Source organism: Azospirillaceae bacterium, from assembly GCA_028283825.1.
Classification (GTDB): Bacteria; Pseudomonadota; Alphaproteobacteria; order Azospirillales; family Azospirillaceae; genus Nitrospirillum.
Genome location: JAPWJW010000005.1, coordinates 576,715 through 807,400, shown reverse-complemented (window position 1 = coordinate 807,400; position 230,686 = coordinate 576,715). Strand labels below are relative to the sequence as shown.

203 protein-coding genes and 3 pseudogenes (2 of these 206 running past the window's edge) are annotated in these 230,686 nt (G+C 67.2%); 103 read left to right on the top strand and 103 right to left on the bottom strand.

From position 1 onward, the window contains the following. On the top strand, positions 1-18 hold the final stretch of the coding sequence (locus tag PW843_30055) for a hypothetical protein (protein MDE1150815.1). It extends 864 nt beyond the left edge of the window; only the last 18 of its 882 coding nucleotides appear in the window; its start codon lies off the left edge, out of view; the stop codon is at positions 16-18. Between the two features lie 175 nt (positions 19-193). Here PW843_30055 and PW843_30050 read toward each other — a convergent pair whose 3' ends face one another. After that, complete coding sequence (locus PW843_30050; GenBank protein MDE1150814.1) at positions 194-700, bottom strand: VOC family protein; 507 nt, start codon at positions 698-700, stop codon at positions 194-196. A 12-nt stretch (positions 701-712) separates the two neighbouring features. Continuing rightward, on the bottom strand, positions 713-1,408 hold the full coding sequence (locus PW843_30045) for a hypothetical protein (GenBank protein MDE1150813.1): 696 nt from the start codon (positions 1,406-1,408) through the stop codon (positions 713-715). A 201-nt stretch (positions 1,409-1,609) separates the two neighbouring features. Here PW843_30045 and folD (PW843_30040) point away from each other — a divergent pair, with 201 nt between their 5' ends. Continuing rightward, entirely contained in the window at positions 1,610-2,500 is an 891-nt protein-coding gene (folD, locus tag PW843_30040) for a bifunctional methylenetetrahydrofolate dehydrogenase/methenyltetrahydrofolate cyclohydrolase FolD (protein ID MDE1150812.1), read from the top strand. A gap of 2 nt (positions 2,501-2,502) precedes the next feature. On the opposite strand, the gene PW843_30035 is transcribed toward folD (PW843_30040), so the two are convergent. From PW843_30035 to PW843_30000, 8 genes are all read right to left on the bottom strand, one after another. Further along, entirely contained in the window at positions 2,503-3,816 is a 1,314-nt protein-coding gene (locus tag PW843_30035; protein ID MDE1150811.1) for a hypothetical protein, read from the bottom strand. Between the two features lie 138 nt (positions 3,817-3,954). After that, the gene (locus PW843_30030) at positions 3,955-5,160 is read right to left on the bottom strand and encodes a hypothetical protein (protein ID MDE1150810.1); all 1,206 of its coding nucleotides are present in this window, start codon (positions 5,158-5,160) and stop codon (positions 3,955-3,957) included. 60 nt (positions 5,161-5,220) lie between these two features. Next, positions 5,221-6,375 (bottom strand): hypothetical protein, encoded by a 1,155-nt coding sequence (locus PW843_30025; protein MDE1150809.1) that lies wholly within the window; start codon positions 6,373-6,375, stop codon positions 5,221-5,223. Position 6,376: 1 nt separating this feature from the next. Next, positions 6,377-9,466, bottom strand: a complete 3,090-nt coding sequence (locus PW843_30020; GenBank protein ID MDE1150808.1) for a TonB-dependent receptor — start codon at positions 9,464-9,466, stop codon at positions 6,377-6,379. Continuing rightward, on the bottom strand, positions 9,450-10,448 hold the full coding sequence (locus tag PW843_30015; protein ID MDE1150807.1) for a FecR domain-containing protein: 999 nt from the start codon (positions 10,446-10,448) through the stop codon (positions 9,450-9,452). Before PW843_30015 ends, PW843_30020 begins: the two co-directional genes overlap by 17 nt. Then, entirely contained in the window at positions 10,445-10,981 is a 537-nt protein-coding gene (locus PW843_30010) for an RNA polymerase sigma factor (GenBank protein ID MDE1150806.1), read from the bottom strand. The genes PW843_30015 and PW843_30010 overlap by 4 nt, the downstream gene beginning before the upstream one ends. A 191-nt stretch (positions 10,982-11,172) precedes the next feature. Beyond that, positions 11,173-13,962, bottom strand: a complete 2,790-nt coding sequence (locus tag PW843_30005) for a TonB-dependent receptor (protein ID MDE1150805.1) — start codon at positions 13,960-13,962, stop codon at positions 11,173-11,175. Positions 13,963-14,128: 166 nt separating this feature from the next. Next, positions 14,129-16,171, bottom strand: coding sequence for a phospholipase C, phosphocholine-specific (locus tag PW843_30000; protein MDE1150804.1), 2,043 nt, complete (start codon positions 16,169-16,171; stop codon positions 14,129-14,131). Between the two features lie 175 nt (positions 16,172-16,346). Between PW843_30000 and PW843_29995 the strand changes: the two genes are divergently transcribed. Beyond that, entirely contained in the window at positions 16,347-16,967 is a 621-nt protein-coding gene (locus PW843_29995) for a DUF1442 domain-containing protein (protein ID MDE1150803.1), read from the top strand. Positions 16,968-16,974: 7 nt separating this feature from the next. Here PW843_29995 and PW843_29990 read toward each other — a convergent pair whose 3' ends face one another. Further along, the gene (locus tag PW843_29990; protein MDE1150802.1) at positions 16,975-18,285 is read right to left on the bottom strand and encodes an MFS transporter; all 1,311 of its coding nucleotides are present in this window, start codon (positions 18,283-18,285) and stop codon (positions 16,975-16,977) included. Positions 18,286-18,334: 49 nt separating this feature from the next. Continuing rightward, complete coding sequence (locus PW843_29985) at positions 18,335-18,982, bottom strand: helix-turn-helix domain containing protein (GenBank protein MDE1150801.1); 648 nt, start codon at positions 18,980-18,982, stop codon at positions 18,335-18,337. A 265-nt stretch (positions 18,983-19,247) separates the two neighbouring features. Here PW843_29985 and PW843_29980 point away from each other — a divergent pair, with 265 nt between their 5' ends. From PW843_29980 to PW843_29950, 7 genes are all read left to right on the top strand, one after another. Beyond that, complete coding sequence (locus PW843_29980) at positions 19,248-21,158, top strand: AsmA family protein (GenBank protein MDE1150800.1); 1,911 nt, start codon at positions 19,248-19,250, stop codon at positions 21,156-21,158. 352 nt (positions 21,159-21,510) lie between these two features. After that, positions 21,511-22,380 carry an ABC transporter permease gene (locus tag PW843_29975; protein MDE1150799.1) on the top strand — a complete coding sequence of 290 codons (870 nt, stop codon included), beginning with the start codon at positions 21,511-21,513 and terminating at the stop codon, positions 22,378-22,380. Between the two features lie 4 nt (positions 22,381-22,384). Then, entirely contained in the window at positions 22,385-23,140 is a 756-nt protein-coding gene (locus tag PW843_29970) for an ABC transporter ATP-binding protein (protein MDE1150798.1), read from the top strand. Positions 23,141-23,217: 77 nt separating this feature from the next. Then, positions 23,218-24,102 carry a hypothetical protein gene (locus PW843_29965; GenBank protein MDE1150797.1) on the top strand — a complete coding sequence of 295 codons (885 nt, stop codon included), beginning with the start codon at positions 23,218-23,220 and terminating at the stop codon, positions 24,100-24,102. 79 nt (positions 24,103-24,181) lie between these two features. Continuing rightward, positions 24,182-24,889, top strand: coding sequence for a hypothetical protein (locus tag PW843_29960; GenBank protein MDE1150796.1), 708 nt, complete (start codon positions 24,182-24,184; stop codon positions 24,887-24,889). Between the two features lie 41 nt (positions 24,890-24,930). Further along, positions 24,931-26,097 (top strand): AGE family epimerase/isomerase, encoded by a 1,167-nt coding sequence (locus PW843_29955; GenBank protein MDE1150795.1) that lies wholly within the window; start codon positions 24,931-24,933, stop codon positions 26,095-26,097. Between the two features lie 132 nt (positions 26,098-26,229). Next, positions 26,230-27,765, top strand: coding sequence for a hypothetical protein (locus PW843_29950; protein ID MDE1150794.1), 1,536 nt, complete (start codon positions 26,230-26,232; stop codon positions 27,763-27,765). Positions 27,766-27,872: 107 nt separating this feature from the next. On the opposite strand, the gene PW843_29945 is transcribed toward PW843_29950, so the two are convergent. The 3 genes from PW843_29945 to PW843_29935 form a co-directional block, all read right to left on the bottom strand. After that, positions 27,873-28,937, bottom strand: a complete 1,065-nt coding sequence (locus PW843_29945; GenBank protein ID MDE1150793.1) for a response regulator — start codon at positions 28,935-28,937, stop codon at positions 27,873-27,875. Next, positions 28,927-30,990 (bottom strand): MHYT domain-containing protein, encoded by a 2,064-nt coding sequence (locus tag PW843_29940; protein ID MDE1150792.1) that lies wholly within the window; start codon positions 30,988-30,990, stop codon positions 28,927-28,929. Before PW843_29940 ends, PW843_29945 begins: the two co-directional genes overlap by 11 nt. Positions 30,991-31,268: 278 nt before the next feature. Further along, on the bottom strand, positions 31,269-31,625 hold the full coding sequence (locus tag PW843_29935; protein ID MDE1150791.1) for a hypothetical protein: 357 nt from the start codon (positions 31,623-31,625) through the stop codon (positions 31,269-31,271). A 278-nt stretch (positions 31,626-31,903) separates the two neighbouring features. On the opposite strand from PW843_29935, the gene PW843_29930 reads away from it, so the two are divergent. Continuing rightward, positions 31,904-32,944 (top strand): Gfo/Idh/MocA family oxidoreductase, encoded by a 1,041-nt coding sequence (locus PW843_29930; protein MDE1150790.1) that lies wholly within the window; start codon positions 31,904-31,906, stop codon positions 32,942-32,944. Between the two features lie 53 nt (positions 32,945-32,997). On the opposite strand, the gene PW843_29925 is transcribed toward PW843_29930, so the two are convergent. After that, positions 32,998-33,420, bottom strand: coding sequence for an organic hydroperoxide resistance protein (locus PW843_29925; GenBank protein ID MDE1150789.1), 423 nt, complete (start codon positions 33,418-33,420; stop codon positions 32,998-33,000). 250 nt (positions 33,421-33,670) lie between these two features. Between PW843_29925 and PW843_29920 the strand changes: the two genes are divergently transcribed. Continuing rightward, the gene (locus PW843_29920; protein MDE1150788.1) at positions 33,671-34,150 is read left to right on the top strand and encodes a MarR family transcriptional regulator; all 480 of its coding nucleotides are present in this window, start codon (positions 33,671-33,673) and stop codon (positions 34,148-34,150) included. A 16-nt stretch (positions 34,151-34,166) separates the two neighbouring features. Here the strand turns inward: PW843_29920 and PW843_29915 are convergent, their stop codons facing one another. Continuing rightward, complete coding sequence (locus PW843_29915; GenBank protein MDE1150787.1) at positions 34,167-35,312, bottom strand: hypothetical protein; 1,146 nt, start codon at positions 35,310-35,312, stop codon at positions 34,167-34,169. A gap of 47 nt (positions 35,313-35,359) precedes the next feature. Continuing rightward, entirely contained in the window at positions 35,360-37,213 is a 1,854-nt protein-coding gene (locus tag PW843_29910) for a class I SAM-dependent methyltransferase (protein ID MDE1150786.1), read from the bottom strand. Positions 37,214-37,460: 247 nt separating this feature from the next. On the opposite strand from PW843_29910, the gene PW843_29905 reads away from it, so the two are divergent. The 4 genes from PW843_29905 (at position 37,461) to PW843_29890 (ending at position 44,101) form a co-directional block, all read left to right on the top strand. Next, positions 37,461-38,723, top strand: a complete 1,263-nt coding sequence (locus PW843_29905) for a glycosyltransferase (GenBank protein ID MDE1150785.1) — start codon at positions 37,461-37,463, stop codon at positions 38,721-38,723. 204 nt (positions 38,724-38,927) lie between these two features. Continuing rightward, positions 38,928-41,102, top strand: coding sequence for a peptidase domain-containing ABC transporter (locus PW843_29900; GenBank protein ID MDE1150784.1), 2,175 nt, complete (start codon positions 38,928-38,930; stop codon positions 41,100-41,102). Beyond that, the gene (locus PW843_29895; GenBank protein ID MDE1150783.1) at positions 41,065-42,426 is read left to right on the top strand and encodes an HlyD family type I secretion periplasmic adaptor subunit; all 1,362 of its coding nucleotides are present in this window, start codon (positions 41,065-41,067) and stop codon (positions 42,424-42,426) included. Before PW843_29900 ends, PW843_29895 begins: the two co-directional genes overlap by 38 nt. A 28-nt stretch (positions 42,427-42,454) precedes the next feature. Then, on the top strand, positions 42,455-44,101 hold the full coding sequence (locus PW843_29890; protein MDE1150782.1) for a sel1 repeat family protein: 1,647 nt from the start codon (positions 42,455-42,457) through the stop codon (positions 44,099-44,101). 3 nt (positions 44,102-44,104) lie between these two features. Here PW843_29890 and PW843_29885 read toward each other — a convergent pair whose 3' ends face one another. The 3 genes from PW843_29885 to PW843_29875 form a co-directional block, all read right to left on the bottom strand. Continuing rightward, on the bottom strand, positions 44,105-44,737 hold the full coding sequence (locus tag PW843_29885; protein ID MDE1150781.1) for an N-acetyltransferase: 633 nt from the start codon (positions 44,735-44,737) through the stop codon (positions 44,105-44,107). Further along, complete coding sequence (locus PW843_29880; protein MDE1150780.1) at positions 44,694-45,725, bottom strand: rhamnan synthesis F family protein; 1,032 nt, start codon at positions 45,723-45,725, stop codon at positions 44,694-44,696. The genes PW843_29885 and PW843_29880 overlap by 44 nt, the downstream gene beginning before the upstream one ends. A 135-nt stretch (positions 45,726-45,860) precedes the next feature. Next, positions 45,861-46,910 carry a rhamnan synthesis F family protein gene (locus PW843_29875; GenBank protein MDE1150779.1) on the bottom strand — a complete coding sequence of 350 codons (1,050 nt, stop codon included), beginning with the start codon at positions 46,908-46,910 and terminating at the stop codon, positions 45,861-45,863. Between the two features lie 347 nt (positions 46,911-47,257). Here PW843_29875 and PW843_29870 point away from each other — a divergent pair, with 347 nt between their 5' ends. Then, a complete protein-coding gene (locus tag PW843_29870; GenBank protein ID MDE1150778.1) occupies positions 47,258-48,073 on the top strand; it encodes an alpha/beta fold hydrolase in 816 nt (271 codons plus the stop codon). On the opposite strand, the gene PW843_29865 is transcribed toward PW843_29870, so the two are convergent. Beyond that, complete coding sequence (locus PW843_29865; GenBank protein MDE1150777.1) at positions 48,043-48,798, bottom strand: pentapeptide repeat-containing protein; 756 nt, start codon at positions 48,796-48,798, stop codon at positions 48,043-48,045. The two genes, PW843_29870 and PW843_29865, sit on opposite strands and share 31 nt — an antisense overlap. Further along, positions 48,798-50,267, bottom strand: coding sequence for an MmgE/PrpD family protein (locus PW843_29860; GenBank protein MDE1150776.1), 1,470 nt, complete (start codon positions 50,265-50,267; stop codon positions 48,798-48,800). The genes PW843_29865 and PW843_29860 overlap by 1 nt, the downstream gene beginning before the upstream one ends. 266 nt (positions 50,268-50,533) lie before the next feature. Here PW843_29860 and PW843_29855 point away from each other — a divergent pair, with 266 nt between their 5' ends. Continuing rightward, the gene (locus PW843_29855; protein MDE1150775.1) at positions 50,534-52,606 is read left to right on the top strand and encodes a HAMP domain-containing methyl-accepting chemotaxis protein; all 2,073 of its coding nucleotides are present in this window, start codon (positions 50,534-50,536) and stop codon (positions 52,604-52,606) included. A gap of 694 nt (positions 52,607-53,300) precedes the next feature. Beyond that, entirely contained in the window at positions 53,301-54,998 is a 1,698-nt protein-coding gene (locus tag PW843_29850) for a methyl-accepting chemotaxis protein (GenBank protein ID MDE1150774.1), read from the top strand. A 94-nt stretch (positions 54,999-55,092) separates the two neighbouring features. Here the strand turns inward: PW843_29850 and PW843_29845 are convergent, their stop codons facing one another. From PW843_29845 to PW843_29830, 4 genes are all read right to left on the bottom strand, one after another. Further along, positions 55,093-56,043, bottom strand: a complete 951-nt coding sequence (locus PW843_29845) for a helix-turn-helix domain-containing protein (GenBank protein MDE1150773.1) — start codon at positions 56,041-56,043, stop codon at positions 55,093-55,095. Positions 56,044-56,299: 256 nt separating this feature from the next. Then, on the bottom strand, positions 56,300-56,695 hold the full coding sequence (locus PW843_29840) for a hypothetical protein (GenBank protein ID MDE1150772.1): 396 nt from the start codon (positions 56,693-56,695) through the stop codon (positions 56,300-56,302). Positions 56,696-56,758: 63 nt separating this feature from the next. Continuing rightward, entirely contained in the window at positions 56,759-57,376 is a 618-nt protein-coding gene (locus PW843_29835) for a response regulator transcription factor (protein MDE1150771.1), read from the bottom strand. 5 nt (positions 57,377-57,381) lie between these two features. Next, entirely contained in the window at positions 57,382-58,779 is a 1,398-nt protein-coding gene (locus PW843_29830; GenBank protein MDE1150770.1) for a histidine kinase, read from the bottom strand. A gap of 214 nt (positions 58,780-58,993) precedes the next feature. Between PW843_29830 and PW843_29825 the strand changes: the two genes are divergently transcribed. After that, positions 58,994-61,444: a TonB-dependent receptor gene (locus PW843_29825; GenBank protein MDE1150769.1), complete on the top strand. Its 2,451-nt coding sequence runs from the start codon at positions 58,994-58,996 to the stop codon at positions 61,442-61,444. Between the two features lie 83 nt (positions 61,445-61,527). On the opposite strand, the gene PW843_29820 is transcribed toward PW843_29825, so the two are convergent. The 6 genes from PW843_29820 to PW843_29795 all read right to left on the bottom strand — a co-directional run bounded on the left by PW843_29820 (position 61,528) and on the right by PW843_29795 (position 66,477). Then, positions 61,528-61,830 (bottom strand): Ldh family oxidoreductase, encoded by a 303-nt coding sequence (locus tag PW843_29820; GenBank protein MDE1150768.1) that lies wholly within the window; start codon positions 61,828-61,830, stop codon positions 61,528-61,530. Then, positions 61,760-62,536, bottom strand: a complete 777-nt coding sequence (locus PW843_29815; GenBank protein ID MDE1150767.1) for an Ldh family oxidoreductase — start codon at positions 62,534-62,536, stop codon at positions 61,760-61,762. The genes PW843_29820 and PW843_29815 overlap by 71 nt, the downstream gene beginning before the upstream one ends. A gap of 13 nt (positions 62,537-62,549) precedes the next feature. Then, positions 62,550-63,884 (bottom strand): anti-phage deoxyguanosine triphosphatase, encoded by a 1,335-nt coding sequence (locus PW843_29810; GenBank protein MDE1150766.1) that lies wholly within the window; start codon positions 63,882-63,884, stop codon positions 62,550-62,552. A gap of 94 nt (positions 63,885-63,978) precedes the next feature. Beyond that, positions 63,979-65,316 (bottom strand): sorbosone dehydrogenase family protein, encoded by a 1,338-nt coding sequence (locus PW843_29805; protein MDE1150765.1) that lies wholly within the window; start codon positions 65,314-65,316, stop codon positions 63,979-63,981. Continuing rightward, complete coding sequence (locus tag PW843_29800) at positions 65,313-65,822, bottom strand: DUF2231 domain-containing protein (GenBank protein ID MDE1150764.1); 510 nt, start codon at positions 65,820-65,822, stop codon at positions 65,313-65,315. Before PW843_29800 ends, PW843_29805 begins: the two co-directional genes overlap by 4 nt. A gap of 172 nt (positions 65,823-65,994) precedes the next feature. Next, complete coding sequence (locus PW843_29795) at positions 65,995-66,477, bottom strand: tryptophan-rich sensory protein (protein ID MDE1150763.1); 483 nt, start codon at positions 66,475-66,477, stop codon at positions 65,995-65,997. Positions 66,478-66,640: 163 nt separating this feature from the next. Here PW843_29795 and PW843_29790 point away from each other — a divergent pair, with 163 nt between their 5' ends. The 3 genes from PW843_29790 to PW843_29780 are packed head-to-tail and all read left to right on the top strand — an operon-like array spanning position 66,641 to position 69,698. Further along, positions 66,641-68,032 (top strand): ethanolamine ammonia-lyase subunit EutB, encoded by a 1,392-nt coding sequence (locus PW843_29790; GenBank protein MDE1150762.1) that lies wholly within the window; start codon positions 66,641-66,643, stop codon positions 68,030-68,032. Then, positions 68,029-68,814: an ethanolamine ammonia-lyase subunit EutC gene (eutC, locus tag PW843_29785; GenBank protein ID MDE1150761.1), complete on the top strand. Its 786-nt coding sequence runs from the start codon at positions 68,029-68,031 to the stop codon at positions 68,812-68,814. Before PW843_29790 ends, eutC begins: the two co-directional genes overlap by 4 nt. Positions 68,815-68,825: 11 nt before the next feature. Further along, the gene (locus PW843_29780) at positions 68,826-69,698 is read left to right on the top strand and encodes a dienelactone hydrolase family protein (protein ID MDE1150760.1); all 873 of its coding nucleotides are present in this window, start codon (positions 68,826-68,828) and stop codon (positions 69,696-69,698) included. 150 nt (positions 69,699-69,848) lie between these two features. Here PW843_29780 and PW843_29775 read toward each other — a convergent pair whose 3' ends face one another. Beyond that, the gene (locus tag PW843_29775) at positions 69,849-70,940 is read right to left on the bottom strand and encodes an LLM class flavin-dependent oxidoreductase (GenBank protein MDE1150759.1); all 1,092 of its coding nucleotides are present in this window, start codon (positions 70,938-70,940) and stop codon (positions 69,849-69,851) included. A gap of 313 nt (positions 70,941-71,253) precedes the next feature. Here PW843_29775 and PW843_29770 point away from each other — a divergent pair, with 313 nt between their 5' ends. The 3 genes from PW843_29770 (at position 71,254) to PW843_29760 (ending at position 76,317) form a co-directional block, all read left to right on the top strand. Next, positions 71,254-73,668, top strand: coding sequence for a TonB-dependent receptor (locus PW843_29770; GenBank protein MDE1150758.1), 2,415 nt, complete (start codon positions 71,254-71,256; stop codon positions 73,666-73,668). 213 nt (positions 73,669-73,881) lie between these two features. Next, positions 73,882-75,159, top strand: coding sequence for an MFS transporter (locus PW843_29765; protein MDE1150757.1), 1,278 nt, complete (start codon positions 73,882-73,884; stop codon positions 75,157-75,159). A 105-nt stretch (positions 75,160-75,264) separates the two neighbouring features. Then, positions 75,265-76,317 (top strand): LacI family DNA-binding transcriptional regulator, encoded by a 1,053-nt coding sequence (locus PW843_29760; protein ID MDE1150756.1) that lies wholly within the window; start codon positions 75,265-75,267, stop codon positions 76,315-76,317. 289 nt (positions 76,318-76,606) lie between these two features. On the opposite strand, the gene PW843_29755 is transcribed toward PW843_29760, so the two are convergent. Together PW843_29755 and PW843_29750 are read right to left on the bottom strand one after the other, a co-directional pair. After that, entirely contained in the window at positions 76,607-76,870 is a 264-nt protein-coding gene (locus PW843_29755) for a hypothetical protein (protein ID MDE1150755.1), read from the bottom strand. A gap of 46 nt (positions 76,871-76,916) precedes the next feature. Continuing rightward, a complete protein-coding gene (locus tag PW843_29750) occupies positions 76,917-77,717 on the bottom strand; it encodes a helix-turn-helix transcriptional regulator (protein MDE1150754.1) in 801 nt (266 codons plus the stop codon). A 172-nt stretch (positions 77,718-77,889) separates the two neighbouring features. On the opposite strand from PW843_29750, the gene PW843_29745 reads away from it, so the two are divergent. Then, entirely contained in the window at positions 77,890-79,119 is a 1,230-nt protein-coding gene (locus PW843_29745) for an MFS transporter (GenBank protein ID MDE1150753.1), read from the top strand. On the opposite strand, the gene PW843_29740 is transcribed toward PW843_29745, so the two are convergent. The 8 genes from PW843_29740 to PW843_29705 form a co-directional block, all read right to left on the bottom strand. After that, entirely contained in the window at positions 79,116-80,594 is a 1,479-nt protein-coding gene (locus PW843_29740) for a SulP family inorganic anion transporter (protein ID MDE1150752.1), read from the bottom strand. The two genes, PW843_29745 and PW843_29740, sit on opposite strands and share 4 nt — an antisense overlap. Before the next feature lie 296 nt (positions 80,595-80,890). After that, positions 80,891-81,463, bottom strand: coding sequence for a DUF296 domain-containing protein (locus tag PW843_29735; GenBank protein ID MDE1150751.1), 573 nt, complete (start codon positions 81,461-81,463; stop codon positions 80,891-80,893). Positions 81,464-81,504: 41 nt separating this feature from the next. Beyond that, complete coding sequence (locus PW843_29730) at positions 81,505-81,714, bottom strand: tautomerase family protein (protein MDE1150750.1); 210 nt, start codon at positions 81,712-81,714, stop codon at positions 81,505-81,507. Continuing rightward, positions 81,707-82,597, bottom strand: a complete 891-nt coding sequence (locus PW843_29725; GenBank protein MDE1150749.1) for a 2-hydroxy-3-oxopropionate reductase — start codon at positions 82,595-82,597, stop codon at positions 81,707-81,709. Before PW843_29725 ends, PW843_29730 begins: the two co-directional genes overlap by 8 nt. 148 nt (positions 82,598-82,745) lie before the next feature. Continuing rightward, positions 82,746-83,144, bottom strand: coding sequence for a type II toxin-antitoxin system RelE/ParE family toxin (locus PW843_29720; GenBank protein ID MDE1150748.1), 399 nt, complete (start codon positions 83,142-83,144; stop codon positions 82,746-82,748). Then, a complete protein-coding gene (locus PW843_29715) occupies positions 83,113-83,418 on the bottom strand; it encodes a type II toxin-antitoxin system ParD family antitoxin (GenBank protein MDE1150747.1) in 306 nt (101 codons plus the stop codon). The genes PW843_29720 and PW843_29715 overlap by 32 nt, the downstream gene beginning before the upstream one ends. Before the next feature lie 120 nt (positions 83,419-83,538). Beyond that, on the bottom strand, positions 83,539-85,650 hold the full coding sequence (locus PW843_29710) for a S9 family peptidase (GenBank protein MDE1150746.1): 2,112 nt from the start codon (positions 85,648-85,650) through the stop codon (positions 83,539-83,541). A 79-nt stretch (positions 85,651-85,729) separates the two neighbouring features. Next, positions 85,730-86,101, bottom strand: a complete 372-nt coding sequence (locus PW843_29705; GenBank protein MDE1150745.1) for a hypothetical protein — start codon at positions 86,099-86,101, stop codon at positions 85,730-85,732. A gap of 342 nt (positions 86,102-86,443) precedes the next feature. On the opposite strand from PW843_29705, the gene PW843_29700 reads away from it, so the two are divergent. The 17 genes from PW843_29700 (at position 86,444) to PW843_29620 (ending at position 105,989) form a co-directional block, all read left to right on the top strand. Then, on the top strand, positions 86,444-87,427 hold the full coding sequence (locus PW843_29700; GenBank protein MDE1150744.1) for an ABC transporter substrate-binding protein: 984 nt from the start codon (positions 86,444-86,446) through the stop codon (positions 87,425-87,427). Between the two features lie 78 nt (positions 87,428-87,505). Next, a complete protein-coding gene (locus PW843_29695; GenBank protein ID MDE1150743.1) occupies positions 87,506-88,327 on the top strand; it encodes an ABC transporter permease in 822 nt (273 codons plus the stop codon). A gap of 3 nt (positions 88,328-88,330) precedes the next feature. Continuing rightward, complete coding sequence (locus PW843_29690) at positions 88,331-88,957, top strand: ABC transporter ATP-binding protein (protein MDE1150742.1); 627 nt, start codon at positions 88,331-88,333, stop codon at positions 88,955-88,957. Further along, the gene (locus PW843_29685) at positions 88,870-89,124 is read left to right on the top strand and encodes a hypothetical protein (protein ID MDE1150741.1); all 255 of its coding nucleotides are present in this window, start codon (positions 88,870-88,872) and stop codon (positions 89,122-89,124) included. Before PW843_29690 ends, PW843_29685 begins: the two co-directional genes overlap by 88 nt. Before the next feature lie 11 nt (positions 89,125-89,135). Next, a complete protein-coding gene (locus PW843_29680) occupies positions 89,136-90,926 on the top strand; it encodes an ATP-binding protein (protein ID MDE1150740.1) in 1,791 nt (596 codons plus the stop codon). Beyond that, a complete protein-coding gene (locus tag PW843_29675) occupies positions 90,916-92,268 on the top strand; it encodes a sigma-54 dependent transcriptional regulator (GenBank protein MDE1150739.1) in 1,353 nt (450 codons plus the stop codon). Before PW843_29680 ends, PW843_29675 begins: the two co-directional genes overlap by 11 nt. Next, entirely contained in the window at positions 92,265-93,101 is an 837-nt protein-coding gene (locus tag PW843_29670; protein MDE1150738.1) for a 3-keto-5-aminohexanoate cleavage protein, read from the top strand. Before PW843_29675 ends, PW843_29670 begins: the two co-directional genes overlap by 4 nt. Positions 93,102-93,219: 118 nt before the next feature. Next, positions 93,220-94,908 (top strand): D-lactate dehydrogenase, encoded by a 1,689-nt coding sequence (dld, locus tag PW843_29665; GenBank protein MDE1150737.1) that lies wholly within the window; start codon positions 93,220-93,222, stop codon positions 94,906-94,908. Positions 94,909-94,999: 91 nt separating this feature from the next. Continuing rightward, positions 95,000-95,695: a helix-turn-helix domain-containing protein gene (locus PW843_29660; protein MDE1150736.1), complete on the top strand. Its 696-nt coding sequence runs from the start codon at positions 95,000-95,002 to the stop codon at positions 95,693-95,695. 150 nt (positions 95,696-95,845) lie between these two features. Next, on the top strand, positions 95,846-96,121 hold the full coding sequence (locus PW843_29655) for a hypothetical protein (protein ID MDE1150735.1): 276 nt from the start codon (positions 95,846-95,848) through the stop codon (positions 96,119-96,121). Between the two features lie 197 nt (positions 96,122-96,318). Further along, positions 96,319-96,825, top strand: coding sequence for a MarR family transcriptional regulator (locus PW843_29650; GenBank protein MDE1150734.1), 507 nt, complete (start codon positions 96,319-96,321; stop codon positions 96,823-96,825). Next, positions 96,822-98,978: an FUSC family protein gene (locus PW843_29645; protein ID MDE1150733.1), complete on the top strand. Its 2,157-nt coding sequence runs from the start codon at positions 96,822-96,824 to the stop codon at positions 98,976-98,978. Before PW843_29650 ends, PW843_29645 begins: the two co-directional genes overlap by 4 nt. Beyond that, the gene (locus PW843_29640) at positions 98,975-99,190 is read left to right on the top strand and encodes a DUF1656 domain-containing protein (protein MDE1150732.1); all 216 of its coding nucleotides are present in this window, start codon (positions 98,975-98,977) and stop codon (positions 99,188-99,190) included. The genes PW843_29645 and PW843_29640 overlap by 4 nt, the downstream gene beginning before the upstream one ends. 27 nt (positions 99,191-99,217) lie before the next feature. Further along, positions 99,218-100,207 (top strand): HlyD family secretion protein, encoded by a 990-nt coding sequence (locus PW843_29635; GenBank protein MDE1150731.1) that lies wholly within the window; start codon positions 99,218-99,220, stop codon positions 100,205-100,207. 565 nt (positions 100,208-100,772) lie between these two features. Next, positions 100,773-102,023 (top strand): group II intron reverse transcriptase/maturase, encoded by a 1,251-nt coding sequence (gene ltrA / locus PW843_29630; protein MDE1150730.1) that lies wholly within the window; start codon positions 100,773-100,775, stop codon positions 102,021-102,023. 220 nt (positions 102,024-102,243) lie between these two features. Further along, positions 102,244-103,755: a tetratricopeptide repeat-containing glycosyltransferase family protein gene (locus tag PW843_29625; protein MDE1150729.1), complete on the top strand. Its 1,512-nt coding sequence runs from the start codon at positions 102,244-102,246 to the stop codon at positions 103,753-103,755. Further along, on the top strand, positions 103,752-105,989 hold the full coding sequence (locus PW843_29620) for a tetratricopeptide repeat protein (protein ID MDE1150728.1): 2,238 nt from the start codon (positions 103,752-103,754) through the stop codon (positions 105,987-105,989). The genes PW843_29625 and PW843_29620 overlap by 4 nt, the downstream gene beginning before the upstream one ends. Here the strand turns inward: PW843_29620 and PW843_29615 are convergent. From PW843_29615 to folD (PW843_29605), 3 genes are all read right to left on the bottom strand, one after another. Beyond that, positions 105,986-106,456: a type II toxin-antitoxin system VapC family toxin gene (locus PW843_29615; GenBank protein MDE1150727.1), complete on the bottom strand. Its 471-nt coding sequence runs from the start codon at positions 106,454-106,456 to the stop codon at positions 105,986-105,988. The genes PW843_29620 and PW843_29615 overlap by 4 nt on opposite strands. A 12-nt stretch (positions 106,457-106,468) precedes the next feature. Continuing rightward, entirely contained in the window at positions 106,469-106,708 is a 240-nt protein-coding gene (locus tag PW843_29610; GenBank protein MDE1150726.1) for a hypothetical protein, read from the bottom strand. Between the two features lie 72 nt (positions 106,709-106,780). Next, positions 106,781-107,689: a bifunctional methylenetetrahydrofolate dehydrogenase/methenyltetrahydrofolate cyclohydrolase FolD gene (gene folD, locus PW843_29605; GenBank protein MDE1150725.1), complete on the bottom strand. Its 909-nt coding sequence runs from the start codon at positions 107,687-107,689 to the stop codon at positions 106,781-106,783. 202 nt (positions 107,690-107,891) lie between these two features. Between folD (PW843_29605) and fucP the strand changes: the two genes are divergently transcribed. Together fucP and PW843_29595 are read left to right on the top strand one after the other, a co-directional pair. After that, positions 107,892-109,256, top strand: coding sequence for an L-fucose:H+ symporter permease (gene fucP / locus PW843_29600; protein ID MDE1150724.1), 1,365 nt, complete (start codon positions 107,892-107,894; stop codon positions 109,254-109,256). Positions 109,257-109,260: 4 nt separating this feature from the next. Beyond that, positions 109,261-110,079, top strand: a complete 819-nt coding sequence (locus tag PW843_29595; GenBank protein ID MDE1150723.1) for an amidohydrolase family protein — start codon at positions 109,261-109,263, stop codon at positions 110,077-110,079. 164 nt (positions 110,080-110,243) lie between these two features. On the opposite strand, the gene PW843_29590 is transcribed toward PW843_29595, so the two are convergent. From PW843_29590 to PW843_29575, 4 genes are all read right to left on the bottom strand, one after another. After that, positions 110,244-110,972 carry an SDR family oxidoreductase gene (locus tag PW843_29590; GenBank protein MDE1150722.1) on the bottom strand — a complete coding sequence of 243 codons (729 nt, stop codon included), beginning with the start codon at positions 110,970-110,972 and terminating at the stop codon, positions 110,244-110,246. 138 nt (positions 110,973-111,110) lie between these two features. Next, on the bottom strand, positions 111,111-112,313 hold the full coding sequence (locus PW843_29585) for a UxaA family hydrolase (protein MDE1150721.1): 1,203 nt from the start codon (positions 112,311-112,313) through the stop codon (positions 111,111-111,113). 1 nt (position 112,314) lies between these two features. Then, complete coding sequence (locus PW843_29580) at positions 112,315-112,632, bottom strand: UxaA family hydrolase (GenBank protein ID MDE1150720.1); 318 nt, start codon at positions 112,630-112,632, stop codon at positions 112,315-112,317. Then, positions 112,629-113,717: an aldo/keto reductase gene (locus PW843_29575; GenBank protein ID MDE1150719.1), complete on the bottom strand. Its 1,089-nt coding sequence runs from the start codon at positions 113,715-113,717 to the stop codon at positions 112,629-112,631. Before PW843_29575 ends, PW843_29580 begins: the two co-directional genes overlap by 4 nt. A 133-nt stretch (positions 113,718-113,850) precedes the next feature. Here PW843_29575 and PW843_29570 point away from each other — a divergent pair, with 133 nt between their 5' ends. Together PW843_29570 and purU are read left to right on the top strand one after the other, a co-directional pair. Continuing rightward, complete coding sequence (locus PW843_29570; GenBank protein ID MDE1150718.1) at positions 113,851-114,672, top strand: helix-turn-helix domain-containing protein; 822 nt, start codon at positions 113,851-113,853, stop codon at positions 114,670-114,672. Positions 114,673-114,956: 284 nt separating this feature from the next. Next, positions 114,957-115,835 (top strand): formyltetrahydrofolate deformylase, encoded by an 879-nt coding sequence (gene purU, locus PW843_29565; GenBank protein ID MDE1150717.1) that lies wholly within the window; start codon positions 114,957-114,959, stop codon positions 115,833-115,835. A gap of 7 nt (positions 115,836-115,842) precedes the next feature. Here purU and PW843_29560 read toward each other — a convergent pair whose 3' ends face one another. The 3 genes from PW843_29560 to PW843_29550 all read right to left on the bottom strand — a co-directional run bounded on the left by PW843_29560 (position 115,843) and on the right by PW843_29550 (position 117,631). After that, complete coding sequence (locus PW843_29560) at positions 115,843-116,268, bottom strand: hypothetical protein (GenBank protein ID MDE1150716.1); 426 nt, start codon at positions 116,266-116,268, stop codon at positions 115,843-115,845. Positions 116,269-116,511: 243 nt separating this feature from the next. Continuing rightward, positions 116,512-116,961 (bottom strand): hypothetical protein, encoded by a 450-nt coding sequence (locus PW843_29555; GenBank protein MDE1150715.1) that lies wholly within the window; start codon positions 116,959-116,961, stop codon positions 116,512-116,514. 223 nt (positions 116,962-117,184) lie between these two features. After that, positions 117,185-117,631: a MaoC family dehydratase gene (locus PW843_29550; GenBank protein ID MDE1150714.1), complete on the bottom strand. Its 447-nt coding sequence runs from the start codon at positions 117,629-117,631 to the stop codon at positions 117,185-117,187. Positions 117,632-117,778: 147 nt separating this feature from the next. Between PW843_29550 and PW843_29545 the strand changes: the two genes are divergently transcribed. The 3 genes and pseudogenes from PW843_29545 to PW843_29535 all read left to right on the top strand — a co-directional run bounded on the left by PW843_29545 (position 117,779) and on the right by PW843_29535 (position 119,811). Beyond that, a complete protein-coding gene (locus PW843_29545; GenBank protein ID MDE1150713.1) occupies positions 117,779-118,549 on the top strand; it encodes an AzlC family ABC transporter permease in 771 nt (256 codons plus the stop codon). After that, positions 118,549-118,863 (top strand): AzlD family protein, encoded by a 315-nt coding sequence (locus PW843_29540; protein ID MDE1150712.1) that lies wholly within the window; start codon positions 118,549-118,551, stop codon positions 118,861-118,863. The genes PW843_29545 and PW843_29540 overlap by 1 nt, the downstream gene beginning before the upstream one ends. 83 nt (positions 118,864-118,946) lie before the next feature. Next, positions 118,947-119,811, top strand: a pseudogene (locus tag PW843_29535) (pirin family protein). On the opposite strand, the gene rraA reads toward PW843_29535, so the two are convergent. Beyond that, on the bottom strand, positions 119,808-120,284 hold the full coding sequence (gene rraA / locus PW843_29530; protein MDE1150711.1) for a ribonuclease E activity regulator RraA: 477 nt from the start codon (positions 120,282-120,284) through the stop codon (positions 119,808-119,810). The pseudogene PW843_29535 and the gene rraA overlap by 4 nt on opposite strands. A gap of 212 nt (positions 120,285-120,496) precedes the next feature. Here rraA and PW843_29525 point away from each other — a divergent pair, with 212 nt between their 5' ends. The 7 genes from PW843_29525 (at position 120,497) to PW843_29495 (ending at position 128,002) form a co-directional block, all read left to right on the top strand. Continuing rightward, positions 120,497-120,871, top strand: coding sequence for a hypothetical protein (locus PW843_29525; GenBank protein ID MDE1150710.1), 375 nt, complete (start codon positions 120,497-120,499; stop codon positions 120,869-120,871). A gap of 149 nt (positions 120,872-121,020) precedes the next feature. Next, on the top strand, positions 121,021-122,100 hold the full coding sequence (locus tag PW843_29520) for an HlyD family secretion protein (GenBank protein ID MDE1150709.1): 1,080 nt from the start codon (positions 121,021-121,023) through the stop codon (positions 122,098-122,100). Between the two features lie 279 nt (positions 122,101-122,379). Then, entirely contained in the window at positions 122,380-123,687 is a 1,308-nt protein-coding gene (locus tag PW843_29515; protein MDE1150708.1) for an MFS transporter, read from the top strand. Next, complete coding sequence (locus tag PW843_29510) at positions 123,684-126,194, top strand: winged helix-turn-helix domain-containing protein (GenBank protein MDE1150707.1); 2,511 nt, start codon at positions 123,684-123,686, stop codon at positions 126,192-126,194. Before PW843_29515 ends, PW843_29510 begins: the two co-directional genes overlap by 4 nt. Positions 126,195-126,291: 97 nt before the next feature. Then, positions 126,292-126,846, top strand: a complete 555-nt coding sequence (locus tag PW843_29505) for an AraC family transcriptional regulator (protein ID MDE1150706.1) — start codon at positions 126,292-126,294, stop codon at positions 126,844-126,846. Between the two features lie 8 nt (positions 126,847-126,854). Further along, positions 126,855-127,802 (top strand): alpha/beta hydrolase, encoded by a 948-nt coding sequence (locus tag PW843_29500; protein MDE1150705.1) that lies wholly within the window; start codon positions 126,855-126,857, stop codon positions 127,800-127,802. A gap of 17 nt (positions 127,803-127,819) precedes the next feature. Then, positions 127,820-128,002: a hypothetical protein gene (locus PW843_29495; protein MDE1150704.1), complete on the top strand. Its 183-nt coding sequence runs from the start codon at positions 127,820-127,822 to the stop codon at positions 128,000-128,002. 20 nt (positions 128,003-128,022) lie between these two features. On the opposite strand, the gene PW843_29490 is transcribed toward PW843_29495, so the two are convergent. The 7 genes from PW843_29490 to PW843_29460 form a co-directional block, all read right to left on the bottom strand. After that, entirely contained in the window at positions 128,023-129,888 is a 1,866-nt protein-coding gene (locus tag PW843_29490; GenBank protein ID MDE1150703.1) for a phosphoenolpyruvate carboxykinase (GTP), read from the bottom strand. A 634-nt stretch (positions 129,889-130,522) separates the two neighbouring features. Beyond that, positions 130,523-130,780 carry a type II toxin-antitoxin system ParD family antitoxin gene (locus tag PW843_29485; protein ID MDE1150702.1) on the bottom strand — a complete coding sequence of 86 codons (258 nt, stop codon included), beginning with the start codon at positions 130,778-130,780 and terminating at the stop codon, positions 130,523-130,525. Between the two features lie 54 nt (positions 130,781-130,834). After that, complete coding sequence (locus PW843_29480) at positions 130,835-131,737, bottom strand: hydroxymethylglutaryl-CoA lyase (GenBank protein ID MDE1150701.1); 903 nt, start codon at positions 131,735-131,737, stop codon at positions 130,835-130,837. Beyond that, positions 131,734-133,794: an acetyl/propionyl/methylcrotonyl-CoA carboxylase subunit alpha gene (locus PW843_29475; protein ID MDE1150700.1), complete on the bottom strand. Its 2,061-nt coding sequence runs from the start codon at positions 133,792-133,794 to the stop codon at positions 131,734-131,736. Before PW843_29475 ends, PW843_29480 begins: the two co-directional genes overlap by 4 nt. A gap of 8 nt (positions 133,795-133,802) precedes the next feature. Then, positions 133,803-134,603, bottom strand: coding sequence for an enoyl-CoA hydratase/isomerase family protein (locus PW843_29470; GenBank protein MDE1150699.1), 801 nt, complete (start codon positions 134,601-134,603; stop codon positions 133,803-133,805). A gap of 10 nt (positions 134,604-134,613) precedes the next feature. Beyond that, a complete protein-coding gene (locus tag PW843_29465; protein MDE1150698.1) occupies positions 134,614-136,221 on the bottom strand; it encodes a carboxyl transferase domain-containing protein in 1,608 nt (535 codons plus the stop codon). A gap of 53 nt (positions 136,222-136,274) precedes the next feature. Next, positions 136,275-137,453, bottom strand: coding sequence for an isovaleryl-CoA dehydrogenase (locus PW843_29460; protein MDE1150697.1), 1,179 nt, complete (start codon positions 137,451-137,453; stop codon positions 136,275-136,277). 174 nt (positions 137,454-137,627) lie between these two features. Between PW843_29460 and PW843_29455 the strand changes: the two genes are divergently transcribed. Further along, the gene (locus PW843_29455) at positions 137,628-138,218 is read left to right on the top strand and encodes a TetR/AcrR family transcriptional regulator (protein ID MDE1150696.1); all 591 of its coding nucleotides are present in this window, start codon (positions 137,628-137,630) and stop codon (positions 138,216-138,218) included. A 9-nt stretch (positions 138,219-138,227) separates the two neighbouring features. On the opposite strand, the gene PW843_29450 is transcribed toward PW843_29455, so the two are convergent. Together PW843_29450 and PW843_29445 are read right to left on the bottom strand one after the other, a co-directional pair. Further along, positions 138,228-138,527 carry a type II toxin-antitoxin system RelE/ParE family toxin gene (locus tag PW843_29450; GenBank protein ID MDE1150695.1) on the bottom strand — a complete coding sequence of 100 codons (300 nt, stop codon included), beginning with the start codon at positions 138,525-138,527 and terminating at the stop codon, positions 138,228-138,230. After that, positions 138,527-138,787 carry a type II toxin-antitoxin system ParD family antitoxin gene (locus PW843_29445; GenBank protein ID MDE1150694.1) on the bottom strand — a complete coding sequence of 87 codons (261 nt, stop codon included), beginning with the start codon at positions 138,785-138,787 and terminating at the stop codon, positions 138,527-138,529. The genes PW843_29450 and PW843_29445 overlap by 1 nt, the downstream gene beginning before the upstream one ends. Before the next feature lie 159 nt (positions 138,788-138,946). Between PW843_29445 and PW843_29440 the strand changes: the two genes are divergently transcribed. The 3 genes from PW843_29440 to PW843_29430 all read left to right on the top strand — a co-directional run bounded on the left by PW843_29440 (position 138,947) and on the right by PW843_29430 (position 141,674). Next, on the top strand, positions 138,947-139,951 hold the full coding sequence (locus PW843_29440; protein MDE1150693.1) for an MBL fold metallo-hydrolase: 1,005 nt from the start codon (positions 138,947-138,949) through the stop codon (positions 139,949-139,951). 83 nt (positions 139,952-140,034) lie between these two features. After that, positions 140,035-140,955, top strand: a complete 921-nt coding sequence (locus PW843_29435; GenBank protein ID MDE1150692.1) for a LysR family transcriptional regulator — start codon at positions 140,035-140,037, stop codon at positions 140,953-140,955. An 80-nt stretch (positions 140,956-141,035) separates the two neighbouring features. Continuing rightward, on the top strand, positions 141,036-141,674 hold the full coding sequence (locus PW843_29430) for a DJ-1/PfpI family protein (protein ID MDE1150691.1): 639 nt from the start codon (positions 141,036-141,038) through the stop codon (positions 141,672-141,674). 35 nt (positions 141,675-141,709) lie between these two features. Here the strand turns inward: PW843_29430 and PW843_29425 are convergent, their stop codons facing one another. Together PW843_29425 and PW843_29420 are read right to left on the bottom strand one after the other, a co-directional pair. Continuing rightward, a complete protein-coding gene (locus PW843_29425; protein MDE1150690.1) occupies positions 141,710-142,462 on the bottom strand; it encodes a glycosyltransferase family 2 protein in 753 nt (250 codons plus the stop codon). A gap of 13 nt (positions 142,463-142,475) precedes the next feature. Further along, the gene (locus tag PW843_29420) at positions 142,476-143,942 is read right to left on the bottom strand and encodes a hypothetical protein (GenBank protein ID MDE1150689.1); all 1,467 of its coding nucleotides are present in this window, start codon (positions 143,940-143,942) and stop codon (positions 142,476-142,478) included. A 255-nt stretch (positions 143,943-144,197) separates the two neighbouring features. On the opposite strand from PW843_29420, the gene PW843_29415 reads away from it, so the two are divergent. Together PW843_29415 and PW843_29410 are read left to right on the top strand one after the other, a co-directional pair. Next, the gene (locus PW843_29415; GenBank protein MDE1150688.1) at positions 144,198-145,145 is read left to right on the top strand and encodes an aldo/keto reductase; all 948 of its coding nucleotides are present in this window, start codon (positions 144,198-144,200) and stop codon (positions 145,143-145,145) included. A 191-nt stretch (positions 145,146-145,336) separates the two neighbouring features. Then, positions 145,337-146,650, top strand: a complete 1,314-nt coding sequence (locus tag PW843_29410; protein MDE1150687.1) for a TetR family transcriptional regulator — start codon at positions 145,337-145,339, stop codon at positions 146,648-146,650. An 82-nt stretch (positions 146,651-146,732) separates the two neighbouring features. On the opposite strand, the gene PW843_29405 is transcribed toward PW843_29410, so the two are convergent. Beyond that, positions 146,733-147,380: a TetR/AcrR family transcriptional regulator gene (locus tag PW843_29405; protein ID MDE1150686.1), complete on the bottom strand. Its 648-nt coding sequence runs from the start codon at positions 147,378-147,380 to the stop codon at positions 146,733-146,735. A gap of 238 nt (positions 147,381-147,618) precedes the next feature. Between PW843_29405 and PW843_29400 the strand changes: the two genes are divergently transcribed. Together PW843_29400 and PW843_29395 are read left to right on the top strand one after the other, a co-directional pair. Continuing rightward, complete coding sequence (locus tag PW843_29400; GenBank protein MDE1150685.1) at positions 147,619-148,896, top strand: MFS transporter; 1,278 nt, start codon at positions 147,619-147,621, stop codon at positions 148,894-148,896. 63 nt (positions 148,897-148,959) lie between these two features. Continuing rightward, positions 148,960-149,211: an AbrB/MazE/SpoVT family DNA-binding domain-containing protein gene (locus PW843_29395; GenBank protein ID MDE1150684.1), complete on the top strand. Its 252-nt coding sequence runs from the start codon at positions 148,960-148,962 to the stop codon at positions 149,209-149,211. Positions 149,212-149,306: 95 nt separating this feature from the next. Here the strand turns inward: PW843_29395 and PW843_29390 are convergent, their stop codons facing one another. From PW843_29390 to PW843_29365, 6 genes and pseudogenes are all read right to left on the bottom strand, one after another. Then, the gene (locus tag PW843_29390) at positions 149,307-149,888 is read right to left on the bottom strand and encodes an APC family permease (protein ID MDE1150683.1); all 582 of its coding nucleotides are present in this window, start codon (positions 149,886-149,888) and stop codon (positions 149,307-149,309) included. Between the two features lie 1,017 nt (positions 149,889-150,905). Beyond that, positions 150,906-151,586, bottom strand: a complete 681-nt coding sequence (locus PW843_29385; protein ID MDE1150682.1) for a GntR family transcriptional regulator — start codon at positions 151,584-151,586, stop codon at positions 150,906-150,908. A gap of 40 nt (positions 151,587-151,626) precedes the next feature. Beyond that, positions 151,627-153,145, bottom strand: a pseudogene (hutH, locus tag PW843_29380) (histidine ammonia-lyase). A gap of 25 nt (positions 153,146-153,170) precedes the next feature. Continuing rightward, the gene (hutG, locus tag PW843_29375; GenBank protein ID MDE1150681.1) at positions 153,171-153,971 is read right to left on the bottom strand and encodes an N-formylglutamate deformylase; all 801 of its coding nucleotides are present in this window, start codon (positions 153,969-153,971) and stop codon (positions 153,171-153,173) included. Positions 153,972-153,976: 5 nt separating this feature from the next. Continuing rightward, the gene (hutU, locus tag PW843_29370) at positions 153,977-155,662 is read right to left on the bottom strand and encodes a urocanate hydratase (GenBank protein MDE1150680.1); all 1,686 of its coding nucleotides are present in this window, start codon (positions 155,660-155,662) and stop codon (positions 153,977-153,979) included. Between the two features lie 27 nt (positions 155,663-155,689). Next, positions 155,690-157,102, bottom strand: coding sequence for a formimidoylglutamate deiminase (locus PW843_29365; protein MDE1150679.1), 1,413 nt, complete (start codon positions 157,100-157,102; stop codon positions 155,690-155,692). Positions 157,103-157,303: 201 nt separating this feature from the next. Between PW843_29365 and hutI the strand changes: the two genes are divergently transcribed. Then, positions 157,304-158,548 (top strand): imidazolonepropionase, encoded by a 1,245-nt coding sequence (gene hutI / locus PW843_29360; GenBank protein MDE1150678.1) that lies wholly within the window; start codon positions 157,304-157,306, stop codon positions 158,546-158,548. 126 nt (positions 158,549-158,674) lie between these two features. Further along, positions 158,675-159,382: a hypothetical protein gene (locus tag PW843_29355; protein MDE1150677.1), complete on the top strand. Its 708-nt coding sequence runs from the start codon at positions 158,675-158,677 to the stop codon at positions 159,380-159,382. A 113-nt stretch (positions 159,383-159,495) separates the two neighbouring features. Here the strand turns inward: PW843_29355 and PW843_29350 are convergent, their stop codons facing one another. Together PW843_29350 and PW843_29345 are read right to left on the bottom strand one after the other, a co-directional pair. Then, positions 159,496-159,876, bottom strand: a complete 381-nt coding sequence (locus PW843_29350; protein ID MDE1150676.1) for a PilZ domain-containing protein — start codon at positions 159,874-159,876, stop codon at positions 159,496-159,498. 16 nt (positions 159,877-159,892) lie between these two features. Further along, on the bottom strand, positions 159,893-161,248 hold the full coding sequence (locus tag PW843_29345; protein MDE1150675.1) for a pentapeptide repeat-containing protein: 1,356 nt from the start codon (positions 161,246-161,248) through the stop codon (positions 159,893-159,895). 480 nt (positions 161,249-161,728) lie between these two features. Between PW843_29345 and PW843_29340 the strand changes: the two genes are divergently transcribed. Further along, on the top strand, positions 161,729-162,136 hold the full coding sequence (locus PW843_29340; protein MDE1150674.1) for a hypothetical protein: 408 nt from the start codon (positions 161,729-161,731) through the stop codon (positions 162,134-162,136). Between the two features lie 98 nt (positions 162,137-162,234). On the opposite strand, the gene rpoH is transcribed toward PW843_29340, so the two are convergent. Together rpoH and PW843_29330 are read right to left on the bottom strand one after the other, a co-directional pair. Then, entirely contained in the window at positions 162,235-163,116 is an 882-nt protein-coding gene (gene rpoH / locus PW843_29335) for an RNA polymerase sigma factor RpoH (protein ID MDE1150673.1), read from the bottom strand. A gap of 145 nt (positions 163,117-163,261) precedes the next feature. Continuing rightward, on the bottom strand, positions 163,262-164,245 hold the full coding sequence (locus tag PW843_29330; GenBank protein ID MDE1150672.1) for an RluA family pseudouridine synthase: 984 nt from the start codon (positions 164,243-164,245) through the stop codon (positions 163,262-163,264). 194 nt (positions 164,246-164,439) lie between these two features. On the opposite strand from PW843_29330, the gene PW843_29325 reads away from it, so the two are divergent. Next, positions 164,440-164,838 (top strand): hypothetical protein, encoded by a 399-nt coding sequence (locus tag PW843_29325; protein ID MDE1150671.1) that lies wholly within the window; start codon positions 164,440-164,442, stop codon positions 164,836-164,838. A gap of 226 nt (positions 164,839-165,064) precedes the next feature. Further along, entirely contained in the window at positions 165,065-166,096 is a 1,032-nt protein-coding gene (locus PW843_29320; GenBank protein ID MDE1150670.1) for a low specificity L-threonine aldolase, read from the top strand. Between the two features lie 112 nt (positions 166,097-166,208). Here PW843_29320 and PW843_29315 read toward each other — a convergent pair whose 3' ends face one another. After that, the gene (locus tag PW843_29315; protein MDE1150669.1) at positions 166,209-167,549 is read right to left on the bottom strand and encodes a hypothetical protein; all 1,341 of its coding nucleotides are present in this window, start codon (positions 167,547-167,549) and stop codon (positions 166,209-166,211) included. A gap of 198 nt (positions 167,550-167,747) precedes the next feature. Here PW843_29315 and PW843_29310 point away from each other — a divergent pair. The 3 genes and pseudogenes from PW843_29310 (at position 167,748) to PW843_29300 (ending at position 170,921) form a co-directional block, all read left to right on the top strand. After that, positions 167,748-168,033 (top strand): annotated as a pseudogene (locus PW843_29310) (methylisocitrate lyase). A 96-nt stretch (positions 168,034-168,129) separates the two neighbouring features. After that, positions 168,130-168,639, top strand: coding sequence for a (2Fe-2S)-binding protein (locus PW843_29305; protein ID MDE1150668.1), 510 nt, complete (start codon positions 168,130-168,132; stop codon positions 168,637-168,639). Next, positions 168,636-170,921, top strand: a complete 2,286-nt coding sequence (locus tag PW843_29300) for a molybdopterin-dependent oxidoreductase (protein MDE1150667.1) — start codon at positions 168,636-168,638, stop codon at positions 170,919-170,921. The genes PW843_29305 and PW843_29300 overlap by 4 nt, the downstream gene beginning before the upstream one ends. 4 nt (positions 170,922-170,925) lie before the next feature. Here PW843_29300 and PW843_29295 read toward each other — a convergent pair whose 3' ends face one another. Further along, positions 170,926-172,248, bottom strand: coding sequence for a S41 family peptidase (locus tag PW843_29295; protein ID MDE1150666.1), 1,323 nt, complete (start codon positions 172,246-172,248; stop codon positions 170,926-170,928). Positions 172,249-172,343: 95 nt separating this feature from the next. Continuing rightward, positions 172,344-174,194, bottom strand: a complete 1,851-nt coding sequence (locus tag PW843_29290) for a sigma-54-dependent Fis family transcriptional regulator (GenBank protein ID MDE1150665.1) — start codon at positions 174,192-174,194, stop codon at positions 172,344-172,346. Between the two features lie 266 nt (positions 174,195-174,460). Here PW843_29290 and PW843_29285 point away from each other — a divergent pair, with 266 nt between their 5' ends. Then, positions 174,461-175,981 carry an aldehyde dehydrogenase gene (locus PW843_29285; protein ID MDE1150664.1) on the top strand — a complete coding sequence of 507 codons (1,521 nt, stop codon included), beginning with the start codon at positions 174,461-174,463 and terminating at the stop codon, positions 175,979-175,981. Positions 175,982-176,055: 74 nt separating this feature from the next. Beyond that, positions 176,056-176,427, top strand: a complete 372-nt coding sequence (locus PW843_29280) for a DUF779 domain-containing protein (protein MDE1150663.1) — start codon at positions 176,056-176,058, stop codon at positions 176,425-176,427. 30 nt (positions 176,428-176,457) lie between these two features. On the opposite strand, the gene PW843_29275 is transcribed toward PW843_29280, so the two are convergent. From PW843_29275 to PW843_29265, 3 genes are all read right to left on the bottom strand, one after another. Next, positions 176,458-176,871 carry a type II toxin-antitoxin system HicB family antitoxin gene (locus PW843_29275; protein MDE1150662.1) on the bottom strand — a complete coding sequence of 138 codons (414 nt, stop codon included), beginning with the start codon at positions 176,869-176,871 and terminating at the stop codon, positions 176,458-176,460. A gap of 30 nt (positions 176,872-176,901) precedes the next feature. Then, positions 176,902-177,108, bottom strand: a complete 207-nt coding sequence (locus PW843_29270; protein MDE1150661.1) for a type II toxin-antitoxin system HicA family toxin — start codon at positions 177,106-177,108, stop codon at positions 176,902-176,904. A 148-nt stretch (positions 177,109-177,256) separates the two neighbouring features. Further along, complete coding sequence (locus PW843_29265; GenBank protein MDE1150660.1) at positions 177,257-177,814, bottom strand: TetR/AcrR family transcriptional regulator; 558 nt, start codon at positions 177,812-177,814, stop codon at positions 177,257-177,259. A gap of 99 nt (positions 177,815-177,913) precedes the next feature. Between PW843_29265 and PW843_29260 the strand changes: the two genes are divergently transcribed. After that, complete coding sequence (locus tag PW843_29260) at positions 177,914-178,306, top strand: nuclear transport factor 2 family protein (protein ID MDE1150659.1); 393 nt, start codon at positions 177,914-177,916, stop codon at positions 178,304-178,306. On the opposite strand, the gene PW843_29255 is transcribed toward PW843_29260, so the two are convergent. The 7 genes from PW843_29255 to PW843_29225 all read right to left on the bottom strand — a co-directional run bounded on the left by PW843_29255 (position 178,303) and on the right by PW843_29225 (position 188,791). Further along, complete coding sequence (locus PW843_29255; GenBank protein ID MDE1150658.1) at positions 178,303-179,598, bottom strand: amino acid permease; 1,296 nt, start codon at positions 179,596-179,598, stop codon at positions 178,303-178,305. The genes PW843_29260 and PW843_29255 overlap by 4 nt on opposite strands. An 11-nt stretch (positions 179,599-179,609) precedes the next feature. After that, positions 179,610-181,133 carry a peptidase S10 gene (locus tag PW843_29250; protein ID MDE1150657.1) on the bottom strand — a complete coding sequence of 508 codons (1,524 nt, stop codon included), beginning with the start codon at positions 181,131-181,133 and terminating at the stop codon, positions 179,610-179,612. A 27-nt stretch (positions 181,134-181,160) separates the two neighbouring features. Continuing rightward, the gene (locus PW843_29245) at positions 181,161-183,296 is read right to left on the bottom strand and encodes an amidohydrolase family protein (GenBank protein MDE1150656.1); all 2,136 of its coding nucleotides are present in this window, start codon (positions 183,294-183,296) and stop codon (positions 181,161-181,163) included. Positions 183,297-183,485: 189 nt separating this feature from the next. Next, positions 183,486-185,390: a prolyl oligopeptidase family serine peptidase gene (locus tag PW843_29240; GenBank protein ID MDE1150655.1), complete on the bottom strand. Its 1,905-nt coding sequence runs from the start codon at positions 185,388-185,390 to the stop codon at positions 183,486-183,488. A gap of 7 nt (positions 185,391-185,397) precedes the next feature. Continuing rightward, complete coding sequence (locus PW843_29235; protein MDE1150654.1) at positions 185,398-186,885, bottom strand: hypothetical protein; 1,488 nt, start codon at positions 186,883-186,885, stop codon at positions 185,398-185,400. Positions 186,886-186,920: 35 nt separating this feature from the next. Continuing rightward, entirely contained in the window at positions 186,921-187,403 is a 483-nt protein-coding gene (locus tag PW843_29230; GenBank protein ID MDE1150653.1) for a RidA family protein, read from the bottom strand. A gap of 137 nt (positions 187,404-187,540) precedes the next feature. Beyond that, positions 187,541-188,791 (bottom strand): aminotransferase class V-fold PLP-dependent enzyme, encoded by a 1,251-nt coding sequence (locus PW843_29225; GenBank protein MDE1150652.1) that lies wholly within the window; start codon positions 188,789-188,791, stop codon positions 187,541-187,543. A 369-nt stretch (positions 188,792-189,160) separates the two neighbouring features. Between PW843_29225 and PW843_29220 the strand changes: the two genes are divergently transcribed. From PW843_29220 to PW843_29195, 6 genes are all read left to right on the top strand, one after another. Further along, a complete protein-coding gene (locus PW843_29220; protein ID MDE1150651.1) occupies positions 189,161-190,387 on the top strand; it encodes an ornithine cyclodeaminase family protein in 1,227 nt (408 codons plus the stop codon). Positions 190,388-190,415: 28 nt separating this feature from the next. Further along, entirely contained in the window at positions 190,416-191,102 is a 687-nt protein-coding gene (locus tag PW843_29215) for an ornithine cyclodeaminase family protein (GenBank protein MDE1150650.1), read from the top strand. Beyond that, positions 191,099-191,590, top strand: coding sequence for an Lrp/AsnC family transcriptional regulator (locus tag PW843_29210; GenBank protein MDE1150649.1), 492 nt, complete (start codon positions 191,099-191,101; stop codon positions 191,588-191,590). The genes PW843_29215 and PW843_29210 overlap by 4 nt, the downstream gene beginning before the upstream one ends. A gap of 141 nt (positions 191,591-191,731) precedes the next feature. After that, a complete protein-coding gene (locus tag PW843_29205; protein MDE1150648.1) occupies positions 191,732-193,438 on the top strand; it encodes a hypothetical protein in 1,707 nt (568 codons plus the stop codon). A gap of 115 nt (positions 193,439-193,553) precedes the next feature. After that, positions 193,554-194,039, top strand: a complete 486-nt coding sequence (locus PW843_29200) for an Lrp/AsnC family transcriptional regulator (GenBank protein MDE1150647.1) — start codon at positions 193,554-193,556, stop codon at positions 194,037-194,039. A gap of 85 nt (positions 194,040-194,124) precedes the next feature. Beyond that, positions 194,125-194,607 (top strand): Lrp/AsnC family transcriptional regulator, encoded by a 483-nt coding sequence (locus PW843_29195; protein ID MDE1150646.1) that lies wholly within the window; start codon positions 194,125-194,127, stop codon positions 194,605-194,607. A gap of 245 nt (positions 194,608-194,852) precedes the next feature. Here the strand turns inward: PW843_29195 and PW843_29190 are convergent, their stop codons facing one another. The 4 genes from PW843_29190 to PW843_29175 form a co-directional block, all read right to left on the bottom strand. Next, positions 194,853-196,298, bottom strand: coding sequence for a hypothetical protein (locus tag PW843_29190; protein MDE1150645.1), 1,446 nt, complete (start codon positions 196,296-196,298; stop codon positions 194,853-194,855). 27 nt (positions 196,299-196,325) lie between these two features. Further along, positions 196,326-197,546, bottom strand: a complete 1,221-nt coding sequence (locus PW843_29185) for a pyridoxal phosphate-dependent aminotransferase (protein MDE1150644.1) — start codon at positions 197,544-197,546, stop codon at positions 196,326-196,328. Between the two features lie 177 nt (positions 197,547-197,723). After that, positions 197,724-199,448 (bottom strand): hypothetical protein, encoded by a 1,725-nt coding sequence (locus PW843_29180; protein ID MDE1150643.1) that lies wholly within the window; start codon positions 199,446-199,448, stop codon positions 197,724-197,726. A 143-nt stretch (positions 199,449-199,591) separates the two neighbouring features. Beyond that, positions 199,592-201,802 (bottom strand): TonB-dependent receptor, encoded by a 2,211-nt coding sequence (locus PW843_29175; protein MDE1150642.1) that lies wholly within the window; start codon positions 201,800-201,802, stop codon positions 199,592-199,594. Positions 201,803-201,833: 31 nt separating this feature from the next. On the opposite strand from PW843_29175, the gene PW843_29170 reads away from it, so the two are divergent. From PW843_29170 to PW843_29160, 3 genes are all read left to right on the top strand, one after another. Further along, the gene (locus tag PW843_29170) at positions 201,834-202,133 is read left to right on the top strand and encodes a hypothetical protein (protein ID MDE1150641.1); all 300 of its coding nucleotides are present in this window, start codon (positions 201,834-201,836) and stop codon (positions 202,131-202,133) included. Positions 202,134-202,373: 240 nt separating this feature from the next. Next, on the top strand, positions 202,374-203,888 hold the full coding sequence (locus tag PW843_29165; protein ID MDE1150640.1) for a peptidase S10: 1,515 nt from the start codon (positions 202,374-202,376) through the stop codon (positions 203,886-203,888). Between the two features lie 73 nt (positions 203,889-203,961). Next, complete coding sequence (locus PW843_29160; protein MDE1150639.1) at positions 203,962-205,686, top strand: hypothetical protein; 1,725 nt, start codon at positions 203,962-203,964, stop codon at positions 205,684-205,686. Here the strand turns inward: PW843_29160 and PW843_29155 are convergent, their stop codons facing one another. Beyond that, on the bottom strand, positions 205,687-206,415 hold the full coding sequence (locus PW843_29155) for a YafY family protein (protein ID MDE1150638.1): 729 nt from the start codon (positions 206,413-206,415) through the stop codon (positions 205,687-205,689). It abuts the gene before it with no gap. Between the two features lie 102 nt (positions 206,416-206,517). Between PW843_29155 and PW843_29150 the strand changes: the two genes are divergently transcribed. The 3 genes from PW843_29150 to PW843_29140 all read left to right on the top strand — a co-directional run bounded on the left by PW843_29150 (position 206,518) and on the right by PW843_29140 (position 208,077). After that, the gene (locus PW843_29150; protein ID MDE1150637.1) at positions 206,518-207,075 is read left to right on the top strand and encodes a DUF4287 domain-containing protein; all 558 of its coding nucleotides are present in this window, start codon (positions 206,518-206,520) and stop codon (positions 207,073-207,075) included. Next, positions 207,062-207,547: a hypothetical protein gene (locus PW843_29145; GenBank protein ID MDE1150636.1), complete on the top strand. Its 486-nt coding sequence runs from the start codon at positions 207,062-207,064 to the stop codon at positions 207,545-207,547. Before PW843_29150 ends, PW843_29145 begins: the two co-directional genes overlap by 14 nt. A 68-nt stretch (positions 207,548-207,615) precedes the next feature. Further along, a complete protein-coding gene (locus tag PW843_29140) occupies positions 207,616-208,077 on the top strand; it encodes a VOC family protein (protein MDE1150635.1) in 462 nt (153 codons plus the stop codon). A 316-nt stretch (positions 208,078-208,393) separates the two neighbouring features. Here the strand turns inward: PW843_29140 and tyrS are convergent, their stop codons facing one another. Further along, positions 208,394-209,668, bottom strand: coding sequence for a tyrosine--tRNA ligase (tyrS, locus tag PW843_29135; protein MDE1150634.1), 1,275 nt, complete (start codon positions 209,666-209,668; stop codon positions 208,394-208,396). Positions 209,669-209,867: 199 nt separating this feature from the next. Next, positions 209,868-210,974, bottom strand: a complete 1,107-nt coding sequence (locus PW843_29130; protein MDE1150633.1) for a catalase family protein — start codon at positions 210,972-210,974, stop codon at positions 209,868-209,870. Positions 210,975-211,250: 276 nt separating this feature from the next. Between PW843_29130 and PW843_29125 the strand changes: the two genes are divergently transcribed. From PW843_29125 to PW843_29085, 9 genes are all read left to right on the top strand, one after another. Further along, the gene (locus PW843_29125) at positions 211,251-212,234 is read left to right on the top strand and encodes a sulfonate ABC transporter substrate-binding protein (GenBank protein ID MDE1150632.1); all 984 of its coding nucleotides are present in this window, start codon (positions 211,251-211,253) and stop codon (positions 212,232-212,234) included. Then, positions 212,231-213,430, top strand: coding sequence for an FMNH2-dependent alkanesulfonate monooxygenase (ssuD, locus tag PW843_29120; protein ID MDE1150631.1), 1,200 nt, complete (start codon positions 212,231-212,233; stop codon positions 213,428-213,430). The genes PW843_29125 and ssuD overlap by 4 nt, the downstream gene beginning before the upstream one ends. Continuing rightward, entirely contained in the window at positions 213,427-214,221 is a 795-nt protein-coding gene (gene ssuC / locus PW843_29115) for an aliphatic sulfonate ABC transporter permease SsuC (protein ID MDE1150630.1), read from the top strand. Before ssuD ends, ssuC begins: the two co-directional genes overlap by 4 nt. After that, positions 214,221-214,985 carry an ATP-binding cassette domain-containing protein gene (locus tag PW843_29110; protein ID MDE1150629.1) on the top strand — a complete coding sequence of 255 codons (765 nt, stop codon included), beginning with the start codon at positions 214,221-214,223 and terminating at the stop codon, positions 214,983-214,985. The genes ssuC and PW843_29110 overlap by 1 nt, the downstream gene beginning before the upstream one ends. Before the next feature lie 32 nt (positions 214,986-215,017). Next, the gene (locus PW843_29105; protein ID MDE1150628.1) at positions 215,018-216,004 is read left to right on the top strand and encodes an aliphatic sulfonate ABC transporter substrate-binding protein; all 987 of its coding nucleotides are present in this window, start codon (positions 215,018-215,020) and stop codon (positions 216,002-216,004) included. A 4-nt stretch (positions 216,005-216,008) separates the two neighbouring features. Continuing rightward, positions 216,009-216,863, top strand: a complete 855-nt coding sequence (locus PW843_29100) for an ABC transporter permease (GenBank protein MDE1150627.1) — start codon at positions 216,009-216,011, stop codon at positions 216,861-216,863. Next, positions 216,863-217,645, top strand: coding sequence for an ABC transporter ATP-binding protein (locus PW843_29095; GenBank protein ID MDE1150626.1), 783 nt, complete (start codon positions 216,863-216,865; stop codon positions 217,643-217,645). The genes PW843_29100 and PW843_29095 overlap by 1 nt, the downstream gene beginning before the upstream one ends. Positions 217,646-217,657: 12 nt before the next feature. Next, positions 217,658-219,175 (top strand): FAD/NAD(P)-binding protein, encoded by a 1,518-nt coding sequence (locus PW843_29090; protein ID MDE1150625.1) that lies wholly within the window; start codon positions 217,658-217,660, stop codon positions 219,173-219,175. Between the two features lie 64 nt (positions 219,176-219,239). Further along, complete coding sequence (locus PW843_29085) at positions 219,240-219,533, top strand: hypothetical protein (GenBank protein ID MDE1150624.1); 294 nt, start codon at positions 219,240-219,242, stop codon at positions 219,531-219,533. 94 nt (positions 219,534-219,627) lie between these two features. On the opposite strand, the gene PW843_29080 is transcribed toward PW843_29085, so the two are convergent. From PW843_29080 to PW843_29070, 3 genes are all read right to left on the bottom strand, one after another. Then, entirely contained in the window at positions 219,628-219,843 is a 216-nt protein-coding gene (locus PW843_29080) for a hypothetical protein (protein MDE1150623.1), read from the bottom strand. A gap of 125 nt (positions 219,844-219,968) precedes the next feature. Then, positions 219,969-221,048, bottom strand: coding sequence for a branched-chain amino acid aminotransferase (locus PW843_29075; protein ID MDE1150622.1), 1,080 nt, complete (start codon positions 221,046-221,048; stop codon positions 219,969-219,971). A 312-nt stretch (positions 221,049-221,360) separates the two neighbouring features. Next, a complete protein-coding gene (locus tag PW843_29070; GenBank protein MDE1150621.1) occupies positions 221,361-221,582 on the bottom strand; it encodes a hypothetical protein in 222 nt (73 codons plus the stop codon). Between the two features lie 293 nt (positions 221,583-221,875). Between PW843_29070 and PW843_29065 the strand changes: the two genes are divergently transcribed. Next, entirely contained in the window at positions 221,876-222,736 is an 861-nt protein-coding gene (locus tag PW843_29065) for an alpha/beta hydrolase (GenBank protein ID MDE1150620.1), read from the top strand. Between the two features lie 42 nt (positions 222,737-222,778). On the opposite strand, the gene PW843_29060 is transcribed toward PW843_29065, so the two are convergent. Beyond that, the gene (locus PW843_29060) at positions 222,779-223,327 is read right to left on the bottom strand and encodes a helix-turn-helix domain containing protein (GenBank protein MDE1150619.1); all 549 of its coding nucleotides are present in this window, start codon (positions 223,325-223,327) and stop codon (positions 222,779-222,781) included. 163 nt (positions 223,328-223,490) lie between these two features. On the opposite strand from PW843_29060, the gene PW843_29055 reads away from it, so the two are divergent. The 4 genes from PW843_29055 to PW843_29040 all read left to right on the top strand — a co-directional run bounded on the left by PW843_29055 (position 223,491) and on the right by PW843_29040 (position 229,449). Beyond that, positions 223,491-224,798 (top strand): HlyD family secretion protein, encoded by a 1,308-nt coding sequence (locus tag PW843_29055; GenBank protein ID MDE1150618.1) that lies wholly within the window; start codon positions 223,491-223,493, stop codon positions 224,796-224,798. Then, positions 224,795-226,345 (top strand): MDR family MFS transporter, encoded by a 1,551-nt coding sequence (locus PW843_29050; GenBank protein MDE1150617.1) that lies wholly within the window; start codon positions 224,795-224,797, stop codon positions 226,343-226,345. Before PW843_29055 ends, PW843_29050 begins: the two co-directional genes overlap by 4 nt. Before the next feature lie 20 nt (positions 226,346-226,365). Next, on the top strand, positions 226,366-227,883 hold the full coding sequence (locus tag PW843_29045) for an efflux transporter outer membrane subunit (protein MDE1150616.1): 1,518 nt from the start codon (positions 226,366-226,368) through the stop codon (positions 227,881-227,883). Positions 227,884-227,970: 87 nt separating this feature from the next. Next, positions 227,971-229,449: a trehalose-6-phosphate synthase gene (locus tag PW843_29040; GenBank protein ID MDE1150615.1), complete on the top strand. Its 1,479-nt coding sequence runs from the start codon at positions 227,971-227,973 to the stop codon at positions 229,447-229,449. Between the two features lie 184 nt (positions 229,450-229,633). Here the strand turns inward: PW843_29040 and PW843_29035 are convergent, their stop codons facing one another. Both PW843_29035 and PW843_29030 read right to left on the bottom strand, forming a co-directional pair. Continuing rightward, positions 229,634-230,137: a ferritin-like domain-containing protein gene (locus PW843_29035; GenBank protein MDE1150614.1), complete on the bottom strand. Its 504-nt coding sequence runs from the start codon at positions 230,135-230,137 to the stop codon at positions 229,634-229,636. Positions 230,138-230,255: 118 nt separating this feature from the next. Beyond that, positions 230,256-230,686 carry the 3' portion of a DUF3775 domain-containing protein gene (locus tag PW843_29030; protein MDE1150613.1) on the bottom strand. It continues 16 nt past the right edge of the window, so only the last 431 of its 447 coding nucleotides appear in the window; the start codon falls outside the window, past its right edge; the stop codon is at positions 230,256-230,258.

The window sequence follows — 230,686 nt, the reverse complement described above, 5'->3', positions numbered from 1 at the left end:
ACGCTGACGACCAAGTGATCATTGCGATATCGCAATGGGGCAGGGGCGGCGCCGGATACCACCGGCGTCGCCCTTCTTCTTTTCTATAGGACGCGACCGCGTCCGCCGCAGATTTCCGGGGAGCCGTAGGCGGACTGGAAATCGAGGAAGCCAAGCCAGCAGATGCTGGCGCCCGGCGCTTGAGGGCATACGACTAAGCGTAATCCAATTCAGGCCGGGTGCGCTCCTGCTGTGCCGGGTCGGTTTCCACCAGGTTGATCAGCACGCCGTCGCAATCGCGCAGGCAGACCTCGGCCTGCTGGCGGTGGGCCATGCGGAAGATGGCGGGTTCCGGTGACCAGGTGGCACCGGCGGCGCGTAAGGCGCCCAGCGTGTCGGCCATGGAGCGGACGTAGAAGATGATCGCCACCTCGCCCACGCGGGCGGGGCCGGTGGCCATGGGCACGACCTCGGCCCCCAGGGCGTCGTCCATCTTGAACAGGCCGATCATGCCGAAGTTGGGCCCCGGCCGCTTGATGATGCGCACGGAAAGCGGCCCCGGCCGATCATAACCGATGATGGCATTGGCCGACGGGTCGTCCAGCACGCCCTCGTAATAGGTCTCGCTCAGGCCCAGCGCCCGGTAGAAGGCGGTGGCCCTATCCAGGTCACGCACGAACAGCGTGGCACGGATGAGGGATGAGACGGGTGCCAGGTCCATCGGAAGGCTCCTTTACTGGTCCAGGGTCGCCAGTTCGTACCAGCGGTCGATCATGCTCCAGCGCATCAGCAGGAACACGCAGTCCTCCGCCCGCACCCACAAATCGGCGGGCGGCCAGTCGGGGTGCCAGCGCAGGGCGTAGCGGCGGGCCTGGAAGGTTCCGGCGGCCACGGTCACCGTCTCCGCCCCCATGAACGCCACCTCGATGGCCAGGGCGTGCAGGCCCACATTCCGCTCCCCATCCGGGGAGTGGGAATTGGTGATGGTGCTGACCGGCACGAACACGCCCGGTGCGGCGTCCGGCACGCAATTGGTGATCAGCGCGTCGCCCTGCAGCGGGTGCAGGCCCAGATAGGCGGGCGGGGTGGGGCAGGTCATCACCTCGTTCACCACCGCCAGGCGGTCGTCGCGCCGCACCAGGCCGCTCATGCTGGCGCTGTTCGGCCCGATGATCAGGTGGGTGGCGGCGTCGATGGCGCCGTCCTGGGTGATGCGGCAGAACCCCTCCAGCGGTCGCCAGGCGCCATCCATGGACAGCGTCACGTCGCGGATCAGGGCGATGTCGTCCATCTCACACAGGGCGCGCAAGCTGTGGCCGCCGGCGTGGGACAGCAGTTCGAAGCGTTCCCGCCCGACCTCATTGCCGGCGTTGTCGCGATAGGCGATGCGGCCGGACAGGCGGGACGCGGGCGGCGACAGCAGCGGCATGGGCTTTCTCCTGATTGCCGCCAGTATCCCGTCCACCACCGCCGGGCGTCGTCCGCCGCGGGGCGGCGTGACCGGCTGGCGGACAGAACGGTTCGCCGACTGATCCCCCAAACACGCACCGCATTGTTGCGTGTTTGGTTTTTTACTTGAGGTGGCCGCTGCGCTTACAGTGCGCCCCTGTCTTCAGGCGTTCAGGAACCGATGATGCGTATTCTACGGGGTGATGTCGTGGCGGCCGATCTGTGCCGCGCGGTGGCGGCGGATGTGGCCGCGCTTGGACTTGAGCGGGGCGTCACCCCCGGCCTGGCGGTGGTGCTGGTCGGCAACGACCCGGCCAGCGAGGTCTACGTCCGCCGCAAGATGGCCAAGTGCCAGGAGGTCGGCATCCATTCCATCGAGCACCGGCTGGACGCCGACACGTCGGAGGAAACGGTGCTGGCGCTGGTGCGCGGCCTGAACCGCGATCCCAATGTCCACGGCATCCTGGTGCAGTTGCCGCTGCCCAAGCAGATCCGCCCGGCCAAGGTGCTGAACGCCATCGACCCGCGCAAGGACGTGGACGGTTTCCACCCGGTGAACGTCGGCCGCCTGTCCACCGGCTCCGGCGGGCTGGTGCCCTGCACGCCGCTGGGCTGCATGATGCTGCTGGACCAGGTGGTGGACGATTTCCGCGGCCTGAAGGCGGTGGTGATCGGCAAGTCCAACATCGTAGGCAAGCCGGTGGCCCTGCTGCTGCTGGAACGGGAGTGCACGGTCACCGTCACCCACATCCTGACGCGCAACCTGCCGGCCATCGTGGCGACCGCCGACATCGTGGTGGTGGCCGCCGGCAGCCCCGGCCTGGTGCGCGGCAGTTGGGTGAAGGAGGGGGCGGTCGTCATCGACGTCGGCATCAACCGCATCACCGACGCGTCGGGCAAGACCCGCATCGTCGGCGACGTGGCGGCGGATGAGATGGAGCATGCCGGCGTGCTGACGCCTGTGCCGGGCGGCGTCGGCCCCATGACCATCGCCTGCCTGCTGTCCAACACGGTCAAGGCGGCCCGCCAGCTGACGGACGCGCCCGACCCGGATGAAGCCGAAGCGTTCTAACCCTATCCCGTGACGTTAACGGTCTGGTTACGTCCCTCCGTCAGGTAGGGGAAACGCTCCACCCGGGCGCGCACCTCTTTCAGGCGGCCGCCGAAGTCGCCCCACAGCACCGTCACCTCATTACCGATATGGTCCTCTTCCACGTCCAGCGTGGCGTGGGAGAGGACCTGGCGGAAATGATAGCTGTAGACGCTGCCGGAGGAGACGCCCACCGGCCGGCCGTCCTTCAGGACGTGGTCGGCATGGGCGTAGGTGCGGCGGTGGGTGGGGCTGGCCGGCAGGTCGAAATACTTGAACTCCTGCCCTGGCCGGAACAACGAAGCATAGATGTCGATGACGTCGTCGGCGTTCCACACCAGCGTGGCGATGGTGCGCTTAGGTGCGGCCATCTCCCGCTCCAGCGCGCTGCTACCGATGAAATCATGGTCCAGGCGGATGGAGCGCTGCCAGCCGACCTCGAACGGGGTGCGGTAGCGGGCACGGCGGTCGGCCGGATCGACGCTGCCCACGAACTGGGGCAGGGGCGGCGTGGAGTAAGGGTTGGCGCGGCCATAGGCCTGGTAGCCCGGGTCCCCGTACATCGCCGAGGTGAAGGTCCAGAACTGCTGGGGGAAGCCACCCTCCACATGATTGACGGGGAAGGTCTGCCAGCCCAGGCGCTCGATGCCGAAAGGTTCGCCCGCCCGCACCACGGCGTCGAAGATCTCCGGTCCCTGGTCCAGGGGGCCATGCAGTTCATAGGCCAGGGTGCCGGCCATGCCCACCCGCATGATCTGCACCGGATGGCCGTTGATGGCGGTCTGGCGGAAACGCAGGAAGGCGATATCGCGCAGGCTTTCGCCCGTCACCGCCTCCAGGGTTTGCAGGGCGGTGGGGCGGGCGACCTGGAAGAAATAGTTGTTCAGCTTTTCCTGCCGCACGTCCAGGCGGGTGAGGCCGTGCTGGTAGGCCGGCCACGGACCGGCGCCGAACAGGCAGAAACGGTCATTGGCCAACCGTTGCAGCACGCCGTGGGCGGTGATCAGGCCGTTTTCGTCACAGGCGATGGCGTGCTTGGCGGCACCGATCTTGAAGGTCTTGAAACTGTTGACGAAGATGCGGGACAGGAAGGACTCCGCCTCCGGCCCCTCATAGATCGTCTCGCCCACGCCGGACAGGCCGCCGTGGATGTAGCAGGTCTTTTTCCAGGACAGGCTTTCGGCTTTCCAGCCATTGAATTCCCACTGCCGCAAGGCGCCGTCGCCGACGAAGTGCAGGTTGTAGCCGGGATAATAGGGGATGGCGGAGGGGGCCGTGAACGGCGATGGGGCGGGCATGGGGCGTTCCTCTTTTATTATGGCCGCTTTCAGTACGGCCACTCAGGGTAACGCCCGCCCGCCCCATCGATTTCGGCGCAAGTCCGCAACAATGGGGTGCATCCTCCGGACTTGCCGCCACGCGAAAATTCGTGGCAATCAGGATCGGCGCAGCTTGCCCGCCACCGTTTCCAGGGGGCACAGCTCGGCACAGCCCGCCGGCGTCAGCACCTGGCTGGCCGGTGGGGCCGCCAGGGTCAGCGGTGCCAGGTTGCGCACCTGGTCCGGTGTCTGCGCCTGATAAACCACCCGCACCAGCCGGTGGCCGGCATTGTCACGCCATACCTCAAGCATCAGGCCACCGCCCACCGGCGGATCGTCCTGGCCGTAGCCCTCCACCTGGAAATGCACGCCCAGCAGGCCGGCCAAGGCGGCGATGTTGTCATCGTGGCCGACGATCAGGGTGACCGGCGGCTGCCCTGCCTCCGTCAACGCCCGCACCAGGCGGGGGGCCAGCGCCACGGCCTTGCGCGGCGCCATATAGGCGTTGCGGGTGAAGACATCGAATTGCAGGCCGTGCAGGCGGGAGATTTGGGCCAGTTCCTCAGGATTCAGCCGCCCCCATGCCACCTGGTCCAGGGTCATGCCCTCCTGATATTCCAGCAGGAAGATCTGGGCCGCACCCGCCGTCTGCGCCACGGGGCCGCGCAGATCCACGCCCCGGTTGTCGGCGCTGGCGGTGATGGTGGTGGGCTGGTCGGCCAGGTGACAGGCGGGCGTCGCCCGGTCGCAGCCCAGGCCCCGTTCCACCAGGGCGATGGCCGGCGCCAGGTCGCGGCCGGCGTCACGCACCGCGTCCATCTCCGGCGCCATGGCGGCCACCGCTGCCTTGCCATCCACGGTGGCCGCACCCGCCTCGAACGGGTCGAACAACGGATCCAGCGTGCCTTGCGGCTGGTGCCCTACGGGCAGGGCGCAGCCGGGGGCCAGGCCCTGGGCCATGGCCTCACCCGTGCGGATGGTGCGCTCAGCCGAATTGGTCCAGATCGCCACTTGGGGCGCGCCTAAGCAACCGGCGGCAGGCAGCAGGCCGTTGGCCGCCAGCCACGACCGCTGGTAGGCGCCCATCAGGCGGGCGGCCTCGCTTCCGTGCGGTGTCAGGTGGCTGGGCGCCACCGGCCAGGCGGGCCATTGCCCTTGGGCCAGGCCGGGCGCCAACTCATCCGTCAGCGGCGCCCGCACGCCATGGCGCACGAACATCACCACCCGCTCCAGCCGCAAGGGCTGTCCCGACGGGCTTTGAGGGGCGGCGACGGCGGCCAGGGTGGTGGGGCTGGGATTGGCCAGCGCCGAGGATGCCGACAAGGCCGTTATCAGGAAAACAACAAGGCGTTTCAAAATATTATTGCCTTTCTTTAAACTTGATCAGAAGGCGCCTTTGGCGCGCAGCTTGGTCAGGGTGTCGGTCAGGCGCCCTTGCGCCGCTAGGGACTGCACGCCCTGCGCGCCAAGCAGGCTCAACACCGGATGGCGGAAACCCCAGGCGTATTGGGAAGGCTGGGTCGGATCGAAACCGAAACGGGGTGCCAGTGGACGCAGCAGGCGGTCCGCATCCTCCACCGCCGGTTCGGCATAGACCCAGTTGTGGTCGGACTGGGCATGGATCAGGCAGGCGGACCACCAGCGCGGCACGGCGCCATCGGCCAGGCCGGACAGGGTCAGGGCGCCGTCACCGCCCGGCGCCAGATATCCCGCCGCCACCGGATCGACGCGGGCGATGACGGCGGCGGCGCGCAGCCAATGGACCAGGCCTTGCGGCTTGTCGCGCTCCGGCGCCTGGTGGGCGCAGGCCTGGACGATGACCAGGTCGGCCGGCAGGTGGCGGGCCATGGCCTCCGCCAGGCCCAGGATGTGGTGGGCGCCGGTGCGGTAATCGCCGTCCTTGTCATGACCGCCGATGCTTAGTTCCGGTGGCAGGCCGCCATCGGCTTTCCAGACGAAGACCAGGGCCTTGGCCCAGTCGTGCCACAGCGGGGCGGCATTGATCAGATCGTCCTGGCCGTCCAGAACCACGCCGTCGATGGCGCGATAGGCCGCCGCCATGTCCTTCGCCATTTGCGCATTGAAGGCGGTGTGGACGGGCAGGCCGCCCGGCCAGGAATGGTGGCTGCCCTGGTTGCCGCCGGGGGCGGCGGCGAACGCCTGGGGTAGGTGCGGGCAGGGACCGCCCTCGCCCGGCAATGCCGGGAACAGGCCGGCCGCCAGCCCGCCGGGAAAGCGGTTGCCGTCAGCCGGATCCACCAGGCCTTCCGCCATCAGGCGGACGATGATGTCGCGCTGCGCGTCGGCATCCAGGTTGGCGCGATGGACCACGCAGGTGTCGCGGTTGAACAGCGCGTCCCGCGTCGCCGCCTTGATCGCCGGGTCGTGCAACCCCGCGACGCCCGCGCGCAGGCGGGTCATCGCCGTCTGCACCTGGGGGGAATGGGCCGCCAATTGCTCCGCGTTCGCGGCCAGGGCCGGTGGGGCCAGCAACAGGGCCGCCGCCAGCAGTGTCGGGGCAAGGATGTGTTTCGCCATGTCAGAAATCCTGTTGCAGGCCCAGCTCGAAACTGCGGCCGGCGTCGATGGTCTGGAGGACGGCGTCGCTGTGCCGGCCGATGCTGGTACGATAGGCCAGGTTGCCGGCCAAATTGCGGACGGTCAGGCGGGCGCTCAAACCACCGCCGGCGTCATAGGCGGTGCTGAAGTCCAACCGGCGGGACGGCCGCACCCAGGTGTCCAGCGCGCTGCCGGCCATGGTGACACCCCCGCCGGAGACGGAGGCGGTGCCGTAGGACTGCACATAGTCGTCAGCCCAGCGATAATCCAAGGCGGCGTGGACGCGGTCCTGGTCGTAGCGCAGTTGCAGGCTGGCCAGCCAACGGGGCGCGTATTGCACCCGTTCCACCGTGTCCAAATCGGCGTTGTCCAGCCGCACCGCGGTGGTCTCCCAACTGAGCGTGCCGGCCACGCCGAAGCGGGACACCACATCGGCGATGCCCGACGGCAGGGCGGGCGCCAGCACGGCCAGTCGCTGCTCCAGCGACAGTTCGGCCCCCGTCAGCTTGGCCGTGCCGCCGTTGGCCGGGATGCTGAGATGGGTGGTCTGGTCGCTGGTGGATGAGTCCACCGCCAGATTGCCGCCGGCATCGTACAGGTAATGCATCAGCCGCTTGTGGAAGAGGGCCAGTTCCAGGTGGCCGCCGCCCTCCGCCCCCATGCCGGTGGCGCCGATGCCGGCCCCCGTCCATTGCCAGGTGCCGGACAGGTCGAAGTTCACGCCGTCCACCGCCTGCAGGTTGGGATTGCCCTTGGTGATGGTCAGCACGCCGTCGCCGTCCTGGGTGACGGTGGCGTTGCCCGCCAGCTGATAGGGGGCGGGGGCGCTCTGGCTGGTCCAGATGGCGGCGCGATAGGTGGATTGGACGTCGGGCTGCCAGCGGGCCAGCACCCGGGGCAGCAAGGCCGCGAAATGGCTGTCGCTGCGGTTCCAGCCATAGTTCACGCCATCGGCCGGCACGCCGTTGTTACCCGAAAGCCAATAGGTGCTGTCGATGTCGGAGAATTCCGCCCGGAACCCGGGCAGAACCTCCCAATCCCCGAAGGTCAGCCGCGCCTGGGCATAGGCCGCCACCGTGCGTTCACCACCGCTCAGCGTGTTGGCGTTCCAGTCGTCGGCGGTCCAGGTGGCGCCGGCATCGCGCGCCTTGTACAGCGCGGCCAGCCGGTCGGCGTTGATCAGGGGGAAGGCGTAGTCATAGACGCCGGCCAGGGTGGTGGCCAGCGTGCCGGCGCGCAGGCCCACCCGCGCCAGGTCGGCCACGGTGGTGCCGGCGTCCACCGCACCCAGCCCGCCCACCAGCTGCCCCTCCTGGTCGCGGCGATAGCTGTCGCGATGGCTGTCGGTGATCTTGAACCCGGCCTCCAGCACGGCGTCGGGGCCCAGTTTCAGCTTGCCGTCCAGGGCGCCGCCCAATCGCTGCTGCTGGCTGGACAGGCTGGTGATCTGCCCCTGGTTGGAGACGGGCAGGTTTTCCACGTCGCGGGCCAGGGCCTGCGCCCCGGCCGGCCCGGTGATGACGGGATAGCCGTCGCGATTGCTCAGGCTCAGCCCCTGCGCCACGGTGGTGGTGGTCGGGTTCCAGAACGACATCTCGATATGCTGCGGCCGGCCGTTTTCGCCCCAGGTGTAGAACAGGCGGGGCGACAGGGTCAGGGCGCCGTCTCGCCAGTCGCCGCCCAACTGCGCCGTGCCCAGGGTGGCGGTGTCGGGGTTGGTCTCGAACCAGTAATGCACCTGGGTCTTGACGCTGCTGGTCTCATACAGGCCGTCGCCCAAGGCGGTGCGGGTCAGGAAGGTGGCGTCGCGCCCACCCTGGAAACCCATCTGGTAGACCTCCTGGTCCGTGTCGGCGGTCGCCACCGTCACGTGGGCGAAGGCGTGGAAGCTGTCGCTGGGCTGCCAGTCTCCGGCCAGGCTGCCGCCCCAGCGCCGGGTTTCCCCTTCCGAGTATTGGATGTTGAGGGAGGTGGGCAGCAGGTCATTGGCCGGATCCATGCCGGCCGGCACATGGCCGCTGGCATCGGTGATGCGGTATTCGAACTGGGTGGACTGATAGGACTGCTCCACGCTGGCGAAGCGGTTGCGGCCGTAATAGGCGTTCAGCGCCAGGCCCAGGCTGTGGTCGGGCCCGAACTGCCGGGCGATGTCCAGGGTGGCCAGGCCGCCGGCGCCGGGCCGGCCCAGTTCCAGGGATTGCTGGTCCGCATTGCCCTGCACCAGCAGGCGGGTGTGCTCCCCACTTTCCAGGGCGGAGGCGAGATGCAGGTCGAACTGGCCGGCGGTGGCATCGCCGTCGTCGCTGGCGTCTGGCGTCTTGGTCAGTTCCACCCCCTCCATCGCCAGCGGGGGCAGCAGGCTCAGTTGCACCGCCCGGCTGTAGGGCATGCTTTGCGCCACCGCCACGCCGTCCAGCCGGGTGACGCTATAGGCGCTGTCCAGCCCGCGTACGGCGGCGAACTGGCCCTCGCCGCGCGCCGCCCGGTCGATGCCGCCCAGATCCCCTTGCAAGGATGTCACCAGCACGTTGACGCCGGCCAGCCGGCCCAGACTTTCCGCCAGGGTCTGGTCGGCGTGCTCATGCATTTGGTCGCCGCTCAGCACCTCCGTCAGGCCGGTGATGCCGGATGCCGGCAGGGCGATTCCCCGGGCCGGCGCCCTGATGATCAGCACTTCCGGTGCCGGGCCGGTGGACATTGCGGGCAGGACGGTGGCGGCCACCGGCTGGCGTTCCAGCTCAATGGCGCCGCCGTCGCCCAGGCGATAGCGCAGATGACAGCCGCCGATCAGCCGGGCCACCGCCGTCTCGAAATCATTGACGCCGCTGACGGCCGGCGCCTGGCAGCCCTGCACCAGTTCCGGACGGAACAGCACGTCGCGGCCGGCCTGGCGCGCCAGGTCCAGCAGGGCCGCCCCCAGGGGCTGGGCCGTCACGGCATAGCCGGCCGCCGCCATCGCGCCCTCGGGCCGCAGGGCCAGCAGGCTGCACGACAGCATCAGCGGCACCGCCGGCCACCGTGTGACGCGGCGGGCGGCATCGGCGTGGATGGGCTTACCGGCGGCGGGCAATCCGGTAATCCCCATTCGCATCCTGTTTCCAGGTGATGGGATGCAGGCGGGCCAAGGCGGCCAGGAAACCGGTGATATCGTCGGTGCGATAGCTGCCGCTGACCCGGATGGCGCCCAGGGCCGGATCCTCCAGCCGCAGGATGATGCCGGTGCGGGCCGCCACCTCCGGCAGCACCTGCGACAGGGGCATGTCGTCGAACAGCATGCGGCCATCCTGTTTCGCCGCCACCTTAGCCAGGTCGGCCTGGGCCAGGCGCACGGGGCCGGCGCCGTCCTGCTCCGCCTGCTGCCCCGGTTTCAGCTGCAACAGTACCCGGCCGCTGGCCCGGTCGCGGATCTCGGCCGCCCCCTCCTGCAACACGGCACGCACCTGGGTTCCGTGGGCGGTGACGGTGAAGCGGGTGCCGATGTCGCGCACCTCGATGCCGCCGGCCAGGACGTGGAAGGGGCGCATGGCCTCATGCGTCACCTGGAACTCGGCCTCGCCCTCCGACAGGTCAACCCGGCGGCCCAGCGGGTCGATGCGCACGTGCAGGTGGGTCAGGCCGCCCAGGCGCATCACCGTGCCGTCCGACAGCGTGACCTGCGGCCGGTCGTGGGCGGCGGTGACATAATCGGCCTCGCTGACCGCGCCGTTCCACAGCCAGACCAGCACCACCGCCAGGGCGGTGGCGAGGCCAACCGCCGTCGGCATCCACACCAGGCGCCGCCGGGGCTGCCGGTGGGGGCGGGTGCGGCCGTCGGCCAGGCGCAGGCCGCGGGCCCGCATCAGGTCCGGCCGCAGGGGGCCCTTATCGTCGATGGCGCCGCTGACCGTCCAGGCCTGGGTCACCAGGTCCAATGCTGCGACATGGCGGATGTCCGCCGCCAGCCAGGCTTGCAGCGCCCGCTTGTCCTCAAGGCCCAACTCGCCCTTGCGGATGCGGCGCATCCAGGCGGCGGCACTTTCCAGGATGGCGTTATCAATGTCCGTGGGCGTCAACGCGTCGGCTCCACCAACGTGCGGGCCAGGTGGGCCAGGACGCGTTCGATGTGACGGGATACCATTTTGACCTCAAGGCCCAGGCGGCCGGCCACCTCGCGGTGGCTCAAGCCATCGACGCGCACCAGCAGGAAGGCGTGGCGGGCCAGGGGATCGACGGTGCGCAAGGCAGCCTCCAGGCAGGCCAGTTCCTGGCGCATCATGGCGGTGTGTTCGGGGCTGTGGCCGTTCTCATCCGTCAGTTCACCGACATCGTCCAGCGCCTGGTGGGCGTCGTGATGGCGGGTGGCGTTGCGGCGGAAGCGGTCGACCAGCAGGTTGTTGGCCACGCGCAGCAGGAAGGCGCGCCAGTTCTCCACCCCGCGTGAGGGGGCGGCGGCCAGCGCGCGCAGATAGACGTCCTGGACATAGTCGTCCACGTCCTGCGTCTGCCGGATCCGGCGGGCGAAATAGCCACGCAGCAGCGACTGGTGCGCCTCAAGGTCGGCGCTGTCCGCGTCCTCGAAGGCGTGGTTCTCGGCGTGCCTGTCCATCTGTCCTCTCGACCGGCCGGCGGGGCCGGTTGCCGTGAAGGTCATAGCGGCGCTTGGCTTCAGATTTATGATGGTGGGCTGCGCCATGTGCAGGGTCCGGATGACAGGGACGCGGGGGTGGAAAGAAAGGGCGGGGACGGGCGTGCCTGTCCCCGCCAACCCCAGGTTATGCCTGGGGTTTCGCGCGCCGCTTAGTAGGTGTACTTGACCGTCAGCAGCGAGGTCGTGCCGCTGTCGACGATGTTGGACAGGGTCAGGCTCTGGCGCCCGATGTGCGCCCAGTAGGTGTAGTTGCCGGTCAGGTTGGACACGGATCCATCGACGCTGAAACCGTTGTCGAACTTGTACCCGACATGCAGGTCCAGGCGGTTGGTCGGCCGCACCCACATGTTGTCCCAGCTGCCGCCCTGGCCCAGGTAATCGTAATAGGCCAGGTACGATCCGGTGTAGTTGTAGGTCAGGTCGGCGGAGAAGCCGGCGATCTCATACGACAGGGTGGCGTTGGCCAGCCAGTTGGGCGCGTTCTGGATGGGCTGGTCGGTATCCAGGCCGGTGATGCCGGTATCCACCATCGACCACTGGCGGGTCAGGTTGCCGCCCACGGCGAAGCCGGACATCCAGCCGCTGAACACGGTGTTCATCTTCTGCCGGAACGACAGTTCCATGCCGTAGACGTCGCCGCTGCCGCCGTTCTTGGGCTGGCTGATGCTGACCAGGTCGCTGGTGGTGGTGTAGGGGTTCACCAGGGTGGAACCGTTGTCGAACAGGTAGTTCGACAGCCGCTTGTAGTACAGCGCGACCGAGGCGACGCCGCCCTGGTTGCTGTGCCATTCGCCCGAGACGTCGAAGTTGGTGCTCTCGATCGGCTTCAGGTTGGGGTTGCCCTCGGTGATGGTCTTCACGCCCGTGTCGGCGCTGGTCGATACGGTGGAGGAGGCGCCCAGCTGCACCAGGGCCGGCGGGGTGTAGGACCGGGTGACGGAGGCGCGGTAGACGCTGTCCTGGTCCGGACGCCAGTTCACCAGCAGGCTGGGCAGCGGCTCGTTATAGGTGGTGGCGCTGTTGGCCCAGTGGCCGACGGTGACGCCATCGCTGTTCAGCTGCCAGAAGGTGTTGTGGATGTCCATGTGCTCAAAGCGGATGCCGGGAATGACCTCCACCTGGCCGAACTGCATGTCGCCCATCAGGTAGGCGGACGTGACCTGCTCACGCCCCTTCAGGGTGTTGCAGTTCTCGTTATCGACATAGTTGCTGTTGCAGGTGTCGAAGCTGCTGGCCGTCTGGTTGGCATAGAAATACTTCAGCAGCGCCTGCTGGTTCACCTTGGGCACCGACCAGTTGTACTGGCCGGGGAAGACCGAGGAATAGCTGCCGTTGCTGATGCCCAGGCTGGACCAGGTGCTGTTGGGGTAACCCAGGTCAGAGAAATAGGCGTTGGTCCAGTCGCGGTTGGTCACCTGGCGGGTGTCCTCCACATACTTCACGCCGGCCTTGATGAAGGATAGCGGGCCTTCGTCGCTGAAGTCGTAACGGCCGTCCAGCTTGGCGCCGTACTTGTCCTGGCGGCTGCCCTGCTGGGTCAGTTCACCGGCGCGGCGTGCCCACAGGGTGTCGCCGGCGTTGTTCAGGGCGTTGTACATGGCGCTGCTGAGCACCGGCACCGGGAAGCCGCCGCTGGTGCCCATGCCGGCGATGCCGCTGCTGAACTGCGCGGCACTGCTGTACTGGTCGTTGCGGATCGACGCCTCGATATGGTTGGGGCGGTCGTTGTCGGCGGCGCTGAAGAACACGGTCGGCGACAGGGTGAACCCGCCCAGCTTCTTCTCGCCACCCAGCTGGATGGTGGACAGGTCGGCGCGTTCCGGATTGGTCTCATACCAGACCGACGTGCGGTACTTGTCCACGCTCAGGCCGTAGAGGCCGCTGGGCAGGGCGTTCCAGCTTTTGCTGGTGCTGATGATCTGGCTCAGCGTGCTGTCCTGCTCCGCGTTCTCGCGCGCGAAGGACCCGCGCAGGAAGATGGACGTGGTGTCGTCCGGATGCCAGTCCAGCGACAGGTTGCCGCCGTAGCGTTCGGTGAAGCCGTCGGACACGCCGACGCTGATGCCGGTCTGGCGCAGGTTGGACGCCGGGTCCACGCCCTTCGGGTTGGTGGAACCGTCGGCCGTGCTGCTGACGGCGAAGCCCCAGCCGCCGTCGTTGTGGGCGCTGTCGATGCCGGCCATTTCACTGTTGGTGAAATAGCGCTTGTCGTAATAGCCGCTGACATAGATGCCGAACTGGCGGTCACGGCCGAACTGGCTGGCGATTTCCGCCGCCGTGTTGCCGCCCAGGCCATTGTTGCCATAGTCGCGGGCGCGGCTTTCCAGGCGGGCGCCGCCCTGGACGCTGAAGTGCAGCGGCTGGTCGAAGTCGAAGGCGGTGGGGGTGCGGAAGTCGACGGTGCCGGAAATGGCGGCCCCGCTCATCGACGCGTCCAGCGTCTTGTTGACGACGATGGTCTGCAGGCCGGACGGCGGCAGCAGATCCAGCTGGACGCTGCGGCTGTAGGGCAGGCCCTGCGCCACCTCCACGCCGTTGATGGTGTCGAGCGCGAATTCGGAGTTCATGCCCCGGATGGCGACCAGCATGCCTTCGCCGCGCGAGGCGCCGTCGATGCCGCCCGCCACCGACTGGCCGGTGTTGCTGACGGTGATGCCGGGCAGCAGGCCCAGCGCTTCCGCCACGTTATGCACGGCGGTGTGTTCCAGATCGGCGGCGGACATGATGTCCACCGTGTTGGACGCCCGCATCTTGCCGTTGTCGGCTTGGTCGCGGTTGGCGAAGACCAGGATTTCCTGAAGGTCGCTGGCGTCGCCGGCGGCCGCCGTCGCGGCTTCGGCTGAGGCCGGGGTTGGGGTGGCGGCGTCGGCGGCATGGATGGTCGGTGCGGCCAGCAGGGCGGCGGCCATGGCGCCGCACAGCAGGACGTCCTTGAGCATCGGGTGTCGCATGATCTTATTTCGGCTCCGTCATGGACGCCCACGACGGGCGCCCTCGCAAAGCCAAGACGCAGGCGAGCCCGAGATTCCGGGCTGTCACGGAACTTTAGTCCCACTCCCCCAATGGTTGCGCCGCCAGCCCCGTTTCGCTTCGGCCCCCATCCCGTCAGCCCAGGGCCGGGTCGCTGATGCTCGGCCGTCCGGTCTCCATATGGCCGGCCAGGCGCCGGCGAAAGTCCGGATGCTCGGCGCAGGTGACCTCCAGGTCGTACCAGCAACCGGCGCCGGCGATGTCCCAGGCGTCGGTGACCATGGCGCCGGGGGCCAGGGTGTGACTGCGGGCGGACGCTTCGCCATAAGCGTTACGCACCGTCAGGGTCAGCGGCACGGTGCCGGGATTGCGCAGTGCCAGGCGCAAATGCTGGCCGGCGACATCGTACGCGGCCTCGGCGATCACGCCGTCGCCATGGAATTCCCGCAGGAAGCCGTTGGGGCCGTAGACCGCCAGCCGGCCGGCCTCGGCGGGCCAATGGCCTTCCAGCCGCTTCCCGGGCTCCACCGTGTAGTGCCAGGGCCCGGCGCTGCCGGCCAAGTCGCGCACGGCGAAGACGGCGCCAGCCTTGCCCTCGTTGACAAAGGCCAAGGTCAGGCCGCCCGATTCCGTCCGGCTGTGCACGTGCAGGACGTAGGGCAGGGCGCGGGCCGGCCGGGCGCCGGGCTCTTGGCGGGGCATGGCCTGGTCGGCCGGCACTTCCGGCGGCGCCAGCTTGCAGGACGCGTCGCTGCGCCCGCGATAGGCGCTGGTGTCGGGCAGGGTGTCGGCCTGGAAGGCGTTGGGATCGTGGAAATCGAACAGGCTGGTCAGGTCGCCGCAGACGGCGCGACGCCAGGGGGTGATGTTCGGATCCTTCACGCCGAAGCGCGCCTCCAGAAAGCGAATGACGGAGGTGTGGTCGAACACTTGCGAATTGATCCAGCCGCCCCGCGTCCAGGGGGAGATGACCATCAGGGGCACGCGGGGGCCCAGGCCGACGGGCGTGCCCTGATAGTTTTCGCCCTCCACGCTGACGGTGCTGTCGCCCTGAGCGCGGTCCAGCGCGGGCAGGGGTGGGGCCACGTGGTCGAAGAAGCCGTCGTTCTCGTCATAGTTCAGGATGAAGGCGGTCTTGGCCCAGACCTCCGGATTGGCGGCCAGGGCGGCCACCAGTTGCGCCGTCAGCACCTCGCCATAGGCGGGCGGGGCGTCTGGGTGCTCACACATCTTGAACGGCGCCACGATCCAGGAGACGGAGGGCAGGCGGTCGGCCATGACATCGTCGGCGAATGCCTTCACCAGATGCTCGCCATTGGTGCCTTCGGCGTTCTCAGGGGTGGAGCCCGGGACCCAGGCGCGGGCGCAGGCGTAATCTTTCGAGGCCTTGTCCAGGCCACGGTAGGTGGGGAAGCAGCCCAGCGGGTTGTCGCCGAAATTGTCGTATTCCTGATAGACCTTCCAACTGACGCCCGCTGCCGTCAGGCGCGCCGAATAGGGCGTCCAGCCAAAGCCGGGGAAGGTGGGATCATCCTTGCCCATGTCGGCCGTCCAGTTGCCGTCATCAATGTTGCTGACGGTCTGAAGGCCGGGATGGCCCGCTGCCAGGCCGCTGGTGCCGGAGAACAGGTACAGCCGGTTGGGCCCCGTGGGCCCATGGATGGAACAGTGGTAGGCGTCGCACAGGGTGAAGGCGTCGGCCAGGGCGTGGTAGTAGGGCAAATCCTCACGCGTCAGGTGGCCCATGGTCAGGGGGCCCTTCACCGGGATCCAGGCGTCGTGGTGCTTCCACAAATCGTGGCTGCCCTTCCAACTGTGATCCAGGCTTTTCATGCAGTCGGCGCTGGTGGTGCCGGTGTTCAGGCGGAAGGGCAGGATGGCGTCGGCCGATCCCGCCGTCACCGGCTGGTGCCATACGGCCTTGCCCGTGGGCAACTGGATGGCGCGGGGGTCGTTGTACCCCCGCACGCCGCGCAGGGTGCCGAAATAATGGTCGAAGGACCGGTTCTCCTGCATCAGGATGATGACATGCTCCACATCGCGCAGGGTGCCGGTGACCCGCCGGGCGGGCAGGGCCAGGGCCTGGCGGATGCCGGCGGGCATCAGGCCGACGTTAAGGGCGGCGGCCGAGGCCGCCTTCAGGAACAGGCGCCGGTTGCTGGTGGGCATGTCGATCATCACTTCAGGAGGGACGGAAGCCGGCATTCATAAAGGCGGCATATGTCAGGCGTGTGAACACCTGTGCGGCCGCGCCACCCATTCCGATATCTTGAGCGCCGATCCATCGACACTCATATCGATGGCATGAACGTCAGTCGGGGCATGGGATCGGCCCTGAAGGTGGGGAGAGACGATGTATTTGGACCAGAAGATCATCGCGGTGCTGCAAACCTATCACGACCTGATCGGTGAGGAACGCGCCCGGCCGCGTGAGGAGGTGCCGGGCGGCCGCGACGGCGGCCAGGACCGGCGCATGCGGGCCGTGGGGCCGGAGACCGGGCGGGTGCTGAACATCCTGGCGCGCAGCCTGAAGGCGCCCACCATCCTGGAACTGGGCACGTCCTTCGGTTATTCCGGCATCTGGCTGGGGGAGGCGGCGCGCGCCACCGGCGGCCGGCTGATCACCATGGAGTTGCACGACTACAAGTCCGACGTGGCGCAGGAGATGGCGGGCAAGGCCGGCCTGTCCGACCATATCGACTTCCGCGTGGGGGATGCCGTGCAGATGATCGGCGACCTGGCGCAGGGCGTGGACTTCGTGCTGGTCGATCTGTGGAAGGATCTCTACGTGCCCTGCCTTGAGGCCTTCTATCCCAAGCTCAATCCCGGCGCCATCATCGTGGCCGACAACATGCTGCGCCCGGGGGATGAGGGCGTGCGGGCCTATGGCCGCGCCATCCGGGCCAAGCCCGGGATCACCAGCGTGCTGTTGCCGGTCGGCACCGGCATCGAGGTCTCACGGTTCGAGCCCTGAGGGAGGGCTAGTCCCGCGCGGCGCGGCTGGCCAGATAGGGTTTCAAGCCGGCCAGGCCGAACAGGACGGACACGGCCAGCATGGCCGGCGGCGCCACCGCCAGGGAATACCCCACCAGCCGGGCGTCGCCCAGGACGTAGTCGGTCACCAACGCCACCAGGGTGGGCCCCAGGCCCAGGCCCAAGGGCGTGATCACCAGGATGGCAAGCGCGGCGCCGATACCGCGCATGCGGGGCGGCAACATCTCCTGCAAGGCGGCCGGGCTGTTGCTGATCATCATGGTGCTGAAGAACAGGCCGGCGGCGATCAGGACCAGGGCCAGGGTGGGATCGGCCACCAGCGGGGCCGCCATGGCGAAGGGCAGGGCGGCCAGGCTGCTGCCCACCATGGCCAGCAGGCGGCCGTTGGCCCGGCCACGGCTGACCAGGAAGTCCCCCACCACGCCGCCGGCCACCACGCCCAGGGTGCCGAACACGATCAGCAGGCTGCCATAGGCATGGCCCGCCTGCACCGCCGTCCAGCCATGAACGCGGATGAAGAAGCTGGGAAGCCAGGCGGCATGGGCATAGGCGCTCATGGTGGAAAAGGCGCCGCACAGCAGCAGGCAGACCAGCGTCCCGGCGTGGCCGCGCAGATAGGTCGCGACCTCGGCCAGGGGCGGGGCGGCGACGGGCGCCTTGGTACGGGTGGGCTCGCGCAACGTCGCGACCCACAGCGCCATGGCCAGGCCGGGCAGGCCGACGATGACGAACACGCCCTGCCAGGGACGCAAATGGCCCAGGGCCCCCAAGTCCAGCCCACCGTTCGCGGCCAGGGCGCCAATCACGGACGCCCCGCCCATCAGGGCGGCGCCGGCGCCCAGATAGACACCCATGCTGAACAGGCCGAAGGCCAGGCCCAGGCGGCGGGCCGGCACCAGGTCGGTGATCAGGGAAAAGGCGGCGGGCAACAGCACGGCCTCACCCACGGCGACGCCCATGCGCGCCACGGCCAGGCCGATGTAGCCTTGCACCAGGCCGCAGGCGATGGTCATGACGCTCCAGAACGCGATGCCCAGGGCGATCAGGCGGATGCGCGACCCCCGATCCACCAGGCGCCCGATGGGCAGCCCGCCCAGGCCCAGGACCAGGGCGAAGGCCAAGCCCTGCAACAGGCTGATGCGGGTGTCGTTGAGATTCAGGTCGCGCTTTATGGGTTCCACCAGCAGGCTCAGGATCTGCCGGTCCAGGAACGAAAAGGCGTAGGCGAGCAGCAGCACGCCGATGCCGTACCAGGCCCGACCGCCCATCACCGAATTCTCGCCGTGTCCACGTGCCATGCTCATCCCCCATTCGCGCCGGAAGGGGTAGGCTGAAGGGGAACAACGGTCAAGCGGACAGGGCCGACGCCATCCGAATGGATTGGGCTTGATCGGCGGGGGCGTCGTGCGTCGGGGCGGCGAAGCCGTACAGGATGGCTTCGCTCATGCGGCGATAGCGGTAGGCGATCTGGTTGGGCGACAGCGTCGGCAAGGTCTGATTGATCCCCCGCGCGCCGTCGGACAGCAGTTGCACTAGTTCCTCCACGGCATAGCCGGGCCGCAGGGCCAGGTGCCCATGGGCCACCAACTCCATCATGAAGGCGGCGAAATCGCTTTGGAACTGGGTTGCCGCCTCCACCATGATGTCGCGGCAGCTGCGGAAGGCCTGGTCGTTCAGTTCCTGGGCGTGCGGCGACTGGCTGAGCCGCCGCCGGGTGTTGCCGTACCGCACGTCCAGCAAACCGGCCAGGATGTCCAGCACGCCGGCGCCGTCGGCCAGCAATTGCCGGCCGGCGGCCAGGCTTTCGGCGCGCGTGCGGTCGTTGCCCGCCCGGATGGTGGCGCGGAACGCCTCTTCCTTGTTGCTGAAGTGGTGATAGAGACCGCGCCGGGTCAAACCGCACAACTTCGCCAGCCCACTCATCGTCAGCTGGTCATACCCGTGGTCCAGGAAAGCCTCGGACAGCCGACGCATCACGGGTTCACGGACTGTCATGCGGCAATACCCCCTCAAAACTGCTCAGGCCCACATCATATGCGCAAACAACGATATGCGTATCAGGAATTGATGTTTGTCGATTGCTGCAATCAAAAGTGCGATCGGCGGCCCATCCCCATGTGTCCACCATAGACAGGTGCCAGGCCTGATGGAAATGGACAGATGGTCCAAACTGCCCGGATATGGCCTATTGGGGAACCAACGGCGCCCTTCCGGGTTCAAAGGTGATACGGAAACTCCGGAGCCACGGGGGACCGCGATCATGCGACGGGCATACAGGATCATCGGCTGGACCTTGGGCGCGATCGGGCTGGCCATCGGGCTGGTCGGCGTCGCCGGCTATCTGTTCATCACGTCCGATTATGTGCGGGCCCAGCTGGAGAATCATGCCGACGCGGCCTTGGGACGCAAGACTAGGATCGGCAGGATATCGATAGATTGGGGCTGGACCAGCCACGTCCGCCTGGACGACGTGGCGATTTCCAACACCGACTGGGGCAAGGCCGACCACCTGTTCAAGGCGGACCGGATCGAGTTCGACATCCGGCTGCGCCCGCTGCTGCATGGCGATCTGGTGCTGCCGACGCTGACCTTCCAGAAGCCCGATGTGTCGCTGGAACGCAGCCCGGAGGACCGGTCCAACTGGAGCCCGGAGGAAAGCCCGGTGGCCCGGGGGGCGGTTGAGCAACTGGCGCCCAAGGAACGGCATGAAATGCCGCTGATCGGGCGGCTGGAAATCAACGACGGCCACGTCGGCTATCGGGATATCAAACGCAAGCTGGACCTGGACGGCACGGTCCAGACGGCGACGGGGCAGGCCAGTGCCGACCCGCAGGCGGAACTGTCCCTGACCGGAAAGCTGGAAGACCAGCCGCTGACCCTGCATTTCATTGGCGGGTCCGCCCTCATGCTGCGGGAAACGGACAAGCCCTATCCCGTGGACCTCAATGTCAGCTACGGCACCACCAAGCTGTCGCTGAAGGGCACGCTGCAGGATCCCCTGCAATATACCGGCGCTAACGTCCAGCTGTCGCTGTCGGGGCAGGATCTGGCCGACATCTTCCCCTTGCTGGGCATCCCCGGGCCGCCGACGCCGCCCTACCGCATCGTGGGCCAGTTGCATCACGAGCCTGGCGTCTGGCGCCTGGTGGACATGACCTGGCATGCCGGCGACAGCGACCTGGCGGGCGACGTGGCGGTGGACCAGCGCCCCAAGCCGTCGCACCTGACGGCCCACCTGGTGTCGCAGAACCTGTCCTTCGTCGACCTGGCGCCGCTGGTGGGCGCCACGCCGGGCAAGACCGGCAATGTGTCGGCGCAGCAGAAGCGCACGGCCGAACAGATGGAAGCGAAGGACGAACTGTTCCCCGACGTGCCGCTTAAGATGGAACGGCTGCGCGCCATGGACATGGATGTCACGCTGGACGCCAAGCGGGTGGTGGCGCCCTCCTACCTGCCGGTCGATACCTTATACACGCGTGTCGTGGTGCGGGACGGCGTGGCCCGGGCCCAGCCGCTGGTGGTCGGCCTGGGCGGCGGCAAGCTGGAGGGGCAGTTGGCGGTGGACGCCAGGACCGATGACCCCAAGACCGACGTGAACGTGAACTTCCAGGATGTCGACCTGGGGGCGTTCTTCCGCGGTTCCCGGTATTTCGATACCACCAAGGGTAAGCTCAGGGGCCGCGTCCTGCTGGCGGGCGAGGGGCATTCGCTGGCCCGGGTGATGGGCTCGGCCACGGGCAACGTGGCCGTCGCCATGACCGGCGGCACGGTCAGCAGCCTGATGGTCAGCCTGGCCGGTCTGCAGATCGCCGACGCGCTGGCGCTCTACATCCTCGGCGACGACCAGATCCCCATCCGCTGCGCCGTGGGGCGCCTGAACATGAACCATGGCCTTGTCGCCTTTGACCGCACGGTGGTGGATACCCACAAATCCGTCCTGCATGTCGACGGCCAGGCCCAGTTGAAGACCCAGCAGGTGGACAGCCGGATCACCGCGGACATCAAGCATTTCGACCTGCTGGACCTGCATGCGCCGGTGGTCATCAAGGGCAAGATTCGCTCACCGGACATCTCCATCGGCGGGCGTTTTCCCATTCCCACGCCCGATTTCGGCGGCGCCGACGACGTCAATTGCGACGGCCTGATCCGGCAACTGATGGCGGCCGACTGAACCCGACATCATTTCATGGGCGGCACCGGCGCCATAGAATGGCCACAGACCGGGGCTCCATTCCCCCATGGCCGGGGCGGCATGGCCCATCGACCACGAGGTCGGGATTTGCGGCGTGGGAGGCTTGAGGTTTTAGGATAGAACAGCACGGCGGGGTTATGGTAACCCCTGTGCGATTGAGGACGGACCATGCAGCCTCGTGGGCAGCCCCATGGGCGGTTGCGTGGCGGTTCGTCCGAACGGACCAGCATCGCAGCCCTTTAACCGGTGCTACGGTAGATTTCTCCCGCGCCTCCGGCGCCCGCGACAGACGTTAAGAGCGTGGTGATATTATTTTGGAGCCTTCTTCCACATGATGGTCACCGGTAAGCCCCTCTCCGCCCAAGCGGAGGCCGCCCAGACGGGCACCCCGCAGACCACCAAATCATCCAAAGCCAGCAAGGGATTGTTGGCCTTCCGTGATCTCAGCAGCGGCCTCGGTCAGCATTGGCTTTGGCGCTCTCTGGCCATGCAGGACATCATCCTGCGCTATCGCGGTTCCATCCTGGGTCCGCTCTGGCTGACGCTCAGTTCGGCCATCATGATCGCGGCCATGGGTTTCCTGTACTCGCAGATATTCCATCTGCCTGCGGCTGAGTATGTGCCCTTCCTCGCGGTGGGCCTGCTGACCTGGCAGTTCATTTCCGCCATGATCAGCGACGGCTGCACCGTTTTCATGTCGGTGCAGCATGTCATCCAGCAGGTGCGGCTGCCCTACATGACGCACGTTTTCCGCAGCGTGTTCCGCAACGTCGTGATCCTGGGCCACAATGCCATCCTGATTCCCATCGCCTTTGCCGCCGTGGGGCATCCGGTGGGGTGGGAAGCGCTGCTGTGCATCCCGGCCTTGCTGGTGCTATGCATCAATGGCGTGTGGATCAGCCTGTTGCTGGGCATGGTCAGCGCCCGCTATCGCGACGTTCCTCCCATCGTCGCTGCGCTGTTGCAGGTGGTTTTCTTCGTGACCCCGGTATTCTGGACCGTTGAAACCCTGGGCAAGTACCGCCATGTCGGTGAGTTCAATCCCCTGTTCGCTGCCATCGACATTGTCCGGGCGCCGCTGTTGGGCCAGCCCGTGTCGGCGCATTCCTGGGCAATTGTCGGCCTTCTGACGGTGACGGGATTGGTGGTGACGGCGGAATTCTTCCGTCGTTTCCGGTCCCGGATCGCTTACTGGGTGTGATTTTATGGCCTCGCTGCATTTGCAAGACCTGACGGTCGAGTTCCCGATCTATCAAGCCAGCGGCCGCTCGCTGAAAAAGGCGCTGTTCGCGGCCCCCATCGGCACTAATCTGGCCCGCGATTCGTCGGATCGCCTGCAGATTCGTGCCCTCAATCACCTGAACCTGACGATCGAAAAGGGCGACCGCGTCGGCCTGATCGGTCCCAACGGCTCGGGCAAGACCACCTTGCTGAAGACCCTGGCGGGCATCTATGAGCCGACCAGCGGCGCCCTGCACACCCAGGGTCGCATTTCCGCCTTGCTGGATGTGTCGCTGGGGCTGAACCCCGATGCCACGGGCCGTGAGAACGTCCTGCTGCGCGGCATGTACATGGGCATCCACCCCAAGGAAATGCAGGGCCACGTGGAAGAGGTGATCGAGTTCACCGAACTCGGCCCCTACATCGACATGCCGGTGCGCACCTATTCGGCCGGCATGATGCTGCGCCTGGCCTTCGCCACCTCCACCTGCATCGAGCCGGAAATCCTGCTGATGGATGAATGGCTGGCCGCCGGTGACAGCCATTTCCTGTCCAAGGCGCAGAAGCGCATGGAGGACTTCGTCCAGCGCTCCAGCCTCATGGTCCTGGCCTCACACTCCATTGAGCTGCTGGCGAAGTGGTGCAACAAGGGGCTGTACTTGCGCAACGGCAACGTCATCGCTTACGGTCCCCTGGCCGAGGTGGCGGAGATCTACCAGCAGTCGCTGGCGGAAGCTTGACGCGGCCCTTGCAACAGCCCTTTCGCCCCGGCGCGGCTTAGCCCGCACCGGGGGTGTTCCAGGAATCACCGTCCATCATGGTCAGAAAATACGTTTGGGCCGGCATCGCGGTGCTGCTCGCCGTCGTCGCCTTCAGGCTCAGTCAGGGAAGCGGCGACCTGTCGTCATTCTTCCTGGCGATCCGCGAGATGGCGAAGCCGGCCGCCGGCGTGTACCTGATGTTCTTCGGCCAGCCGGAATTTGCCCTGGTCCTGGCGGCCGGCATGATGACGGCCTGCGCGCTTCTGCTGGGGGGCTTCTGGGCCAGCCAGGTCCGGCGTACGCTGACGATCCTGAAGCAGGTCACCGGCTCGGCCCTGCTGGTCATGTCCGAACCGAACGACCGCCGCATCGCGTCGATGAAGCGGCTGATGGAATCGCACCATCTGCTGATGGATGAATGGCGGATGTTCGAATCCACGCTGCTGGATGCCGGCCGTGACACCGACCGCCGCGCCTATTCCACCATTCGACCCCAGGAGTATTTCTCCATGGAGGCGATGGAAAGCCGGGGCCTGGATTTCCGCTTTTACGTGGCCTTGCCCAACTATTTCGTGGGCGTCGGCCTGATGTTCACCTTCATGGGCCTGGTGGCCGGCCTCTATTTCGCCAGCAAGGGCATGGAGGTGGGTGATCTGGCCGAGGCGCGCCAGGCGCTGGGGCGCCTGCTGGCCGCGTCGACCATGAAGTTCGTCAGTTCCGTGGTGGGCATCGGCGCGTCGGTCGTGACGTCGCTGTTCGTCCGCCACTGGCAGCGCCAGGTGCAGGCGGCGCTGGATGACCTGTGCCGTGCGGTGGAACTGTGCTTCCCCCTGATCTCCGCCCACCGCCTGATGGGCAACTGGGCCCAGGACCGGATCAGCCCGTCCACCGTCACCCCGCCCGAGGCCGCCGCGCCTGAGGCGGCGAGCCAGGCTTCGTGATCCGGATATCATCATGAGACGGGGAACCAGGGCACACGGCGAGGACCAGGAAAGCTATTTCGCTTCCATGTCCGACCTCATGGCCGGCATCGTCTTCATCTTTCTGATCATGCTGATGGCCCTGTCGATGTACAACATCGACGACAGCCCCAAGCAGGACCAGACCCAGGACCAGAAACAGCAGTCGGAAAAGCTGTACCAGGAAACGCTGGCCCGGATCATGGAAGAGCGTGCCCGGATGATCGAGGGGCTGCAGCGTGATCTGGCGGCGCGCCATATCGATGTCGCGGCCGATGCTGCCAATGGTCGCCTGATCCTGCCCGCCGGACAGTTTTTCCCAAGCGGAACGGCAGCCTTGAGCGCGGAGGGCCGGGACAGGATGGCCGCCGCGGCCGAGGTGCTGGCCCGTTACCTCACTTGCAAGCCGGATGTGGCAGGGCTGCCTTCGGGGGCCTGCCCCGTCACGGCGCCCGTGGAACTGGTGGATACCGCCGTCTTCGCCGGTGCCGCCCCCAAGGCGGGCACACCGCCGGACACGACGGCGCGCATTCAGGCGCTGGAAGCCAGTGCCGCGTTGATCTCGGCACAGCCCACGCTCTACGGCCTGCAGGGGCGGGGCGGGCAGGCGGTGCTGTCCGTGCATGGTGCGCCGGCCGCGGTGCCGGTTCAGGCGCCGCCGCAGGGTGGCCGCAAGGCGGGGCGCCCGGCCGCTCAGGCGGCGATGCCGCAAGAGGCGGGCGACCACCTGACCTTGACCTTCACCATGGCGCTGCCGCCCCGTTCGTGACGCCGGGCGGTTTTGCGCGCACCTTGATATCGAGGCGCTTCATGTCGTGGTCCAGCCCCTTCGTCCGATACGCTTTCGACCGTCTGCTGCCTCTGTGCCGCGACGGTTTCGCCGACAGGGCCCACGGCGGCTTTCATGAGCGTCTGGACGCGGCGGGGCGGCCGCTGGCCCTGGGCTACAAGCGTTCCATGGTGCAGGCCCGCCAGCTTTACGTCCTGTCCCACGCCGCCCTGCTGGGTGACCGCAGCGGCATGGCGGCGGCGGAGCGCGGATACGACTTCCTGGTGCGCCACTTCCATGACAAGGCCCACGGCGGCTGGTTCTTCAAGGCGCACCCCGACGGCCGGGTCCTGGATGATTCCAAGGATTTCTATGGCCATGCCTTTGTGCTGTTCGGCCTGGCGTACGCCCATGCCGCCTTCGCGGCCCCGCGCGCCATCGAATTGGCGCAGGCGACGTGGGTGGTCATGCGGGACCGCCTGGCCATGCCCGGGTTGGACGACGGCAGCTGGGGCGGTCTGGCGGAGGGCGCCGACGCCGGCTGGACGCTGAATGGCGCCGTGCGGCGGCAGAACCCGCACATGCACCTGCTGGAAGCGCTGCTGGCCCTGTACGAGGTCACCCGCGACGGCGCCTGGCTGAATGAGGCCGGCGCCGTGGTGGGGCTGTTCCGCCGCCGCTTTCACCATGCCGCCACCCACACCCTGGGTGAATTCTTCACCCAGGATTGGCGACCCGATCCGGCCACGGGGCACATCGTGGAACCGGGCCACCATTTCGAATGGGCCTGGCTGCTGGACCGGTACGTGGGCCTGGGCGGCTCGCCCGATGTGTTGCCCCTGGCGGACGCCCTGTTCGACAAGGCGGTGGCCCACGGCTTCCTGCCCGATGGGGGCATCCTTGACCAGATGGATCCGCAAGGCGCCCCCATCGCCCGTACCCGCCGCGTCTGGCCGGTGGCCGAAGCCGTCAAGGCGGCGCTGTCGCAGGCCCGGCGCGGGCAGGGAACCGACAGGGGGATTGCCGCCCTGGATTTGGCCCGCCGCCTCACCGCCCATCTGGAAACCGCCTTCCTGGATATGGAAACCGGCCGTTGGGTCGAGACCCAGGATGAGGCCGGCCGGCCGGTGATGCGCGACCTGCCGGGCAGCACACCCTACCATCTGTTCCTGGCGGCAACCGAGGTCCAGGCCGCCCGCGTCGGATAAGCCGCCCCTCTGGCCATACTCTCCGGCTGAGACGATCGTCATACACCGATCGTTATAGCCTTAGCGGTTTCTTAACCCTGTTCCCCCACCATGGAACCGAGGCTTGGGGAAACGGCATGGAGGGACAGGGCCATGGCTGGGTTGATCAACCGCATCGTCTCCTGGTTTTCCCAGGAAGAGCGTGCCCCCGCCGCTGTCCAAGCGGGGGGCGCGTACCTCGACCCGGACCAAGCCGACAAGTCCGGCCTGTCGGCCGATGAGACCCTGTTCCGTCAGCGCCTGAAGGCCGTCCTGGGCCCCCGCAAGGTCGCCCAGGCCGGCTGCGTCCAGTTCGTCGGGCTGGACAGCCTGAAGGACAGGCTGGGACCGCGCTGGCCCGCCGTCCGCGATCGCGTGCACGCGCTGGCCGATCGGCTGCTGCGCCAGATGCTGTCACCCGCGGACGTCTATTACGGTTATGGCAACGAGACCTACGTCGTGGTCTTCGCCAACCTGGAGGCCAACCAGGCCTCCCTCATTTGCGCCAAGCTGATGCAGGAACTGCAGCGCGTGCTGTTGGGTGAGCCGGACCTGTCTACCATCGTCGTGCGCACTGCTGCGCGGGAGACATCGGGCGACCTGGTCCTGAAGCCGGAGCGCCTGGCCGACCTGCTGGCAAAAATGGCGTCCCGCGCCCGCCCGACGGCGGTGCCGGAAACCACGCGGGAAGCGGTGCCGAGCACGGCCGGCACGGCGAAGAAGGTGGACGGCGCCGTCACCGGGGAGATGTCTGCCATGGCCGCCCCGGGCCAGGATGGCCGGGGCGCCACCAGTCAACCGGCCGCGCCGGCCGATGCCGACCCCTGGGCGCACCTGCGCCCCGCGATGGGCCCGCTGGAGGTGGTGTACCGCCCCGCCTGGGATGTCAAAGGCCAGGCGCTGGGCCTGTACGTGGCCAGCCCCCGCCGCGGCCGGCCGGGCCGCCAGCACGTCTACGGCTACGACACCCTGGCCACTGGCGGGGGCAGCGCGGGGCCCGGCGCTGGTACCGGCGCCCGCGCCCCGCAAGGCACCGTCAGCGAATTGCAGGAAATCCTGGGACTGGACCGCGAAGTCATGCGCCAGGCGGTGGATGCCTACCTGGAACTCTACGACAACCGTTTCCGCTATTACCTGGCGCTGCCCGTCCATTTCGAAACCCTGGCGGGCGCCCCGCGGCGGCGGGCTTACATGGAGTTGGCCAGCCACATCCCGGCGCACCTTTATCCTTTCATCACCTATCATCTTCTGGGGGTGCCGGATGGGGTGCCGTCCAGCCGCCTGGCCGAATTCGTGGCCGCGTTGCGCCACGTCGGCCGGGCCGTGATGGTGCGTACCGAAATCGCGCCGCATCCGTTCGCCACGTTCGCGGCCGCCGGGGTCAAGGGGGTCGTCCTGAGCCTGCCGCCGACGGTGTCCCGCGACCGCTTGATCCAGGACTTGTATTTGACGGCGGCGGAGGCGCGTCGGCGCAACCTTCAGGTCTTCGTCGATGGCGTGGATGGTGCCGCGCTGGAAAGCATCGCGGAAGAGGCGGGGGTGAACTTCATGGCCGGTGACCTGATCGGCGGCTGGATGGACTATCCCGAACACGTCACCCGGCTGTCGCGCCGCGACATCCTGGAGAACGGCGCTCAACTGGACCGCTGAGCATACCTCAGGCCAGCGGCGCGAAACTTTGACCCGTGCCGCTGGAGGCTGGCGCCCGGCCCCTGAGGGGGCCTTTGAGCGGTTGCGATAAAGGCCGCGCGATCAGATCAGACCCCGATCTCCCGCCGCAGCACCAGCATCTCATCCACGTTGCGGACCAGCAGGTCCACCAGCGTCGGGTCGAAATGGCGGCCGGATTCCGCCTGCATGTGGGCGATCACCTTTTCCACCGGCCACGGTTCCTTGTAGGGGCGATGGGACAGCAGCGCGTCGAACACGTCCACCACCGCCACGATGCGGCCGGGCAGGGGAATGGATTCGCCCGACAGGGCGTTGGGATAGCCGCTGCCGTCCCATTTCTCATGGTGTGAGATGGCGATGTCCGCCGCCAGATCCAGCACGGGGATCCGGCTGCCGGTGAGGATGCTGGCGCCGGCCTCGGCATGGGTCTTCATCACCTGCCATTCCGGATCGGTCAGCCGGCCGGGCTTCAGCAGGATGGCGTCGGGAATGGCGACCTTGCCGATGTCGTGCAAGGGGGCGGCGCTGGCGATCAGGTCGGCATCGGCATCCAGGCATCCGGCCAGCACGGCCAGGCGCCCGGACAGGGCGCCGATGCGGTTCACATGGCGTCCGGTCTCATCATCGCGGAACTCACCCACGGCGCAGAGGCGGCGCACCACCTCCAGGTGGGTGTGCTCCAGTTCCCGGGTGCGCTCCGCCACCGCGGCTTCCAGCCGGCTGGCCTGATTTTCCTTGTCCTTGAGCAGCATCTGCAATTCCAGCAGGTTCTGCACCCGGGCCAGCATTTCCCACAGGGCGAAGGGCTTGGAGATGAAGTCGCGGGCGCCGGCCTCCAGCGCGCTGCGCCGGGTCTGTTCGTCCCCCTGCGCCGTCACCACCAGGATGGGCGGCCGGATGCCGGGAACCAGGGCGTTGGCGGCGCGGATGAAGGCGGGGCCGTCCAATCCCGGCATGCGGAAGTCCAGTAGGACCAGGTCGGGCCGCATGCTTTCATAAAGGGCCAGGCCCTCACGGGGGTTGGTGGTGCCGGTGATGTTGTTGTAGCCGGCGGCCCCCAGGACGCCTTCCATCAACTCGATATTGGCGGGCAAATCGTCAACGACCAGGATCTGGGCGTCCTTGATCAGGTCGGTGGCGTCAAACGGCATTGACTGGCTCCATCGCATCGGCCAGGGCCTCCATGAACTCCTGCACGTTCAAAGGCTTGGTCAGGTAGCGCCGGAAACCGGCACGCAAGCCCCGCTCAATTTCCCGGGGCAGGGCGTTGGCGCTGAGCGCCAGGACGGGGATATCCCGCGTTTCCGGACTGGCCCGCAGCCGGGCCAGCACGTCGAAACCGCTCATGCCCGGCAGGTTGATATCCAGGACGATGACGTCCGGATGATGGCCCATCGCCAGGTCCAGGCCGGTCACCGGGTCGGCGGCGACCAGCAGCTTGGTGCCCGGAACCGTTTCCATGAGATCGCGCATCAGCTGGATGTTGGACGGATTGTCCTCGACATACAGCATGGTGCGGGGGGCGCCCTGGGCCAGCGGATTGCTTTCCGCCGTCGGCGCGCGCACTTCCGGCGCCAGGTTGACGGCGACCGGCAGGGTGACGGTGAAGGTGCTGCCCTCGCCCACGGTGCTGGTGACCTCGATGGCGCCGTCCATGGCGGACAGCAGGCGGCGCGTGATGGTCAGGCCGATGCCGGTGCCGGGGATGTCGCTGTATTCCTGGCCCAGGCGGTTGAAGGGCTGGAACAGGTCGTTCAGCTTGTCCGGCGCGATGCCATCGCCCGTATCCTCGACCGACAGCGCCAGGCGGCCGGGAGCGGCGGCGGCGGCCAGGGTCACCCGCACGGTGCCGCCTGGACGGTTGTACTTGACGGCGTTGGACAGCAGGTTGCTGACCACCTGGATCAGGCGGGTGCGGTCGGCCAGGACCGGGGGCAGGCCGGCGGGCAGGGACGCCGTGATGGTGACCTTCGCCTTCTCGGCGACCGGCTGCAGCGACAGCAGCGTATCCTCGATCACCTGGGTCCCGTCCACGGGCTCGATCGACAGGATCAGTTGCCCGGCCTCGATGCGGGCCAGGTCCAGCACCTCGTCGATCAGGCGCAGCAGGTGGTTGCCGTTCTTGACGATCTGCTGGATGCCGCGCTCCTGCTTGGGCGTCATCGGCTCCCGCACCTTGTTGTATTCCATCAGTTGGGCGAAGCCCAAGACGGCGTTCAAGGGCGTGCGCAGCTCATGGCTCATGCTGGCCAGGAATTCGGACTTGGCCTGGTTGGCCGCCTCCGCCCGGGTGCGGGCGGCGGCCAGGTCGCGCGTCCGTTCGCCCACCGCCTCTTCCAGGCCCTCGCGGACGCGCAGCAGTTCCGCCTCGGCGCGCCGGCGCTCCTCAATCTCTTCCTGCAGGGCGCGGTTGATGGCCTTGAGGCGCACGGCCTCGCGTTCGGCCGCGGCGTTCAGCCGGCGATCGGCCAGTGCGGCGACCAGCGCCAGCAACAGCAGGCCGTAGGTGGCGCAGGCGACGATGATGGCCAGCGGTTCGCGATCGACGTCCATCGGGCCGGCGACCAGGGGATCCAGCGTCAGGATGGTGGCCGCCATCCCGGTATAGTGCATGCCGCAGATGGCGACGCCCATGATCAGGGCCGCCAGTGCGCGCTGCCAGCCCTGGCGCAGGGTCATGGCCAGCATCAGGGCCACCGTGGCCGCCGCCATGGCGATCAGCACCGACAGCGCGAACAGGTCGGGACGGTAGGCCACCGTGCCCGGCACCTCCATCGCGGCCATGCCGGTATAGTGCATCGCCGCGATGCCCAGGCCCACCACCGCGCCGGCCAGGATGAAACGTCCGTACCCGGCGCGGCCATGGCGCACCGCCTCGATACCGATGGCGACGAAAACGATGGCGGTCATCAACGAGGCCAAGGTCAGCCCCGGCTCCCACGCCACGGGGGCGGCGACCTGGAAGGCCAGCATGCCGATGAAATGCATGGACCAGATGCCGCCGCCCAGCGCGCAGGCCGCACCCAGGTGCCAGGCCAAGCGGGAGCGGCCGGTGGCACCGGCCATGCGCTCCGCCATGTTGAGCGCGACGAAGGAGGCGAAGACGGCGGTCAGATAAGACAGCAGCACCAGCCAAGGATTGTGGCCGAAGGCGATACCCTGGTCATCCGTGCTGAAACACAATCCCGGGAGTACCACCCGCATCGACTTGCCCCCACTCATCCACCCGACCGGCCCCCACGGGGCTGGCGGCGGGCCATCCCGATGAACATATGTTTTGGCGGCCGGCGCTGGCGGCCAATTAGTTCAGTTGGGGAACCTTCTGCGACTATACCATTGTGCCGGTGAGGCACCATGGACAGAAAGCGTTATCGGCCCGGAACGGTATAGAAAAGGTTATCAAGGCGCTACCCCCTAGGAGGTAGTTCCTTGGTATTTAAAGAGGCTGCGGAGGGGGTGGGAAGAAAAAGCGGGATGCTGGTTCAGATAACCCAGCTTTTAGGATTGGGCATGGGCTTGGCGTCGATGGCGCGGGTCAGGGCCACCACCACCCGCACGACCGCCCAGATGCCGCCGATGAACAGAATGATGAATTCCATGCCCACGCCTGCCAGTGCCCATGCGGCCAAACCGAACAGGACGCCCCCCCAGAACGTGCGGATGGCGAAGGTCATGTGGCCTTCGTATATGCTGCCGCTGAAATCCGGACGCTTCACATAGGCCATGATCAGGCCCAGGGGGCCGATGCCGAACAGGTAAAGCGCATGGACAAGGATGGACCAAAGCCGGGCCTTATCGCCCGTGGCGGGCGCAACGGTTTGGTTCCCGGCGAAACTCATCGCGTGTCCTTCATGGCAGGCAAGGCGAACATAAGTCAGATGCGGATGAAGGCGAACAGTATCGCTGTACTGGTTAATCTCCGCATAAAGTCATATAGGACGCCCGGTGGTGATCCGCTACCAGATTCGCAACATTTCATTGGGTATTTTGGCTACGACCATATGGTATTAATGCATTAACAAACAATGTTGTCGGGTGTATTCATTTTCGTTATTGTAAATCACGAGTTAATAAATTGGTTAATGTCTCTCCGAACGTTCGAACTATGGATACAGCCATGATCGCCACCGCCTTATGCGCCTTCGGACTGTCCGGCCGGGTGTTTCACGCGCCGCTGATCCTGGCGGAGCCTGGCTTGTCGCTGCACACGGTGCTGCGGCGGTCGGGCGCCGACGGAAGTGAACCGGCGGGCGTCCGCGTCGTGCCCGATTTCCAGGCCATCCTGGACGATCCCGCCATCGGCCTGGTGGTGGTGAACACGCCCAACGCCCTGCATTTCCCCATGGCACGGGCCGCACTGGCCGCCGGCAAGCACGTGGTCCTGGAAAAACCCATGACCATCACGCTGGAGGAGGGGCGGTCGCTGATCGCCCAGGCCCGCGACGCGGGGCGGCTGCTGGCCGTCTTCCATAACAAGCGGCTGGATGCGGAGTATCTGACCCTGGGCCGCCACCTGGCCGCCGGCGATCTCGGCCGCCTGGTCGAGGTGGAATGGCATTACGACCGCTACCGCGCCCATGTCACGCACAAGCGCTGGAAGGAGGATGAACAGCCCGGGGCGGGCACCTGGTTCGACCTGGGCGTCCATCTGGTCGACGGGATGCTGCGCCAATTCGGCCGGCCGCTATCGGTTGCGGCGGAGATGCGGTCGCTGCGCCGGGCGGAGGGGGCCACCGATTATTTCGACGTCCGGTTCCGTTATCCCGACCATCGCGTCATCCTGCGGTCCAGCACCTTCGTGCGGGAACCGGGGCCCGTGCTGGTGGCCCACGGCGACAGGGGATCGCTGGTCATCCCCAAGGGCGATGTGCAGGAGGCGCAGATGGCCGCCGGGACCAAGCCGGGCGACGCCGGCTGGGCGGTGGTCACCACGCCCGCGACGCTGCACACCGAACGCGACGGCGTGGTGACGCGGCAGGAGGTGCCGCTGCTGCCCGGCTGTTATGAGCTGTTCTACCGCAACGTGGCGGCGGCGCTGGCGGGCCGGGAAGCGCTGACCTTCGGGCCCGAGCCGGCGTTCGAGGCGCTGGCCCTGGTGCACCGCGCCATCGAGGCGGCGCAAAACCCCGGTCTTTCCTGCGACATCGCCTACGAATAGGGTGAAAAGCCGGCACCCCGTGAAGCGATGCCGGCTTTTCCGATGCGACGCTGTCAGGCGACGTTCAGGCGAACATCGATGTTGCCGCGGGTGGCGTGGGAATAGGGGCACACGATGTGGGCCTGTTCCACCAGGCTGTGGGCGGTGGCGCTGTCCACGCCCGGCAGGCTGATGGTCAGGGCGACGTCCAGGCCGAAGCCGGTGCCGTCTTCACGCGGGCCGATGCCCACCTGGGCGGTGACGGTGGCGTCGGCCGGGACCTTGACCTTCGCCTTGCCGGCCACGAACTTCAGGGCGCCCAGGAAACAGGCGGAATATCCCGCGGCGAACAGCTGCTCCGGATTGGTGCCGTCGCCGCCGGCGCCGCCCAGTTCCTTCGGGGTGGTCAGCTTCACGTCCAGGACGCCGTCCACGGACTTGGCCTGGCCCTCACGGCCGCCGGTGGCGGTGGCGGAAGTGGTGTAGAGGATGGGCATGATCGTCTCCGTTGTTAGATCGTGGTTCAAATCGGGGCGCCGGTCCGGGGTGGGATCCGCCAGGGTCATCGGCGTCGGTGAAACGAGAATTGCGCGATAACGAATTGTGCACAATTAATCATAAGGCATAGACGGCATGCGCAAACAGATTGCGTACAATCTGTTTGCGCGATGCTAGCCTTCCCGGGATTCAGGCGCAGGCGTGCCCAGGCACGCGGGCGCAGGCCGTTCCTTGGAGGAGATGATCGCCATGGCCGTTCCGGATGAGGCGTTCGCCCTGCAGAATCAGCTGTGCTTCAGCATCTACTCCACCGCCCACCTGTTCAACCGCACCTATAAGCCGCTGCTGGACCGCCTGGGCCTGACCTATCCGCAGTATCTGGTGATGCTGGTGCTGTGGTCGGGCGACGGGCTGACGGTGAAGGCCATCGGTGAACAGCTGGACCTGGATTCAGGCACGCTGACGCCGCTGCTGAAGCGGCTGGAGGGGGCGGGGTTGGTCAGCCGGCAGCGCGACCCGCTGAATGAGCGGCTGGTGCGCGTCACCCTGACGACCGCCGGCCGCGACCTGCGGGAAAGCGCCGGCTTCATCCCAGGCTCAATCCTCTGCGCCACCGGCATGAGCCTGGACGGGCTCAAGGCCCTGAAGGCGGAGGTGGATCAGTTGCGCGCCACCCTGCAGGCCAATCTGGGGCCCGAGGGGGGACCGGAAGAGGTCCCCCAGGCTTGACGCCGCCGGCCGTCAGTCAGGTGCGACGGAACCGGCCGCGCGGCTTGATCTGAGCCAAGGCACCGGCCACGGGGGCATCCTGCTTCCAGGTGTCGTCGCCGAACTTCTGATATACCGCTTCCGCCTGGCGGTGTGCCGACATCTGCACCAGCTGGATCAACGCCACCTTGGCGCAGTGCCTGATGATGTCGGGGCGCTCGCTTAACAGGGGGGCGGCGGCAAGCGTGTCCAGCCGGGCACGGACCTGCTCCTTGTCCACACAGGCGCGCAAGTCGCTCTCGGCTGCCGCTTTCAGGGCCATGACCTCAACGGCGGCCTCGGCAATGTCCAGGGCTGAGGCCACGGCCCCTTCGGCCATCCAGGCTTCATCCCCCCGGTCCCTGAACAGTGTCAGGGCTTCTTCATACGCCGATAATTCGACCAGCCGGATCAGCGCCACCTTGGCGCAGTGCCCGACGATGTCGGGGCGCCCGCTTAACCGAGGATGGGCGGCAATCGTGTCCAGCCGGGCACGGACCTGCCCCTGGTCGACACAGGCGCGCACGTCGCTCTCGGTCGCCGTTTTCAGGGCCATGACCTCAACGGCGGCCTCGGCAATGTCCAGGGCCGAGGCCACGGCCCCTTCGGCCATCCAGGTTTCATCCCCCCGGTCCCGGAACAGCGTCAGGGCTTCTTCATACGCCGATAATTCGACCAACCGGATCAGCGCCACCTTGGCGCAGTGCCCGACGATGTCGGGGCGCCCGCTTAACCGAGGATGGGCGGCAATCGTGTCCAGCCGGGCGCGGACCTGCCCCTGGTCCACGCAGGCGCGCACGTCGCTCTCGGCCGCCGTTTTCAGGGCCATGACCTCAACGGCGGTCTCGGCAATGTCCAGGGCCGAGGCCACGGCCTCTTCGGCCAGCCAGGCTTCGTCCCACCGATCCCTGAACAGCGTCAGGGCTTCTTCATACGCGGACAATTCGACCAGCCGGATCAGCGCCACCTTGGCGCAGTGCCCGACGATGTCGGGGCGCCCGCTTAACCGAGGATGGGCGGCAAGCGTGTCCAGCCGGGCACGGACCTGCCCCTGGTCGACACAGGCGCGCACGTCGCTCTCGGCCGCCGTTTTCAGGGCCATGGCCTCGACGCCGGCCTCGGCAATGTTCAGGGCCGAGGCCACGGCCTCTTCGGTCAGCCAGGCCTCATCCCCCCGATCCTTGAACAGCGTCAGGGCGCTTCTTCATACGCCGATAATTCGACCAGCCGGATCAGTGCCATCTTTGTGCAGTGCCCGACAATGTCCGGACGTCCGCTTAACCGAGGATGGGCGGCAAGCGCGTCCACCCGGGCGCGGACCTGCCCCTGGTCGACACAGGCGCGCACGTCGCGCTCGGCCGCCGTTTTCAGGGCCATGGCCTCAACGGCGGCCTCGGCAATGTGCAGGGCCGAGGCCACGGCCTCTTCAGCCAGCCAAGCCTCATCCCCCCGATCCCTGAACAGCGTCAGGGCTTCTTCATACGCCGACAATTGCACCAGCCGGATCAGTGCCGTCTTCACACAATGGTTCACACGGCTCAGCCACGCGCGGATGGGAGAGGCAGCGATGCCGTCCAGTGCTGCGGTGATCTCGCCGATGGTGACGGCCTTTTCAAGGCGGTCGAGAATTTCCCTTTCGATCACCGCCGGCGACGCCCGCAGGACGTCCACCAACGCTTTTTCAGGATGGACCGTGCCATCTCCGGCGACCGGCGCCGACCGCAAAGCATCGCAAGCGGGTTGCAGGAGGGCGGAGAGCGCCTCTTGCTCCGTGGCGGTCAGCAGGAAGCCTTCCGACGGCGGCGCCTGGGTGATGGTCCCCAAAAGCGGGCGAATGTCGGCGCCGTTGTTCGCCAGGGCCTGCAGGGCCAGATGCAGGTCGATGGGAATCAGGATGCCCGCTTCACCATTGTCCATGCCGATGCGGTTCAGCACCCGCCGCAGGGACAGCCCAGCCAATGCTGCGGCACCGGCATAGGCGGCGGCCAACATACCGTCGCCTTCGTGATTGTTGGCCACCACGGCCCGTAAATGGAGTGCCGCGGCCAGGTTGCTGGGGCCCCACGCCATGAGCGCGCTCAGGCTGCCGAACCGAGGCAGATCCAGCAAGGTCTTGGGCTGGGACAGGTCCAGGCCGAAGTGCTTCCTGGCCTGTGCGGCGTATGTTTCGAATTCCACCAACGCTTCGGTATAGGCACCAGTCTGTATGAGATCCTTCAGCAGGCGGAAGCGCAGACCGCTTTCCAACCGGGGATAAAGGCCGCCGGGCGGGGGGGACGCCAGTCGGCGCCGCAGATATGTCTGGAAAAGTCCATGGTCCAGCCCGCTGTCGATTTCGGCCGGCAGCGGCGCGCGCGACGCGTGTGCCGTCAGGGTTCCACTGTTCGCCTGGACGCGGACATGCCCGAAACCAACCGCATGCAGCAGGTTTTGCAGGCCGCGACTGGTGAACAGGGTAAGATGCAGTCCCGGGCTGACCAACGGGCCCAGCAGCGCCATGGAGGCCTGAGGCTGGAGCGCGTCGCCATCGGGCGTCGTCAGGACCAGCAGGCCGTTCGCGCTCACGCCGCGGCTCAGGGTGCGCAGCAGGGCAGCCGGATTCGGCACATGCTCGATCAGTTCCGTTGCCGAAACGATATCATAGGCGGCGGCCAGGGGCGTGTCGTCCTGGAAATAGTCCAACTCGACATCCAGGCCCAGAAGCTTGCGCCCGATCGCCGCCATCAGCGACGGGTCATATCCCTTGGTCGTCCATCCCAGCGCCTGTCGGGCATAGTCGCTCACGAAACCGACGCTGCCGCCGATCTCCAGCAGGCTGCCGTTGCCCGGCCGCAGCCATCCCAGCGGGGCGACCATCACGTCCAGGCCGGCGCCGACCTCCAGGTAAAGGTCGGTTCCCGTATCGCAGGGCGGGTTTTCCGGGGTCAGCCCGTCTTCATAACTGGCAACGCGCCGGTCGGGCGAGAAGCGGCTGCCGCAGGCCCCGCACCGCACCAGCAACCAGTCCGCCCCCTCCAGCCCACGCTCCGGAACCACCAGCGCCATCGGATGGGGCCCCGTGGCGGCGCACACGGGGCAGGGGGCGGTCACGGGCGGAACCAGCGTATCAGGCGAAGGCCAACGGAAATGCATCAGGGATAATCATCCTGCTTGGAGACACCGGCCATCGGGGCCGAAACCATCGGGGTTTTGGGTGGTGGCCTACCGCCGCGTGAGCCGTGTATCCTCCGGTTTTGCCCGACCGGCCGCGCTCTTGTCCAGTGGCAGGTCCATTCGAGGGAATAGCGGAAGCATGTATCGCGTCTTGATGCTGCACAGGGACTTCCCGGGGCAGTTCCGCCACCTGGTGCGGTCGCTTTCCCAGGACGACCGCATTGAGGTCAGGGCCCTGGGGCAGCGTGTCGAGGCCGCCGTGCCCGGGGTGTGCCCCCGGCTTTATGGACCGGTGCCCGCCGTGGGGCCGGGAACGCATCCCTATCTGCGTACCGTGGCCGACTATGTCGGCCGGGGACAGGCGGTCCTGGCGGCGGCGCTGGCTTGGCGGCAAGATGGCTATCGGCCGGACCTGGTGATCGGGCACGGCGGGTTCGGCGACACGCTATATATCAAGGATCTGTGGCCCGACGTGCCCGTGGTCGGTTACTTCGAATTCTATTACCGCAGCCGCGGGGCGGACCTGGGCTTCGATCCCGAATTCCCCCATACGCTGGATGATCAGGCGCGCGTGCGCACGCTGAACGCCGTCAACCTCCTGGCGCTTGAGGCCGCCGACCTGGCGATATCGCCAACCCGGTGGCAGCGTGACCTGCATCCCGACCCGTTCCGGGACCGCATCGAGATCCTGCATGAGGGGATCGACACCGACCTGGCCTGCCCGGGGCCGGCCCAACCGCTGATGTTGCCGGAGGGCGGCAGCCTGACGGCGGCGGACGAGGTGGTCACCTACGTGGCGCGTGACCTGGAACCCTATCGCGGTTTCCATGTCTTCATGCGCGCCTTGCCGGAAATACTGCGCCGCCGGCCACGCGCGCACGTGGTTTTGGCCGGGTCGGACGGCGTCAGCTACGGCAATCCGCCGGCCGGTGGCGGCAGCTGGAGGGAACGGCTGCTGGCCGAATTGGGGGAAGGGCTGGACCGGTCCCGGGTCCACTTCCTGGGACCCATCGATCACGATGCCTTCATAAACCTGATGCGCTTGTCCAAAGCGCACGTCTATCTCACATATCCCTTCGTGCTGTCGTGGTCGGTGCTGGAGGCCATGGCCTGCGGTGTGCCGCTGGTGGCGTCCGACACGGCACCGGTGCGCGAAGTGGTGGAAGAGGGCGTCAACGCCCTGCTGTTTCCCTTCCATGAGTCGACCCGCCTGGCCGAACGGGTGGACGAGGTGCTGGAAATGGGGCTGGGGGCGGATGGCCTGCGACAACATGCCCGGCATCTGGTGGTGTCACGGTTCGATGCCCGGACTCGCGCTGTTCCGGCCTGGCGAATGTTGATGTCACAACGCTTTGGCTGCCCAGCGCCCGCTCACGGTCTATTGGACAGGCGGCCGCTTTGATTTGAACAGGGGATTAACCGGCAGAAAATCGGTTCCCTGGGCAGGTAAAAATTGCTGTTTGCACTGGGGGTGCGTAAGGTCGCGCCGGAAGGGGAGCCGGCCCCCGTATCCCCTTGGGGATGGCCGGCATGATGGGGTGGCAGTACGGCGGATGATGTGAACGCGGATTCTTCAACTATCGGCGGCACCAGCGTGGAACACACGATGTTGACCGCGTTGCTGCTGGTGGCCCAACACCATGGCGTGCACCTCTCAGCTGAGCAATTGGTGCGGGCCTACGCCGCCGGCGCAGGCGAGGTGCAGCGGGCGACGCTGGTGCATGCGGCCCAGGAAAAAGGATTCCAGGCCCAGGCCGTGCGCATGAACTGGCGCCAGCTCATGCGTCTGGGACGCGCGGTTCCGGCCATCCTGTGCCTGAAGGATGGCAGCGCCCTGGTGTTGACCGGCGTGTCGCCCAGCGTGTCGCCGCCCGTGATCTATGTGCGCGACCCCGCGGCGCCCACTCAGGTGCGTCCGATGGACGAGATCTCGCTGGATGAGATCTGGGCCGGCGATATCGTCCTGGTCAAGCCCGAGCAGGGCCTGGACGAGGATGAGGCCCCGTTCGGCCTGAGCTGGCTGATCGGCCAGGTGATGCGCGAGCGTCGCATTTTCCGCGATGTGGGGGTGGCTGGCCTTATCCTCAGCCTTTTCGCCCTGGCGCCGCCCTTCGTCTACATGATCGTGGTGGACCGCATCCTGGTGCACCAGCGCATGTCCACCCTGGCGGTCCTGGTCGTCGCCGTGGCCTTCATCATCGTGTTCGACACCACCTTCGGTTGGCTGAAGCGCTTCCTGGTGGCGGAAGGGGCGGCCCGCGTCGATGGCCGGATGACGGCCTACGTTTACGATCGGCTGCTGGGCTTGCCCATCGAAGTGTTCGAATCCCTGCCCACCGGCCTGATCACCTACCGCCTGAACGAAATCTGGCGCATCCGCAACTTCCTGACCGGGCAGCTGTTCGGCACCGCGCTGGACAGCATGACCTTGATCATCCTGATCCCGGTCATGTTCTACATGAACGCGATCCTCAGTCTCTGGGTGCTGGGCATCGCCTGCGTCATGTTCCTGGTCGTCCTGTTGTACATGCCCGTCATCGGGCGTTATCACGGCAAGGTGGTCGAGGCGGAAACCCGCAAGAACTCGTACCTGGTGGAGACGGTGCACGGCATGCGCACGGTCAAGTCCCTGGCGCTGGAAGCGACCAAGCGCCGGGGCTGGGACGTGCGTGCGGCCCAGGCGGTGCGTGCCAACCGTAATCTGGCGCTGGCGTCCAACCAGCCCCAGACCATCCTGCAGCCGCTGGAAAAGCTGACCTATTCCGGAACGCTGCTGGTCGGTTGCTACATGGCGCTGTCGAGCGACCAGCCCGCGCTGGCCGGTTCGCTGGTGGCCTTCACCATGCTGGCGAGCCGCGCCACGGCCCCCCTGGTGCAGATCGCCGGCCTGCTGCAGCAAATCCAGGAAGTGCGGGGTGCCGTCGTCCAGGTCGCGTCCATGGTCAACATCCCGCCTGAGGAACTGCGGGCCGACCACGGGCTGCGTCCCCGTTTCCACGGGCACCTGAGTTTCGAGGATGTCAGCTTCCGCTATCCCGGCAGCCAGACCAAGGCCCTGGACCGGGTCACGGTCGACATTCCCCGCGGCAGCGTCGTGGGCGTGATGGGGCGCAGCGGATCGGGCAAGACCACCCTGACCCGGTTGCTGCAGGGCCTGCACCAGGACTATGAAGGCCTGATCAAGATCGATGGCGTCGACATGCGCCAGATGGATCTGGCCCATCTGCGTGCCAACCTGGGCGTGGTGCTGCAGGACAATTTCCTGTTCAGCGGCAGCGTGCGCGAGAACATCGCCGCCGCCCGCGCCGACGCCTCGTTCGAGGAGATCATCGAGGCCGCCCGCATGGCCGGCGCCGAGGAGTTCATCGAACGCCTGCCCCGCGGTTACGACACCTATCTGGCGGAAGGGTCGACCAACATCTCGGGTGGCCAGCGCCAGCGCATCGCCATCGCCCGCGCGCTGCTGGTCAACCCGCCCATGCTGATCCTGGATGAGGCCACCAGCGCCCTGGATCCGGACAGCGAGGCGATCATCAACGCCAACCTGTCGCGCATTTCCGACGGACGCACCATGGTGGTCATTTCCCACCGCCTGACGTCGCTGGTGAACTGCGATGTCATCGTGGTGATGGAACGCGGCCGGGTCTACGATGTCGGCACGCATGAAGAGTTGCTTCAGCGCTGCGATATTTACCGTCACCTCTGGTTCCAGCAGAACCGTCATCAATCTTCCGGAGTTGCCAATGAGCGCGCGCTCTCTGGTCCCGAAAAACGGGACTGACGCTGTCGTCGCCCAGGCGATCAACGACTTCCAGTCGGAGATCGCCGCGGTGGTGGGCGCCCCTTATCCCAAGCCGGTGCGGGCAACCCTGTACACCATGACGGCCATGGTGGCCGTGGGCTTGTTCCTGATCTCGGTCGTCAAGCTGGATGAGGTCGTGACCGCTCCCGGCCGCGTCGTGTCGCGCACCCCCAGCCTGGTGGTGCAGGCGTTCGACACCTCGGTCGTGCGTTCCATCAACGTGCTTCCCGGGCAGGAGGTTCACAAGGGCGACCTGCTGGTGACGCTGGATCCCACCTTCGCTTCGGCGGACGTGTCGCAAACGCGCGAGCAGGCGCAGTCGCTGACCGCCCAGGTCGCGCGGATGGAGGCGGAACAGAAGGGCGTGCTCTATGATCCGGGCGCCAATGCCAGCACGCAGGAACAGTTGCAGCTGTCGGTCTGGCGGTCCCGGCAGGCGGAATACAAGGCCAGCATCTCCAATTATGACCAGAAGATCGAATCCGCCCGCATCACCATGGTGCGCAGCCAGCGGGATGCCGAGTACTTCAAGTCCCGCGTGGCGGTGACCACGGAAATCGAGGACATGCGCTCCAAGCTGGAGAAGAAGGAATACGGCAGCCGCCTGAACACCTTGCTGGCCCAGGACAACCGGACCGAGATGATGCGTAACCTGGCCAGCGCCGAGCAGCAGGCCAGTTCCGCTTCCCACGACCTGGAAGCCTTGCGGTCCGAACGGGATTCCTATGTCCATCAATGGCAGATCGACCTGGGCAACGACCTGACCGACAAGCGTTCCGATCTGCAAAAGGCCAAGGACGACCTGTCGAAAGCCGACCGCCGGAACGACCTGGTGGAATTGCGGGCCATGGACGACGGCTCGATCCTGAGCGTGGCGGATATTTCCGTGGGCTCGGTCGCCAAGACGGGCGACACACTGGTCACCCTGGTGCCGGCCAACGCCCCGCTGGAGGCGGAACTGGACATCGATGGCGCCGACCAGGGGCATATCAAGCTGGGCGACAAGGTCGAAATCAAGCTGGAGGCCTATCGCTACGTCGAGCATGGGACGGCCAAGGGCATCCTGCGCACCGTCACCGATGACAGCTTCACCAAGCAGGACAACGGCCAGCCGACACAGCGCCGTTACTTCAAGGGGCGGGTGGAACTGACCGAGACCAAGCTGCAGAATGTCCAGGGTGATGTCCATCTGGTGCCGGGTATGCCGCTGGATGCCGATATCGTGGTCGGCCGCCGCACCATCTTCATGTATCTGATGGGAACGGTACTGCGGCAGGCCTCCGAAGGCATGCGCGAGCCTTGATCCTCACGCTTCCCGTTGGGCAGGGACCATGTCCAGCCTGTTGACCTTGATCGACCATGCCATGAGTTGGACGGCGGGCCGCGGTGCCGCCGTCCGTTACCTGGCCCTCGCCCGACGCTTGCAGGCCCGGGGCAGCCTTGTCGAGGCTGCCCGGGCGTTGCTGGCCGCGGCACGGGCCGGTTCGGTCGAGGCCATGCGGGATTTGGCCGAAATTTTTGAGCAGGGCCGCGGAGTGCTGCCCGACCCCACGGCGGCCATGCGATGGAACATCGCCGCCGCCGAAGCCGGCGATGCCATAGCGCAGGCCCGTTTGGCCGCCCTTTATTCGACCGGGGCCGGACGGGCCCCGACGGCGGGTGACGAAAAGTCCGGCTTCCATATTCCCCAGAACCTGGCCTGGGCGCACCAGTGGGCGCAGAAGGCGGCGGCGCAGGGGCACGTCGAGGCCCAGGTGCTGTTAGGCTGGGTGCTGCTGCGACAGGGAACGGACTTCCAGGACGCCCGGGCCGCCGCCGAGTGGTACCGCCGGGCCGCGCAAGCCGGCAGCCACGCGGCGAAGGTGGGACTGGCGCTGCTGCTGGCCAATGGCGACCTGGGGGAACCGAATCCGGCGGAGGCCCTGCGGCTCCATGCCGAAGCGGCGGACGAAGGCAATCCCACGGCCTGGTATTACCTAGGCTTGGCCCATCTGACCGGCCAGGGCACGGATCCTGATCCCGTGCGCGGCGTCGAGGCCCTGACCAAGGCCGGGGAGGCGCAGGTCGTCGCGGCCCAGCGGGCACTGGGCGTCATGTACATGCGCGGGCAGAACGTCGAGTTCGATCCGGCCGCCGCCGAAACCTGGCTGCGTCGCGCGGCGTTGCGTGGCGACGTGGAGTCCATGGCCTTGCTGGGCGATCTGCACGCCGGTTTGCAGGCGCGGACACCCAGCGCCGTCGAGGCGGCGCAGTGGTACCAGGGGGCCGCCGACCGGGGGCACGCCGGCGCGCAAATGGCGCTGGGCCTGGTCTACATCGCCGGCAAAGGCGTACCCCAGGATACGTTCGAGGCGGTGCGCTGGTTCACGAAGGCGGCCGATGCCGGCTTCGTCACCGCCCAGTTTCAACTGGGAATATGCTTCCTGGCGGGGGAAGGGACGGACCAGGACTATGTCCGGGCCGCCCATTACTTCCATCTGGCCGGCGATGCCGGCCACGCGGATGCCCTCTACAATCTCGGCGTCCTGCATTTCCATGGCCATGGCATGGAAAAGGATGAAGCCCGGGCCATGGTCCTTTACAGCCGGGCGGCCGAACTGGGCAGCGCGTCCGGCCAGTTCCGCGTGGGGCGCGCCCATGCCACGGGTAGCGGGCTGGCACATGACCCCGCCGCCGCCATCCAGTGGACCCGGCGGGCCGCGGCCCAGGGCCACGTGCCCGGCCAGGTCAATCTGGCGCGCCTGCTGCTGGGAACCGGACAGGTGGAGGAGGCCCGCGCCTGGCTGGATCGGGCGGTGGCCGCCGGCAGCGGCGAAGCCATGACCACGCTGGGGCAGCTGATCGCCGACAATGACGGTTTCGACGCCTTGGAAACGGCGCTGGACTGGGTGCGGCGCGGAGCCAAGGCAGGGGATCCCAGGGCGCCGGACGTCATTGATATCCTTGAGGCACGCGCCTTTCATGGCACGGTACGCTGACCGTCACGCCCCGTTCTGGCCGGGGCCCGCCATCCATTCCGGCGCATACTCGACCATCCCGCTGACGCCGGCCAGACCATCCGGCGTCAGGGCCGCGATCATGCGGTTGCGTTCCGGCACCGCGAAGGGAAGGGTGATGGGATAGCGGTCCAGCGGCTCATATCCGAAGCGCGGATAATAGGCCGACGGTCCGATCACGATGACGGAGCCGAAACCCAGGCCCCGGGCCCGTCGGTGGGCCTCCGCCACCAATCGGCGGCCCACACCTTGCCGCTGGAATTCCGGCACCACGGAAAGCGGGGCAAGCGCCAGGGACGCCGCCGTCGACCGTGGGCCACGAATGATTACTGCCGTCAGCAGGACATGGCCCACGGCCTGTCCATTGACCTCCGCCAGCAAAGACAATTCACGGATATAACCACGCCCGCCCCGCAACCGCGAGACCATCAGATATTCCCGCTGGTCGCTGTAGGGCACGTCCTGATAGGCGCGCTTGATCACATCGGTGATAAGCGCCGCATCCTCCGGACCTTCGACCCGGATGGTTATCGCCTCGTTCGTTATCGGAGGCCCGTACCGTGACAACGCGGCCTCAATGGACGCGATTGCGCATGGACAACTGCAGATGATGGACAATCATGCTGGTGTCATAGGTTGACGCGGAACGAACCACCTCTTCCCACCGCTGGACGTAAGGTACGCCCACCGGATTGCGCTGAAGCAGATCCCGCTTGATGAAAGGGCAAAGCTTGGTGGTGATCAAGTAATCCCAGAAATAATGCGTTTGGTTCAGGGGCGTCCCATTATGCAAGGAGCTTTTCACCAACCGCAGATAACCTGCAACGGGACTCTTATCCCGTTCCGGAACGACAACCTCCAGGGGCTGCGCCAATTCCGCAATTAAGCTGCGGTAAGGCAGCAAAGCCCGGCAATGCAAGCCTGCGCGCAGGAAATAGCGGGTCAATCCGATCTCATAATCGCGGATGACCCAACGTTTCCGCCGGTAATAACGAACTTTCTGCCAGAACCTGCCGAAGCTCGGATGCTGAAGTGCGGCCTGGTGAAAGATCAGGAAGTAACTTTGCAGGTGGAACTGCTGGTCCCAATTGTCCGTAAGGCCCCATATGCTGGCGACCTCCGGATCAGCCTTGCTGATGACCTCACTCAAATCCTGCAAGGGGCCATAGATGCTGTCATTGGTAATCAGCAGGTGCTCCAATGCAGCGGGATCCGGGATGACGTCAATGGCATCCTTGAACGCGCCAAAATCCCACCCGAGATTGCGGCGCTTCAAGACCCGGGAGACATATGGCCTCACCTTGGCCGTCTGTTCTTCCGATAGCTTGGGACAGTTGCTGGCGAAGATGACCGCATAACCCGCATCGGCGAGGTGCTTGACGAAATAGACGACGTAATCGTGAACCACGCCACGCGAGTCGAAATGGTTAAAAACCGCGACCTTGCGCGCCCCTTCCAAGGGGCGGTCGCCCAATAGGCGTTCCTTGACCGGCGCACGGGCCCCGAGCAGGGGGCGAGCCTGTGCGATGGCGAGATCCGTTAGGTCGATAGCCGCCAGCGAGAAACGCGACACCTTGCGGATAAGCCCTGAGAATATATTCGACATGAACCAATTAGCCCCCTACCCCAAACTATCACTATAGGTCATTCGCTAGCGGATAAGAAAGAAAAGCGCACTGCCACAAAGAAATAACTCCCTTGAGGGAGGAGCACGCCTTAGCTGCCAAAGTGCAGGAAACCTCTATTGGTTGGCAAGATGCTCATGGATCAACGCAGGATCGTAAGTGGAGACTGAGGATATCACCCGCTCCCAGCCGGCGATGTTCGGTATTTTGGCCGGGTTTTTCTGCAATAGTTCGCGCTTGATGAAAGGAAACCCCATGGAGACCGTCAATTCATACCAGAAGAAATGCGTTTGATTAATAGGGGTGGCTTCACGGATACGCCGGGCCAGCATCCTGATGTAATTATCCAGTTCACGCTCCGCGCGGTCGCCGCCGATCTCCGCCTTGGCCGGTGGCAGGCCCGCACCACGCATGAAGGCGGCGGTGACGCTGTCATAGGGGAACAGGGCCTTGCAGCGCAGGCCATGGCTTTGCAACGTGCGGGTCAGGCCGATCTCGTATTTCTCGATGATCCAGTGCTTGCGCCGGAAATGACGGACACCCCTCCAGAACTCCTGAAACGCCTTGTTCCGCAGCGCCTTCTGATGAAACAGCAGAAAGAAGCTCTGCAGGTGGTAATGCCGTTCCCAGCTGTCGGTACTGCCCCAGACATCGGCCTCGCGCGGGTCCGCCTTGGCGATCAGGGGCGGCAGATCGTAGAGGGGGCCGAACACGCTGTCGTTGGTGATCAAAAGCATTTCCCGCGATGGCACATCGGGGATCAACGCGATGGCGTCGCGATAGGCGGCGAAATCCCAGCCCACATTCTCACGCGTGAACGCCAGGGCGACATCGGGCAACAGCGGCGCGATGGTCTCATCGCTGAGATCCGGCGTGTTGCTGGCGAACACCACCGCGAAGCCAGCCTCACGCAGCTTGCGCACATAGTAGCGGACATAGGGCGCCACGGTGTCGTCACGGGCGAAGTGCATGAAGACGGCCACCCGCGCCGCACCGTCCAGGGCGACCCCGCCCGACCATCGCCGCCGGATGTTGCCGCCTTGGGGCACGGCGGGGGGCGGGAAAAGCAGCAATTCGGCATAGTCGGCGACAAGCGCTATCAGGCGGCGGCTTCGATAGGAGAACTGCCTGATAATCCAATTGACTAGAACACGTAACTTATACATCCGCCCGCCACCGAATTCAGCGATCGCCGCAATCAGGCGGCAAAATTACAACCATGAAAGCAGCATGGAATACGCGTGCCGGGAAAACGGCAAGGCTATCTGTAAAACATTCTGCGGCAACTCCGGGTCAACGCCACTCAAGTCAGGGCGCCTTGTGTGATAATATGGTTTAATATCAATAATTTATAATTAATTCATCCCAAAATGGTTGAATGGATGCCGCGTCCTGGTGCCGCGACGCAGGCTGTCCATAGGCGCAACCATGGGGTAAACAACCATGTAATCGGTCGACGTCCGGCAAAACCTGATCGCCCCATCGGTGCCGTCAAGCCATAGGAAGGTTGAATATGCCATTGATAGCATTGGATGATGGCTGTCACCTCAACTACCGGGTCGATGGTCCGGCCGATGCCCAGCCCCTGGTCCTTTCCAACTCCCTGGGCACCGCCATCCCCCTTTGGGAACCGCAGATGGCGAGGCTGAGCCAGCGCTACCGGGTCATCCGCTATGACAGCCGTGGCCACGGCGCCTCCGACGCGCCGGCGGGGGCCTACAGCCTGGAACGGCTGGGTCAGGACGTGCTGACCCTGCTGGACGAACTGGACATCTACCGCGCCCATTTCTGTGGGCTGTCGCTGGGCGGCATGGTGGGGCAGTGGCTGGGCGCCAATGCCGGCCCGCGGCTGGAACGCCTGGTGCTGGCCAACACCGCCGCCTACATGGGGCCGCCGGACGGCTGGCAGGTGCGCATGGATCTGGTGTCGGCCGGCGGCATGGCGGCGGTGACGGACGGCGTGATCGAGCGCTGGTTCACCCCGGACTTCATCGCGGGGCATCCGGACACCATCGACGGCATCCGCCGGCTGCTGCTGGCGACCAAGCCGCAGGGCTATGTCGGTTGCTGCGCCGTCGTCCGCGACATGGACCAGCGCCCGCACCTGTCGGGCATCACCGTGCCGCACGCTGCTGATCGGCGGCACCGCCGACCCGGCCACCCCGCCGGCCAAGATCCAGGAACTGGCGGCCGGCATCCCCGACAACCGCGTGGTGATGCTGGACGCCGCCCACCTGACCAACGTGGCACAGGCCGACGCCTTCAACCAGGCGCTGCTGGACTTCCTGGGCTGATCTTTCAGTCGCTGACGTCGATGCCCGTGGCCTGAAGCAGGACATGCTGCTGGTCGGGCGCGATCTTCAGACCGTTGAAGCCCGCCAGCAATCGCAGGTCCAGGCCGCTGATCTCCGCCCCGCGCAGGTCGGCGCCGTCCAGCCTGGCCCCCGTCAGGATGGCCTGGAACAGGTCGCTGTCCCGCAAGGTCGCGTTCGTCAGGTCGGCACCGTGCAGGTCGGTCTCGCGCAGGCGGCATCCGGTGATCGCCACCTCGACCAAAGACAGCCGCGACAGGTCGGCCAGTTCCAGGTTGCAGTCGCGGAAGGTGGCGCGGGACAGGGTCTGCTTGCGGCTGAGGGCGTGGCGGATTTCCACCAGGTGGAAGCGGGCGCCCATGAAGGTGCAGCCCTGGGCCTCCACCTCGAACAGGTCGCACCGGTCCAGGGTGCAGAACGACAGGTCGCACCGGTCGAACCGGACGGCGCGCAGGTCGCTGAAGGCGATGGTGCACCCCGCCGTCCGGTCATCCTCGGCCACGAAGGCACAGCCCTCGAACACCGCGTCGCGCAGCTTGGCATGTGACAGGCGGCAGCGGATGAAGCGGCAGTTGCGGAACCGGCTGGCGGTGAAGTCGCACCCCGTGAAGCGCACGCCGTCGAAGACGCACTCTTCGAACAGGCATTCCGCTCCGTCCTGGTCGCGCCAGTCCATATCGGTGAAGTGCCGCGCCCGCACGGTCTGCGTACTCAGCAGGTCTTCCAGGTCGTCGATGGTCATCAGGCCAGCGCACCGGCCCGTGTGATCGCCGCCGCGTCGGGCAGGCTCTCCACCGTGCGGCACAGTTCCATCACATGGCGGATGCGGTCGGCCGGCAGGATGCCGTCGGCCAGGTCGGTGAACTTGCGCGCCAAATCGTCATCACTCATGGGTTTTTCCAGGCTGCCGATGGCGTGGTCGATATGGCGGTGCAGGGTGCGGCCGTCCTTCAGCGCGATGGTCATATCCACCTGTTCCGGCCTGATGCCGGGGGTGACCACGGGCTTCACCTTGGCGCGCAACGCCACCACCGCCGGGTCGCGCACCGCCGGGTCGGAGAACTGCTTTTCGCCGCCCGCCCCCTGGACGACGGCCACCGCCACGGCGTGATAGATGCTGAACTTGCCCTCCAGCCCGGTGTTAGGGGCGGTCTTGCCGGTCAGTTCCAGCACCAGCGGGTGCACCTGCATGTCGATATGGTCGATCTGGTCGGGCGTCAGCTTGTTCTCGTTCCGCAGCTGGATGGCGGCGTCGATGGCGGGGTGCATGACAATGCCACAGGCGAAGGGCTTGTAGGTGTTCAACGCCGCCTCATAGCGCTGGCCCAGGCCGTCCAGGATCTCGGCATAATCCTGCTTGGTGGAGATGGTATTAGCCCAGCCGCGCTTGGCCTCGATCATGGCGTCGGAACTGGTGTAGCCTTTCTGCGCCAGGATGGCGGCGAACAGGCCGTTGGACGCCGCCCGGCCGGGGTTGAAGCTTTTGTTCATGGACCCGAAGCTTTCGCGGAAGCCCACGGGCTGGGATGCCGCCAGGCCCAGCGCCCACACCGTCTTTTGCACATCCAGGCCCATCAGCTTGGACACCGCCGCCGCCGCGCCGAAGACGCCGGCGGTGCCGGTGATGTGCCAGCCAGCGTCGTAATGGTTGGGGTAGACGGCGTTGCCGATACGGCATTCGGTTTCCACGCCCAGCACCAGGGCGTTCAGGAAATCACGCCCATTCACCGGGTGCATCTCGGCATAGGCCAGGATGGCGGAAGCGACGGGGCCCGCCGGGTGGATGATGGTCTTCAGGTGGGTGTCGTCATAGTCGAAGATGTGGCTGGAGACGCCGTTGAGGAAGGCGGCGTTCATGATGTCGAACCGTTCCTTGCGGCCGAACAATGAGGCCTGCGCCGGGCCGGAGAAGGGTGCCAGGGCCGACACCGCGATCTCCACCGTCTCATGGCGCGATCCGCCGATGGCCACCCCCACCCAGTTCAGCAGGGTGCGGGCCCCCTCGCGCCGCACATTGGCCGACAGGTCCTCGAACCTGGCATCGACGATGTAACGCGCCAGGATCTCCGTCACCTTGGGCGGCGGCGCGCCGTCCTTGCCTTTGTCCGGGCCGGGCGCCGGTGCGGTCTGTCCCATGGCGGCGGGGGCGGCCAGAGAGGCGACGGCGAGGCCGGAGGCCCCCAGCAGGGAACGGCGGTCGATCGTCGGCATGGGGGCGTCTCCTCATGGTTTCTTTCCACGGCGTCCGGCGCCGCCTTCCCCTGTTAAATCGTGCGTAGGGCCAGAAAGGCAAGGCGGTTCAGCATGATACGGACCGCATCTTCATACCCGGCATCACCTAAGCGGGTGCGTTATCATGCGGTTCACATTTAACGGTTTATTCAGCGCCTCTCTTCCATCTTGGGGGATGGAAGCAACCGGACGGCGCGCCATCATGGGTGACGCCACCGGGGGATTTTAGCGGGGGCGCTAGCATAATGACCATTCGTACCTTGATCGCAACTTGCCTGGGCGGTGTCGCCGCCCTGATGCTGGTGCTGGGCGCCATCGTGGCGGTGGACCAGTGGCGGTCGGCATCGGCCGCCGCCGACGCCCAGGGCCTGGCCCGGGTGATGGCCGCCCTGACCCGCATGACGGAGAACCTGGCGGTGGAGCGCGGCCCCACCATGCTGGCCCTGTCCAGCGACGATGCCGCCCTGGTGGAACCGGTGCGCCAGCAGCGCGCCAAGGCGGATGAGGTGCGCAAGGCCCTGGTGACCCTGATCGCCAATGAGGATTTCGACACCAAGGCGTCGTTGACGGCGCTGGTAGCCACCCTGGACAGCCGGCTGTCCACCCTGCGCGGCACCGCCGACAGCCTGCTGGCCCGGCCGGTGGCCCAGCGCGACGCCAAGGAAACCGACACTTACGTCAGCGGCATGTTCAGCGTCATGGCCGACCTGAACGGCGCCCTGAACGCCACCATCCGGTCGCTGCTGCAACGCGCGCCGGAGGCCGGGCACTATGCCAACGTCGCCGGCCTCGCCTGGTCCTACCGCGACTATGCCGGCCGCCAGTCCACCTTGCTGTTGCAGGCGGTGGGTACGGCCAAGCCGCTGACGCCGCAGGCCCTGCAGAACATCCAAATCATCCAGGGCCATTTGGACGATCTGGAAGGACGCCTGGACGGCCAGCTGGCCCTGGCCGGCACGCCGGACAGCCTGACCAAGGCGGCGGAGAACACCCGCCAGGCCTACAAGGCCGCCTTCAGCGTCCGCCGCACCCAGATCCTGGAGGCCAGCGCCGCCGGCACGCCCTATGCCTTTGACGCCAAGGAATACCGCAAGGGCAGCGTGCCGCAGCTGGAAAGCATCCTGGGCATCCGTGACGCCGCCATCGCCCAGGCGATCACCCTGGCGGACGCCCAGCATGCGGCCGCCCGCACCACCCTGGCGCTGGTGCTGGCGCTGCTGGTCGTCGCCGGCGGCGTGCTGGCCGGCATCGTCTGGCTGGTGGGACGCCGGGTGACCCGGCCGCTGTCGGTGCTGACCGGCGTGGTGATGAAGATCGCCGACGGCGACCACGATCTGGCCGTCCCCCTGACGGAACGCCATGACGAGATCGGGGAGATGGCCGGCGCCATCGCCACCCTGCGCAGCAACGCCAAGCAGGCCGACCTGCTGGCCGAACGCCAGCGGGCGGACGACGCGGCCAAGGAACAGCGGGGCCTGCGGCTGGAGGCGGCGACACGGGATTTCGCCACCTCCATCGACCAGGTGGTGAACACATTCTCCGGTGCGGAAAGGTCGCTGCGCGGTGCCGCCGACAGCCTGACCCTGTCGGCCGGCGACACCATCGCCCTGTCCAACACCGTGGCGGGGGCGGCGGACGAGACCTCCGGCAACGTCCAGACCGTGGCCGCCGCGGCCGAGGAACTGCACCAGTCCATCGCCGAGATCGCGCAGCAGATGGCCAACGCGACGCGGACCTCGGATGCGGCGGTGCGTGAGGCGTCCAGCACCAAGCAGTCCATCGACGGGCTGGTGACAGCCGCCCAGCGCATCGGCGACGTGGTGAAACTGATCACCGACATCGCCAGCCAGACCAACCTGCTGGCGCTGAACGCCACCATCGAGGCGGCACGGGCGGGTGAGGCCGGCAAGGGCTTCGCCGTGGTGGCCAGCGAGGTCAAGGCCCTGGCCGGGCAGACCGCCAAGGCGACGGAGGAGATCCAGGCCCAGGTGGCCGCCATCCAGGAAGAGACGTCCCGCGCCGTGGCCGCCATCGACGGCATCACCGGCATCATCGCCACCATGAGCCAGATCACCACCGGCGTGGCCTCGGCGGTGGAGGAACAGGGGGCGGCGACGCAAGAGATCGCCCGCAACGTCCAGCAGGCCTCGGTCGGCACGCGCGAGGTGTCGTCCAACATCGACGGCGTGCGCACCGCGGCGGATGAGACCGGCAACGCCGCGCGCAGCGTGCTCAGCTCCTCCGACGTGCTGGGCCGCGAGGCCGATACCCTGCGCGCCGTGGTCAGCACCTTCGTCGCCACCATCAAGGCGGCGTAAAGGGAAGGGGCGCCGCCAGCCCTCGGCGGCGCCCCTTCCGTCAATCAAGTGACCGCACAACTTTCGGCCACGCGCGATGGCCCGGGCCGTTGTCCCTTGCGCCAACCGCCCGGGCCATCGCCATCTGCGCCGCTCCAAATTCCAGGCTTTCGTTGATGCGCCTGATGCCGGCCATGTCCAGTTCGGCGACTGGGGCACTTCCCCGAAACAAGACTTTCCATCAGTGCATGAAATACTGTCCCCCCGTGCGCACCCTGCGAATGCATATGCCTTTTGGCTGGGCGGCCCCTAGTATTTCCAGCGGGGTGTGACGCGCACCCTGGGGTGTGGAAACCCCTCATCATATCGGCTCGGCGCCCGCCGTGAGGGCACCGATATCCTCGATTCTTTGGTCGGGGAGCCTGTGGCGTATGTCCAGGCCCCTCCACGCTAAAGGTCACAGGAGCCGTGTATGGTGTGGTTTTCCAACTCCCCGACTGTGGGTCAGGAGGCTGTTTTGCGGGGGCGCTCGCAGACACAGCCTGCTGGGAAGTTGATGTTCCGCACGACCAAAACCACCCCTCATCCAAGTCCATTGCCCGGCGGGAGAGCAAGTCATCCTCTCGGCTGAGAAAGATGGTAGGGCCAACATTTTTCAGAGGCCCAATAAAGTTCAATGACAGCCTCTGAGCCAGAGTTAACAAAGGGAATTTTGATGTTTCTTGACAATCTACGCATTGCTCAAAAGATCAACATGATTATCATTTCTCTTGGTGTCGTCGTTCTTATTGGCGCCGTGTATTCTAGCATATCGATGAAAAACATCGATAATAGATATTCCAATCTTCTCGACCACGAAGAAAAGGCATCAATTTCCGCCGTCGAAGCGAGAAAGGAAATTCGTATATATATTTCAACCGCTTACAGCTTGGCTTTGGAAACAACTCAAGAAGGCAATTCCCGCCTGCTGGACGAAATCAGGAAATCTCAACAAGACTATTCTAGTAACATGAAAGAAATAGAATCACTTGTTCCGGAATTTTCGTCTCATGCCAACCACATTGAAGTGGCCACGAAGTCGGCCTTCGCCGAATGTGAATCATTAATCAAACAGGCTGCGTCAACAATCGATGCTGACCTTAGCCTAAAGGCCGGAGTGGCACTCAAGGGCCAATGTGAACCGAAGATCATTTCCATTGCAGATGATCTCAAGAATTTATCAGACGATATCATAAATTCGGCAAGCAAGGAATCGGATGATTTAACCGATAAAACCGATAAGACCATTGTCACGTCTCTGGTTGTCGCGGTCATCGGTCTTGTTTCGGCGCTCGTTTTCGGCATGTGGATTTCCCGGTCCACGATCGTCGGCCCTCTGTCGCGCTTGATCACCATCATGCAGCGGTTGGCCAACAACGACTTGAACGCGGATGTTCCCGATGCGCGCCGTTCGGACGAAATCGGCGCGATAACCCGCACCGTCGCGGTGTTCAAGACCAATGCCATCGAGAACAACCGTCTCCGTAACGAACAGGAAAAGGCGGAACAGCGCGCCCTGGCCGAACGCAAGCAGGCCATGCTGAAGATGGCCGATTCATTCGAGACCGCCGTCATGGGCCTGGTCAACAGCGTCAGGGCCCAGTCCACCGAACTGCAGGTGACGGCCCGGAACATCAATACCGGAGCCAATCAGTCGGCACGGCAAGCCGCCACCGTCGCCGCCGGCGCGCAGCAAGCCACCGTCAACGTCCAGACGGTGGCCGCGGCCACGGAGGAGTTGTCTTCCTCCATCACCGAAATCGCCCGCCAAATGACCGAGGCCGCCCGCATCTCCAACACGGCCTCGGAAGAAGCCGGGCGCACCAACGGCTTGGTCAAGAACCTGTCCGGCGCCACCGACCGCATCGGCGCGGTGATCACGTTGATCAACGACATCGCCTCGCAGACCAACCTGCTGGCCCTCAACGCCACCATCGAGGCGGCCCGCGCCGGGGAAGCGGGCAAGGGCTTCGCCGTTGTCGCCAACGAGGTCAAAAGCCTCGCCACCCAGACCGCCAAGGCGACGGCCGACATCAGCCAGCAGATCACCTCGGTTCAGGAAGAAACCCTGACCACTGTCATGGCCATCCAGGGCATCGCCGCCATCATTGAGCAAATCAAGCGCATCTCCACCGGCATTTCCTCCGCTGTGGAGGAACAGGGGGCGGCCACGAGTGAGATTGCCCGCAACGTTCAGGAAGCCGCGCGGGGCACGCAGGATGTGACCACCAACATCACCGACATCTCACATGCCACGGAAGAGGCGGCGGCATCGTCCGAACAGGTCCTGGCGGCGTCCAGCGAACTTGCCCGGAATTCGGAAACTCTTTCCGAACAGGTCGGGCGTTTCCTTAATGAAGTTCGGGCGGGATGATCCTTGGTGTCTCCCCAACGCCAGCGACACAAAACTTAGAATGGTGTCGCTGGCCCCGCGCCAGGTTCGCATGGAGCCAAACAAAGCCGCGAAATCATTTATTAAGAACGCGCAAGCGCCACACTGTCGGTGACACGCCAAACGCTTTGTGAAACCGGGACGAAAAGTGATCCGCATTCACAAAACCGACAAGGCCGGCAATTTCGGCAATTGTCCTGCCGGTGAACCTTTGATCCTGCAAAAGCGTGCACGCCCTGTCCAGGCGCATCCTGAGCAAATCCTTCATGAAACTGCTACCGGAAGCCGCGAACGTAGCATGGAGGGTTCGAACCGAAATACCATGTTCGGCGGCAAAACGATTGGGAGCCATCGATGAATCAAAAAGGCGATCACGCATATCCATGCGAAGTCTGTTCAGCAAGGAGCGCCGGCTACTGGAGAGATGATCCTCAGTTGGTCCCGTCGATAATGCCAGCAGCCCCGCGAGGTGTTCAGCAACGGCGTTTGGAGGAAGCGCGAGGTGATTAACGGTTCTTGGCGTTATCTCCTGCATCATGGAAGATAATGCGTGCCCCCAACCGGATGAAACCTCAAGTTCTCTTAAGAATAAATCCTCTGGATGTGAAATATATTGCCTGATGTAATTCATATCGAATAATATTATTGAAATTTCCAATTCATTTCCCGTATTTAGGTCAAAAGGATAAACACTTCCGCCAAAATGAATGCGACCTTTGTTTAGATTAATGCTTTTATCGCGGCTATGCATGTCGGCAATGCCATCTTTAAGAAAAGATATACTAAAATGTTCTGTTTTTTCCCTTGATATGTGGTGCGTAGATCGAATTGCGCCACGAGCGCCACGTATCCAGAAATGCGTTATCTTTCCGAATCCGAATTTTGTATATTCAACACTTCCGTCAAATATTTCTTCTTTGTCAAACTTGCATTGCATGTTTTGACAAGCGTCAGCGATATTGTCAGCCCAATACTCTTTAGCCTTCTCTTGACTTAAACCATCTGTCGAGATGCGCACGTAACCCATAACCTGGACCTTCTGCAAGCATAAGAAGCCTATGAGGCTGGCCAATAAATAGGATTAATAATAACAGTCTCTTGTGATTCGTTTCGTTTGCGAAGACGAGGATGGATCGCAAGATCATGTAGACTATCTTTATCCTGCAGCAATATCGGTGGGACAAGTTGAAGTATGCAAGCGTTTTGACGAACGAAGAACAGAGCGTGCGTCGTTCCGCGCTTCCCGAGCCATCAAGACGGTGTGAACGACCGGGCGAGCGCCGTCAGCCCTCGGCGGCGCCCTTTTTCCCATGCGCCATCAGCAGGGCGATACCCAGGCTGAGGCCGTAGCCCCACAGCAGCCAGGCGGCGGCCAGGCGCACCACCGTCTCATCCGGCCCATAGGTGGCGGGCAGCCAGTTCAGCACGGCGCCGTCCACCGTCATGGCGACCGCCCCGACAATGCCCACACCGGCCATCACCTGCTCCGGCGCCAAGCCGGCCAGTCGGCGGATCAGATAGACGCTGGTCCAAGCGACAGAGACGGTCGTCGCGAAATTGACGGGGTTCCACACCGGGTCCGTCAGGGCCAGGGGCAGGGCGCGCAGGAACAGCAGTGCTGCCGCCCAGAAGATCACGCCCAGGCCAACCAGGATCAGCACTTGTCCCCGCTGCAGCATGTCGCCCCCCGTCCTTTGAAAGAGGGGGAAGTCTAACGCGGCGGGGTGCTGCCGCCCATGGGGTCAACTGACCCCCATCTCGATGGACAGGCGGATCAGGTCGGCGGTGCGGGCCACCCCCAGTTTTGCCTTTATCTGCGTGCAGGTGTTCGCAATGGTCTTGTAGCTGGCGCCCAGTTCGTCGGCGATTTCGGCCAGCGCCCGCCCTTCGCCCAGCAGGCGCAGGATCTCCAGGTCGCGTTCCGTCAGGCGCTGGGTCAGGGGGCCGGACGGCACGCCGTGCACGGCCAGTTCCTGGGCGATGTCGTTCTCCACATACCGTCCGCCCTCGGCCAGGCGGCGGATGGCGGTCAGCAACTCGTCCGGCGCGGCGTTCTTGCTCATGTACCCCTTGGCGCCGGCCGCCATGGCGCGCGAGGCGTACAGCGCCTCCGCATGCATGCTGAACACCAGGACGCAGGCCGTCGGATCCTCGATCAACAGGCGTTGCAGCAGTTCCAGGCCACCCACCCCCGGCAGGTTCAGGTCCAGCAGCACGATGTCCGGCCGGCCTTCGCGATAGCGGACCAGGGCGTCGCGGCCGGTCGCCGCCTCCGCGATGGTGATTTCGGGCAGGGGGGCCAACAGGCGGCGCAGGCCGGCCCGCACGATGGCGTGATCATCGACAAGCAGCAGTTTCATGGGTTTCATGCCGCCTCTTGCGGAATTACGGAATGGGATGCCGGCCCGGGCAACAGGGCGCGGACGGCGGCACCACCACCGGGCAGGTTGCCCAGCCACAGGGTCCCCCCCTGGGCCGACACCCGTTCCGCCATGCCGCGCAAGCCGTAGCCGCCATTGGCGCGCCCCCGTCCCGCATCCGGCTGGCCCGGCGGGAAGCCGGCGCCGTCGTCCGCCACCTCCACCCGAACATCGCCGGCATCGGCCGCCACGGTCACGGTGACCGTGGCCGGTTGGCCGTGGCGGACCGCGTTGCTCAGGCTTTCCTGCACCACGCGGTAGATGGCGGTGTCGCCGGCCTCACCCAGGCCGATCCCCGGATCCACGTCCACGGTGATGGCGATGTCCGGCCGGCGTGAGCGCCAGAAAGCCGCCAAATTGTCCAGCGCCGGCGCCAGGCCCAGTTCCCCCAGGCCCAGGGGGCGTAGGCGGCCCAGGATGGCCTTCACCTGGCCCTGGACATGGGCCACCGCCTCGCGTGCCGAGCGCGCCTGGTCGATCAGCGGCGCGTCGCCCGACCGCTCCGCCGCCGCCTGCAGGGCCGCCACGTCCACGTTGATGGCGAACAGGTAGGGGCCGACCTCATCATGCAGGTCGCGGGCGAGTTCGATCCGCTCCTCCTCCTGGATGGTCAGCAACTGGTCATGCAGGCGGCGGTTCCGCGCCTCCGCCGCCGCCAGGCGGGCGATCATGCCGTTGAAACCCACCGCCAGGCGGCGCAGTTCCGGCGGCCCGGTCTCGGCCACCGGTTCCGGCGCCTCGCCACTGATGCCGACCTGGGCGAAGGCCTTGGACAGGCGGTCCACCGACCGCAACGCCCGCCCCAGGGTCCAGTAGATCATGGGCAGGGCCAGCATGCTGAACAGCAGCAGCATGGCGAAGTCGTCGCCCAGTTCGCCCCACACCTCCGACGCCTCGCCCGACGGGTCGCTTTCCAGGCGCAGCCACAGGCCGTCACGGCTGACGCCGGGCAGGGGCACGTCGGCGCTCAGCTGCGGCACGTCCAGCGAGGCGATGAACCAGCCGGGTGCCGGATGGTCCGGGACGGCGACGGTGGAGGTGGCGACGGCACCCCCGCGGGCGCCGCGCAGGCTGACCCGCAGGTGGCGGTCGCCGTCGAAGGCGCCCACCAGCCGCGTCAGGGCGGCCACCATGTCGGCATCCTCCGCCGGGTTGGCGCCGACCGGGCGCTGGGCCAGGTGGGACAGGGCGCTGGCCACGGTGTGCTGGCCCACGGACAATGCCGCCTCCATCTCCGTGCGCACGGAATGCTCCGCCCGCAGCCAGGCGGCGGCACCGCCGGTGGCCAGGCTGACCAGCAGCAGCAGGGCGATGGACAGGACCAAGCGTATCCGAAGCGACATGAGGTTGGTTCCCCGCTTCCGGTCAATATGTTTCGCCGCCCGCAGGTTTCGGGCGGCACCTCCCACCCCCTATCTAACAGTCGCTTCGCGCTTCCGCGCAACAACCACCGCGATATCGGGAATTTTTCCCGGGAAAATCAGGAATGGGGCCTATGGAGGGAAAATGCCGCCGCCGATACCGTACGGTCAGGCATCCCCACCAGAGCCCCATATAATGAAAAACATCCCCACCGGCCTGATGGCATTGTTCTGCACCACCGTTTCCGCCCTGGCCCTGTGCGGCCCGGCACGGGCGCAGCAGGCACCGGCGCCTGACACGGCCGCCCCCCCCGGCATCGTCACCAACCCGGGGGAGGTGATCGTCATCGGCATCACGCCGCTGCCCGGCGCCACCGTGCCGCTGGACAAGCTGCCGGGCACGGCCACCACCCTGTCGGCGGATGATTTCGCCCGGGCCCATTCCATTTCCATCCTGGATACCATGGCCCAGCGCGTGCCGGGCCTGTCGCTGTCCGACACCCAGGGCAACGCCCTGTTCCAGGACATCCACTACCACGGCTTCACCGTGTCGCCCTTGCAGGGCACGCCGCAGGGCATCGCCGTCTACCAGAACGGCGTCCGCCTGAACGAGGCCTTCGGCGACACCGTCAACTGGGACCTGGCGCCGGAGGTGGCGATCAACCGCATGACGCTCGCCACCAACAACCCGGCCTACGGCCTGAACGCCCTGGGCGGGGCGGTGACGCTGGAGATGAAGAACGGCTTCAACTTCCAGGGCGGCAGCGCCGAACTGCTGGGCGGCAGCTACGGCCGGGCGCAGGGCCAGGCGGAGTTCGGCTATCAGTCGCCATCCGGGCATTTCGCGCTGTACATGGCGGCGGAAGGGTCGCGCGACGACGGCTGGCGCAAGGAATCGGCCTCGGACGTCGAACGCTTCTATGCCGATGCCGGCTGGCGCGGCGAGGCGGGGGAGGTGCACCTGATCGCCTCCGCCGGCCGGTCCAGCCTGGGCGTGGTCGGCCCCACGCCGCTGGAGATGATCCAGGCGGATGAGACCGCTGTCTACACCTGGCCGCAGACCACCAAGAACGACAGCGGCATGCTGGCCCTGAACGGCAAGGTCGACGTGGCCGACGGCTGGTCCTTGCAGGCCAACGCCTATGGCCGCCACCTGGGCCAGAAACACGTGGACGGCAACGACAGCGATTTCGAGGGCTGCAGCAGCCGGTCATCCTATGGCGGGCAGCTGTGCCTGGAGGATGACGCCTTCGGCACGCCGGCCGGCGGCAAGACCACGGCCTTCCGCAACCAGTTCGTCATCACCGACCTGGCCGGCCACACCTTCGCCTACAACGACGACACGGTGTACGGCACGCTGGACCGCACCGCCATCGACACCACCACGGTGGGCGGATCGTTGCAACTGACCGGCGACCGGCCTCTGCTGGGCATGGGCAACGCCTTCGCCGCCGGGGTCAGCATCGACCATGCCGACATCCGCTTCACCTCCACCAGCACGCTGGGCGTCATCAATCCCGACCTGTCGGTGACCACCGACACCGATGAGGTGGCGGGCGCCGGCGCGATCATCCGCACTCTGGGCAATCTGGGCTACGCGCCGGTCTGGCTGTCCGGCACCACCGATTATTACGGCGCCTACCTGACCGACACCCTGGACCTGACATCTTCCCTGTCGCTGACCGCCGGCGTGCGCCTGAACGTGGCCGATATCGCCACCCGCGACCGCAGCGGATCGGCACCGGAACTGAACGGCGACAACCGCTACACCCACTTCAATCCGCAAGCGGGCCTGACCTACAAGCTTCCAGGCGGCGTCACCGCCTATGCCGGGTATTCCCAGTCCAACCGGGCGCCCACGCCGCTGGAACTGGACTGCGCCGATCCGGATCGGCCCTGCCTGCTGGAAAACTCCCTGGTCGCCGACCCGCCGCTGCACCAGGTGGTGTCCAACACCTATGAGGCGGGCCTGCGCGGCGTCACCGGATACGATCTGGGTGGGGCGGGGCGCGTGGACTGGGCATTGGGCCTGTTCCGCACCGACAGCGACAATGACATCGTGGCGCTGGCCAGCACCATCCAGGGCCGGGGCTATTACACCAACGTGCCCTCCACCCGCCGCCAGGGCGTGGACGCCAGCCTGACCTACGCCAGCGAGCGCTGGCAGGTCTACGCCAACTACAGCTTCGTGGACGCGACCTACCAGTTCACCGGCGTGCTGGCCTCCCCCAACAACCCGTCGGCGGACGATGACGGCGACATCACCGTGCACAACGGCGACCGCATCCCCGGCATCCCGCGCCACCAGATCAAGGTGGGCGGCGACTTCGCCGTCCTGCCCACCTGGACCGTGGGCACCGCCATCCAGTATTACGGCAGCCAGTACGTGGTGGGGGACGACGCCAACCAGAACGCCCAGCTGACGCCCTACTGGACCATGGATCTGCGCACCACCTACCAGATCCTGCCCAACATCCAGCTGATCGGCGGCATCAACAACCTGTTCGACCGGCGCTATGCCAGCTACGGCACCTATTTCGAACTGGATGGCGCCAGCGGCATCCTGGGCCGGGATTTGAGCGACGCGCGCAGCCTGACCCTGGGCGCGCCGCGCACCTTCTATGGCGGGGTGAAGGTCACGTTCTAAGATTCAGAAACTCAAGAGACTTCCCGGGCGACGCATCTGGGGAAGGGGGGCCGGGTTCCATCCGCTACCGGCCCCCCCTTTTTCTATCCGGCGGGGACCAGCGCCTGGATTTCCCGCAGCAGGGCGGGCGCGATGGACAGCCCTTCCGCCTGCGCCTTGGCCCGAGCCGCCAGGCGGCGGTCGCCGGGCAGGCGGGCGCCGTCCGCGACGATGGCCTGGACCAGGTCGGCCATGCGGCCGCCGAAGTCCGGCCCGCTGAAGGCCATGGGATCGAAGGCGACGATGATCTGCCCCACGGCGGGCGGGGCGCCCTTGTCATCCCAGAAGGAACTGGCCAACCAACTGTCCTGCCCGCCGGCCAGCGCCCCGCAGAGAATTTCCACCATCAGCGCCAAGGTCGCCCCCTTGGAACCGCCGACCGGGGCCCAACGCGCCCTCCAGGGCGGCGGTCGGATCGGTGGTGGGCTGGCCGTCCGCATCCACCGCCCAGTCGGAGGGGATGGGCTGGCCGGCCTTCTGCGCCGCCACGATCTTGGCCCGCGTGGTCAGGGTCAGCGCCATGTCGATGACCAGCGGTGGCCGGCCGGCGATGGGGGCGGCGAAGGCCAGCGGGTTGGTGCCCAGCATGGCCCGGCGCCCGCCCGCCACCGTCATGGCGGCCGGGGTGTTGGACAGCAGCAGGGCCACCAGGCCCTGGTCGGCCAGGCGCTCCACCACCCGGCCCAGTTGCCCGATATGGTGGGAGGCGTAGAGGCCGGCGCTGGCCGTGCCGGTCTCGCGCGCCAGGGAGGCCAGCGCCGCCAGCGCCACGTCCGCCGCCGGATAGGCGAAGCCGTGGCCGGCATCCACGCGCAGGCTGGCCGCCGCCGTGCGGGTCAGGCGGGGCAGGGCCCGGCCGTCCACCTTGCCGGCACGGACCTGGGCGGCGTAGGACGGCACCCGGCCCAGGCCATGCCCGACCTGGCCGTCGGCCTCCGCCGACACCAAGGCGCGGGCCACGCTGGCGGCGTTGTCCGGCAGGGTGCCGCAGGATACCAGGGCCTGCGTGACCAAGTCCTCGGCGGCGGCAAGCGACAGGTTGGGTGACGGCATGGGGTTTCCCTGGTCAAAGCGGGTCGAAGACGGAACCCATGTGCGGGCTGAACAGCCGGTCATAGGATTTCAGCAGGAAATGGTCGGTCATTCCCGAAATATGGTCGCAAATCAGCCGCATCACATCGTCACCGCCCTGCCGGCGCTCCAGCACGTCGGTCGGCAGGAAGGATTCAGGCTCCGACGCCATGGCCTCGAACACCGCCACCACCATGCGTTGGCCCTTGAACTCCAGCTGCTGGACGCTGGGGCTGAGGATCACCGCGGTCCTGACGGCCGACTTCAGGGCATCCAGGAACGTCGCCGCATCCCGGTCCATGACCGCGCGGTAGCGGATCAGGGGTTCACGGAACTCTTCCCGCGTTTCGATATGGCAGCGGGTGATGAAGTAGTGAACAAGACGCCCGATCAATGACTTGCGGGCATAACCTTCACCAAACAGGCCGTCGACGAACTGGTCGTAGGACAGGTCGTCGCCATGCATGTCCTTCAGGTTGTCCAGGAAACAGCGGCAGGCATCCTCGGGCACCAGCGACAGGAAGCGCGCCGGACCGATCAGTTTCAGCGCCAGCGCGTCCTCCAGGTCATGCACACCGAAACCGATATCGTCGGCCAGATCCATGATGCTGCAATCGAACGACTTGTGCAGGGGCTTGGCATGCGCCCCGGCCTTGGACGCGTGGGCGCAGAAGGCCTGCCGGTCATCCGGGCTGAGTGGCGCCAGCACCCAATCCACCACGTCCTGTTCGCTGTCCAGATAGCATTTGGGCGGCTTGGACGCCTTGCGATCGATGATCTGGATGGTGGTTTGCCGGGCGTCCAGGCGGGGCGCCAGGTCGGGATTGAACGCGCGGTTATAGGGGATCGGATATTTCAGGACGCCCAGCAGGGCCCGGCGCGTCAGGTTGGCGCCGGCGGCGTCGGAGAACTTCTCCAGCCTGGACAGGATGCGCAACGTCTGGCCGTTGCCCTCGAAGCCGCCATGGTCGCGCATGCAGTAGTTCAGCGCCACTTCGCCGCCATGGCCGAAGGGCGGGTGCCCCAGATCATGGGTGCAGCCGATGGTCTGGATCAGGCTCAAATCCGGGATATGGATCGCCGCCGGATGGCCCGCCTGATATTCGCGCAGCTGGCGGGCGATGCCGCCGGCGATCTGCGCCACCTCCAGCGAATGGGTCAGGCGGGTGCGATAAAAATCGCTGTCGCCCAGGTTCAAAATTTGGGTCTTGCCCTGCAAGCGCCGGAACGAGGCGGAATGGATGACCCGGGCGTAGTCGATCTCCCCCGGCCGGCGGGTGTCATCATCGGCCGCATTCCGCCTAGGCTCACGCCGCTCGTCCCAAACCATCACCCACGCCCCGCCGCCATCTCGAAGGGCGGCAGTGTAGGGCCCGAGACCGGGCATGGACAACGGTTCCATGCCCGGTCCCGAGCGGACTTGATCAAGGGGCTGTCGAGACCCGCCAGACGGTGTTGCCGACATCATCGGCGATCAGCAGGGCGCCGCCCTTGTCCACCGCCAGGCCCACCGGCCGGCCGTGGGCCTTGTTGTCCTGGTCCAGGAAGCCCGTGACCACGTCCTGGGGCTTGCCGTTGGGCTGGCCGTTGCTGAACGGGATGAACACCACCTTGTAACCGTTTAGAATCTTTCGGTTCCAGCTACCGTGTTCACCCACGAAGGCACCACCCTGGTAAGTCGCCGGCAGGCTGGTGCCGGTGTAGAAGGCCATGCCCAGCGGGGCGACGTGGGAACTGAGGGCATAGTCCGGCACGATGGCGCGGGCCACCAGGTCCGGCCGTTGCGGCATGACGCGGGGATCGACGTTCTGGCCGTAATAGCTGTAGGGCCAGCCGTAGAAACCGCCGTCCTTGACCGATGTCATGTAGTCCGGCACCAGGTTGGGGCCCAGCTCATCCCGCTCGTTCACCACCGTCCACAGGGTGCTGGTCTGCGGTTCCCAGCTGAGGCCGTTGGGGTTGCGCAGGCCGTCGGCATAGATGCGCCAACGGCCGGTGGCGCGATCCACCTCCCAGATGGCGGCGCGGTTCTTTTCCGCCTCGATGCCGTTCTCGGTGATGTTGCTGTTCGATCCCACGCCAACATACAGCTTGGTGCCGTCCGGGCTGGCCACCAGGCTCTTGGTCCAATGATGGTCGATGGGGCCGCCGGGCAGGGGGGTGAGGGTGGTGCCGGGGGCGGTGATCTGGGTGTCCCCCTCGGTGTAGGGATAACGGATGAGGGCGTCGGTGTCGGCGACGTAGAGGTCGTTGCCCACCAGCGCCACGCCGAAGGGCGAATTCAGGTGATCCAGGAAAACGGTCTTGGTTTCCGGCACGCCGTCGCCGTCGGCATCGCGCAACAGGGTGATGCGGTTGCTGCCCTTGGTCTGGCCGCCGGAGGTTGCCAGGGACTCAACCCAGTGCATGATCAGGTCCTTGGGCCGCTTGACGGGTTCCCCCTTTGGGGCCAGGGATTCCACCACCAGCACATCGCCATTGGGCAGCACGTAAAGGGAACGCGGGTGTTGCAGGCCGGTGGCCAGCGCCTTGATCTTCAGGCCCTGGGCCACGGCCGGCGCCTCGCCATCCTTCCAGCCGACCACCTTGGCCACGTTCATGGGCGGCATCAGGAACTGCTTTTGCGCCGGCAGGTTGGGGTTGGAGCCCACCTGGGTGGCGGGATCGACCGCACCGCTGTCATCATCGCACGCGGTCAAGGCCAGCGCGGACACGCCCATCAACGCCAGGGCCAGGAGGCTTCGGGGAAAACGGCGGTTCATGACAGCACCTCGACCCGGCGGGTGTTGATGACCGCCCAGCCCAGCCAGGCCGTGGTCAGCAGGATGACCACCGTCAGCGCCGACAGGATCAGCCCTTGCGGCACCACGGACGTCCAGGCGTCGCGGCTGTGCACGAAGCAGTTCAGGATGCCCAGGCCCAGCACCACGAGGACGCCCAGGGCATGCGGCCAGGCATGGGCCTGGGAGTCCACGAAACGCCGGCCAGCCAGATCGACCAGCCCGATGAGCAGCGCCACCGCGCCCAGCACCACGCCGGCGAACAGCAGCCAGGCGGAAAAGTCGGCCCACATCATCTCCGCCGTCTGCCAGTAAGCCACGTCAGTCAGGAACGCGCCGACGAAGCAGGCGCCCGGAAACGGCGCGAACAAGGGATAAAGCGGCAGCCTCGTCACCACGACGGCCCGATCGGTGCCGCGGATGATGACCGGCGTGCGTTGGACGGTCTGGGGTGAAAGCTGCTCAGGGGGTGGGATTTCAGTGGGCATCGGGCGGTTCCTCCTGCACATCATGCCAACGCGTTCAACCGCTTGGCGCCGTTTATGGTTCCATGGATGTTTTGAGTGTAATTTCCATAAGATAGATTATCGGATATTGATTGGCCGAGGGGGTGGCCTCAAAAACGAAGTGCGACTTTCCAATGCTCCCAGCGCCCGCCCCTCAGTTCAGCACATAAATCCCCGTGTTCAGCGATGTGGCGAAGGCCACCCACGCGGCGTATGGCAAGAACAAGACGGCGGCCAGCCTGTCCTGGCGCCAGGCGGTGGCGATGAAAGCCAGGATGGCGACCAGCAGCAGCGCGATCACGGCCAGCGCCAGGCCCGGCAGATGGGCGGCGAAGAAGATGGGCGACCACAGGAAGTTCAGCACCAACTGTATCCACCACAGCCGCATGGGCCGGTCGTCGCAATCCCGCCGGCACACCCGCCAGCCGGCGATGGCGATCAGGATGTACAGCAAGGTCCAGGCCGGGGCGAACACCCAGTTGGGCGGGTTGAAGGACGGCTTGTCGAGGCTGGCGTACCAGGCGCCGGGCGCTGTCAGGAAACCGATGGCCAGCCCGCCGCCCAGGACCAGTACCAGGAACAGGACAAGCGAAAACGGGCGGGGTGCGGCCGGGGCCTGGTTTTCCATGTCCGTCATTCACCCGTCCCCTTGCAAAACATCCGATGCCTGACTCAATGACATCGGTTGCGAACCGTCGGCGCCAAGCCCTTGACCAATAAGAAATCGCCCGCCCTTCTCCCCAAGGCGGAACAATGCCATGATCGCGTCCGACAAGAGGTCACCGTCGGGGAGCATCGGTTTGGTTGGGCGCGCCGCGTACCGTATCACCCTGGGCCCCCGCACCTGGGCGTTCGATGACCTGAAAGACCTGATGGCCAAGGCGACACCGCCCCGCTCCGGCGACCGGCTGGCCGGCATCGGTGCCGGTTCGGCGGAGGAGAACGTGGCGGCCAAGCTGTGCCTGGCCGACCTGCCGCTGAAGACCTTCCTGACGCAGGCGCTGGTGCCTTATGAGGATGATGAGGTCACGCGCCTGATCATCGATGGGCACGATGCCGCCGCCTTCGCCCCCGTTTCCCACATGACGGTGGGGGAATTGCGCGATTACCTGCTGTCCGACCAGGCCACCACGCCCGTGCTGGCGGCATTGGCGCCGGGATTGATGCCGGAGATGGCGGCCGCCGTGTCCAAGATCATGCGCAACCAGGACCTGATCCTGGCGGCGCGCAAGTGCACGGTGGTCACCCGTTTCCGCAACACCATCGGCCTGCCCGGCACCCTGGCCGTGCGCCTGCAGCCCAACCACCCGACCGACGATCCCGGTGGGGTGGCGGCCAGCATCCTGGACGGGCTGCTGTACGGCTGCGGCGACGCCGTCATCGGCCTGAACCCGGTGTCGGACAGCCTGTCGGTGCTGGGGGACCTGGCCCGCCTGATCGACGGCGTCATCCAGCGTTTCGCCATCCCCACCCAGGCCTGCATCCTGACCCACGTCACCACCAGCCTGGAACTGATGAACCGCGGCGTGCCGCTGGACCTGGTGTTCCAGTCGGTGGCGGGGACGGAGGCCGCCAACCGTGGCTTCGGCGTCAGCCTGGCCATGTTGGCCGAGGCGCACGCGGCGGCCCAGGCGCTGAAACGCGGCACGGTGGGCGACAACGTGATGTATTTCGAAACCGGCCAGGGCAGCGCGCTCTCCGCCGGCGCCCACCACGGCGTGGACCAGCAGACGCTGGAGGCGCGCGCCTACGCCGTCGCCCGCGCCTTCCAGCCCCTGCTGGTCAACACCGTGGTGGGTTTCATCGGGCCGGAATACCTGTACGACGGCAAGCAGATCATCCGTGCCGGGCTGGAGGATCATTTCTGCGGCAAGCTGCTGGGCCTGCCGCTGGGCTGCGACGTCTGCTACACCAACCATGCCGAGGCCGACCAGGACGACATGGACACGCTGCTGACCCTGCTGGCCACCGCCGGCGTGTCCTATGTCATGGGCGTACCGGGGGCCGACGACGTCATGCTGAATTACCAGTCCACCTCCTTCCATGACGCGCTGTATGTGCGCCGGCTGCTGGGGCTGAAACGCGCGCCGGAGTTCGAGGCCTGGCTGCTTGCCATGGGCATCACCGGCGCCGATGGGCGCCCCCTACCCCAGCCGGCATCCCAACCCCTGTTGGCGGGGTGGACACGATGAAACGCGAGGATGCGGTGACGCCCGACGCCTGGGCGCATCTGAGGGACACCACCCCCGCCCGCATCGCCCTGGGCCGGACGGGCGCCAGCCTGCCGACGGCGGAGGTGCTGCGTTTCGCCCTGGCCCACGCCCAGGCGCGCGACGCCGTGCACACGCCGTTCGATGCGGCCGGGGTGGCGGACGCCCTCCGCGCGCTGGGCCACGAGGTGTTGGCGGTGGAGAGTGCCGCGCCGGACCGTGCGACCTATCTGCGCCGCCCGGATTTGGGCCGCATCCTGTCGCCCGGCGGCCGGCGCGCCCTGGCCTATGTTCCCGCCACCCAGCCCGACCTGGCCCTGGTGGTGGCGGACGGCCTGTCGGCCACGGCGGTGCATCGCCAGGCGGCGCCGCTGCTGGCCGCGCTGGCGCCGTGGATCAGCCGTGAAGGCTGGCGCGTGGCGCCGGTGGTGGTGGCGACCCAGGCGCGCGTGGCCCTGGGCGATGAGGTGGGACAGATGCTGGGCGCCCGCGCCGTCGCCATGCTGATCGGTGAGCGGCCGGGCCTGTCCGCCCCCGACAGCCTGGGCGTCTACCTGACCCTGGCCCCCCGCCCCGGCCGGCTGGACGCCGAACGCAACTGCCTGTCCAACATCCGCGACGGCGGCCTGGGGCCCGAGCTGGCGGCGTTCAAGCTGGCCTGGCTGCTGCGCGAGGCGTTCCGCCGACAGGTGACGGGCGTGGCGCTGAAGGATGAAAGCGACCGGCTGCTGGTGGACGGCCGGGCACCCGCACAATTGGCATGAGGGAACAGGCGATGCGCGTGCTGGCACTGATGATGATGGTGGCGGCAGCGCTCAGCGTCCCGCCCCTGGCCTGGGCGGCGAGGCCCGGTCAGGTGGAGGAACGCACCCTGCCCTACGTGCCCAAACCTGAGGACGACCAGGCCATCCAGGATTTGGGGAAAGCGCCGTTGGCTGACGATTTCGCCGCGAAAACCTTCACCGCCCCCGACGGCCGGATGCTGCCCTACCGCCTGCTGCCCCCGGCCCAGGTGGCGGCCGCCGCACCGGCGGTGGAAAAGGTGCCGCTGGTGCTGGTGTTGCACGGATCGGGCGCCATCGGCACAGATAACATCGGGCAGATGGGCGCCTTCGCCAAGGCCTGGGCCCTGCCCATCCTGCGCCAGCGTTTCCCGGCTTATGTCGTGGTGCCGCAGGTGGACGTGCGCAGCGCCGATTACGCCCCCGGCGACGACGGCCTGCTGGCCTCCCATCCCGGCGCGTCCTTGCCGGCGGTGCTGGCGCTGGTGAACGACCTGGTGGCGCGCCTGCCGGTCGATGCCACGCGCATCTACGTCGTGGGCTTTTCCATGGGGGCGTCGGCGGCGCTGAACGCCCTGGTGGCCGAGCCGGGCCGCTTCGCCGGTGCCGTGACCTTTTCCGCCGTGCCGCCTGATCGCGGCCTGGCGGCGACGGTGGCGGGCGTGCCCGTCATGCAGATCCATGGCGACCAGGATCCGGAGAACCCGTTCGATCCCGACCATACCTGGGCCCAGGCCCTGGCGTCGGCCGGCGGCAACCCCACCTTCATCCGTTACCAGGGCATGGACCACCGGGTGCCACCGGACATGCTGACGGCACCCGGCTGGCGGGAATGGCTGTTCGCCCAACGACGCAAGGCGCCCTGATCAGGGTTCCCTCAATCGCCGGGCGCCAGCATCCGCTGGCTTGGCTTGTCCTCGATTTCCAGTCCGCCTTCGGCTCCCCAGAAATCTCCGGCGGATGCGGTCGCATCCTACAGCGGCACGGGGGCGGGGCCCCATGCCGCTGGCCTTTCCCTAAAACTGCCCGTGGTTCAGCTTGGGCAGGACGTAGCGGGCGAACAGGTCGCATTCCCGAGCATGCGGGTAGCCCGACAGCACGAAGGCCTCGATCCCCGCCGCCTGGTAGGCCTGCAACTTGGCCAGCACCTGGTCCGGGTCGCCAACAATGGCGGCACCGCAGCCGGAGCGGGCGCGGCCGATGCCGGTCCACAGGTTCTCCTCGACATAGCCATCGCTGCCGGCGGTTTCGCGCAAATCGGCCTGGCGATTGACGCCAGCGGACACGCTGTCCAGCGACTGCTTGCGGATGCGTTCGCCCTCCACCGCGTCCAGGCGGGACAGCAGGCGGTCGGCGGCGGCGCGGGCCTCGCCTTCGGTCTCGCGCACCACCACGTGCACGCGGTAGCCGAACTTCAGCGCGCGGCCGTGCTTGGCGGCGCGGGCGGACAGGTCGCCGACGATGGCCTTCACCTCGGGCAGCCGGTCCGGCCACATCAGGTAGACGTCGGCGCCCTTGGCCGCCGCCTCGCGCGCGTCCTCCGACAGGCCGCCGAAATAGAACAGCGGCGCCTTGCCGCTGGTGGTGCGCACGCGCGGCGGCTCGATGGACAGGTTGTGGAACTCACCCTTGAAGTCCACGGCCTTGCCGTCCAGCAGGTCGCGCAGCAGGGCCATCACCTCAACCGTGCGCTGGTAGCGCGCCGCACTGGGCAACGTCTCACCCGGCAGGTCGCTGGAGATGATGTTGATGCTGAGGCGGCCCTGCACCATCTGGTCCAAGGTCGCCAGCTGGCGGGCCAACTGCGGCAGCCACACCTCACCACAGCGGATGGCCGTCAGCAGCTTGATCCGGCGCAGCAAGGGCGCCATGGCGGCGGCAAAGGCGATGGTGTCGATGCCCAGGTTATAGCCCGACGGCAGCAGGATGTTGTCGTACCCGCCCTTCTCCGCCGTTAGTACAATGTTCCGGCAATGCTCAAAACTCGACAATAGGGCCGGCTCGCGAACGCCGAGGAATTCATAATCGTCGTCGCACAGGGCGGAAAACCAGCTCACCTCGCAACGGGGAGCGGTCAGGGAGGACGGGGTTTCAAGGGTGGTGGACACGGGTGCAACAGGCCTTTCTACCCGGCCTTCACGTTGTCCGGCACCTAACGATTAAGTGCCTGAACATAAAGGCGGATTGGAGAACAACATGTCGGCGGGCCGGACCCGTCGGCGGTGTGCGCACACTCTCCACCCGGGCGCTTTTAGTTTCAACCAAATTTTTGTGGGAAATGACGTAAACGCATACGGCAATTGTCCGCAAACGATGCGAAGTTCATTGACCAAACCCATGAGTTTTCTAAATATGACGATCCATAAATTAACGATAAACACAAAAACTTTGTGATTTTAAGGCCGAAGGGAGTTCCTGGGTATGCGTAACGTCACCGGCACCAGCGCCAACACGTCCCGTCCTGTGGGCGGCCTGCGGATGGGCCGCCTGCTGGGCTCCGCCGCCCTGGTGGCGTTCATGGCGATGGCGGCCCATGCCGCCGACGCGCCGCCGGCCCCGGCCACTCAGGCGGTGGCGGCCCCGGAAGGCGAAGGCCTGACCGAGATCATCGTGACGGCGCAAAAGCGCGGCGAAAGCCTGACCTCCGTGCCGGTGGCCATGACGGTGGTGACGGGCGACATGCTGGAAAGCGCCGGTGTCAGCACGTCGGAGGCCCTGCCCAACCTGGTGCCCGGCGTCACCTTCCGCAAAGGCACCACCAACAAGAACTCCGCCCTCAACATCCGCGGCATCGGCACCCTGTCCTTCAGTTCCGGTGCGGAGCCCAGCGTGTCCACGGTGGTGGACGGCGTGGTCTACGCCCGGTCCGGCATGGCGGTGACCGACCTGCTGGACATCGACCGGGTTGAGGTGCTGCGCGGTCCGCAAGGCACGCTGTTCGGCAAGAACGCCTCGGCCGGCGTCATCAACATCGTGACCGCCGACCCGCAGGCCAGCTTCGGCGGCTATGCCGAGGCGACCGGCGCCGACAATGGCGAGGTGCGACTGCGCTCCGGCATTTCCTTCCCCATCACCGACACGCTGTCGGGCCAGTTGGCGGCCTTCTACGGCCATGCCGACGGCAACGGCCGCAACCTCTACAACGGCCACGACATCAACGGCTACGACCACAAGGGCATCCGTGGCAAGTTTGTGTGGAACCCCACCGACGCGGTCAAGGTCACCTTCATCGGCGACTATGCCGAGGCCGACGACAATTGCTGTGCGGAATCCATCCAGGTGGTGTCCAACAGTGCCGCCAACGTGCGTGGCCTGATCCCGGCGCTGGGCGCCATCACCCCGTCGGCCACCAACAAGGACATCAACAACAACGTCGATCCGCACACCAAGGACCGGAACGAGGGCGCCTCGGTCCAGGTCGACTGGACCCCGTCCTTCGGCGGCACCGTCACGTCCATCTCCGCCTGGCGCGGCTGGCACAATGTGGAAACCCGCGACGGCGACTTCACCGCCAGCTACCCGGCCTACGTCTCCTCCTCCGTTCCTGGCGGCAGCACCAGCCTGGTGGACCATGGCTATGTCGACCTGAACCAGTACTCCCAGGAACTGCGCTATTCCTCGGACGTGGGTGGGCCCATCGACTATGTCGGCGGCTTCTTCTTCTTCCACACCGACACGAAGGAGAACTTCACCCGGTCGGATGCCACCTGCACCGCCTCCACCCTGGCGGCCCTGGCCAACGGCAACATCCCCTGTGCCGCCGGCGCCTCCACCTACGCCTATGCCTCGGGCACGGCGCTGGATAGCGTGACCACGAACAATGAGGCGCTGTTCGGCCAGGCGACCTACCATATCACCGACGCCTTCCGCCTGACCTTCGGCGGTCGCCTGACGCATGACGAGCTGGACTACACCTTCCAGCGCGTGGCCACGGCCACCGGCTTCTCCGGCATCGGCGGCAACTTCGCCAGCGCCAACAACTACAGCCGCAACGACGCCTCGGCCAAGGCGGGCATCCAGTACGATCTGGGCCCCGACACCATGGCCTACTTCACCTATTCCCAGGGCTACAAGGGCCCCGCCTACAACATCTTCTTCAACATGGCGGCCAACAACACCGGCCGTCTGGCGCCGGAGACCTCCAACGCGTACGAGGCCGGCATCAAGACCGCGTTGTGGGACAACAAGGTGGTGGCCAGCCTGGACGTCTTCCGTGACGACATCGAGGGCTTCCAGACCAACAGCTTCACCAACATCAACGGGGCGGTGGTCAGCACCCTGATCAACGCCGGTGCCGTGCGCACGCAGGGTGTGGAGGCCGACTTCATCACCCGGCCGCTGCCCGGCCTGACGCTGAACGGCGGTGCCGCCTATACCGACGCCACCATCCTGCAGTTCAACTGCCCCACCGGCGCGCCCGCCACCTGCTATTACCCCAACGGCAAGGTCCTGCCCTACGCGCCCAAGTGGAAGCTGACGGCGGACGCGGCCTACAAGCTGCCCCTGCCCGCCAGCGTGCCCGTGGGCGTGACGGTGGACACCAGCTACTCCTGGCGGTCGGACCAGCAGATGGACATTGGCGAGTCCCCCTACACGATCCAGAAGGCCTACGGCATCTGGAACCTGGGCGTCAGCTTCGCCGCCCCCGAGGACCGCTTCGTCATCCGCCTCTACGCGCAGAACCTGCTGAACCAGTTCTATACCGTGTCCAAGGTGCCCGACAGTGCCACCAGCGTGGTCAACGGCGTCGCCGTGCCCTCCACCACCTATGTCCGCCTGGGCGTTCCCCGCGATGCCCAGCGCATCCTGGGCCTCGGCATCAAGACGACGTTCTAGTACGCGCGGCATTTGATCGTGACCGATCAAATGCCCCCTCAAGCGCCGGGCGCCAGCATCCGCTGGCTTGGCTTCCTCGTTGCGCCCTGCGGTGCTCACTCCGGCGGACGCAGTCGCGTCCTACAGCGGCATGAACAAGACATCATGCCGCTGACATAAGGTGCCGATATCAATGACGCTTCCCGGTCCGGCCGCATGACGGCCCAGCCTGAAATGAAACCTGAAACCGATGCGGTGGTGGTTCTGGCTACCGCACCGGCGCCCGGCCGGCGCCCCCTGGGCTGGGTCCCGTGGCTGGTTCTGGCCTGCGTGTTCGTCGCCACGGCGCTGAACTACGCCGACCGGCAGAGCATGGCCCTGCTGAAGCCCATGATCGACGCCGATCTGGGCTGGACGCAGGCCGACTATGGCCTGGTCATGACCGTCTTCCAGGCCGCCGGCATGGTGGCCCTGGTGGGGGCGGGCTGGTTCGTCGACAAGGTGGGCCTGCGCTGGGGCTATCCCCTGGCGGTGGCGGCGTGGAGCCTGGCCGCTATGGCCCATGCCGGCGCCCGCACCATGGGGCAGTTCCTGGCCTGCCGCGTCATCCTGGGCGTGGCGGAGGCCGCCAACACCCCGGCGGCGGCCAAGGCGGTGGCGCGCTGGTTCCCGGCCGACCGCCGGTCCACCGCCATCGGCCTGATGAACGCCGCCCCCAACGTGGGTGCCGTGGTGACGCCGCTGGTCCTGCCCTGGCTGGCCGTCCATTGGGGCTGGCACGTCACCTTCATCCTGACAGGTGCGGCCGGCCTGGTGTGGGTGGCCGCCTGGTTCCTGCTGCCGTCCGACAGGGCGGCCCCCGTCCAGGCACGGACGGCACCGGTTCCGGCGGAACCCGGCTGGTCCTGGGGCCGCCTGTTGCGTGACCGCCACTGCTGGGGCGTGGCGGGGGCCAAGTTCCTAACCGATCCCGTCTGGTGGTTCATGCTGCTATGGATGCCGGACTTCTTCCATCAGCGTTTCGGCCTGGACATGGGCCATATCGGCGCGCCCATCGCCACCGTCTACGCCATGGCCACGGTGGGCGCCCTGGCCGGCGGGGCCGTGCCCAGTTGGCTGCTGCGCCGGGGCGTGACGCCGGACCTGGCCCGCCGCATCCCCATGGCGGTCTGCGCCCTGCTGGTGCTGCCCCTGCCCTTGGCGCTGACGGTGGACAGCCCCTGGCCGGCGGTGGCGCTGGTCGGCCTGGTGCTGGCCGCCCACCAGGGCTTTTCCACCAACATCTTCGCGCTGGCGGCCGACGCTTTCCCGGCCCGCACGCTGGGCACCGCCATCGGCATCGGTGCCCTGGGCGGCAATCTGGGCGGCGTCCTGATTCTGCAGGCCACCAGCTGGCTGGCGGCACGGGGCGGGTACCAGCCGCTGTTCCTTTACTGCGCCGTCGCCTACGTGCTGGCTTTTCTGCTGCTCAGGGTGCTGCTTCCACGCCGAAAAATACCACCCTTTAGTTGAGGTGTGGGCACCAAAGGGTCGCACCGCCATTGCTTATGGCGTGAACCTCTGTGATGGTGGGCGAAGTATGATTTTTCACAACCGTCCCACGGGATCGCTTTGTCGATGACGCGCAAGCCGCCACCGCGCCGCCTGTCCCCGCACAAAAGTTCCACCGCGGGCGACGTCACCATCAAGGACATCGCCCGCCATCTGGGCCTGTCACACGCCACCGTTTCCCGGGCGCTGAACGACCACCCCGCCACCAATGAACTGACCAAGGCCCGCGTGCGCGAAGCCGCCCTGGCCCTGGGCTATGTCCGTAACGCCGGGGCGGAAATGATGCGCGGCGCCAGCAGCCGCCTGGTCGGCCTGATCATCCCCGACATCCAGAACGAATTCTTCAGCGCCGTGGCCAAGGGCCTGGCGCAGCGCTGCGCCGGCCAGGGGCTGCACCTGGTGCTGGCGGTGTCCGAGGATGATCCGGAACTGGAGCGCACCCACGTCATGGCCCTGCGGGAGGCGCGGGTGGCCGGCTTCGTCATCAGCCCGTCCCAGGGGTGCAAGGATGCCACCAAGGCCCTGCTGGCCGGCCTGCCGACGGTGAAACTGATCCGCGACGTGTCCGGTCTGGCCGGCGGCTTCGTCGGCATTGACGACCGGTCGGGGGCATACGCCGCCACCCGCCACCTGCTGGCCCTGGGCCATACCCGCATCGCCTTCGTCGGCGGGCCGGAGGCCATCAGCACCGCCAAGGACCGGCTGGCCGGCTATCTTCAGGCCCTGACCGAGTCCGGGGTTCCCCGGGATCCCTCCTACATCTATCTGGGCCCGCCGCGGCCGGGGTTCGGGGAGATCGCGACCGCCCACATCATGTCGATGACGCCGCGGCCCACCGCCGTGCTGCTGGGCAGCGCACGGCTGGCCCTGGGCGCCTTCCTGGCGTTGCGCCGGATGGAGGTGCCGCTGCCCGGCCAGTTGTCGGTGCTGAGCTATGGCGATGAAGAGGGCGCTTCGCTGGGTGGGGTCACCGCCATGGCCCTGCCGGTGGCGGATATCGTGAACGCCCTGGCTGAACAGCTGTTCAGCCTGATCCAGGGCAAGGATGCCCAGCCCACCTCCGCCACCTTCCCGCCGGCGCTGCTGGTGCGCAGCAGCACCGGCCCGGCACCGGCCTGATCCCGTTTCCCGACCCGTCCTTTCCCGGTGGCGTCCCCCGCCATGAGGCGTTATAGCGGACGCACACGCCCGCGCGGCCGGAGGGGCACCGTCCGCCGCCGGTGGGCGACTGGAAAGGAACAGGGGATCTGATGACCGATACCGCGCCCGCTTCGCCCACGCTCACCGCCGCCCATATGCTGGGTGAAATGGCATGGCTGATGAGCCAATCGCCGCAGCACCGCGGTTTCACGCTCTATGACCTCAACTGGATGGTCATGCCGGCGCTGCTGCACAACCAGTTCCGCATCTACAAGGGTGGGGACAATGCCGGACAACCGGCGGGCATGGTCACCTGGGCTTTCCTGTCCGAGGCGGTGGAGGCCCGGCTGCTGGCCGGCGACACCCAGCTGTCGGCGGAGGACTGGAAGTCCGGCGACCGCTGCTGGATCATCGACGTGGTGGCGCCCGACGGTACTTTCGACAACAAGCTGGTGGCCCAGATCATCGACGACATCCGCCGCACGGCGCTGAAGGACCGGACGGTGAAGCTGCGCCAGATGCACCCCACCACCCGGCAAGTTCGTCGTTTCCGAACTGAAGGGCTGAGACAGCCTCGTTCAGGCGTTGAGATACCTGCTGGGCGGCACGCCCAGCAGGCGCTTGAACATGGCGGTGAAGGCGGCCGGGCTGTCATAGCCCAGATCCAGCGCCACGATGGTCACCGCCTCCCCCGCCGCCAGGCGCGGCAGGGCGGCGAACAGGCAGACCTGCTGGCGCCATGCTGCGAAGCTGAGGCCGGTCTGCTGCCGGAACAGCCGGGTGAAGGCCCGGCGGCTCATGCCCAGCGCATCCGCCCAGCCGTCGATGGTGGCGTGCGGGTCGGGATCGGCCAGGAAAGCGCGGCAGCGCGCCGCCAGCCGCCCGTCCGACGGCATGGGCACCGCCAGCGGCAGCACCGGCAGGGATGGCAGCTCATGCCGCAGCAGGGCCATGATCATGCCGCCCCGGCTTTCCGGCGCCACGTCCACCGGCAGTTCCGCCGCCTCCAGCAACAAGGCGTGCACCAGGGGCGACATGCCCAGCACCTGGCATAGCGTGGCGGCCGGGTCCAGGCAGGCGGGATCGCGTGCCGCCGGCAGCACCAGGGGATCGACGTACAGGCTGCGCATCTGGGCCGGGCCCGCCACCACCTCCACCTCGTGCACCACGCCGGCCGGGATCCAGACGGCCCGTTCCGGCGGTACCATCCAGGTGCCCTGCGCCGTTGCCACCGTCATGATGCCGCGGATGGCGTACAGCAGCTGGCAGCGCCGATGGCGGTGCGGCGGCAGGTGATGGCCGTGGGGATAGTCGTTGCCGACGGCGAAGACCGGCTCGGGCGAGGTCTCGAAGGTTTGCGACGGCACATTGCGCACCATGATCCGTCCCCCAACTGTTCCGCCCCGGCAGGATTGGCCCATCCGCGACATAAACTGGCCTACAGTCGAAAGCAGGCCGCATCCACGCAGGCTAGCTTCCCCATCGGCGGCCGGAATGCAAGCCGCCCGTTGAGCGCGGGACAACCGCCGACTGTTTAGGGAGTGTCGCCTCGTGAGCCAAGCGCAAGCCGTTGTTGAACCCGCCCAGCCCACCGCTGCGGCCCCCGTGTTCACGGTGCTGGGCGCCATCAGCTTCTGCCATCTGCTGAACGACATGATGCAGTCCATGCTGCCGGCCATCTATCCGATCCTGAAGGACAGCTTCGCCCTCAGCTTCAGCCAGGTGGGCCTGGTGACCCTGGTCTATCAGATCACGGCCTCGCTGCTGCAGCCGGTGATCGGGCTTTACACCGACGCCCGCCCCAAGCCCTATTCCCTGTCGGTGGGCATGGGCTTCACGCTGGCGGGCCTGCTGTTGCTGGCGACGGCGCCCAGCTTCCCGCTGGTGCTGCTGGCCGCCGCCCTGGTGGGCACCGGGTCCTCCGTCTTCCATCCGGAATCCTCCCGCGTCGCCCGCATGGCGTCGGGCGGCCGGCATGGCCTGGCGCAGTCCTTGTTCCAGGTGGGCGGCAACGCCGGCTCCGCCCTGGGGCCGCTGCTGGCCGCCTTCATCATCGTGCCGCATGGGCGCGGCAGCATCGCCTGGTTCTCCCTGGCCGCCTTCCTGGGCATGATGGTCCTGGCCAGGATCGGCCTGTGGTACCGGCGCAACACCAAGCCCAAGACGGCCAAGGGCGTTCGCGAGGATCTGACCGGCCTGTCGCGGCGCCAGGTCGGTCTGGCCTTCGCCATCCTGCTGATCCTGATCTTCTCCAAGTACGTCTATCTGGCCAGCATCACCAGCTACTTCACCTTCTATCTGATCCAGACCTTCGGGCTGTCGGTGAAATCCGCCCAGTTGCACCTGTTCATCTTCTTAGGCGCGGCGGCCGTGGGCACCATAGCCGGCGGCCCCATCGGCGACCGCATCGGGCGCAAGCATGTGATCTGGTGGTCCATCCTGGGCGTGCTGCCCTTCACCCTGATCCTGCCCTACGCCAACCTGTTCTGGACGGGGGTGCTGAGCGGCATCATCGGTGTCTGCCTGGCCTCCGCCTTCCCGGCCATCGTCGTCTATGCCCAGGAACTGATGCCGGGCAAGGTCGGCACCGTGGCCGGCCTGTTCTTCGGCCTGGCCTTCGGCATCGCCGGCGTGGCCGCCGCCGCCCTGGGCTGGCTGGCCGACAGCGCCGGCATCACCACCGTCTACAAGGTCTGCGCCTACCTGCCGGCCCTGGGCATCCTGACGGTGTTCCTGCCGGATATCGAGACGGCGATGAAGCGGGCGAAACGGGTGGGCTAATGCCCGCCCGTCGCCACCGCCCCCGGCTTGTCGTGCCGGCCCAGGCGTTCCACCAGGGTCTGGCTGGCCTGGTTCAGGCCGATGATTTCCACCGGCCGGCCGTGGTGGCGGAACTTCAGCACCACGCGGTCCAGGGTGTTCACCGCCGTCAGGTCCCAGAAGTGGGCGGCGTGGACATCGATGACGATGCGTGCCGCCGCCTCGCGGAAGTCGAAGGCGTCCTGGAAGGCCTGGGCGGTGGCGAAGAAGATCTGGCCGGTCACCCGGTAGGTGCGGACGCCCGTGCTTTCATTCAGGTTTGAGGCCACGCCGAAGAACCGCGCCACCTTCTGGGCGAAGAACACCCCGCTCAGCAGCACGCCCACCAGCACGCCGCGCGCCAGGTCGTGGGTGGCCAGCACCACGGCCACGGTCGCCAACATGACGATGCTGGAGGTCTTGGGGTTGGTCACCAGGCTGCGGATGGACCGCCACTGGAAGGTGTTGATCGACACCATGACCATGACGGCCACCAGGGCCGGCATGGGGATCTGCTTCACCCAGGGGCCCAGCACCACGATCAGGAACAGCAGGAAGATGCCGGCCCACAGGCAAGACAGGCGGCCCCGTCCGCCGGAGGTGACGTTGATGACCGACTGGCCGATCATGGCGCAGCCCGCCATGCCCCCGAACAGGCAGGAGACGATGTTGGCCAACCCCTGCCCCCGGCATTCGCGGTTCTTGTCGGAAGTGGTGTCCGTCATCTCATCGACGATGGCGGCGGTCATCAGGCTTTCCAACAGGCCCACCATGGCCAAGGTCAGGGCGTAGGGCGTGATGATGCCCAGCGTTTCCCAGGTCAGCGGCACCTGCGGCAGGCCGAAGGCCGGCAGCGCGTCCGGCAACTGGCCCATGTCGCCCACCGTGTGGAACTTCCATCCCATCACCATGGTGGCGCCGGTCAGCAGCACGATGGTCACCAGCGGCGACGGCACGGCACTGGTCAGGCGCGGCAGCAGATAGATGATGGCCAGGCCCACCGCCACCATGGCGTAGACCTGCCATCCCAGGCCGATCAGTTCCGGCAGTTGCGCCATGAAGATCAGGATGGCCAGGGCGTTGACGAAGCCCGTGACGACGGAGCGGGAGACGAAGCGCATCAGGTCGCCCAGGCGCAAATACCCGGCGATGATCTGGAACACGCCGGTCAGGGCGGTGGCGGCGAACAGGTAGTTCAGCCCGTGGTCCTTCACCAGGGTCACCATCACCAGCGCGGTGGACCCGGTGGCCGCCGAGATCATGGCCGGCCGGCCGCCGGCGATGGCAGTGATCACCGCGATGCAGAACGAGGCGTACAGCCCCACCTTGGGGTCCACCCCGGCGATGATGGAAAAGGCGATGGCCTCCGGGATCAGGGCCAGGGCGACGACGGTGCCGGCCAGCAATTCGCGCACGACATCGGGCGCCCACTGGGCGCGGAAGCTTGAAACGGTCATGGGGAGACTCGAAAGAAAGGATGGGCCGCAGGTCCCGTGCGGCGCCGAGAAAACAGGCCGGCGGCCAGGGGCGGCGTTCGGCGGCTCAAATGGAAAAATGAATCGGAGAGCGGCCGCTTATGGCGGCGTGGGCCTGGCGTTCAGGGGGGCTCGATCCGTGATCATGGTTTGGTTGATACATCAAGGCCGCGCCGGGGCGCAAGCCTTCGCTGGGCGCATCTTCGTCGCCGCGGAATGAATCAAGCCGCGATGGTGGGACCATCGCGGCTTGGCGGGAACGGTCAGGACACCGGGCTTCACCCCACCGGGTCGATCAGGCGCATGCCGGAATCCGGATCGGGCTTCTTGGCCAGCGGCGCCTTGTCCACCGTCATGAACACCTCCAGCGTCGGGTTGGCGACCAGGCGCCAGATGTGGCCGCCGACGGTGCTGCCGTCGCGCCGCCCCAGGACGGTGTGCATGTGCAGGGACGGCTGGTCGTTGAAGGTGGCGACGTCACCGATCAGCGACAGCACCTCCACCTGCTCATTCACCCGGATGGGGCGGTAAAGCTTGGCCGGCAGATCCAGGTAACCCAGAACGGCACCGCTGGCCGCGCCAATGGCGGTCAGGTGCGCATCCGTCACGTGGTGCGCCGCGGCGAAGTCGGTCAGGCCGCTCAGCACCTCGTCATCCTTGTGGAAGATGATGGCGTAGACGTCCTCATCCTTGCCCTGGCGCACCAGCTTGGACTCCATGTGCGGCGCCAGCCCCTTGGCGATGGGCTGGGTGGGCGAAATCGCGTCGCCCTCGAAACCCGTTTGGGCCTGGGCGGCGCCACAGAGCAACAGGCCGGCGCTGACGACACCGGCGATCCAATAACCACGCATTCTTGCTATCTCCGCTCTCAGGACTGTCGAAATTCGGCCAATCAGCTTTTGAAAATCTCCGACGGCGGCCGGATGGTGAAGGGCAGCCCGCCCTTCGACTTATTGTCGGCGCTGGCCTCCACGATCTGGATGGTGACCAGTTCCGGGTTCATCTCGAAATTGCGGGCGACCGCCTCCGTGATGTCGCGCATCAGGGCGTGCTTGGCTGCTGTCGAGCGGCCCTCGACCGCGTAGACGATGATTTCAGGCATGGTCGTTTTCCTCAGGGTGAAGGTTCGCCAGACGGGCGAAAGTGTTGAACAGGGCGGCGTGGTCCAGCCCACCCTCGCCCTGCGCGATGGCGGACAGGAGAAGCTGCTGGCAGGCCGCCGTCTGCGGCATGGGCAGGGTCAAGGTCCGCCCGGCGGACAGCGCCAGGGCCAAATCCTTGGCGTGCAGCGTGATGCTGAAACCGGGCTGGAACGCGCGGTCCAGCATGCGCTGGCCGTGGACGTCCAGCACCCGCGACGCCGCGAAACCGCCCAGCAGGGCGTCCCGCACCCTGGCCGGGTCGGCGCCGGCGCGGGCGGCGAAGGTCAGGGCCTCCGCCACCGCGGCGATGGTCAGGCCGACCACCATCTGGTTGGCGACCTTGGCGGTCTGCCCATCCCCCACGCCGCCGACATGGGTGACGCGGGATCCCATCCGCGCCAGCACCGGCTGGACACGCTCGAACGTCGCGGGCTCAGCCCCCACCATGATGGACAGGGTGCCGGCCTTGGCCGCGATCTCACCCCCTGATACCGGGGCATCGACGTAGTCGCAGCCAAGATCACGGATGCGTGCCGCGAACCGCCGGGTGGCGACGGGGTCGATAGCACTCATGTCCATGACGGTCTTGCCCGGCGACAGCCCAGCCGCCACGCCATCCGCCGCGAACAGCACATCCTCGACATCCGGCGTGTCCGGCAGCATCAGGATGACCAGGTCGGCCCCTTCCGCCACCGCGCGGGCCGTGGCGCAAACAGCAGCCTGGGAAAGCTCATCCGGAATGGGGGAACGACGGCGCGCGACCAGAAGGTCATGCCCGCCGTCGATCAGGTGGCGGGCCATGGGACGCCCCATTATGCCCAGCCCGATGAACCCGATCCTCATCGCGGCCACCCTGGAAGGACATGCCGCTCAAATGATTGTTCCACAGCGCTTTTCCTCCTGTGCGAAGAGGACGGCAGAGTGGACCGGCGCCGCGCGGGGTGGCAATCAGCGCCGGATTATACAAATATTTTGGATAATGCCCCGGCCATCATGCCTGATTGGCCTGCCAGATGCGGTCCAGAGCTTTTCCCAACAGCATGCGATCATGAACCAGGCCCAGGATTTCGACGACATCATCCACGCCGATGCGAAAAACCAAAATGTGCCGCGGGTCCTGCACAGCACCAGGTGGGTGAGACACGTGCGCCCGGCTATGACCCAGATGATAAAGCCCAAGCTCACTGTTGGACAAAGATACCCAACGTACGGAAATCCGATGAGGATCGGATGCCACATCCATGATCGCCGTGCGGATCAACGCGAAATAGCGCCGCATCGCCAGATCGCCGAAATGGTCCCAACTCCAGTCCAGTATTTGATCGATTTCGGCCTGGGCAGGTCCGGAAATACGATAATCAACCACGCGGTGCGCGGCGGGCGGCCGCACGCTGGATCGCCCTTTCCAGGAAATCGTCCATCAGCGCCTGATGCTGATCCTCGTTTTCGACCGTGACATAATCCCCGCGTGTGATCGCCTCGATTCCGGCGTTCGCCACCTTCTCCAGCAAGGCAAGATTGGCGAGTTCAGCGACGATGTCGTCCTCGTAACGACGAAGAGCTTCCCGCACGACTTCGCTGGCGTTCTGATGGCGACCGCATGTGACCTGATCGTCCACAAAGCTACTCAGATGTTCGGTCAGGCTGAAGTTGCGGCCGGCCATGACGCCCTCCATAAAAAGTATCAAAGTTTGATATTCACACTGAGCATGGTCAAGCATGAAAAAAAGGGGCCGCCCTCGCGGACAGCCCCTTTCCCGTTTCCGGCGTGTGACGCCTGGCGCTTACTTGGCCGGCGTCTCCGCCGTCCAAATGTTCAGCCAGTTCAGCACCTCCTGGTGCCACTGGACGGAGTTCTGGGGCTTCAGCACCCAGTGGTTCTCATCCGGGAAGTAGACCAGCTTGCTGGGCACGCCCTTGCGCTGCAGGGCACTGAAAGCGCCCAGGCCCTGTTCCAGCGGGATGCGGAAGTCGCGGCCGCCGTGGATGATCAGCTGCGGCTTGGTCCACTGGGCCACGTGGTTGGCGGGGTTGAAGCGTTCATAACCGGCGGGGTTGTCCCAGACGGTGCCGCCGTTCTCCCACTCGCTGAACCACAGTTCCTCGGTGGAGAAGCCCATCATGCGGTTGTCGAAAACACCATCGTGGGTGACCAGGCACTTCCACGGGGCGTTCCAGTTGCCGGCGATCCAGTTGACCATGAAGCCGCCGTAGCTGGCGCCCAACGCGCAGGCCCGGTCGCCGTTCAGGAACGGGTACTTGGCGAGTGCCGCCGCCCAGCCCTTCTGCAGATCCTCCAGCGGGCGGTCGCCCCAATGCTGGCTGATGGCGTCGGTGAAGGCCTGGCCATAGCCGGTGGAGCCGTGGAAATCGATCATCACCACGGCGTAACCGGCGCCGGTGTAGGCCTGCGGGTTCCAGCGGAAGCTCCAGGCGTTGGCGAAGGAGCCCTGGGGGCCGCCATGGATGATGAAGGCCACCGGGTATTTGTGCCCGGGCTGATAGCCCACCGGTTTCACGACATAGCCGTGCACCGTCTCGTTGTTCCAGCCGGGGAAGCTGAACTGCTCAAAATCGCCGGTGGCGACGGTGGCCAGCTTGTCGGCGCCCACGTCGGTCAGCTTTTTCGCCGTGCCGCCGGACAGCGCCACGCTGTAGGCCTGCGACGGGCCGGCCAGGCTGTCGGCGACATAGACCACGCCGCCCTTGCCGCCCTTCACTAGGTCCAGGGCGGTCACATGCCCCTCCCCCGTCAGCGCCTTCACCGCACCCGACTTCACGTCGACGGAGAACAGCTTGGACTGGCCGATGTCATAGGCGGTGGTCAGCAGGCTGCGGCCGTCGGCGGTCCAGGCCAGGGTGTCGGCGGACCGGTCCCAGGCGGGATCGACCTCGCGCGTCTCACCACTCTTCAGGTCGCGCACCATGATGGCGAAGCGGTCGGCCTCGAAGGTCGCGCGCTTCATCGCCCGCCAGGCCAGCTTGGTGCCATCGGGACTGAAAACGGGGCCGGTGTCCATGGCCGGGTTGGCCGCCGTCAGGTTGACGGGGGCGGTGGTGCCGTCCATGGGGACCTGCCACAGGTCCAGGTTGGTGCTCCACGGTTCGGTGCGGCCGGCCAGGCGGGCGGTGAACACCACCGTCTTGCCGTCCGGGCTGACGGTGATCTCACCATCGTCACCGAAGGGCTTGCCCGGCGCGTCGCCGTCAAAGCCCTTCATCAGGGTGACGGGCGCGCCGGTGGCGGTACCCTCACCGTCCAGCGCCAGGGCGAACAAATGGTTGCGGGTGCCGTCGGCCCATTCGTCCCAATGGCGGACGAACATCTTGTCGAACACCACGCCGGTGGACTTGGCCAGCGCCGGCGCCTTGGCCGGCTTGTCGCCCGTCTCCTGCCCCGGATAGACCGCCATGGACACGACGATATGCTTGCCGTCCGGCGCCAGGTTGAAGCTGCCGACATCCAGCGGCAGGGTCGTCACCTGGGTCGCCTGGGCGCCGGTCCCATCCGTCTTCCACACCTGCTGGCTGCCGGAACGGCTGGACAGGAAATACAGGCTCTTGCCATCGGCCGACCAGCGCGGGCTGCTGGCGCCGCCGTCGGAGATCGCCAGGCGGCGCCCGGCGCCCTTGTCGTCGAGTTCCTTCAGCCACAGGGCGTGGCTTGCCTTGTTGTTATCATAATCGACGCTGCGCACGTCATAGACCAGGTCGCGGCCATCGGGCGACACGCGGGTGTCACCCAGCCGGTCAACGGTCACCAGTTCCATCGGCGTCAGGCCGTGCTTGGCCTCTTGGGCGGTGGCCGGCAGGGCGAAAAGGGCCAGCGTCAGGGCCAGCGGCGCACAGAAAGTCACCCGCCGGGCCAGGCCCAGGGCGGAAACGGATCGGTTCATCAAGCTCTCCAGAAAGGCAGGAACCCCATCGGCCTCGCGACCGCTTGGTGGCCGTCATAACGCAAAACGCATCCCGCGCCTACCGCCCAGCGCCGTACCACCGGCCCCGGTACCCGCCCCGAAGCAAACGGCCGAGCAGACCGCCCATCGCCCCGGTAAAGACCGACAGGGCCGTCCCCAGCGCCAGGATCACGGCCGGCACGTCGCCCAGTTCCCATGACACCAGGATGCCGATGAAGGCGCAGGCGCCGCCCACCAGCGCCCCGCCCACGACGGCGATGGACAGCCCGGCCCGGGTACGACCGTAGATGAAACCGGCAAGGGCGGAGATGGCCATGCCCCCCACCGCGAAGAAATCAGCGATGACCGGCATGTAATGGCCGGCCCCCACCATGGCCAGTTGCAGCGCCGTGCCGATCAGCACGGCGCGCACCAAGATGTTTTCCGGCATGGGCGCCGCCCTCCCTTCCCGGCCGGCCTCATGAAAGGGCACGGGGGTTCCCATCGACTATCGGTCGCGGCGGCACCATCCTCAACGGCGGAAAAGGTTACAGAACCCCGCCGTCCCTGCCGGGAAATCCGCCAGACCACCGCTTGGCCCGGCCCCGGCCCGATGGTCCCGGCCCGGCCGAAACCGGCCCGGACATTGGGATTTTCCATTCCGTGATGTCATGACAGGTTGATTGGCACGGCTTCTGCTAAGCTTATGCATTAAGCGTCCAGTGCGCTTCAGGAAACCGCCGGCACCGATCGGCGGCCCTTCAGACCAAAAAGCCCGGGAGGCACCCCCAAGATGACGTCGTCAAAGACCATCCTTTCCGCCCTGTTCGGCGCCAGCGCCCTGTCCGTCGTCCTGGCCATGCCGGCCGCGGCCGAGGACGTGGTGCGCCTTGGCAACCTGAAGCTGGCCCACTACGGCGCCGTCTCCTACACCCAGGTGCTGACCGATTGCGGCATCAAGGTTGAGGAACGGATTTTCGCCAAGGGGCCGGACATCATGCAGGCCATCATGGCCGGTGAACTGGACGTGGGCGCCACCGCGTCGGAGGCCGCCATCTCCGGCCGCGCGTCGGGCGCCCCCATCTATATCGTCGCCGGCTTCGCCAAGGGCGGCGCCCGCCTGGTCGCCTCCCCCGATGCCAAGGTGGCCAAGGTCGCCGACCTGAAGGGCAAGAAGGTGGGTGTCACCCGCGGCGGCATCCAGGAGGTGCTGCTGGCCGCCGAACTGGCGCAGAACAACCTCACCTGGTCGGACCAGCCGGGCAAGGACGTGCAGATCGTCTATCTGAACTATCCCGACCTGAACCAGGCCCTGATGCTGAAGCAGTTGGACGCCATCATGCAGACGGAGCCGCAGGGATCGCAGGCCGTCAACGGCGGCTTTGGCGTCGAGGTGGTGAAGCCCTACGACACTGCCATCGGCACGCCGGTGCGCACCCTGGTGATGTCGGAGGATTTCCACGACAAGCACAAGGCGGTGGCGGAGAAGTTCATGCGTTGCTTCGTGAAGGCCACCAAGACCTTCATCGACAGCCCGGCGACCGCCTCCAAATACGTGCGCGAGACCCTGTTCAAGAAGCAGCTGACCGAGGCCGACTTCGACAGCGCCATGGGCAACGCCCAGTACAGCTATGACATCGATCCCGCCCAGATCCAGGTGACGGGCGAGACCATGTCCAAGTACGGCGTGTCCAAGCTGGCCAAGGTGCCGACCGCCACCGACTATGTGAAGCTGGACCTGCTGGCCGACGCCAAGAAGGACCTGGGCATCAAGTGAGCGCCGGGCCCGCCGCTTCAAGCCGGCGGGCCCGTTCACTTTCCGTCTTCCTACGCGTTCCTTGAGGGGAGTACCCGAATGCGGCGTAACACCTGGTTGACGGCCCTGCAGGGGGCCGTCGTGCCGCTCGTGCTGCTTGCCATATGGCAGGCGGCGTCCAGTTCCGGCGTGGTCAATGCCAAGATCCTGCCGTCACCCGTCGCCGTCGCCATCCGCTGGTGGGCCTACCTGGCCCCGGCGGATCCGTTCGATCCGGCGGCCGGCAGCTATATCGCCTGGATCTTTTCCGGCGAACTGATCCACGATGCCATCGGCAGCCTGTATCGCGTCATCATGGGCTTCGTGGTCGGTGCCGTCCTGGCCCTGCCCCTGGGCCTGATGATGGGCGCCAGCCGGGTGGCCTTCCGCTGGCTGAATCCGCTGGTGGAGGTGCTGCGCCCCATCCCGCCCATCGCCTACATCCCCCTGTCCATCCTGTGGTTCGGGCTGGGCAACCCGCCAGCCATCTTCCTGATCTCGCTGGGCGCCTTCTTCCCCGTGCTGGTCAACACCATCGCCGGGGTGCGCCAGGTGGACGGCATCTACCTGCGCGCCGCGCGCAACCTGGGCGCCGGCCCCCTCACCATCTTCCGCCGCATCATGCTGCCGGCGGCCACCCCCTACATCCTGTCGGGCGTGCGCATCGGCATCGGCACCGCCTTCATCGTCGTGATCGTGTCGGAGATGATCGCCGTCAATAACGGCCTGGGCTTCCGCATCCTGGAAGCGCGGGAGTATTTCTGGTCCGACAAGATCATCGCCGGCATGCTGACCATCGGCCTGCTGGGCCTGGCGATCGACAGCGGCGTCACCCGCATCAACAACCACCTTCTGCGCTGGCACCGCGGGCTGGAGCACTGAGCCATGGCCGACATCCTGATCGATCACGTCAACAAGCGCTTCCCCATCCCCGAGGGGGAGGTCGTGGCGCTGAAGGACATCAACCTGGACATCGCCAAGGGGGAGTTCGTCTGCCTGCTGGGCCCGTCGGGGTGCGGCAAGTCCACCCTGCTGAACGCCATCGCCGGCTTCTCCGACCCGACGGAAGGCACCATCACCGTCGGCGGCAAGGTCGTGACGGCCCCCGGCCCCGACCGGGGCATGGTGTTCCAGGAATACGCCCTGTTCCCGTGGATGACGGTGGCCAAGAACATCCGCTTCGGCCTTGAGATCAAGGGCATGGCCAAGGACGCCGCCGACGCCCGCGTGGCCGAATTGCTGGACATGCTGGGCATGAAGGAATTCGGCAATCGCTACCCTAAGGACCTGTCGGGCGGCATGCGCCAACGCGTGGCCATCGCCCGCGTGCTGGCGCTGGACAGCCCCGTGCTGCTGATGGATGAGCCCTTCGGCGCGCTGGACGCCCTGACGCGCCGGTCGCTTCAGGACGAACTGCTGAAGCTGTGTGGGCCCGCCTGGGCAAGACCGTCGTCTTCGTCACCCACTCCATTGAAGAGGCGATCTACCTGGCCGACCGCATCGTCGTGCTGACCTACCGGCCCGGCACGGTGAAAAGCGACATCCGGGTGGACATGCCCCGGCCGCGCGATGCCGCCTCGGCCGAGTTCAACGCCCTGAAGCGCGAACTGTCCCGCCTGGTGACGGAGGAACAGCAGCGCCATGAGGCGGATGAGCGGGCCGGCCTGACCACCGACTGAGGCCCCGTCCCGTGCCCCTGCCCCGTTCCCTCCACCGTCTTGGCGGCACGCGGCCCGGCACCGTCCTGGCGTGGCTGCTGGCGGCCGGGCTGGGCATCGGGGTGTGGATCCTGGCGGTGGCCCATGCCGAACAGCGGGCGGTGGCGGCCAGCGCCGCCGACGCCCGCCACCGGCTGGAGATCTACGCCAACAGCCTGGACAGTGCTGTGGAGCGGTTCGACTACCTGCCCTCCGTCGTGGCGCGCGACCCGGCGGTGGTGCGCCTGGCCGAAAGCGGCACCGGGGGTGCTGGCTTGGATGCCGCCCTGGTGGACCAGGTGAACCGCTATCTTGAGACGGTGAACGGCAGCGCCGGTTCCGCCGTCCTCTACCTGATGGATGCCGATGGCCGCACGGTGGCGGCCAGCAACTGGAACCGCGCCGACAGTTATGTCGGCGTCGATTTCAGCTACCGCCCCTATTTCAAGGAAGCGCGCGACCAGGGCCTGGGCCGCTTCTACGGCGTGGGCACGGTCACCCGCCTGCCGGGATATTTCATCGCCGCCCCGGTGGAACGTGACGGCCGGCGCGTCGGCGTGCTGACGGTCAAGATCGTGCTGGACGCGCTGGAGGACGGCTGGCGCGCCTCCCACGATGCGGTCATGGTGGCCGACCGCTTCGGCATCGTCTTCCTGTCGTCGCGCCCGGAATGGAAGTTCCGCGCCCGCCGGCCGCTGGAACCCGGGACGCTGAAGTACCTGGAGGATACGCGCGAATATGTCGGGTTGGACCATCCGCCCCTGGTGCTGGCGCGGTCGCTTCAAGCCCATCCCGACCTGCTGGTGGAACGGCCGCTCAGCCGTTATGGCTGGACCATCGCGCTGGCGGCGGACACCGGCGCCGTGGCGCAGGCCGCGGCCACGGCCCGCATCGGGCTGGCGCTGCTGATCCTGCTGGTCCTGGCCAGCGGCCTCTATGTGCGCCAGCGGGTGAAACGGCGGCGCGAACGCCGCCTGGCCCAGGTGGCGCTGGACCGCGCCTACCAGGACCTGGAACGCCAGGTGGAGGCGCGCACCGCCGACCTGAAGGCGGCCCAGGCCGAACTGGTGCAGGCGGCCAAGCTGGCCATGATCGGCCAGGTGGCGGCCGGCGTGACGCATGAGCTGAACCAGCCGCTGACGGCGCTCCGCGCGCTCGCCGACAACGCCCGCCTGCTGCTGGACCAGGGCCGGACGGAGGAGGTCAGCCAGAACCTGGCCTTCATCGCCGGCCTGGTGGACCGCATGGCCAAGATCTCCAGCCAGCTCCGCAACTTCTCCCGCCGCAGCGAGGGGCCGGCCCAGCCCGTCCCCCTGGCCGCCGCGATCCAGGAGGCGCTGGCCCTGCTGGACCGCCGCCTGAAGGAATCCCGGGTCACCGTCACGGTGGACGTGCCCGACGTGGCCGTGGCCTTCGACCCCGTGCGCCTGCAACAGGTGCTGGTCAACCTGATCCGCAATGCGGAGGATGCGACGGCCGGCACGGGAAGCCCGCGCATCACCGTCACCGCCGCCGCCATGCTGCTGGACCAGCGGCCGGCGGTGCGGGTGGCGGTGGCCGACAACGGGCCCGGCCTGGATCCCGCCGTGCGCGACCGCCTGTTCGACCCCTTCGTCACCACCAAGCCGGGCGGCCAGGGGTTGGGCCTGGGGCTTGCCATCTCCCTGGCCATCACCCAGGAATATGGCGGACAGTTGGAGGCGCGCGACGGCCCCGACGGCGGCGCCGTCTTCCTGCTGACCCTGCCCGTGATCGATACCGACCGAGACGATCTTGCCGCCTGACGCCCCCAGCCCCGCCGGCCTCATCACCGGCCCCGTCCTGTTCGTGGATGATGAGGAGATCATCCGCCACACGGTGCGCCAGACGCTGGAACTGGCGGGCCTGGGCGTCGCGACATATGCCGACGCGGAAAGCGCCCTGGCCGACATCACGGCGGAGACGCCGGGCATCCTGGTGACCGACGTGCGACTTCCGGGCATGAGCGGGCTGGATCTGCTGTCGCGGGTGCGGGCGATGGACGCGGAACTGCCGGTCGTGCTGGTAACCGGCCAGGGCGACATCTCCATGGCCGTGCGCGCCATGCAGGACGGCGCCTACGACTTCATCGAAAAGCCCTTCGTCACCGAGCACTTCGTAGAGGTGGTGCGCCGCGCGCTGGAGAAACGCACCCTGGTGCGGGAAAATCGCCGCCTGCGCCAGGCGCTGGACCGCAACGCGGCGGTGGAAAGCCACCTGCTGGGCGATGGCCCGGCGCTGGTCCGCGTCCGCCGCCTGGTGGCGGATTTGGCCGGCACCGACGTGGACGTGCTGGTGCTGGGCGAAACCGGCAGCGGCAAGGAACAGGTGGCCCGCGCCCTGCACGACGGCGGCCCCCGCGCCGGCCATCCCTTCGTCGCCGTCAATTGCGGCGCCATCCCGGAGAGCATGTTCGAAAGCGAGATGTTCGGGCATGAGGCCGGCGCCTTCACCGGGGCATCCCGCCGCCGCGTCGGCAAGATCGAGTTCGCCCACCGCGGCACCCTGTTCCTGGATGAGGTGGAAAGCATGCCGCCGGCCTTGCAGGTCAAGCTGCTGCGGGTGTTGCAGGACCGGACGCTGGAACGGCTGGGCGGCAATGACCGGGTGGCGGTGGACGTGCGGGTGGTGGCGGCCACCAAGGACAACCTGCTGGACTTGGCCAACGCCGGCCGCTTCCGCGCCGACCTCTATTACCGCCTGAACGTCGTCACCCTGGCCCTGCCGCCCTTGCGCGACCGGCGGGAGGACATCCCCCTGCTGTTCCGCCACTTCGCCCTGCAGGCGGCGGCGCGTTTCCGCCGGCCGTATGAGGAGCCGGCGCCGGCCCTGCTGCGCGCGCTGATGCTGAAGGATTGGCCGGGCAACGTGCGTGAACTGCGCAACGCTGCCGACCGTCATGTCCTGGGCCTGCTGGAGGATGAGGCCGAGGGGGCCGGGAACGGCAGCCTGGTCGACATCCTGGACGGGGTGGAGCGCCATTTGATCACCGAGGCCCTGCGGACCAGCGGCGGCCAGGTCACCCGTGCGGCGGAGGCCCTGGGCGTGCCGCGCAAGACCCTCTACGACAAGATGAGACGCCTGAACATCAATGGGGGCGAAGGATGACGACGGCCGAACCCTTGATCCTGACCGTGGCGCCCAACGGCGCCCGGCGGCTGAAGACCGACCACCCCGCCATCCCCCTGACGGTGCCTGAGATCGCGGTGGACGCCGCCGCCTGCCTGGAGGCGGGTGCCGCCATGATCCACATGCACGTGCGCGACAATCAGGGCCGCCACCTGCTGGACGCCGATACCTACGCCCAGGCCACCGCCGCCGTGCGCGCCGCCGTGGGCGACCGGCTGGTGGTGCAGGTGACGACGGAGGCCGCTGGCATCTACCACCCACCCCACCAGATGGCCGTCATCCGCGCCCTGAAGCCGGAGGCCGTGTCCCTGGCCATCCGCGAACTGGCACCCGACGCCGTGCATGAGAAAGACGCCGCCGACTTTTTCGCCTGGCTGGCACGGGAACGGGTGATGGTGCAGACCATCCTTTATTCGCGTGAAGACTTGGCGCGCTGGCACGATCTGCGCCGGCGCGGCGTCGTGCCGGACGCGCCGCACTTCCTGCTGTACGTGCTGGGCCGCTACACCGCCGGCCAGGTCAGCGACCCGCGCGACCTGCTGCCGTTCCTGGAACCGATGGCGGGCAGTACCGGCAACGCCGGCGATGTGCCCTGGGCCGTCTGCGCCTTCGGCCGGCGGGAGAACGCCTGCGTGCTGACCGCCGCCGGCCTGGGTGGGCACGTCCGCGTAGGCTTTGAGAACAACCTGCATCTGCCCGACGGTATGCTGGCCCCCAACAACGCCGCCCTGGTGGCCGCGGCGGCCCAAGGCACCCGCCTCATGGGGCGGCCGCTGGCCACGGCGGATGATGTGCGGGCGCGGTTCGGGTGAAGGCCACCGCCAAGGGACAAATCGAACAGGGTGGCTTCTTTCTTCTATAAAGGCCGGCGGCGGAGGACTAATCCTTCAGGCGTGATCCGTCCTTGGTCGCATAAGCGCGAGCCTGAAGATGTCCGCTTCCGATAACGCCGCCCTCATTTCCGCCCTTCAGTCCATCGTCGGGGCCGCGCATGTGCTGACCTCCCCGGGCAGCACCCAGCGCTACCGAACCGGTTTCCGCTTTGGTGGCGGCCCGGTGCTGGCGGTGGTCCGGCCGGGCACCCTGGTTGAGCAATGGCGCGTGCTGCAGGCCTGTGTCGCGGCCGGAAAGATCATCATCATGCAGGCCGCCAACACCGGCCTGACCGGCGGCTCCACCCCCGACGGCACTGATTATGACCGCGACATCGTCATCATCAGCACCCTGCGCATCGCCAAGGTGCGGGTGATCGGCGAGGGCCGCCAGGTGGTGTGCCTGCCCGGCGCCACCCTTTACCAGTTGGAAAAGACGCTGGCGCCCCTGGGACGCGACCCCCATTCGGTGATCGGCTCCTCCTGCATCGGCGCGTCGGTGTTCGGCGGCGTCTGCAACAATTCGGGCGGCGCCCTGATCCATCGCGGCCCCGCCTATACCGAGATGACCCTGTTTGCCCGCGTCGATGAAGAGGGCGCGGTGCAATTGGTCAACCATCTGGGCATCCGGCTGGGCGATGATGCGGAAGCGATCCTGGGCCGCCTGGACCGGGACGACTTCACCGAAGGCGATATCGACTATGCCGGCGACCGCGTGGCGTCGGACCATGAATACGCCGCCCATGTCCGCGATATCGAGGCCGCCACGCCCGGCCGTTTCAACGCCGATCCCCGTCGCTTGCACGAGTCCGCCGGCAGTGCCGGCAAGGTCATGGTGTTCGCCGTCCGTCTGGACACCTTCCCCAAGAACCAGACCACCAAGGTCTTCTATATCGGCACCAACGACGCGGCCGAACTGACGGCGATCCGCCGTCATATCCTGGGCACCTTCCCCGACCTGCCGCTTCAGGGCGAATACATGCACCGGGTGGCCTATGACATCGCCGCCGAATACGGCAAGGATACCTTCCTGGCCATCCGCCATTTGGGCACGGAGGTGATGCCCAAGCTGTTTTCGGTGAAGGGCCGGCTGGACGCCTCCGGGCTGTTCCCCACCGGCTTCACCGACCGTGTCCTGCAATTCGTGGCCAAGCTTTTCCCCCACCATCTGCCCCGGCGCATGACGGAATTCCGTGACAGGTACGAACATCACCTGATGCTGAAGGTCGTGGGGGACAGCATCGAGGCCACCCGGGCCTATCTCTCGTCCCTGTTCCCGTCGGCCGCCGGCGGTTTCTTCGAATGCACGGATGATGAGGGACAGCGCGCCTTCCTGCACCGCTTCGCCGCGGCGGGTGCGGCCATCCGCTACCGCGCCGTCCATCCGCGCGAGGTGGAGGACATCGTGGCCCTGGACATCGCCTTGCGCCGCAACGACCAGGATTGGTTTGAAACCCTGCCGGCGGCGTTGGAAGCCCCCATCCTGCACAAGCTTTATTACGGGCACTTCTTCTGCCACGTCTTCCACCAGGACTACATCATCGCCAAGGGGCATGACCCGGTGGCGATCGAACACGGCATGTGGGCGCTGCTGGACCAGCGCGGCGCGGAATATCCGGCCGAACACAATGTCGGCCACCTCTACAACGCCAAGCCCGCCCTGACGGACCATTATCGGGCGCTGGATCCCCAGAACATGTTCAACCCCGGCATCGGCCACACGTCGAAGTGCGGCCACTGGCATTAAGCCCGATGCCTAAGCCCTTGGGGTAGCGCCTTTTTTCATGTTGCCGGTATCGCAACTGACGGCCGGTAGCCCACGTGGCAACTTGGGATGCATGAATGACCGCCTGCCCAACCGTATCCGAGAACTGCGCGAAGCCCGAGGCATGACCCAGGAGGAACTGGGCATGCAGATCGGCACCGACAAGACCGTGATCTCCAAGCTGGAAAGCGGGCGCACGCGCCTCAGCCAGCAGCGCATGGTCCGCATCGCCGCCAGCCTGGGCTGCGGCGTCGCCGAACTGCTGGGCATGGAGGAAGGTCGTACCCCCGCTGCAACCGCTTGGGGACAGGAAGCACCGGAACCGGTGGCGGAGATCAATATCCATCGTGCCCGGCACGGCGGCGGCATGCTGGCCGACAGCGCCGCAGCCCCCTTCGGCGCCAGCAGCTTGCGCGAGGATGGACCGGACGCGGTGTGGGGCTTCCCCAGCCATTTCCTGCGTGCCGAATTGCAGGTCCGGCCCGATACCGTACGCCTGATCGAGGTGGTGGGCGACGGCATGGAACCCACCTTGCTGCCCGGTGACCGGGTGATGATCGACCTCGCCGACAATGCCCCCTCGTCCGACGGCATCTTCGCCCTGTGGGACGGTGAGGGTGTCGCAATCAGGCGGCTGGAAATGATCGCGGGCAGCAACCCGCCGATGGTCGAGATTCGTTTCGGCAACCCCCGCTATAAGGACCATCAGCGCGCCGCCGCCGACATCGACATCATGGGCCGCGTCGTCTGGCTGGGCCGGCGTCTCTGATCGTCTCAATAACGAGAAATGTTGCCAGACAGGCAACTTTCCGGTTGACCGGCAAAGCCCCCGTGGGCACCTTTGCGGGTAGCGGCACGTCTTGTCCGCGCCATCCAATCAGCCTTCCTTCCCCCAAGCCCTTCTTCCAGGGAGCGGCCGATGACCCGCCTTGAGCGCACGACCCTGCTGTACTGGCAGTTGGCCCGCCTTGCCCGGCACGACACCTTCCTGAACCTGGTGGTGCGGGGCCTGGATGGGCTGGCGGTCGTGGCGCGCACGGCCCCCAGCTATCGCCTGCGCCGGGCCGCCGCCCACCATGTCGGCATCGCCGCCCGGGCCCATCGTTTCCTGAACGCGGAGCGGCTGGAAAAGGTGGCGCTGTCCCTGGCGACCACCCAGGCGGGAACAGGCAACGATCCCGTCCGGATGCGCTGAGCGGCGGCATCCGACCATATACCAATGCTCGCCCCGCCCTCGTTCGGCCCCTCTGGCCGGACCTCAATCACGGGTGGTAGCATAACCGTTGTTCCTTGATGCCGCCCACCGCTCCGTCCTGTTCCTGCCATCCCTGCATTGCTGGCCCCATATGCACACATTTGAACACTAATCGATAGGACGCTAATCTTATCGACATGGAACAAACGCCACCCCTTCCCCCCATCGGCCCCCGGCACCGCGCCTTCGGCATCACGCTCTGCTATCTTGGCCGCTATTGGCGGCGCGAGGCGGACATCGTGATGAAAAACTACGCGCAGTCCGAGGCGACGGCCCTGCCCCTGATCATCCTTGCCCGCCTGGGCGACGGCATGCGCCAGGGCGTCCTGGCCGACCATGTGGGGGTGGAGGGGCCGTCGTTGGTGCGCCTGGTGGACATGCTGGAAAAGGACGATCTGGTGGAACGGCACACCGATGCCCGGGACCGACGGGTGAAGACCCTGCACCTGACGCCCAAGGGCCGCGCCCTGGCGGGTCGCCTGGATGACGCGCTGGATGACATGCGTCGGCGTCTGCTGGCCGATGTCAGCCAGGATGACTTGGAAACGGCGCTGCGGGTCTTCGCCGCCGTGGAACGGGCGCTGGGTGCGCGTGGGCCCAGCGCGCTGACGGCCGAGGCGGAAGCGGCGGGGGGCGCCTCGTGACCGCCACCACCGAAGCGGCCACCGAACCCGCGGCCGGCCTAACGCTCCGCACCTTGCGCGATTTCTGGAACGATGTCTGGAAGGGCACCGGCAACTGGGTGTTCGCCGCCAAGACGGCCGCCGCCGCCCTGGCCGCGCTGTACATCGGCTTTTCCATTGAGCTGCCGCGGCCCTATTGGGCAGCGGGCACGGTCTTCATCGTGTCGCAGCCGCTGGCCGGCGCCATGCGGTCCAAGAGCGCCTTCCGCGTGCTGGGAACATTCATCGGTGCGGTGGCCACCGTCGCCATCGTGCCCAATTTCGTGAACAGCCCACCATTGCTGTGCGTGGCCATGGCGCTGTGGACCATGACCTGCCTGGTGTTCGCCCTGCTGGACCGCACGCCGCGCAGCTACGTCTTCATGCTGGCCGCCTACAGCACCGCGCTGATCGGCTTTCCCACCGTCACCGATCCCGGCACGGTGTTCGACGCCGCCCTGGCCCGGGTGGAAGAGATCACCGTCGGCATCCTGTGCGCCACCGTCATCGGCAGCGTCGTCTTCCCCCGCGGCATCGGCCCGGTGGTCACCGGCCGCGTCGATGCCTTCCTGGCCCATGTCGGCCGCTGGACGCGCGAGGCGCTGGAAGGCCGGGAAGAGACGGACATGATCCGCATCGAACGCCGCCGGCTGGCTGCCGACGCGGTCGAGTTGCAGATGATGGCCACCCACCTGGACTACGACACCTCACACCTGCATGGCATGAGCCAGGAGGTGCGGCAGCTGCGCCAGAAGCTGGTCATGCTGCTGCCCATCCTGTCCGGCCTGGGCGATCGCGTGCGGGCGCTGAAGGCCGACGGCGACCTGTCCCCGGAACTGGAGGCGCTGCTGGCCGACGCCGCCGGCTGGGCGGAGAACGTGAACGCCCCGGTGGAGCAGACCGCTGCCCTGCGCGCCCGCGTCGCGGCCCTGCGGACCACCCCGGCCGACTGGCAGGGTGTGCTGACCCTGAACCTGCTGTCGCGGCTGAAGGACCTGATGGATTCCATCCAGGACTGCCGCGACCTGCGCGCCTATATCCGCAGCGGTGGCCACGGCCCCAAGGTGCGGCGCCGGCGCGGCGGCCGGGCGGGGGCGGAGGTGGCGATGCACCGCGACCTGGGCATGGCTGTCTGGTCCGGCCTGGGTGTCGCCCTCACCATCCTGCTGGGGTCCGCCATCTGGATCGGCACCGAATGGCCGGAGGGCGCCACGGCGGTGCAGATGGCGGCGGTGGCCTGCTGCTTCTTCGCGGCCCAGGACAACCCCGTGCCCGCCATCGTGGATTTCGCCACATACAGCGGCGTGGCGGCCTTGCTGGCCGGCATCTACATGTTCCTGATCATGCCGCACCTGGACGGCTTCTTCATGCTGGCCCTGGCGCTGGCCCCCTTGTTCGTGCTGATCGCGCGCATCATCGCCAACCCGGCGCTGGCCGGGCGCGGCTTGGCGGTGGGCGCCACCATGCCGACGCTGGCTGGCCTGACCAACACCTACAACGCCGACTTTGCGGGATATCTCAACGGTGCCATGGCCCTGGTGCTGGGCATGACCTTCGCCGCAATGATGACCGCCGTGGTGCGCGCCGTGGGGGCCGAATGGGGCGCCCGGCGCATCCTGCGCGCCTGCTGGGCCGACATCCGCACCATGGCGGATCCGCGCGTGCCCGCCCCCGAGGGTGGCTTGCGCTCCCTTCTGGCCGGCAAGCTGCTGGACCGCATGGGCCTGCTGGTCCCCCGCATGGCCGCATTGCCCAACGGATCGGAGGTGGCGGCCACCGACGCCCTGGCCGACATCCGCACCGGCATGAACATCATGGAACTGCGCGGCGTGGAAAACACCCTGCCGGCCGAGGCCCGCAAGGCGGTCGACGGCGCCCTGACGGAGCTGGCGGCCCACTACCGCAAGGTCTGCCGCGCCGGCGCGCAACGCGATCCGTCGCCCGCCCTGCTGGCCCGCATCGACGCCGCCATCGGCACCCTGATGCCGATGAGCGACCGGCGCCCGCGCCAGGCCCTGATGGCGCTGGCCGGCATCCGCCGCGCCCTGTCGGACGGCGTGCCCCAACTGACCCCGCCGACGCCGGCCGCGCCACCCGCCCCTCAACCTCCCAACCCGGAAAGCCTGGCCGCATGATCGGCGAACTGGACATCCACGGCGTCTTCATCTCGCCCCTGCTGGCGTGGGGCTTCATCGCCTTCATCGTGTCGATCGGCGTGCGCTGGGTCCTGCGCCTGGTGGGCGCCTATCGCCTGGTGTGGCACCGGCCGCTGTTCGACCTGGCGCTGTATGTCATCATCTTCGGCGGCGTGGCTGCCGTCTTCAATCACTACACCTCGCTCTCCTGAGCCCTTTTTCATCCGGACCCCGCCGCTATGCGCAGCCTTCTCACCGCCCTCACCCGCCTGGTCGTCACCCTGGTCGTGGTCGCCATCGCCGCCCTGGTGGGCTGGCGTTTCTGGATTTACTACATGGATGAGCCGTGGACCCGCGACGGTCGCGTCCGCGCCGACATCCTGGGCGTCACACCCGACGTGTCCGGCCTGGTGGACGAGGTGCTGGTCCATGACAACGAGACGGTGACCAAGGGCCAGGTGCTGTTCCGCATCGACCGTGTTCGCTTCACCCTGGCGCTGCAGCAGGCCGACGCCAACGTGGCCGCCAAGAAGGCCAACCTGGATGAGGCCGTGCTGGAGCGGAACCGCTACCAGTCGCTAAGCAGTTCCGCCGTGTCGCGGGAGAAGCAGGAACAGGTGACCGCTGTCGCCAAGCAGATGGAGGCCGTCTACATGCAGGCCGTGGCCGACCGCAACGTCGCCAAGCTGAACCTGGACCGGACGGAAGTGGTGGCCACCGTCAACGGCTACATCACCAACTTCGACCTGCGGCCGGGCGATTACGTTTCCGCCGGCAAGCCGGTGACGGCCCTGGTGGACAGCGACAGTCTGCACGTGCAGGGCTATTTTGAGGAAACCAAGCTGGGCCGCATCCATGTGGGCGACAAGGTGACCGTCCGCCTGATGGGTGATCCGCGCGCCTTCAACGGCCATGTGCAAAGCATCGCCGCCGCCATCGAGGACCGCGAACGGTCGGAAGGCCATAACCTGCTGGCCAACGTGAACCCGACCTTCAGCTGGGTGCGCCTGGCCCAGCGCATCCCCGTGCGCGTGGTGCTGGACAACCCGCCGGCCGACCTGCGCCTGATCCCCGGCCGCACCGCCACCGTGGCGGTGGCCGGGTCCGACGCCGTGCTGAAACAGCCGCTGACCACGCTGCCCCACCCCACCGACCCGCAGCAGCCCCCGGCCAAGCCCGCCGCGACCCAGCCGGCGCCCGCGACGACGGCCCCGGCCAAGCCGCACTGAAGGCGGACACGCGCGATTGAAGAAGAATGGGCGGGCACCGGCAGCGGCCCGCCCTTTTTCATGGTGCGCCCAGCATGGGCGCGTTCTTGAGGGTGGAAGTCCCTCCGTAAGCTGATCACGGTGAACGAAGCGAAACGCAACTGCGAGAGGGCGACTGATCGTGGGGAGGAAGCGTGGAGCGAAACCACGAGCCGATGAACAAGAACCGGATAGAAGGCGGTGCCGAGCAGGGCGAGCGGGCCATGAACCGCGAAGCTCTCGTGATCAAGGGTCGGCGCCGTAGATCCGGCGGTTGTGTGGTGAAGGAGCGCGCTCTTACCTGGGGAGATCCCGCCTTATGCCTGAAAGGGTGACGGTGTCGAGCCGGAGCGGGAAGTCAGCAGAGGTCATAGTAGGGGCCGGTTCAACTGGTGCCGAAGGACCGAACGAGGAGGAGTGTTGATCCACCGTGGCGATGCGGAAGGCAGAGCGTCAGATGTCCGCGCAAGCGGGGCGGTCGGGAGGGGGGCGAGGTGAAGCCTTGCCCGGGCCCGGCAGCGACGAAGCCTTGCGCCCGCGCCCGGAAATGGAAAACACGGGGTCAGGGCTGCTGCTGGCGGCCCTGACGCGAGAGAACCTGCAACGGGCTTGGCGACGGGTGCGGTCCAACAAGGGCGCGGCGGGGGTTGACGGTCTGGACATTGACCAGACGGCGGCCCATCTGCGCACGGTGTGGCCCGCGATCCGGAGCCAGGTGTTGTCGGGGACGTACCGGCCTTGGCCGGTACGACGGGTGGCGATCCCGAAGCCGGACGGTGGCGAGCGTGAACTCGGCATCCCGACGGTGACGGATCGCCTGATCCAGCAGGCGCTGCTGCAGGTGTTGCAGCCGCTCCTTGATCCGAGCTTCAGCGAGTACAGCTACGGCTTCCGTCCGGGGCGAGGGGCGCACGACGCGGTGCTGAAGGCACAGTCGTACGTCCAGTCGGGCCGGCGGGTTGTGGTTGACGTGGACCTGGAGAAGTTCTTCGACCGGGTGAACCACGACATCCTGATCGACCGTCTCTGGAAGCGCATTGGGGATGCCGGCATCGTCCGGCTGATCCGGTCGTACCTGGACAGCGGGATCATGGTGGGGGGCGTGGTCCAGGCACGGGAGAGGGGGACGCCGCAGGGCGGCCCGCTGTCGCCGCTGCTGGCCAACGTCTTGCTCGACGAGGTGGACCGGGAACTGGAGCGCCGGGGTCATCGCTTCGTGCGCTACGCTGACGATGCGAACGTTTACGTTCGCAGCCGGAAGGCGGGTGAGCGGGTGATGGCGCTGTTGCGGCGGCTCTACGGCCGACTGCGTCTCTCGGTCAACGAGACCAAGAGCGCGGTGACCAGCGTGTTCGGCCGCAAGTTCCTGGGCTACGGCTTCTGGGTGGCGCCCGGTGGCGTCATCAAGCGGCGGGTTGCCGACAAGCCGCTGGCGACCTTCAAGCATCGCATCCGGCAGCTGACCCGCCGTTCCGGCGGGAACAGTGTGCAGGAGGTGGTGATGCGCCTGCGTTCCTATGTTCTGGGATGGAAGGCCTACTTCCGCCTGGCGCAGACACCCCGGGTCTGGAACGACCTGGACAAGTGGATGCGCCATCGGCTGCGGGCCATCCAGCTCAAGCATTGGAAACGGGGCACGACCATCTACAGGGAACTGAAAGCACTCGGGGCCAAACCCAAGGTGCTCCATCAGGTGGCGGCCAATAGCCGCCGCTGGTGGCGCAACAGCGGGATGGCCCTCAATGCCGTCCTCTCCCTGCAATGGGCGGACGCCCTGGGAATGCCCCGTCTCTCTTGACCTCAACTCCTCGAACCGCCCGGTGCGGACCCGCATGCCGGGTGGTGTGGGAGGGGAGCGGTCCTCAAGGATCGCCCCCTATCCCGATCACGCTCAGACACTTCGCCGCACCTCACGACCGACCGTTCCCCCGGCACGGCCCGTTTAATTAAGGTGAGCCCAAGGATACCGCAGGGCGCCCTGCGGCATTCGGACGGCACCCGCGGGGATTATCGGCACCATGGCATCAGTCCCGGAACGGGTTTCAGGCAAGGCGGATACGACGGCCAGCGCATCGACAGGCGCCATGCCCAGCCCGGAGGCCATCGAGCGGGCAATCGGCCGGCTGGAACGGGCGTTGATCAGCGAGCCTGACGCCATCGACGTCCACTTCAACCTGGGCATCCTGTTGCAGGCGCAGGGCCGCCGGGAAGAGGCGACCGGCCGCTATGACCGGGTGCTGGCGCTCAATCCCCACGACGCCCGGGCGCACAACGCCCTGGGAATCCTGCGCCATGATTCCGGCGACCTGGGCCGTGCCATGGACTGTTTCGAGGCGGCACTGGCCGCCGATCCCAACGATCCCCAGGCCCACAACAACATGGGCCATCTGTTGCAGATCGAGAACCGACTGGACGATGCGCTGTCGTTCTTCGACTGGGCGCTGGCCCTGCGGCCGGACTATCCGGAGGCGCTGAACAACGCCGGCGTGGTGTTGCAGATGCAGGGCCGGCTGGTCGAGGCCATCACCCATTACCGCCACGCCGTGGCCCTGCGGCCCGACTATGCCGCCGCCCACAAGAACCTGGGCATGACCCTGCTGGCGGCCGGCCAGCTGGAGGAAGGCTGGCGGGAATTTGAATGGCGCTGGCAGGACAACCAGCTGGCCGCCGCCCGCCGCCCCTTCACCCAGCCGCAATGGCTGGGGGAGCCGGCCGCCGGCCGCACCCTGTTGATCCATGCCGAGCAGGGCTTCGGCGACAGCCTGCAATTCTGCCGCTACGTGTCGCTGGTGGCGGAACGGGGCTTGCGGGTGGTGCTGGAGGTGCCCCTGCCCCTGGTGCGCCTGATGGAGCGGCTGCCCCACGTTGAAAGGGTGGTGGCCCATGGCCAGCCGCTGCCGCCCTTCGACCTGCATTGCCCGATGATGAGCCTGCCCCTGGCGCTGGGGACCCGGCTGGACAGCATTCCGGTCCTTCCCAGCTATCTCACGGTCGATCCGGCCGAGAGCGAAACCTGGCGCCGGCTGCTGGCGGCGGAGGCGCCGGGCGACAACCGGCCCAAGGTGGGCGTGGTCTGGGCCGGCGCCGCCCGAGCCGACACACCCGACGTGGCCGTGGCCGACCGCCGCCGCTCCATGGGGCTGGCGGCCCTGATGCCCCTGTTCGACGAAAGCTGCGTCCGTTTCGTCAGCCTGCAGAAGGAACCGTCGGAGATGGTGGTGCCACCCAGCCTGGGTGGCCTGATCGACACCGTGGTTGACTTCGCCGATACCGCGGCGCTGATCAGCAACCTGGATTTGGTGATCAGCGTCGATACCGCCGTCGCCCACCTGGCCGCCGCCATGGGGGTTTCCGTCTGGCTGCTGAACCGGTTCGACAGCTGCTGGCGCTGGCTGCGCCACCGCGACGACAGCCCCTGGTATCCGGGCCTGCGCCAATTCCGGCAAAGTCGTTTCGGTGATTGGGGCGGTGTGGTTAAAAACGTCCGGACCGCCTTGAACATCCAATTTCCGACTGGAACCAAGCCATGACCGCCCGTCCCGCCGCCGCCGACCGGGTGCCGCCCAAGGCCAAGCCCCAGACGCCGGCCGAGAAGGCGTATGCCGCCGCCTTGGTGCAGCACAAGGCCGGCCGGCTGGACGTGGCGGCGGTGCTGTATCGCAAGGTCCTGATGCTGGCGCCCCACGACCCCTTGAGCCTGCACCTGCTGGGCGTGGTCGCCTTCCAGCAGAAGCGCCCGGCCGAGGCCCTGGACCTGATCGGCCAGGCGCTGGCGCTGAGACCTGAGTTTCCCGAGGCGCTGAACAATCTGGGCACGGTGCAGGAGGCCCAGGGCGATGTCGCGACGGCGGCAGAATCCTTCGCCCGCGCGGCCGCTCTGCGCCCGACCTTTGCCGAGGCGCACAACAACCTGGGCAACGCCCTGAAAGCCCAGGATCGGCTGGATGAGGCCCTGGCGGCACTGGACCGCGCCCTGGCGCTGCGCCCTGATTATGCCGAGGCGCACAATAACCGTGGCGTGGTCTTCCGCATGCACCGCCGCTGGCCCGAGGCCGAGGCCTGTTTCCATCAGGCGCTGGTGACCAAGCCCAACTACATCAACGCGCTGTACAATCTGGGCCTGGTGCAGCGCCTGACGGGCAGGACGGCGGACTCGCTGTCCTGGCTGGAGCGCGCGGTGGCGCTGGCGCCTGATCATGCCGAGGCGCGGTTCAACCTGGGCCTGGCCTTGCAGGACATGGAACGGCACGAGGACGCCCTGCCCCATCTGGAGCGCGCGACGGCGCTGCGTCCCGACGACCATATGCCGGTGGGCCATCTGGGCATCACCTTGCAGGCCCTGGGGCGGTCGCCGGAGGCCATGCTGGCCTATAAGCGCGCGCTGACGCTGAACCCGGACTTCGCCGACGCCCACAACAACCTGGGCATCATCCTGCACCTCAACGGCCGCCATGCGGAGGCGGAGAGCTGTTTTTCCCGCGCCATCGCCCTGCGGCCGGAAAACCCCAAGGCCCATAACAATCTGGGCCTGGCCCTCATGTCCCAGGGCAAGGCGGCCCAGGCGGCCGCCGCCTTCGATGAGGCCATCGACGCCCTGCCCAACTATGCCGAGGCGCACAACAACAGGGGCATGGCCCTGCATGCCGACGGCCGCATGGACGAGGCCCGCGCCAGCATCCAGGCGGCGCTGGCGCTGAACCCGGAATACCCTGAAGGAATCAATAATTTAGGCGCTGTCTTTCAGGCGAAAGGTGACCTTCAATCCGCCATCAAGCAGTTCCGGGCCAGCATCGCCCTGCGCCCGGACTACGGCGCCTCCCACAACAATCTGGGCATGTCGCTGCTGGCCGCCGGGCAGTACGAGGAAGGCTGGCGCGAATATGAATGGCGCTGGCGCACCCGTCAGATGTCGCCCTATTCCCACCAGTTCCCCCGGCCGCAATGGCGGGGTGAGGACGCGGCCGGCAAGACCATCCTGATCCACGCGGAACAGGGCCTGGGCGACACGCTGCAGTTCTGCCGCTACGTGCCGCTGGTGGCGGCGCGCGGCATGCGCATCACCCTGGCCATACAGCCGTCGCTGGCCCGCCTGCTGCGCCCCCTGCCCGGTGTCGTGCACATCGTGGAGGATGGCCAGCCCTTGCCGCCCTTCGACCTGCAATCCCCGATGATGAGCTTGCCGCTGGCTTTCGGCACGACGGTGGAGACCATTCCGGCCGCACCGTCCTACCTGGCGGCGGAGCCCGCCGACATCGCCTTGTGGCGGGACCGGTTGGAGCAACTGGAGGCCGGCGCCCGCCCTTTGCGCGTCGGCCTGGTCTGGGCCGGCAACCCGCGCAACCATGCGCCGGAACTGTCGGCCGTCGACCGCCGCCGCTCCATGGCGCCGCACCACCTGGCCACCCTGGCGGACGTACCCGGCGTGCGGTTCTACAGCCTGCAGAAGGACGGCGCCCCGCCCGAGGGCTTCCCCATGACCGACCTGATGGACCAGGTGGATGATTTCGGCGACACCGCCGCGTTGGTCGCCAACCTGGATCTGGTGATCAGCGTCGACACCTCCGTCGTGCACCTGGTGGGCGCGCTGGGCAAGCCGGTCTGGGTGATGAACCGCTACGACAGTTGCTGGCGCTGGTTCCGCGATCGTACCGACAGCCCCTGGTATCCCACCCTGCGGCTGTTCAACCAAGGGGCGCCGGGCGACTGGGACGGCGTGGTCACCCAGGTGCGGGACGCGCTGGCGGCACGGGTAGCGACCGCTTAAGGCACATCAATGAAGGTCAACGGTTCCACCGGGATGATGCGATCCTTAAGGCGGGGCGCACCTGTGCCACTGCCCTGGCCCGCAGTGATCCACTCAACCGCATAGTTCGGCGTGTTGTTGTCGCTGCTGACCAAGGTCAGGCCACGGGCGATGGCCATGGCGATGATCAACCGGTCCATGGGATCCTTGTGACCGGCGACCGTCGGCAATCGGGTCATATTCAGATAATCGACGGCTGTAGGCGCCAACAGGATGAAACCCGCTTCATCGACCACCAGCCGCTCGAAATCCTGCAGCAGGCTTTTTGCCTCCGGCCACTGGTTGGCTGAAAGCTTCATTGCCAGTTCCTGGGCTGACGCCAACGTGGCGAAAACCTGATTGGCGGGATCTGATCGCGTGTCGGCCGCGAGGTTCTCGGGCTCGACCACCGCCCAGAACAGCGCATGCGTATCCAGCAGAAGCTTCATCGGAGGCAGCGTTCAAGCCGGCTTCTTCCCCACCCCAAGGCGCTTTGGGCCACGGGGATGAATGGTCAGCTGATCCATTCCCCCCGTGCGCGGGGTAAATCCACGCGCGGGTGAGGAGACAACGCGTCCCGCCTCCCCCTTGTCGAGGCCATGGACGGTGACGGTGTAAGAGCGGCGCGTGCCGTCATCCTCAAGGAAGGAACCGGACACCTGGCGGTCGCCCGTTGGCTTGGTCTGCGCGTTCTTCGCCATATGCCATGTCCTTCTCTCAACAACCTTCGCAAGATTCGGCCTGCGGCACCCCTTGGTCAAGCGCCTTGATGGTCACGCGAAATCCGCCAATTCGCTTTCCAACCCATGCGCCCGACAGGCGGCGGTCAGGGCGTTCAGCAGCAGGACGGCGATGGTCATGGGGCCGACGCCGCCCGGCACCGGGGTGATGGCGCCGGCGATGGCGGCCGCCTCATCGAAAGCCACGTCGCCCACCAGGCGGGTCTTGCCGGCGGCGGCGGCAGCCGGGTCGCGGGCCGGCACGCGGTTTATGCCCACGTCGATAACCGTGGCGCCCGGCTTCACCCAATCGCCGCGCACCATCTCCGGCCGGCCGACGGCGGCCACCAGGATGTCGGCGGTGCGGCACAGGGCCGGCAGATCCTCGGTCCGGCTGTGGGCCACGGTGACGGTGCAGTCGGCCTGTAGCAGCAGCTGCGCCATGGGCTTGCCCACGATGTTGGAGCGGCCGACCACAACGGCGTGTTTGCCCTTCAGGCTGCCCAGCCGGTCGCGCAACAGCATCAGGCAACCCAGCGGCGTGCACGGCACCAGGCCGGGCAATCCGGCGGACAGGCGGCCGACATTGACGACGTGAAAGCCGTCCACGTCCTTGTCCGGATCGATGGCCGCCAGCACGGCGGCGCTGTCGATATGGGCCGGCAGGGGCAGTTGCACCAGGATGCCGTGGATGGCCGGGTCGGCGTTCAGGGCGTGCACCACGGCCAGCAATTCACCTTGCGTGGCGCTGGCCTCCAGCCGGTGGGTGACGGAATGCATGCCGGCGGCGTGGGTCTGCTCACCCTTGTTGCGGACATAGACCTGGCTGGCCGGATCCTCGCCCACCAGCACCACGGCCAGGCCCGGCGTCAGGCCGTGACGCGCGCCCAGAGCCGCCACCTTGGCGGCGATGCGTTCGCGCAAAGCTCCAGCGAAAGCCTTGCCGTCGATGATGTGCGCCATGATCCGTCCCCACGCTTTTCGGCAACTTTTGAAACCGGGCGGACATTAACGACAGGCACCCGCGCCGCCAAGCGGGCCTGTGACAATGCCACGCTGATGCGGACCGGATGCGTTTTTATATTTGACGTATAAATTCATATTTGATGTGCTTGTCGCCGCAGCCGGTCCGCATACCGGCCATAAAAATACCCTGGGAGGGGACATGTCGGACGGTCATCCAGATCCGAAGCACCAAGCCGCACCCGGCCACGCCGCTGGCCGTTGGACCGTGCCCATCATCCTGATCGTCAGCCTGTTCTTCCTGTGGGGCGTGGCCAACAACCTGAACGACGTGCTGGTGGCGCAGTTCCGCAAGGCCTTCGACCTGAAGGACTGGCAGTCGGGCCTGGTGCAATCCGCCTTCTACCTGGGTTATTTCTTCTGCGCGGTCCCGGCCGCCCTGTTCGCCCGGCGCTTCGGCTACAAGGCCGCCATCGTCTTGGGCCTCTGCCTATACGGTGCCGGCGCCCTGCTGTTCTATCCGGCAGCCGAACTCAGGGCCTACAGCGCCTTCCTGGGCGCCCTGTTCGTCATCGCCAGCGGCCTGGCCTTCCTGGAGACCTCCGCCAACCCGCTGATGACCGTGCTGGGCGACCCGTCGGGGGCTGAACGCCGGCTGAACCTGGCGCAGGCCTTCAACCCGCTGGGCGCCATCACCGGCGTGCTGGTGGGCCGGCAGTTCATCCTGTCCGGCGTGGAATACACGCCGACGCAAATCGCCGCCCTGTCACCCGACGCCCTGGCCCGCTTCCGTGATACCGAGGCGATGGCGGCCCAGTCCTCCTACCTCATCCTCGGCTTGCTGGTGCTGCTATGGGCCCTGGTGGTGCTGGCCGTGCGTTTCCCGCGCCTGAGCGACGGGCATGAGGACCGGACGGAGGTGGCGACGACAGCGGGCGGCCCAATTGGGGGCGGCAGTGTGCGGCGCCTGCTGCGCCACCGCCATTTCCTGTTCGGCGTGGTGGCGCAGTTCTTCTATGTCGGCGCCCAGGTGGGGGTGTGGAGCTTCCTGATCCGCTATGCCCAGCACGGCGTGCCCGGCACGGATGAGAGAACGGCCGCCTTCTACCTGACCCTGTCGCTGGTGGGCTTCATGGCCGGCCGTTTCGCCGGCACCGCCCTGATGGGCCGGGTGGCGGCGGAACGGCTGATGGGCTTGTTCGCCGCCATCAACGTGGTGCTATGCGTAGTCGGCGCCTTCGGTGGCGGCTGGCTGGGCCTGGGCGCCATGATCGCCACCAGCTTCTTCATGTCCATCATGTTCCCCACCATCTTCGCCGTGTCCCTGCGTGGCCTGGGGCCGCTGACCAAGATCGGATCGTCGTGGCTGGTCATGTCGGTCATCGGCGGGGCCGCGGTGCCGGTGGTCATGGGCCAGGTGTCGGACTTCACCTCCATCGCCATCGCCATGCTGGTGCCGGGCCTGTGCTTCGCCGTGGTCGGCGCCTTCAGCCTGGCCGGCCGCAAGGTGGCCGTCCCGGCCACGGAGCCTGCCGCCCGCCTGACGCCCATCGCCACCGGGCACTGAGCCCATGATCGACGCGCACCAGCACGTCTGGCGCCTGGGCCGCCATGGCTGCGCCTGGCCCACGCCAGATCTGGCCGTCCTCCACCGCGACCACGACGTGGATGAGCTGGCGGCCCTGGCCCGTCCCCTGGGCGTTGCCGGCAGCGTGCTGGTGCAGTCCCAGCCTTGCGACGAGGACACCGACTTCCTGCTGGCGGAAGCCGACGCCCATCCCTTCGTCCTGGGCGTGGTGGGCTGGGCCGACCTGAAGGCGCCGACCGCGCCCGACCGCATCGCCACCCTGGCGGCCCGTCCCGAGATGCGCGGCCTGCGCCCCATGCTGCAGTCCCTGCCGGTGGACTGGATCGCCGATCCGGCGGTGGACCGGGGCGCCCGCGCCATGGTGGCGCACGGCCTGACCTTCGACGCCCTGGTCCTGCCCGGCCACCTGCCGGCACTGCTGGACTTCGCGCGCCGGCACCCGGACCTGCCCCTGGTCATCGACCATGGCGCCAAGCCGCTGATCGCCCAGGGCGAGATCACGCAATGGGCGGGCTGGATGCGCGAACTGGCAGCATTGCCCCAGGTGCACGCCAAGCTGTCCGGCCTGCTGACCGAGGCCGGCCCCAACCCCACGCGGGAATCCCTGGCGCCTTATGTCGAGGTGTTGCTGGCCGCCTTCGGCCCCGGCCGCCTGATGTGGGGCAGCGACTGGCCGGTGGTGAACCTGGCCGGCGACTATGCCGGCTGGCTGGCCATGGCGCACGACCTGATAGCTGCCGCCGGAAGTGAAGCGAGCCGGGCGATCTTCGAAGGGACCGCCCGGCGCTTTTATCGATTGTGATCGTTGCTTGAGCAATCGCTCAAGCAACCGTAGGCCCCGACCGGGGCCGCCGGACCTTTGTGGGGAGCGACGCGGACGACAAAGGGAGGAAGCCAAGCCGGCGGATGCCGGCGCCCGGCGTCTGAGGGGACCGTTGATCGGTCACGATCAACGGTCGCGCGTATTCATGCCGTCCAGCCGCCGTCGATGACGTTGATGGTGCCGGTGCTGAAGGCGGAGACGTCGCTGGCCAGGTACAGCGCCAGTTCGGCGATCTCTTCCGCCTTGCCCAGGCGGCCCATGGGCTGGCGGGCGACGAAGGCGGCTTGGGCGGCGGCATAGTCGCCGGTGGCGGCCAGGCGTTCGTCCAGCGAGGGGGTCTGCACCGTGCCGGGGCAGATGGCGTTGCAGCGCACGCCCCGGCCCACGAAGTCGGCGGCGACGGAGCGGGTCAGGCCGATGACCGCGGCCTTGGTGGCGCCATAGGCGAAGCGGTTGGGCACGCCCTTGATGGAACTGGCGACCGACGACATGTTGATGATGCTGCCCCGCCCCGCCTCCAGCATGCCGGGCAGGAAGGCGCGGATGGTGCGCACCATGGCGGTGACGTTCAGATCCAGCGAGAAATCCCAGGCGGCGGCATCACAGTCCAGGATGGTGCCGGCATGGACGAAACCGGCGCAGTTGAACAGCACGTCGATGGTGCCGATCTCCTCCGCCAGGGCCGCCACCTGGTCGTCCTTCAGCACGTCCAGGCGGCGATGCTCACACCCCTCCACCTCCGCCAGCAGCCCGACATTGATGTCGGTCGCATAGACCGTGGCGCCTTCACGCGCGAACAGTTCCGCCGTCGCCCGGCCGATGCCCTGGGCCGCCGCCGTCACCAACGCCTTCTTTCCTGCCAACCGTTGCATATCTTTTCCTTGTTCCTCAGGCGCCGGCGGGACCGTCCGGTCCCTTGGCTATCCTCGATTTCCAGTCCAATGCGTTACCCGGAAATCTCCGGCGGCCCCGGTCGGGGCCTAGTCAAAAACAAACTTCCGTGGCGCCAATCAGGCGGCGCGGCCACGGACGGGCAGGCAGGCGGGGCCCACCGGCTCGAACGATTTGTAGGTCAGGATGAATTCCTGGTGGCCCAGGGCCTCCGACACCGTGCGCTCGCCCGATGCCGCCGCCTCAACGCACGCCAGGATCTCCGCCCCCACCTCATCCAGGGTGGCCCGGCCCTCCAGGATGCGGCCGGCGTTGACGTCCATGTCCTCCGACAGGCGGGCATACGTCTCGGGGTTGGCGCACACCTTGATGACGGGGGAGATGGCGGAGCCGACGACGGAACCGCGCCCGGTGGTGAACAGGATGACGTGGCAGCCCGACGCGATCAGTTCCACGATCTCCGCATTGTCGGAGATATTGGGGAAGCCGAAGCGCGGCTCCCCATCCGGCACCACGTCCATCAGGTACAGCCCCCCCGACGGCGGGATGTCGCCCGGCTTGATCAGGCCGCTGATGGGCGAGGATCCTGATTTGGAATAGGCGCCCATGGATTTCTCTTCCTGGGTGGTCAGGCCGCCTTCCGCATTGCCGGGGGCGAAACTGCCGAAACCCATGATGGTGTAGTAGCGTTCCGCCTTCTGCACGCAGGCCTCGATCTCCACCCCCAGCTCCGGGGTCACGGCGCGGTCGGACATGATGCGCTCACACCCCACCAGTTCGCCGGTCTCCTCGAAGATGCAGGCGGCCCCCGCCTCCACCAGCCAGTCGAAGCAACGGCCCACCGCCGGGTTGGCGGTGATGCCGCTGGTGCCGTCCGAACCGCCGCAGATGGTGCCGACCACCAGTTCATGCCGCGCCAGTTCCACCACCGGTGTCTGGGCGGCGATGGCCTTCAGCCGATCCACCGCCTGGCGCCCGGCCTCGATGGTGGCCTTGGTGCCGCCGGCCTGCTGGATCACCAGCGTTTCCACCGGCCGGCCGCTTTCCGCCACCGCCTGGCGCAAGGCCTCGCGGTTGAAGCTTTCGCAGCCCAGCGACACCAGCAGCACGCCGCCCACATTGGGATGGGTGCACAGCCTGGTCATGATCTGGAAGGCGTAGGTGTTGGGATAACAGCCGGGGAAGCCGATCAGGTGCACGTCCATGTCATCGCTGAGCGTGACGATGCGGCGCGCCACATGGTGGGCGCATTCCACCAGATAGGCCACGACGACGACGTTGCGGATGCCCTTGCGCCCATCGCTCCTAAGAAACCCGCGCATGTCAGTGGCTCCCCTCATTTCCGCCAACCACCTGTCGTGTGTGGCTGGCGATGTAATCGCTTTTCATGTTGTGCATGTGGACATGGCCGCCCAGTGCCACCTCACTGGTCATGGACCCGATGGGCGCGCCGTACTTCAGCACCTTGTCGCCCGGGGCCATGGCGCGGCGGGCCAGCTTGTGGCCCACGGTCACGTCCTGGGCGGCGGTGAAGGCCACCCCGTCGATGTCCAGGTGGTCGCCGGCATGGACGGCGGCGCGGACCACCAGGACGTTGTCGTCCGGGTGCAGCAGGATGAGGGGGGAGATGGGTGTGCTCATGCGACTTTGCCGGGGGTGGAGGATTGCGGATCGGGCGTGGGGGCGGCCGGGTGCAGCAGGCCCTCGGCCCGCAAGGCATGCCACAGGTCGGCCGGAATGGGCGTGTCCATCAGGGCGCGGGTCTGCACCACCTGGCCGGCGTCGGCCATGCCGGGGATGACACCAGCCACCACCGGATGGGCCAGGGGGAATTGCAGGGCCGCGGCGGCCAGGGGCACGTTGAAGGCATCGCACGCGGCCTCCAGCCGGCGCACCCGGTCGATGATGGCCGGCGGTGCGGGTTCGTAATTGTAGTGCAGCGGGGCGTTCCCCCGCGTGCCGTTGACCAGGATGCCGGAGTTGTAGGGGCCGCCAATGATGACGCGCACGCCGCGCGCGGCGCACAAATCGAAGAACCCATCCAGCGGTGCCTGTTCCAGCAGGGTATAGCGGCCGGCCAGCAGCACGACATCGAGGTCGACATGGCCCAGGGCCTGCGCGCACACCTGCCACTCATTCACACCCAAACCGATGGCGCCCACCGCCCCGCTGTCGCGTAAAGTGCGCATGGCGCGATAGCCGCCGTTCAGGAATTGGCGGAAATGGTGGTCGTGCGCGGCCCCGTGGGTGACGGTGCCCAGATCATGGGCCAACAGGATGTCGATGCGGTCGCGGCGCAGGCGCCGCCGGCTATCCTCATACGAGCGCATGACGCCGTCATAGCTGTAGTCGAACACCGGCTGAAACGGCGCGGCGTTGGCGAAGCCGTAGCGCACCGCCGCCTTGTCCGCGTCCGCCAGCGGTTCCAGCACCCGGCCCACCTTGGTGGACAGCAGCAGTTCCGCCGCCGGATCCAGTTCCGCCAGCACCGCCCCCAGTCGGCTTTCGCTGAGACCGAAGCCGTAATGCGGTGCCGTGTCGATATAGCGGATGCCGGCCGCCACGGCGGCGGCCACGGCGGCACGGGCATCGCCCTCCGCCACCGGCTGGTACAGGTTGCCGATGGCCGCGGCGCCGAAGCCCAAGGCGGGCACAGGCGGGCATTGGGGCACGAAGGGTGCGGATACGGTCAGGATCGGCCTCTCCCGGATGTGGGCGATTTTCATTCATATGCGAAATCGTCTTCCGTATATAAAATCGTACCACCAGGCGTCGCTGTCAAGCCACACGCACTTGCCTGAGGCCGTCCCCCAATGGCATGTGACGACATGCCCAGCACCCCACCGGTTGGATAAGCCCATGACCACCGCCCCCGACGACAGCCTGGCCGACCTGGACGCGCTCGACGCCCAAGTGGACGAGACGGAAGCGGTGCGCAAATACCGGGCGCCCGCGCTGGAAAAGGGCCTGGATATCCTGGAACTGCTGGCGGCCCATGGCGCCCCCATGACGCCGTCGCAAATCTCCGGCCGCCTCCGGCGCTCGGTCAGTGAGTTGTTCCGCATGATCCAAGTGCTGGAGTTCAAGGGCTACATCGCGCCCGCGTCCGGCGCCGATGGCTATGAGCTGACCAACAAGCTGTTCACCCTGGGCATGGCGCGGGCACCGGTGCGCACCCTGCTGGAGGCGGCGCTGCCCCGCATGCGCGACCTGACCCTGGCCATCGGCCAGTCCTGCCACCTGGCGGTGGCATCGGATGAACAGATGGTGGTGGTGGCGCGCATCGAGAACCCGGGCCATTTGGGCTTCTCCGTCCGGCCCGGCTATCACCGCAGCCTGGTGGAGGCGACATCCGGCATGGTGCTGTACGCCTTTCAGCCGCCGCAGGTGCAGGCGGCCTGGCGGCGCATGCTGGACCAGGCGGTGGGCGCGCCCCGCGTCGCCCCCTTCGCCGAGCGTGCCGCCCAGGTGCGGGAGCAAGGGTATGAGCAGGCGGCCAGCGACTACGTCATGGGCGTCATGGACCTGTCGGTGCCGGTGGTCAGCGGCGGGGCGGCGGTGGCGGCCCTGACCGTGCCCTTCGTCCAGCACACACCCCTGACCACGCCCCTGGCCGACACCATCGCCCTGTTGCAGGCTACGGCCGGCCAGATCGCGCACGACCTCACGGAACGGGCCTGATGCCAGCGGCACGAGTTTCTGACTCGTGCCGCTGTAGGCTGCGACCGCAGCCGCCGGAGCTTTCCGGGGAGCGTAGCGGACTGGAAAGCGAGGATCAGCCAAGGCGGACGGATGTCCGCCGCCCGGCGCCTGAGGGGGCCTTTGAGTGGTCACGATCAAAGGCCGTGCGTATGAGATGGATGCCCGCCATGCGCAGGGCCAGGGCTGTGACGCGTGTCCGCTTTATGCTAGACCCGCGTAACTTCCTTCCAAACCAAACCTGCCTGGCTTAAGGAATAGTGCCCGTGACGTCGCAGAAGAGCCCCGCCGCCAACACCCATTACGTCCTGGTCCTGACCTGTCCCGACGTTAAGGGCGTGGTGGCCGCCGTCTCCAGCTACCTGGCCGACAACGACGCCTCGATCACCGAATCCAACCATTTCAACGACACGCTGACCGACAGCTTTTCCATGCGCACGGCCTTCCGCCCGGACGGCCCCGGCTTCCCGGACCTGGAAAGCCTGCGCCAGGGCTTCCAGCTGATCGCCCGCCGCTTCCGCATGGATTGGCAACTGGTGGACATGACGGTGAAGCCCAAGGTGGTGATCGCCGTGTCCAAGTTCGGCCACTGCCTCTACGACCTGCTGCACCGCGCCCGCTCCGGCTCCCTGCCCATCGACATCCCGGCCGTCATCTCCAACCATGACGACATGCGGTCCTTCGTGGAATGGAGCGGCGTTCCCTACCACCACCTGCCCCTGAAGGGGGACAAGGCGGCGCAGGAGGCGGCGTTCATGGACATCGTCAGCCAGACGGGTGCGGACCTGGTGGTGCTGGCGCGCTACATGCAGATCCTGTCGGCCGACCTGTGCGGGCAGTTGTCCGGCCGCTGCATCAACATCCACCATTCCTTCCTGCCCAGCTTCAAGGGTGCTAAGCCCTATCACCAGGCCCACAGCCGGGGCGTGAAGCTGATCGGCGCCACCGCCCACTACGTCACCACCGACCTGGACGAAGGCCCCATCATCGAACAGGGCATCGAGCGCGTGGACCACACCCATACGCCGGAAGATTTGGTGGACATCGGCCGCGACATCGAATGCGCCGTCCTGGCCCGCGCCGTGCGCTGGCACATCGAACGCCGCATCCTGGTCAGCGGCCAGAAGACCATCGTGTTCAGCTAAGCGCCGCCTAACGCGGCGACGTGGTGCCACCCGACGGACTGGTCGAACCGCCGCTGGGACTGGCCGGCGGGCCTGAGGAACTGGTGGCGGAGCCATTGGGACTGGCGCCCCCATCCGGGGGCTTGGGCGCGCCGGCGGCGGTGCTGCTGGAACTGCCGGTTGTCTGGGTGGTGCCGGTGGCCGTGCCATCGGTCACGCCCATGGCGCCGGGGACGGCGCCGTTCTGCGTGTCCTGCGTGGTGGCCGGGGCCGGGTTGCCGGTGTTGGGGCTGGCCGTGCTGGGGGTGGTTTGTGGCGTAGCCTGGCCGCTGGCGGCGACACGGGTCACTGTCGTGTTGTTCAGCCGGCCGTTCCAGTTGTCGGTTTTGGCGTCGGCACCACCGGCCAACAAGGTCGCCAGGGCCACGCCGCCCAAAAGAAGACGGGTGCGCATGGAATCCTCCATAAGGTATCCGGCGGTCGCCTTGACGGGCGCCTCACCATCATTCGCCCAATTCAACCGCAAGATTGCGGCAATCATGGGATGACCGTTCAATCCAGCGCCTCATTTGAAAGTTCCGGTCGGCTGGATATTTTAAATATCCCCCCCGAATATTCTGCACCGCACAAACAACAGGGGCGGAACCGCCCTTTGGCGCGTTCCGCCCCTTTGTCACTTCGCCAACCAGGGCCCGAATTAACGGGGCGTGGTGGTCGTGGTGGCGGTGGACGAGGTGCTGTTGCCCATGCTGTCGGTCTGGGTCGACTGGCGTTCCACCGTCTCGCCGTCCGGCGTCTCGGTCTTGCTGTGGCTGCGGCTGGCCTTGCTGCCGTCCGGATAGGTCGTCGTCGTGCTCTTCGACGTGCTGGTCGCGTCGTTGTCCGAGCCCTGGACGTTGCTGTAGGTGCTTTCGGTCGAACGCGTGGTGGCGCCCGGCGCCGACATGTCATCCGACGACGGTGCCGGCGGCAGGGCCTGCTGGTCAACCGTGGTGCGGCTGCGGGTGGTGGTCGTGGTGCTGTCCACCGGCGCGGTCGTGGTGGTCTGCGCCGTGGTGTAGGTGGTGCGGGTGGTGTCCTGGGCGCAGGCGGCGCCGGCCAACAGAGAAGCCAGCGCAACGCCACTCATCAGAATACGGGTCTTCATGGCAATACCTCCTTGCTGAATTGGGGCGGGTCATCGTTCAGATTGAAGTGCCCGCCTGCGACAGATTGGAGTTCAGCCCCCGAATATGGCTGGAATTGGGCGATTGGAAGGTTTCACTGCGCCATGAACCTTTAAGAAGTCCCGATTATTTAAAATACATAAACCATCCGTGTAAGGTTTATATTCTAAGTCTTCGTCCATTTCGGCACCAGCCATTTGGCCATCAGCGATAGACCGCCGTTAGCCATTCGGCGACCAATGCCGGCTTTTCACCCCCTTCGATCTCCACCGCCACGGAGCGGGTCAGCAGCAGGCCGCCGGCCTTTTCCGCCACTGCCACCAGGGTCTCGCGCGACCGCACCCGCGACCCGGCCGGCACCGGCGCCAGGAAACGCACCTTGTCGAAACCGTAGTTCAGACCCCGGCCGGCGTCGCGCACCGCCAGGATCTGATAGGTCTGCGCCGCCAGCAGCGACAGGGTCAGGAAACCATGGGCGATGGTGCCGCCGATTTCGCGCGTGGCGCGTTCCACATCCACGTGGATCCACTGATGATCGCCCGTGGCCTCGGCGAAGCGGTCGATGCGGTCCTGGTCCACCAGCACCCAGTCGGAACAACCCAGTTCACGCCCCACCAGGCCGGGCAACTCGGCCATGTCCACCGTCAGCATCAGGCATTTCCCCCCGTATTGGATGTTTGTGCGGAACAGGATGCCAAATTGGCGGGGCTAAGGCACGGCCTATGCAATTCCATGTGGCCACAGTTCCCCTACCATACAGCCCCCGTGAAACCGGTCCCGCCCCATGGAACAGCACCGATGACCGCCACCTGCCTGCCTGACGATGCGACACCGGAGGACACGGCGCCGAAGCCCGGGGTGGCGCGTGAATTCCGCCGGGGGGTGGCCGCCATGATGCCGGTCCTGCTGGGCTGCACGCCCTTCGCCCTGGTGCTGGGCTCGCAGGCCGCGATGAAGGGCCTGAGCCCGCTGGAAGTGGCGATGATGTGCGGCCTGAACTTCGCCGGCGGGTCGGAGTTCGTGGCCATCGAGCTGTGGCACAGCCCGCCGCAGATCGCCCTGATCGCCGGCATGACCCTGCTGGTCAATTGCCGCCACCTGCTGATGGGTGCCGCCTTCGCCCCCCACATCCGCCACCTGCGGCCCTGGCAGGCGGCACTGGCCCTGTTCACCATGGCGGACGAGACCTGGGCCCTGGGCATGGCGGACGCCCGACGTCGCGTGGCCGCCAGCGGCCGCAGGGGCATCAGCGCCCCCTACTACGCCGGCCTCGCCGTCTCCCTCTACATCGCCTGGGTGGCGATGACGGTACTGGGCGCGTGCGTGGGGCCGGTGCTGGGCGACCCGCAGGCCTATGGCTTCGACATGGCCTTCACCGCCGTCTTCCTGGTGCTGGTGCGCGGCATGTGGAAGGGGTGGCGCCGCGCCCTGCCCTGGCCGGTTAGCCTGGGCGTGGCCGCCGTGACGCACCTGGCGGTGCCGGGGGCCTGGTACGTGCCGGCTGGCACCCTGGCGGGCCTGGTGGTCGCCTACGTCGTGGCCGGTCACGAAACGACAGGGACCGCGTGATGCTGGAACGCTATTTCGCGCTGGACGTGCCCGCCCTGCTGACCATCCTGGCCATGATGGCGGTGACCTACGGCACCCGCGTCACCGGCTATCTGGTCTTGCGCAACCGCACGCTCAGCCCCCGCGCCACCGCCGTGCTGGAGGCGGTGCCGGGTGCCGTGCTGATCTCCGTCATCGCGCCCGCTTTCACCACCACCCGGCCGGCCGACCTGTTTGGCCTAGCGGTGACCATCGCCATGGCCTGCCGTTTCTCCATGCTGCCCACCGTCATCGTCGGCGTGGCCGCCACCGCCTGCTTGCGCCACCTGCTGTAAGTCGTGGCGTCCGATGGGCGCTGGTTGAACGCGCCCGGGCGCCCTGGCATCATCCTCGGCCACGGCAAGCATTGGGGGGCATCATGATCGAACTGGTCATCGACCAGCGGCGGCGCGATTTGGGCGGGTTCGAGGTCGGGCGCATCCTGCCGGTGGCCCAGCGCCGCCATGTCGGCCCCTTCGTCTTCTTCGACCATATGGGCCCGGTGGATTTCCCCCAGGGCATCCCGGCCGAACGCGACGTGCGCCCGCACCCGCACATCGGCCTGTCCACCGTCACCTATCTGTTCGCGGGTGAGATCATGCACCGCGACAGCGTGGGATCCGAACAAGCCATCCGCCCGGGCGAGGTCAACTGGATGACGGCCGGCCGCGGCATCACCCATTCCGAACGGTTCGAGAAGGCGCGGGCCGAGGGCGGCCCCATGCACGGCATCCAGGCCTGGGTGGCCCTGCCGGAGGCGGATGAGGAGACCGACCCCGCCTTCCACCATTACGGTGTGGAGAACCCTGCCGACCTATGAGCATGGCGGCCTGTGGGCCCGCCTGGTGGCGGGTGAGGCCTTCGGCGCCAAGGCCGGGGTCAAGACCCATTCCCCCATGTTCTACGTCCACTGGATTTTGCAACCGGGCACCAAGGCGCAGTTGCCGGCGGAATATCCGGAGCGCGCGGCTTATATCGCCACCGGATCGGTGGAGGTGGACGGGCGGACGGTGGAGGCCGGCCACATGCTGGTGTTCACGCCCGGCCAACCGGTGATCTTCACCGCCGTGACGCCGGCGGTGGTCATGCTGCTGGGCGGGGAGCCGCTGGGCGAGCGGTTCATCGACTGGAACTTCGTCTCCAGCCGCAAGGAGCGGATCGAGCAAGCCAAGGCCGACTGGCGCGCCGGCCGCATGAAGCTGCCCGACCTGGACGACAAGGAATTCGTTCCCTTACCTGGCTAAAGCCGCGTGGCGCTGACGACGATGCCGTCCTCATCCGCGTAAAGCCAGGCGCCGGGGATGAACTGGGCGCCGCCGAAGGTCACGGGCACGTCCGCCTGGCCGGCGCCGGTCTTGGTGCTTTTCTTCGGGTTGGTGCCCAGCGCCTTGATGCCGATGTCGATGTGGCTGAGGGCCACGCTGTCGCGCACCGCCCCCCACAGCACCAGGCCGGCCCAACCGTGCTTGTAGGCCAGGCCGGCGATGATGTCGCCCACCAGGGCGGTGCGCAGCGAGCCGTGGCCATCCACCACCAGCACGGCGCCCTCACCCGCCTCCGACAGTGTGTGTTTCAGCAGGGCGTTGTCCTCATGACAGCGCACCGTGCGGATGGGGCCGTGGAAGGCGTGGCGCGCACCGAAGCTGTGGAACTGGACCTCACAGCTTTGCAGGCTGTCCTCATAGGCGTCGACCAGGTCGGCGGTGCGATGGGTCATGGCCGTCCCCTTTGCTTGAGAGCCCTCATCCTACCGTCTTCGCATCGTCAGGACAGCGCCCCCGTGGGATAGGCCGGCCACAAAACACAACCTATCGGTAAAATTAGACCTACAAATCTCCCGCAAAAAGGAATACCACTGGTGCGCGCAGGAATGACGCGCATAAGTTGTGGCGCTCTTCCACCCCCAATCGCCTACCTTTGGAGAGACGCATGTTCAACACCGCCACCTTCACCGTGCCCGCCAACACCAACATCCATATCGATGGCTTCTTTTCCGCCGGCTGGGTCCAGCAGATCGTCGTCGAAAGCCCTGCCGGGAAACAGACCTGGACCAGCACCGCCAACAGCAACAATACGCTGGCTGGCCAGATCCAGTTCAAGACCGGCAACGCCGAAGCCACGGTCAGCGTGCAGATGTCCTATATGCTCCAGGGTGACTACGCCCCCTCCACCGTCGTGAAGATTCCCCTCACCGACCCCGCGCTGCAGGGGTATGTCATCGGCGGCCAGGACGGTGGTCCGCGCCCCACCGGTCCCGCGGCCATCAACACGGTCGTCCTGGCCTTCTGGGCCGCGAAATACTGATCCGCAGGGCCGCCGGATACAAGTCACGGTACCGTTTGTTCAAATCACAGGTCTGATCGTCAAGACCAACCGGGAACGGCGCGCCATGATGGGGTGCGGTAGGTGGCGCACAGGCCCCGCCGCCCCCTTTGCCGCCGGACCCCAAACGCATGTCGGACACCACCCTTCCCGCCCCGCCTCCCGCGCTTCCCCTCTGGCGGCGGGTGGGCGTGCCCTTGCTGGCGTTGAGCCTTGCGGGCGGCATCGTTGTCACCATTACCACCCGGTGGGACGCCTGGGTCAGCGGCGGGCGCTGGCAGGCCACGGATGACGCCTATACCCGCGCCGACGTGACGCCGCTGGCCGCCAAGGTGGGCGGCTACGTGCGGGCCGTGCCGGTGGATGACTTCGCCCGCGTCCGCGTCGGCCAGGTCCTGGTCCAGATCGACGAGGCCGACTACCGCGCGGCGCTGGACCAGGCGGTGGCCAACGTGGCCGCGGCGGAGGCCGCCATCGCCAATAACCAGAGCCAGCAGGCCTTGCAGCGGGCCACGGTGGCGGCGGCCGACGCTGCCATCGCCGCCGATGCCGCCGACCTGCGCCGCTATCACCTGGAAGCCACCCGCCAGCACGCCCTGATCGGCAAGGGCGCCAGCGCCCAGCAGGCGGTGGAGGAGGCCGACGCCAATGAGGCGCGGACCGTCGCCCTGCTGGCCCAGGCCCGCGCCCAGGCCGAGGCGCAACGCCAGCAGATCCAGGTGCTGGCCACGCAGCAGCGCCAGTTGGAGGCCGCACTGGCCGCCCAGAAGGCGCAGCTGGACCAGGCGCGCCTGAACCTGGGCTATACCCGCATCACCGCCCCGGCGGATGGCGAGGTGGGCGAACGCCAGGTGCGGCCGGGTCAGCTGGTCTCCCCCGGCACCCAGGTCATCGCCGTGGTGCCGCTGCCCGGCGTCTGGGTGGTGGCCAACTATAAGGAAACCCAGTTGACCCACGTGCAACCTGGGCAGCCCGCCCGGGTGGAGGTCGACACCTTCCCCGGCCAGAAACTAACCGGGCATGTCGAGGCGCTGGCCCCCGCCTCGGGTGCGCAATTCGCCCTGCTGCCGCCGGACAACGCCACCGGCAACTTCACCAAGGTGGTGCAGCGCGTGCCGGTGAAGATCCGCCTGGATCCGGGCCAGCCGCTGCTGGACCGCCTGCGCCCCGGCCTATCGGTGCGGGCCCGCATCGACACGGGGGACCAGTGAGCGCGACCGCCCCTGCCGCCCCCCGCCCCTGGGCGCCCCGCCCGCTGGCCGGCGTGGCGGCGGTGCTGCTGGGCGCCATCATCTCCACCCTGTATGGCCGGCTGACCACCTTCGGGCTGGCGGACATCCGGGGTGCCGTCCACGCCGGCGTGGATGACGGCGCCTGGATCGGCACCGCCTCCACCGTGGCGCAGATGCTGATGGGGGTGCTGTCGGTCTGGCTGGGCATCGCCTTCGGGCCGCGCCGCGTCATCTTCTGGGGGGCGGCCAGCTTGCGGCGTGGCCAGCGCGCTGACGCCGCTGTCGCCCAACCTGGGCGCCCTGCTGGCGCTGCAATTCATCGCCGGCCTGGGCTCCGGCACCTTCGTACCGCTGGCCATCGGCTTCGTCATGCGCAGCCTGAAGCCCGCCTGGCAGGTGTTCGGGCTGGCTGCCTACGCCATGAGCCTGGAACTGTCGCAGAACCTGCCGGCCTCGCTGGAGGGGTTCTATGTCGATCATTGGGGCTGGCAGTGGATTTATTGGCAGCATCTGTTCCTGGTGCCGCCCCTGCTGGTGCTGGTGATTCTGGGCATGCCGCGCGACCCGCCCAACCGCGACCAGATCAGCCGGGTGGACGCGCCGGGCCTGGCCTATCTGGGCATCGGCGCCAGCCTGGCCTACACGGCCCTGGACCAGGGCGACCGGCTGGACTGGTTCGGGTCGGGCCTGGTGGTGGCGCTGGCGGCCGGGGCCGCTTTCCTGCTGGTCATGTTCGTGGTGCGCGAACTGACGGCCGAGCGGCCGTTCTTCGATTTCCACTTCGCCAGCTCATCCACCATGCTGGCCCTGGCCTTCATCCTGGCGCTGTACCGCTTCCAGACCCTGGCGACCGCCTTCATCATCCCGCAGTTCCTGACCCAGGTGCAGGGCTATCGCGCCCTGGACGTGGGCGACGCCCTGCTATGGGTGGCGGCACCCCAGTTCCTGCTGGCGCCGCTGGTCGGCCTGGTCCTGCAACGGCTGGACGCCCGCGGCGTCATGGCCATCGGTTTCACCGCCATCGCCGGCGCCTGCCTGATGGTGGCGAACGGCCTGACGCATGAGTGGATCAGCGCCGATTTCATCCCCAGCCAATTGCTGCAGGCGACCGGCCAGTGCCTGGGCTTCACCGCCTTCCTGTTCTACGTCACCCGCCATATCGTGCCGTCACAGGTGCTGACATTCGGCGTTTTTATCCATACTTTCCGCCTGTTGGGGGGCGAGATGGGGACCTCCCTCATGACCTGGTTCATACGCATGCGGGAACAAACACACTCCAATCTGCTGGGCCTGCACGTCACGGCGGGCGGCAGTGGGGTGCAGGACCATCTGGCGGCGGTGGCCGGCGGCCTGGCGGCCCAGTCGCCGGGGAACGCGGCCATGCGCGCCGTGGCCCTGCTGGCCCAATCGGTGCAGAAACAGGCTTACGTCCTGGCCTTCATCGACGCCATGACGGTGGTGGCGGGGGCGGCGGCGTTGTGCCTGGTGCTGGTCGCCACCCTGAAGTTCACCTCCTGCGCCATCCCGCCGGCCAGTACCGCTACCGGGATGACGGCCCGCCCATGACCGAGCGGAGCGTACGCCTGGCCTTCGGCGGCTTCACCCTGGACCTGCCGCACCTGACCCTCTGCCGTGACGGCCAGCCGGTGAAGCTGGGCGGCCGGGCCGCCAACCTGCTGGCGGTGCTGGCCGGCGCCGGCGGCGAACTGGTGACCCGCGACCGCCTGCTGGCCGAGGTCTGGCCCGGCCAGGTGATCGATGAAAGTGCCGTGCGCGTCCACCTGTCGGGCCTGCGCAAGGCGCTGGGCGACGACCGCCTGATCGTGAATGAGGCCGGGCGCGGCTATCGCCTGACCTTGCCCGTGGTGCGCAGCCTGCCGGACGCGCCGGTCGCCGTCCCCACGGCACCGTCGCCGGCAATGGACACCGCGGCCCCCCTTAGTCCCCTGGTGCCGCTGGTCGGGCGCACCGCCATCGTCCGGACCCTGGTTGATGAGTTGCCCCAGCGCCGCTTCCTGACGCTGGCGGGCCCCGGCGGCATGGGCAAGACCACGGTGGCCCTGGCAACCGCCACCGACTTTACCGGGAACCACGGCGTGCGCGTGCGGTTCGTCGATTTCGCCCCCATTGCCGATCCCGTCCTGGCGGAGGGCACGGTGGCCGTGGCCCTGGGCCTGCCCGGTGCCGGAACGGACCGCCTGGGCGCCGTCATCGCCGACCTGGCGGCGGCCCCCACCCTGCTGCTGCTGGACAATTGCGAACATCTGGTCGATGCGGCGGCGGCGCTGGCCGAACAGTTGCTGGCCGCCGTGCCGTCGCTGCTGATCCTGGCGACCAGCCGCGAACCCCTGCGCGCCGTGGGGGAATGGGTGCATCGCCTGCCGGCCCTGCCCGTTCCGCCGGAGGAATGCCGCGATGCGGCCGGCGTGCTAGCCTATCCGGCGGCTGCCCTGTTCCACGACCGGGCCCGCGCCGTCCATGCCGACTTCGCCATGGATGACGGCGACGCGGTGGCGGTGGCGGAAATCTGCCGACGCCTGGACGGCATTCCCCTGGCCATCGAACTGGCCGCCGCGCGCATCGACCTGATGGACCCGCCGGAACTGGCGCGGCGCCTTCAGGACAGCCTGGATCTGCTGACCCGGGGCCGACGCACGGCCCTGCCCCGCCACCGCACCCTGCGGGCCGCCCTGGACTGGAGCTACGGCCTGCTGACGGCGGAGGAGCGGCGGCTGCTGGCCCGCCTGTCGGTATTCCGCGCCAGCTTCGACGCCCGGGACGCCCATGGCGTGGCCGGCGGCCGTGAAGGCATGGTGCTGGAAACCCTGGCGGAACTGGTGGCCAAGTCGCTGGTGGCCAGCGTGCGTGAGCCGGACGGTTTGCGCTATCGCCTGCTGGACACCACCCGCCACTATGGCCATGAGCGCCTGATCGAGGATGGCGACGACGCGCCGGCCCGCGCCGCCCATGCCCGCCACCTGCTGTCCCTTTTCGCTGACATGCAGCGGGCCTGGGAGGGCCAGGCCCCGCGGGAATGGCTGGCCCAGCACAGCCGCCGCATCGCCGATGTCCGCGCCGCCCTGGACTGGGTGGTGGGTGACCAGGGTGACCTGGATTTGGGTCTGGACCTGATCGTGGTCAGCGCGCCGCTGTGGTTCCACCTGTCGCTGCCCCACGAATTCCTGGGGCGCGCCGAACAGATGCTGTCGGCGCTGGACCAGCGGGGAACGGCGGATGCCGCACGGCGCGCCGCCCGGCGGGTGGAGCTGCTGGCGGCCTACGGCCATGCGTTGTGGCACACACGCGGCCCCGTGCCGGCCATGGGGGCGGCGTTCGAGCAGGCGCTGGAAATCGCCGAAGCCATCGGCAACGAGGGGTTGGCCCGCCGCGCCCTGTGGGGTGTGTGGGCGCACCGCACCCTGGCCGGCCGCTACGCCGAAAGCCTGGAGGTGGGTGAGGCCTTCAGCGCCCGCGTCGGCGACGGTGGCAGCCTGTCGGAACGGATGGGGGGCATGCGCATGCGCGTCCTGTCCCATCATTTCTCGGGCGACCACGGCCGGTCCCTGGCCCTGTTGCAGGCGGTGATGGCGGCCGACGCCGACCCCACGCGCGCCACCAACGCCAACTACGCCCAGGTGGATGGCCGCATCGCCATGCTGAGCATGCTGATGCGCCTGCGCTGGATGATGGGCGACGTGCCCGCCGCCCTGGACCTGGCGCGGGAATGCGCGGACGAGGTGATGCGCATCGACCATACGCTGTCCGTCTGTTACGGCCTGGCCATCGGTTGCATCCCCGTGGCCATCGCCGCCGGCGCGCCGGACCTGGCGCTGGCCTGGATCGGGGTGCTGGACCAGCGGGCGCGCCACCACGCCCTGGACCATTGGCGGGCCTTCGCCGACGGCTATGCCGCCGGCTTGGGTGGCGGCGGCGGCGTCCCGGCCATCGCCAGCCCCATGCAGTTGGAAATGTTCGCCGTCGCCGGTTCCGCCACAGCGCGGACGATGCTGAGGGAACGCGCCTATCAGGGTTGGTGCGCGCCGCTATTGGGTCCCGTTAAGGCTGCCGTTTAGCGCTTAACGCCACCCAACGCTTCACATCGCTTAACTCCCCGGGGACGGCCCTACCGCCCCACAATGCCTCCATCACGCTAACGCACCGGAGGCAACCATGACCGCGCCCGCCCTCACCTTCGACACCCCCTTCGCCCAAAACGCCGGCGGCCTGACCGCGCTGGCCCGCCTGCTGGAAGAGGCCGTGCAAGCGGTCGAACACGACATGGGCCAGGCCCGGCAGAAAATCTGCCAGGTGCGCGACCTGCTGTTGCGGCGCGGTTCCGCCGATACCCGGGGACCCGAGGCCGATCAGCGCAGCGGCCTGGCGCCCTGGCAGGCCAAGCGGGTGCTGGCCCTGATCGACAGCCGCCTGGACGGCACCCTGTGCAACGACGATCTGGCCCACGCGGCACGGCTCAGCACCGGGCACTTCTGCGTCGCCTTCCGCCGCAGCTTCGGCCAGTCCCCCCGCGCCTTCGTCACCCTGCGCCGGATCGAGCGGGCCAAGACCCGCATGCTGGACAGCGACGACACCCTGGCCGACATCGCGCTGGATGCCGGCTTCGCCGACCAGGCGCATCTCAGCCGCGTGTTCCGCCAGGTGACGGGGGAAACGCCGGCCGCCTGGCGCCGCGCCAACGTCGTCGATGTCCTGCCGCTCAGCCTGTGATCCGCCCCATGACCCTCGATACCGTTGCCCGGCAGCACGTCACCCTGGACCCGGGTGTCCGCAGCTTCCTTGACCAGGTGGCCGAGGCGGGCCTGTCGCCTTACGCCCCTGGCGGTTTCGACCGGGGCGCCGACATCGCCGCCCGCCTGCAAGGGGATGCGCCCCTGGACACCACCCCCGTGACCCGCATCACGCTGGTGGAGGGGGCGTCCGAGTTTTCGCTCATCCTCGCACATCCGCCCGGGGTGGGGACGGTGCCCGTCCTGTTCTACCTGCCCGGCGGCTTCTGGGCCTTCGGCGGCTGGGCGACGCATGGGGCCGCGGCCCTGCGGCTGGCCGCCGGCTGTGGGGCAGCCCTGCTGTTCGTGGAGGCCGGCTGGGCGCCGCCGGTCCTGGCCCCCCAGGCCCTGCGCCGGATCCATGCGGCGCTGGATTGGCTGATCGCTCATGGCGCGGCGAACGGCCTGGATGTGGAACGCACGGTTCTGGCCGGCGACGGCTGCGGCGGTGCCATGGCGGCGCTGTTGGCCACGGCGGCACGGCCGGCGGGCTGGCCGGGGTTCCGCTACCAGGTGCTGGCCCACCCCATCGTCGCCGATTGCGCCGCCACCGAGGGCGTGGACGACTGGCTGGATCCGGATGCCTTCCGGCGCTGTTCCGCCCGGGCCTTCGCGACCGGCCTGGGCTGGGCCGCCCTGTCGCCCCTGGCCCTGCCCCTGGAACGGCTGCGCCGGTCACCGCCCACCTTGGTGCTGACGGCGGAGGCCGATCTGGCGCGGGACGGGGGGGAGGCCTACGCCCGCCGCCTGATGCTGGCGGAGGTCGACGTCGCCGCCGTCCGCCTGATCGGCACCATCCACGACTTCTTCTGGCTGGACGGGCTGGCCGGCACCGCCCCGACGCTGATGGCCCACACGCTGGCGCGCCAGGCCCTGCGCGCGGCCCTGGCCTTGTGACGATGGAGGTGGCCGTGATGTCGCTGGACATGCTGATGGGCAAGCTTCCCGGCCGCCTGCGCCAGGCGATGGAACTGGCCGCCACCTGCTGCGCCGGGGGCGAGGCCGGCACCCTGCTGCTGGCGCACATCGACTGGCTGGTCCTGCGGCTGGCGCTCATGAAAAAAGCCCCGGAGGGCGGACCCATCCGGGGCTTTTGACGGAACAGGAGGTTGCCGCCTTACGCCGCTTCGCGGCCTTGCGCCAACCGGTCCAGCAGGGTGTCCTGCTGGTCGATCAGTTCCTGGGGCGTGTCGCCGCCGAACCGGCCGAACAGTTCCGACTGGCCGCGCAGTTCGGTCTCGGCCTCGACATCGTCCAGCGCCATGACCGCGGCGAACTTCTCCGGCCCGAAATCCAGGCCGGACCAGGTGAGATCCTCATAGCGCGGCGTCAGGCCGAACAGGTTCTCGCCCGCCTCGGTGGCGCGGCCGTGCACGCGGTCCACTATCCACTTCAGTACACGCATGTTGTCGCCGAAGCCCGGCCAGGCGAACCGGCCGTCCTGGTCCTTGCGGAACCAGTTGACGCGGTAGATGCGCGGCAGCTTCGTCACCTGGGGCGCCATGTCCAGCCAATGGCGCCAGTACTCCGCCATGTTGTAGCCGCAGAAGGGCAGCATGGCGAAGGGGTCGCGGCGGATGGCGGCCTGGCCAACGGCGGCCGCCGTGGCCTCCGACCCCAGCGTCGCCGCCCAATAGACGCCTTCCCGCCAGTCGCGGGTCTCGAACACCAGGGGGAAGGTGCGCGACAGACGGCCGCCGAAGATGAAGGCGTCGATGGGCACGCCGGCCGGATCCTCCCACGCCGGGTCGATGCTGGGGCACTGGCTGGCCGGCGCGGTGAAGCGGGCGTTGGGGTGTGCGGCCTTGCGGCCGCTGGCCGGCGCCCAGTCCTTGCCTTCCCAGTCGATCAGATGATCCGGCGGGGTGTCGGTCAAGCCTTCCCACCACACGTCGCCGTCATCCGTCAGGGCGCAGTTGGTGAAGATGACGTTGGCGTGCAGTGTCAGCAGGGCGTTGGGGTTGGACTTCAGGCTGGTGCCCGGCGCCACGCCGAAGAACCCGGCCTCCGGATTGATGGCGCGGAGGGTTCCGTCCGGCGACGGCTTGATCCAGGCGATGTCGTCGCCGATGGTGCGGACCTTCCAGCCCTCGAACGCCGCCGGCGGCACCATCATGGCGAAGTTGGTCTTCCCACACGCCGAGGGGAAGGCGGCCGCCACATAGGTCTTTTCCCCCTCCGGGCTTTCCACGCCCAGGATCAGCATATGCTCCGCCAGCCAACCTTCCTCCCGCCCCAGGGATGAGGCGATGCGCAGCGCGAAGCACTTCTTACCCAGCAAGGCGTTGCCGCCGTAGCCGGAACCGAAGCTGACGATCTCATGCGTCTCGGGGAAGTGGACGATGTACTTGTGCGTGGCGTTGCAGGGCCAGGCCACGTCCTTCTGCCCAGCCTTCAGCGGCGCGCCCACGCTGTGCAGGCACTTCACGAAGTCGCCATCGCCCAGCTGCTTCAACACGGCGTCGCCCATGCGGGTCATGATGCGCATGCTGACGGCGACATAGGGGCTGTCCGACAGTTGCACCCCGATGTGGGAAATGGGGGAACCCAGCGGCCCCATGCTGAACGGCACGACGTACAGTGTACGGCCGCGCATGCTGCCCTTGAACAAGCCGGCAAGGGTGCCGCGCATCTCCTCCGGGTCGGCCCAATTGTTGGTGGGGCCGGCCCCTTCCGGCGTGGGGGAGCAGATGAAGGTGCGGTCCTCCACCCGCGCCACGTCGCTGGCATCGGACCGGCAGAGGAAGGAATTGGGCCGCTTGGCCGGGTTCAGCCGGATGAAGGTGCCCTGGGCCACCATCTCCGCGCACAGCCGGTCGTATTCCGCCTGGCTGCCGTCGCACCAGTGGACGGATGCGGGTTGGCACTGGGCGACAACCTCATCCACCCAGGCCAGCAGGGCCGCGTTGGTGGTGGGGGGGACTGGGCTGGTGGGCACCGGATTGGCGGCGGGTGTGGTCGTCGTCGTGACGGTGTCGGTCATGGAACTGCTCTACCTTTCAATCCGCGGGGAAAACCGCCGGCGGCGCCAGATATAGGCAGCCGCCCGCTCGCTAAAGCGCTGAAAAGGATGGATTGTTCCGTCGCGCGACACGGGATCCGCCCTTGGCGTCACGGCAGCGGCCCGGACTTCCCTCGGGGTCGCAAAACCATGTGCCAAGCCTGGATCCGCATCACGCGCCGGCCCTTCAGGCACTGGCGGCGGAGACGGTCATGGGTATGGTTGGGGCGGCGGCAAGGATCCTGGCCGGATCAACCGTCCAGGCACGTCCTTCGTTGCCGGCCCGAACCGGCGGCCTCAGGGCATGGGATCATCGCCCCGGGATGGAATCGTCGGCGGATGTCATCGGTAAAAAGCATGTGCGCTACTCCCCGAAGTTGGAACCGGGTGGGCCGGTCTCGCGCCAACTCCACCCCGAAAACAGCCAGCCCTTTTCGCCGGGCCGTGCCGTCCCCATTGTCCAACGCCCGCCCGCCCGCTGTCCAGTGGCTTGGCTGTGGCAATAAAGGGCACTGACCGTAAGATGGCCGAGGACAGTGTTTTTATTGCGAAAAAATTCGTTAATTCGTTTCTATTCTGTCACGCTCAAGAAGTGCTGCACCGGCTTAACCGATTGTCAGCCGTCTCGATCCAATTCGGCATCGATCTCCAGAACAGATCTGCCAGAGCGCAAGCCGGCTTTGGCCTCTTCCCATCCAATGGCGATCTCCTTGCGGAGAATGGCCAGCTTTTCTTGGCGTACCGCGCGTTCGCGACGAAGAAGCCGCAGCGCGTCGGTCACGACTTCCGACGCGGTGGCGTAATCACCAGAGGCAATTTCACCCTCAACGAATTCGATCAATTCGTTGGGGAGCCTGACTGTCATGGCCGGCATGGGACGACCTCCGTGAGGGATACCCCATGCTAGAGGATTGGCAACGTCCGTCAATCATCCCGCCTTGGCCAGCAGGGCGCGGCCGGCGCGGCTGGCGTTCGGGCGGCCGATGGTGTCGGAGATCCAGCCGCCGATAACGGCCAGGACGTCCAGGTCCACGCCGGTGGCCAGGCCCTGCCCTTCCAGCATGTAGACCACATCCTCCGTCGCCACGTTACCGGTGGCGCCCTTGGCATAGGGGCAGCCGCCCAGGCCGGCCACGGAACTGTCGATGACCCGGACACCTTCGTCCAGGCAGGCCAGCAGGTTGGCCAGCGCCTGGCCGTAGGTGTCGTGGAAGTGGGCCGCCAGCTTTTCCACCGGCACGTCCCGGGCCACGCGGCGCACCAGGGCCTGGGCCTGAGCCGGCGTGCCGACGCCGATGGTGTCGCCCAGCGAGATTTCGGCGCACCCCAGATCGACCAGCCGCGCCGACACCTCCGCCACCCGGCCCGGATCAATGGCGCCTTCATATGGGCAGCCCAGCACGCAGGATACATACCCTCGCACCGACACGCTGGCGTCGCGCGCCTGGCGGGCCACCGGGGCGAAGCGGTCCAGGCTTTCGGCGATGGAACAATTGATGTTGCGCTGGGAGAACGCCTCCGACGCGGCGGCGAAGACGGCGATCTCCTTGACACCGGCGGCCAGCGCCTGGGTCAGGCCGCGCTCATTGGGCACCAGCACGGGAAAGCGCACGCCCGCCGGACGCTGGATCTGCGCCAGCACGGCGGCGCTGTCCGCCATCTGCGGCACCCATTTGGGCGACACGAAGGCCCCGGCCTCCACCACCGTCAGGCCGGTGGCGGCCAGGCGGTCCACCAGCGCCACCTTGATGTCGGTGGGCACCAGCACCGCCTCATTCTGCAGGCCGTCGCGGGGGCCGACCTCGACGATGCGGATGGTGGCGCCGGTCATGCCTCGTCCCCCGTCACGATGATCAGTTCAGCGCCGTCCGGCACCTGGTCACCCACGGCGTAACGCACGGTGTCCACCGTGCCCGGTCCTTGCGCCTTGATGGTGTGCTCCATCTTCATCGCCTCCAGCACCACCAGGCCCTGGCCCTTCTCCACCCGGTCGCCGGCGGCCACCAGCACGGCGATGACCTTGCCCGGCATGGGCGCCACCAGGCGCCCGCCGCCGCCGGCCTCGACCTCCCCCACATCCAGCGGGTCGATCACGCTCAGGCGGTGGTGACGGCCCTGGCGGAACAGATCCACCGCCCGCCCCTGGTGTGACCAGCCGGCGGTGAAACGGCGGCCGTTGATCTCCGCCACCAGCGTGCCGTCCGCCTGGAACCGTGCCCGCGCCGGCACCGCGCCGTCCGGCGCCATGCCTTCCAGCGTCACCGCCGCCGGCAGGGTCAGCAGGAAGGTACCGCCACGATGACAGGCCACCCGCACCTCATGGTGGGCGGCGTCCTCCCGCCCGTCGCTGAAGGTCAGCGTCTCCGCCACCTCGTCATTCAGGCGCCAGCCGTCGCCCTGGCCCCAGGGGCTCCACGGGTCGTTGGTGGCGGCGGTCGCGGCCACCGTCGCCGCCTGGCGTTCCAGCAGCACGCCCAGCGCCGCCAGGGCCAGGGTCTCGCCGGCCGGCGCATCCGCGGGCGCCAGCAGGTCGGCCTGGTAGCGCTCGATGAAGCGGGTGTCCAGGTCGGCCGCCAGGAAGGCCGGATGGGCTGCGATGGCTGCCAGGAAGGGAATGTTGGCCGCCAGTCCCCCCACCTCCGTCCCCGCCAGCGCCTGGCGCAAGCGGCGCACCGCCCGCGGCCGATCCTTGTCCCACACGATCAGCTTGGCGATCATGGGGTCATAGTGGATGGAGATGGCGTCGCCCTGGCGCACGCCGGTGTCCACCCGCACATGCGGGCTGGCCTCCGGGAAGCGCAGGTGCGCCAGGGTGCCGGTCTGCGGCAGGAAACCCTTGTCCGGATCCTCCGCATACAGCCGCACCTCGATGGCGTGGCCGTTGACCGCTAACTGATCCTGCGTCAGCGGCAGGGGGTGGCCGGCCGCCACCCGCAACTGCCACTCCACCAGATCCTGGCCGGTGATGTATTCCGTCACCGGGTGTTCCACCTGCAGGCGGGTGTTCATCTCCATGAAATAGAAACGCCCGTCGCCGCCGGTTTCCACCGGATCCAGCAGGAATTCCACCGTGCCGGCGCCGACATAACCGATGGCCTTGGCCGCGGCCACCGCCGCCTGCCCCATCGCCCGCCGTACATCCTCGGGCAGGTTGGGGGCCGGTGCCTCCTCCACCACCTTCTGGTGGCGGCGTTGGATGGAACAGTCGCGCTCGAACAGATAGACGCAAGTGCCGTGGCTGTCGGCGAACACCTGGATTTCCACATGGCGCGGCCGGGCCAGATACTTCTCGATCAGCACGCGATCATCGCCGAACGCGGCCAAAGCCTCACGCTTGGCGGACGCCAACTGGTCATGGAAGTCCTCGGCCGAGGTCGCGACCTTCATGCCCTTGCCGCCGCCGCCAGCCGACGCCTTGATCAGCACGGGGAAACCGATGCGCACCGCCTCCGCCGCCAGCACGCCGCTGTTCTGCTCCGCCCCATGGTAGCCCGGCACCAGCGGCACGCCGGCGGTTTCCATCAGGGCCTTGGCCTCCGACTTGCCACCCATGGCGCGGATGGCGGCAGCGGGCGGGCCGACGAAAATCAGGCCGGCGGCGGCGCAGGCCTCGGCGAAGCCGGCGTTTTCCGACAGGAAGCCGTAGCCGGGGTGGATAGCCTGCGCGCCCGTGCGGGCGGCGGCGTCCAGGATGGCGTCCATACGTAGGTAGCTGTCGCGGGCGGGGGCGGCGCCGATGCGCACCGCCTCATCCGCCAGCGACACATGCAGGGCATCGGCGTCCGCGTCGGAATAGACCGCCACCGTGCGGATGCCCAGGCGCCGCGCCGTGCGGATGACACGGGCCGCGATTTCCCCGCGGTTGGCGATCAGCAGCGTGTCGATCATCCCAGGCATCACTTGTCCCCCACAGGTGCCGCAACCCAGTTGGGCTTGCGCTTTTCCAGGAAGGCGGCGACGCCCTCCCGTCCTTCCTCACTGGCCCGGATGCGGGCGATACGTTCGGCCGTGTCGCTGACCAGATCGTCGGTTACCGGCCGGTTGGCGCAGGCGAAAATCAGGTCCTTGGCCGCGGCTTGCGCGGCGGGGCCGGCCTCAAGCAGACGCTTCACCAGCGTCGCCACGGCGGCGTCCAACTGGTCCGCCGGCACCACCTGGTGCACCAGGCCCAAGGCATGCGCCTCTTCGGCGCCGAAGCGCTCCGCCGTCAGGAAATAGCGGCGGCAGGCGCGTTCGCCCATGGCTGCCACGACATAAGGGGCGATGGTGGCGGGGATCAGGCCCAGCTTCACCTCCGACAAACAGAAGGTGGCCCCCTCGGCCACGACGGCGATATCGCAGCACGCCACCAGGCCCACGCCACCGCCATAGGCCGCCCCCTGAACCACCCCGATGGTGGGTTTCGGGCAGGTGTTCAGGGTGCGCAGCATGGTGGCCAGGGCCAGCGCGTCGGCATGGTTCTGGTCGCGGCTGTAGCCCGCCATGCGCCGCATCCAGTCCAGATCCGCCCCGGCGGAGAAACTGGGGCCGTTGGCGCGCAGCTGGATGGCACGGATAGCCGGGTCGGCGCCCAGCTGTTCGAACAGCCGGGTCAGATCGGCGATCACGCCTTCGTTGAAGGCGTTGTGCAGGGCTGGCCGATCCAGGGTGACGGTGGCGATCCCGGCATCATCCACCATGGCAAGAACGTCGCTCATAGCCTTGTCCTCACATACGGAAGACGCCATAGGTGGTCGGTTCCACCGGGGCGTTGAGGGCGGCGGAAATCGAAAGCGCCAGCACCATGCGCGTCTCGGCGGGGTCGATGATGCCGTCGTCCCACAGGCGGGCGCTGGCGTAATAGGGATGACCCTGGTGTTCGTATTGGGCGCGGATGGGGGCCTTGAACGCCTCCTCCTCCTCCGCACTCCAGCTCTTGCCCTGGGATTCCAGGCCGTCGCGCTTGACGGTGGCCAGCACGCCGGCCGCCTGTTCACCGCCCATGACACCGATGCGGGCGTTGGGCCACATGTAAAGGAAACGCGGGGAATATCCCCGGCCGCACATGCCGTAATTGCCGGCGCCGAAACTGCCGCCGATAATGATTGTGAACTTCGGCACCTTGGCGCAGGCCACCGCCGTCACCAGCTTGGCGCCGTCCTTGGCGATGCCGGCGTTCTCATATTTCTGCCCGACCATGAAGCCGGTGATGTTCTGCAGGAAAATCAACGGGATGCCCCGCTGATTGCATAGTTCGATGAAATGGGCGCCCTTCAGCGCGCTTTCGGAAAACAGGATGCCGTTGTTGGCGATGATGCCGACCGGATAGCCCCAGAGATGGGCGAAGCCGCAGACCAGCGTGGCGCCGTACAACTGCTTGAACTCATCGAATTCCGAGCCGTCGACCAGACGGGCGATGATCTCCCGCACATCGAAGGGCTTGCGGCTGTCGGTCGGGATGATGCCGTAGATTTCCTCGGCATCGTACTTGGGCGCCACCGGCGGACGCAGGTCCAGGGCGGGGGTCTTCACCCGGTTCAGATTGCCGACGATGCGGCGCGCGATGGCCAGGGCGTGGGCGTCGTTCTGGGCGTAATGGTCGGTGACGCCGCTGGTGCGGCTGTGCACGTCCGCACCGCCCAGATCCTCGGCACTCACCACCTCACCCGTCGCGGCCTTCACCAGGGGCGGTCCCCCTAAGAAGATGGTGCCCTGGTTGCGGACGATGATGGACTCGTCGGCCATGGCGGGCACATAGGCGCCGCCGGCCGTGCAACTGCCCATGACCACGGCGATCTGGGGGATGCCGGCGGCCGACATCGTGGCCTGGTTATAGAAGATGCGGCCGAAATGGTCGCGGTCGGGGAAGACCTCATCCTGGTTGGGCAGGTTGGCGCCACCGCTGTCGACCAGGTAGACGCAAGGCAGGTTGTTTTCCCGCGCGATCTCCTGCGCCCGCAGATGCTTCTTCACCGTCAGGGGGTAATAGGTGCCGCCCTTGACCGTGGCGTCGTTGGCCACCACCACGCATTCGCGGCCGGAAACGCGGCCGATGCCGGTCAGGATGCCGGCCGCCGGCACCACATCCTCGTACACGCCATGGGCCGCCAGTTGCGACAGCTCCAGCCACGGGCTGCCCGGGTCCAGCAGGTGGCGCACCCGGTCGCGGGGCAGCAGCTTGCCGCGCGCCAGGTGCCGGACCCTTGCCTTCTCCCCCCCGCCCTGCTTGATGCCGGTGACGGTGGCGTGCAGGTCGCCGACCAGGGTGCGCATGGCCGTGGCGTTATCGGCGAAGGCGGCGGCGCGGGTGTCGATCTGGGAAGTCAGCTGGGGCATGACGCGGGTATTCCCCTTGTTTTCAGGCAGATGTCGTCAAAAGGCGGCGGCGATCAATGGGCGCTTTCGCGGAACAGTTCCCGGCCGATCAGCATGCGCCGGATCTCCGACGTGCCGGCGCCGATCTCATACAGCTTGGCGTCGCGCAGCAGGCGGCCGGTGGCGAATTCGTTGATGTAGCCGTTGCCGCCCAACACCTGGATGGCGTCCAGCGCGCACTTGGTGGCGCTTTCCGCCGCCAGCAGGATGGATCCTGCCGCGTCCTTGCGGGTGATCCGCTTGGTATCCGCCGCCCGGCCCACGGCGTAGACATAGGCGCGGGCGGAATTGAGGGCCACGTACATGTCCGCGACCTTGCCCTGGATGAACTGGAATTCGCCGATGGGCTGGCCGAACTGCTCCCGGTCATGGATGTAGGGCACCACCACATCCAGGCAGGCCTGCATGATGCCCAGGGGGCCGGCGGCCAACACCGCGCGCTCATAATCCAGGCCGCTCATCAGCACGCGGACGCCGCCGCCCAACTGGCCCAGGATGTTCTCCTCCGGCACTTCGCAGTCCTGGAACACCAGTTCGCCGGTGTGGCTGCCGCGCATGCCCAGCTTGTCCAGCTTCTGCGCGCAACTGAAACCGGCAAACCCCTTCTCGATCAGGAAGGCGGTGATGCCCTTCGGCCCCGCCGACGCATCAGTCTTGGCGTAGACCACCAGGGTGTCGGCGTCGGGGCCGTTGGTGATCCACATCTTGGTGCCGTTCAGGACATAGCGGTCGCCCTTGCGTTCCGCCTTCAGCTTCATGGAAACGACGTCGGACCCGGCGCCCGGCTCACTCATCGCCAGGGCGCCGACATGGTCGCCGGAAATCAGCTTGGGCAGGTAGCGGTTCTTCTGTTCGGCTGAACCGTTCAGGCGGATCTGGTTGACGCACAGGTTGGAATGGGCGCCGTAGCTGAGGCCCACGGAGGCCGAAGCCCGGCTGATCTCCTCCATCGCCACCATGTGCTCGACATACCCCATGGCGGCGCCGCCGTACTCCTCCTCCGCCGTCACGCCCAACACGCCCAGGTCACCCAGCTTACGCCACAGGTCCATGGGGAACTGGTCGGTGCGGTCGATCTCCGCCGCGCGGGGGGCGATTTCGGCGTTGGCGAAGGCCGTGACGGCGTCGCGCAGCATATCGGCGGTTTCACCCAAGCCGAAGTCCATGGTGGGGAACGCGGCGGAAATCGACATGGCGGGCTTGTCCTCCCTCAAGGAATATGGGATTGCTTATTTACAAACGGTCATACGTTTTTTTCTGATCGGCTGCAAGCACGTCTTAGAAGCCAAATGGGGCGCGAACTTGACGCGCGCCAGCGGCCGGCCGAAAAGTCGCGGACACTTTTTTGAAAGACTGGATGGAACGGCATGGTGCGCACGGTGGGCTCACGCGGCCCCAAGACGATGGAGGCGATCCGCACGGCGGGCCTGCGCCTGATCCACCAGCATGGCTATGAGGCCATCACCCTGCGCCAGTTGGGCAATGAGGTCGGCATCCAACCGGGGTCGATGTACAACTACATCCAGTCCAAGCAGGAACTGCTGTTCATCCTGATCCGGGACCACATGGTGGCCCTGTCGGCGGAGGTGGCGGCGGCCCTGGAGGGGGCGACCGACCCGCTGGACCGCCTGAAGCGCTTCATGCGTTTCCACGTGTCCTATCACATCCGCCGCACGGCGGAGGTGTTCATCGGCAGTTCCGAACTGCGCAGCCTGGAGGATGGGAACCGTGAGGTGATCCTGGCCATGCGCCGCGATTACGAACGCCTGTTGGTGACCATTCTGGAGGACGGCATGACCCAGGGCACCTTCAAGCGCACCGACCCACCGGTGACCGCCTATGCCATCCTGGCCATGCTGACCGGCGTATGCACCTGGTACAACCCCGCCGGCCGCATGGGCGAGGAAGAACTGATCGGCCTGCACCAGGATTTGATCCTGGGTGGAGTACTGGCGTGAGTGGGGGGCTTACTCGTCCGAGAATAAGACGCTGTCGTAATCCTGGGCGCCGTGAAGGATGTGCAGGATCAGAACGTGATCTTCGCGAACCTGGTAGAAAATCAAATAGTTGCGGAATACTTGGCGGCGAATGTCATCATTGCGCCGGTGGGGTACCAGTGGAAACCCATGCGGGATTTGACCAATTCTCAAGATACTCGCATTAATTTCCCGAATGAAGGTCCTCGCCCGCGCCCTATTATCGCGCGCTATATAAAAACCGATAGCACGTAGCTCGGCCTGAGCTGGGACAGAGTAGACGACCTTCATCAGAAAGATGTGTCAGGCAGTGACGCCAATTCCGCATCCAACTCATCGAAAACAATCTGCGCATCGACAACGTGCCCGGCATCCGCAGCAGCGATAGCGTTGTCCAACACCGCGTCCAAGGCCGCCAAACGGCGCTCCCGCGCCTCCAGCAGTCGCAAAGCGTCACGTACCACTTCGCTGGCGTTGTTGTACCGGCCACCGTGTAACTGGCTCTGGATGAATTCTTCGAAATGCCGGCCGAGGGTATAGCTGCTGGGCATGGGTCACCTATCGATATCATTCAATGATAGTGCCCATGCCGCTATCGGGCAAGGCACCTCATCATCGACGCTATTGATCACTACCATCGATAGGCCAGCCCTCCACGCATACGTCTGCCGGCCATACATAGGCGTCCTCAACCAGAGGACACCCGCCCCATGTCTCGCTTCCCGTTCTTCCGTACCGCCAGCCTGTTGCTGGCCGTCGCCGCCCTGCCCCTGATGTCCGCCGCCGCGTCCCCGGTGGCGACCGAACCAGCCGCCCTGTCGCCCACCACCGTCCAGGCCGTGGACCAGGGCGCCGATATCCATCGCCTGAAGATCGGCAACGTGCCGGTCACCGCCCTGTCGGACGGCAGCGTGCCCATCAACCTGCACACGCTGCTGCAACGGACCACGCCGCAAAAGATCGATGGGCTGCTGGCGCGCGCTTTCCAGGCCACGCCGACCGAGGCGTCGATCAACGCCTTCCTGATCGAACTGCCGGGCCATCTGGTGCTGGTCGATACCGGCGTGGGCGAACTGTTCGGGCCCGGCCTGGGCGGCAAGCTGCCGGACAGCCTGAAGCGCGCCGGCTACACCCCCGACCAGATCACCGACATCCTGATCACGCACGCCCATTCCGACCATGCCGGGGGCCTGGTCCACCAGGGCCAGCGGGTGTTCCCCAACGCCACCGTCTATGTCGGCCAAGCCGACCTGGACTTTTTCTTCGATCGGTCGAACGCCGAACGCACGCACTACGACATCCATTATTTCGACCTGGCCGCCACCATGCTGAAGCCCTACCTGGATGCCGGCAAGGTGAGGCCCATCGCCATGGATGGCCCCGTGCTGCCCGGCATCACCGCCACCCTGCACGCCGGCCACACGCCGGGCAGCGCCTTCTTTACCCTGGACAGCAAGGGGCAGCGCATCGTCTTCACCGGCGATATCGTGCACGCCGCCGCGGTCCAGTTCCCGGAACCGGCGACCACCATCGCCTTCGACCAGGACCAGGACAAGGCGGCCGCCGTGCGGGCCCAGGCCTTTCGGCAATTCGCGGCCGAAAGGACGCTGATCGCCGTGCCGCACATGCCCTTCCCCGGCATCGGCCACGTGCGGGCGGAGGGCAAGGGCTATGCCTGGGTGCCGGTCGACTACATCAACCGCGCCGGCAACTGAGCCGGCCGACGACACGTGTTATATCCATGGGCGGGCAGCCCGGCGACGGCGCCCGCCCATGGGGATTCAAAGGATCAGGCGCGGTGATAGACATCAACAGGCTGGACATCGATCTGCTGCTGGCGTTCGAGGCGCTGTTGATCGACAGCAACGTCACCAAGGCCGCCGCCCGCCTGAACCTGCGCCAGCCGGCCCTGTCGGCCCGGTTGGCCCGCCTGCGGGAGGTGTTCGACGACCGGCTGTTCATCCCGGCGCCCAATGGCCGGGGCGTCCTGCCCACGCCCCGGGCGCTGGCCTTGCAACCGCTGCTGTCGGCGGTGCTGACCAACCTGAACGCCATGGTGCAGTCGTCCGGCGATTTCGACCCGACGACCAGCAGCCGCATCTTCACCCTGGCCTTGCACGAAAACCCCGCCGTCATGCTGGCGCCCGACCTGATCCCCCGGGTGCAGGCCCTGGCGCCGGGCGTGCGGCTTGTCCTGCGAACGCCGGACAAACCCCGGGTGGCTGAGTTGTTGGAAAGCGGCGAGGTCGACCTTTACATCGGCGTCGGTACCCACGCGCATGATGCCTGGCACAGCCGCACGCTGTTCGCGGACGACTTCGCCGTGGGCCAGCGCAAGCAGCACCCGCGCGGCTGCAGCACCTTCAGCCTGGATGCCTATTGCGCCCATGACCATCTGCTGGTGTCGTCGGAGGGGCCGCCCTTTCACGGTTTTGTCGATACGGCGCTGGCCGCCATAGGCCGGTCGCGCCGCGTGGGCTTTTCCGTCCAGAACTACGCGGTGGCCCCCACCATCATCGCCGCCAGTGACCTGCTGTGCACCCTGCCCCGCCGCTTCCTCAGCCGCTACGCCGCCTCGCTGGATCTGTTCGAGCCACCGGTGGCGGTCCCACCGGCGGAGGTCGCCGCCTTCTGGCATCCCCGCCATCATGAGGATGCCGGCCATCGTTGGCTGCGCGAGCAACTGTTCCGCGCCGGCGCATCGGTTTACCAGGACTGAGGGCGCAGGAAAATCAACTTAAGATTGTTATTTTCTGCAATTCATGCCAACCTTCATCATCATCCGATGGAGGCCATGCCATGCTGATCGGTATCCCGGTATTTGAAAACGTGGAAACGCTGGACGTCTCCGGCCCCTACGATATGTTCCGGTGGGCAGGCTTTGACGTGGAATTGACGGCGGCCAAACCCGGCCTCGTCACCTTCTATAAAGGTTACAAATTCCAGGTGGACGTCGCTTTCGCCGACGCGGCGCAGCACTACCACGCGCTGTGGGTGCCGGGTGGTGAAACCAAATCCGTCAGCCGGGAAATCAACGATCCCAAGCAGACCTATCTGAACTTCGTGAAGGCCAAGGCCAAGAACGCCGGCGTCATCGCTTCCGTGTGCGAAGGATCGCTGCTGCTGGCGGCGGCAGGTCTGCTGGATGGGTACACGGCAACCACCCATTGGTCCTGCATCAACTGCTTCAAGGAACGGTTTCCCAAGGTGACGGCGGCGCAGGGTTTCCCCCGCTACGTCCTGGATGAACGCCCGGGCTCCAGCCCTCGCCTGACGGGGGGCGGCATCTCCTCGGGCCTGGATGCGGCCCTCAAGCTGATTGAAATACTGTCAGACAAACAAACCGCCCAGAAAGTGCAAATCAACACCCAGTACTATCCCGACCCACCGGTCACGAGCAAAATTCCGGAACCTCTTCCACAGTGCGGCCTCTCGTAAAAGGGCATCCGCCCCAGCACCGAACCTGAACGCCTCTACAGCGCCGGCGGCACGCCTTCCAGGAAACGCGCCACCTCCGCCGGCGTGCCCAGCGGCACCACGGCCGCCAGCGGCACGCGGTGCAGATAAACCGGGTGGCCGGCCTGGATCAGGTGGTTGTACAGCGGGGCGATATACTTCTCCCCCTTCGCCATGTTGGCGGGATCGGCGAAGAACGCCGCGTACGACCGGGCGTAAAGGTTGAAGGAAGAGAACCAGTAGAGCCCCACCGAGGCGTCGTCGGAAATGCGCTCCTTCTCCCGCAGCAGGTCGATGCGGCCGGTATCATCGGCACGGGCGAAGCTCCAGCCCGCCCCGGCACCCGGAAAGCACGGAACCCAGCCGTCGCCGCGCACCGCATCCGCCGGCAGGTGGACCGGGTCGACGTGGGTATCGATGTTGTAGACCAGCATGGGCCGGTCCGGATCCGCCACGGCCGGCCGCGCCGCCAAGGCGCTGGTCGCCTGGCCATCGGTCAGCGCGTCCAGTTCGACCAGCGCCACGTCGCGGATGCCCAGGGCCGCCGCCTGTTCCCGGATGAAGGGCTCCGCCCCATCCCGGCGCAGGGCCACGAAGATGAAGGGCGATCCCGCCTGGATGAAGGACCGCAGGCTCAGCATCGCCCAGGCGAACAGGGTGCGGCCGTGCGCCTCGATCCGGTATTTGGGCACGGTGTAGCCCACGTCACGAAAACGTTGCCCCATGCCCGCCATGGTAATGATGACCGTAGGGGGCTGAATGGCAGGCATGGGGTGATTTCCTTCAGGCGGCCTCGATCCCGTCCAGGATGGAGCGGGCGGTCAGCGCGAAGCCCAGGATCTTCTTCGGCACGTCGATGTGCAAGGGCGCCATGCTGATGAACAGCGACGCCTCGCACAGGCGCACCAGCATGGGGTCGAACCCAGCCTGCCGCAAGCGGTCGCGGAACAGGCCGTGCGCCCAGTCACGGTCGCCGGCGTCGCTGGCCAGGGTCAGGCCCAGATCGGCGCCCAGCGCCACCTCATACTGGCCGCTGTTGATGAAATCATAGCCGCCGAGGATGGAGTGCGAAAGCTTGGCCAGGTCGTAATAGGGATCGGTGTAAATCTCGTCCGCCGTCTCCACTCCGCGCGGATCGATGAAGCGCAGCAACTGCGTCGCCTTGGCATACAGGATGTTGGAGAAACACAAATCGCCATGGCCGATGGCCAGCCGGTCGGCCGGGAAGCGGTCGCGCAACGCCTCATAGGCCGCGAGGTAGCGTTCCAGCAAGGCGTCGATGCCGCCCACCGCCCGGAACAACAGGGGGCCCAGGTCGGCGTAAGCCGGCAGACGCTTCAGTTGCGCCACCCGCTCCACCACCTTGTCGCGGTAGAGGCGGTCCATCACCGCCCGCCCCTCCGGCCGGGGGACGCGGCGCGTCGGGCGCTGGGTCACATAGGACAGGACGCGGTCCAGGAACAGCGCGAATTCCCCCGCGCTCATGGCGCCGTGCACCCATTGAATGCCCATGTCGGCGATCAGCAGGCGTTCCATGCGATAGCTGGCGGACTCGCCGTCATCCTGGAAGTCGAAGGGCTGGACGAAAAAGATGCGCTGCTCCGCCGGCAGCAGGCCGTAATACTCGAACTCCCGCCGCAGCTTGGCCCGGTCGCGGGACCGCTTGACCAGGGTGTAGTCCGGCCCGTCGCTGATGGAATTGAAGTGGCGGGCATCGAAGTTGTTGGCCAGGAATCCCATGAACTGCGCCGGGTCGCGCAGGTCGGTCAGGCCCGTGTCCAGGCTGTCCGGCACGGTGAAGTCGCGACGGCGGCGGCTGGCGAACTCCTTCAACCGTCCCTGCCCCAGCGCCGTCAGCGCCGCTTCCGCCAGACGCCGCTCCACCAGCACCAGGGCCGTCCAATCGGCGGTGGTGGCCACGGGCCAGGCCTGGTTGCCCACGGCATGGGCCAGGCGCCGCAACAGCGCCGTCAGTTGTCCACGCGCGCCTATCGCCACCAGATTTGCCGGGAACACCAGGAATTGCGCGTCGGCCGGTGCCGCCGCCATACGCTCCACCGCCTCATCCACCAGGCCGCGGGTGGTCAGCACGATGGGTGGCGGCAGGCCCGCCTCCTGTGCGGCTTCCTGCACATGGCGCAGCAGGGTGCGGCGACCGTGGATCAAGCCGCCGAAGGTGGCCACGCCCGTCAGGTTCAGGACATCGTCCGGCACGCGCCGGGTATCGTCGAACAGGATGGTCAGGCTCATCACGACCCTTCCTCAATACCGGCTGAAAACGGGCGACTGCCGGGAGTGACAATCTTGCACATATTGTGCCAGCCCAGCGGCGGCACATTCAAGCGGCAACCGTTGCGTTTCGCATTGATCCAGAGGCGCTTGTCATCCCACCCCTTTGCACGCCTGGCAGAACGCAAGGCGGGGACGTTTTCCCCTCGACGGCGGGGCCCCGACGGTCGGATGATCGGGACATTATTCTTCATATCCATTTCCCGGAACGCACCCATGCCTGGCACCACCCCCCACATCCCGCCCGTCCCCGACGCCCAGGGCAGCCTGCACGCCGAAGGCCCGCGCCTGTCCCCCCTGGTGTGGGGCGCCTGGCGCTCGCTGGAGGGGGAGGAGACCAACACCCCGGCCAAGCTGGCGCGCTTCCTGGACGGCTGCCTGGAACTGGGCATCTCCAGCTTCGATCATGCCGACATTTACGGCGATTACGGGGCGGAAACACTGTTCGGCCAGGCGCTGAGGGAATGGGGCGGCCGGCGGTCGGCCCTGCAACTGGTCACCAAGTGCGACATCGCCCTGCTGTCGGACAAGCAGCCGCAGACGGTGGTGAAGCACTACAACACCTGTGGCGACTACATCCAGGCCTCGGTGGAACAGTCGTTGCGCAAGCTGGGCACCGATTATATCGACCTGCTGCTGCTGCATCGGCCCGACCCGCTGATGAACCCGGACAACACCGCCGACGCGCTGGACCGCCTGCTGCGGGCCGGCACCGTGCTGCATGTCGGCGTGTCCAACCACAAGCCCTCGCAGATCAGCCTGCTGCAATCCCGCCTGGGGCGCCCGCTGGTCACCAACCAGATCGAATTCTCGGTGACCAACCTGGCGCCGCTGTTCGACGGCACGCTGGACCAGGCGCTGGAACTGCGCATGCGTCCCATGGCCTGGTCGCCGCTGGGCGGCGGCGGCCTGTTCACCGGCGCCACCGAACAGGCGCGCCGGACCATGGACGCGCTGAAGGCCGTGGGGGCCGAGTTGGGCGTGGATGACCCGGGTACGGTGGCCCTGGCCTGGCTGATGCGCCACCCGGCCCGCCCGGTGCCGGTGCTGGGCACCACCCGGCTGGAACGCGTGCGATCCTATGCGCAGGCGGCCCAGGTGAAGATGCTGCGCCAGCAGTGGTTCCAGATCCTGGAGGCCGCCCAAGGCCACCCGGTGCCCTGAGACCCGGGGTGATATGGGACGGGCTTGCCCGTCCCATATCACCGGCCGCTAAGGTCATGGAACCTTTGGGGGAGCGGTGGGATATCCCTGCCACCGTAACCCTATGAATTGTGATATAATCTGACACTGAGTGATTGCTGTTCTTTCGCGGATGGACTATCAGTGCGCTTCGGCCCTCAAGAAGCGCGGTCATGAAACCCGGCCTTAATCCATCCACCGTCACGTCGCTCAATCCGCACCCGGCACCCCCGATTTTCGGGGAGCATACGGGCCATGCCGGCGCTTCGCGCGCGCCGGTGGACGGCACGCGCGAACGACTGATTGATGAGGCGCATGGGCTGCTGGCCCAGGGTGGGCTGAAGGCGCTCAGCGTACGCAACCTGGCCGCCGCCGCCGGCCTGTCCACCAGCGCCGTGCCTTATCACCTGGGTGACAAGGACAGCCTGACGCAGACCGTGTTCCTGGCCGCCGCCGACCGCGACCGCCGGGCGTGGGCCGCGTTCCGCGACACGCTGGGCGACGGCGCGCTGCCCGCGTTCGGCCTGGCCGATGCCCTGATCGCCCACACGCTGAACCCGCCGGCTGACCGCGCCACCATTGAGCTGGTCTGGTACGAACTCATCCACCAGGCGCGGCACACGCCGGCCCTGCGCCCCATCCTGGCCGATTGGTTTGAGGAACGGCGCAACAACCATCGCGACCTGTTCGCCCTGGCCGGCCTGCCCCACCATGTGGCCGACATCGTCCTGCACTATCTGGTGGGCGATCAGTTGACGGTCCTGGTGCCGGGCGGCACCGCCGGTTTCGCCCTGGCGATCCTGGAGGCGCTGCGCCATTTGTGCGATCCCGTGGACGGGCCGCCGTCCCTCTGGCACGGCCGCCTGCGGCCGCCGTCCACCAGCGACATGGTGATGGAGCCGGCGGGCGAGACGGAACAGCGCATCATCGCCGCCGCCGTCGCCACCATCATCGACCAGGGGGTGGCGTCCGTCACCCACCGGGCGGTGGCGCATCGGGCCGATGTGTCCCTGTCCTCCACCACCTATTATTTCCGGTCGCGCGGCGACATCATCCGCCGCGCCTTCCAGTCCATCCACGGCGAATTGCGCCGCGAGGTTCCCGAACTGGACCGGAAGCCGCCGGCGCTGCCGGACTTCCTGCGGGCGGCGGCGAACAACATGCTGACGCCGGTGGAAGGCGGGCGCATCGCCGGCCGCAACACCATCCACGCCATGGCGGATTTCGCCCTGGAATGCTGCCGCGACCCCAGCCTGGCGCCGCTGTACCTGGCCTTCCGCCAAAGCCGGGGGGCCCGCATGGGCGCCGCCATCCGCTGGGTCCAGGGCAGTGACGCGGCGCTGCCGCCCTTCCAGGCGCAGTTGCTGTCCAGCTGGATGCAAGGCCGGGCGCAGATCCTGACCTCGCTGGAAGACCAGCCCGATGTCGAGGCCTATGCCCGCGAACTGGCTGGACTGCTGCGCTACCTGCAGCCGGTTTCAGGTTAACATTGGCGGCGCCGGATTTTGACCGGTGCCGCCGTAGGCCGCGACTGGGGCCGCCCGGCGCGTGAGGGCCTAGCGCATAAGGTTAGGGCTTCAGGCCGCGGCCGATGAAATCGGCAGCCTCCGCCGCGATCTCGGCCGCCGGCCGGTCGTCGCCCCAGACGGCGTAGCGCTGGCCGATGAAGACGCTGACGCCGATCAGCGCCCAGGCCCGCACCTCGATGTCGCCGTCCCGGATCTCACCCCGCTGCCGCGCCATGTCCAGGTTGTGCATGTAGCCGTCGGCGAAGACCTGATAGTAGCGCCGGTAGGCGTCTTCGGCCACGAACTGCGCCTCCATCACGATGCGGTACAGGTTGCGGTGGCCGCGCACGAACTCGATGAAGGCCTCCAGCCCCAGGCGCTCCGCCGTCAGCCGGTCGGGCGCCCCGGCGATCCGTTCCGCGATCCAGCGGCGGGTCAGCGCGCCCATATCCTCCACCAGCGCCCGGAACAGCGATTCCTTGCTGTCGAAATAGGTGTAGAAGGTGCCCAGCGCCACCTTGGCCCGCTGGGTGATGCCGCTGACCGAAGCCTCATGGAAACCGCGCTCGCCAAATTCCAGGGCCGCAGCGTCCAGCAACTTGCGCAAGGTGCGCTTGCCCCGTTCCGTCCGGGGCGTCTTGTCGGCACCCGTGGGCCCCGTCCCCTTTTCCACCGCCGCTGATACCGGGGCCTTCTCGGTACGCGCCATGCGTCTTTACCCTCCCATTTCGGGGACCTGTCTCCGGCCCCCTTGTCGTTGTCAGGCTCATTACCCGTCGCCACCCTTGGTGGATACCACGAAGTTCCGCAAACGCCGATGCAAGAACTTCTCCGCCCTGGCGGAAGGGTGGGACAGGCCAGGGGCGCATCCACCTCAAGGATAGAAGCCATCTTTCGTGTTAAAGAGGGCGCCCTTGTCCTTCCTGAATATCCGAGACCGAAGCCCCGTGGAACAGCCTGTCCCCGCCCCCACCCCGCTGATTCCTTCCCGCCGCGCCGTAGTGATGGCGGCCTTGTTCGCCGTCTATACCCTGAACTTCGTCGATCGCCAGATCCTCAGCATCCTGGCCGTGCCGTTGAAGAAGGAACTGGGGCTGAGCGACACCCAACTGGGCTGGCTGGGCGGGCCGGCGTTCGCGCTGTTCTACACCCTGCTGGCCATACCGGTCGCCCGCCTGGCCGACCGTTTCAGCCGCGTGCGCATCATGGCGGCGTCGCTGGCGCTGTGGAGCGGCTTCACCGCCCTGACCGGCCAGGTCAGCCAGTTTACCCACCTGTTCCTGTGCCGCATGGGCGTGGGCATTGGTGAGGCTGGCGGGGTGGCCCCCGCCTATGCCCTGATTGCCGACTACTTCCAGCCGCGCCAGCGGGCCCGGGCGCTGGCCCTCTACGGTTTCGGCATCCCGTTCGGCGGCGCGCTGGGCATCCTGCTGGGCGGCTATATCGCCAGCGCCGTCAACTGGCGCCTGGCCTTCACCGTCTGCGGTGGCGCCGGCCTGGTGCTGACACCGCTGTTCCTGTGGGCGGTGAAGGAACCGGTACGCGGCGCCTTGGACGGCCTGAAGGCGCCGGCCGCGACGGTGCCGCTGCGGGCGGTGCTGGCCCTGCTGCTGTCCAAGCCGTCCTTCTGGCTGCTGTCGGCGGGCGCGGCCTCCTGCTCCATCATGGGCTACGGCGTCGCCTTCTGGATGCCGTCCTTCCTGTCCCGCGTGCATGGCATGGCGCTGAAGGACGTGTCGCTGCTGATGGGGCTGGGCACCCTGGTGGCGGGATCGGCCGGTATCTGGTTCAGCGGCGCCCTGGCCGACCGCCTGGGCCAGGCGCAACGCGCGGCCTATCCCCTGGTGCCGGCGGCCGCATTGCTGCTGGCGGTGCCGCTGTACGCCGTGGGCCTGGCCGCCCCCTGGCTGTGGGTGGCCGCCATCCTGTGCACCGCGCCGCTGGCCCTGGGCTACGCCTGGCTGTCGGCCATTCCGGCGGCGATACAGCATGTGGTGCCGCCGGCCATGCGGGCGACGGCGTCCGCCATCTTCCTGTTCATCAACAATCTGGTGGGCCTGGGCTTCGGCGTCTTCCTGTTCGGCCGCCTTTCGGAGGCCCTGACCCCGCGCTTCGGCGCCGAGGCCCTGCGCTATTCCCTGCTGATCGGCCTGGTCTTCTACCTGCTCAGCGCCTTCCTGTTCCTGCTGGCCAGCCGCCGGCTGGAGGCGGATTGGGAAGGGTGAGGTTGAAAGTAAGGGCGCCATGCTTCACGGTATGGCTATCTCCCGCTTCGAAGGACTGCCCCCATGTCCATTGAACTGACGGTTACGGCGAAGGGGCGGGTTACGTTGCGCCGGGAGATTCTCGCCCACCTGGGCATAAGGCCGGGTGACAAGCTGGTGGTCGATCTGCTGCCCGATGGCCGGGCGCAAATTCACGCGAAATCGGGCCTGAGCATCATGGAGTTGTCCGGTGCGCTGAAGCGCCCCGAGCAACCCGTTCTAACCATTGAAGAGATGAATGACGCAATCGCCGCCAGTTGGACCGGCGAGCGATGAGAATTCCCCTCTTCGACCGTGGCGCCATTACCCGCTGGCGGGACATGGGCGGGACCGCTACTGAGCCCGCCCACCTTCTCGCCCCGCAAGCATGATCACTCCGCCATCTGCGCCGCGCGCTGCCTTGCGGAGTTGCGCATGCCGTAGACGAAATAGATCACCAGGCCCAGCACGCTCCACGCGCCGAAGCGCAGCCAGTTGGCCAGGCCCAGCGTGACCATCAGCGCCACGCACACCACGGCGCCGATGACGGCCACCGCCGGCAGGTAGGGCACGCGGAAGGGACGCGGGCGGTGCGGGTCGCGGATGCGCAGCACCAGCGTGGCAACACAGACCAGGGCGAAGGCCATCAGCGTGCCCAGGGAGACCAGATCGCCCAGAACGTCCAAGGGCGCGATGCCGCCGATGATGGCCGCCACCAGCGTCACCCACAGGGTGGCCTGCCAGGGAACGTGGTGTTCCGGGTTCACCGCCGCGAAGGATTTCGGCATCAGGCCGTCGCGCGCCATGGCGTAGAAGATGCGGATCTGGCCGTAGTTGCAGATCAGGATGGCGGAGCCCAGGCCCAGGATGGCGGCCAGGTTGATGATCATGCCCAGCCAGGCCAGCGACGGCCCGGCGTTCCTGATGGCGATGAAGATGGCCTCGGGCGCGTCCAGCATGGGTGTAGGGGGCAAGGCCGGTCATCACCAGGCCCACCACCACGTACAGTGTGACGCAGACGGCCAGGCCGCCCAGGATGCCGCGCGGCACCGTGCGCTGGGGGGACCGTGCCTCCTGCGCCGCAGTAGAGACGGCATCGAAGCCGATATAGGCGAAGAACAGGGTGCCGGCGGCGCGGAACACGCCGGACCAGCCGAAGGCGCCCTCGCCCGTGTTCTCCGGGATGAAGGGGTGCCAGTTGGCGGTATCGACATAGAAGATGCCCACGCCCGCGAACAGGATCATGGCGCCGACCTTGATGGCGACGGAGATGTTGTTGAAACGCGCCGTTTCCTTGATGCCCAGGCTGAGGATCACGCCGCACAGGGCGATGATGAACACCGCCGGCCCGTTGATCAGGGCCCCGGTCCAGGTGAAGCCCTCCTGGTCGGAATAGGCCAGGGGTGCGGATGCGACACTGGCCGGCAGATGGATGCCCCATTGGCCCAGGAAGGCGTTGAGGTAGCCGGAGAAGCCCACCGCCACGGCGGACCCGCTGATCATGTATTCCAGGATCAGGTTCCAGCCGACCAGCCAGGCGACGATCTCACCCAGGGTGGCGTAGGTGTAGCTGTAGGCGCTGCCCGCCACCGGGATGACGGTCGCCAACTCGGCGAAACACAGGCCGGCGAACAGGCAGGCCAAGGCCGCGAAGGCGAAGGACAACGCCACGGCCGGCCCGGCATGGGTGGCTGCCTGCGATCCCGTCATGACGAAGATGCCGGCCCCCACCGTGCACCCCACGCCCGCCAGGATCAGATCCAGGGTGCCCAGGCCGCGCGTCAGCTTGGCGGCACCCTTGTCCCCCTCACCGGCCGCGATCAGCGCGTCGACCGGCTTCACCGTCCACAACCCCATGCCCGACCCTTTCCCCATTCATGACCAAGCGGCGGGCGGCACTCAAAAGGGCGCCCTGCCATACAGTTATCCCCGTCCTAGCACGTTCGGGCCGCACCCGTCCCCTTGGCCGATCCCGTCCCCGATCAAATTTTTTACTCGCCCCCGTCCTCTTCCAGGGACGGGTACTGGCGCAGCACCGCCTCGATGACAAAAGCCTGGCCGGTGTAGACGTGTTCGTAGAGCAGCTGGGCGGCCTTCTCGCCATCGCCGGCGATCAATGCGGCCAGCACCGGCTGGCTGCCGGCCCGGTAGGCGTCCGCCCCTTCGGACTGGGGGATGCCCATGAAAAGCGGGCGCTGCCCCCGTTCAAACAGGTTCCGCAGGATCTGCTGCAAGCGCGGGTTGCCCGAGGCTTCGGCGATGGTCTCATGGAAATCCTGGTCGGCCTCCAGAATCTTGCGGTGCTGATCGGGGTCATCCGGGTCCACCGTGATGGTGGTGGCGCGCGCCAGCCGACGCACATGCGCTGTAGTCAGGCGGCCCGCCGCCAGCCGCCCGGCCATGGGCTCCAGCGCCAGGCGGACCTGGAAGCAGTGCATGATATCTTCCGGCGTGATGGGCGCCACGGTGAAGCCACTGCGCGCCCGCGCCGCCATCAGCCCTTCCTGGCACAGGCGGGCCAGGGCCGTGCGCACCGGCGCCTTGCCGAACCCCAGCCGGTCGGCCAGCAAGGCCTCACTGACCCGCTGGCCCGGCAGCAGGCGGCAAAGCATGATGTCGGCGCGCAAGCCCTGATAGGCCCGTTCGCTCAAGCGTTCCTCAGTGGTGGTCAAGGCCCGCTTCCCTCCGTTGCTCCGCCGCCAGGCCCCCCTCTTACGCGAACACCAGCCCCGCGCCCAGATCCCCGTTCACCACCAGCGCCTTGGCGGCGGCGATGTCGGGGGCGAAGTAGCGGTCCTGGTCGTAGGCCGGGACCACGGTGCGCAGCTTGGCCCGGGCCTGTTCCAGCGGCGTAGACGTCCGCAGCGGCAGGTGGAATTCCAGGCCCTGGATGGCGGCCAGCGCCTCGATACCGACGATGCCGGCGGCGTTGTCCGCCATCTCGATCAGGCGGCGGGCGGCCCAGGTCGCCATGGAAACATGGTCCTCCTGGTTGGCGGACGTCGGGATGCTGTCGACCGAGGCCGGATGGGCCAGGCCCTTGTTCTCGCTGGCCAAGGCGGCCGCCGTGACGTGGGCGATCATGAAACCGGAATTGATGCCGCCGTCCTTGACCAGGAAGGCCGGCAGGCCGCCGCTGTGATGCGGGTCCACCAGCATGGCGATGCGCCGTTCCGACAGGTTGCCGATCTCCGCCAGGGCCAGGGCGATCTGGTCGGCCGCGAAGGCCACCGGTTCGGCGTGGAAATTACCGCCGGACAGGATGTCGCCCGTGTCGGGGAAGACCAGCGGGTTGTCGGTGACGGCGTTCGCCTCGATCAGCAAGGTGCCGGCCGCCATGCGCAACTGGTCCAGGCAGGCGCCCATCACCTGCGGCTGGCAGCGCAGGCAATAGGGGTCCTGCACCCGCTCGCAATCCAGGTGGCTGGCGCGGACGGCACTGCCGTCCAGCAGGCGGCGGTAAGGTGGCGGCCGTGTCGATCTGGCCCTTCTGGCCGCGCAGCTCATGGATGCGGGCGTCGAACGGCGTATCGGAACCACGCGCCGCGTCGACCGACAGGCCGCCGGTGGTCAAGGCCGCCTGGAACACACGCTCGGCCGCGAACAGGCCGTTCAGCGCCAGGGCGGTGGACACCTGGGTGCCGTTCAGCAGCGCCAGGCCTTCCTTCGGCCCCAGTTCCATGGGCACCAGGCCGGCGCGCCTGATGCCCTCGGTGGCCGGCAGGATCTGGCCGTCCACCCGCACCTCGCCCACGCCCAGCAGCGGCGCCACCAGGTGCGCCAAGGGCGCCAGGTCACCCGAGGCGCCGACGGAGCCCTTGGACGGGATGCAGGGATGGACGCCGTGGTTCAGCAGGGCCACCAGCGCCTGGATGACGCTGCCGCGCACGCCGGAATATCCCCGCGCCAGGCTGGCGATCTTCAGCACCAGGACCAGGCGGACGATGGAATCATCCAGCAGCGGGCCGGTGCCCACCGCGTGGCTCAGCACCAGGTTGCGCTGCAACTGCGACAGTTGGTCGTTGCCGATGCGGGTCTTGGCCAGCAGGCCGAAACCGGTGTTGATGCCATAGGCCGTGCGGCCGGCGGCCATGACGGCGTTCACCGTGGCGGCCGACTTCTCGGCATTCGCCAGGGTGGCGTCATCCACCACCAGAGTGGTGGGGCCGGCCAGGGTGGCGCGCAGGTCGGCGAGGGTCAGGCGGCCGGGGATCAGGGTCAGGGTGTGCATGGCACGGGGGCTCCGGGAAAAGATATCAGGCGTAAAGTTCAGCAGCCTGGGTCAGGAATATTTCGATCATGGAACGAAGGACGGGGCGCAAGCGACCGCAGCGTTCGGCGTCCAGCGCCGGCACCAGGCCGGGCGATAGATGAGTGTCCTGCGACAGCTCCAACTGCAAGGCATGCACGTGATCGGCCGGCTGGCCGTAATGGCGGGTGATGTGCCCGCCCTTGAAGCGGCCGTTCAGCACGGCGCTGTAGCCCCGCCCCTCACCCGCCGCCAGCACGGCGGCGGCGATGCCGGCATCACAGGACGCGCCGGCGTTGCTGCCCAGGTTCAGGTCGGGCAGCCGCCCGTCGAACAGGCGCGGCACCAATGCCGCGATGGAATGCGCGTCCCACAGCAGGGCGTAGCCGTGTTGGGCTTTCAGCCGCTCCAGCTCCGACGCCAACTGGGCGTGGTAGGGCTGCCAGTATGTCGCCACCCGGGCCGCCTTCTCCGCCGCGTCCGGCCCCTGCCCGCCCAGGTACAGGGGCGTGCCGTCGAACATCACCTCCGGGATCAGGCCGGTGCCGGCCTGGCCGGGGTAGAGGTTGGCGTCGTCGGCCGGGCGGTTCAAATCCACGACATAGCGGCTGTAGCCCGCCACCAGGGTGGATGCCCCCAACTCAGCCGCGAAGTCGTACAGCGCATCGACGAACCAGTCGGTATCGACCAGGGCGTGCGCCTCCGGTACCAGGCGGGACGAGATGTCCGCCGGCACCTGAAGGCCGACATGGGGGAAGGAGATCAGCAGCGGCGCCGTCCCCTGCCGGAAGGTGAAAACCGGTTCCATGGCGGTCACTTGGCCAGCATGGGCAGGTCCAGGCCGTGGCGCTGGGCGCAGTCGATGGCGATGTCGTAACCGGCGTCGGCATGGCGCATGACGCCGGTGGCCGGGTCGTTCCACAGCACACGCCCGATGCGCCGGGCGGCATCATCCGTGCCGTCGCACAGCAGCACCATGCCGGAATGCTGCGAATACCCCATGCCCACGCCGCCGCCATGGTGCAGCGACACCCAGGTGGCGCCGGACGCGCAGTTCAGCAGGGCGTTCAGCAGCGGCCAGTCGGACACGGCGTCCGACCCGTCCTTCATCGCCTCCGTCTCACGGTTGGGGCTGGCCACACTGCCGCTGTCCAGATGGTCGCGACCGATGACCACCGGGGCCTTCAGTTCGCCCTTGGCCACCATCTCATTGAAGGCCAGGCCGATGCGGTGGCGGTCGCCCAGGCCCAGCCAGCAGATGCGCGCCGGCAGGCCCTGGAAGGCAATGCGCTCACGCGCCATGTCCAGCCAGTTGTGCAGGTGGGCATCGTCGGGCATCAGTTCCTTCACCTTGGCATCCGTCTTCCAGATGTCTTCCGGATCGCCCGACAGGGCGGCCCAGCGGAAGGGGCCCTTGCCCTCGCAGAACAGCGGCCGGATGTAGGCCGGGACGAATCCCGGAAAGGCGAAGGCGTCGGCCACGCCCTCATCCTTCGCCACCTGACGGATGTTGTTGCCGTAGTCCACCACGGGAATGCCCATGGCGTGGAAGTCCAGCATGGCCTGGACATGGTCCACGATGCTGGTGCGCGCGGCGGCGGCGACGGCCTTGCCGTCCTTGGCCCGCATCTCTTCCCACTGGGCCAGGGACCAACCCTTGGGCAGATAGCCATTGGCCGGATCGTGGGCGGAGGTCTGGTCGGTCACCGCGTCGGGACGGTAGCGCGCATCCTGCCGGGCGCGGCGCACCAGGTCGGGGAACACGTCCGCCGCGTTGCCCAGCAGGCCGACGGAGATGGCCTTGCCCTCGGCATGCGCCGCCTCGATCCAGGTGATGGCCTGCTCCAGGCTGTCGGTGCGGCGGTCCAGGTAGCGGGTTTCCAGCCGCTTCTCGATACGGCTGGGCTGACATTCCACGGCCAGCATGCTAGCCCCGGCCATGGTGGCGGCCAAGGGCTGCGCCCCGCCCATGCCACCCAGGCCGGCGGTCAGGATCCACTTGCCCTTCATGCTGCCGCCGAAGTGGCGGCGGCCCATCTCGACAAACGTCTCATAGGTGCCTTGGACGATGCCCTGGCTGCCGATGTAGATCCACGACCCGGCCGTCATCTGGCCGTACATCATCAGGCCGGCGCGGTCCAATTCGTTGAAATGGTCCCAGGTGGCCCAGCGCGGCACCAGGTTGGAATTGGCGATCAGCACGCGCGGCGCGTCGGCATGGGTGCGGAACACGCCCACCGGCTTGCCTGACTGCACCAGCAGGGTCTCGTCGTTTTCCAGGCGCTTCAGCGTTTCGACAATACGGTCGAAACTTTCCCAATCGCGCGCCGCCCGGCCGATGCCGCCATAGACGGTCAGTTCCTCCGGCCGTTCCGCCACCTCGGGATCCAGATTGTTCATCAGCATGCGCAAGGGCGCCTCGGCGGCCCAGGACTTGGCGTTCAGGGTGGCGCCGCGCGGGCTGCGGATGATGCGGGAATTGTCGAGACGGGTGGACATGGGATCGTTCCTTATGAACAGGAAATCTCAAAGATCGGCTTGCAGGGCGGCCACAGCCGCGCGGTAACGGTGGGCGATGGCCTCGGCCTTCGGGTGCATGCCGTCACGCACCGCCCAGCGCCCCCCCACCATGACGTGGCGCACGGGGTTGCCGCCCTGGCGGGCGAAGACCAGGGCATCCAGCAGCCGGTCGCCCTCGCGGCACCACAGGCTGGGATGGTCGTTATCCAGCACCAGCAGATCGGCCTTGGCCCCGACAGCCAGGGCACCGCAGGGGCGGCCCAGCGCCTGGGCGCCGCCGGCCAGCGCCGCCTGCCACAGCCGGGCGCCGACATGGGGGTTGCCGGCCTCGAACGAACGCTGACCTGTCAGAAGCCGCTGGCCGTAATCCAGCCAGCGCAGTTCCTCGCGCGGGTCGATGGTCACATGGCTGTCGGTGCCGATGCCGAAGGCGCCGCCGGCCTTCAGGAAGGTTTCCAGGCGGAAGAAGCCGTCGCCCAGGTTGCCCTCCGTCGTCGGGCACAAGCCGGCGACCGCACCGCTGCGCGCCAGGCCCTGGGCCTCCTCCGCCGTCATGTGGGTGGCGTGGATGAAGCACCAGCGGCGGTCCACGCCCGCATTCTCCAGCAACCATTCCACCGGGCGGCGCCCGGTGGCGGCCAGGCTGTCCGTCACCTCCAGCGGCTGTTCGGCGGCATGGATGTGGATGGGGCCGGCGGCGTCCCGCGCGGTCCAGCCGGCCACGGTCTCGGCCAGCGGCCCGGGCCCCACGGCGCGCAGGGAATGCAGGGCCAGGCCCAGGCGCTGGTCGACCTTCAACGATGGCGCCAGCGTATCGACCAGCGTCATCATGCTGTCCGGCGTGCCGGCGAAGCGCCGCTGCCCGCCCTTAAGCGGCCGGTCGTCAAAGCCGCCGCGCATATAGAGGACAGGGATGTGGGTCAGGGCGATGCCGGCCTCGGCCCCCGCCTCCAGGATGGACCAGGACAGGGTGGCGGGGTCCAGATAGGCGTGGCCGTCGGCGTCGTTGTGCAGGTAGTGGAACTCCGCCACCGCGGTGTAGCCGGCGGTCAGCATCTCCACATACAGCTGGGCGCTGATGGCCCGCACCTGGTCCGGCGTCAGCCGTTCCAGGAAGGCGTACATGATCTCCCGCCAGGTCCAGAAGCTGTCGCCCTTGGCGTTGCAGCGTTCGGCCAGGCCGGCCATGGCACGCTGGAAGCTGTGGGAATGGACGTTGGGCATGCCGGGAACCACCGTGCCGGCCAGGCGTTCATCGCCCGGCGCCGGCTGGCTGTCCACCGTCACCGCCTGGATCAGGCCGTCGGCACCAAGGGTGAAGCGCACGTTGCGCGCCCAGCCGGCGGGCAGCAGCGCATGATCAGCGAACAACCCATGCGGCACGGTGCCGGCCGATGCCGGGGAAACGGGTGCGCCCATTGACATGCCTCTTTCCTGAACCGCCACCGAAAGGCCGACCCTGGGGCCCTTGAACCCGCCGCCCCTTGGTTTGGAGTGGCCGTTGCGGGGATGTGGGCGCATCCTAGCGGCGGATTGACGGGCCGTAAAGACCTGTCGCATCATCTGACCTGTCAGTAATCCATCCGGAGAAACCCCATGTCCCCCACGCCCCCTGCCGCCATGTCCACCGGCTTTCCCCTTTGGGACGGCCTGTGGCTGAACGCCCGGCTGGCGACCATGGCGGCGGGTTCCCCAAGCCCTTATGGGGCCATCGAAAATGGCGCCCTGGCGGTGAAGGATGGCCGAATCGCTTGGGTTGGCGCGCGATCCGACCTGCCGGGGGAGCCGCAGGCGCTGGCGCGGACGGTGCACGATGCCGGCGACCGCTGGATCACGCCGGGCCTGGTGGATTGCCATACCCACCTGGTGTTCGGTGGTGAGCGGGTGACGGAATTTGAATTGCGCCTGAACGGCGCCAGTTATTCTGAAATTTCACAATCCGGCGGCGGCATCGCCCACACGGTGCGCGAGACCCGCGCCGCCAGTGATGAGACCCTGTACGCCCTGGCCGCCCGCCGCCTACGGGCTCTGATGGCCGAGGGCGTCACGACGGTGGAGATCAAGTCCGGCTACGGCCTGGATCTGGAGAACGAGTTGCGGCTGCTGCGCGTGGCCCGGCGGCTGGGTGCCGACTTCCCGGTCACCGTGCGCACGACGCTCCTGGGCGCCCACGCCCTGCCCCCCGACACCAAAGATGCCGCCGGCCGCGCCGCCTATCTGAATCTGGTGTGCGACGCCATGATCCCCCGGGCGGCAAACGAAGGCCTGGCCGACGCGGTCGACGCCTTCTGCGAGGGCATCGCCTTCACCCCTGACGAAACCGCCCGCGTGTTCGAGGCGGCGCAAGCCCACGGCCTTGCCGTCAAGCTGCACGCCGACCAGTTGAGCGATACCGGTGGGGCCGCCCTGGCCGCCCGCTTCGGCGCCCTGTCGGCCGACCATCTGGAATACACGTCCGACACCGGCCTGGACGCCATGGCGGCGGCCGGCACGGTGGCCGTACTGCTGCCCGGCGCCTTCCACATGCTGCGCGAGACCAAGCTGCCGCCCGTGGCGGGCATGCGGGCGCGCGGCATTCCCATGGCCATCGCCACCGACTGCAACCCCGGCACCTCCCCCGCCCTGTCCCTGCCCCTGATGATGTCGCTGGCCTGCACCCATTTCCGCCTGACACCGGAGGAGGCGCTGGCCGGCTGCACCCGCCACGCCGCGACGGCCCTGGGACTGGGCGCCACCAAGGGCCAGTTGGCCGTGGGTTTCGACGCCGACCTCGCCCTGTGGGATGTCAGCCGCCCAGCGGAACTGGCCTACTGGCTGGGCGGCAACACCTGCGTGGGACGGGTGGTCGGCGGGCAGGCTTACTGACGGGGTGGTATTGCCGCCCAACGCATTCCCGTCATGGGTGCATGGTGGGAACAGCGGGCCTAAGGGATCATGACGGGGTAGATGATTACGGGCGCTGGGCATTCCGCCCTTCGCTTGGGGACCATCATGGAAACCGCCGTCCCGTTCTCCGTTATTCTTGAACGCAGTTCGCAAAGTCGCCTCGCCAATTTCGCCAAGGGCTTATGGCTGATGCTGGCTCCACCGATCGGCCTGATCGTGAGACAGCTTGAGGGCAAGGGAGTGGCATCTGTGTTCGACATTATCATGGCGCTGACGGTCAGCGTGCTGGCGATGGCGATTTTCTGGTGGCCCTTGCGCCCTGACGCGTTGGTACTGAATCTAGACGATCAAGGCTTCACCCTGAAGCGCGGCGGCTCCATCATTCGCCGGCGCTGGTTGGACCTGACGAAACTGGAAATCCTGCCCAGGGGTGTCGGGCGTGCCCGACGGAGCCTGCTGTTCATTGGCGTTGGTTCGTCCGCCGCTCCGCTCGACGGCAGCAGCTTGCTTTTGAACGACGACTTCACCATGTCGATGCCGCGGTTGGAAGCGCTCATGCGCACGCAACGGGAACTGGCCTATAAAGCGAAAGCCCAAGCGTCGTTTGCCGCCGGCCCCATCGCCGACGCCGCTTCGCCGTCGGGGCCGCCTTTGGCCAGCGTGGCCACCAGCATGTCTTACGCCCCGCCACTGGAACCGCTGGTACGGCCAACGATGAAGTGGTGGGTCGTGGCGTTATGGCTGGCGATACCCTTTCTGTTCGTCGCCACGATCGTGGCCTTGCTCGTCGCCACGTCGGCCCCCATGCCATGAGCGGAAGACAAGACCATAAGCGCGATCGGCTGCGGAAGCGTGTCACAACAGGACCACGGTGCCTGGAAGATCCGTAAAGTCACGCGCGGCTGATTCCGCCCCCGGTCTGCGCCTCAGCCCGCCACCGGCAGGTCGCCGGTCAGGCCCAGGGTGGCCAGGAACAGGGCGGCATCCTCCCCGCCATTGACGAAGTCGGCGCCCAGGACGCGGTCGCCCGGGCTGACGCGGCGGACGACGATGGGGAACAGGGCCACGGCGTTGGTCAGGTCGCTATGGATGCTGATGTTCAGGTGCTGCCCCACCTTGTATTCCGACGTGCCGTGGGGAAGTTCAATGCCGATCCCCGTGGCCGACCAGTCGACCATGCGCGCGCGCCAGCGGCCGAGACGCAGGGGGTAGAAGTCGCCGGAGGCGCGAACCGCCCGGCGGCGGTCGGTGAGTTGCAGGTCGCCCTGCGGGGCCCCTGGGGGTGTCTTGTCCGGCCTGTCGGTCATCGGTGGCTCCGTCGGATCAGGCGGGGGTGGCGTCCAGGGCCAGGTTCTTGGCACCGCGGAAGTCGATATTGCGGATGTCCGCCTCCCGCAAGTCGGCCTGGGTCATGACGGCGTCGGTCAGGCTGGCGCCGGTCATGATGGCGTTGCGCAAGTTGCCCTGGGTCAAGTCGCTGTCCTCCATGCGGGCGGCGGTCAGGTCGGCACCGGCCAGGTTGGCCCGCACCAGACGCGCCTTGCTGAAATTGGTGGGCCATTCGTGGCCGTTACGCAAGTCCATCGGGCAGGCCATCGCGTTGCTGAGGTCGGCATCGTGCAGCGTGGCCCGTTCCAGGCAGGCGCCGCGCAGGTCGGCGCCGATCAGCACGGTGTTGCGCATGTCGGCCATGGACAGGTCGGCCATGGCCAGCACCGTGCCGCTGAGGTTGGAACCCTTGAAGTTCGCCTGCTTCAGGATGGCGGCGGACAGGTTGAGGTTGGACAGATCCTGGCCGCTGAGGTCGATGGCCGACAGGTCCGCGCGCTTGCCCTTGCCGCCGTTGCTCAGGATCCACAGGCGGTGCTCGCGCAGCGTGTGCCCCACCACGCCCTCGATATCATCCAGGCGGCGCACCATGTCGGCGCCGGTCAGGTTGGCGAAGGACAGGTCGACATCGTCCAGCAGGGCGCCCAACAGGCTGGCCTTGGCCAGGTTGGTGTTGCGCAGCAGGGCGCGGGTCAGCACGGCACCGTCCAGCTTGGTGCCGCTGAGGTTGGCCTCCGACAGGTCCGCCCCCTCCAGGTTACAGCCCGTCAGGTCGGAACCGCTGAGGTCCGCCTTGACGAAGACGGCGCCGCGCAGGTCGGTGTCGCGCAGGTCGGTCTGCATGACGAAGGCGTTGGACAGCTTGGCATAACTGAGGTCGGCGCGGGTCATCGCCGCCTCGGTCAGTTCGGCTGAGGAGTGCCCCTGGGCCGTGGGTGTCAGTTCCCCGTTCTTGGACCGCATCAGGTAGCCGTCGCGCAGGTCCGATTCCGACATCACTGCACGCTGCATGCGGGCGCCGCGCAAGGCCGCCCCCCGCAGATCCGCCCGGATCAGCGTTGCGCGTTCCAACTTGGCGCGCCGCAGATCGGCCCCGAACAGACAGGCGGAGCGCAGGTCGGCATCGGACAAATCGGCATCGCTGAGTCGGGCGCCCGTCAGGTCGGCCCCGGCCAGCACCCGCCGGCGCAGCATGGCATGCGACAGGTCGCAGAATTTCAGGCTGGCCCGGGCCCCGCCCCGCTGGCCCTGCAGGTAACGCAGGTGCAAGGCCAAAGCCTGATCCAGCTCCGCCGCTGAAAGCTTGCGGTAACCGATATCGAGACTATCGACGTTGGCCTTGTGCATCATGTCAGTAAGGGCTCTCAAAATCCGCGGAGGCGTGAGCCTATCCCCTATCAGTGGACCCTTAAGGAAAGATCAGCAATAGGGCAATTAATCAGGGCCTGACCTTTCGGATAGGTAAGTTTGGTAAATGATCTCCATCAATGATATGCAAACTCTGGCTGCGCGTCACATAATGAGGCGGAACAATAACAGGCTAATTATTATAAATTGTTTATTACCACACAAGATCGCTCCAGGGTGCGATTTTCCAATGGTCGGCACCTCAATACCTGGGGAGCCGGGGCACCAGTCGCAGGTTTCTCCCGGTTATCAGCGCCAAGGGTAGTAATCATACCAAGGTAGGTCACGCCTTCACCCTAGCGCCAAATAGCCGGATAAGACCAAAGGCATAGTTCTCAATAGGCCCCGCCGCCCTAACTTACGCTCCTGCACGATCTGCCCGGCTCATGATGCCGGGCCGTCCCGGCGGAACGGAGTACGCGCATGAGCGCCCAGGACAACGACGCGAATACAGAAGCGAAGCGGACACCGCAAAAGACGGTGCTGATCATTATCGCCGTTCTCGCCGCCGCAGCAGCCGGCTTCGCCTTCACGCTCTACCGAACCAACCACCCGGACGTCGCCGCCGTCCGCAAGACCATGGGCGAGAGCATGACGGCGCAGTGCGTCAAGACGGCGCGCGGCTCAGCGGCCGGCCGGCTTTCCGATGACCAGATCCAGGGCTTCTGCTCCTGCACCGCCACCCGGTTGAACGCCGCCCTCAGCGATGCCGAGATCAACAGCATCGCCGACCAGGAACGCCACGGCGTGACCGTGATGCCGCCCGAAGTGGCCAGCAAGATCCAGCCCATCACCGCCGCCTGCCGGGCGGACGCCAAGATCCCCGGCTGACCGGCGCCCCGCGCAAACGGCAACGGCGGAACCCGAAGGTCCCGCCGTTCCGTTGACTTGAGGCCACGCTGAAGCCAGATCCCGTGCCACCGCCTGGCTTACGCGAGGTGCGTTTCCAGCGCCGCGTTGCGCACGGCCTTCTGCAGCTTCTCGAACGCCCGCACCTCGATCTGGCGCACACGCTCACGGCTGATGCCGAACTCCTGCGACAGATCCTCCAGCGTGGTGGGATCGTCACGCAGGCGGCGCTCCGCCAGGATGCGGCGTTCGCGGTCGTTCAGGCCCTTCATGGCACCGGCCAGCAGGGCCTTGCGCTTGCCCAACTCCTCCTGGTCGCCCAGACGGATTTCCTGGCTTTCGGTGTCATCGACCAGCCAATCCTGCCACTCGCCCTCACCATCCACGCGCAGGGGCGCGTTCAGGCTGTGGTCGGGGGCGCCCAGGCGGCGGTTCATGGACACCACGTCCTGTTCCGGCACGTCCAGCTTGGTGGCGATGGCGGTCACCGTCTCGGGCGACAGGTCGCCGTCCTCGATGGCCTGCATCTGGCCCTTCAGCTTGCGCAGGTTGAAGAACAGCTTCTTCTGCGCCGCCGTCGTGCCCATCTTCACCAGGCTCCAGCTATGCAGGATGTATTCCTGGATGGCGGCCCGGATCCACCACATGGCGTAGGTGGCCAGGCGGAAGCCGCGGTCGGGGTCGAAGCGCTTCACCGCCTGCATCATGCCGACGTTGCCTTCGGAGATGAGCTCGGACAGCGGCAGGCCGTACCCGCGATAGCCCATGGCGATCTTGGCCACAAGGCGCAGGTGGCTGGTCACGAGATGATGGGCGGCGGCACCGTCCTCATGCTCCTGCCAGCGCTTGGCCAGCATGAATTCCTGTTGCGGTTCCAGCATCGGAAACTTGCGGATGTCCTGCAGATAGCGGGACAGGCTGGATTCCGAACTGATGGCGGGGATGGCGGGCAATGTGGCCATGGTCAACAACCTTTCCAAGGTTCAGGACCCCCGATCTTCGGGCGGTCCCCCCGCACCGGATGCTCTGCTTGAGCCCCCCGGTCGGGGTTGGGGTGACACATTGATCAGCATACGCCCAAGGGGCCTATCTGACCATACTTTACAATCATTCTAAACTAGAGAGCAGCGTTGCAAGGTCGGCAGGCAAGGCGCTGGTGAAGGCCAGCATGTCACCGCTGACCGGGTGACGGAAGGCGATGTCCTTTGCATGCAACGCTTGCCGCCTGAAACCGAGAAGTTCGGCCTGGGCCCGGGGGGCCGCCTCTTTCAGGCGGGCGCCCAGGGCACCGGTGGGCCGGACCTTGCCGTACAGCGGATCGCCCACCAGGGGATGGCCGATCTGCGCCATATGCACCCGGATCTGGTGGGTGCGGCCGGTGGCCAGCTTGCATTCCACATGCGTGGCCAGCAGGCCGAAACGGGTGAGCGTGCGCCAGCGGGTCAACGCCGGCTTGCCGCCCTTGGTCACCACGGCCATGCGCTTGCGGTCCGTCGGGTGCCGGCCGATGTTGCCCTCGACCTCCCCCTGTCCCGCCGCCGGCGCGCCCCACACCACCGCGTGATAGGTGCGCGACAGGGTGCGGTCGGCGAACTGGGCGGACAGGCCGCCATGGGCGCGGTCGGACTTGGCCACCACCATCAGGCCGCTGGTATCCTTGTCCAGGCGGTGCACGATGCCCGGCCGGCGCACGCCGCCGATGCCGGACAGGCGATCGCCGCAATGGAACAGCAGGGCATTGACCAGCGTGCCGTCGGGATTGCCGGCCGCCGGATGCACCACCATGCCGGCGACCTTGTCGATCACCAGCAGGTCGTCATCCTCGAACACGATGGTCAGCGGGATGTCCTGCGCCACCGGCAGGGCCGGCTCCGGCGCCGGTACCGCGACCTGGAACACCTGCCCGGGTTTGACCCGGTATGATGCGTCGTCTATGGTCTGGCCGCCCGGTTGGGCCAAGGTCACGCGGCCCTCCCCGATCAGCGCCTGAAGGCGCGAACGGGTCAGGCCCGCGGCCTCCGGCAGCAACTGGGCCAGGGCCTTGTCCAGCCGGTCACGGGCGGCGGTGTCGGGGATGGTGACGGACAGCAGGGCAACCCCGGCCTCCTCACCGTCCAACTCCTCATCACCCGCCTCTTCCACCACCGGCGCGGCCAGGGCCACGCGGTCAGCCCCGCCCCCGCCCGCCACGGTCGCGAACGCGCCGTGGCCGGTTTCGGCAGGCTGGCCTGGGGCGGCACAGATGGTTGAAGCAAGTGCGGACAATAAAGTTCTTCCTCGTCGTCATGGGCGTACTGATCGTCGCCGGTTTCACCTTCATCGGGGTTGAGATCTGGCGGCGGGCCACCGATCCCATGCATCCCCGCGCCTTCGGCCATGCCGCCACCCCGCCTGTCGCGGGTGGCGCGCCGTCGCCGACGGCTGCGGCCCCGTTGCTGACACTGCCCGAGGGCAGCCACATCGAGGCCATGACCACCGTGGGCAGCCGCCTGGCCGTCCAGGTGACCCTAAGCGGCGGGGCGCAGCAGATCATTCTGCTGGATCCCAACACCGGGAAGGGCCAAATCGCGGCCGCCACTGGAACCACTTCGCCGGACACCCCATCTTCCACAAGTGGGGCGCCTGCACTTAACCATTCTGAACCCAACCAGACGATGCGCCCGCAAGTTCCTCGTACGCCGTGATTACGGTCACACAGTCTGGCGTGCGACCAGCGTAATTGCGCTTCATGACAGAGATTTAATGGCGTTCGTCAGGTAATCGACGCGCCAATTCGGCACCCCCTTGCCCGCACCAATATTACAGCTTTCTCGGCGAAAACTGCGGAATTCCGTGATTTTCTGCTTCCCCTTTCGGGGCACCCCACCTGATCATGCCTTCCCCTTCACCGACTGAGGCAGACGGTCGTCGATGAATTTCATGAGCGACAACGTGGTGGGCTGCGCGCCTGAGATCCTGGCCGCCTTGGCCGCCGCCAACGAGGGGGCGGTGCCCTCCTACGGGGCCGACCCGCTGACGGAGCGGGTGACCCGGGATTTGGCGGAACTGTTCGAGACGGACGTGACCGTGTTTCCGGTGGCCACCGGCACCGCCGCCAACGCGTTGGCCCTGTCCGTCCTCACCCCACCATACGGCGCCATCTATTGCCATGATGAGGCGCACATCCAGGTGGATGAGTGCGGCGCGCCGGAACTGCTGTCCGGCGGCGCCAAGCTGATGCCCCTGCCCGGTGCCCACGGCAAGATCGACACCGGCACCCTGGCCACCGCACTGGAAAAGGGCGGCGCCGGTTTCGTCCACCACGTGCAGCCTGCGGCCTTGTCCCTGACCCAGGCGACGGAGTCCGGCACCGTCTACACGCCTGACGAGGTGGCGGCCCTGGCCGACATCGCCCGCGGCCACAAGCTGCGGGTGCACATGGACGGCGCCCGCTTCGCCAACGCCGTCGCCCATTTGGCCTGCGCCCCGGCCGACATCACCTGGCGCGCCGGGGTGGACGTGCTGTCCTTCGGCGCCACCAAGAACGGCGCCTTGGCGGCGGAGGCGGTGATCTTCTTCGACAAGGCCCTGGCGGACAGCTTCGGCTATCGCCGCAAGCGCGCCGGCCATTTGTTCTCCAAGATGCGGTTCCTGTCGGCGCAGCTGGACGCCTACCTGACCGACGGCCTGTGGCTGCGCCTGGCCACCCACGCCAACGCCATGGCCGCCCGCCTGGCCCAGGGCCTGGGCGCCCTGCCCGGCGTCGGCCTGCGCAGCCCCGTGCAGGCCAACGAGGTCTTCGCCATCATGCCGGAGCCCATGACCGCAGGCCTCGAGGCCGCCGGCTTCCACTTCTACCGCTGGGACGGCCCGGTGAACCGCCTGGTGACGGCGTGGAACACCGAGCCTGCGCATGTTGACGCCTTCCTGGCGACAGCGCGCGGACTGGCGGGGATCGTGTGACAAGCCAACCCGCGTATCATGTTGGCGCCACCCCGGAAAATGGCGGCGCCACCCCACATGACCTCATCCCGACGCTGGTGACCATAGGGTCGCCAGCAGCATGGCGCCGCCCTCAGGAGACAAGAGCCTTCACCCCTTCCTCAACGTGCCACTTCATGAATTTGTTGTCGTGCTGGACAGTCCTATTGCCGGAATAGACACAAGTTCCGTTCGCATCCAGGACCTTGTGATCCCCCCAGTGTTTCAGCACGATAAGCCGGTCATCATATTTCCCGGCGCCGTTTTTGGTCAGAACGGGCTGCCACCAGGTCAATTCTTTCGCCGGATCGAACGGGCTGAGATAAATGCGAGACTGCGTAACGCCGGCGAGCGCCTGGCCACTCTTCACATGCACGAACATCAGGATGGTGGCGTCGCCTTCATGTTTGCGCACCACCCGCCATTGCTGAAGCGAAGGCTCCAACACCACCAGCCAATTCTTGATCATTTTCTGGTCGTCGGGCGTCAACGTCCCGGCCAACAACTTTTTCGCCACGAGTTCGGCGCCCCCAACGTCATCGAAATATAGCTTCGAATGTTTATTAATACTAACTTGTCCCTTCGCCTGTTCATGAACGAAGATTTGCGGCATCCCCTGTCCACTGACGGGGAAAACGGGGTTGTAGTAAGACACGAAGGGCACGTCGTCGCTCAACGGCTCGCCCGGCCCATAACCGGTAAGATAGTTTTTGCTGTCCCAGTGCTGGAGAACCACATGGCCGCCTCCTTCCGCCACACGGTTGAACAGTGAGCGGACGTCATCCCACGGTTTGATGATTTCCTTGAGATGATTGTCAACCGTTACGATCTCAGAGGGGGCAATCTCCACATCCTTGATCAGCTTTCGATCAATGATTTCGTCCTGACATATTTGATGTAATACTGACACCCCTAATAAGGTAACCTTCAGATGCTCTGTGACATCCCTCATCCGTTCGCAGTAACTGAATACATCGATCCCGTCATTGTCTCTCAAAATTATTTTTGAAAAATCAGATAACGTTGACTTGTTACTTGGAAATTTTATATTCGTAAGAGCCACAATCATGTCACGTGCTTTTCTGAGAACACCGTCCTTTCTTAACACGTCACGGCATGCGTTCTGTCGGTCCTGATCATTGATCGGCTTTTCAAGGTGAGCTTCGAAGGCACTGCGCATGACGCCGATGTCTTCATGAGCCTTGTTGTAATTCGCGAAAAGAAGCTCCAACTCGGTGCTCTGGACAATCCCCTTGATTTCCGTGAGCCGTTTGTCGATGTCTTTGAAATATTTCTCGACCCTACCGTCGTCTTTACCGAGAAGACTGGCTTTCAGGCGTTGGGCATCTTCACCCCCGATTTTGTCGATAAGCCCTTCAATCATAAACGTGCCCAGTTTTGGCCCGGCGAACTTCAGAACGGCAAACCACACCATTGCGTTTCTCCCACATCGCGAAACCACATCCCCTATTAATTTTTAAAATATGATCGAATTAAAACTCAAGAGGGAACTAAGAAATAATCATCAAATATAAGTGGAATTTTTAGGGCATCTGCCCTGAAGCTCCCTCCACGCGCCACCGTTTTCCATCAACCACCCACCCCCCGACAGGGGCCGTGTAACCGGGCCCCAATCCCAATCCGGGGCAACATGACGGAGTTCGGCCACACGCCCTTCTTCACGGCGGATGAATTCCAGGAGATGGGCTACCGCATGGTGATCTGGCCAGCCTCCAGCCTCCAGCCTGCGGGTGGCGGCCAAGGCGCAGGAGAAGTTGTACGCCACCCTGGCGCGGGACGGCAGCACCCAGGCCCTGCTGGGTGAGATGCAGACCCGGGCCGAGTTGTACGCCACCATCGGCTATGCGGCGTACGAGGCGCTGGACCAGGCCATCGTGCGCACCGTGTTGCCCGCTTAAACGTTCCCCACACCCGTCCCCAATGGCACAATGGCCGCCGGCCCGCCGCCCCCGCAACGGACGGCGGCCGCACACGATAAAACATGGCGGATGGCGATGATCACGTTCACGGTCAATGGACAGGAACAGCAGTTCGAGGGCGATCCCGGGATGCCGCTGCTGTGGTACCTGCGCGACGTGCGGGGACTGACCGGCACCAAGTTCGGCTGTGGTGAGGCGCTGTGCGGCGCCTGCACCGTGCATGCCGACGGCGCGCCCATCCGGTCCTGCCAGACCACCGTGGGTGACCTGGCCGGTATCGCCATCACCACCATCGAGGGCCTGTCGCCCGATGGCATGCACCCGGTGCAGGTGGCCTGGCGCGACCTGAACGTGGCCCAGTGCGGCTATTGCCAGGCGGGCCAGATCATGTCGGCGGCCGCCCTGCTGAAGGACACGCCCCACCCGACGGACACCGACATCAATGACGCCATGAGCGGCAACATCTGCCGCTGCGCGACATACCCCCGCATCCGCGCAGCCATCAAGCGCGCCGCCGCCAGCCGAACGGCGCCGGGCAAGAGTGCCGCCCAAGGGGCTGCTGTGAAGGGGAGCGCGGACAAATGAGCGGCGGCATCACCAACCTCAGCCGCCGCGCCGTCCTGATGGGCCTGGGCGCCGGCACCTTTGTGCTGGCCGGTGGGCTGGGCAACGTCTCCAATGCGCAGGAGGCGCCCAAGAAATACGGCGGCGAGGGCATGCCGGGCGGCCTGAAGGACGACCCGCGCCTGTTCGTGGCGGTGGCCGCCGACGGCACCGTCACCATCCTCTGCCACCGGGCGGAGATGGGCCAGGGTGTGCGCACCAGCTGGGCCATGGTGGTGGCGGACGAGATGGACGCCGACTGGGCCCATGTGACGGTGGACCAGGCGCCGGGTGACGAGGGCCGCTACGGCAACCAGGACACCGACGGCTCGCGCAGCATGCGCCATCATTTCCAGGCCCTGCGCCGTATCGGCGCCGCCGCGCGCCAGATGCTGGCCGCCGCGGCCGCGACCCGATGGGGCGTGCCGGTGGCCGAAGTGACGGTGGACCACCACAGCCTGGTCCATGCCGCCAGCGGACGGCGCCTGGGCTTCGGCGACGTGGCGGAGGCGGCGTCCAGCCTGCCCGTGCCGGCGCGCGAGACGCTGACCTTCAAGGACCCGGCCAAGTTCCGCTACATCGGCCGGGGCGACGTCGGCCTGGTCGATGGCTTCGACATCACCACCGGCCGCGCCACCTACGGCATCGACGTCCGGCGGGACGACATGGTCCATGCCGTCGTCGCCCGGCCGCCGGTCCATGGCGGCAAACTGGCGCATTACGACGTGACCGAGGCGCTGACGGTGCCGGGCGTGCTGAAGGTCATCGTCCTGAACGCCGCGCCCCTGCCCTCCGGCTTTCTGCCCAAGGGCGGCCTGGCGGTGGTGGCGGAGAACACCTGGGCCGCCCTGCAAGGCCGGGACAAGCTGAAGCTGGCCTGGGACGACGGGCCCAACGCCAGCTACGACAGCCAGGCCTATCGGGCGGAACTGGAGGCAGCGGCCCGCAGCCCCGGCCAGGTGGTGCGCGACGACGGCGACGCCCCCGGCGCCCTGAAGACGGCCAAGCGCCAAATCACGGCGGAATACTACATCCCCCACCTGGCGCAGGCACCGATGGAACCGCCGGCCGCCGTCGCCCAGGTGACGGGCAACAGGTGCGAGATCTGGGGCAGCACCCAGGCGCCGCAGACCACGCGCCAGACGGTGGCCAAGGTGCTGAACATTCCGGAGGCCAACGTCACCGTCCACCAGACGCTGGTGGGCGGCGGTTTCGGCCGCAAGTCCAAGCCGGACTACATCGCCGAGGCCGCCCTGCTGTCGCGCGCCATGGACGGCCGGCCGGTGAAGCTGACCTTCACCCGGACGGACGACCTGCACCACGGCTATCTGCACACCGTGTCGGTGGAGCGGCTGGAGGCCGGGCTGGACGCCAAGGGCAAGCCCGTCGCCTGGCTGCACCGCACGGTGGCGCCGTCGCTGAGCGCCACCTTCGCCCCCGGCGTGAAGCATGAGACGGCAGCGGAACTGGGCATGGGCGCCGTCAACACGCCCTTCGCCATCCCCAACCTGCGGGTGGAGAACCCGGAGGCGGAGATCCACACCCGCATCGGCTGGTTCCGCTCCGTCTCCAACATCCCGCACGCCTTCGCGGTGCAGAGCTTCGTGGCCGAACTGGCCGCCGCCGCCGGCCGGGACCCCAAGGACTACCTGCTGGACCTGATCGGCCCAGCGCGCCAGATCAGCCCGGCCGACATGGGCGACAGCTGGAACCACAAGGAGGACCCGGCGCTCTACCCCTATGATACCGGCCGCCTGCGCGCGGTGGTGGAGCGGGCGGCCAAGGAAGCCGGCTGGGGCAAGCCGCTGCCCAAGGGCCAGGGCCGGGGCATCGCCGCCCACCGCAGCTTTGTCAGCTATACCGCCGCCGTGGTGCAGGTGGCGGTGGACGCGCAGGGCAAGCTGACCATCCCGCGCGTGGACATCGCCTTCGACTGCGGCCCGGTCATCAACCCCGACCGGGTGCGGGCGCAGCTGGAGGGGGCGGTGATCCAGGGCATCAGCCTGGCCACATTGGGCGAGATCAGCTTCAAGGCCGGCCAGGTGCAGCAGAACAACTTCGACACCTATGAGGTCACCCGCATCGACGCCGCACCCAAGGATATCCGCGTCCACCTGATGCCGGCGGCGACCTACGACGCCCCGCTGGGCGGCGTGGGCGAGCCCGGCGTGCCGCCCATCGCCCCCGCCCTGCTGAACGCCGTGTTCGCCGCGACGGGCAAGCGCATCCGCAGCCTGCCCATCCGGGACCAGCTGAAGACGTGAGGGCCTATCGCCGGGCCTGTACCCGGGGCGTCGGGTTGCCGCGCATGTAGGTTTCCAGGCCAGCCGTGGTGAAACGGGCGCGCACCTTGTCGTTGCCCTCGATAGCGAACAGGCCGTCGGTCGACAGCAAGGTCAGGCGGCGCGGGGGCGCGTCGGGGGCGGGTTGGTACCATAAGATTCCGTCACGGAATCCGACCTCCGTCCGATCACCATAATGGCCGGCCCAGCCTTTCAGGCGGGTGGGCGCGATAGCGGCAGGCGGGTGCAGGCGCGCCTCAACCGGCACCTGAGCCCATTCGCCGTCGGCACGGGTTTGCGGCGCGATGTCAGACGCCTTCAGCAATTGCGTGAGCGCCAGCGACTGCGCCATGTCCAGGGTCTGGCCCCAGTCGGCGACGGCGACATCCGGCACCACCCCCGTCCCTTCCCAGTTGCCGTGGCTGACGGGATGTTCCGGCCGCCCGAAGGAAACGCTGAGCATGAAGCCGGGGGCTATGGGGAAGATGCGGTTGTTGTTGGCCGCCCCCACCGTCCGGGCGCCCACCACCTGGCCCAAATGGAACTGCTGGACGGAATAGGCGAATTCCTCCGCCGCCGAGCCGACGTTGTTATCGACCAGCACGTACAGCGGCTTGCCCTTCAGGCGGCCGGCGGCCAGGTGGTCCAGGGTGTAGGATTGCTGCGACGGCAGGCCGGCGGCGGTGAAGGTCATCAGCGGCGCACCAGAATCCATGAAATGGCTCAGCAGGTAGCGCACGGCGCTGTGGTCGCCGCCACCATTGCCGCGCTCGTCGATGATCACCGCGTCGCCGCCTTTCAGGAACCGCAGGGCGGCGTCATAGGCGAAACCGGTTTCGTCATCCACCCACTGGAAACCGCTGATGCGCAGATAGCGGATGTTGCCCGGCAGGATGCGGGTTTCCACCAGGCCGCTGTTGTCCCGCGCCGCCTCCGCCCGGAAATAGGCCTCCTGGTCGGGCGTGACGTCCGGGCCGGCATCGCCCTCATGCTTGGCGGCCTCATACTGGACGGGATCGTAGTTGATGTAGAGGTGGTGGTCATGGGCGGCATCGTGCATGTCATCCGTCAGGCGGGCGGCAAGCGTGGTGGGGTTGTCCACGTCGTAGCGGCCAGCGGCCTTGGCCTTTTCCAAGGCCGCCACCAGGGCCGGCACCTTGTCGGGGAAGACGTAGGTCTCCTTCAGTTGCGCGATCACCGCCGCGACCGTGACGGCCCGCTGGTCCGCCGACAGCGTGACCGGCGCCTGCGCCCAGGCCGGAAAGCAGAAACCGGCACACAACAGTGCCGCCAGCGTGAAGCGCCCCATTCCTCATCCCCCGTCTTATCAACAATGCCCGTTGGGGGATGTATGAGGGCCGCCTTCTTCGCCTGAAAGGTCCAATTGACGGGCGAAAATTGGCCTCAGGCCGAACCCGCCAGCCGCCGGTGCAGGGTGCTGCGGTGGATGCCCAGGTCGCGGGCGGCGGCGCTGATGTTGCCGCCGTGGCGGGCCAGGGCCTGGCGCACGGCCTCATCCGCCTGCGTCCGCAAGTCCGGCCCCACCTCCGCCGCCGGTGCCAGGTTGGCGGGCAGGTCGTCCGGCATCACCAGGGTGCCCGGCGGCGACAGCACCACCAGGGTGCGCAGCAGGTTGGACAGTTCGCGCAGATTGCCGGGCCAGTCATGGCGGCGCAGGCGGTCGCGGGCGGCGGGCGACAGGCGCACGCCCCGCTCCCTGGCACCGAAACCGGCCATCAGCGCGTCGATGATGCCATCCAGCGGGCGATCTCGCAGGCGCGGCAGCGTCACCACCAGATGCTTCAGCCGGTAATAGAGGTCGGCGCGGAAGGTGCCGTCGGCCACGGCCGCCGCCAGGTCGCGGTGGGTGGCGGCCACCAGCCGGAAATCCACCTTCACCGGCCGACCGCCCACCGGCGTCACCTCCCCGTCCTGCAGCACGCGCAGCAGGCGGGCCTGCAGGGCCGGCGGCATGTCGCCGATCTCATCCAGGAACAGAACGCCGCCGTCGGCCTGGCGGATCTGGCCGCGATGGCCGCCGCGCCGGGCGCCGGTGAAGGCGCCGTCCTCATAGCCGAACAGTTCAGACTCCAGCAGGCCTTCGGGGATGGCGGCGCAGTTGACCGCCACCAGCGGCGCCCGCGCCCGGCCGCTGGCGGCATGGGCCGCGCGCACGAACATCTCCTTGCCCGTCCCCGTCTCTCCCTGCAGCAAGACGGGGATGGCGGCGTCCAGCGCCCGCACCGCCCGGTCCAGCAGCGGCTGGGTGGTGTGGTCCCACAGCACGCCCTCACGGGTGACGGGGGCGGACTGGGGGGCGGAACGGCGGGCGGGCGGCCGGCTTTTGCCCGGCGTGGTGACACGGGCGTGCAGGGGCCGGCCCTGGTCGCGGGTGCGCAGCACACCGTCACCGGGCGCCAAGGCCCCATCCAGCACAGCGTCCAGCCGGACGCGGCCGATGGCGTCGGGCGCCAGGCCCAGCAGCGCCAGGGCCGCCGGGTTGGCGGCGCGCACCACCCCATCCGCCACCGCCAGCAAGCCTTCCTGTGGGGTGCCCAGCCAACCGGGATGGGCGTGCAGGCGGACCAGCATCTCATGCCCCTCCGCCGCCTGGCTCATCCAGCGGTGCTCCAGGTGCGCCACCGCCAGCCGGGCCAGGCCGGCGGCATTCTCATGCGGGCGACGCATGTCGCCCGACAGGTCGATCACCCCGGCCAGGGCGCCATAGGGATCCATCACCGGCATGGCCGTGCACAGCAGGAAGGCGTTGTCGTTCAGGTAATGCTCCGGCCCGCGCACCTGCACCAGGGCCCGTTCTGCCAGCGCGGTACCCACGGCGTTGGTGCCCTCGTCATCCTCGCCCCATCCCGCCCCGGGTTGCAGGGAGACGCGGCGGGCGCGGCGGACGAAACCGGCATCGCCGCGCGCATCCAGGATCAGGCCCCGGTCGTCGGTCAGCAGCACCATGCCACCCTGTTCGCGCATGGCCTGGTGCAGGGTGTCCAGCTCAGGTGTCGCAAGCTGCCACAGGGTACGGTGGCGATCGCGCAGGACACCCAGGTCGGCGCGGGACAGCGGTTCCTGTTGCGCCGGCCGGTCGGCGCGCAGGCCCCGGTCGGCACAGCGGCGCCAGGAGCGGGCGATCACCGGCGGAATGGGGGCGCCGTCCAGGCCGCCCGGCTCCATCAGCCGCTCGCGCACCATGGCCAGAACCGCGGTCGGCGCCTGAATCGCCGGTGTCCGGGCGTTCACCATGCCATTCCTCCCACATTTCTTTGCGACAGCTGTCGCGGCCCCTGTCGCAGGTTGCGACAGTCACCGGCATCCGTCTGGGGACCAAGCATGTGCCAGACGGACCGGTGCCGCAAGCCAACCTTCGTCGCAGACAACAACCGCCTGATCGCGCTTGATTTTCGCCATCGCTAGCGCCCCTGGCACGGCCCTTGCCATGAGGGGAACGCCAAAATGACGCCCCGCCCCTCGCCTGGGCGGCGTCGCAAAATAGCTGGAGGATACGTTACATGGCCAAGATCGCCCCCGGAGAGTATGGCGCCCCCGTGCCGTTCCGTAAGCGCTACGGCAACTTCATCGGCGGGGAATGGGTGCCGCCCACGTCCGGCGAATATTTCGAGAACACCACCCCCATCACCGGCCAGGCCATCTGCGAAATCCCGCGCTCCAACGCCCAGGATATCGAGCGCGCGCTGGACGCCGCCCATGCCGCCAAGCGCGAATGGGGTCGCACCTCCGTCGCCGACCGCGCCCGTGTCCTGGAACGCATCGCCCAGCGCATCGACGACAACCTGGAAACACTGGCCACGGCCGAGACCTGGGACAACGGCAAGCCCATCCGCGAAACCCGCGCCGCCGACATCCCGCTGGCCGCCGACCATTTCCGCTATTTCGCCGCCGCCATCCGCGCCCAGGAAGGCGGCATTTCCGAGATCGACGCCACCACGGTGGCCTATCACTATCATGAGCCCCTGGGCGTGGTCGGCCAGATCATCCCCTGGAACTTCCCCATCCTGATGGCGGTGTGGAAGCTGGCCCCGGCCCTGGCCGCCGGCAACTGCGTCGTGCTGAAGCCGGCGGAGCAAACCCCCGCCAGCATCCTGGTGCTGATGGAACTGATCCAGGACCTGATCCCCAAGGGGGTGGTCAACGTCGTCAACGGCTTCGGTGTCGAGGCCGGCAAGCCGCTGGCATCCAGCAACCGCATCGCCAAGATCGCCTTCACCGGGGAGACCACCACCGGCCGGCTGATCATGCAGTACGCCTCGCAGAACCTGATCCCGGTGACCTTGGAGTTGGGCGGTAAGTCCCCCAACATCTTCTTCGATGACGTGGCGGCCAAGGACGACGCCTTCCTGGACAAGGCGATCGAAGGTTTCGTCATGTTCGCCCTGAACCAGGGGGAGGTCTGCACCTGTCCCTCCCGCGCCCTGATCCAGGAAAGCCTGTATGGCCGCTTCATGGACAAGGCGCTGGCACGGGTGAAGGCCATTAAGCAGGGCAATCCCCTGGACGCCGACACCATGATCGGCGCCCAGGCCTCCAACGAGCAGTTGGAGAAGATCCTGTCCTACCTCGACATCGGCCGGCAGGAGGGGGCGAAGGTTCTGGCCGGCGGCGCCCGCGCCGAACTGTCGGGCGACCTCAAGGGCGGCTTCTATGTCCAGCCCACGGTGTTTGAGGGCAATAACCGCATGCGCATCTTCCAGGAAGAGATTTTCGGCCCCGTCGTGGCCGTCACCACCTTCAAGGACGAGGAAGAGGCCCTGCACGTCGCCAACGACAGCCTGTACGGCCTGGGTGCCGGCGTGTGGACCCGCGACATCAACCGCGCCTATCACTTCGGCCGGGAAATCCAGGCCGGCCGGGTGTGGACCAACTGTTACCACCTGTACCCGGCGCACGCCGCCTTCGGCGGCTACAAGCAATCCGGCATCGGGCGTGAGAACCACGCCATGATGCTGAACCATTACCAGCAGACCAAGAACCAGCTGGTCAGCTACAGCCCCAACGCCCTGGGCTTCTTCTGATGGACGCCCCGGCCATCGACGATCAAGAGAGCCGGGACACCGCGGACCTCGGATCACCTGCGAAGGTGGTCCGAGTGGACGCGACGCCGAAGGCGCTGGCGCTGATCAAACGGCTGGAGGCTCGCCACGGGCCCCTGCTGTTCCACCAGTCGGGCGGCTGCTGCGACGGCAGCGCGCCCATGTGCTACCCCCGGGATGAGTTCATGGTGGGCGACGGCGACGTCCTGCTGGGGCACATCGGCGGCCAGCCCTTCTACATGGGCCGGGCGCAGTTCGAATACTGGAAGCACACCCGCCTGACCATCGACGTGGTGCCCGGCCGCGGCGGCATGTTCTCGCTGGAAGGGCCGGAGGGTTTGCGCTTCCTCACCCGGTCGCGGCTGTTCACGGATGAGGAGGTGAAGGCGCTGGAGACGGCGGGTGAGTTAGACGCCTCGCCCGCATGAACATGCAAAAGAGAATTACAGGCGACGGTGTTAAGCCGCCGTCCGTAATTCCAGATCGACGCCCAAAACCGCCAGAGCTTGGTCGATTTGATCCATGCGCGATGCATGATGCACATTAAGCAACCGGGCAACCGTCGTCTTGTCGACATCCATTGCCCTTTGAAGATCGGCCCGCCGCCACCCCTTCGCCTTCATGGCGCGATAGAGTAGGACTTTGGCCCACACGAGAGACGGAATGACGATGCTTTTGCCGTCATTGACGGGTGATGGGTCGGGAATGTCATCACCATCCTCGATCATCTCGCCGATCATTACGACCGCAGCATCACTCAGACGAGCGACAGCTTCGTCCATGCTGTCCCCCTGATCATGCACACCAGGAAGGTCCGGGACAGACGCGATATGAACGCCCCCCTCTTCCTCGATGACTATCGGGAAACGCATAAGAAAACCTCGCCAATGTCAGGATGCGGATCAAAGACCCACATCTTCCCTTGAAAGACCGAGATCCTTCAGGATTTTGATAAGCAGATTGTCACTGATCTCAAATCCCTTCCCATGATTGGGAATATGCGCCTTGCGCCCATTGAGAACAGCGACTTGATGACCGCCCTTGCCAGGACGGATGACAGCACCCAGCCGAGTCAATGCGGCCTTAAGCACCCGTGGCTTAGTCGGCAATCAGATCTCCATGAGGCGAATCTTATTCCCATGACAGCCCTCCTTGGCAGATACCGATGATTGTGGGGACACATATGTCCCCCGTCAACGGAGAAAGGGGACATATTCGTCCCTTTCCCGCCCTTGGCCCAGCCGTGGCTAAACGCCCTCAGCCACGCCCCGCACCATCGATGACCGACCGCACCCGTGCCGCCTGCGCGTCGCGGATGGCCTGCACCGACAGGCCGGCGGCCAGCAATTCCTCGATCAGGTCGATGTGCACCGCCGCCAGCAGGGCGTGGGCGGTGTAGATGGCATCGGCCGCCGCCACGCCGGGGGCGGCCTCCGCGATCAGGGACCGCAGCAGGCCGTGCATCCACAGATAATGCGCCGATTGCAGCAGCCGGGGGGCCAGTTCGCGCGCCCGGATGAGATGCCGGTTATCCATCTTGAAGGACAGCAGCGCGTCCAGGAAGGCGACCGCCCGGTCGCGCGGCGCCCCGCCGGGCCCCAGCGGCGGCGCGCCATGGTCCACAGCGTCGTGCAGGGCCGCCAGCTTCACTACCCAGAGGGCGTCCAGCAGGCCGTCACGGCTGCCGAAGGCGCGGAACAGGGTACCCTTGCCCACGCCGGCGGCGACGGCGATGGCGTCCATCGTGACGGTGCCGGGTGATCCGGAATCGGCGAACAGCGCATCGGCTGCGGCCAACAGTTGCGCGTGCGGCACCGGTGGCCGGCCCCGGCGTGGATTTCCTATTTCGGACTGTTGGTCCGATATGTTAGATGTTGGCGGACTCATGGTCCGTAATTCTATCGAGAGAACCCGATGTCGCCAACATCAACCTTGCCCGACTGGTTCGCGGCGGCCATCAAGGCGCTTCAGACCGGGGATATCGACGGCTACATGGCGATGTACGCGCCCGATGCCGTGCACGAATTCCCCTTCGCCCCTGACGGTGCCCCGCGCAGCCTGATCGGGCGCGACGCCATCGCGGCCTACATGCGCCTGCTGCCCAGCCGCATCCGTTTCGGATCGCTGAGCGACGTCCGGGTGCGGGAGACGGGGGATGAAACCATCATCGAGGCAACCGGCCATCACCGCCGCCTGCCCGAGGACACGCCCCGGGACATCAGCTACGTCTGGTTCATCACCCGGCGCGACGGCCAGGCGACGCACTTCCGCGACTACATGAACCCGCTGCAACTGACGGCGCGTTAAGCCGCCGCCAGCCGCCGCCGCTGCGTGGCGAAATAATAGGCCAGGCCCACCAGCAGCCAGACCAGCAGCAAGACGTAGGGCCGCCAGTCGGTGCCGAAGCCCAAGGCGGCGATGACGATGGCGGCCACCATGCCCAGGGCCGACAGCACCTTGACCAGGCCGGGGCTGAAGCGCAGCCGGGCCTGGGCCCGGATCTCCGGATGCTTGGCCGCCACGTTGTAGGCGGCCAGGCACGATCCCCAGTACTTCGCCATGGTCGGGATGTTGATGGACAGCAGCAGGAACAGCAGGCTGTTGGGCAGCAACAGGCCGACGCAGGACGCCAGGAAGGCGACCAGCGTGGCGATGTGCGGCGTGCCGAAGCGCGGATGGATTCGGCCCAGGGCCGCAGGCAGCACGCCGCTGGCGCCCATGGCATAGAGGAAACGGGCGTAGACCAGGAAGATGGCGTTCATCGACTTGACCAGGGCGGCCACCGCCGCCGTGACGATCAGCGGCGTGGCCCAGCGGCCCAAGGTGGCCTGCGCCACCGCCAGCAAGGGTGCGGGGCTTTTGCCCAATTCCTCCGGCCCGATGACGCTGAGTGCCGTGAAGGCCACGGACAGATAGACCACCACGGTCAGCAACAGGCCCAGCGCGATGCCCCAGGGCACGATGGTCTTGGCGTTCTTGACCTCTTCCCCCACCTCGGTCGCGGTCTCGATGCCCAGGAACAACTGGATCATCAGGGGCAGTGCGGCCAGGATGGGCGTCCAGCCACCGGCCACCGCCTGCACGAACAGTTCCGGCTTCAGATCCTTGGCGCCGCCGGCGATCAGCAGGGCGAATAGGACCAGCAGCATGATCATCAGGATGGTCTGCGCCCGCGCCGCCACGGCGACGCCGACATAGTTCAAGGCGAAGATCAGGGCGAACAGGCCCAGGATGACCGGCACCGCCGGCAACGGCAGCACCATGCCCAGATAGTTCATCAGCACCCGGCCCAGCACGATCATCACCACCGCGTTGCTCAGCACCCGCAGCCAGACGATGGAGAAGGCGATGAGGGGGTGGCTGAATTGCCGCTGCCACTCGAACGATGCGGCGGTGCGCGGAACGGCCGAGGCCATGTAGGCGTAGACCAGGGCGAACAGCACCATGGGCAGGGCCGCCAGGATGGCCGCCACCAGGATGCCGGCCCCACCCACCTGGGTGGCGGGCCCCAGGACGGAGAAGATGGCCGCACCGATGGCGGTGCCCGCCCCCAGCATCACCAGGTCGATCAGGGTGACACCCTGCTTAAGGCCGCTCATCTACCGTGCTCTCACTTGTCGGCTGTCACGAAGGCGCGCACGTCGCGGGCCAAGGCGGTGCGGGCCTCATCCCCCAGATAGGCCATGTGGCCTGAGGGGTAGAGATGGGTGACCACCCGATCCTGGGGAACACCGGCGTGCGACAGGGTGTAGGCGGCGTTGCCCAACGTGGTCACCAGGTCATAGTAACCCGCACCCACCATCACCCGCAGGCGCGGATTGCGACGCATGGCGGTGGCCAGGTCCAGGGCGTAGTTGCCGGCGGCCCCGGCGCCGGGGCCCCGGCCGTAATCCCAACGGCCATTGACCTGCCGGAAGGAAATGGCCTCGTAATTCGTCGGCGGCGTCACGCCCAGATCGTGGCGGATGTAGGTATCGAAGGCGCCGACGAAACCCGGCACGTACTGGCCCATGGCCGGGTCATCGGCCACCGGGTCCCTGCCGCTGGCCGCCAGCGGCAGGGTGTAGCGGGCATCATAAGCGCCAAGTTCCTGGCCCTCACCGGCCAGCAGCTCACGGGCGAAAACGGTGGTGCCAATGCGCAGGTCATGCGCGCGGATGACATCGGCCGACAGGCCGGTCAGGGCCGACAGCCTGGCCGTCACCGCCTCACGTTCCGCCGCCGGCAGGGTGTTGCCGGCGAACAGCGCCTTCACATACTCATCTCCGGCGAAGGCCTGGGCAGCTGCCACCTGCCCTGCCAGCGTGCAGCCGGCGGCGACCTTGTGGTGATAACAGGCGGTGGCCGCCAGGGTGGGCAGCGCCGTCAGGTAGGCGGCATCGTCCCCACCGCTGCCGGCCATGTCCATGGACTGGCCCAGCAGCATGATGCCGTTCAGGGTCATGCCGTCCATGGTGCCGGTGGACATCGGCCCGCCGGCCAGCAACCGCGCCACCACCGCGGCACGGATGGTGCCGTAGCTTTCCGACATCAGGTACTTGGGCGCGTTCCAGCGGTCGTTCTCCCGCACCCAGCGTTCGATCACGCTCACCGTCATCTGCGCGTCGGCGGCGGTGCCGTAGAACTCCTCCGGCTTGCCGTCGGGCAGGATGCGGCTGTAGCCGGTGCCGGGCGGGTCGATCAGCACGATATCGGCCACGTCCAGCGGGCTGTCCGGATTATCGACCATGCGGAAGGGCGGCGTCGTTTCCGGATGCACCGGGTCGGTGAAGTCCACCCGCTTCGGTCCCACAAAGCCCATGTGCAGCCAGAGGGAGGCGGAGCCGGGACCGCCGTTGAAGACGAACACCACCGGCCGCACCGTACCCTTGGGCACATCCGTGCGGACATAGCTGGTGGTGTAGACGCTGGCTGTGCGCTGCCCGGCGGGGTTGGTCAGGAAGGTCTCCGCCACCATCGCCTTGTAGCGCACCTTCTGCCCGTTGAAGGTGCCGGTGTGTTCACTGCTGAACACATGGGGGGCCGCAACCGTTGCCGGTGCTTCCGCCCGCGACGGCCCGGCGATTGCCAGCCCAGCCGCAAGCACCACCGCCAGCGTAGTGCTCTTCAACAACGTCTTCTTCAGCATGCCCATCTTCGCCCCCCTGCTCCCGGTTTTGGCTTAGTCGCCCAGGCCGTCGTCGTCACCGCCACCGAACATGGCCGGCACGCCGACGGTATCGCCGGGCCCGGTCACGCCCTTGGCCGGCAGGGTCACGGGCGGGGCATCGGTGAACGGCTTGATGCTCAGGGACTGGTAGATTTCGGTGGGGTAGTAGATGAAGCCGCCCTTCATGACGAAGCGCGCCTTCTTGATGGCCCGGATGTCCTTGGTCGGGTCACCAGCGATCAGGAACAGGTCGGCCAGCTTGCCGCGCTCGATCGTGCCCACGTCCGGGTGGCCCATGTATTCCTCGGGCGACAGGGTGCCCAGGCGCAGGGCCTCCGCCGGGCTGATACCGGCCAGGGTGTACAGCTCCAGCTCACGCTGCACGGTGAAGCCGGTGGTGTCGTCAGTGCCCGGCAACAGGCGGATGCCCTTGTCGTGCAGCAGCTTCAGGGTCTCCAGCACCTTGGAGAAGGCGGTGCGGTAGGCCTCGTCATCGCCCGGCTGCTTCAGCGGCACGAAGGTACGCTTGCGGTAACGCTGATAGCCGATGGGCATGTTGTCGAGGTAGTCGACATCGCCCGGCGGCGTGACACCGGCCCGGCTCAGCATCAGGCGTTCCAGGATGACGGCGGTGGGATCATGGGCGATATGGCCGTCCACCATCATCTTCACGGTCTTCTGCACCCGGTCGGAATTCAGGTCCAGGGTGGCGGCGCGGGCCATGGCCGTCAGGCGCAGCGGCGTGCGGGTATCCTCACCCGGGTTCAGCACCCAACCCAGCATCAGCTGGTTGACGTGCGTGATCTCGCTGTAGCCGTCCTCGATGCAGCGGTCCGGCGTGTCGAAGGCCGGCACATGGCCGGTCACATTCATGCCGCGCTTGTGCGCCTCATCCGCGATGGGGCGCACCCAGTCCGGGTTCATGGAGTTGTAGATCTTGATCTGGAAATAGCCGCGGTCGGCGTACCAGTCGACGGCCTTGATGGCGTCCGGCACCGTTTCGGGGATGATGCCCAGGCGCGCCGAATAGGGGCTGCGGCCTTCCATGAAGCCGTTGGGCGTGATGCGCGGCCCCGCCAGTTCGCCGGACTGGATGCGGGGCATCAAATCCTGCAGGAAGGCGTTGTCGTTGCCCATGTCGCGCGTCTCGGTGACGCCGGCGGCCAGGTAGAACAGGCCGCTGTCCAACGTGGTGTGGGAATGCATGTCGTGCAGGCCCGGCACCAGGGTGCCGCCCTGCCCGTCCACGATCACCTGGTCATCCGGCGTGGCGGTGTCCTGGTCGGACGGCATCACGGCGGTGACACGGTCGCGCATGACGATGACGGTGGACAGGGCGCCCAGCGTGCCGGTGCGCGGATCGAAGACGTGGACGTTGCGGATGCGCACCGGCTGGTCATAGCGGTGGGCCAGCGCCGCCTGCCGTTCGCGCGCCAGCTTGCGCGCCGCTTCCGCCCCCAGCGCCTGGATGGCCGGCACGTCCTTCTCATACCCCTGGCGGACGGTCAGCGCGTGATGGCCGAAGGTGGCGAACAAACGGTTGGACTTGTCCAGCAGGGCGTAGTCCGGCTCCAGGTTCACGCCTTCGATCCGGTACAGGGTCAGGGGCACGGCGGCCGAGCCCTGGCCCAGGGTAGTGGTGCTGACCTTCACCAGCTTCATGGCACCGCCGGGCAGCAGGGCCATGGTGTTGCCCGGCGCCTTCAGCAGCGCGCGGGCATAGACGCCCACGGCCCAGGGGCTGTCGTCGTTGACCACGTACAGCGGCGCCTTGGCGGCGGGCACCGCACCCTTGTCCGCCTGGCTGGACCAGGTGGCCTGACCGCCATCCCACTTGAAATTCTCGCTGATGCTGGCGCCCATCAGGGAGGTGCCGGCCACGGTCCAGCTGACCGGAATGTCGCCGGCGCCGATGGTCAGGGTCTCATGGTGCTTCGGGCCGCGGCCGTTGTCGTCGACGTAATAGTCGACGTTCACCGTCTTGCCGTCCGTGACACCGGTGACGGTGCCGATGCTTTCACCGTTCTGGATGATGGACAGCTTGTCGGTGGTCCCGGCCGCCAGCGCCCCGGCGCTCCACAGCAAAAGGGTGCCCGCGATCAGCGGGGCCTTCGCCGCGATGCGGCTGGGGGAAACGCGCTTTTTCATGCCCGTAGCTCCTGCTTATTCTCGAAAGCCGGCCCCGGTGGAAGGGGCGGCCCTTATCCCTGCGTCTGGGAAAGGCTATAGCCGTATGGCGGAATAGTTTATGCCGATGCACCCGGAAATGGCCCATCACCGCATAAACTATGCCCCTGCAAACCTGATCGCGGCATAAGCGCACCGCGACAGGGCACCTCAGCCGCCGCCGATATGGCTCTGGAACCAGGCGATGGTGCGCCGGTTCAGATCCTCGATGTTTTCCGGCTTGTGCAGCACGTGCCCTTCGTCGGCATAGATGACAAAGCTGGTGTCCACGCCGAAGGTGCGCAGCGCGTGCCAGAACTCCCGCGTCTGCATGATGGGCGTCTCGATGTCCCGTTCGCCGACATAGAAGAAGGCCGGCGTCTTCACGTTGCGAGCATAACGGATGGGCGACAGCCGGTCGTAGATTTCCGGGTCGTCGTAGGCGGACTTGCCGAAGAACGGGATCATCCAGCGGTCGATGCCGTTCTGGCCGTAATAGGAATACCAGTCCGACAGCCCGGCACCGATGGCGGCCGCCTTGAAGCGCTGGGTCTGGGTGATGGTCCACATGCCCATGAAACCGCCGTAGCTGCGGCCGTACAGCAGCAGCTTGCCGTCATCAATGGGCGCCTGGGCCTCCACCACGTCGATGCCGGCCAGGGTGTCGCGCAGATCGCCGCCACCGAAGTCACGGATGTTGGCGCGGGTGAACGCCTCCCCCTGGCCATAGCTGCCGCGCGGATTGGGTTCGAACACGGCGTAGCCGGCATTGGCGAAGGCCGCCATCTGGTCACCCCAGACGAAACGCGGGGTGTTGGCCGCCGATGGGCCGCCGTGGATGTTGACCACCATCGGGCGCTTGGCGGCAGCGGGGGCCAGCGGACTGATCAGCCAACCCTGGATGTCCAGCCCCTCGTTCCGCCAGCTGATGCTGATGGCGGTCACCAGGGGCGCCAGGGCGTCGTTGTCGTGGGTGACGGCGGCCAGCTTTCCCAGGCGACCGTATTCGACGCGCGGCCCGAAATCGAAGCCCTCCGCCACCCAGGCGGCGTGCGTGCCGGCCCGGTCCAGCGCCAGCCGGCCGTCGCCGGCAGACCGGCTGGCGGCCCCTGTCGCCAGGTCGGTGACGGCACCTTGGGCGGGATCGATGACGGCGCTGCCCGTGCCGCCCCCGACAGTGACGCCGGCGATCAGCTTGGCCCCCCGCCAGGCGATGGAATTGACCGTGCCCTTGAAGTCGGGCGTCACGTCGCGGGGGCCGCCGCCGGCCAGGGGCACGGTGTAGACATCGCCGCCGAAGGCGCCGAAATCGCTCATCAGCCCGCCGATGAAGGCGACCGTGCGGCCATCGGGGGAGACACGGGGAAAGGCGATCTGGGTATCGGGGGCGGCGATGACACGGGCGCTGCCATCCCGGCCGAAGGCGCGCAGGCTGGCGATCCACCAGTTGTTGTCGCCATTGCCCTCCGCCGCCGTGGCCACGAAGCCCTGGCCGTCGGGCGTCCAATCGTACTCATACACATAGGTTTTCGCCGGCGAGACCAGGGTGACGGCGCCGGTGGCCAGGGTGACGATGGCGATGCGCTGGACGTCGTCGCCCTCCCCCTGCTCCCCCACCTGGCGGGCACCGGCGCGGCTGGCGCCAGCTTCCTTCCTGGCGTTCTCCGTCACCAGCAGCGCAACCTCGCGGCCGTCGGGCGACCAGTGCGGCGTGCCGGCCAGGCCTTGGATGGCCGCGACCGGACGGGCGGCACCGTCCTGGGCCACATACAGCGTCGCCGTGCCCTCGGCACTGCCGATGAAGGCCAGGCGGCCATCGTCCGGTGCCCAAACGGGGTCGGCATAGCGGCAGGCGGCGCAGGGATCGTACTTCAGCCGCACGACGCCATCGGTGCCGCGCACCACCACGGCGCCATGGCCGGCACCACCCGCCCCCTCAGCCCGGTCGGCCTCCACCGATACCAGGCTGCGCCCGTCGCCGGACAGGCCGAGGTCGCTGAACTGGTGCAGGGACGCGGCGTTGGCGGCCAGCGGCGATGCAATAGAAATCAGGGCGATAGCCGCCGTCTTTAACATGCCGACCTCAGTGCCCGACCAAGAACCCATGCATCATCTCCTGCATCCGCACCTGACCCGCATCGCCTTCGAAGGGGCTGTGGCCGGCATCGAAGGCGGCGGTGGTCACGCGGTCAAGGGGAATGCCGGCCCGGTCGATGGCGTAGCGGGCGGCCAGCAGGGGTACCGCCATGTCGTAATAGCCGCCGACCAGCAGCAGGCGGGTGCGGGCTTGCGCCTTCATCACCGGGGCGATGTTGGGGGCGGCGTTGACGTAGAACTGCCCCTCCCGCTTGTCCGAAAGGTAGGAGAAGGCGAAGTTCACATCCAGGGTCAGGCTGACATAGTCGCGGTCCACCGGCACGTTCAGCTCATGCTTGAAATAGTCGGTGGCGACGGCGGAGGTGATGATGTTGCTGCGCCCCAGGCCCAATGAGGGGTCCTTGGCGGCGGCCGGGCGGTCGGCCGGCGCATCCTTGGGCACCGGGGCGGTGACGCGGCTGTCCAGCCGGCCCACCACCACGCCCTGGTCGGCCAGCAGCTTTTCCAGGAAGGCTTGTGAGCCGATGCGCAGGTTGGCGTCGGCGATGGTCTTGGCCGGCAGGCCGATCAGGTCGGACAGGCGTGCCGCCACGGTATCCCGTTCCGCCGCCGGCAAGGCGCCGCCCTTCAGCAGCGCCAGGGCGTAGGGGCCCTGGGCATACTCGGCCGCCACCTGGAAGGCCTGTTCCGGCGTCTGCGCCTCGATATGGCTACGGCCGTGCTTCCATGCCGTCACCGCCATGGTCGGCAGGTCGAAGATATGCGGCAGGTCGTTGCCCGGGTTCTCCGCCGTGGCGGAGAAGTCCAGCGCGGGGGAAATCAGGATCAGACCGGCGATGGGCAGATCGCCCGTGAACTTCATCATGGTGGCCAGGCGGAAGCCGCCGTAGCTTTCGCCGGCGATGTAGACGGGCGAACCGGCGCGGCCGTTGTCGCGCAGCCAGTCGCGGATCAGGCCCAGCACCGCCTGGGCGTCGCCATCGGGGTTCCAATAGGGATGGCCGTCACCGCCGGGCAGCACGCGGCTGAAGCCCGTGCCCACCGGATCGATGAACACCAGGTCGGCGTCCCCCAGCAGGCTGTGCGGGTTGTCGGCCAGGGTGCGGTTGCCGTCCGCCCCCTTCACGATGCTGCGCGGCCCGAAGGCGCCGAAATGCAAAGGCGAGGATGAGGCGCCGGGGCCGCCGTTGAAGACGAACAGCACCGGCCGCGTCTTCACCACCGGGCTGGCCACATAGGCCGTGGCCGACAGGGTGGCCAGCGGCTTGGCCTGGGCGTCCTTCAGTTCCTTCTCGGCGAAGGTGGCGGTGTAGCGCACCACCTTGCCGGCCAGGGTGATGCTGTGCGGCGTGCTGACCGGCCCCAGGATGGGACCCGCGATCTCCGGCACCGGCACACCCTGCGCCAACGCCACGACCGGCGAGGCCGTCACCAGCAGGCCCAGAACCAGGCCCCGCACCGTCTTTCCCATCATGCCCGCCCCCATTTCCCGTATTTGATTTTGGTTTTTTACTTGGTAGGCGCGTAGGCCCAGCATTCGACCTCGACGCTGGAGCCCAGCGGCAGGCCGCTCACGGCCATGGCGCTGCGGGCCGGCAGGCGGTCGGGCTTGAAATAGCCGACATAGACCTGGTTGAACGCCGCCCACTGGCCCATGTCGGTCAGCATGACGGTGCATTTGAACACCGCGTCCATGCCACTGCCCACCCGGCCCAGGGCCTCCGCCACATGGTCCAGCGCGGCCTTGGCCTGTGCCGCCATGCCGTCCAGCGGCTTGCCGTCCGGGTTCACGCCCAACTGGCCGGAGACGTAGAGGATGTTGTCGACCCGCACGACCTGCGAGTACGGCACCTTGGTGGTGTCGGGCCGGTAGTACTGCACCGCCGGCACCGGCGTGCCGCCCTCACCCGCCCCTGCCGGAACGGCGGTCAAGGCCCAAGCCGGGGCGGCCGCGAACACGGCGCCGGCCAACGCGAGGAACGCGGTGCGCATGGAAATCCCCAATCCAGATTCATTGGCCCCCGGGGAAACGGGGCCGGCGCGTCCGCGACCGGCCCCATCCACCAGGGTGCTTTGATAAGAGAGAACCCAACTGCCTTAAGATTTTGTTTTGGTACGCGTAAAAACCGTCAGGCGTGGCCGATGGCGGCCAGCAGACGGTCGATATCGGTGTGATCGTTGAACACCGATGGGGTGACGCGGAAGCGGTTGCCGCTTACCGTCATCTTGATCTTGGCCGCCGCCAGCTTCGGGTTCAGCTTGTCCCGCGCGTTCTCGTACACGCAGGTCACCAGGGGCGTGGTCGTCTCCGGCGGCGTCATCAGGGTGTAGCCCAGCTTGGGCAGTTCGCGCTTCAACCGGCCAATCAGATCCTGGGCATGCGCCTGGATGGCCGGCACGCCGACACCCAGGATGTAGTCCAGTGAGTGGCCCAGCAGCGCGATGACCGTGTGGGCGTGGGTGCCGTGGGCGAAGGTGCCCTCCGCCGTGTCGGCGAAGGCGTAGTCGGCGATCGCCTCACCCGGCGGATCCAGCGGGTAGACGTGCGGCTTGAACGCGCTCATCCCGTAATAGCCGTATTCGGTGCGGGTCAGGCGGGCGCGGGCTTCCTTGGTGGCGTAGATGAAACCCAGGCCGAATTCGCCCATCAGCCATTTGTAGCTGGCGCAGGCGGCGAAATCGACGCCGCTGCCCTTCAGATCCACCGGCACGCAGCCGGCGGCGTGGATGATATCGGCATAGACCAGGGCGCCGTTGGCGTGCGCCAGGTCGCACACCGCCTTCAGATCATGCTCGAACCCGTTGATGGTGGAGACCAGCGACAGGGCCACCAGCTTGGTGTCCCTGCGGATGGCCTGCTTCATGTCCTCCATCCGGATGCGGCCGTCCTTGGGCTCGATCCAGGTGACCTCCACGCCCCGGCGCTGCATCTCCTCATACAGCGGGAGGGAGCCGAAGAAATGCAGGGTGTCGGTGACGATGTGGCCGCCGGATTGCGGCAGGCCCAGGCCGCGCAGCACCATCTGCTCCCCCGCCGTCGTGCTCTGCACATAGGCGATGTCGTCGGCGTCGGCGTTCACCAGGCGGGCGAACTTCTCGCGCACGCCATCTTCGGGCAGCTCATAATGGGCCTCGGCCGGGTCCAGCAGGCGCTTGGTCAGGTAGGTGTCGATCGCCGCCTTGCCACCCAGGCTGATGGGATGCTGGGATCCGTTGTCCAGATAGACCAGGTCAGTCGGGAAATAGGCGGCCTTGTCCGGGAACTTCGTCGGCAGGGCGGACGGCGCCTTGGCGGCGGCGGCGGCCGTCTGCGCGGCGGCGGACACCGCACCGGCCATGGAAAGGCTGCCGGCAGCCAACATCACGTCCCTGCGCGTCATTCTCATGCCTGTCACTCAAAGCTATCGTGGCAAAACGGGCGCCCGGCCCTGGAGCGCATTCCCTGACTGATCGCCATGGTAGCGAAAGCCCCGGGGGTATTTTTCGCTAAGTTCGGCCCATTCATCACCGCTCCCGCAAATTTTATCCCCGTCCCCGGAAACGACCGCATGGAAATTGCGAAGGGTGGGATATGGCGGTCCATCTCACCGGCTTTGACGCATTTGCCGCATAGTTTGCGCCGGCGCAAACGGATAGGCGGAAATTTTTCCCGGCTTTTGACCTTTCGCGCGTTGTTTTTCGCAAAGAAAAACCCTGCCCCCGATCTTAAGATCCATCATCAAGCAATGGGCCATTTGGGGACATGGGATATGGGTGCGGTGCCTGGCGACATGGTCATCTTCGATGCGGACGCGGTGCGCGGCGCGCTGGGCTATGGCGACGCCATCCCCGTGGTGCGCGATGCCATGGTGGCGCTGTCGACCGGCCGTGTGCGCCAGCAACTGCGCAGCTTCATCAGCATCGGCGCGGGGCGCACCTTCGCCATCATGCCGGCGGCCTTCGTCGGTGGTGAGGCGCCAGCCCCCTTTGGCGGCCCGTTCGGCGCCAAGCTGGTCAGCGTCTATAATGACGGCCACGGCCGCAAGGCGCACGAGGGCCTGGTGGTGCTGTTCGACGGCACCAGCGGCCGGCCGGTCTGCCTGGCCGATGCGGCGGAAGTGACCGCCATCCGCACCGCCGCCGCCAGCGCCGTCGCCACCGACGCCCTGGCCCGCAAGGACGCCGACAGCCTGGCCCTGCTGGGCATCGGCCGCCAGGCGCTGGCCCACGCCCAGGCCATCCGGATGGTGCGCCCCCTCACCCGCATCACCGTGTGGGGCCGCGACCTGGCCAAGGCCCAGGCCTTCGCCCAAGAGTTGGCAGCCGCCACCGGCATCCCCGTCACGGCGGCGCAGACGGCACGCGAAGCGGTGGCGAACGCCGCCATCGTCTGCACCGTCACCGGCGCCGCCGACCCCATCCTCAAGGGCACCTGGATCGCCCCCGGCACCCACGTCAACGCCGTGGGGTCCAGCGGGCCGGGCCAGGCGGAAATCGACACCGACCTGGTGGCAAGCAGCCGTTTCATCGTCGACCATCGTGAGCATGTGCTGGTCCACGGCGGGGAGTTCCTGCGCGCCAAGGCGGCCGGCGCCATCGGTGACGACCACATCGCCGCCGAGATCGGCGCCGTGCTGGCGGGCACCGCACCCGGCCGCCAGTCCGACGATCAGGTCACGGTCTACAAATCGCTGGGCCACGCGGTGCAGGATCTGGCCGCCGCCGCCTGGCTGCACGCCCACGCCCCCCACCCGACCGCGCCATCCGGCCTGACAGTGGTGGACGGGCACGCGGTGGCGACCAAGCTGGACTACGATACCTGCATTGCCACCGTGCGCGACGCCATGGTGAAGCTGTCCAATGGCGAAACACAGCAACTGCCGCGCGCCGTCCTGCCGCTGGACAACGGCCATATGTTCGGTGTCATGCCCGGCGCGCTGAACGACGGGCCGTTCGGCGCCAAGCTGGTGGCCGTGTTCCCCGACAAATTTCGATAAGGGCCTGCCCTCGCACCAGGGCGTCATCGTGCTGTTCGACCGCGACAGCGGCCGGCCGGTGGGCGTGGTCGATGGCGGGGAGGTCACGGCCATCCGCACGGCGGCGGCCAGCGCCGTCGCCACCGACGCCCTGGCCCGGCCCGAGGCCGCCACCCTGGCCCTGCTGGGCTATGGCGAACAGGCGGCCACCCATGCCCGCGCCATCGCCCGCGTGCGGCGCCTCAGCCGCATTACCGTCTGGGGCCGGTCGCCTGAGCGCGCCGCCGCCTTCGCCCAGCGCCTGGGTGCCGAACTGGGCCTGCCCGTGCGCGCGGCCGCCAGCGCGCAGGAGGCGGTGGTGGACGCCGACATCGTCTGCACCGTCACCGCGGCGCGCGAGCCCATCCTGCACGGCGCTTGGGTCGCCCCCGGCGCCCACGTCAACGTGGTGGGCTCCAGCATCGCCGGCCCGGCGGAGGTGGATCACGACCTGGTGCTGCGGTCCCGCTTCATCGCCGATTGCCGCGAGCACGTGCTGCGCCAGGGGGCGGAGTTCCTGCGCGCCAAGGCCGCCGGCCTGGTGGACGACAGCCATGTGGTGGCGGAGATCGGCGAGGTGCTGGCCGGCCGCGTGCCCGGGCGACAGTCCCCGGAACAGGTCACCCTCTACAAGTCGCTGGGCCACGTGGTGCAGGACTTGGCCAGCGCCTGGCCCCTGCTGGATCCGGAAGCATGAAGGCGGCGGCCGTGGAACTGGACGCCATCGACATGAAGATCCTGACCATCATGCAGCGCGACAGTTCGCTGACGACGGCGGAACTGGCGGAAAAGGTCGGCATATCCCAGTCGCCCTGCTGGCGCCGCGTCCAGCGCCTGCATGATGAGGGTTTCATCAAAAGCCAGGTGGTGCTGGTCGACCGCGAAAAGCTGGGCTTCCAGATGCACATCTTCGCCCAGGTGAAGATCGCGCGGCTGTCGGAGGAGGAGCGCAACACCTTCTTCCAGGGCATCCAGAACATCCCCGAGGTGCTGGAATGCTACACCGTGTTCGGTGAGATGGACGCCCTGCTGAAGATCGTGGCGCCGGACGTGAAGTGGTACCAGGAATTCGTCTTCAACAGCCTGATGAAGCTGCCGGGGGTGGAGGACATCCGCTCCATCGTCACCCTGGCGGAGGCCAAGAACACCACCGCCATCCCGATGAAGCCGCGCAAGTTCCAGTAATCCGCGCATAGGCTATGCCGGGCGGGCCGCAATCCCTTGCGGAAACGGGAAAATAATTTTCGCCCATGCCGGTCATGATGATGGTGCGCGGGGGCGCCAACGGCACGACCAAAAGCTCGACTGAACGGGATGGGATAGATCATGAAAAAACTGACCGCCGGCCTGCTGGCCACGACAACGCTGCTTGGCCTGGCATTCGGCGCCCGTGCGGCCGATGGTCCGCCACCGGCCCTGGATTTGGTGCTGACGCCGCACGCGACCAACGGCACCGCCGACCGCATGGACGTGCAACTGCACCTCGCCGCCCCCGCCGTTGCCGCCGGCCAGGCGCTGCTGCGCATGCCCACCTACATCGTCTCCACCCCCACCGCCGGTTACGACGCCAGCGCCCTGGTGGCCCGGGACGACAAGGGGCCGCTGCCACTGACCGCCGTGGATGAGAAGCCCACGCCCACCGGCAATTATCGCGACTACAACGTCGATCGCCCGACGGTGGGCGATGTCATCGTGCGTTACGCGACACCGCCGCGCGCGGTGGACGTCAGCACCCGCAACGGCCCGCTGTTCGACCTGCGCCGCCAGGAGGGCGGCATGATGGGTGCCGGCGTCTATTTCCTGGCCCTGCCGCCGGGGGAGCAGCCCTATCGCATCAGCCTGAAATGGAACCTGGCCGATATGCCCCAGGGCAGCCGGGGCGTCTGGAGCCTGGGCGAAGGTGACCAGTCCACCGTCGGCCCGGCCGAAATGCTGGCCTTCTCCTTCTACGCCGCCGGCGCCATCAAGAGCGTGCCGGCAAGCAATGAGGGCGGCAATTTCGGCCTGTACTGGCTGAACCAGCCGCCGTTCGACGTGAACGAGCTGGCCGGCGGCATCCAGCGCCTGTACGGCTATATGGCGCATTTCTTCAAGGATGACGGCGCGCCCTACCGCGTCTTCATCCGCGCCAACCCCTACCCCGCCGGCGGTGGCACGGCGCTGGCCAAGTCCTTCATGTTCGGCTACGGCGTCGACGGCACCACGGTGGGCAACGACACCCAGATGTTGCTGGCGCATGAGATGACGCACAACTGGCCCCGGCTGGACGGCGACGAACATGCCGCCACCGCCTGGTACACGGAGGGCACGGCCGAGTATTACTCCGTCGTGCTGGCCCAGCGCAGCGGCGTCATCGACCTCGCCAAGTTCCAGCGCATCATCAACGAACACGCCACCAACTATTACACCAATCCCTTCGTGGCCCTGACCAACACCGCCGCCGGCGCCAAGTTCTGGAGCGACGCCCGCGCCCAGCGCGTGCCCTACGGCCGGGGTTTCGTCTACTTCGCCCGCCTGGATGCGGAGATCCGCGCCAAGTCGAATGGCAAGCGCAGCCTGGACGATCTGGTGCTGGAGGTGCAGGACCGCCAGCGCAAGGGTGAAAAGGTCGGCCTGGACGCGTGGGTGGACCTGGTGGTGCGCGAACTGGGCGCCGGCGCCAGGCAGGAGTATGAGGACATGGTGGCCGGCACGCTGATCCAGCCGGCGGCCAACAGCTTCGCCCCCTGCTTCCGCCCCGTGGCGGAGGCGGAACAGCCGCTGGATCTGGGCTTCGACGACATGAGCCTGGGCGTGGTCGCCGGCCTGCGGGCCGACAGCCCCGCGGCGGCGGCCGGCCTGAAGAACGGCGATGTCGTCCTGTCGCGCATCCCCACGCCGGACCTGGCCAAGGATCCGGCCAAGCGCCAGGAAATGTCGGTCAAGCGCGGCGACCAGACGCTGGCCATCAGCTACAGCCCGCGCCTGCCGGCGGTGACCAGCTGGCATTGGGAACGGGTGCCGGGCACGCCGGACAGCGCCTGCCATCTTTAAAATGTGAAGACGGAGAACCGTTGTCGACATCCCCGCCAAATGAGGTAGATTTATCCCCAGATGGGGCGAAAGACCCCATGCGTGATGCAGGGCAGTATGGGGAACCACATAGGCTATGCCGACAACGGAACTCGACGCCATCGACATGAAGATTCTGACCTTCATGCAGAAGGACGCCTCATTGACGACGGCGGAACTGGCGGAAAAGGTCGGAATATCGCAGTCCCCCTGCTGGCGCCGCATCCAGCGCCTGCAGGGTGAGGGCTACATCAAGGGCCAGGTCGTCATCGTCGACCGGGAGAAGCTGGGCTTCCCCATGCAGATCTTCGCCCAGGTGAAGATGGCCCGGCTGACGGATGAGGAGCGCGAGACCTTCCATCGCGGCATCCAGAACATCCCGGAAATCCTTGAATGCTATGCCGTCTTCGGGGAAATGGACGCCCTGCTGAAGGTCGTGGCGCCGGACGTGAAATGGTACCAGGAATTCATCTTCAACAGCCTGATGAAGCTGCCCGGCGTCCTGGACGTCCGGTCCATCATCACTCTGTCCGAAGCGAAAAGCACCACCGCCATCCCCTTGAAGCCGCGCAAGTTTCAGTGACGGCGCCGGCAGAAATGTCATAATTTCGGAAGGCGGGCACCGGTGCTGGGACCGGAAAATCCAATAACAGGGGGCGCTAAAGGGCATGCCGACGGAACTGGACGCCATCGACATGAAGATCCTGACGCTGATGCAGAAGGACGCGTCGCTGACCACGGCCGAGTTGGCGGAGAAGGTCGGCATATCGCAGTCGCCCTGCTGGCGCCGTATCCAGCGCCTGCATGACGAGGGCTACATCAAGGGCCAGGTCGTCATCGTGGACCGGGAGAAGCTGGGCTTCCCCATGCAGATCTTCGCCCAGGTGAAGATCGCGCGGCTATCGGATGAGGAACGTGAGACCTTCTTCCGGGGCATTCAGAACATCCCGGAAATCCTTGAATGCTATACGGTTTTCGGGGAGATGGACGCCCTGTTGAAGATCGTGGCGCCGGACGTGAAATGGTACCAGGAGTTCATCTTCAACAGCCTGATGAAGCTGCCCGGCGTCCAGGACATCCGCTCCATCGTCACCCTGTCGGAAGCCAAAAACACCACGGCCGTTCCGCTGAAACCGAGGAAATTCCAGTAGCACCAGCGGCGCGAGACGTCGGCTCATGCTGCCATAGGCTGCGACCGCAGCCGCCGGAGGTTTCTGGGGAGCCAGAGGCGGACTGGAAACCGAGGATCAGCCAAGTCAGCGGTTGCTGACGCCCGGCACCTGAGGGCGGGAAAGAATAAAGACGCCGCCATCCCCCAGCCCCGCCCACGGGGCAGCGGGACAGGGCGGTCCGGATGTGGATGGCAGCGAGCGTTCCCCCACCGGCCGGGGGTGGTTCATCGGCGGCTTATGCCGATGAACCCGCTGAGGTCGGCGCTGAGGCGTACGCGCGCGGCGGCGTCGCGGTACATCATATGGCCACCGGCATAGCAATTGACCGACAGCCGCGCCGATAAACCAGGCTCCAGCTTTTCCTTGATCATTTCGTTGGCGGAACAGCTGTTCAGGCTGTCGTACAGACCGGCGGCGGCGAAGACGCGCAGCTTGGGATCATGTTCCATGGCGCGGCGGATCCAGGGTTCCGCACCGGGCGGCCCCTCGCCCGCCCGCGCGGCGACGATGGCGGCGGCGAACGCGGCCGGTGAGGTGTCACCGGAATTGTAGTTCCATTCGTTCCCCACCTCCTTGGCGGTGGGGTCGCTGTCCTTCTCCAGCCCCAGATAGGGCAGGTCGGTGTGGTAACCCAGCGTGTCACGCAGGTAATGCGTCATGATCGCGGCGTTGGGTTCGGCCTCCGCCGGGGCCGGCACCGGCGTGCTGATGCGCATGTCGAAGGTGTCCAGCTTGCGCCCAGGCAGCAGGCCGTTCAGGAACTGCCGGCTGGAAACGGTCAGGGTGGTGGCATCCACCTGGGATACATCCAGGCCCAAATGATGGGCCAAGTCCTGGGCCGTCGCCGTCTTCTGCGCCGGCGTCAGGCCGCCCACATGGGCCAGCGCCGGGATGTAGGTCGCACGCGCCCAGGCCAGGGCGGCATCGGCCGCGGCCTGCGGGCTGGGTGCCGCCAGGTCGGCCGGCAGGCGCCCATGGAACTGCGCCGCCGCCGCCCGGCCGGGCAGCTTCAGGGCGGTCGTGACCTCCTTGGGCAGGATCGGGCCGACGGGGATGCCACCGGAGATCAGCACGACACCCGCCACCGGCCGGCCGCGCTTCTCCAGCGCCTCCGCCACGCCGGCGGCGCGCCAGACGCCGTAACTTTCGCCCACCAGGTACAGCGGCGTGGCGGCGTCGGCATGACGCGCCGTCCAGCCCTGGACGAAATCGGCGATGGAGGCGATGTCGCCCAGAGTGCTGTAATAATCGGCCCCGAATTCCGGCTTGGCCGGGCGGCTGAAGCCCGTGCCCACCGGGTCGACGAACACCAGGTCGCTGGTGGCCAGCAGGGTGTCGGCGTTGTCGACCAAGGCCCCGCCCTCAAGCCGCCGGGGCCCAAAAGCCTCGAAATGCAGCAGGGTGCTGTTGGCGCCGGGGCCGCCGTTCCACAGGAAGGTGACGGGGCGCTTGGGGGCCCCGGGCACGCGATAGGCCACATAGAAGACATGGGCGTGGATGACGCCCTGCGCGTCCGTCAGATCCAGCGTGCCCGGTTCGGCGACATAGCGCAGCGGCCTGCCCGCCACGGTGATCTGTTGGGTTGGCGCCGCCTCTTTCCCACCGGTACAGCCCAGAACCAGGGACAGCGCCAGGGCGCCGATGCCGTACCGTATCGCCTTCGCCCTCATCGCCCCACCCCCATTGCCAGTTTCGCTTTATCCCTGGGCACGCCGCCAGGCGCGCAATCCTTCATGCAGGCGGGTCAATCCCCGGTCCAGCGTGTCGGCATCGCCGGCGTAACCCAGGCGCACATGGCCGGCCAAGCCGAAATACTCGCCCGGCGCCACCAGCAGGTTGAAGCGATGCCACAGATGGCGGGTCAGCGCCTTGGTGTCGGCCACCCCGACGATGCGCGGGAAGTACAGGCAGCCGGCCGGCGGCACGTCGCCGTCGATCAGCCCCTCCGCCCGCATGGCGGCGGCATGGCTGCGCAGGACCGGCGTGGTCGCCGTCATCACCGTCTGCCAATGCCGGTCATAACTGTCGGCATCTTCCATCACGTGGGCGGCCACGGCGTGCGACAGCTTGGAAACGCCTACGTCGCCTTCCGGCTGGCCGGCGCGGATGCGGGCCAGCACGGCCGGGTCAGCCATGATCCATCCACACTTCAGCGCGAACAGGCCGAACACCTTGGTCAGGCTGCTGAGGGTGACGATGTTGGGGGCCAGCGCCGCCGCCACGCCGGCCGACGGCCGCCGGGCGAAGTCGCCATAAACCTCATCCACCACCACCAGGGCGCCGACGGCGGATGCGGCCCGCGCCACCGCCTTCAGGGTGGCGTGGTTCAGGGCCGCGCCGGTGGGGTTGTGCGGGCTGGTCAGGATGACCAGTCGGGTGTCCAGCTTCAGCCGGGCGGTCACCTCGGCCGCATCGACGCCGAAGTCGGGTGCGGCGCGCGGCAGGTCGTCCACCACCGCCCCGGCCTCCAGCGCCAGGCTGGGCAACAGGCTGAAGCCCGGCGTCTCGATCAGCACGCGCTCCCCCGGCCGCACCAGGGCACGCAGGATCAATTGCAGGCCGCCGGTGACGCCGGTGGTGCTCATCACCCGATCCGGCGTCTCGCCATAGCGGGCGCACAGGGCGTCGACCAGGTGGCGGTTGCCGTTGGCGAAGACGCTGACGTAGCGCGAACTCATATGCGGGGCGGCATCCGCGTCGGCGCGGGTGATCAGCGTGCCGGCGATCAGTTTCGCCAACAGGTCCGTGGGCTCGCTGATGGTGCTGTCGTACAGCGCCACCGCGTCGGGATGGCCGGCCATGGCCCGCAGGCTGCCCCGCACCCAGTCCGGGTAGCTGGCGGCCGCGAAGAAGTCGTCCGTGGCGCCGGCAACCGGCGCTGGGGAAACGGAACCGACGGATTTACCGGCAGAATTCAAGGCGCACTTCCCTATCGGGCGAAGGTCGCGGAACAGAGGGGCCGCGACCGGTTTCATGCCTAAAGTCTAGACAACTGCACGGGTGGTTTTTTGCGAATACACCGCCCGAGGCGCCGATTGCGGATAGCTTATGCGGCATTTTATTTAAGTGGCGCATAAGCTATCCGCGTTATCAGGCTATTTACATGCGGCCTTGCCTGGTTTCAGGGCCCACTGGTATGTCGGCACCGTCTCGCCACGCGGCAGGTAGGTGACGGGGAAGACCTGGCCGTCGCGCCGGATTTGCAGGGTCAGGGTGGCCTTCTGGTCGCCCTGGAGGATATCCTGCGGCACCGGCTTGACGATCTCATCGCCATCGCGAACGCCGGCCTCCGCCGCGGCAGAGCCGGGGATCAGGCCGTGAATGATGCGCTTGGGCTGGATCAGCACTTCGGGGTCGAAGCCCAGCTGATAGCGGCGCAGGGGCACGGTCGTGCGGGTGAAACAGGAACCGAAGGCGTCGTCGTCCAGCACGATCAAGGCGCCGTCCAGCATGGCCTGGAATTCCTGGCCACCGCGTTCCCCCAGTTCCCTGGTGATGGTCTCGACCCAGGCGGCCTGGTCCATCGGCTTGCCCTGGTGACGCCGGTCCAGCATGGCCAGGATCAGATCGTCCAGCGACCGCCGGCCGTGGCTGGCCTTGCGCACCTCCCCATCCACCAGGGCGAAGTAGATCGCCCCACGGTCATAGGGCAGCACGCGGATGCGGGTGTCGGCCCAGAACCGCTCAGGGATGGCGCTGTTAGGCGCGGTGTTCAGGATGTTGGTGTAATAGCGGGCGACGGTGGTGTTGAGGTCGCGCAGGAATTCGTCATTGGTGATCTGGCCGGCGCGCAGCGGCAAGCGGTTCTGATAATAGACCGCGATGCCTTCGGTGAACCACGACCCCGCCAGCCCGGCCGGCGCATCCAGTGACTGGATGAAGGTGTGCACCATCTCGTGCGCCAGGGTGAACTTGAAGTCCTCGACCCTGGTCTTCTGGTCGTAGGTGCCGATGAAGGACCCGTTCAGTTCCACGCCACCACCGGCGTTCACCAGGTTGGGCCGCAGGAACACGCCATAGGGGGGGGCGCCCGCCGTTTTGAAATAGCCCAGGTAATGGTGGTACAGGCTTTCCGTCCACTGCATCAGGGCCCGGCCGTCGAACGGCGGGTCGCCCTGCCAGGCGGAGAAGAAGCCCTGGCGCGGTGTCACCTCGGGATAGCGGTGGATGTTGCCGCCCATGACATAGGTGGCGCCCAACGCCTCCGGCTTCAGCAGGTCGGCGGACGTGACGTCGCCGGCGCCCAGGCTGGAGATGCCGGCGGCCCCTGCCCCCAGGTCCCAGTGCAGCGCCAGGCGATAGGGCGTCGCCGCCTCGGGCAGGATCAGAAAGGTTTCGGTGGCGCCGGAAAAGGCGCCGCCATCGGTGCGCAATTCCAGCGGCGGGGCGGCACCCCGGGGGTTCGCCAAGGTGGTGATGGGCGCCCGGTACCGCACGGTCACCGTGCCATCCACCGGGCGGTCCGCCGTCCAGTGGCGGTAGGCCATGACCGGCTTGTCGGCATCGTCGGTGGACACCAGCGTGAGGGGGCCGGCGGCGTCGCTGGCCGTCAGGTCGCTCAGCGTGTCGGCCACGCTCTTGACGTTGTTGGTCACCAGCGGCATGCGCAGCAAGGGCGCGCCGGCGACGGCCTTCACGGCCGGGATGGTGACGGTGACATCGACATAAGGAACGGTGCCGGCGGCGTCCGCCGCGGCCGGCTTCAGGGTCACGGCCAATTCAGGGGCCGCATCGGCGGCTTGCGCCGCGGACATCATGGAAAGGGCGGACGCCGACAGCGCCAAGGCTGCCAGCAGGCCACGGAACCCGGTTCGACGCATCACCCTGCCCCCCACTGTCATAGGACCGCCGGACCCGTTTTGCCGGATCCGGGGTGAATCCAGGCCGGACCGTCGCCGGACCGGCCTGGGGTAGGATGGGGGCGACCTGCCAGCCGCCCCCTCAGGTACTGAACAGCCCCGGCTTAGAAATCGCGGCTGATGTTGATGCCGAAGGTACGCGGCTGGATGATGCCGCCCGAGTACGTCCCGGTACGGGTGATGGTGTCCAGCGGGGTCCCGCCGACGAAGGCGATCTTGTCCGTCAGGTTCTTGCCGTAGAACGAGACGCTCCAATCGTCGTGGGTGAAACCGGTCCGCACATCGAACGTGGTGTAGGCCGGCATGTAGAAGCGGGCCCCGGTGGCCGTGGTGTTGAACACGCTGTAACGGTCGCCGACGTAGGACACGGTGGCCCCGACGAAGCCGTTGAAGCCTTCCGTGATGTGGAACTTCTGGTCGGCCGACAGGCTGCCGGTGAAGCGCGCGGAGAACGGCAGGCGGTCGCCGGTGTTACCGTATAGGCCCGACGTCCGGACGTTTTCGGTCAGGGTGGCGTCGGTGTAGTCCAGGTTGGCGACCAGCGTCAGGCCTTCCGACGGGGTGACGGTCAGGTTGACCTCACCACCGCGCGACCGGGCGGTGCCGCCGTTCTGGATGTAGGAGAAGCCGGTGGGCGACGCCGCCTGCAACTGGATGGCATCCCACTCGATGTCGTAAATCGAGGCATCGATGCTTAGCAGGTGGTCGACCAGGACGCCCTTGAAGCCGATTTCGTAGTTGGTGGTGGTGTCGGGCTGATATGAGGCGGCCTCGCCGGGCGCATCGTTCGGGCCGCCGGGGCGGTAGCCGGTCGACACGCGGCCATAGACCATCATGTCCTTGGTGATGTGATACTGCGGCCCGAGCGAGTAGGTGAAGACGCTGCTGTTGGAATGCAGGTCGGTGATGGTGTTGTCGCCTTCCAGCACACCGCCGATGTTGCTGTAATCTTCCTGGAACTGGCGGCTCCAACGGCCACCGAAGGTGAAGTCCAGCTTGTCGTCGAAGTGGTAGGTCAGCGAGCCGAAGCCGGCGTATTCACGATAATGCGACGGGCCGAAGACGGTGTACAGGTCGGGGAAGCCGACATTCTTGCCGTCCGCCTTGGTGGCGACGTAGATGTTCTGCCGATTCAGGTTGTCTTCATTGGTGGCGAAGCCGCCGACCATCCAGTCCAGCTTGCCGCCGGGCTGGGATTCCAGGCGGACTTCCTGGCTCAGCTTGTTCATCTGGTAGTAGTTGTAGATGCCCGCACCCAGTGACGGGATGGCGGTGGACGGGAAGAAGTAGCTGAGATAGCGGCCGAAAGTGCCGCTGACGTCCTGCGGGCCGTTGAACACGGTGTGGCTGTAGGACGTGACGGCCACCAGGTTGGCGAACCCGAGGTCGGCCTTCAGGTTGCCGTTATAGATGCCCATGTCGGTATAACCGCTGTTCAGGCCGGAAATGGGCGCCTGGGTGTAGTCGCCGTACAGCGTCTTGCGGTTGATATCGACGTATTCGTTGGCCGAACCCTGGGCCAGCGAGTGCTGGTAGGTGCCCGACACCTGGTAGCTGATGTCCGGCGTGATCTGCCACAGCAGGCTGGCGCGGCCGCCTTCCGTGCGGGTGACGTTGATCTGCGTCTGGCCGCTGTTGGCGTTGGTCATGTAGCCCGGGTCCATGCGGCCGAAGGCGCTGACCCGCAGGCCCAGCACACCCTCGACGATGGGCACGTTGATATAGGCGCGGCCGCCGCCGCCCTCGCCGCCATGGGCAACGGAGGAGCCGGAGATGGCGACCTGGCCGAAGGTCTCATCCAGGTTGGGGGCCGCGGTCACGTAGCGGATCAGGCCGCCCATGGAGGCCGCACCGTACAGCGTGCCCTGCGGGCCGCGCAGCACTTCGATCTGCTGGATGCTGGAGGGATCCAGTTCCGGCACCACGGAGTCACCCAGGCCGCCGCCGCCGATCGGAACGTCGTCGATGGTGAAGCCCACGGTCGGGTTGTTGCCGCCGCCGGTGGTGATGCCGCGGATGGCGATGGTGGAACGGCCGTTGCCGCTGGAGATGACGTTCAGGCCCGGCACCTGGGAATAGAAGTCCCGCATCTGGGTGCTGTTGGTCTGCAGCAGCGTGTCGGCGCTGACGACGGCGATGGAGGCCGGCACGTCCATCAGGCGCTCGGACTTCTTCTGCGCCGTAACAACGATTTCCTGCAAATCGTCGGCGCTGTTGTCGCTGGCGTCAGCGGCATAGGCCGCCAGTGAGCTGAAAGAGAAAGTCGTAAGAATAGTCGTCGCCAAAAGGGCGCGGATACCACTACGGCTCTTCATATTACTACCCCCTGTTCTTGAAGCTCCCACCATGCCTTCACCAATCCTTGTGGGATTTTGTTATCCGGCATGGGCGAAAAAGATAATTTATGATACCGGCGGCCCCAGACTTTTCTTTCCAAATTGTGACCGCAATCGCGGCCTGAGAGGCAATTTTATTCCCGAGCGGGCCTCGCCAGAAATTTTCTGCCGAATGGGCCGGGACGCCCGCATCAAAGCAACGATTGGGATAGGCCAATTTGAAACTGAAAACCCAGGATGCGCCAAAAGCGGCAATAGCCATGCCGCATACAAGGCGATTCAGGGATATATTTCCCTAAAATACCGTTAATCCGGCCTACACCGAAGGGATAGCCAGCCAGAGGGGGCGCCCCGCCATCCCGTGAAACGGCAATGCCGGCCGGACGGCGGGCGCGCATAAGCTATTCCCCAAAACGCCCGTGACGCGGATTTTCACATATTAAATGCGCGGCCCCGTTCTTAGGCTGTTTCATGAGCGTACCGGACAGGGACGGGCGTATCCCGAACTCCGCCGGCGCCGATGCCGACCTCAGCCAAGAGATGAAGAGCCATGCCGTCACTCACCCGTAGGCAATCCCTGCTTGGCGCCGCCGTCGCCGCCCTGACCTTGAAGGCCGCCGGCAGCGCGCAGGCGCAGGAGGCGGCCCCCGCCGTCGCCCCGCTTTCCGGCGGCCCTTTCGTCACGCGGCACACCGGCACCTTCAACGGGGAAAGCGTCGCCTACACCGCCACGGTGGGTGAGACGGTGGTGGCCGGCCCCGAGGGCGCGCCGGGCGTGCGTTTCATCACCACGTCCTATGTGCGCGACGGCGCCGACACCGCCACGCGCCCGGTGCTGTTCCTGTTCAACGGTGGGCCCAGCGTGGCGTCGGCCACCCTGCACATGGTGGGCTTGGGGCCGAAGCGCATCGCCGTTGCCCAGGACCCGGCCCAGCCCCAGCCCGATCCGCAGCCGGTGGTGGACAATGCCGAAAGCGTGCTGGACGCGGCCGACCTGGTGTTCATCGACCCGGCGGAGACCGGCTTCAGCCGCATCCAGCCGGGCGGAAAGCGTGACTATTTCTACAGCGCCTTCGGCGACGCCCAGTCGGTCGCGGACTTCATCGCCGCCTGGGTGAAGGCCAACGGCCGCGAGGCCTCGCCCAAATTCGTGCTGGGTGAAAGCTACGGCACCATCCGTGCGGCCTTGGTGGCCGGCCGCCTGTCCAAGGTCATGCCGCTGGACGGCGTCTGCCTGTTCGGCCAGGCGGTCAACATGATCGAGACCAGCCAGCGCCGGAACAACATCGTCAGCTACGCCCTGAACATCACCGCCCTGGCCGCCATCGCCGCCTATCACGGCAAGGCCGACCGCAGGGCCAAGTCCATGGCGGCCTTCATCGAGGAAGCCTACGCCTGGGGCACGACCGAGTACCTGCAGGCGCTGTTCAAGGGCCAGGCGCTGAGCCCGGCGGAGCGCCAGCACATCGCCCTGCGCCTGCAAGCCTTCACCGGCATCAGCGCCGACTATTACCTGGCCAACCGCCTGATCATCAGCAAGATGGCCTTCTCGCGTGAGTTGCTGCGCGACCAGGGGAAGATCATGGGCATCTACGACGCGCGCTACGTCGGCCCGGCCCCTGCCCCCGGCCAGCGCGCCCACGACCCCTTCGCGCCCGCCATCGCCGCCGTCGGCAGCGCCATGCGCGACCATCTGGCCCAGGACCTGGGCGTCACCTGGCCGGGCGCGGATTATCGTGAGGCCGCGCCCGACGTGGACGGCTGGCTCTACAACGTCACCGCCAGCATGGGCGGCGGCCCGTTCGAGGATTACGACTACCCCGCCGACCTCAGCAAAGCCTTCCAAGCCAACCCCAAGTTCCGCCTGCTGGTCGGCACCGGCATCTATGACCTGACCACCACGGTGGGGCCCGCCCGCTATCTGGTGTCGCGCAGCGACTACCCGGCCGACCGCGTCTTCCTGCGGCAGTTCGAGGGCGGCCACGTCAGCTACACCAACGACCCCGCCCGCAAGGCACTGGCCGCCGACGTGCGCGCCTTCGTCACAGGCGGCAAGCCGGCCTGATCAGCGGTAGGCGGTGGGTGGGGGCGCCGGCCAGCCCCCACCCCTGACGCAAATTCCTAGGGGAAAAGACAAAGTGCGGCAGACATTCCTGGCGGCGCTGGCCGTCAGCGCATCGTGGATTTGCACCTCGGCCATCGCGCAGTCCCTGCCTCATGTTGAGGTGAAGCTGACGCCGATCATGTCGGACGGGAACCTATCCGGCATCCGCGTGACGGAGGCCCTGACCGGGATCGAGGGGTCGCCAGCGCAGGCCCTCGTCTCCGTTCCAGCGCGTATCGCCCTGACCATGGGACAGGACTATGCGGCGGCCGACGTGGTGTTCCAGGACGCCAACGGCCCATTGCCCGCCCGCATGGATGTCGATCAGCCGCCGCCGGGAATGCCCCTGCAGATGCGCAGCTTCACGCCACTGCGGGCCACTGATGGCGCCATCACCATAACCTATTCCGCCAGGGTCGCGCCCGCGCTGACACCACGGAAGCCCGGCCCCTCCTATGATTTGCGCGGGGCGGAAGGCGGCGTCGGCGGCGCTTATTTCTCCTTCCTGCTGCTGCCCTTGCAGGTCCCGAAGGTGGCCATCCACCTTGCCTGGCAGGTGGCGGAACCACCGGACGGGATGAGGGTGGCCACGACATCGGGCGGCGCCGACTATTCGGCGGAAGCGCCGCCCATGGACATCTACGGGACGTTCTTTCTGGCCGGCCGGCTTCATGGACAGACCAGCGCCGGCTCCCAGTTCCAAGCCTACTGGATCGGAACCCCGCCTTTCGATGCCGAGTCCATGATCGACTGGACCCGCAAGTCGTTCACGACGCTTCAGGATTTCTTCCAGGATACGGACGCCAAACCCTTCACCCTGCTGATGCGTCCCTATTTGCGACCCCGTGACGGTGGCGGCGCCGCCCGGGGCGGCTTCATGCTGGAATACGGCAGGGGCGCCATGGACGACGCGGCCCGGCGCCTGATGTTCACCCATGAGATGGTCCATCACTTCGTCGGCGTGCTGGACGGGGACAGCAGTGCCAACGCCTGGTTTGGCGAAGGGCTGGCCGAGTTTTACAAAATCCGCCTGCCCCTGCGCGCCGGCCTGGTGAACGTCGTGGAGACCGCCCGCGAAATCGGTGGCATGACCAACGCCTATTACATGAGCCCGCTGGCAACCACCCCCTATGCCGACATGGGCAAACAACGCTGGGCTGGGGGCGCCGCCCAGGTGGTGCCCTACAACCGGGGTTTCATGTACTTCGTCAATCTGAACGCGCTGATCCAAGCGCATTCAAAAGGGCGGCGGTCACTGGATAATCTGGTGCTGGCCATGCTGGAACGCCGCCGGGCAGGACTATCCTATGATGAGGCCGCCTGGCGCGCCGTGCTGAACCAGGAACTTGGGCATCCCGGCGAAGAGGACTTTGACCGGATGCTGCACGGCGACCTGATCGTTCCGCCCGAGGACGCGTTCGGCGATTGCTTTGCCCGGCACGCGACCACCCATCCGCGCCCGGAATTGGGGATGTCGGAAGACACCTTCCTGGTGCCACCCTACAAGGTGACCGACCTGGTGCCGGATTCCGCCGCGGCCCGAAGCGGACTGCGCGAAGGCGACGCCATCACTTCCTTCTTTGGCGTCACTCCCAACATCCGCCACAGCCGGTCGAATGTCGATCTGGACGCGCAAGTCGATGTGGTGGTGGAGCGCGAAGACAAGCCCCTGCTGTTCAAGTTCTCCACGGCAGGGAAAACGGTGCCGGAGTACACTTGGCTCCTGAAACCGGACCATCCGGCCGCTTGCAGCCTCTGATCAATCCGCCGCGTCAAGGGTAGGCGCCGCGCCAGCGGCGGCCAGCGCCGCCTCCCCCTTCAGCCGCCGGAAGTCCGCCAGGCGCTTGCCGGGTTCGTCCCGGAAGGTACGGTCCAGCACCTCCAGCGCTTCGATGCGATCCAGGCGGAAGCAGCGGAAGTCCGCCTGCATCTCGCACCATGCCACCAGCAGCCACACCGGCCCGAAGAAGGTCAGGGACAGCGGCCGCACCACCCGCGTGCTGACGCTGCCGCGCAGGGTGCGGTAGCGGATGGACAGGCATTGCCGCCGTTGCGCCGCGCGCTTCAATTGCAGCAGGTCCACCGTGGGCGGATGGCGTGTCACCCATTGCGGCGCCCACAGGATGTTGCGGTCGATGCTGGACTGCGCCGTGGGCGGCAGCACCGCCTTGACCTTGGCCAGCGCCAGTTCCGCCTGGGCAGCCAAGGCGCCGTCGCTCCAGATCGCCAGGATGCGGGCGGCGAAGGCCAGCGCCTCCGCCTCATCCTCCGTCAGGGTCAGGGGCGGCAGGAAGTATCCCGCTTGCAAGGTGAAGCCCACGCCCGCCTCACCCTTGATGGGCACGCCCGCCGCCAGCAGCGCGTCGATGTCGCGGTAGACGGTGCGGGCCGACACCTCCAGCGCCTCCGCCAGGCTGGCCGCCGTCACCACCGGCCGCGCCCGCAACAGATCCAGCAATGAGAGCAGGCGTTCCGCCCGGCGCGCCATGTTGACACCACGCTGTCAAGAGAACACGCGTAGGATGCATGAAGCGGCTGAGGGCAAAAGGAAAATCTCAAGCGGCCGGCCAAATGGAGAAGTGGGGGAACAATGGCATCGGTGGAACAGGGCATCGCCACGCTGGAACGCAATATAGAGGCGGCCTACGGCACGCCCATCGCCGAATGGGTGACACGCATCCAGGCGCAAGGGCTGGCCAAGCATGGCGCCATGGTCGCCTGGCTGAAGACGGAGCACGGGGTCGGCCACGGCCACGCCAACCATATCGCCAAGCGCGCGCTGGAGGCCGCCGCCCCGCGCGACGCCGACGATCCGGTCGCGCACCTGTTCGAAGGGAAGGAGAGCCTGCGCCCCCTGTACGACCAGGTGGTGGCCTACGTCCTGACACTGGGCCCGGATGTGGAGGTGGCGCCCAAGAAGGCCAATGTCAGCCTACGCCGGGCCAAGCAGTTCGCCCTGCTGCAACCCAGCACCAGGGCGCGGCTGGATTTGGGCCTGATCCTGAAGGGGCGCGCGCCCGAAGGCCGGCTGGAGGCGTCTGGCAGCTTCAACCCCATGTTCAGCCACCGGGTAAAACTGACCACCCCGGCCGATTTCGATGCCGAGATCCAGACCTGGCTGCGGGAGGCCTACGATGAAGCGCCGTAAGGTTTGGGCGGCGGCCCTGCTGCCACTGCTGATGTCCGGCACGGCCTGGGCCGCCGATCCGCTGGCGCCGCTGGATTTCCTGATCGGCCATTGGCAGGCGCCGGCCGTATCGGCCGACAGCCCCGACCAGGGCGGCACATTCGACATCGGCCGCGACCTGGGCGGCACCGTGCTGGTCCGCCACGACCATATCCGCCTGAAAGACGGCGGGGCCATGGACATGCTGATGCTGGTCTACCCGGAGGCCGGCGGCCTGCGGGCCGACTTCTTCGACACCGCCGGCCACGTCATCCATTACCAGGCCGCCTCGGTGACGGCGGACCAGGTGACCTTCCTCAGCGACGGTACGGGCCCCACCTTCCGCCTGACCTACAGCGCCGTTGGCAAGGAGAACCTGCGCGTCCGCTTTGAGATCAAGCCGCCGGGCGGCGACTTCAAGGTCTTTACCGAGGGCATGGCGACGCGAGGCTAAACCCAGGGAACCGGATGGGGTCTTGGGCAGTTTCCTGCCTATCGCCCCCTCCCTCCGAAAGCCCCTCGATGACCGTCCATGCCATCGCCACACAACCCGCCCCCTATCAGCCCGGCGGTTCCCGGCCGGTGGACCACATGGTGGTGCGGGTGGGTGATCTGGCGCGATCCCGGGATTTCTACGGCAAGCTGTTCGGTTTCTTAGGATTCGAGGTCATAGGCGACTACGCCAACATGGTCGGCTGGTGCAACCCGGTAACCCGTTTCTGGATTTCCGCCGCCAAACCCAGCGAGAAACCTCAATCCTACCGCCTGGGCGATGCCGGCCTACGCCGCTACGCCTTCGAATTGCGCTGCCGGCGGGACGTGGATGCGCTGCAAAGCTTCCTGACGTCCATCGGGGCCGAGATCGTGGCCCCCGCCGGGGAAGAGGACGACGACCTTTACGCCGTCCATTTCCGGGACCCGGACGGCATGAGGCTGGAGGGCATGACCTGGGGCAAGGGTGAATCCCAGGCCGTGGCGCAGTAGGCGGCCCGGCGCGGCCAGCGCAGTTGCGCCAGAAGGGTGGCCGCCAGCGCCACCGCCATCAGCACCATGGCCCCCGCCAGAATGCCCAATGCGGCAGCCGTGGCCAGGATCGCGATCCCCAGTACACGGATATGTCGCGCCGTCATCGTCAACGTGCTTCCCAACCGCCCCACACTCGACTGCCCCGCCATGGTCGATGCCCCCCATCAATGCTCGCGGTGACAGGCTTAGTGATAATCATTCTTAACTTCAACACATTTCCGGATGCGGAAACGGCCGGGCAGCCGCCCGGCCGCTCCAATGGGGACGGTCTGCCTCAGGCGGGCCGGCGCACCAGCACATGCCGCTTGCGCCCCACCGACAGGCGCAGGGCGCCCTCCAGCGGCAGGGCGGCCGCCACGACGGCATCCGCCGCGTCGATAACCGTGCCGTCCATCCGCACACCACCACCGGCGATCAGCCGCCGCGCCTCCCCTTTCGAGGATGCCAGCCCACCGCGCGTCAGCAGGTCCACCAACGCAGCGCCCCCCTCAACCTCCGCCATCGTCAGCATCACCACCGGCAACCCCTCGGCGTCGGCACCGGCGAAAGCCCCGGCGGCGGTGGCGCTCGCGGCCTGGGCCGCGTCGGCGCCATGGGCCAGGGTGGTGGCGGCGTCGGCCAGCACCCGCTTGGCCCGGTTGATCTCCGCCCCCGGCAACGCCTCCAGCGCCGCGATCTCCGCCAAGGGCAGATCGGTGAACAGGCGCAGGAAACGGCCGACATCGGCATCGTCGGTGTTGCGCCAGAACTGCCAGTAGTCGTAGGGCGGCAGCCGGTCGGCGTTCAGCCAGACGGCGCCGGCGGCGGTCTTGCCCATCTTGGCGCCCGACGCGGTGGTCAGCAGCGGCGTGGTCAGGCCGAACACCTCCCGCCCCTCGATCCGGCGCACCAGGTCGATGCCGTTGACGATGTTGCCCCACTGATCCGACCCACCCATCTGCACCACGCAGCCGGCGCGGCGGTGCAGTTCCAGGAAATCGTAAGCCTGCAAGATCATGTAGTTGAACTCCAGGAAGCTCAGCGGCTCCTGGCGATCCAGCCGCGCCTTGACGCTGTCGAAGGACAGCATGCGGTTGACGGAGAAATGGCGGCCCACGTCGCGCAGCAGGTCGATATAGCCTAGGCGGTCCAGCCAGTCGGCGTTATTGACCATGATCGCATCCGTGGGGCCGTCGCCGAACACCAGGAAGCGTTCGAACGCCCGGCGGATGCCCCGGATGTTGGCGGCGATCTGGTCATCGGTCAGCAACGGCCGTTCGGTGGCGCGGAAGCTGGGATCGCCGATGCGGGTGGTGCCGCCGCCGATCAGCACGATGGGCTTGTGCCCCGCCTGCTGCAACCGGCGCAGGGTCATGATGGGCAGCAGATGGCCGACATGCAGGCTGTCGGCGGTGGCATCGAAGCCGATGTAGGCCGGCACCACCCCCGCCTGGAAGGCCGCGTCCACGCCCTCCAGGTTGGTGCACTGGTGCAGGTACCCCCGCGCCGCCAGCACGGTCAGGGCGGCGGAGCGGAAGGTCGTATGTCGGGAAGGGTCCAGGGTATCCATCGTCGGTGTCCTCGCGTGGTGGATCGCCACCAAGGAACCGATCGTCATAAAAACGAATGCCGCCTTGGCGGCGGCATCGTTTCAACATGGTCGAACAACGCCGCTCCTATGAGGAGGGCGCGTAATACGTGCAGCAAAGGGGAAGCGTCGTGACCATGGGCGGCATGGTGGCCGCGACGCCCTTCCCTGTCAACGTGTGTCATCCCAGGGCCGGCACCGACCGTGGCTCATGGATGGGACAGCCGTTGAGGTGGCTGCGCAGGCCGGCGGAGACGGGGTAGACATGGCGCCGGGCGCGCATGATGTTGCCCAGCGGCCGGTGCGCCTCGATGCCGTGCCAGGGGTTGAAGCTCATCTCGTCATCCATCGCCTGGGATCGGGGTGCGGTCCAACTGTCCTGGGCCGGCACCACCAGGGTGGCCAGCGCCAGGTAGGGGTTGGCCTCTTCCGCCCACGGGCGGGAGGCATCCTCGATGGGGTTGGCCTCCAGGTCGCGGCATAGCTGGGCGCCCAGGGTCCAGGCCCCGCCCTGCCGGGCCAGCAGATCCGCCACCTCCTCCCGCAAGGCGTTCTCCCGGCCGGCGTAGTCGATCTCCTGCCCGACCAGGGCGCGGAAATTGTCGGAGGCGGCCTGGAGATCCAGCTTGGCCATGCAGGCGCCGAAGCGACTGGCCGCTTGTGTGAAATAACGTTCGCCCAGCGGGTGGGTCCTGGGATAGCCACCCAAGCCTTTCAGCAGCGCGCTCTCCGTGCCCAGCGCCTCCAGCCCCTTCTCCAACGGGCGCAAGGTGGCCGACAGGGCCGCCTTCGCCCACTCCGCCCTGTCGGTGGTGGCGGCCAGCAGCTTCAGAACCTGCAGGAAGCCCTTGGCATCCGGGGCGGAAAACACCGGTGCCGTCGCCATCAGGAAATCCTGGGTCACGTCACGCTCCGACCCGGGCAGGCGGTCCCCCTCCACCCCGATCACCTTGATGGCAATGCCGCGCGGCAGGGAAACGCTGTCGCGCAAGGGGTCACCGGGCGTGGTGGAAATGCGGACCAAGGCGGGATAGGTGCGCCCCGGCTCCGCGAAGATGCCCTGGCGCAGCTCGGTGGGCAGGTCGGGCCGCACCGTCAGTTCGGCCCGCAGCAGAGCGTGGCTCTTGGCATGCACGCCGCGCTGGGCATGGCCCAGATCCGCATGGGTTTTGGTGATGATGGTCTCGAACACCTCCGCCAGCGCGCGGTTGGTCTCCGCCTCATCGGGGCTGACCGTCTCAACCGCCGGGGTGAAAGGGATGGGGCGTGCAAGCGGGGACTGCGTCATGGCCGTCACTCCATCAGGGACTGGCCATCGAAGACGGCCGCAAAGGAAGGTCAAGGCCAACGCCACTTCCTCCCCTTTGGTTCCCTTCAGCCACGCACCGGTTTCCTTGCGGGCCACATTGCACATTTAAGAACAGTTAATTGTCCGCATTGACACATAGCATGCCGTCAATTTAGCATCCTCCCATGACGTAAAATCAAATGCGTCGGCGCATAAACAGCATATTTTTATGTGTGATTTATCGGGCGACACCGATGGATCAGACGGGAGACAGCGATGGGTAAAGCCTTCCCCACCCTTTGCCGGCTGGCCTTGGCCCTGGCTTTGCCCCTGTTCATCTGCCTGGCACCATGGCTGGGGATTGATGCCCATGCCGCGGAAAAGCCGGTACGCATCGGTTATCAGAAGTACGGCACCCTGGTGCTGCTGAAGGAAAGCGGCAAGCTGGACGAACAACTGAAAGCCCAAGGCATCACTGTGGAATGGCGGGAATTCCCCGGCGGCCCGCAATTGCTGGAGGCGCTGAACGTCGGCGCGCTGGATTTCGGCATCGCTGGCGAGGCGCCGCCCATCTTCGCCCAGGCCGCCGGCGCCCCCTTCGTCTATGTCGGTGTCGAACCGCCGGCCCCCAAGGGCGAGGCCATCCTGGTGCCCAAGGACAGCCCCCTGAAGACCGTCGCCGACCTCAAGGGCAAGAAGGTCGCCCTGAACAAAGGCTCCAACGTCCATTACCTGCTGGTGAAGGCATTGGAAGAGGCCGGCTTGAGTTATTCCGACATCCAGCCGACCTACCTGGCCCCGGCCGACGCCCGCGCGGCGTTCGAGCAGGGCAGCGTCGATGCCTGGGTGATCTGGGATCCCTACTACGCCGCCGCGGCCGCCGCCACCCAGGCCCGCGTGCTGGTGGACGGCGTGCGCCCCGATGGCAGCAACCGGGTGGCCAATCATCAGTTCTACCTGGCCGAACGCAGCTTCTATGAGGCCCGGCCGCAGCTGGTGAAGACCATCCTGGCGGCCTTGACGGAGGTCGACGCGGCCTCACGCAACAATCCCAAGGACGTGGCCCAGCGCCTCAGCCCGCAGATCGGCATCCCGGCCCCGGTACTGGAAACCGCCCTGGCCCGCATGGGTTACGGCATCCAGCCCATGACCCCCGACGTGGTCGCCGACCAGCAGAAGATCGCCGACACCTTCCACAAGCTGGGCCTGATCCCCAAGCCCATCAAAGTGTCCGACGCCATTCCGGAATCCAAATCATGAGCATTGAGAACACCCCCGCCACCGAGGCGAACGTCTTCTGGTTCATCCCGACGCATGGCGACGGCCGTTACCTGGGCACGACGCAAGGCGCCCGCGCCGTCACCTTCGATTACCTGAAGCAGATCGCGCAGGCCGCCGACAGCCTGGGCTATTACGGCGTGCTGCTGCCCACCGGGCGCAGTTGCGAGGACAGCTGGGTGGTGGCCTCCGCCCTGGCGCCGCTGACAGAGCGCCTGCGCTTCCTGGTCGCCGTGCGGCCGGGCCTGCAATCACCCACCGTGTCCGCCCGCATGGCGGCCACCCTGGACCGCGTGTCCAACGGCCGCCTGCTGATCAACGTCGTCACCGGCGGCGACCCAGTGGAGAATGCCGGTGACGGCATCTTCCTGTCGCACGCCGAACGCTATGAAGTGACGCGGGAATTCCTGTCGGTCTGGACCCGCCTGGTGGCGGGCGAGACGGTGGACTATGAAGGCAAGCACATCCGGATCGAGGATGGGCGCCTGTTCTTCCCGTCGCAGCAGCGCCCCTATCCGCCGCTGTACTTCGGCGGCTCCTCCCCCGATGCCATCGACGTGGCGGCGGAGACGGTGGACAAGTACCTGACCTGGGGCGAACCCCCGGCGCAAGTGGCGGAAAAGGTCGCGACCGTGCGCGCCGCCGCGGCCGCCAAGGGCCGCAAGGTCAGCTTCGGCATCCGCCTGCACGTCATCGTGCGCGAGACCAATGAGGCCGCGTGGCGCGCGGCGGATGAGCTGATCCAGCACGTGGACGACGCCACCGTCGCCCAGGCGCAGAAGACCTTCGCCCGCATGGACAGCGTCGGCCAGGCCCGCATGCAGGCCCTGCACGGCGGTCGGCGCGACAAGCTGGAGGTCAGCCCCAATTTGTGGGCCGGCGTCGGCCTGGTGCGCGGCGGTGCCGGCACCGCCCTGGTGGGCGATCCGGAAACGGTGGCCCAGCGCATGAAGGAATACATGGCGGTCGGTATCGACAGCTTCATCCTGTCGGGCTATCCGCACCTGGAAGAGGCCTACCGCTTCGCCGAACTGGTGTTCCCGCTGCTGCCGCTGGCCGCGGGCACTGGCCGCGACCGGGGCCCGGCCACCAACCACGGCCCGTTTGGCGAGCGCATCGCCAACACCCTGCCGCCGGCACCCAAGGAGGCCCCCCTGCGCCAGGCCTCCGCATCATGAGCGCCGGCAGGGCCAAGGCCCTTCGGCGCGCCCTGGTCCCCTGGCTGCTGCCCATCGCCCTGCTGGCGGGGTGGGAGGTGGCGGCCAAGGTGGGCTGGCTGTCGGCCCGCGTGCTGCCCGCACCCAGCGACATCGCCGTCGCCTTCTGGACGACCCTGCGTGACGGCAGCCTGCCCCACCATGTCGGCATCAGCGCCGAGCGCGCCTTCCTGGGCCTGGTGATCGGCGGCGGGTTGGGTTTCGCCCTGGGCCTGATCAACGGCGCCCTGCCCCTGGCGGAGGATTTGCTGGACAGCAGTTTGCAGATGCTGCGCAACGTGCCCCACCTAGCCATCATCCCCATGGTCATCCTGTGGTTCGGCATCGGGGAGGAGGCCAAGGTCTTCCTGGTGGCCGTCGGCGTGCTGTTCCCCATGTACCTAAACACATTCCACGGCATCCGCGCGGTGGACCGGGGACTGGTGGAGATGGGGCGGGTCTACGGCCTGGGGCCGGTGGCGCTGTACCTGCGCGTCATCCTGCCCGGCGCCCTGCCCTCCATCCTGGTGGGGCTGCGCTACGCCCTGGGCATCATGTGGCTGACCCTGATCGTGGCGGAGACCATCTCCGCCTCCTCCGGCATCGGGTACATGACCATGAACGCCCGCGAATTCCTGCAAACCGACATGGTGCTGCTGGGCATCATCGTCTACGCGCTGTTGGGCAAGCTGGCGGACATGGCGTCGCGCTGGCTGGAACGCCGCGCGCTGGACTGGAACCCGGCCTTCCGCACCGGATTGGAGGCCGCGTGATGATCCCGCTGCGCGCCGTCACCCCACCTGAGCTTGTTGCCGAAGACCGTCCCATCGGCACCAAGGGCCTGGATCTGGCGTTCGAGGGGGTGACCAAGGCCTTCGGCGACGTCGGCGTGCTGAAGGGCCTGGACCTCACCATCCCGGCCGGCCAGTTCGTGGCCGTGGTCGGCCGCTCCGGCGGCGGCAAGACCACGCTGATGCGCCTGATCGCCGGGCTGGACGCGCCCACCGGCGGCGTCATCCGCATTGACGGCACGCCCCGCCGGGGGCTGCAGCCCGATGTACGCCTGCTGTTCCAGGACGCCCGCCTGCTGCCGTGGCAGCGGGTGTTGAGCAATGTCGGCATCGCCCGCGGTCCCGGCTGGAAGGAACGCGCCCAGGCCCTGCTGGCCGAGGTCGGCTTGGGCGACCGCGCCGGCGACTGGCCCTATGTCCTGTCCGGTGGGCAGAAGCAGCGCGTGGCCCTGGCCCGCGCCTTGGTGACGGAACCGGGCATCCTGTTGCTGGATGAGCCGTTCGGCGCGCTGGACGCCCTGACCCGGGCCGACATGCACCGCCTGCTGACCCGCATCTGGCGCCAGCATGGCTTCACCGCCGTGCTGATCACCCACGACGTGGCCGAGGCCGCAGCCCTGGCCGATCGCGTGATCGTGCTGCGCGACGGGCTGGTGGCCGCCGACATCGCCATCGACATCCCCCGCAGCGCGCGGGCCGGCGGCAGCCTGGCCGACCTGGAACGCCGCATCCTGCAAGCCGTCTGAACAAGCCCCCGGAAGAAGAGGTAGACCCCGCCATGACCGCCAACCGCTTCACCCCCAACCGCCGCACCCTGCTGGCCGGCGGCCTGGCGCTGGGCGCCGCCGCCGCGCTGCGTGCCCCCCGCGTCTTCGCCGCCAAGGCGACGGAGGTGCATCTGGATTATGCGACCTATAGTCCGGTCAGCGCGCTGTTGAAGGACAAGGGCTGGCTGGAGGAGGATCTGAAGGCCGACGGCGTCACCGTGCGCTGGGTGCAGTCGCTGGGCTCCAACAAGGCGCTGGAATTCCTGAACGCCGGCAGCCTGGATTTCGGTTCCACCGCCAGCGCCGCCGCCTTGCTGGGCCGCATCGGTGGCAACCTCATCCATTCCATCTACATCTACGGCCGGTCGGAATGGACCGCCCTGGTGGTGCCGGCCGATAGCCCGGCCAAGACCATCGCCGACCTGAAGGGCAAGCGCATCGCCGTCACCCGCGGCACCGACCCGCACATCTTCCTGGTGCGGGCGCTGGCCACCGCCGGCCTGACCCAGGACGACGTGAAGCTGGTGCTGTTGCAGCATCCCGACGGCAAGCAAGCGCTGCTGCGCGGCGACGTGGACGCCTGGGCCGGGCTGGACCCGCTGATGGCGGCGGCGGAGATCGAGAACAACGCCCGCCTGCTGTACCGCAACCCGGCCTACAACAGCTGGGGCGCCCTGAACGTGCGGGAGGAATTCGCGGCCGAGAACCCCGCCCTGGTGCAGAAGGTGCTGGCGGCGTACGAGAAGGCGCGGACCTACGCCCTGGCCCACCCCGACGCCCTGGCGGCCTCGCTGGTCGCCCTGACCAAGCTGCCGGACGCCGTGGTCGCGCGGCAGTTGCAGCGCACCGACATCAGCCAGGGCCACCTGAAGCCGGCGCAGGCCGAAAGCGTCGTCGCCTCCGGCCTCGCCATGCAGCAGGTGGGATTGATCGAGCCGTCGGTGGACGTACGCAAGGTGGCGGCGGAGCTGGTCGACCCCCGCTTCGCCGTGGGCTGACGCCATGACGGCGATCCAGGACGCGGCCGGCCCGGAAACCGGTGTGCTGGCCATCGCGGCGGCGGGGCCCCGCCCGGCGGTCGCCTGGGCCATCCGCTGGCAGCCGCTGGTGCTGGGCCTGGTTCTGCCGGTGGCGGCGGCCTTCGTTTGGGAAATCGTGGTGCGGGCGGGCCTGGCCACCGGACGCCTGCTGCCCCCGCCCAGCCGGGTGGCCGAGACCCTGTGGAAACTGGCGCGGACGGGGGAGTTGCGGCCCCATGTCGGCGCCACCACCGGCCGGGTGGGCGCCGGTTTCGTCCTGGGCGCCATCGCCGGCATCCTGTCCGGCCTCGCCGCCAGCTATTCCCCCCTGTTCCGCCGCCTGGTGGACCCCACGCTCCAGGGCTTGCGCGCCATCCCCTCCCTGGCGTGGGTGCCGCTGTTCCTACTGTGGCTGGGAATCTTCGAGACGTCGAAGGTGGCGTTGATCGCCGTCGGCGTGTTCTTCCCGGTCTATCTGGGCGTCATGGGCGCCGTGCTGGGCGTGGACCGCAAGATCGTGGAGGTCGGGCGCATCTACCGCCTGTCGGGCCTGGATCTGGCCCGCCGCATCCTGCTGCCCGCCATCCTGCCGGCGCTGGTGGTGGCCTTGCGCACCGGCCTGGGCCTGGGCTGGATGTTCGTGGTGGCCGCCGAATACATGGGCGCGTCGGAGGGCATCGGTTACCTGCTGGTGGATGGCCAGCAGTTGGGCAAGCCCGACCAGATCATCGCCGCCATCCTGGTGTTCGCCCTGCTGGGCAAGGCGGCCGACAGCCTGATCGTGGCGGCCACCGCCCCCTTCCTGCGCTGGCAGGATTCGTACAAGGGCGGCCGGTGATGAGCGTGGCACTGGACATACGCGGCCTGGTCAAGACCTACCCCAACGGCCTGACGGCCCTGGGCGGGGTGGATTTGGGCGTGGCACCGGGTGAAATCCTGGCCATCGTCGGCGGATCCGGTTGCGGCAAAAGCACGCTGCTGCGCCTGATCGCCGGGCTGGAGGCGCCGACCGCCGGCAGCGTACGCGTGGGCGGCGACCTGGTGGGCGGCCCCCACCCGGCCGTGGGCCTGGTGTTCCAGGAGCCGCGCCTGCTGCCCTGGCTCAGCGTCGCCGACAATGTCGGCTTCGGCCTGACATCCCTGCCGGCGGGGGAGCGCGCCGCCCGGGTGGCGGTCGCGCTGGAACGGGTGGGCCTGGCGGCGCACGCGCAATCCTGGCCGCGCGAACTGTCGGGCGGCCAGGCGCAGCGCGCGGCCCTGGCGCGGGCCCTGGTGGCCAAGCCCCAGATTCTGCTGCTGGATGAGCCGTTCTCGGCCCTGGACGCGCTGACCCGCACGGATTTGCAGGACCATCTGCTGGAACTGTGGGCGGAGGATCGCCCCACCCTGGTGCTGGTCACGCATGACATCGAGGAGGCGCTGGTGCTGGCCGACCGGGTGGTCACCCTGCGGCCCCGCCCCGGCCGGGTGGACGATGTGCGGGCCGTGACCATGTCGCGCCCCCGCGACCGCGACAGCCATAATTTCGAAGTGCACAAGCGGCAACTACGTGCCGCCTTGAACCGATCGCTGGCGCCTGACACTCTGCCACCCGACAGTCTGACCGCCGCCGCCTTATAATCGGGTGCCCCCATGCCTTTCGGGACGTCCCCTGGTGATGCCCCCCAACCGCGTACCGCCGCGCGCGTCGTCATTTTGGGCGGCGGGTTCAGCGGCGCCATGACCGCGCTGCACCTGGCCCGCGCCGCCAAGGCGCCGGTGGACATCGACATCGTGGAGCCGCGCCCCCTGCTGGGCGGTGGTGTCGCCTATTCCACCCCCGACCCGCAGCACCGCATCAACGTGCCGGCGGCGCGCATGAGCGCCTTTTCCGACGACATGGGCCATTTCGACCGCTGGGTCCGCCGGCAGGGCATCCTGGCGACCGATCCGCAGGCCCTGGTCAAGGGCGGCCACGCCTTCCCCAGCCGCTTGGAATTCGGCCGCTACCTGGACGGCCTGGTGCGGGAACAGGCGGTGGCGGACGGCCCCGCCCACATCCGCCATGTGCAGCAGCGGGCGATCTCCGTCACCCCCATCCCCCGCGACGCCCCGCCCGGGCAGTCCTACGGCTTCGCCGTGGCGCTGGAAAGCGGTGCGCGCCTGGTGGCCGACATCCTGGTGGTGGCGACCAGCCATCCCCCCCCGGCCCCGCCCGCCCGCCTGACCCAGGCCCTGGGCGACGACCCGCGCCTGATCGTCAACCCCTGGGCGCCGGGCGCGCTGGACAACATTCCGGTCGATGGCCGCGTGCTGGTGATGGGATCCGGCCTGACCATGGCCGACATCGTCGCGACCTTGGGCGACGGGCGGCACCGGGGGCCCATCACCGTCTTCTCCCGCCGCGGGCTGACGCCCCGGGGGCACGCGCTGGACGCCGGCGACCTGATCGGTGATTTCGCCGGCCAGCCGGCCACCACCTCGCTGGAGCTGTTGCGCCGCATCCGGACCGCCGTGGCCGAAGCCAAGGCTGAGGGCAAACCCTGGCAACCGGTGCTGGACGCCGTGCGCCGCGACGCCCGCACGGTATGGCGGGCACTGTCCCTGAACGAGCGGCGCCGCCTGCTGCGCCATCTGCGTCCCTTCTGGGACGTCCACCGCTATCGCATCGCCCCGCAGCCGGAGGCGATGCTGCAGGATCTGGAGGCCCAAGGCCGGCTGGAGGTGCTGGCCGCCAGCCTGGCCGACATCACGCCCGCGCCCGACGGCATCCACGTGACCCTGCGCGCCCGCCGGAACGGCGCCTTTCTGGAACGCACGGTGGACGCGGTGGTGGTGGCGACCGGCCCGGCGCACGATCACCTGATCGACGCCGTCCCCGCCCTGGCCCCCCTGGTCACCGCCGGCCGCCTGTACCCCGACGCCCTGGGCCTGGGCATCGAGGTGGACGAGCAAAGCCGCGCCGTCGATGTGCGCGGTGTGGCGGATGAGACGCTATGGGTGGCCGGCCCGCTGGCGCGCGGCACCTTCGGCGAACTGATGGGCCTGCCCCAGGTGCTGACCCACGCGGAGGACGTGGCCCGCGCCATCGCCCGCCGCTTGCCCGGCCAGCCGGCACCGGAAGTTAAGGGCGCCGCCAGGACCAGGGCTCGCGCGCCGGTGGCCGGTTAATGGCCGGTTTGACCTAGGACCCGCATGGGCCTACATTCAAGGGACACTGGATGGACATCATCTGATGGCGCCCGCGAAAACCATTTTGGAAATCACCGACATCGCCAAATTGGGCGATGCGGCCTTGCAGGCCGGTATCCAGCCCGGGCGACGGGTTCGCGTCTCCATCGAGTACGTCGATGCCGAAGAAGCGCGCCCTGCGACGCTTGACCGCCTTAACAAGAAATTGGATTTGGATCCGTTACCTGACGAGTTCGCGCACATGTCCGATCAGGAGATCATGGACTATGCGGCACGGATGACTGACGAAGCCCGCGCACAGCAGCCGGACAACCATGCGCGTCATCATCGACTGTAACGTCGTCGTGTCCGCAGCCCTGCGCAGCAACACCTGCCAGCGTGTCATTGCCGAGGCAATGAACAACCACACGATTTTACTAACCGCTGAAATCCTATCCGAATATCTCCGGGTGGCTGGCTACCGTAAGTTTCCGGCGCCCGTGCAAAACCGCATCCGCACGCTGGCGGATGACATGGCGGCACTGGCGACGCACATCCCCATATTCGGTGCGATACCCGATATAGAAGAGATGCCCGACACCAAAGACGTGATGTACATCGTTGCCGCCCACGTCGGTCAAGCCGATGCGATCATCACCGGCAACCATCGCGACTTCACGGCGCCCCGTTATGGCAGCGCGCGGGGTATTGTCAGCTACCGAGTTTCTGGCACTGACCGGCGCAATCTGAGTCCCCGGCGCCAACGTGGCGCCGGGGCACTTTCTTCAAGATATCACGGAACGCGGCGCACCCAGTTGTCCACCAGGGCCGGCACGCTGCCGCGCTGCATGCCCACCAGGCGTTCGCGCAGATCGGCGGTGGTGGAGCCCCCCTCACCGTTGCCGATGACGAAGTCGCCCTCGGCCGTGCGCACGGTGCCGATGGGGGCCAGCACGGCGGCGGTGCCGCAGGCGAACACCTCACGCACCCGGCCACTGGCCGCGTCGGCCTTCCACTGGTCCAGCGCGTAGGGCTTTTCCACCACGGTGCGGCCCAGCGAGCGGGCCAGGGCGATGATGCTGTCGCGGGTGATGCCGGGCAGGATGGTGCCGCTGAGCGGCGGGGTCATCAGGCTGCCGTCGTCCAGGACGAAGAAGACGTTCATGCCGCCCAGTTCCTCGATCCAGCGATGCTCCGCCGCGTCCAGGAACACTACCTGGTCGCAGCCCTGCTTGCTGGCCTCCAGCTGGGCGATCAGGCTGGCGGCGTAGTTGCCGCCGCACTTGGCCGCACCGGTGCCGCCGGGGGCTGCACGGGTATAGCTGTCGGACGCCCAGACGGTGATGGCCTTGGCCCCGCCCTTGAAATAGGCGCCCACCGGGCTGGCGATGACGCAGAAGATGTATTCCGACGCCGGCCGCACACCCAGGAAAGCCTCGGTCGCGAACATGAAGGGGCGCAGGTACAGGCTGCCCTCACCGCCGGGGATCCAGTCGGCGTCGATGCGCACCAGCCTTTCCACCGCCTCCATGAACAGATCCTCGGGGATCTGCGGCATGGCCATGCGTTCCGCCGACTGGCGGAAACGGCGGGCGTTTTCCTCAGGCCGGAACAGGGTGGCGCCGCCGTCGGCCGCGCGGTAGGCCTTCATGCCCTCGAAGATTTCCTGGGCGTAATGCAGCACCGCGCTGGCCGGGTCGATGGAGAACGGCACCCGCTTGGTCACCTTGGCATCGTGCCAGCCCTGGCCCTCGGTCCAGCGGATGGTGACCATGTGGTCGGTGAATACCTTGCCGAAGCCCGGGTTTTCCAGCAGGCGCGCCCGCGTGGCGTCATCGGTCGGGGTGGCGGTGCGGTCTATCGTGAACGTCATGATCTCAAGCCTTCGTGTCCCTGGGCCCGGGGCCCTGCCCCTCGGCCTATTCCTTGGCCGGTAACCTAACCCATCAGCCGGTCCGATACGGTCATCGATTTTTCGGTTTGGTGGTAACGGCGGATTTTCAGACCTGCCGCGCGGGCGGATCAGACCGAAGTTAAACCATTCCCGCCGCACCCTTGGCACGACCGAAAAGATCGGGGGCGTAAAATAGATGGATTGTTGCCGCTGTCGGGCGGGCGCGGGCGCGGGGCTTCAGAATTTCGGCCCGAAATCGACCGGAACGAACCGGCGCCGGGGACGGCCCTTTCAGGCGTTGTCCTGTTCCGCCATGCGGCGTCCACGGCGATGGTCCACCGGCGTGGCCAGGCGCAGCAGGTGGCGCTTGTGCTGGACCGAGGCGATGGTGCGGCCCAGGGCGCGGGCGATCTGTGGATCCGTCATGCCGTCGGCGTTCATCGACACCAGGCGGGCCAGGCTTTCCTCATCCCAGAAACGGGGCTGGTCCAACACTTTCGTGGCACTGCGCATGTCTTCACCCTACCAATTCAGAATCGGCCATAAGATTTTGACAAGATGAATAAAGTCAAAGACCGGCCGCATCCGGAAGGCGGTCTGTGGACCGCCCCGGTGGCAATGAGGATTTCAGATATCGACGTGGGGGCGATGATGAGGCCAGGCGCCCGGCCTTGGCTAGGAAAAGGGTGCGAAGGCTGAAAAGGCCGCCTGCGAACTTTGTAAAGCCACAAGGGCGCTGTTGCCAAAGCGGGCATCCGCCGGGACAATCACCGGGCGTCCGTAGCCAAGAAGGAAAACCGCCCCCGATGAACGGACCCGTCTCCCGCTTCTATTTCGCCGACCGCCTGCGCCTGCACTATGTGGAATGGGGGCGGGAGGACAAGCCCACCCTGCTGTTGGTCCATGGCGGGCGCGACCATTGCCGCAGCTGGGACTGGGTGGCGCACGCGCTGCAAGGGGATTTCCACATCCTGGCACCCGACCTGCGCGGCCATGGCGATTCCGCCTGGTCGCAGGGCGGCGGCTACACCCTGGCCGACGTGGTCGCCGACCTGGTGCAGTTGCTGCGCCAGCGCGCCGGGCGCAAGGTCGCCATCCTCAGCCATTCCTACGGCGGGGCCGCCAGCCTGTTCCTGGCCGGCCTCTATCCCGACCTGGTGGACCGGCTGGCGGTGATCGAGGGCACGTGGCCCTGGCAGGAACTGGCCAAACAGGCCCCCATGGCCGAACGCTTCCGGTCATGGGTCAGCCAGGTGCACGAGCTGTCCACCCGAGGGCCCCGCAAATACGCCAACCTGGAGGAGGCCGTGGCCCGCATGCGGGCGGAGAACGGTTTCCTGTCGGAGGAGCAGGCCCACCATCTGACCGTCCACGGCCTGCACCAGAATGAAGACGGCACCTTCAGCTGGAAGTTCGACAACTACACCCGCACCGCCTTCCCCTTCCGCATCAGCCTGGAGGAACTGAAGGAGCTGTGGGCCGGCATCCAGTGCCCCACCCTGCTGATCAACGGCGCCAAAAGCTGGGTGCAAGACCCTGTGCAGAACGGTGCCGCCGCCCTGTTCACCCAGGGGCGAACGGCCATGATCCAGGAGGCCGGGCACTGGCCCCACCACGACCGGCTGGACGACTTCCTGGCTGTGGTGCGGCCCTTCCTGAAGGGCTGACAAGCCTAGCCGGCGGATGCCGGCGCCCGGCGCCTGAGAGCGTCAACGAATGGGCCGCAGGCCATCGGTCAGCAGCACCAGCGCGTCGGCGATGACCTGGTCCTGCACCTCTGGCGCCTGGCGCGTGGCGGCGCCCACCAGCATCTTGGCCGCGCGGTGCATGTCCGCCACCGACAGGTCGGCGCGCACCACGCCCGCCGCCTGCGCCGCCGCCAGCGGAACGGCGAACACGGCGTCCAGCCGCGCGCGCAAGCCGTCGATCAGCCGCTGGCCGTGGACCTCCGCCTCCAGGCTGGCGATCAGCGGGCCGTGCAGCAGCGCCTGGCGCGCCACCCGGTGCAGGAAGGGATAAAAGAAGGCGGCGGCATCATGGCGCACCTCCTCCACCTCCCGCGCCAGGGCGTCCAGCTGGCGTTCGAAGACGGCGATGGCCAAGGCCGCGCGGTCGGCGAAGTTGCGGTAGAGCGTCGCCCGGCCGACCCCCGCCTGGTTGGCGATGGCCTCCAGCGGCACATGGTATCCGTCGCGGCGGAACAGCGCCGCCGCCGCCGTGATCAGCTTTTCCCTACGGTCCTGAGCATCCCGCCGCACGCGGCATTCCTCCGGCTGTGGCACCTCAACGGGGCGTGGAGGGATAACGCCGCGACACGGCATTTGGTTGCATCGCCAGCAAAAATAAGCACATACGCGATTGTCACGGAACAACTGGACAGCGGCGTCCGTTTACAGCGGCCCACCAGCCAAGGTTCCGTACATGAGCGACCGCGACGACCGCCCTGATGAGAAGGAGCCGGACAAAAAGGAGTCCGGTGATGGCAAGAAGGACGAGAAAAAAGACAAGCCGTCGCCGCTGGCCAACCCGCGGGTACGCATCGGCCTGATCATCGCGGCGATCGTGGTCGCCGCCCTGTTGATCGCCTGGGGCGTCTATTACTGGACCACCGGCCAGTATGAGCAGGAGACCAACGACGCCTATCTGCAGGCCGACGTGGTCACCATCTCGCCCAAGGTGGCGGGTTATGTGGAACAGGTGCTGGTGCAGGACAACCAGCTGGTGGAACCGGGCCAGGCGCTGGCCAAGATCGATGAGCGCGAGCCCCGGGCCAAGCACGACCAGGCGCTGGCCCAGAGGGAACAGGGCCGCGCCGCCATCGCCGAATACCAGGCGCAAATCCGCCGGCAGGAGGCGGAGATCACCCGTGCCAAAGCGCAATTGCTGGGCGCCCAGGCCACCGCCCTCTATGCCCAGCGCCAGGTGGACCGCTATACACCACTGGCCGCCAGCGGCGCACAAACGGCGGAACAGCTGGACCAGATGCGCCAGAGCCGCGACCAGGCCCGGGCCGAGGCCGTGGCGGATGAGGCCGCGGTGGAAAGCGCCCAGCGCCAGATCGACGTGCTGAACGCGCAAATCCAAAGCGCCCAGGCCCAGGTGAACCAAGCACAGGCGCAGGTCAACCAGGCGGACGTGGACCTGCAATCCACCCTGGTGGTCAGCAGCATCCGCGGCCGGGTGGGCGACCGGACCGTGCGGGTGGGCCAGTACGTGCAGACCGGCACCCGCCTGATGTCCATCGTGCCGGTTGAGGGCGTCTACCTGGTCGCCAACTACAAGGAAACGCAGATCGGCCTGATGCGCATCGGCCAGCCGGCGATAATCACCGTGGATGCCGTCAGCGGCGGTGAGTTCCACGGCACGGTGGAAAGCTTCGCCCCCGGCACCGGCGCGCAGTTCGCCCTGTTGCCGCCGCAGAACGCCACCGGCAACTTCACCAAGATCGTGCAGCGCGTGCCCGTGCGCATCCACATCGAGGCGGGACCGGAGGCACGCAAGGTGCTGGTGCCCGGGCTGTCGGTCATCGTCACCGTCGATACCATCGGCGCCAAGCAGGAAGACAAGCGCATCCGCGAGGAGGCGAAACGGACGGAGGAACGCCGCAACCGCGAGCATGACGACGCCGTGCAGCGCAACCGCGACGCCGAAAAGCAGGACAAACCCTTGAACGGCGCCGGTCAAGGCGGTGCACCCAATGGCGATGAGCGCAACGGGGGTGGCAATTGAGCGGTGGGGCCAAAGCGGAGAACGGTGCCTGGCTGGCGGTGGCCGCCGGCACCATCGGCGCCCTGATGGCGACGTTGGACGTGTCCATCGTCAACGCGGCCTTGCCCCTGATCCAGGGTGAGGTCGGCGCCAGCGGCAGCGAGGGCACCTGGATTTCCACCGCCTACCTGGTGGCGGAGATCGTGATGATCGCGCTGGCCGGCTGGTTCGTGCGCATGATCGGCCTGCGTACCTTCCTGCTGATCGTCACCAGCGGCTTCGTGCTGTCGTCGATGATGTGCGGCATCGCCGGCAATCTGGGACAGATGATCATCGGCCGGGTGGGCCAGGGCCTGACCGGCGGCGCCATGATCCCCACGGCACTCACCATCGTGTCCACCCGCCTGCCGCCGGAGAAGCAGCCCATCGGCGTCGCCATGTTCGGCGCCACCGCCGTTTTGGGGCCGGTGCTGGGGCCGGTGATCGGCGGTTACCTGGCGGAAAACGCCAGCTGGCACTACGCCTTTTTCCTGAACCTGCCCATCGGCGTCGGCCTCTTGGGCCTGCTGACCCTGGGCCTGCCGTCGGACAAGGGCGACTGGGGGCAACTGGCCCGCGCCGACTGGCTGGGCATCGCGGGATTGACCCTGGGCCTGGGCTGCCTGACCACCCTGCTGGAGGAAGGGCAGCGCGAGCGCTGGTTCGAATCCGACATGATCAACAGCCTGACGGCCGTGTCCATCGTGGGCTTCCTGCTGCTGATCGCCGGGCAGTTGCTGGCGCGCGAGCCGGTGATCCAGTTGCGCATCCTGTTCAACCGCAGCTTCGCCAGCGTCTTCATGATGAGCCTGGTGGTGGGCGGCGCGCTCTATGGCCTGCTGTACCTGATCCCGCAGTACCTGAACGCCGTGCCCGGCTACAACCCGGAACAGGCGGGCTACATCGCCATGATCAGCGGCATCCCCACCCTGATGCTGATGCCGCTATTCCCCCTGGCGGTCAAACGCATCGACGTGCGCCTGGCGGTGGCGACGGGGCTGGGCTTTTACGGCCTCAGCTGCATGCTGAACTCCCACCTGACGCCGGAGGTGGCGGGGCCGGAACTGGTGGGGCCGCAGTTGCTGCGCGGCGTAGGGCAGTTCTTTTCCATGTTGTTCCTGAACCAGGCGGCCACCGCGTCGGTGGCCAAGGAACTGGCGGAGGACGCGTCCGGCCTGTTCAACGCCGCCCGCAATTTGGGCGGATCCTTCGCCCTGGCCGTGGTGTCCACCCTGCTGGACCAGCGCACCACCCTGCATGTGGACCGCATCGGGTCCAGCATCACCGCCAACTCCCCCGACGGGCAGAACTACCTGGGGGCACTGTCGCAACAACTGGCGGCGCGCAACCCGGACGGCGGCCCTCTGCAAGGCCTGGCGGCGTTTTCCCAGCAGGTGACATTGCAGGCCACGGTGATGACCTACAGCGACCTGTTCTGGCTGTTCGGCATGATCCTGTTCGGCTGCATTCCCCTGGTCCTGCTGATGCGCCCCCTGCCCAAGGGCGGCGCGCCCGGAGGTGCGGCATGAAGCCGGCGATGATGAAAACGATGCCCGCCCTGCTTCTGCTGCTGGCGGCGGCCTGCACCGTGGGACCGGATTACCGGGGCCCGCCCGATGTGGCGCCCATGTCGGAAACCGCTGGCCAGTTCCACCGCGCGGCATCGGCCCCCGTGGACGTCGCCACCCCGCCCGCGCGGTGGTGGGAGGGGATGAACGACCCCGAACTGACCCACCTGATCGACCTGGCGCTGGGCGCCAGCCCCACCCTGAAGGCGGCGGAGGCGCGCATCCTTCAGGCCCGCGCCACTATCGTGCAGACGCGGTCCGCCCTGTTCCCGCAGGTCAACTCATCCACCCTGGCGGCCAAGGCCCGCATCCCCACCGGCCAGTTGTCGACCCTGGACAACCGCGTCAACGCCGCGCTGGCGCAGGAGGCCATCACCGACCCCGCGCTGTTCCCCAACGGCGCGCCCAAGGTCGATATCCCCAACCACGTCACCACCGAGCTGTACAACGTCGGCTTCGACGCTCGCTGGGAACTGGACATCTTCGGCGGCACCCGCCGCCAGGTGGAGGCGGCGGCGGCGCAGATGGACGCCAGTGCGGCCCAGTATGAGGACGCGCAGGTCCAACTGGCGGCGGAGGTGGGGCAGGCCTACGTCAGCCTGCGCGACGCCCAGCACGAACTGGACCTGGCGCGCGCCTCCAGCGCCGCCGAGCACCGCATGTTCGACCTGACCCTGGACAAGCGCCGCCTGGGTACCGCCACCGACGCCGACGTGGCCAAGGTGGAGGCGCAGATGCGCCAGACCGACGCCCGCTTGTCCCCGCTGGAGGGCCAGGTGGAACAGGCGATGGACCAGCTGTCCATGCTGACCGCCCAGGAACCGGGCGCCCTGGACGCGGAACTCACGCCCGTGCGCCCCCTGCCCCTGCCGCCGGCCGTGGTGCCGGTGGCCGACCCCGCCGCCATGCTGCGCCGCCGGCCGGACATCCGCGCCGCCGAACGCCAGCTAGCGGCCAGCAACGCCAGCATCGGCTATGCCGTGGCCCAGCTGTTCCCCACCGTCAGCTTGTTCGGCAGCATCGGCTTCGGGTCCAACGCCGTGGACACCCTGTTCCGCGCCAGCAGCCTCAGCATGGTTGGCGCGCCGATGCTGAGCTGGAACGTGCTGGACTGGGGCAAGACCCGCGCCCAGATCCGCCAGGCCAGCGCCGCCAACCAGGAAAGCTTGGCGCAGTACCAGCAAACGGTGCTGCAAGCCCTGCAGGACGCCGAGGGCAGCCTGTCGCGCTACGGCCACCAGCGCGAGAACGCCTTCCAGCTGGAAGGGGCGCTGGAGGTGGCGACCCGGGCCGCCCGCCTTACCGACATGCGTTATCGTGGCGGCACCGCCACCGCGCTGGACGCGCTGGACGCCGAGCAACAGCGCTTGCAGGCGGAACAAAGCCTGGCCCAATCCCAGGCCCAGGTCAGCAACGACTACATCGCCCTGCAAAAAAGCCTGGGCCTGGGCTGGCAGCCGGTGGACCCGGCGGCGTTGCCGGCCCCGCCCGACTATTGAGCGACACGGTTTTATTGCATCGCAATGGAACTCACCCCCCGGTTGGACGGTTGCGTTTCCGGGCTGACGTAATTTTAGGGGGCATCCATGAAACGCCTGGTCATCGTATCCAACCGGGTTCCCGCCGCCGGCACGCCGCAGGCCGGCGGCCTGGTGGTGGCGCTGAGCGGCCTGTTGCAGCGCCGCAAGGGCCTGTGGTTCGGATGGAGCGACGCGCTGTCGGACAAGCCCGCCGCGGAGCCCCGGCTGGTGGAGCGGCAGGGCGTGAAATGCGCCATGATCGACCTGACCCCCGATGAACATCGCAAATATTACCTGGGTTATGCCAACGGCGTGCTGTGGCCCCTGCTGCACACCATGCCGGGGGTGGTGCGGTTCCAGCGCAATGAACTGGCCGCCTATCGCGCCGTCAACCACCGCTTCGCCACCGCCTTGTCCGGCCTGCTGAAGAAGGACGACCTGGTCTGGATCCACGATTACCAGTTGCTGGGCATGCCGGCGGCGCTGCGCGACCTGAAGGTCCGCAACCCCATCGGTTTCTTCCTGCACATCCCCTTCCCGCCGCCGGTGGTGGCCGCCATTTCCGAAGGCCTGCTGGGCCTGGTGCGCGACGTGCTGGCGTCCGACCTGATCGGTTTCCAGACGGCCGACGATGCCGAGCATTTCGCCCAGACGGCCGCGCGCTACGGCGGCGCCCGGCGCATCGGTGCCCTGACCCTGAAGGTGGAGGAACGCACGGTGCGCCTGGGTGTTTTCCCGGTGGAAATCGATGCCCAGGAATTCGCCCGCGTGACCGAAGCGGCGATGAAAAAGCAGGCGTCGCAGGATCTGGCCTATAATCTGGACGGCCGCGCCCTGGTGCTGGGCATCGACCGGCTAGACCCGACCAAGGGCCTGACGGAGCGGCTGACCGCCTTCCAGCAGTTCCTGGCGGCGGAGCCCAAATGGCACCGCAAGGTCAGCTTCCTGCAAATCGCCGCCAAGTCGCGTGAGGGGGTGCAGGCCTACCGCACCCTGCTGCGCGACCTGGAACGCATCGCCGGCGCCACCAACGGCGCTTATTCCGATCCGGATTGGACACCGCTGAAGCTGGTCACCCAGGGCAGCCAGCGCACCACCGTCGCCAGCTACATGCGCCTGGCGCGCGTCGGCCTGGTAACACCGTTGCGCGACGGCATGAACCTGGTGGCCAAGGAATTCGTGGCGGCACAGGACCCGGCCGATCCCGGGGTGCTGGTACTGTCGCGCTTCGCCGGCGCGGCGGCACAGTTGCAGGCCGCCGTCCAGGTGAACCCCTACGACCCCGACCAGATCGAGGAGACGTTGCGCCGCGCGCTGTCCATGCCGCTGGAGGAACGCCAGCGCCGCTGGCACAGCCTGTGGGACGCCATCAAGGACAAGACCGCCGTGGCCTGGGGTGAATCCTTCACCGAGGCGCTGGAGAAGAAGGCCGGCAAGATCCCGCGCACCACCCGCAAGACGTCCACCGCCCGGACATCCCCCCGCAAGGCGGCGGCCCATGCCTCCGCCCGCGCGGCCGACCTGTCATTGAACGCCGCTGAATAGGAGCATACGAACGGCGGCATGAACACTCATGCCGCCGTAGGACGCGACGGCGTCCGCCGGAAGTTTCCGGGAACGAAGTGGACTGGAAACTGAGGAAGCCCAGCGACCGGATGGCCGCGCCCGGCAATTGAGGGAAAAGAAAGGCCGGGGCCCGCGCAGGCCCCGGCCTTTCCATTATGGTTCGTTACGCCGCCAGCGTATTGATGCGTGAGCGCGCCAAGGCCGTCAGCTTCTCGTCCGTGGCCTTTTCCTCGGCCAGATTGTCGGCCAGCAGTTGGGCGCAATCATCCCGGCCCAGCAACTGTGCCCAGGCGACCAGGGTGCCGTAGCGCGAGATCTCATAGTGCTCCACCGCCTGGGCGGCGGCCACCAGGGCGGCGTCCAGCACCTGCTTGTCCTCGACATCGCCGGCCACGTCGTCGGCCTCATCCAGGATGCCGTCGATGGCGGGGCACTTCACCGCCTCCGGCTCCACGCCGTGCAGCTGGAACACCTGCTCCAGCCGCTGGATCTGGCCTTGCGTCTCGCGCAGATGGGTTTCAAACCCCTGCTTCAGTTCCGGGTTGGTGGCCTTTTCCACCATGTCCGGCAGGGCCTTCAGGATGCGCTTTTCCGCGTAGTAGATGTCCTTCAGCTGATGGACGAAAAGATCGTTCATCGTCTCGATGTCCTTGGTGAACCAACCCATGGTTTTCCTCCGTCGGCGACATTGCTGTGGGATTTTTGGGGACGGGCGTCATGCCGGATGCACGCCCGCGCACCATCAATCAACAGGACCGGGGATGGTTCCGGCCTATTCGGCGCCGTCACAGGCGGTCCACCTCAAACTCCTCGACGGAGTGGCCCAGGGCCGCCAGCCCCTCCTCCAGGAAGTCGCCCAAGGTGGGGATGCCGATCAGGTAGCGGGCGGATTTCTCGCGATGGCGTTCAAAAGCCAAGGCACGGGCCTCCGCCCATTCGCTGGCGTCGTAGTCGCCGCGCCCCACCCAGGCCAGGGCGATCAGGTCCACCACCTCGTCATCGTTCAAGCTGGCGATGGCACCCACCAATTCGGCCTGGGTGGGATCGTCGTCATAATCCTCAAGGATGGCGCGTTCACCATCATCGGCGGCGTTGGAGGCCGGGTCGGGCTCCACGGGGTCGACCTTCACGTCGAACTCCCGCGCCTTGACGATGATGAAAAAGACCTTCTCCGCGCTGATGTTGAGTTCCACGGGCGGGGTGTCCCCCGCCACTT

Bases quoted from the DNA above. Each gene is read 5' to 3' on its own strand.
- PW843_30050 (MDE1150814.1), bottom strand. From the start codon at position 700: ATGGACCTGGCACCCGTCTCATCCCTCATCCGTGCCACGCTGTTCGTG.
- PW843_30045 (MDE1150813.1), bottom strand. From the start codon at position 1,408: ATGCCGCTGCTGTCGCCGCCCGCGTCCCGCCTGTCCGGCCGCATCGCC.
- folD (MDE1150812.1), top strand. From the start codon at position 1,610: ATGATGCGTATTCTACGGGGTGATGTCGTGGCGGCCGATCTGTGCCGC.
- PW843_30035 (MDE1150811.1), bottom strand. From the start codon at position 3,816: ATGCCCGCCCCATCGCCGTTCACGGCCCCCTCCGCCATCCCCTATTAT.
- PW843_30025 (MDE1150809.1), bottom strand. From the start codon at position 6,375: ATGGCGAAACACATCCTTGCCCCGACACTGCTGGCGGCGGCCCTGTTG.
- PW843_30010 (MDE1150806.1), bottom strand. From the start codon at position 10,981: ATGGACAGGCACGCCGAGAACCACGCCTTCGAGGACGCGGACAGCGCC.
- PW843_30005 (MDE1150805.1), bottom strand. From the start codon at position 13,962: ATGCTCAAGGACGTCCTGCTGTGCGGCGCCATGGCCGCCGCCCTGCTG.
- PW843_30000 (MDE1150804.1), bottom strand. From the start codon at position 16,171: ATGATCGACATGCCCACCAGCAACCGGCGCCTGTTCCTGAAGGCGGCC.
- PW843_29995 (MDE1150803.1), top strand. From the start codon at position 16,347: ATGTATTTGGACCAGAAGATCATCGCGGTGCTGCAAACCTATCACGAC.
- PW843_29990 (MDE1150802.1), bottom strand. From the start codon at position 18,285: ATGGCACGTGGACACGGCGAGAATTCGGTGATGGGCGGTCGGGCCTGG.
- PW843_29985 (MDE1150801.1), bottom strand. From the start codon at position 18,982: ATGACAGTCCGTGAACCCGTGATGCGTCGGCTGTCCGAGGCTTTCCTG.
- PW843_29980 (MDE1150800.1), top strand. From the start codon at position 19,248: ATGCGACGGGCATACAGGATCATCGGCTGGACCTTGGGCGCGATCGGG.
- PW843_29975 (MDE1150799.1), top strand. From the start codon at position 21,511: ATGATGGTCACCGGTAAGCCCCTCTCCGCCCAAGCGGAGGCCGCCCAG.
- PW843_29970 (MDE1150798.1), top strand. From the start codon at position 22,385: ATGGCCTCGCTGCATTTGCAAGACCTGACGGTCGAGTTCCCGATCTAT.
- PW843_29965 (MDE1150797.1), top strand. From the start codon at position 23,218: ATGGTCAGAAAATACGTTTGGGCCGGCATCGCGGTGCTGCTCGCCGTC.
- PW843_29960 (MDE1150796.1), top strand. From the start codon at position 24,182: ATGGCCGGCATCGTCTTCATCTTTCTGATCATGCTGATGGCCCTGTCG.
- PW843_29955 (MDE1150795.1), top strand. From the start codon at position 24,931: ATGTCGTGGTCCAGCCCCTTCGTCCGATACGCTTTCGACCGTCTGCTG.
- PW843_29950 (MDE1150794.1), top strand. From the start codon at position 26,230: ATGGCTGGGTTGATCAACCGCATCGTCTCCTGGTTTTCCCAGGAAGAG.
- PW843_29945 (MDE1150793.1), bottom strand. From the start codon at position 28,937: ATGCCGTTTGACGCCACCGACCTGATCAAGGACGCCCAGATCCTGGTC.
- PW843_29940 (MDE1150792.1), bottom strand. From the start codon at position 30,990: ATGCGGGTGGTACTCCCGGGATTGTGTTTCAGCACGGATGACCAGGGT.
- PW843_29935 (MDE1150791.1), bottom strand. From the start codon at position 31,625: ATGAGTTTCGCCGGGAACCAAACCGTTGCGCCCGCCACGGGCGATAAG.
- PW843_29930 (MDE1150790.1), top strand. From the start codon at position 31,904: ATGATCGCCACCGCCTTATGCGCCTTCGGACTGTCCGGCCGGGTGTTT.
- PW843_29925 (MDE1150789.1), bottom strand. From the start codon at position 33,420: ATGCCCATCCTCTACACCACTTCCGCCACCGCCACCGGCGGCCGTGAG.
- PW843_29920 (MDE1150788.1), top strand. From the start codon at position 33,671: ATGGCCGTTCCGGATGAGGCGTTCGCCCTGCAGAATCAGCTGTGCTTC.
- PW843_29910 (MDE1150786.1), bottom strand. From the start codon at position 37,213: ATGGCGCTGGTGGTTCCGGAGCGTGGGCTGGAGGGGGCGGACTGGTTG.
- PW843_29905 (MDE1150785.1), top strand. From the start codon at position 37,461: ATGTATCGCGTCTTGATGCTGCACAGGGACTTCCCGGGGCAGTTCCGC.
- PW843_29900 (MDE1150784.1), top strand. From the start codon at position 38,928: ATGTTGACCGCGTTGCTGCTGGTGGCCCAACACCATGGCGTGCACCTC.
- PW843_29895 (MDE1150783.1), top strand. From the start codon at position 41,065: ATGAGCGCGCGCTCTCTGGTCCCGAAAAACGGGACTGACGCTGTCGTC.
- PW843_29890 (MDE1150782.1), top strand. From the start codon at position 42,455: ATGTCCAGCCTGTTGACCTTGATCGACCATGCCATGAGTTGGACGGCG.
- PW843_29880 (MDE1150780.1), bottom strand. From the start codon at position 45,725: ATGTCGAATATATTCTCAGGGCTTATCCGCAAGGTGTCGCGTTTCTCG.
- PW843_29875 (MDE1150779.1), bottom strand. From the start codon at position 46,910: ATGTATAAGTTACGTGTTCTAGTCAATTGGATTATCAGGCAGTTCTCC.
- PW843_29870 (MDE1150778.1), top strand. From the start codon at position 47,258: ATGCCATTGATAGCATTGGATGATGGCTGTCACCTCAACTACCGGGTC.
- PW843_29865 (MDE1150777.1), bottom strand. From the start codon at position 48,798: ATGACCATCGACGACCTGGAAGACCTGCTGAGTACGCAGACCGTGCGG.
- PW843_29860 (MDE1150776.1), bottom strand. From the start codon at position 50,267: ATGCCGACGATCGACCGCCGTTCCCTGCTGGGGGCCTCCGGCCTCGCC.
- PW843_29855 (MDE1150775.1), top strand. From the start codon at position 50,534: ATGACCATTCGTACCTTGATCGCAACTTGCCTGGGCGGTGTCGCCGCC.
- PW843_29850 (MDE1150774.1), top strand. From the start codon at position 53,301: ATGTTTCTTGACAATCTACGCATTGCTCAAAAGATCAACATGATTATC.
- PW843_29845 (MDE1150773.1), bottom strand. From the start codon at position 56,043: ATGGGTTACGTGCGCATCTCGACAGATGGTTTAAGTCAAGAGAAGGCT.
- PW843_29840 (MDE1150772.1), bottom strand. From the start codon at position 56,695: ATGCTGCAGCGGGGACAAGTGCTGATCCTGGTTGGCCTGGGCGTGATC.
- PW843_29835 (MDE1150771.1), bottom strand. From the start codon at position 57,376: ATGAAACTGCTGCTTGTCGATGATCACGCCATCGTGCGGGCCGGCCTG.
- PW843_29830 (MDE1150770.1), bottom strand. From the start codon at position 58,779: ATGTCGCTTCGGATACGCTTGGTCCTGTCCATCGCCCTGCTGCTGCTG.
- PW843_29825 (MDE1150769.1), top strand. From the start codon at position 58,994: ATGAAAAACATCCCCACCGGCCTGATGGCATTGTTCTGCACCACCGTT.
- PW843_29820 (MDE1150768.1), bottom strand. From the start codon at position 61,830: ATGGTGGAAATTCTCTGCGGGGCGCTGGCCGGCGGGCAGGACAGTTGG.
- PW843_29815 (MDE1150767.1), bottom strand. From the start codon at position 62,536: ATGCCGTCACCCAACCTGTCGCTTGCCGCCGCCGAGGACTTGGTCACG.
- PW843_29810 (MDE1150766.1), bottom strand. From the start codon at position 63,884: ATGGTTTGGGACGAGCGGCGTGAGCCTAGGCGGAATGCGGCCGATGAT.
- PW843_29805 (MDE1150765.1), bottom strand. From the start codon at position 65,316: ATGAACCGCCGTTTTCCCCGAAGCCTCCTGGCCCTGGCGTTGATGGGC.
- PW843_29800 (MDE1150764.1), bottom strand. From the start codon at position 65,822: ATGCCCACTGAAATCCCACCCCCTGAGCAGCTTTCACCCCAGACCGTC.
- PW843_29795 (MDE1150763.1), bottom strand. From the start codon at position 66,477: ATGACGGACATGGAAAACCAGGCCCCGGCCGCACCCCGCCCGTTTTCG.
- eutC (MDE1150761.1), top strand. From the start codon at position 68,029: ATGAAACGCGAGGATGCGGTGACGCCCGACGCCTGGGCGCATCTGAGG.
- PW843_29780 (MDE1150760.1), top strand. From the start codon at position 68,826: ATGCGCGTGCTGGCACTGATGATGATGGTGGCGGCAGCGCTCAGCGTC.
- PW843_29770 (MDE1150758.1), top strand. From the start codon at position 71,254: ATGCGTAACGTCACCGGCACCAGCGCCAACACGTCCCGTCCTGTGGGC.
- PW843_29765 (MDE1150757.1), top strand. From the start codon at position 73,882: ATGAAACCTGAAACCGATGCGGTGGTGGTTCTGGCTACCGCACCGGCG.
- PW843_29760 (MDE1150756.1), top strand. From the start codon at position 75,265: ATGACGCGCAAGCCGCCACCGCGCCGCCTGTCCCCGCACAAAAGTTCC.
- PW843_29750 (MDE1150754.1), bottom strand. From the start codon at position 77,717: ATGGTGCGCAATGTGCCGTCGCAAACCTTCGAGACCTCGCCCGAGCCG.
- PW843_29740 (MDE1150752.1), bottom strand. From the start codon at position 80,594: ATGACCGTTTCAAGCTTCCGCGCCCAGTGGGCGCCCGATGTCGTGCGC.
- PW843_29735 (MDE1150751.1), bottom strand. From the start codon at position 81,463: ATGCGTGGTTATTGGATCGCCGGTGTCGTCAGCGCCGGCCTGTTGCTC.
- PW843_29730 (MDE1150750.1), bottom strand. From the start codon at position 81,714: ATGCCTGAAATCATCGTCTACGCGGTCGAGGGCCGCTCGACAGCAGCC.
- PW843_29725 (MDE1150749.1), bottom strand. From the start codon at position 82,597: ATGAGGATCGGGTTCATCGGGCTGGGCATAATGGGGCGTCCCATGGCC.
- PW843_29715 (MDE1150747.1), bottom strand. From the start codon at position 83,418: ATGGCCGGCCGCAACTTCAGCCTGACCGAACATCTGAGTAGCTTTGTG.
- PW843_29710 (MDE1150746.1), bottom strand. From the start codon at position 85,650: ATGAACCGATCCGTTTCCGCCCTGGGCCTGGCCCGGCGGGTGACTTTC.
- PW843_29705 (MDE1150745.1), bottom strand. From the start codon at position 86,101: ATGCCGGAAAACATCTTGGTGCGCGCCGTGCTGATCGGCACGGCGCTG.
- PW843_29700 (MDE1150744.1), top strand. From the start codon at position 86,444: ATGACGTCGTCAAAGACCATCCTTTCCGCCCTGTTCGGCGCCAGCGCC.
- PW843_29695 (MDE1150743.1), top strand. From the start codon at position 87,506: ATGCGGCGTAACACCTGGTTGACGGCCCTGCAGGGGGCCGTCGTGCCG.
- PW843_29690 (MDE1150742.1), top strand. From the start codon at position 88,331: ATGGCCGACATCCTGATCGATCACGTCAACAAGCGCTTCCCCATCCCC.
- PW843_29670 (MDE1150738.1), top strand. From the start codon at position 92,265: ATGACGACGGCCGAACCCTTGATCCTGACCGTGGCGCCCAACGGCGCC.
- dld (MDE1150737.1), top strand. From the start codon at position 93,220: ATGTCCGCTTCCGATAACGCCGCCCTCATTTCCGCCCTTCAGTCCATC.
- PW843_29660 (MDE1150736.1), top strand. From the start codon at position 95,000: ATGAATGACCGCCTGCCCAACCGTATCCGAGAACTGCGCGAAGCCCGA.
- PW843_29655 (MDE1150735.1), top strand. From the start codon at position 95,846: ATGACCCGCCTTGAGCGCACGACCCTGCTGTACTGGCAGTTGGCCCGC.
- PW843_29650 (MDE1150734.1), top strand. From the start codon at position 96,319: ATGGAACAAACGCCACCCCTTCCCCCCATCGGCCCCCGGCACCGCGCC.
- PW843_29640 (MDE1150732.1), top strand. From the start codon at position 98,975: ATGATCGGCGAACTGGACATCCACGGCGTCTTCATCTCGCCCCTGCTG.
- PW843_29635 (MDE1150731.1), top strand. From the start codon at position 99,218: ATGCGCAGCCTTCTCACCGCCCTCACCCGCCTGGTCGTCACCCTGGTC.
- ltrA (MDE1150730.1), top strand. From the start codon at position 100,773: ATGGAAAACACGGGGTCAGGGCTGCTGCTGGCGGCCCTGACGCGAGAG.
- PW843_29625 (MDE1150729.1), top strand. From the start codon at position 102,244: ATGGCATCAGTCCCGGAACGGGTTTCAGGCAAGGCGGATACGACGGCC.
- PW843_29620 (MDE1150728.1), top strand. From the start codon at position 103,752: ATGACCGCCCGTCCCGCCGCCGCCGACCGGGTGCCGCCCAAGGCCAAG.
- PW843_29615 (MDE1150727.1), bottom strand. From the start codon at position 106,456: ATGAAGCTTCTGCTGGATACGCATGCGCTGTTCTGGGCGGTGGTCGAG.
- PW843_29610 (MDE1150726.1), bottom strand. From the start codon at position 106,708: ATGGCGAAGAACGCGCAGACCAAGCCAACGGGCGACCGCCAGGTGTCC.
- folD (MDE1150725.1), bottom strand. From the start codon at position 107,689: ATGGCGCACATCATCGACGGCAAGGCTTTCGCTGGAGCTTTGCGCGAA.
- fucP (MDE1150724.1), top strand. From the start codon at position 107,892: ATGTCGGACGGTCATCCAGATCCGAAGCACCAAGCCGCACCCGGCCAC.
- PW843_29595 (MDE1150723.1), top strand. From the start codon at position 109,261: ATGATCGACGCGCACCAGCACGTCTGGCGCCTGGGCCGCCATGGCTGC.
- PW843_29590 (MDE1150722.1), bottom strand. From the start codon at position 110,972: ATGCAACGGTTGGCAGGAAAGAAGGCGTTGGTGACGGCGGCGGCCCAG.
- PW843_29585 (MDE1150721.1), bottom strand. From the start codon at position 112,313: ATGCGCGGGTTTCTTAGGAGCGATGGGCGCAAGGGCATCCGCAACGTC.
- PW843_29580 (MDE1150720.1), bottom strand. From the start codon at position 112,632: ATGAGCACACCCATCTCCCCCCTCATCCTGCTGCACCCGGACGACAAC.
- PW843_29575 (MDE1150719.1), bottom strand. From the start codon at position 113,717: ATGAAAATCGCCCACATCCGGGAGAGGCCGATCCTGACCGTATCCGCA.
- PW843_29570 (MDE1150718.1), top strand. From the start codon at position 113,851: ATGACCACCGCCCCCGACGACAGCCTGGCCGACCTGGACGCGCTCGAC.
- PW843_29560 (MDE1150716.1), bottom strand. From the start codon at position 116,268: ATGCGCACCCGTCTTCTTTTGGGCGGCGTGGCCCTGGCGACCTTGTTG.
- PW843_29555 (MDE1150715.1), bottom strand. From the start codon at position 116,961: ATGAAGACCCGTATTCTGATGAGTGGCGTTGCGCTGGCTTCTCTGTTG.
- PW843_29550 (MDE1150714.1), bottom strand. From the start codon at position 117,631: ATGCTGACGGTGGACATGGCCGAGTTGCCCGGCCTGGTGGGGCGTGAA.
- PW843_29545 (MDE1150713.1), top strand. From the start codon at position 117,779: ATGACCGCCACCTGCCTGCCTGACGATGCGACACCGGAGGACACGGCG.
- PW843_29540 (MDE1150712.1), top strand. From the start codon at position 118,549: ATGCTGGAACGCTATTTCGCGCTGGACGTGCCCGCCCTGCTGACCATC.
- rraA (MDE1150711.1), bottom strand. From the start codon at position 120,284: ATGACCCATCGCACCGCCGACCTGGTCGACGCCTATGAGGACAGCCTG.
- PW843_29525 (MDE1150710.1), top strand. From the start codon at position 120,497: ATGTTCAACACCGCCACCTTCACCGTGCCCGCCAACACCAACATCCAT.
- PW843_29520 (MDE1150709.1), top strand. From the start codon at position 121,021: ATGTCGGACACCACCCTTCCCGCCCCGCCTCCCGCGCTTCCCCTCTGG.
- PW843_29510 (MDE1150707.1), top strand. From the start codon at position 123,684: ATGACCGAGCGGAGCGTACGCCTGGCCTTCGGCGGCTTCACCCTGGAC.
- PW843_29505 (MDE1150706.1), top strand. From the start codon at position 126,292: ATGACCGCGCCCGCCCTCACCTTCGACACCCCCTTCGCCCAAAACGCC.
- PW843_29500 (MDE1150705.1), top strand. From the start codon at position 126,855: ATGACCCTCGATACCGTTGCCCGGCAGCACGTCACCCTGGACCCGGGT.
- PW843_29495 (MDE1150704.1), top strand. From the start codon at position 127,820: ATGTCGCTGGACATGCTGATGGGCAAGCTTCCCGGCCGCCTGCGCCAG.
- PW843_29490 (MDE1150703.1), bottom strand. From the start codon at position 129,888: ATGACCGACACCGTCACGACGACGACCACACCCGCCGCCAATCCGGTG.
- PW843_29485 (MDE1150702.1), bottom strand. From the start codon at position 130,780: ATGCCGGCCATGACAGTCAGGCTCCCCAACGAATTGATCGAATTCGTT.
- PW843_29480 (MDE1150701.1), bottom strand. From the start codon at position 131,737: ATGACCGGCGCCACCATCCGCATCGTCGAGGTCGGCCCCCGCGACGGC.
- PW843_29475 (MDE1150700.1), bottom strand. From the start codon at position 133,794: ATGATCGACACGCTGCTGATCGCCAACCGCGGGGAAATCGCGGCCCGT.
- PW843_29470 (MDE1150699.1), bottom strand. From the start codon at position 134,603: ATGAGCGACGTTCTTGCCATGGTGGATGATGCCGGGATCGCCACCGTC.
- PW843_29465 (MDE1150698.1), bottom strand. From the start codon at position 136,221: ATGCCCCAGCTGACTTCCCAGATCGACACCCGCGCCGCCGCCTTCGCC.
- PW843_29460 (MDE1150697.1), bottom strand. From the start codon at position 137,453: ATGTCGATTTCCGCCGCGTTCCCCACCATGGACTTCGGCTTGGGTGAA.
- PW843_29455 (MDE1150696.1), top strand. From the start codon at position 137,628: ATGGTGCGCACGGTGGGCTCACGCGGCCCCAAGACGATGGAGGCGATC.
- PW843_29450 (MDE1150695.1), bottom strand. From the start codon at position 138,527: ATGAAGGTCGTCTACTCTGTCCCAGCTCAGGCCGAGCTACGTGCTATC.
- PW843_29445 (MDE1150694.1), bottom strand. From the start codon at position 138,787: ATGCCCAGCAGCTATACCCTCGGCCGGCATTTCGAAGAATTCATCCAG.
- PW843_29440 (MDE1150693.1), top strand. From the start codon at position 138,947: ATGTCTCGCTTCCCGTTCTTCCGTACCGCCAGCCTGTTGCTGGCCGTC.
- PW843_29430 (MDE1150691.1), top strand. From the start codon at position 141,036: ATGCTGATCGGTATCCCGGTATTTGAAAACGTGGAAACGCTGGACGTC.
- PW843_29425 (MDE1150690.1), bottom strand. From the start codon at position 142,462: ATGCCTGCCATTCAGCCCCCTACGGTCATCATTACCATGGCGGGCATG.
- PW843_29420 (MDE1150689.1), bottom strand. From the start codon at position 143,942: ATGAGCCTGACCATCCTGTTCGACGATACCCGGCGCGTGCCGGACGAT.
- PW843_29415 (MDE1150688.1), top strand. From the start codon at position 144,198: ATGCCTGGCACCACCCCCCACATCCCGCCCGTCCCCGACGCCCAGGGC.
- PW843_29410 (MDE1150687.1), top strand. From the start codon at position 145,337: ATGAAACCCGGCCTTAATCCATCCACCGTCACGTCGCTCAATCCGCAC.
- PW843_29405 (MDE1150686.1), bottom strand. From the start codon at position 147,380: ATGGCGCGTACCGAGAAGGCCCCGGTATCAGCGGCGGTGGAAAAGGGG.
- PW843_29395 (MDE1150684.1), top strand. From the start codon at position 148,960: ATGTCCATTGAACTGACGGTTACGGCGAAGGGGCGGGTTACGTTGCGC.
- hutG (MDE1150681.1), bottom strand. From the start codon at position 153,971: ATGGAACCGGTTTTCACCTTCCGGCAGGGGACGGCGCCGCTGCTGATC.
- hutU (MDE1150680.1), bottom strand. From the start codon at position 155,662: ATGTCCACCCGTCTCGACAATTCCCGCATCATCCGCAGCCCGCGCGGC.
- PW843_29365 (MDE1150679.1), bottom strand. From the start codon at position 157,102: ATGGGCGCACCCGTTTCCCCGGCATCGGCCGGCACCGTGCCGCATGGG.
- hutI (MDE1150678.1), top strand. From the start codon at position 157,304: ATGTCCACCGGCTTTCCCCTTTGGGACGGCCTGTGGCTGAACGCCCGG.
- PW843_29355 (MDE1150677.1), top strand. From the start codon at position 158,675: ATGGAAACCGCCGTCCCGTTCTCCGTTATTCTTGAACGCAGTTCGCAA.
- PW843_29350 (MDE1150676.1), bottom strand. From the start codon at position 159,876: ATGACCGACAGGCCGGACAAGACACCCCCAGGGGCCCCGCAGGGCGAC.
- PW843_29345 (MDE1150675.1), bottom strand. From the start codon at position 161,248: ATGATGCACAAGGCCAACGTCGATAGTCTCGATATCGGTTACCGCAAG.
- PW843_29340 (MDE1150674.1), top strand. From the start codon at position 161,729: ATGAGCGCCCAGGACAACGACGCGAATACAGAAGCGAAGCGGACACCG.
- rpoH (MDE1150673.1), bottom strand. From the start codon at position 163,116: ATGGCCACATTGCCCGCCATCCCCGCCATCAGTTCGGAATCCAGCCTG.
- PW843_29325 (MDE1150671.1), top strand. From the start codon at position 164,440: ATGGGCGTACTGATCGTCGCCGGTTTCACCTTCATCGGGGTTGAGATC.
- PW843_29320 (MDE1150670.1), top strand. From the start codon at position 165,065: ATGAATTTCATGAGCGACAACGTGGTGGGCTGCGCGCCTGAGATCCTG.
- PW843_29315 (MDE1150669.1), bottom strand. From the start codon at position 167,549: ATGGTGTGGTTTGCCGTTCTGAAGTTCGCCGGGCCAAAACTGGGCACG.
- PW843_29305 (MDE1150668.1), top strand. From the start codon at position 168,130: ATGATCACGTTCACGGTCAATGGACAGGAACAGCAGTTCGAGGGCGAT.
- PW843_29300 (MDE1150667.1), top strand. From the start codon at position 168,636: ATGAGCGGCGGCATCACCAACCTCAGCCGCCGCGCCGTCCTGATGGGC.
- PW843_29295 (MDE1150666.1), bottom strand. From the start codon at position 172,248: ATGGGGCGCTTCACGCTGGCGGCACTGTTGTGTGCCGGTTTCTGCTTT.
- PW843_29290 (MDE1150665.1), bottom strand. From the start codon at position 174,194: ATGGTGAACGCCCGGACACCGGCGATTCAGGCGCCGACCGCGGTTCTG.
- PW843_29285 (MDE1150664.1), top strand. From the start codon at position 174,461: ATGGCCAAGATCGCCCCCGGAGAGTATGGCGCCCCCGTGCCGTTCCGT.
- PW843_29275 (MDE1150662.1), bottom strand. From the start codon at position 176,871: ATGCGTTTCCCGATAGTCATCGAGGAAGAGGGGGGCGTTCATATCGCG.
- PW843_29260 (MDE1150659.1), top strand. From the start codon at position 177,914: ATGTCGCCAACATCAACCTTGCCCGACTGGTTCGCGGCGGCCATCAAG.
- PW843_29255 (MDE1150658.1), bottom strand. From the start codon at position 179,598: ATGAGCGGCCTTAAGCAGGGTGTCACCCTGATCGACCTGGTGATGCTG.
- PW843_29250 (MDE1150657.1), bottom strand. From the start codon at position 181,133: ATGGGCATGCTGAAGAAGACGTTGTTGAAGAGCACTACGCTGGCGGTG.
- PW843_29245 (MDE1150656.1), bottom strand. From the start codon at position 183,296: ATGAAAAAGCGCGTTTCCCCCAGCCGCATCGCGGCGAAGGCCCCGCTG.
- PW843_29240 (MDE1150655.1), bottom strand. From the start codon at position 185,390: ATGTTAAAGACGGCGGCTATCGCCCTGATTTCTATTGCATCGCCGCTG.
- PW843_29235 (MDE1150654.1), bottom strand. From the start codon at position 186,885: ATGATGGGAAAGACGGTGCGGGGCCTGGTTCTGGGCCTGCTGGTGACG.
- PW843_29230 (MDE1150653.1), bottom strand. From the start codon at position 187,403: ATGCGCACCGCGTTCCTCGCGTTGGCCGGCGCCGTGTTCGCGGCCGCC.
- PW843_29225 (MDE1150652.1), bottom strand. From the start codon at position 188,791: ATGACGCGCAGGGACGTGATGTTGGCTGCCGGCAGCCTTTCCATGGCC.
- PW843_29220 (MDE1150651.1), top strand. From the start codon at position 189,161: ATGGGTGCGGTGCCTGGCGACATGGTCATCTTCGATGCGGACGCGGTG.
- PW843_29210 (MDE1150649.1), top strand. From the start codon at position 191,099: ATGAAGGCGGCGGCCGTGGAACTGGACGCCATCGACATGAAGATCCTG.
- PW843_29205 (MDE1150648.1), top strand. From the start codon at position 191,732: ATGAAAAAACTGACCGCCGGCCTGCTGGCCACGACAACGCTGCTTGGC.
- PW843_29200 (MDE1150647.1), top strand. From the start codon at position 193,554: ATGCCGACAACGGAACTCGACGCCATCGACATGAAGATTCTGACCTTC.
- PW843_29195 (MDE1150646.1), top strand. From the start codon at position 194,125: ATGCCGACGGAACTGGACGCCATCGACATGAAGATCCTGACGCTGATG.
- PW843_29190 (MDE1150645.1), bottom strand. From the start codon at position 196,298: ATGAGGGCGAAGGCGATACGGTACGGCATCGGCGCCCTGGCGCTGTCC.
- PW843_29180 (MDE1150643.1), bottom strand. From the start codon at position 199,448: ATGCGTCGAACCGGGTTCCGTGGCCTGCTGGCAGCCTTGGCGCTGTCG.
- PW843_29175 (MDE1150642.1), bottom strand. From the start codon at position 201,802: ATGAAGAGCCGTAGTGGTATCCGCGCCCTTTTGGCGACGACTATTCTT.
- PW843_29170 (MDE1150641.1), top strand. From the start codon at position 201,834: ATGCCTTCACCAATCCTTGTGGGATTTTGTTATCCGGCATGGGCGAAA.
- PW843_29165 (MDE1150640.1), top strand. From the start codon at position 202,374: ATGCCGTCACTCACCCGTAGGCAATCCCTGCTTGGCGCCGCCGTCGCC.
- PW843_29155 (MDE1150638.1), bottom strand. From the start codon at position 206,415: ATGGCGCGCCGGGCGGAACGCCTGCTCTCATTGCTGGATCTGTTGCGG.
- PW843_29150 (MDE1150637.1), top strand. From the start codon at position 206,518: ATGGCATCGGTGGAACAGGGCATCGCCACGCTGGAACGCAATATAGAG.
- PW843_29145 (MDE1150636.1), top strand. From the start codon at position 207,062: ATGAAGCGCCGTAAGGTTTGGGCGGCGGCCCTGCTGCCACTGCTGATG.
- PW843_29140 (MDE1150635.1), top strand. From the start codon at position 207,616: ATGACCGTCCATGCCATCGCCACACAACCCGCCCCCTATCAGCCCGGC.
- tyrS (MDE1150634.1), bottom strand. From the start codon at position 209,668: ATGGATACCCTGGACCCTTCCCGACATACGACCTTCCGCTCCGCCGCC.
- PW843_29130 (MDE1150633.1), bottom strand. From the start codon at position 210,974: ATGACGCAGTCCCCGCTTGCACGCCCCATCCCTTTCACCCCGGCGGTT.
- PW843_29125 (MDE1150632.1), top strand. From the start codon at position 211,251: ATGGGTAAAGCCTTCCCCACCCTTTGCCGGCTGGCCTTGGCCCTGGCT.
- ssuD (MDE1150631.1), top strand. From the start codon at position 212,231: ATGAGCATTGAGAACACCCCCGCCACCGAGGCGAACGTCTTCTGGTTC.
- ssuC (MDE1150630.1), top strand. From the start codon at position 213,427: ATGAGCGCCGGCAGGGCCAAGGCCCTTCGGCGCGCCCTGGTCCCCTGG.
- PW843_29110 (MDE1150629.1), top strand. From the start codon at position 214,221: ATGATCCCGCTGCGCGCCGTCACCCCACCTGAGCTTGTTGCCGAAGAC.
- PW843_29105 (MDE1150628.1), top strand. From the start codon at position 215,018: ATGACCGCCAACCGCTTCACCCCCAACCGCCGCACCCTGCTGGCCGGC.
- PW843_29100 (MDE1150627.1), top strand. From the start codon at position 216,009: ATGACGGCGATCCAGGACGCGGCCGGCCCGGAAACCGGTGTGCTGGCC.
- PW843_29095 (MDE1150626.1), top strand. From the start codon at position 216,863: ATGAGCGTGGCACTGGACATACGCGGCCTGGTCAAGACCTACCCCAAC.
- PW843_29090 (MDE1150625.1), top strand. From the start codon at position 217,658: ATGCCTTTCGGGACGTCCCCTGGTGATGCCCCCCAACCGCGTACCGCC.
- PW843_29085 (MDE1150624.1), top strand. From the start codon at position 219,240: ATGGCGCCCGCGAAAACCATTTTGGAAATCACCGACATCGCCAAATTG.
- PW843_29080 (MDE1150623.1), bottom strand. From the start codon at position 219,843: ATGGTTGCCGGTGATGATCGCATCGGCTTGACCGACGTGGGCGGCAAC.
- PW843_29075 (MDE1150622.1), bottom strand. From the start codon at position 221,048: ATGACGTTCACGATAGACCGCACCGCCACCCCGACCGATGACGCCACG.
- PW843_29070 (MDE1150621.1), bottom strand. From the start codon at position 221,582: ATGCGCAGTGCCACGAAAGTGTTGGACCAGCCCCGTTTCTGGGATGAG.
- PW843_29065 (MDE1150620.1), top strand. From the start codon at position 221,876: ATGAACGGACCCGTCTCCCGCTTCTATTTCGCCGACCGCCTGCGCCTG.
- PW843_29055 (MDE1150618.1), top strand. From the start codon at position 223,491: ATGAGCGACCGCGACGACCGCCCTGATGAGAAGGAGCCGGACAAAAAG.
- PW843_29045 (MDE1150616.1), top strand. From the start codon at position 226,366: ATGCCCGCCCTGCTTCTGCTGCTGGCGGCGGCCTGCACCGTGGGACCG.
- PW843_29040 (MDE1150615.1), top strand. From the start codon at position 227,971: ATGAAACGCCTGGTCATCGTATCCAACCGGGTTCCCGCCGCCGGCACG.
- PW843_29035 (MDE1150614.1), bottom strand. From the start codon at position 230,137: ATGGGTTGGTTCACCAAGGACATCGAGACGATGAACGATCTTTTCGTC.